The organism is Bacillus sp. JAS24-2 (assembly GCF_008274905.1).
Classification (GTDB): domain Bacteria; phylum Bacillota; class Bacilli; order Bacillales; family Bacillaceae_G; genus Bacillus_A; species Bacillus_A cereus.
This window is the reverse complement of record NZ_CP031069.1, coordinates 346,027-576,712: the sequence shown is the minus strand read 5'-3', so window position 1 is coordinate 576,712 and position 230,686 is coordinate 346,027. Positions and strand designations below refer to the sequence as shown.

Below are 230,686 nucleotides of genomic sequence, written 5' to 3'. Positions count from 1 at the left end.
ATATACTTATAAATTGTAATGGTATAATATTTTCTAGACTCATAAATTTGGAGGGTAATTGTATCATGGAACTAATCTATTTATGGATTAAGAAATATGGAAATTTTAAAGAAACAGACTTTTATTTTCAAAATAGCTATCAATTTAATTACGATACTGTATCCCACGACCTACATATCAACAATGAATTAGGAGAAAAAATGCCAAATAATTTTTTTGGGGAAAATATATCTAACCTGAGCGTAATTGTGGGTGATAATGGAGCTGGAAAAACAACTCTTCTGAGATTCATTATGGATGGACTGACTAACACAATGGATTTGACCGGTCCATTTATTGCAGGTTTCTATGACCAAAGTCAAAAAGAGTTAAAAATGTATAGCCATAAAATGCAAATCAGGAATATAAATTGTAAAGATACGAAGGTAACTCTTATGGAGGAAGACATTTTTGAAGAATGGATAAAAAAAACAAAATTTGTTTATGTAAGCAATATGTTAGACATTCATGACTATTCACAGGAGAAACCGGGAAAGGTGCATGATGCATCCGTAGGGGGGCTATTGAGAAGAGATTACAAAAATGCAGTAGAACGTAAACACATACCTCTTGACGAGAATCAGATCTACAACTTTTTTAATAATGAAGTATACAGGCAAATTAACTTCTTATATCAATATAAGCAGGAAGAAATTAAAACCGACTCCTTCTTTGATATGCTAAATGTTTTAACAGTTAAGGTTGCAGAAAATACATTTAAAAGAACTACGCTTGCAGATGTACTAAAAAAAAATTTTCGGAAGGGTATGCGTGGTAAGGATGAAAGTAGCGATGTAAAATCGTTATTTGAAGATATGATTGATCAATTACTTACTATGAATCGTCTAATACCAAATTCCGGAGAGTCAATATGTTTATCCCTAATAGCATATCATTTGGTTATAAACGCCATTAAAGATGTAGCAGAACCAGCTATAACATCGGAACTTAGGTACAAAGAATTAAAATGTCTCCTACATGTTTATAAACCATACAATGACCAAGAGAGTATAATTTCGTATAGTAAAAAACTTCTAGAAAGATTTAAGGAAGAATTAGAAACAGCAAGATCTCGCTACATTTCAAGGCTTATCCCATACCTCTCTTTTTTGAATTGGTTGGAAATTGAGTTTGAGATGTTTGATGTTGAGGTTAAGGCTGCTGATAAATGGAATGCTGTGGTTCAAATTAAGCTTAATGATATAAACAAAGAAAGATTTGGTGCTTTTTTCAAGCATTACAATAGTACTTGTTCTCCTTTTTATTTCTTGAATTTCTCGTGGGGATTGAGTACGGGAGAAAATAATTTATTAAATCTTTATTCAAGACTTCATTCAGTTTTGATACAGGATAGGCAAATTGGTAGCCGAGGCGATAATGTTGTAAATTATTCGTCTATGGGTAAAATTCCTTGCACAAATATCTTGTTATTAATCGACGAAGCGGATTTATCTTTTCATCCAAAATGGCAAATTCAATATATAAGCCGTTTATTGAATATATTAAACGTTATGTTCAAAAATTGTAAGGTACAGGTTATAATAACCACTCATTCGCCAATGATGCTTTCGGATGTTCCAAAGAGCAATGTAATCTACTTGAAAAAAAGTACAAATGATTCTATAAAAGAACACTCTGAAACTTTTGGACAAAATGTTTATACATTATTTAAGGATGCCTTCTTCATTGAACAAACGGTTGGAGAGTTCTCAAACAGGATAATTCAAGAGGTCGGAAGAGAACTTAATGAGTTGGTGCAGATCGAAGTATATGACAAAATAGGACCTAATCATTCTTCGAAACTCAAATATTATGAATATATTACAGGAATAATTGGCGAAAAGGTGATCAGAAAGGCATTTGAAGCTAAGCTCCAACAGCTTCGGGAGGTATATCAAACTGGAGAAGAATTAAAGAGTGCTATCAGTCTGTATAATAAATTGTCGCCGAAAGATCGTAACGAGTTAATTGATTACATCATCCAGACTAATGAAAAGGATCAGGAACTATGAGGAAAATTCAACTTTCTAAAAAGGCTGAGGATTTACATGAACAGTATTTTAGAGATCGGATATTACCACAGCTAGGGCATTCATATAGCCATACTCCTGAAGAAATAAGTGAATTAAAAGGGAAAATGAATTTGATATTGAGTGATTTAGAAATTCAACAAAAACTATTTAATGAACATCAATGGTTAATCCGATACATTAGGAAGGCATACAAGACCTTCGCGAAGGGAAATTTAGCGAATTTAAAAAGATTAGATCAGTCAATTAAACTAAACTGCCCCTATATTTATGAATTAATTCGTCTTGAAAAAGGAAAAAACTACTCTGCTCATTTGAATGAGATATTCGGTTATAAACAGTTTAAGGTAAAAGAGTTTTTTTACTATATCAAAAAAAAAGCTCTTCAAAATCTAGGGTTAAAGCGATATTCTTCTAGGGTACAAGAGGAAATCGTAAATATCCTAAGTGCCAATTTTCCTAAACAAAAAAAAGAAATAGAGGATTATCTTGATCCAAGGAATTTAGGAGAACTTCATGTCGATACGTGTGCGAAACAATTTAGAAAACTGAAGCAACTGAATATCACCATGGATAATTTTAAAGAAGTTGATATTTTTCAAGAGGAGTGGAATGATTATCATTTTGTAATGGAGAGCGGAATAAGGGTTTGTCCTTATTGCAATCGACAGTATATTACCCCAATCCTTTCGGACAACGGAAAGATGCGCTCAGATATCGATCACTTCCTACCAAAGTGTTATTATCCTTACTTTTCGATGTCTCTCTATAATCTTGTACCGGTATGTAAATCATGTAATCAATCTCTGAAAGGGGATCGAAACTTTACTTTTATCAACATCAGTCCTTATGAAGAGCATATTGGGGATTATTTCAAATTTAAAGCTGATGAGCTTACATATGAAATATCTATGGAAGTACCAAATCATTTAGAAGCGGTGATCCAGCATCTGGATATTTTTAAAATAGAAGCACTATATAATTATCATCAAAATCAAGTTGAGGAGCTTGTGAAGAAAAGAATAGCCTATCCAGATGATTACATCCATGACTTGTACAAAAAGAATAAAGATTACTTTAACAGCGAGCTTGAGATAAAACAAATTCTAGTTGGATATATCGGAGACGTGAACAGGATGAATGATGAAGCTTTTTTGAAATTTAGACGGGATCTTGCCGAACAGCTTGGTTTTATAGGAGGATGCGGTCAAAAAAGGATTGAAGGTCTAAAAAAGTTAATTAGGGGAACCTAATTGACACCTATATGTATGTGAGTTTCTTTGCTTTCATTATATATACTCCTTTTGTAAGAAGCGAATTTAACCTACTTCATTTTTGTTCCAGATTTTATTTTCATTACTATTACGTTTGTTTGTAACTTTTATATTTTGTTTTAAGGAAATAGGAATCATTTTACCGCTAGGACACTCTGTAGACTTTTTTATAGCTACCTTGTCGGATACTTCTTCCACAAATTGAGGCAATACGAAAAGGGAGAAAAAGATTCAGTACATCATGGGACAAACAGTTTATTGAATTAGGAGCAGTACGTGAGAAATCTCAACCTTATAATCAATCAGAGTGGGTCATCTATATAAATAGGTGGCTTTTTATAAATTAACTACCAGAATATTTTTGAGAGGGGGAATCAAATAATGAGACAAGTTGTACAGGAATATTTTTCTCCTAGCCAACGATACAAAGTGCAAATTATAAGACGAAAAGATGATTTGTACACAACAGAAGTTTATAGATGGATGGAGGATTGTGGATATGAATTTTGGAGCACTATCAATCAAGGGTTCTCTTTAATTGATAGTGAAGAGCATGCACAAAAGATAGCTATTGAACAACTGAAGGGGTGTTCTGGAGAAAACTTAATTCAAATGCCTAAAAGAATATAATTAATTAGAATTAAAGTAATTATCGAGTCAGAGGCTATATGGAATGGGGATTTATGGTGAATTTGAAGTTTGTTGCGTTCAATATATGGAGGTTGTTGGTAGATTAATGGGGTTATTAAATGAGAGATTTAAAAGATAACTGTTGCGCGGGTATAGAAAGAAAAAAGAATACTTAAGTGTATATGGTAAATAATGCATATCTATATTATCATATAATATGTTATCATTAAAATTTTTGTATAAAAGAGGAGAAGTAAATTTCATGAAAATGCAAGCATATACAAAAACCATTCAAGATATTCTAAGTGTAAATAAGAGATATATTATACCTAGATATCAGAGGGAGTATTCTTGGAAAACGAATCAATTAAATGAGCTTTGGGATGATATTGTAGATAATATTGTATTGAGAGACGGAGAGTTAAGTACGAGTGAGTATTTTATTGGTTCTTTAGTAATGGTAGGAGATGACAAAGATAGTAAATTAGAAATTGTTGATGGCCAACAAAGGTTAACAACAATAACAATTTTACTATCAGCATTAGTCGAAGCATTTAAGAGCGCAGGGGAACACAATTTAGCACAAGGAGTTTATAGTTACATAGAGGCAAGAAATCTAATGAATGAACCATATTTTAGATTGATTACAAAAACATCTGAACCATTTTTCCAAAGCGCAGTCCAGCATTTGAACAAAGAGAGTCGGACACCAAATAATCAAGAAGAAAGTAATTTATTAGAGGCTTATAAATTTTTCTTAAGAAAATTACAAATGAAAAATTTAATGGTTCACTTAAATGAAGAGAAAGAATTGAAGCTTTCAGTTGGTGATAAACATCAATATATTATGTGTTTAAGTGCTATAAGAGATCAGATACTTGCTCTAGAAACAGTATATATTACTGTAGCAAATAGATTTGAAGCATATACAATTTTTGAAACATTAAATGCTAAAGGAATGGATCTATCTACAATGGATCTAATAAAAAATAAGATCTTTCAGTGTTTACCAGCTAATCATCCCTCAGATATTGCAAAAGAAGGATGGGAAGAAATAAAAGGAAATTTAAGAGAAAGAAGCAGTAATACGAATTTATCGACATTTTTTAGACATTTTTGGATCTCTAAATATGAAAAAACAACTGAGGCTAGGATATATAGATCTTTTAACAAAATAATTGATCAGACTAATGAAAGAATGAGAGAATTCTTAGAGGAGTTAAAACTAGAGTCTAACAATTATAAGTTAATTACTAAGCCGTTAGAATCAGATTGGCCACTTCAAGAGCAAACTGAAGTTTATTTATCTCTAAAAGCATTAAATAACTTTAAAATTAGTGCTGCAAATAGTTTGTTGCTTGCATTAATTGCAGGATATAAAGCGCAGCAACCTACTGTGAAATTAAAGCAATTAAAAAAGTGTGTAAATGCAATTGAAAAATTTCATTTCATTTTTTCTGCTGTATGTTCTTCAAGAGCATCTGGTTTAGAAGTTACATATTCTAGATTAGCTAGAGAGTTAAGGGAATCAAATAGTACTGAACAGAGCACCTTTATTGTAGAAGAATTGCTTAGTTATTTAAGAGAGAGATTACCATCAAAACACGAATTTATAGATAAATGGTGTCAACTTGAGTATACAGATGAAAATGAAAAAGATAAAAAATTGATACAATATGTGTTCTCTAAATGGGAAAGTCATTTGCAGGATACGAATGAATTAAGTGTATTAAACGTAACGCTAGAACATATTGGTTCTCAATCTACTCATAATGAAGTAAGTTTAGGAATGATGGGGAATTTATTACCTCTATCCGGAGGGATTAATAATAGAATAGGCAATGTTGATTATAAGAGTAAAGTAAAAGCATATCAAAAATCTGCTCTTAAGACTGTTGAACAATTTGTACAACAATATGAGAAGGAAGAAAATTGGACGCATGAACTGATTTTAGAAAGAACTAATGCAATGGCTGAGTATGCATATGATCGAATTTGGAAGATCTGAATTAATTAAACTCTAGTAAAAAAACTTCTTCTAATACTAAGCGAAGAAGTTTTTTTGCTGTAAAGAGTTATAAATACCAGCAACTTAGATTCTAATACCAGTTCCGGTACTGATAGTATCATTTATGAAAGGAAAATGTATGAATTTTTATAATGGATGGTGCACAGGTACGGTGATACACTCACACTACTGAAGGACAATGACGATCTACTGTATATTTTTATATCTTGCAGATTATGAGATAAAGAGATTTAAGAAAGGAATGTGAAAAATCTAGTGGATACGAAAGAAATACAGAAAATTGTAGAACATGTATTAAAAGATATAAAAGAGGAAGTAAAAGAAGAAGTAAAGAAAAAGGTAAAAGAAAAGATACCTGAATTAAAAGAGGAAATTCAAATAGAGGTAAAAAAGGAGATTCAAGAAGAGAATCAGGGTGAGATAAAACAAAAAAATAATAATAATGTTTTTACAGATATAATGATACTAATATTATATCTTTCTATTAGTATTATTTGTTTGTTTATAATAAGTAAAGTCTTTATGTTTCTAGATAATAGTAACATCGTTTTATTAAAAATTCCGGGTTTTATGATGGTAGTGATAGGATTAGTCATTGGTTGTTATAAGATAGTTATTAATTTTTATAGGTTAAAGCAAAATAAAAGTACAATGTATATATATGGTCTGTTTGAATTAGGATTAGGTATGATTACAATCTTAATAGCAATGCTTGCTGCTATTCCAAAGAAAGAATTCGGTTATTTCTTAAATTCTATAAAAGTATATCTATATTTTTATGGTGGTATATATGTGGCAGTTAGAGGGTTAGAGACGGTGAAAAAACATTATGATAACATACAAGAAAAACCTATCATATATAGGGAAGATATATCTAAGGAACGAAAGTTAGAAAAATTTTTATATCGAAAATTTAATTCTAAATAGAAGCAGAAGGGTGTGGGGATAGGATTAGGAGTTTTATGTTTTGAATTTGTCTTTGATCGATAATGAATAACATGCAAAAAAGATAGCTATATGATAACTGAGAGTGTATTCTAGGTTGTTTTTAAATATTTTTGCAAAATATAAAATTTGTTAGTTTTGTTTTTATTTCATTAAGTAATTATTGATTCAAGAGTGAATCCTTCAGGAGATTTTTTCGACTAAAACATATATTAATTTATATATATTAGATTTATCATTAATGATTTTTAATGAACATTAATATTTAAGAAAAAGAAAGGGAGAGAACTATGAAGAGTATAATTTTGCAACCTACCGGTAAAGAGAATTTTAAAGATGATTCTACTATGGCTATTGGAATAGATCTTAGTCAGATTCAACGCTTTATTAATAAGAAGGATTTCGAAGAGATATCCAAGATATATAAGAATGGAAAAGCTTATTTGTGGGGAGATAGACCTGGAGTTAGCAATGAACGAGAGTGGAATAAGATAAAAAATGGAGATATAGCATTATTTTATGGGAAAAAGAAATTTTTCACTTCTGCTACAGTAACATATAAAATACGCAATTCAAATTTAGCAAGGAATCTTTGGGGAGAAAATAAAGAAGGAGAAACATGGGAGTATATATATTTCTTAGATGAAATAAGAAAGCAATCTATTGATATTGATACTTTTAATACATTATTAGGTTATAAAATAGACAATACTATAAGAGGATTTAGATTATTAGATGAAGAGAAAAGTGATATTGTTATGAATACTTTTGACTTTGACAGTACTACACATGTACCTGCCATTACGAAAGAACAAGCTGAAAAAGATCTTGAAGTTGTTATAAATGAGCTAGAACAAAACAGCTCCATGGAACGTGAGGTTACAAGAAGAGCAAGAAGAGAGCAAAATATAATACGTGGGTATTTATTTGGCACTAAAAAAACATGTAATTGTGGTATTTGTGGAGAAGAGTATCCAGTAGACCTATTGGTAGCTGCTCATATTAAAAAGAGAGCACACTGCTCCAGACAAGAAAAATTAGATATAAAGCATATCGCTATACCAATGTGTAAATTTGGATGTGATGATTTATTTGAGAAGGGGTATATCGGTGTCCAAAAGGGAGAAGTCATTAGTTTGGTGGATACGAAAAATTTACCGAAATCTGTAAGAGGTTATATTGAAAATATTCAAGGAAAAACTTGTGATCGTTGGAATATAGATAACAATAAATATTTTGAGTGGCATACAAACTTTCATATCAAAGGAATTTAAGTTTACATGTTTAATAGAATTTTGAAAGTTATATGTTGAAAGTATTAAGGGGAGAAACGAAATGATTACTTTTTTTATCAAGAAAAAAAGACGAAGAGAATGGTATTCATTCGTTGAATACAGAGAGTATGAAAAGAGCGGTATCTATACAACCGTAGCATTTTTAAGATTTTTTATGGATTTAACATTTGCATTAGGGCTGCCTTTTTTACTCATAGATTTCTCTGCAACAATAGGTCCAATGCTGAAAATTGGGGTAGTTACGGTTATTTTAGAATTGATACATAAATCTATTCATGCTGACTACGTATATTTTGAAAAAGATACAGGTCATAGGGATTATGAAGCGAATTCAGTGAAGAAAATAAACTTAGAAAAGAAAAGCGATAAATAATTTGTAAGTAAAAAGAGCATCTGTAAAAGGTGCTTTTTTATTTGGGAAAATACGAAATATATCCAAGATCCTGTTTCTAGTAGAAGAAATATTAATAAAATTAAAAAATCTTTCAAACTATTTTCTTTGATAAACAGATAGAGGCAAATGAATCTAGGAAGTGCAAAAGGGGGAGACATATTGGCAATGTTAGCACTGATACTAGGGGATGGTTCTTACATGGCAAACAATGATTGAAAACGCCCTAGTCATCCATGAAAAAATAAAAAAGCTCAAAACCAAACGAAAACACCCTGCCAGACGTAAACAAAAATGATCTTGAGTGGAAGAGAGAAGACCATCTTCTTTACTTGTATTTAACTATATATAATTCCTTAGATTTTTGATAAGTATCCATCATATTGACTTAAACCTCAAAAAGGGACTGCTATTAGACAAAAAAGATAAGGTTTCTTAAGCCTAATATGTTTCCACATTGCTATCAAGATAATAAACGAAATACCTAAAATGAGAAAATTGATATCCTCAAGTGAAGGTTTATAATTTTTTGCCTTGAGATCCTTTTACAACTTTTAAGTTGATGGATATGTGAATTCTTTCTTCCAAAGAATTCATTATCTACAGAAAGGTATTTAAGGTTATTGTAAGGTAAATGAAAGTTACCTGAAAGAATCTCAGTTTAATATAAAAGTATGAATTAACACAGGAGGGATGAAATAATGTTAAAGAAACTGGGAATAGGTTTAGTAACTTCCTTAATTTTGTTGAGTACAAATGGTATTGTTGATGCATCTACTAACAGTGTACATGTAAAAAATGAAATGATATCTAAGAGCCAAAAAAAGTGCAGTGACTGTTGGCGTGTTGGTCAATCTAGAGTTGAAGAAGGAGTTGCAGCAAAGCATACAATAAAAGGTGGAGAAAAAGTTGTAAAAGTTACATTACAAGACGATGGAATGGTTAGGATGGATGTCATTGGCAAAGGGTTTGCTGAAGTTAAAGTAACTAGGGAAAATGGGAAAAGTGTATATTATCAGTTTGAGGTAATTTAATTATAAATCAAATATAGGTTTTCATTTTAGAACGTTGTCTTCCTATAATTGGGAAGGATTTTTTATTACATAAATACGATAAAATAATAGTTCGCTAAATTGGCTAGGAACATAACTAAAAATGTCAGAGGAAATTTAGTAAATTGTTTCACATGAATCATTTTCTTTTGTTTGCTTAGCTTGATAGCAATGTGGTGTCCCACTTATCATTATGACATTTGCAATGGCTAAAAATGAATATAAGAAGATATTCTATGTAGATTGAACTACTCACCACTTAACGTCCTAACGGACTGTTTGAAGTGGGAGATTCCTGCGAACACCGATGTATCCACCAGTTATCTTAGCAGGCTCTACCCGCAGTCCCTACGGTGAGAACATAAGTATCTTGTACGCTGACTCACCACACTACCTACTTTAGCTTGGTTTTCGCAATTTTGAGAAGCGTGGGGCGATAGAACGTTGAAGATTTTACGGCTGCAACGTTTTTCTGCAACCAACCTCATATCTTCAGTTTTCGAAGAGCAATCTGTACAAGTAAATGATAGCAAATATGTTGGCTTATGCCAACCGACATTCATCTCCCACCTAAAATTGGTGTTTCACACCTTCACATTTTTGAGGAAGGAGTCTTCTGTCGGAAAACGATAAAAAATCTTAATTAGTTAAATTAGAATTATTTCTATAATTTAGATAGGTGAGATGAATAGGTAGTTTAATTAGTTAACTATTTGAGCTGCCTATTGTTATAAATTTGCGAGTGGCTCCCGAAAAGAAGGGATCGTTAACGTACCACATGATAAAGTGACAAGCTTTAAAATATTTACCGTCGTCTAAATACAAGTTATACACACATATATTGATCAAAGATATATATTACACATAATATTATGTTAAAGGTGGCGAATTGTATCATGAAAGATTTTGTTCTCGAAAAAGAAAATATTATTCGTAAATATGGTGAATGGACCGCTTATGATATTAAATTAACAGATACTCTATATACAAGAGATATTCGACAACCAAATCCTGCATTAAAAAAAATTGTGACAATGATTCAAGATATCACACAATGTGATTTTAAAAATCTTCGAATCTTAGATTTAGCTTGTTTAGAGGGGCATTACGCTATTGAGTTTGCTATGCAAGGAGCAACTGTTGTAGGGATAGAAGGAAGAGAATCAAACATACAAAAAGCTATATTCGCTAAAGATTTATTAAGATTGGAAAACTTAACCTTTTATCAAGATGATGTAAGAAATTTAAGTGCTGAAAAATATGGTCAATTTGATATTGTTTTATGTTCTGGTATTTTATATCATTTAGACTGTTCAGATGTATTCCCCTTTTTAGAAAAAGTACATGAAGTATGCAAAAGGTTTGTAATAATTGATACTCATATCACTTGTACTCCTAATGTATCAGTACTTTATAAAAATTATGAATATAAGGGACACACAATGCTAGAACACTCTGCTAATTCATCAATAGAAGAACGTTTAAAATCAAAATGGGCATCATTAGATAACGTTACTAGTTTTTGGATGACAAAATCCTCTCTATACAATTTTTTAACGCGAACAGGTTTCTCTTCTATAAATGAATCCAGAAGTTTAGTTCAAGAAGATAGGATTACTGTTGTAGCTTTTAAGAAAAATCCTATAGAAATTAAAAGCTCTCCTGAAACAGAAAAATACATTGAACCCGATTATTTAGAGTGCTAAAAATAACACGTTTAAGTTTAATATCTTGATCACTCTGTATGTGGTAGCATTATATGCTCTTCAAGCTAATATCTTAAAGTATCCCTAAACCAAATTATCAATTTTCCAAAAGCTATTTATATAAAGGCAACTCGTTGTTTCCGTTTTGGGGGTACTATAAAGTTTTAGCTTTACAGTGAGGGGATAGCACCACATTGCTATCAACTTAAAGAAATACTTCCGAAAACAAAAAATGAAAAGAATAATAAAAAAGCTTATTATTACGTGTTAAAGGATAAGCTTTTTTATTATTTTAGCCAAGAAGACTCCTTCCTCTAGGAGCGTGAAGGGTCACAGTCCAGTGAGTAGGTGGGAGATGAATTGGCTTCGAACAAGGGATGGCAGGAAGCCAGCTTAATTGTTCGACATACAGAAAGTGTTACTCCACTGCCTATCGAATGTACGTTTGGTGTATAATAGTCATATACCGAAATGGAGGTGAATCAAATAATGATCAATAAAGCCTATAAGTTTCGTATCTATCCAAATCAGGCACAAGCAATTCTAATCAACAAAACGATTGGGTGTTCTCGCTTTGTATTCAATCATTTCCTATCCTTATGGGATCAAGAGCATACAAAGAGACAGGAAAAGGCTTGACCTATGGTACATGCTCTGCCAAACTACCTGCCATGAAGAAAGAGCTTGTTTGACTAAAAGAAGTGGATAGTATTGCGATTCAGTCGTCTGTTCGCAACCTTGCGGATGCGTATACACGCTTGTTCAAAAAACAAAACAGCGCCCCGCGCTTTAAATCTAAGAAGAACAACGTACAATCTTATACCACAAAACAAACAAATGAAAACATTGCCGTTGTAGGGAACAAAATAAAGTTGCCAAAACTAGGCCTTGTTCGATTTGCCAAAAGTCGCGAAGTAGAGGGGCGTATTGTAAATGCTACAGTTAGACGGAACCCTTCTGGTAGATATTTTGTGTCACTATTAGTTGAAACAGAAGTACAAGAACTTCCGAAAACACATTCTTACATTGGAGTAGATGTAGGACTAAAAGATTTCGCTATTTTGTCAGATGGAACACACTATGAAAATCCGAAGTTTTTCCGATCATTAGAAGATAAGTTGGCGAAAGCACAGCGTGTTCTTTCTAGAAGAATGAAAGGATCTTCTCGCTGGAATAAACAACGAGTAAAGGTAGCTAGAATTCATGAATACATATCAAATGCTAGAAAAGATTACTTGGACAAAATTTCAACTGAAATCATCAAAAACCACGATGTTATCGGTATAGAGGATTTGCAAGTATCGAATATGTTAAAGAATCATAAGTTAGCAAAAGCAATTAGTGAGGTATCTTGGTCGCAATTTCGATCCATGTTAGAATACAAAGCAAAATGGTATGGCAAACAAGTCATTGTCGTATCGAAAACATTTGATTCCAGCCAATTATGTTCTTGTTGTGGATATCAAAATAAAGACGCTAAAAATCTAAACCTACGTGAATGGGACTGTCCTTCTTGTCGTACACACCATGATAGGGATATTAACGCAAGTATCAATCTAAAGCATGAAGCGATAAGGCTTCTAACCGCAAGGACTGTGGGGTTAGCCTAATCAATTAGAGTTCGATAGAACTCTTTACTTAGGAATCCCTCACTTCTAAACGAAGTGAAAGTGGGGGTAGTTCAATATACTTTTAAACATTGTCCTTACCTTAGGACCAGTATTATTTCCAGTAGTTCTAACTATTATAGGAAATGCCATGAACGCTAGTGCAGGGCACTAATTTTCACCTATATAGATTATAAAAATGATTAGTCCAAAATTGAGATTGGTTAAGTTAAAAAACTTAATAAACTAATAGGATAATAAAACTAAACGACATAAAGTGGAATGATTTGATAGAAAGAAGATTATAATATGAAAATTAAGCTTAAGAAAAAAAGAATTATAAGTGTATTGTTGGCTATTACATTAGTAGCAATAGGGTATTACATGTTTCAATCTATTACGAATCCTAAGCTGGTAAATGCGGAAGAGGTTAACAGTGTTCAACAAGTGAGCGGTCTACCTAAAAATGAATTAAAAAAATCGATACCTAATCGTTTTGATGGTAAAGAAAGAAAAGTTGCATATTTAACTTTTGATGATGGACCAGGAAAATATACAGCTAACCTATTAGATGTATTAAAGAAAAATGATGTGAAAGCAACATTCTTTTTAATTGGCGATAATGTGAAAAGGTTCCCAGATTTAGTAAAACGAGAGCATGTGGAAAACCATTATGTAGGCATGCATAGTATGACACATGATTTTAAAAAGCTATACACCAATCAGGAATATGTTAAGGAAATGAAAGAAGATCAATCATTAATTAGAAATGTTATTGGAAACACACCGAAATTAACACGTCCACCATATGGATCAATGCCTGGTTTAAATGAATCACTTCGAAATGAAGTGGTAGGAAATAATTTGAAAGTATGGGATTGGACAATTGATTCTTTAGATTGGAAATACAATAAATTACCCGTTGATGTAGCAGCTGCAAAAATTGTTCAAAATGTCTTAGCAGGTGCGACGTCTTCAAAAGAAATTGTTTTAATGCACGATATTCATCCACAATCTGTCGCAGCAGTTCCAGCAATAATAAAAGGATTAAAAGAAAAAGGGTATGAATTTGAAGCTTATGATGAGAATAATCATTTTTCAATAAACTTCTGGCATGATAAACGTATTTAAAAAGATATGCATTATGTAAAAGAAAAAGTAGAAGCATTGTCAGCACTAGTTTCAAGATTTATTTTGCAAACTGTACAGATGCAAATAGCGCAGGTTACTAGGATATAACTTCTGATAACCCAGCTGATGATTCACATTTAGATTATGGTCGCGATAGTGTAGCTTATGAACAAAACAGAGAACATGAAAAATCTAGTGAAAAACATTAGTTTTAAAGAAAAGCACTCATAAGGGTGTTTTTTTTAATCGCTTTAAAAAAATAGTTGTAATCACATTTGTTAGGATAGTTCAGGGAATTTCTCAGATCAAATTCCTAGGAATATGTAATGTGAACAATGACCTATTAAAGTAATTAGCTGTTCTACTATTATAATTGACAGAAAAATAAGTTTATTTTTTATAAAATTGAAAAATATTGAAAATAAGTAAAAATCTGTTATTATGAATTCGTAGATTAATAATCTACTTTACTTATATCTTAAAATGAAATTATTTTTATAAAACTGGAATTTAAGTCAATATTATGAACAAATGGAGGTTAATATGAATTTTCAACTGGAAGGGCATAGGAAATTTTTTAAATTCCTTAAAAGTGTGGATGTAGGTGATTATTTAAATAACCCATATTTAGATAAGGTAGAGAAACAAAAACTACATGATTTTATAAAGGGACACCTTTTAATTTTATTTTATAGTACATCATGTGAAGGCTGTTTACCTGCTATCAAAGCACTTGATGACTTTTTACAAAAAGGAACATCTCTAAACGTACTTATTTTAATTGATACAAACAGGGACAACTTTGAGTATATGAAAAGTATGTTTGAAGGAAGAGCATCAGTTTTCATATGTGAAATGGAAAAAATGAAAAATGAACTTAACGTTCGAGGTGTACCAAGTACATATTTGATAAATCAATTAGGACAAGTATTGTACGCAGTAACAGGCTATGAAGATGACATGTTGGAAAAGCTTACGATTAAGTTTAAAGGGTTTTTAGAAAATTAAGGGGGATTTTTTATGATTAAAGCATTTAAGGATATGTTTCAAAATCATACGACGCAATCTAAATCTAGTGGAGACTATTTAACAATAGGAAAAATGTTACCTACCCATTTAACAAAATTTAGTTATGATGATCCTTGGCTATTATGTGCAATCTCTCTAAGTTGTATGAAATGTATCGATTTACTCCCAAATATACAAAAAATAGAAAGCGCATACAATGGGGGTTTTTTATTGGTAACGGATGGTTCTATTGAGGATATTGAAGAAATTAAGCAATACTTTAAATTTAACTTTAATATAATTTCTTTTGGCAAAGAATTAACTGTTGAAGGGGGATTTCAAGAAACACCTAGTTTATGTTTAATTGATAAGAATAATAAGATAATAGCTATGGAAGTAATTGATGATATCGAAGATCCTACTAAGTATCTTTATAGCATAGTGGGTGGGGAAAATTAATATTCTCTCTACTTTTATTGACTTGATTATAGCATTTATATTTTTCGCATCGTTTTATATGAAAATCTATTCTATCCAAGATTTAAAATGCGATTTAATTTTATATGATATTTTTCCAGTAAAACATATATGGCTTGTGAGTTATATGACCTTAATTTTAGAGTTCTGCATATTTAACATGTTTGCATTCAATATGTTTTATCCTTTTAAAGAAATAGGAACTATTATTTTGATGGCATTCTTTATTGTGCTTATTCTTAGAAAAAAACAATTATATAAATTAGAAAAGACGAGTTGTAGCTGCTTTGGTAAGATGCGATTTATGAATAAAGCTCCAATTGTAAGAAATTCTCTAATAATAACATTATTAATAGTTAAGACACTATTACCTTCTCCTTCTCGTACAGTAGAAATGAGTATGATTTTAGTACTACTTAGTATATATATTGTTTTATTTTACAATATAAGATCGTTAAAAAATAATAGTAAAGAAAGGTTACTCTATCAAAATGAATCTATTCATAATAATTAGTATATTTATAGTTTGTATAATTATTATTTATGTACATGTCATTAAAAGAGGGTTACATGCGCAAGAGAAGAACAAAATGTATGCCTTTATTAACCAATTATCTATACCTAAGATGAGTGAATATAAAATAGTAATTTTAAGGTATGATAATTACTATTTTAAAAGTATTGATAAACTTTTTGAAACAATTGAAGAACGCCATATCGTAATTTTAACTGCCCCAATATGGATATACAAACGAAAAACTAAATGCTGGCCAAATCAAATTGTGATAAATAGTATAGATTTGGAAATGAATCCTAATTTTTTTGGTGAATATGAGTTCATTTGCTTAGAGCTAGATAATAATAAATTGCACAAAAATGATAACGCTTACTTTTCGTTGATTTGTAAAAATAAGGAGATGAAAATATGAAAAATGATATTTCATGTCAATTCTTAATTGCAGAAAGAGTTCTTTTTGATTCAAAAGAAAAAAAGCACTCAGCATACAATATTTTAAATAAAATAACTGTTCCGACCTTACCAGCTGCAGTTATTACAAATGTGTTATTTAAGTTTAGCTTTTCAAAGGAACAAGATCTTACAGAACTTGAAAATAAAATTTGTGTATTAGACCCTAGTAAAAATAATGTATACATTGGTCAGTTGCCGAAATTAAAAAATTTACGAGAAGCGGTTATGGAACCTGGAATTGATGGTGTAGTTGAAATACGGTTTCCAGTAGTAGAGAGTGGTGAATATGAATATGTTGTCTACACTCAAAATGAGAAAATTTTCTCATATCCACTCTATATAGAGGCCATTCAAAATTAAAATAACCAATAATGAAAGGAGGTGAAAAAATGGGAGCTTGTAAAGATGTAAGGACAGGAGTAACAAAGTGTGCCAATGCTTGTGGAAGTACAAAATTATTAAAATGGGAAAAAATTCAAGTCATATGTGATGGTAAAGAAGCCGGAACTAAAGATGATTATATTGGATGTTGCTAATCTAAATAAAACTATTAAAAGGAGTGAAAAAAATGGCAGCTTGTAAAGATGTAAGAACAGGAGTAACAAAGTGTGCCAATGCTTGTGGAAGTACAAAATTATTAAAATGGGAAAAAATTCAAGTCGTATGTGATGGTAAAGAAGCCGGAACTAAAGATGATTATATTGGATGTTGCTAATCTAAATAAAACTATTAAAAGGAGTGAAAAAAATGGGAGCTTGTAAAGATGTAAAAACAGGAGTAACAAAGTGTGCCAATGCTTGTGGAAGTACAAAATTATTAAAATGGGAAAAAATTCAAGTCATATGTGATGGTAAAGAAGCCGGAACTAAAGATGATTATATTGGATGTTGCTAAGTAAATACTTCCCTATCAATTTTTATTGATAGGGAAGTAATTTTTATTTAGAGTATATTTTTATAGTCTAAATTAACTAAATAAAGGGTGAATCGAAAATGTTTCAAGAAATATACAAAAAATTTTTTATTACAGTTATTATATCAATGAAAGTAATCAAAACAATACATAAAATTTCACCTCTATACTTATTTATAACTGTAGCACTCACAATTTTTTCAGGAATTTCCCCATTAGTTCTCATTTATATTTCACAAAATCTAATCAATTCAATAGTTAGTGATGTACAAAATGATTGGATAACAATACAACCTTTCATATATCTAGCTATCCAACTTCTATATTTGTTTTTTGAGAAAACCTTATTTCACTTTGAAAAGATTTTTAGTTATCGAATGTTACAGCAGGTTGAATATTATTTTAAATATAACATTTATGAAAAGTCTATTGATCTATCATTAATTTTTTTTGATGATCCTGAAAACTATAATACATTAATAAAGTCGACTTCAAGTATGGGAGAAAGAAGTTGTGAACTTATTAGAAATATATTTTCAACCATACAAGCCAGCATAACAATTACTAGCTTTTTAGTTGCATTGATGTATATCCATTGGGGCCTTGCTTTAAGTATGATATTAATTGTAATAATAGTAGCTATCGTCAATACAAATGTAGCAAAGAAAAATTATAATCAATTTCTTGATCAAATTCTAAGGATAAGAAAACTGGAGTATATAGAAGGGTTATTTAGAGGTAAAGAAGTTGCAAAGGAAATGAAAATTTTTAATCATGGAAGATATATTGTTACAAAGTGGAAAAATCTTTATTGGGAATGTGCAGATGAAAAATATGAACTTGAAAAAAATACAAATAAGAAGTTGTATGGTACAATTTTTTTTCAAATTTGTTGTAACTCAGTGTTTATAGGTATCTTAATCTTTTATACGGTCAATAAAAAAATTAATATTGGACAATTTGTAGCATTATTACAAATGATATCTTCCTCTATTGGTATTACTAATCAATTATCAACATCTATTGGTTCAATATATAGAGAATCCCTTTTTGTGTCGGAATTTTTTGAATTCAAAAAGAGATATTTAAATGATTCTAATAATGAAGTGAAAATAAACTACGATCCTACACTTTATAAAAATATTAAAATTGATGTACATAATATTTCATTTAAATATCCAAATCAAGATTACCTTGTCATTAATGATATTTCTTTTGAAATCAAACCTGGGAGTAAAGTAGCTATCGTTGGTAGAAATGGTGCTGGGAAAAGTACTTTAATTAAATGTTTGACAGGCTTATATAATGTTTCAACTGGCCAAGTATTATATAATAATATGCCAGTTACAAATGAGGTAAGGCAAAAAACAGTCAGTGCAATATTTCAAGATTTTTGTAAGTACGAAATGTCTTTCTTAGAAAACATTTGTTTTAGTAATAGTATAAAAGATGCGGACTATAGTAAATTGAATGAAGTTACTCATTTATCAGATGCCAATACAATATTAGAGAAATATAATATGGGATACGAAAACTTAATAGGGCCAACTTTAAATGGAAAAGATCTATCAGGTGGAGAGTGGCAAAAGATAGCTTTAAGTAGGGCTATGTATAAAGATAGTGAAATTATTATACTTGACGAGCCAACAGCAGCTTTAGACCCAATAAGTGAGGCGAAAATTATTGATAAATTTTATGAAATATCTGAAGGGAAAACTGCAATTTTTGTAACACATCGCTTGGGAAGTTGTGTAAACGCCGACCTTATCTTGGTACTAAAGGATGGCAAACTTGTTGAAAAGGGTACACACTCTCAATTATTAAACTTAAATGGTGAATATACAGAATTGTTTAATATGCAAGCCAAGTGGTATAAGAAAGAATCTAATCTTCAAAAAAACTGATCACGGTTTTTTGTTAAATTTCTAAATAGGGTGTTTTCACACCAGTTATCTAACGACATCCTCCGGCAACAGGAAAAGTAGTAGCGAATTGATTAAGTATAGCGGGAGACATATTTATTTTATCTTTTTGCAATGCTGAAAATAGAAAGATGCTTACAATGTTTTAAATAAAAATTCGATTGGTCAACGAAAAGAATGCCAATCATGTACTTTTCCCATCGGCATAAGTACATGATTGGTATTTGTCATATATACATTAATATTGCTAAGTCTTTACTACGAGCAGAATACTTTATTAGTTGATGAACAATCATCCGGATTGGGATTTGATCAGTCATTCCTACATAAGCTTTCGATATTTCGCATGTTTGTCTAGAATGAAAAGAGCTCATAAAAAAACGTTATTATTCATGTACTTCTTCATATATTTGAACCGCACTTATTTTTTGTATGTGGTTAAAACTAGTTTTTAAGAAGCATATGTTTTAGCAACTGCAGAAATTCTGTATCACTTTTATCATTTTTTATATAATCCTGTTCGTAGTTAAAAATCATTCGTACTAACATAAAAGCTGTAAGCGGTAATGGTACCTTATGCAAAGCTCCTTGCTGATAACCTTTTTCGAGCAAATTACTTATCATGTTAATTGCTTCTTCTTCAGATTGTTTAAAACAAGTTGTAATTTCAGGTGAATGGTACTCTTTATATTCTTGAAAGAGTGTAGAAACAAACGGATCTTGATGATATTCTAGGCTGATATAATGAAGAATTTTTTGTATTCGAAGTAAAACATCTTTTTCTTCTTTATATAAATTAAATAATTGTGAGCGTTTGAGCTGAATATGACGCATATAGCAGTCACATAATATTTCAGTTTTATCTGTATAGTAATAATAAATAGTACCTTTACCAACTTTAGCTGTCTTTGCAATTTCATCAACCGTTGTGTTACGGACACCACGCGTAGAGAACAGTATTGTGGCAGATTGAATGATTTTCATTTTTTTATTTTCTTTTTCTAATTTGATCATTGTCTACACCCTATCCTTGAAATATTTAGCGAAGTTTTCTATCTTTACATTCTGTATTAGTTCATTTGTAATTTTGTAACTCCTAATAGAAAGTCCTCTATTTGCTTCTTATAGAATAACATACACCATTCTTATTTCTAGTATATAACTATAATAGAATGCAACTGTATCACTTAAGATAAAAATGAAAGTTTAAGGTAATAATTTTTTAATCGGACGATGATTTCTTTCTTGATTGAATTATTTGATTTTTTATTCAATTCATTTTATTATATAAACATGACTAAAAGATGTTTTTAGTCGGATTTTTTTACGGAAAACCGACTGATATTCAATTTTAGTCGGTTTCTATACTATTTGAGAGAAGGTAGACACTATGTGTGGAATTGTAGGGTGGATAGACTGGTCTAAAGACCTGTCTAATGAACAAGAAACGTTAAAAAAAATGACAGATGCTATCATTCACCGAGGACCTGACGCAGAGGGGCATTGGTTTTCAAAACGAGCGGCATTAGGTCATCGACGTCTCATCGTCATTGATCCTGAAGGTGGCCTTCAACCTATGCTCTATAAAGATGGAAATGATATGATTGGCCTTACGTTCAATGGAGAAATTTATAACTATCAAGAATTACGTAAAGAACTTGAGGAGAAAGGTCATAAATTTCAGACCAAGTCGGATACAGAGGTATTACTACATGCTTACTTAGAATGGCAAGAAGATTGTGTTCAACATCTAAATGGGATTTTTGCTTTTGGTATTTGGGATGAAAGATTTGGGAAATTGATGCTTGGTCGTGATCATCTAGGTGTGAAGCCTTTATTTTTTGCTCAAAGGGGAAGCGCAATTCTTTTTGGTTCAGAGTTAAAAGTTTTACTTTCGCATCCATTTGTAGATGCAGAGGTAGATAAAGAAGGACTTTCTGAAATATTCTGCCTTGGACCAACACGTACTCCTGGTCATGCTATTTTCAAGGATATACATGAAGTGCGTGCTGGCCATTATATGACGTTTACCTCTAATGGCTCGACTACGACACAGTATTGGAAACTTGAAAGTAAAAAACATGTAGATGATATTGATACAACAGTCGAGACAATCCGCTCCATTTTACAAGATACGGTTAAACGGCAGTTAATTGCTGATAAACCAGTGGTATCTATGCTTTCCGGAGGTTTAGATTCCAGTGGTTTAACAGGTTTAGCAGGAAATGAATTTGGGAATAAAGGGGAACGCCTTCATACATATTCCCTGAATTTCATCAATGATGAAAAAGACTTTGAGCAAGACTTCCTTCGTTTTGATCGTGATGAACCTTGGGTGAAACGTGTGGCTGAATATGTAGGAACAAAGCATCATTCTATAGAGTTAGGATCAGATAGTTTAATAGAGTATTTATTAACTCCAATGCGAGCGCGTGATCTACCTGGAGTTGGAGAACTGGAAACGTCTCTTTATTTGCTATTTAAGGAAATGAAAAAAGACGCAACAGTTGCACTTTCAGGCGAATCCGCAGATGAAGTATTCTCAGGATATCCATGGTTCCATCAAGAGAAGTTTCTAGATGCAGAGATATTCCCTTGGAGTGTTAATTTATGGTATAGTACAGAAATTTTATCAGAGGATTTTAAAGCGAAGATTAGCCCTGAAAAATATCAAAAACAAAAATTTGAAGATGCAGTTGCTGAGGTTCCCTTTTTAGAAGGTGAAAGTGATCTGCAAATGAAGCAACGTCAAATGTCTTACATGTTTATTACACGTTTCTTGCCATTTATGCTAGAACGAAAAGATCGCACAAGTATGATGAATGGCTTTGAAGTACGAGTTCCATTTTGCGATTACCGGCTTGTAGAATACCTATGGAATGTCCCATTCGAAATGAAAAGCATAGACAATATTGAAAAAGGTATTTTACGTCGAGCTTTTGAAAATGTACTTCCAGAGGATGTACGTTATCGCAAAAAAAGTGCATATCCAAGCACCAAGGATGCCTCTTATCTACAAGGTATTAGTGATTGGATGTTACATGTGTTGAACAATCCTGAATCACCTATTTTGCCATTAATTAATGTAGAAAGAGTTCGTGCTATTGCAGAAGGAAAAGACGAAGTAATTTCAGGTAATGATGCAAGAGGTATAATAGATTATTTACTTCAAGTTAATAGTTGGCTTCAGGAATATAATATTAAATTAGTATGGTAGATGTAATTTTCAAATAAAGAGAATAGCTGAAATATTAATGACCTAAGTAAACCGCATTTCCAATGGATTAGATAGTTATCTAATAATTGGAGATGCGGTTTTATAAAAAATAATAATATGTTTATAAATGTAAAGCCTACGGGAACTTTTCCTGTGGGCTTTTTAAGTAGTTTTTACGAAATTATGAGGGTTTTTTATTTTGTATTTCAATAAGTTTATCCTGTACCATTTTTATATAATATTCTTTTTCTGTTAGTTCAAATATAAATAATGCTTTTTTCCAGTTATAAACAACATCTTCTACATTGTGTTGTTTAATCTTTAATAAACACTGACCTTTTAAATAGAATAGTTCACCTAATAGGTATAAAGTATTTAGATTAATTGCTAATTTGATGCCCCTATCAATGTATTTTATTGCCTCTTCATGTTGATATGTGAAGTCTAAACCTTTTGCTAAATTGAAAATGATTTTTAATTTAATTTCTTTATCTCTAGGAAAATCTAACTTATTAAAATTCGTTAAACATCTTTTTAATATCGTAATACTTTTTTCATATTCTTTATTTTCCCCATGAAAAATAGCCATTGTCTGCATAATATGTATTTCTCTTTCTGTTAAAAAATCAGAATTGGTTAAAGTTAGTTTTAATGCATGATTTACAAGAGTTAAAGCAGTTTTGGTTGATCTATTTACCTCAAATATAGCAATTGCTTCATGCCATATTAGAAATTGTTTCTCTTCATTTGTTTGAAAGTTATTTAAGTTTTTCTCCTTTTTTACTATTTCATAAAGTTCTTTATATTGTTTTTGTTTTAAGCAATCTTTTATTACATATTTTACATTTTTTACATATTTAATTTTTTTGTTTTGAGTTAGTGCAAATATATTATTTGGATCAATACCAAGTCTTTCAGATAATTGATATAACAATATGCTAGATGGATAAATCACACCTTTTTCGATCTTGCTAATTTGACTTTGTGAACATATTCCATGACATAATTCGGATTGTGATATATTTTTGTTAATTCTAAGTTCTTTAATGGTAATACCCAAATCGTTAAATTCCATTTTTTCACCTACTATTTAGCACTGTATTAGTATAAGAGTTTTCTCTAACTTTTAATGTAATGTAAAATTAATATATTTACAATTATTATTTGTTTTAAAGGAATTACCGTTTCCATAGGATGGTGAGGCTTTTATTATGTACAAAAAAAGACACCCTAAGGTGCCTTCTTCCGACTTGAACCACGTTCATTTAGTATAAACTTATCCGTATTATCCCTTTGTTATACGTGTAAACACATCCTATAAAACAGAATCATCTATATACACCAGATTGTTAGTTCATAAAGTACAAGATTTCAAATAGAGAGAATAGCTGAAACATCAATGACCTAAGTGAACCGCACCTCCAATGTATTAGATAGTTATCTAATAATTGGAGGTGCGGTTTTATTATCTTGATTTGCAATAACGCTAACCCGTTAGTAAATTAGAATTAAATAAGGAACATACAAAGAATTAGGCGAAATAATATGAATCGGGGGTACCACGTAAAGGAGAATACGATGAATTTTTTAACGGAGATTGATGATAGTTTTATATAAAGATAAGTTCAATTTATGTTCTATTAAATAAAAAATACATCCTTATAGGGATGTATTTTTTATTTAATAATAATGTTATTAATTATTCTACATGAACCGATATACTTGTAGATAATACTTGCATTGAGAAAGGAACTCTAGCTTCAAAAGCTATAGTGTTTGTTGAATTCGATGTGTTTGAGAAGATATACGAATCCTTGATACGTAATCTAAATGTTTTTTCAGATCCGAATGGACCATTATAAGAACTAACTTCGTCTAAAGAACTTCCTGCATATCTAATACCATTAACAGTTAAAGCTTCTGAATATGAATCCGGTCTACCTACTTCACTAACCTTCACATAAAGGTAATCGCCCTTAAGAACAGGAATAGATAAGTAAGAACTTGCACTATACATTTTGTTATTATCGCCTACAGCACTAATGCTAACACTTCGTAGTGGAGAAGAATCCGCCTTTGAAACAGATGGTAAAAATGCTAGTGTAAGTGCAAAACACATAGCTAACATGCTCATAAATTTTTTCATATTAACAACCCCTTAGGTATTTATTTAACATCCTGTATTTTACAGGTGGAAAATGTAAATTTCAATATCTTTATATAAGGAATTATTATGCAATTATACATATTTAATATAAAGCACACTAAAACTCGGATACATAAATCTCTTGGGGTTACATTTGGGATACGCAAATAACTAAAAGAAAAAGGAGATTTCTTTCCGAAAGTAGGGGGGTATCTTTGCTCTTATTACCGATAATGAGACGTTATACGAACATGACATGTATAGAGTATACAACCAAAATCAAACAACAAATCACTCCTTTTAAATGGTAAAATAGGGAAAAGGAGGTTCTGTATAATGCCTTTAGAAAACTCTATTTATTACATTGGAGTTGCTATTATATTAATGATCATCGGTGCATTGCTTGGGGGGATTATACGTATAATTCGATATTCTAGTAATCACAAAAAGCAAGATTCAGTTGAGCAAAAGTTAGATAAAGTTATTCAACTGTTAGAAAAACAAAACAAAGATTGACCTTACTCAAAATAGAATTAGTTTGCAATAGCTCCTAATAACGAAAATCATGTAAATGAGTTGTCCATATGGACGGCTCATTTTATTTTTTCTTAGCGAGAGTTTTCTTCGAAATGCTGAAGGTACCCAATCACTATCAAGCTAACAATAGCAAATATCTTCAAAACGAGAAAATAGGCCTGTCTTTGTCAAAAAGTAGATGCTGTAAAAATAGTAGCGGTACGGCCGCCTTGTTAAAACGTTGATTCAGTCCCTCCGGACGGATGAGTACTTCTGTTGATGCTTCTATACAGCTGGATAACTGAGTTAAAGAAGTCATAGCTAGATTTTGGTCAACTCATACACATAAATCTAATAAATCTTTTGCTTAGTACTTACTGCTTCGTTGCACAAAACCAACATCTCTAGCAAGATACTGTAAGGTATTTGGAGATAAAAAACTTTGACTCTCTTGAACAAATAGTTCTAATTTATTATATACAGAAACAGACATAAAAAAACCATCCTTTCCTATGATTCTACAGAAAGAATTGCCTGTTTTAATATTTGTAGGATAGTTTTAAATACAAAAACATAGAATTGTGCAACTTATACATGACTTAATGTAAAATATATATTTCATTTATGTTGTGAATAATTTAATATATAAAATATAAGATTTATGGTATGAAGTTATGTTTACAAGTGAGGTGTATTTAATGTCCGTAAGTAAAGTGAAGATTGCAAGGGTTGAAAAAGGTCTGACCCAACAAGGATTGGTCGATATTGTAAATGTTACACGACATAACATTAGTATTATTGAAAGTAATAATTATAACCCTTCTTTAAACCTTTGCATTCATATAGCTAAAACATTAGATAAAAGTTTAGATAAATTATTTTGGGAGGAATTTTAAAGTGGAAAAACTAAAAAAATGGTTTTCACTCAGTACACATCCAGATGAAAGAATTCAACAAATCGAAATGAAAATTTGGGCTCAATCTGGAATTATTGTCCTATTTATAGCTTTTGTTGATTTTATAATAAGAGGAGCATATCTACACCGTCCATTTTTAGAATGGGCTGCTTCATTAGCCATTATAATTTTTTATATGATATTCTTTTTTATTAAATCTATTTTGACTGGTATTTATGAAACAGATATTAATATTGAACTACTCACCACTTAACGTCCTAACGGACTGTTTGAAGTGGGAGATTCCTGCGAACACCGATGTATCCACCAGTTATCTTAGCAGGCTCTACCCGCAGTCCCTACGGTGAGAACATAAGTATCTTGTACGCTGACTCACCACACTACCTACTTTAGCTTGGTTTTCGCAATTTTGAGAAGCGTGGGGCGATAGAACGTTGAAGATTTTACGGCTGCAACGTTTTTCTGCAACCAACCTCATATCTTCAGTTTTCGAAGAGCAATCTGTACAAGTAAATGATAGCAAATATGTTGGCTTATGCCAACCGACATTCATCTCCCACCTAAAATTGGTGTTTCACACCTTCACATTTTTGAGGAAGGAGTCTTCTGTCGGAAAACGATAAAGTTGAACAAGAACAACAAAGGCTACATGAAGAGAACTATCAACGTTACCATAATGATGGTAATTCTAATCTTGATAAAAGCCTGGAACAAGATAATAAATAATATAGATAAGAACCTCGCCATTTCCATAAGATGGCGAGGTTCTTACGCATAAAGAAAAGACACCCTAAGGTGCCTTTTCTAATAGTTTTTTAGCAGAAGCAACTGCATCCGATAATGATTAATAGTATAAAGAGTACAACGAGTAAAGCAAAGCCTCCAGCAAAACCGCAGCCTTCGCCGCAACTACCACCATATCCCATAATAATAGTTCCTCCTTTAGATAAGAGAAAAAGACTAGGGGTCATTCCATGTGTTTTAATGGGTTCACTTTACCTTATGTTTTTATGTATGAATTGAGCAGGTCCTTTTGAAAATAAGGGAGAGATCATTTAATGTGCTTCCCCGGAATATTGATTACCCATTTTCTAAAAAACAAACCATTTAATTATATCAATAATAAGATTATTTAATATAATGTATTAATCCTAACAGAAGGGAGGATTAGCCATGCAATTAGTTTGTTTTAAATTAGTAAATGGTCAATACTTTTTAGTTGTAGAAGGTATCGAGATTCCCGCGCCAATTCCAGCGTTTGCTGCAGCTTTATTAATTGGTTTAGGAGTAATCCCACTTTGTTCTTAATTTAAAGAATTCCAAACAGCTCTACCTTTCAATTGATAAACCCTTAAGCATATGAATGCTTGGGGGTTTTTTATAATAAAAAGAAAAGACGCCATAAGGCGTCCCCACAAATAGGTAGATAAGACTTTAGTTTTCCAATCTAAAGAAATTTTGTATCAGCTCTTTGAAAGTATATCATAATATCTGATTGATTTATTATGCATTATTACATACTTCTCTCAAACCCTCTAGTTTCTATTTGATAAAATAGAATCCTAATATTACTAAAAATCAAATAAATATTTCTAAAAACCCTAAATATTTATAAGGGTAATAAAAGTGATACATTTAAGGTGCAAATTATAAAAAATATTAAAGGGGGAATAAAGCAGTATTAAAAAAACTATTATAAGCGGTGGGCATTTATACAGGTTATATGAACTTGAATTTTGTTAAAAAGATACTCATTTAAATGTACTTTTTCTGACTTGGACTAACGTAATTTTAATAATATGAATGTTGGAGGCAGACCCCAATAGGGCATAATGAAACGAAATACCAACAGCGCTTTAGGTATTCTATCATGCAGTAAAATCTTATTATTCAAATGAATTGTTTTACTGGATTCAAAGGATTGAAAAACGTATTTAAAATTGTAATACCTTTGCAGAGATAATAAAGTTATCTAATTAAGGTACCTGTTCGTTAAAGTGAGTTTTTCAACAGATTACTATTTTAGGGTGAATTCTGTAATGGAATGATACTAGCATTTGTCTATTGGGTTTTCAGAAGGATTTAAAATCGTATATCTAAAAAATATAAACATATATATTTTAAGAGAACTAAACTTGAAAGTATAACGATAAATGTGCTGGGTTTACTGACACATTGATAATCGAAAAAACAAAATATTTAAGACCGGTGCTATCAGATACTACAATTCTAATGATCACGTTAATTATTTCTCACTTGAAATAGGGGGAGAATGTAGTGTTTTGAAATGTATCTGTTTTTGTTTCCCTATATAAACTATTATATCAACGTGCTCCTTACTGAAGTAATGAAGAATCATCATTTGTTTATTCTGATTTCTGGAAAAGTTTTAATAGATTCATGCTGAACAAACATACTTTTTAGAAAGAGGAGAGATTATTGATGGATAGTCAATTACTATATCAACAGCAAAAAAGAGAAAAGGCACTTGTGATTGGAGCTGGTATTGCAGGCTTACTTACTGCACGCGTGCTTTCTAGTTATTTTGAGACAGTGATAGTTGTTGAAAAAGATGAGTTACCTCAAAAACCATCTGAACGTCCAGGTACCCCCCAAGACTTTCATCCTCATCGTGTATTACCACGCGGAGAAATAATTATGAACCGTTTCTTTCCTGGATATGTTGATGATTTATTAAATCTAGGGGCCCATAATGTCAAGAATGATAAAATGATTCGATTTTCTCCTTATGGGGCACTTGAGCTAGTTATAGAAAGAAAAGGTGCAGCGAGCAGTCGAGCATTGTTAGAATGGACAATCCGCCAACGTGTGCAAGAAATTCCTAATGTACATTTTTATTCAAAGCAAGCGGTGACAGGCCTTTTAGCTTCGTCTGATCACAAGCGTGTTATTGGAATTCATATTCAAGAAAGAGACGAATTAAAAACAAAGCGAACTGTGTTAACCGATTTGGTAGTTGACACATGTGGTCGTCAATCTAAACTCAATAAATGGCTTACATCTATGGGATATGATGTTCCAGAACCAGAACGTTTAAAGGTGAATTTTGGATATAGCACGAGATATTATAAAGTACCTTCACATATCAAAGAGAAATTGAGTGCAATTTCTGAAGGCGATCCTGCTAAAAACGTTGGTGCTGTAGGGTTATTATATATTGAAGATAACATAGCTCAAGCGCTACTATTTGTTGCTGGAGGTACGCACTATCCACCAACCAATTCAAAAGAATATGAAAAAGAACTGGACTCTTTAGTTACCCCTATGATGAGGGAGTTAATTAAAGAGTTAGAACCAATTAGTGTCCCAAGAGGATTTAGAGCGCAGGAGTCAACTCGTCAACATTTTGAACAAATGGAAAATTGGCCATCTGGATTATTAGTGTTAGGTGATGCTTTTTGTAACTTTGATCCCATTTACGGACAAGGGATGACCGTAGCCGCCATTGAAGCTGAAATGTTAGATACTTGTTTAAAAGAACATTCTACTCATAAACCTGGATTCGAACACAAGGTGCTGCAACGTATGCAACAGGCTATTGAGCCGGCATGGTGGCTGAGTTCAATTGCGGATTTACGTTGGAAAGGTGTTGAACATGTAGGTGCTGTTCCACTAAAAGGTGTGAAATTTGCACAGAAATATTTTGATTTATATCTTAAACAAGCTGTAAAGCAAGCGAATGAGGGGAATTCATCCATGCTCCAAAAATATATAATGATGAATGGGCTAGTTCATTCGCCTCATGAAATCATTAACTCAGATATGTTAAGGATGTTAATCAATGGATATGAGTCTTCAGAAGAGAATGAGCTTTTGAAAGAATTTGGAGAAGTAGATAAGAAACCAATGCAAGAAAGAATACATGAACTCATTCCTTCCTTTACATTAGCTTTTGAGAATAGCGTTCCAAATCTGTTCTCATCCATTTCAATTTCTAATGTGAAATGAGGAAAAGCTAGTACAAATCAATGACTATTTGTACTATATATACTCTAATTTTATATATCTTACAAACTATATTAAAGAAGAAACATAACCTCTCATTTTCTGCAGGTATATGTTTCTTTTTTCGAGTTATCTTTGTGCGTATTCTCACGTGATTTTACTTATACTGGCTCATGTAATCCGATAACTTAAATATAAAAATCACCAAATGTTTTTTGGCTCATATTAATTAATTACTATGGATAATTTATAATTGGCATGCTGGTTTAGTTGGGTTAGAAATTGATTTAGTACATCATTAGAAGAAAACTTACACTCAAGAAGATAACAACCTTCACCACTAATTTTAAAGTTATTTATAATATATTCATGTTGTGTTTTTATAAAAGATAAAAAGGGCTGATGTTGAACGTCTTTTGTATATATGTTTATAAATGTATGTACAGGGTAGCCTGATTTTTGTTTATTTAATTTAATTGTATAACCTTCTATGACACCGTTTTCTTCTAACTTTATTACTCTAGAAGACGTTGCTTGTCCTGTTAAATGAACTTTTCTTCCTAATTCTTTCATCGACATACGACCATTCTTCGATAACTCTCTTAATATTTTTTTATCTGTATCATCTAACATCGTTTCAAATCCTTTCATATTTCAAGTCAAACCATATAAACACTTGATTTTGACCATGTAAAATTATTTACTTCTTATTCTATACTATTAATAAATCTTGCAAAAGGAGGAGTACCTCATGGATATCAGACTCATACGAAATGCAACGCTAGTTTTACATTATGGTGATAAGAAGTTTCTAATTGATCCTTTTTTAGCTGAAAAAGGATCAATTCCACCGTTTCCTAATACACCAAATCAACATAGGCTAAATCCTCTGGTTAGCTTACCAACTTCTATAGAAGAAATCATTCAGGTTGATGCTGTTATCATCACACACTTACATCCTGATCATTTTGACCAGATTGCAAAAGAGGTTCTACCTAAAGATATAAAAATCTATGCACAAAATGAAAAAGACGTGGAAGCGATTAAAAAAGAAGGTTTTCAGAACGTTGAAGCATTAACTAATGCCATTAATATGGGGAGCATTACACTAACTAAAACCGATGGAAAACACGGTACAGGAGACATAGGGCATCTTATGGGGGAAGTTTCAGGTGTTGTCTTTAAGCACCCAAATGAAAAAACACTCTATATAGCAGGAGATACAATATGGTGTACTGATGTTCAAAAGGTGCTTAAAACGCATAATCCGGAAGTAATTGTTGTAAATGGAGGAGGGGCACAATTTCTTCAAGGAAATCCTGTAATTATGACTAAAGAAGATATTTATCAAACATACATGGAAGCTCAAAATTCAACTATTATCGTTGTTCATATGGAAGCTGTCAACCATTGCTTACTAACTAGAAAAGAATTAAAAAATTTCATCAATGAAAAAGGACTTTCCAACAATATTTTAATACCATCTGATGGTGAAGTATCCCACTTTCCAATATAAATACTTATGAGCTTTTTTTGATTATAAGCGTTGGTTTTCAAAATAGGGTGCCTACCACACATGCCCATCATGTTAAGAAATTATAATACTCCCAGAACGAAAATTTTTTGTGTGTTGTTCGTATTTATTGTTTTGGAATAACTCTCATTTTTGTTAGCTTGATAGTGATGGAGTACAGCCAGCAATGTAGGTTTAAAATAACATGATGCTGTTTATAAAAAAGCTGTAGAAATAGTGTGTCAAACCATACCACTAGTTAAAGAGAATATATATATGGCGGACCTTTTAAAATAGATATAATTACGTGAAAATTATAGTAAGAAGGGCAAGGAAATATTTAATGATTTTAAGTTTGTAGCAAATCATTCGATTTATATCCAATTTCACAATCATTTGAAAAAATGATTGTGAAATGCCAACTATTGGAGCATCTATTGAAAAGGGGAATAGTTTATGGAAATAGTAAATGATAGAGCCATGTTACGATTGATGCATGTAAATGATGTCGAAAATTTATTTACGATTGTGGAAGAAAATAAGGAAATATGGACGTATTTGATAGCTAAAATGGATAGTTATCAAGATATGGAGCAGTATGTTCAAGTAGCAATAAAAGGTTTTGAAGGGGAAACGGATTTACCATTTGTTGTTGTAGATCAAAAAACGAATGAAATTGTAGGTAGTACACGTTTGTACAGTATTTCAAATGAGAACAAAACGGTTGAACTTGGGCAAACGTGGTATCATCCAAGTGTACATCGTACAAGTATAAATACTGAGTGTAAGTATATGTTATTGCAATATGCTTTTGAAGAGTTACACATGCTACGTGTGCAAATAAAAACGGATTTACGGAATGAAAAAGCACAGCGCGCAATTGAAAGGCTAGGTGCTGTAAAAGAAGGTGTATTGCGAAACGAAAGACAATTGCCAAATGGTTATGTACGGGATGCAGTTGTATATAGTATTATTGCAAGCGAATGGCAGGTTATAAAAGAACAACTTTTACAAAAACTAGCTGTATATAAATAAATACCACGTTTATAAATAAGGGGGTATCATCTAATATATATTGGATGATACTTTTTTGTTTTATGAACAAAAAGGCTATTGAAAGAGTCCTGATATGAATATCAGGACTCTTTCAATGTATATAATTATTTCACTGCCTCTTTTAATTCTTTTCCTGCTTTAAAAGCAGGTGCCTTTGAAGCCGCGATTTGCATTTCTTCACCTGTTTGTGGGTTACGTCCTGTACGTGCAGATCTTTCACGTACTTCAAATGTACCAAAACCAAGAATCTGTACTTTCTCTCCATTTGCTAGCGCATTTGTTATTGTATCTAATAATGCTTGTGTTGCTGCTGCAGCATCTTTTTGTGTAAGTTCAGCTTTTTCTGCTACTACTTTTGTTAATTCTGTTTTATTCATTTTCTGCACCTCTTAATATGTAATTAGGTGACTATTATAACGTGTGTGTATTCATGACGCAATTATACTGTACTTAGAAAAAGCCATAGCAAGAGGACAATGTTTGTGTAAAAGGCATAAGAAGGATATTAATTATCGCTTTAAACTCTGTTCATATTTCTTTACATCTTCCATGGTTTTAAATATTAACACATCAAAAACTCCTTTTTCATTCCCACATACGACAACAAAACCATCTGTTGCTTCCAGAACTCTACCGACGCCACCATCTGTAAGTGAAATATTGGTGAGATGTTTTACGTTCAGTTTTTCTTCTTTTTGAATGTAAGTAGTTATGGGGGTTCCTACAGGAAATGCGTCTGTGATCTCTTTTGTTGTATATGTGCCATCATCTATTGATTGAGTTTTAGCTGTAATAGAATCAGTTTGGGTGGCACATCCTGTTGAACATATTAAAAGAATTCCAGTAATAATACTTGCACAAGCTGTTTTTACCATTCACAAAATCCTCCTATAACTGTTCGTATTTTCAACCCATTTAGGGTAACAAATTATATATACGAAGTTTGTTGGTTTATGTGAGTCGTAAATTAACAAAGATACAGGTATTTTGCCAGAATGTGTTTCAAACAAAAGAAAAGACACCCAAAGGCGCCTTCCTGCGACTGGAACCATCGTAATATGGTATGGGGTGCCAACCCGATCATTATTTTACTACATTAAGTAATTTTGATTGTTGAGAAATATAATTAAAATCTATATTTTGTAGTGGATTCTACAATCTGTTCAGGTTTAATTTTAATTTCAGGGGTTATTGCTATTTTGCTACTCTGGTGCACACAATAACAGTATTTCTTGCACCAGAACCAACAAAAATAATTAAATATAAAAAATGGTTAAAGGTCAAAATGTATATTATCATATTAAAAATTATAAATTTAAAGTGGCATCTGGAAGGGAATAGTTATGAATGAAAACAATAAAGGGGAAGTTATTTCTTAGCATTGATATTATAGGTTGTATCCTTTGCGTTATAATGCTTATTATAAGTCTTGTTAATTTTAGAACATGGGTACACCCTTTTTTTATTTTCATTCGACAATATATGACAATATATAAATTAATAATTTGTTATTATATATACGGATTTATTTACATTAGGAGGAATGAACAACTATGTTTAAAAGATTAGCAGTATTACTTATTGGTGCCCTATTATTATTCGGTTTAGCTGCTTGTGACAGCGTTAAATCAATGACAAGTAATGTCACGGTTGGTAAGGTAATTGAAGAATTTAAAGCCGCAGGATTAGAAGCTGAAAATCCTAGTGACCTACCAGAAAAAGAATTTGGAAATACTAGAAAAGAAGCAAAGCGCATTCTTGTTCCAGCATTAGGTGAAGATAGTGGCGGTCGAATATTTGAGTTTAAAAACAAAGAAGATCTTGAAAAAGCTAAGAAATACTATGATGATTTAGGCAATGGTAATCAAATGCTATTTTCTCATACTTACGCAAAAGGTAACTTTCTTATACAAATGAACGGTGATATGGAAGATGCCCAATTTAACAAATATAAAGAGGTTATGGACAAAGTAATTAAGTAAGTTAAAGAATCCGCTTTCATTTTTCTGAAAATATGTTAGAATTATCTTTGGATGAAAGTCCAATACATATTATTAAAATTAAAGTGGTTATCAAGTCGGAGGAAGGCACCTTAGGGTGTCTTTTCTTTGTGGAAAGATACTTATTATAGGGGGCCGCCACATCACTATCAACCTAAGATTTTAAGGCGCCCCATAATAAAAATTTTATTTTTTCATAGTTATTCATAAGATTTCGGTTCATTATTTCTTTTTTGAGACTTTATTTTTTTAAGTTGATTGTAATGTGGTGCTACCCAAGAATTGCTTAAAAATTATTATTTTGACTTCGTCTTACTTGATTGTACCCATTCCACCAATTTTAACATGTACATTAACTTTAACATCAGCCTTCGATAATGCTTTTCCCCATTGCTTTTGGACCCTTTTCCAATCCTTATATGTATACGCTCGTGCATACACTCCAAATCCTATAGGGTCAATTTCTGCTTTTTGTATTTTCTTAATGAAATGTTCTAAATCACTTTCCAACTCCTTTTCAATGCTTTTTTCTAATCTCTCCGCTTTATCCCTAACATTAAAAGGGAACGGTCGTTCTGAAATTAGAATTCTCATATGTACATTTATATTAAACAAAAAATTTTCTTTATATTGTACGCTTGTTTTTACTTTGGTACCTTGAGCATTAAAACTTAACCAATGTTTTTCTTTGCTTTCAGATTGTAGTGGTACGGCAATAGTAAATGGAAATTCTCCCTGTATCTTATTTTGTAAAATGCTTAATAATAAATTTTCTTTTGGTGTAATAGTTAGCTTATATCTATTCTGTTCATCAAGTAATGTAGAACCTGTCAACTTTAAATTATTATCCTTTTTAAGTGCACTTACACTCGCTGTCATTCCTTTTTCTTTTGTTTGGTTATGAAAATCTTGAAGAGTCGTTTTTACAGTAATATTTCTTCTATGTCCAGTCTCAATTAGTTTTGTCAAAAATATAGGAAGACGAGGTTTATTTTTAGGAGCATAATAAATTATGTCTGAAACAGATCCATCCACAGCAACAATTTTTGAAGTAACCGTGTTCTTGGGATCTCGATAAAAAGGATCTAAATAATCAGCCCACTTCTTTTGTTTTAAAAGTCGTTTACCAATCAAAATAAGTTGTGTCTTGCTCCCTGATGTCAAGGCCATAACCATGGTATCAAATTTTTCACGAGAGTTTCGCACAGTAACAGATTTTACACCATATTGTTCCTCTTTAATCTTAGCCTCTTTATTGAAAACAGGACTGGATAAGTATACTTTCAAATTATCATTTTCATCCAAATCTAAACCCAGTATAAGCGTGAGTGTAACATCTTCTACATTCATTTGGTCTAAATCTGAACACCCTGTGAGTAACAGTAGCTGAATTAAAACACAGCATAATATTTTTTGCTTCAATGTGCTTCCCTCCGAAAGTATTTTTTGTAGATTAAGTTATATATCCATAAAAATACAGGGAATAAGAAAGCTAATACAATTCCACCTTTCGATGTGAGATTTTGAAATAGTTCAGATTCATTCCATGAGGGATGAATCCAAAACGTTACTATAATTACTGCCAATAATAAAATAAATACTTGAAGAGTATGATCTTGTTTTCCAATTAGTCGACTAGAACAAAACGCAGCTCCGTATACACAAGGAATCCATGCAGTAGAGACGACAAGTAAGTAAATAGATAATAAAATCATATCAAACCGTTCTAAAAAACGAAATTCAATAACTTTAAGTAAGTTTAGTACGGGTTGATTAAACTCTAAAATTGCATCTGGACTGAAGTATAAAAAGCAAATAACTATAGTAAATAGATAAAATACAAATGTTAAGGTATTTGCTATAATAATGCCTTGCGTTGCATATTGCTTTTTTTGTAAAAAAGGATACAAAAAAAATGCCATTTCAAATCCTATAAAGGAAAAGATAGTAGATGGAACAGCCGAAAATATAGGTTTCCAACCCTCCTTTAATAATGGAAGAAAGTGTAACCAATTGCTATCTTTTAATGGTATAAAGAAAAAAAATGGAATCCACATTGTCATATAAAAACATAATTCACAGTATCGACCTATTACCCGAACACCATTGCGTGCAACCAGAAAGGTTGGAATAGAGAACAAAAACAAAATAATATAGTCGGCTGTTTTTGGAAGAAGCCAGGCCTTAATATAAAGCATGCCATTAATTAGAACTGTCCATGCGTAAAAAGCAAAATATATCATATAAAGAATAATTACCATGCTACCAATGATTTTCCCAAAAAATCGAATAAGAATTTCATATAAGGTATCATTTGGATAGTGTTTCGCTGTTTGAATTAGTAAAATGCTGGCGGTCATAGCGCAAAACCATCCAATAAATAGTGCTATCCAGCTATCTGTGCCAGCTTTTTCTGCAAGTACCCTTGGAAGGGATAGGACTCCAGTTCCCACTTGTGAGGCATTAATAATAAAAATATATTGCATGACAGTGATGTCATTATGTGCATATTTTTTCATATTTTCACCCTTTATCAGGATTAGTTTCTTTGTGATTCTTTGTAATATTTTTGGATCTTCTCTTCATTGACCACAAAGGAAAGCGAACAAACGTGTCCTTCATACCTGAAATGTGAAAAGGGGACAAAGGACTACCATAAGGAGTACCTAAGGATTCTAAACTTACAAGATGTGCAATTATAGTCATCCAGCCGATAATAATACCTACAATTCCAAATAAAGCAGCTAATAACATCATAGGAAAACGTAATAATCTTATTGCCAAACCCATTTCATAATTAGGAACAATAGAAGAAGCTATAGTTGTAACAGCAACAATAATAATCATAATATTACTCACAATCCCTGCTTGAACAGCAGCTTGTCCAATCACAATACCCCCAACAATCCCTACGGTCTGGCTAATGGGAGTGGGTAAACGAAGGGCAGCCTCTCTCATCATTTCTAAGGTAATCTCCATAAGTAAAGCTTCTATCACTGGAAGAAACGGAACACGTTCTCTTGATTCTGCAATTGATAAATAGAGCTGTACAGGGATAACTTCATAATTAAATGAAATAAACGCTACATATGTTGCAGGTAATAATAAAGCTATAAAAAAACCTATAAAACGTAGTAATCTAACAGAGGAAGATACTAACCAACGTGTGTTGTAGTCATCTATCCCTTGAAAGAAAGAGATGAAATTTACTGGAGCAATCAATACATTTGGGCTTCGATCCACAACAATGACGTATCTCCCATGAAGAATGTGAGATACAGTTGAATCAGGCCTTTCGGTCAAGAGGAACTGTGGAAATGGTGAATAGGGGTTATCCTCAATAAACTCGATTATTTCACCAGTATTAATAATTGAGTCTACCACAATATTTTGAATTCTAGTTTCCAATTCCTTAAGTACATCTTCAGAAGCTACATCTCTTAAATATAAAATAGATACTTTGGTCTTTCCTCTACTACCAATAAAAACCTCTTTTAATACTAATTCTCTGTTAGGAATATACCTTCGTATTAAAGCTATATTTTGACTAGACGTTTCTACAAATCCTTGATGAGTCCCTTTTAGAGAGATTTCATTTTTAGGTTCTGTTATATCTCTTTGTGGCCACCCTTTTGTATTTAGTTGATATCCTGCATCTAGACCGTGAACTAATAATATGCTGTCCCCTTGAAAAATAGCATTTTCGAATTGATTCCAAGTATTAATTATTTGAACTTCTCCTATTGTGACAGGGAGACCATTACTAATTTCAAACGTTGTATGCATCAAAGGGGACAGTATATTATTATGAATAGATTGTGTATCTGTTAATCCTGATAAATATATTAGAGCAGCTTCTGATCTATTTACTAGTTGAAATTGACGAATTACCAGATCTGGAGCTTGTTGAAAATTTTTTTGAAGATTATTTATGTTTTGGAATAGGTCACAGTTGATGTTATGATTCTCTACATTTTCTTTCTGTATATTTGAAGTTCTATTGTCTTGATTATCTACAGAATAACGTCCTTGTTTCAAAAATTTAAAAATAGGAAACACAACATAGACTCCCCTCGAAAAGACTTTTCAATATGTTTATTGTGTATATTTTATTGAGATTTATTCCACTATTTACTTATTTGGAAATTTTCCCTAATGCAGTGAGCCAAATCTAATCCCGACTACTGACTGGGATATCCAGGTTTAGATTTTTCACATATACATTCGTGTTTAATTTCAAACGAGAAAAATAGTATGTACCTCATTGATCCATTTGATCTAAGTCTACCAATGAAAAATAACCCAAATCATGAATACATAAATCTCCTAATTGTAAAGAAACTTAAAAAAATGGAGGGAATTACGAAAACTTCCATATATATGGTGAGACATGGGGATTCACCGAAATCTGGAAAAGAAAAAACAAGAGGATTAACTGAAAAAGGAAAATTAGATGTTCAACGAATAACAGATGTATTACAAGGTAATCGATGTTGTTACCTCAAGTCCATACAATCGTTCAATTCTAACTGTTCAGCAGTTAGCGAAGCAAATAGGACAAGAAGTTTTAGTATTTGAGGACTTGAAAGAGAGAATTTTTATTGCTGAAGAGGAACGAATGTCGCATAAAGAATTATTCTCTTTGATATAAAAGTTATTCTTAGACCCCAACTTTTCTTTAATGGGAGGAGAGTCTAATGTCGACTGTCAGAAACGTGCTATAAAAGTCTTTAAAGAATTATTAAGCACCTACGAGGACAGCAAGTAGTATAAGGCACTCAAAGTGACGTAAATAGCTTCCCTGAAATAGATAATAAGGGTGAACCTTGCGAATTCATTAAGTAAACCTCTTTATATTTGATTTTTAATATATAAACTCCAATAATATCCAGATGTTACTCTTGATATAAAATCTATGATTGTCTCCAGTATAATTAAGTACTTATTATAAGATAGTTTAATTGATTCAAGAAAATTATAACAATTAAAGTAAATTATGAGAAACCAAATTTAAAAGAGAACTGAGCTAGACTCACTTCACCTCAGCTCGTTTGTATAGATATTTATGAATAAAAACAGATGCTGTTTTCTAGCATCTGTTTTTATTATATGAGATTTCAAAAAAATAATACTTTACAAACACAACACCTTTAATTAGAATAATTCATATAATTCGACAAAACACGACAAATAAAGTGACTTGTTAATTTTCAGAAAAAGAAGAACATTCTAGACTTTTTGGTAGTCTCCATATGAATCAAATAGGTAGATAAGATAATAAGGTAAATACCCCATATGATTCAGTGTTTATGGAATTGATTCCTATGAAAATTAGGAGAAAAGGTGTTGGTAAATCTTCCACATAACTCAAAACTAGAATTGAATCGTTTTAAATTAACTAGATCTATACAAAATTATGCATAAAGCAATTATTAGAAAAATACACCTTATTTTTTGAAGGGGACACAGAGGATATGAGGAAGCTATTAAAAAAGAAATCTGTTACACAACTGTTAGAACATAATAAGAGTAAGAACTTAACCAAGACATTAGGATTATTTGATTTAATTATGTTAGGAATAGGTTCAATAATTGGAACGGGGGTTCTTGTGTTAACCGGATTAGTAGCAGCAAGAGATGCTGGCCCTGCAGTTATTTTTTCATTTGTACTTGCAGCAATTGTATGTGGATTTATCGCTTTATGTTATGCAGAAATTGCATCTGCACTTCCGACTTCAGGTAGTGTATATACGTACTCTTATGCAACGATTGGTGAGTTTGTGGCACATTTAGTGGGTTGGACGCTACTCTCAATTTATATCGTGGCTACAGCAGCGGTTGCTAGTGGTTGGACAGGATATTTCCACAATTTAACCAGTGGATTGGGGTTAGAGATACCCAAATCACTGTTATCGATTCCATCACAAGGCGGTATTATGAATCTACCAGCTGTGGTCATTACATTAATAATTACATGGATGTTATCACGTGGTACAAAAGAAAGTAAACGTATCAATAACATAATGGTGTTAATTAAAATTGGAATGGTTATATTATTTATTGTAGTTGGTGTATTCTATGTAAAACCAGAGAACTGGGCACCGTTTACACCATACGGTTTAAGTGGCGTTTTAGCTGGTGGAGCAGCAGTATTCTTTGCTTTTATGGGGTTTGATATACTGGCAACTTCGGCAGAAGAAGTAAAAAATCCACAACGAAATCTTCCCATTGGTATTATTGTATCGTTAATTATATGTACAATTATCTATGTTATAGTCTGCCTTGTTATGACAGGTATGGTTTCCTATAAAGAATTAAATGTACCTGAAGCAATGGCTTATGTAATGGAAGTCGTAGGACAAGATAGAGTTGCTGGTGTAATTGCTGCTGGGGCAGTAATTGGTCTTATGGCTGTTATTTTCTCGACTATGTATGCAGCAACACGTGTATTCTTTGCTATGAGTCGTGATGGACTGTTACCAAAATCACTTGCAAAGATTAATAAACAGACTGGAGCACCAACTTTTACAATTGGATTAGCGGGAATAGGAAGCTCTTTAATTGCTGGATTTATTGACTTAAAAGAGTTAGCAAATTTAGTTAATATTGGCGGTTTGGTAACATTCGCATTGGTTGGTGTATCAGTTATTATACTGCGTAAGACGCATCCAAATTTAAAACGAGGCTTTATGGTACCGTTTGTACCAATATTACCAATCATTTCAATTGTAAGTTGTGTATTTTTAATGCTAAATTTACCATTAAGAACATGGGTGTACTTCAGTATTTGGATAACAATTGGTGCTTTAATATATTTCATATATTCAATGAAACACAGTAATTTGAATGGGGAAACAAATTCGAAAGCACATGATAAAATAGCAAGATAATTTAGATATCGAGTAATATAAATGTCAATCAAATATAAAAGGGAACGACAAGCCTTTTGTAAACATTTATATGTAATTATAGGGGTGCCGCCACATCACTATCAAGCTAATAAAACAAAATCCCCCCTAAAATGAAAAAATACGCTATTCTTTCTGTAGAATCATAGGAAAGGGTGGCGTTTTTTATGTCTGTTTCTGTGTCTGATGAATTACAACTATTTGCTCAAGAGATTCAAAGTTTTTTATCTCCAAATACCTTACGGGATCTTGCTAGAGATGTTGGTTTTGTACAACGAACTAGTAAGTATCAAGCAAAAGATTTAGTCGCTTTATGTGTATGGATGAACCAAAATATCGCTACGACGTCTTTAACTCAGTTATCTAGCTGTTTAGAAGCCTCGACAGAAGTGCTCATCAGTCCCGAGGGACTGAACCCAATGATTTAATCAAGCAGCCGTCCAATTTTTACAACACATACTAGCTGAACTACTAAGCCAAAAATTGAACTCATCTATACAGATTTCTTCTCCATATACTTCTGTTTTTAAGCGTATTCGTATTTTAGATTCAACTGCATTTCAACTTCCAGATTCCTTTTCATTCGTTTATCCAGGTGCAGGAGGATGCAGCCATACAAAAAGACACCCAAGAACTATCAAAGATTCTCATTCGCCTGTTCAACCTCCTACAGCAAAATGGGCGGAAATCTCATCGATACGAGAAAAAACATCTTTGATATATTAAGTGTCGTTTATAATTATACCATTTCTGATAGTCAAGCGGCCTAATTCAAAAAATGAAACCCGATAGGGTTTCATTTTGCATGCAAACCTTTAAATTCTCTAAGTCTGGTTTTAAAAAAAGAAAAAATCTCTACTATACTAGACGCTGTATAATGTTAGCTTGATAGCGATGTGTTGCTACCACATTACTATGAAGTTAAGAAAAGCAAATATCCTCAAAATGAAAAACTAAGCCGTTCTTTATTGAAAATCCACGGGATTTTTATCCCGGAGGTGTTATAAAATATGGTTTATCGGAAATCTATGATTATGCTTGTCCTTCTTTATATACTTACATCAAGACTCTAGAATCTAAATTTTATGATTGTTTTCATGTTCTCGTATAACTGATAAATGAGTATTTCCTAAAACTTGAATTCCAATTGTCAATATGAGCATTAGTAACATGATACAGGCAAATAACCAGAAAGTAATTTGGACAGGGTACTTATCCATACTTTGTCCTATAATGATTGGGATCAACGAGCCACCTAGGCCGTTTGTAGCTAATAATATACTAGTTGTCTTTTCTGTTTGACCAGGAAAATATAGGTTTGTGATAATTAAGGCAATCGCAAACATTGCTGCCATAAATAAACCCAGAAAGAAGCATAGAAAGAAACCTAACCAAACATTACCGCTAATGGCTAGCAAAATAAGTACAACTAAGCCGCCGATATTAATTGAAAGTAAAAACTTGTTATAGGTAAGCTTTTCAGAGATAGCACCTGTTAACGCACGCCCTATTACCATTGCCGTCCAGTAAACAGTTACCGTCAGTGTTGCAAGAGAATTAGGGACTTCCCACTCTTCCATGAAAAGTGAAGGTAAAAAATGAACAATAGATACTTCGCTCCCACCATAACAGAAGAAATATATTGCAGAAAATGTAATGATTAAAAACGTCTTTTTAGTATAAGAACCAGTTGTTTTATTAACAGGTGTATTGATATTTGTATTTTTTATAAGAAATTCATCTACTTCACCAAAAGACAATACCTTCCATCCAACCATAACTAAAAATGAGCTCAACCCCAATATCAAAAATGCATATTCCCAAATACCCTTACTTATAAGTATGCTAGAGAAAAGTGGCATAAATAGTGCGCCTAATCCAAATGCAACTTCTAGTTTACCCATTGCTGAGGCTTGTTTTTCTTGAAATGTAACTAAGATGATTGTGCCAATACAAGATTCCGCTAATCCAGCCCCGAATCCTGCTAACCCGACTAATGGAAAAAGAAAATACCAATTTGGTAGAAAAAAAGAAAAAAGTTCAACACTAATCATAATTAAACCCAGGAGAACAACATTTTTACGTCCTAGTTTTCTAACTAGAAAAGGCATGCTAAGTACACCAAATAAAAAACCAACAAATTGACCAAAGATGAGTAAACCACCATTACTATAATTTTGGTTATAGTGAAGTAGAATCTCAGGTAGCATTGCACCAATGATGACTAAGGTAAAAGCGATTAACATGTACGAAAAGAAGCTTATCCAAAGTAAACGTTTTAACAACTATTTCTCCCCCTTATAAGTAATTTATTGTTTAAATCAATTGCATATACTAAATATTTAATATCTAGATATTACCAATATTGTTATATAGAAAAAATTAAAATTTTAAAATTAAATTTTTAGATGGTAATAATTTTTAATTATACTACCTTTTATTTTGTTTTTTCTAAAAATTCATTATTTTTTACTTTCTCAACATAATTTACTTTAAATTAACTTGTAGTATGGATATTTCACATTATATTATGAGACTGTTATTTAATAACAATTTTCGAAATTTGGTGCATAAGTAAATACAGTCATAATCCATTATTTGTTAGGTGGGGCCCCTAACAAACAAATTTTAACATTACTAAAATAATAGGAGTGTTGTAAAAATGAATGGTAAAGTTAAAAGTTTAACAAACCCTGACAGTCTGTATTACAAAGTAGACGATGTTGTTATGGAGAGAGGGGAAGGTATCTACCTTTACGATCAGAATGGAAATAAATATTTTGACTGCGCATCAGCTACATTCAATTTGAATTTAGGGTACAGTAATAAAGAAGTGATCGACGTAGTAAAAAGTCAAATGGATAATCTTATTCATGTTACTTCATCCTATCAAACAGACCCCGTAAATAAATTAGCAGAGAAACTTGTTGAAATTGCTCCTAGCAATCTCACAAGAGCACACCCAAAAGTTAGCAGTGGTTCAGCAGCAAATGAAGGTGCTATCAAAATGGCACAATACAATACTGGGAAACGTGATGTTATTTCTTTGTTCCGCAGCCATTTGGGACAAACATATATGATGTCAGCTCTTTCAGGAAATGCTTTTCGAAGAGAACCATTCCCACCTCAATTTTCCTTTGGATTGCAAGTTCCAGACCCTTATTGCATGCGTTGTTTTTATAATCAAAAATCTGATTCTTGTGGAATGCTATGTGTGGAGAGGATTAATGATTTTATTGAATATGCAAGTACAGGGAATGTTGCAGCTATTATGGTTGAGCCGATCTCAGGAAATGGAGGAAATATTGTTCCACCAAAAGGATATTTCAAAGCATTGAAAAAATTATGTGAAGAACACGATATTGCATTAATTTTTGATGAGATACAAACTGGATTTGGTAGAACAGGTAAGATGTTTGCTGCTGATTACTTTGATGTACAACCTAATATGATGACAGTAGCTAAAGGATTAGGTGGAACTGGATTCCAAGTTGCAGCTATTCTTACCGAAGAGAAGTATGTGGGAATGCCTGGTCATCATCATTCTTTTACTTATGGATCCAATGTAATGGCGTCTGCTGCAGCATGTACCACAATTGATATATTACAAAGACCTGGATTTTTGGACAACGTGACTGTCGTTGGAAATTATATAATGGAACGTTTAGAAAAAATGAAAGAAAGATTTAAGTTTATTGGAGATGTAAGGGGTGTAGGTTTAATGATTGGGGTTGAAATAGTAAAAGATAATAATGAACCCGATGTTGAGCTTACAAATCATATTGCAAAACGTGCTATGGATCATGGCATAATTATCAGAACGTCTAGATATGGCTACGGAAATGTTTTTAAAATTCGTCCACCTCTTACTATTACTCTAAGTGAAGCAGAAGAATTGTGTTATAAATTAACTCATCTATTGGAGGAGATCAAATGAGAACCTATATTATTGAGTTAGGAAAATACGTATATGATAAGGTGAAAAGTCAAAAGGGAACTTTGAAAAACCGTTTGGTAAATGGATATTCCCCAGGTGGAGATGCGCAGTTTAATATTGATGCTGCAGCAGAAAATGCGGTTCTAGATTATATAGCAGATAAGAAAGAACCGGTTGCATTCTATACTGAAGATGGTGGACTTAAGATTTTTGGAGAAAATCCACAATATATTTTAATTGTAGATCCAATTGATGGTACTCGCCCTGCAGCTGCAGGACTTGAAATGTCTTGTATTTCTATTGCTTTAGCAAAATACAAGGACAACTCTAAAATTAAAGATATTGAATATGCGTTTTTAATGGAACTGAAAACAGGTAACTACATGTATAGTGATATTTTTTCAAATTCCATTGAATTTGAAGGCTATAATAGCCAATTACCAAACTTAAGTCAGGGTAAAGATATTAAGAATATGTTTTGGAGTTTTGAGTTTAACGGTCATCCTACTAACTTAATGATTGATGCTTATGGACATCTAATTGATGAGTCAGCAAATAATGGTGGTGTATTTATATTTAATAGTGCATCTTATTCTATTTCACGAATTATTACAGGTCAAATGGATGCATATGTAGATATCGGGAATAGACTTCTTAAAGATTATCCAGATTTGTTAACAGATTTTCAAAGGGTAGGAAATGGTCAAGTCTTACACCTCTTTCCATATGATATAGCTGCTAGTGTATTTCTAGCGAAAAAAGCAGGAGTAATTATTACTGACGCATATGGTAACTCTTTAGATGAAACTCTTTTAACAGATCTTAGTTATATTAACCAGCAGTCATGTATAGCAGCTTCTACCAAAGAATTACACCAAAATTTATTGGAGAAAATTAATTGGAAACGGAGCGTGAAAAAGTATGAAGGCATTGGTATGGACTGAAAATAAAGCATTAGAATATAAAGAAGTGGAAGAACCTCAAATACAAAAAAATAATGATGTAAAAGTCAAAATTTATGGTACTGGGATTTGTGGGACTGATTTAAATGTATTAAAAGGGAAGATGTATGCCGCTCCAAATATGGTTATGGGACATGAATCGGTTGGGGTTGTAGTGGAGGTAGGAGAAGAAGTTAGAAATGTAACTGTGGGAGACCGTGTTGTAATTGATCCTACCCAGTTTTGTGGGAAATGTTATTACTGCAGAAAAGGTTTAACATGCTATTGCGAAGAGTTTGATGAATGGCAGCTAGGAATTGGTTCTCATGGGACTTTTGGAGAGTATTACGTTGGAGAAGATAGATTTATTTATAAATTACCTGACTCAATGGAATGGGAGAGAGCAACATTAATTGAACCTCTTTCATGTGTTCTTAGCGTTATAGAAAAAGCTAATATAAAACCAGATGAATCCGTTCTAGTTTTAGGGTCTGGGCCAATTGGACTATTAGTTCAGATGATTGCTAGAAAGCTTTCTAGAATTACAGTTGCCACGGAAATTGGTCCCTTTAGAACAGAAGCTGCACGAAAAATAACTAAATATGTATATCATCCGCAAAAACTTACTTTAGAAGAAATCTACCGAATTAATCAAGGAAGAAAATTCGATGTAATTTTTGATGCCATAGGTAATCAACTAGACTGGGCATATCCGTTAATTGAAAAAGGCGGAAGACTTATTCCAATGGGGTTTGATGATACCTATGAGTTTACGGTTAAACCGTTTGATTTACTATCAAAAGGTATTACAATTATTGGAACTGGAGAAGCGCATCATATGATGGAAAAGGCTCTATCCTGTGCTATAGACCTCCCAGAATTATCGAATTTAATTACGGAAAAGGTAGCACTTGAAAATTTTGATACAGCTATTGGTAACTTAATGGGATTTGATCCAACTACTAATGAAAGAAAAGAGATTAATTCCATTAAAACAATTTTAGTCTCCGAACCTACTAGTATCTAAGAAAGGTTCTGGTGCAAGTTTTTAAAGGAACAGATAATACCATTGAATAATTGTCTATGTATGAAATTGTAAAATGTTGTTGTAATTTTTCTGCAAAAAGTTGTAATTCATGTTGAATCGAAAAATTCATAAAAACGTTATTCTTTCTAGTATCTTTTTAGAAAGAATAACGTTTTTTACACTTCTTTTATAATGGACATTGCATAGGCATGGTGATACACTCACAATACTGAAGGGCAATTAAATGAACCATTGTTATTGACTAACTACCTACATTTCTTGGCACTTGCCTTTGGTAACTCGCGTATAAATATCAATTTTTAAATGTACAGAAAGATAAATTAAGGTTGTGAAATATAATACTCTGAAACTAGTATGTTAGTCATATCTTTGGAAGACAAAAAAATATAAGAGGATATCCTTTTGGGATATCCTCTTATTAAGAAAAAGAGAAGATAATTACTACATTCTATTAATTAGTATATCAGCAATATATTGAATTCTTTCTGTACCTACATCTGGTTGCTGATTTACTTCCAATAGCTCTGGTCGATCTAAATCGGAAGGATTTGGAAATGATGAATAGTTATCTACTAACCATTGACCATATGGATGAACAAAGTGACTTCCTCCAGCAAGGTAGTTTGCATAAATACCATTTGGTGATAATTTTGAAGAACAATGTGTTGCTTTAGCTTCTCTATTTTGACTTTGAGGTAATGGTGCAAAGTTTCTTAGTGTTTCCCCTTCATTACCTTGTGCGTTATTTAGTAGGCTTTGTGGTATTAAATGATCTACATGAAAATTAGCTGCAGCTCTACCAAAAGTTATTGCATAAAAGTCCGTGACTGACGCTCCATGCATAGGTAATAACATGGCGTTAAACACGCGCTTCGATTTATTTTTATCAACCTTATTAAGAGCGGACACTAACCATTGCAAATCTAGTTGTTGTTGGGTAGTTATATTAATAAAATCTCTAGAAATTTGGTCAGCTATCCCACCCAATGGATGAATAAGTGTTCCTTCAATAATTTGTTCAGCATAAATCCTAGTTCTACCTATTGTACCATTTAGTAATACTCTATAACTAGCGATTAATAGCGCTTTTAATTCAGTATCCTCAGAATTTCCTCCATTTAAAAATGAAGGTCTACTCGCACCATTATGAACTACGTTGATATAATAATATGACATAAGAATTGCATAAGGAATTGCACCACATTCTCTTATTTCTTGGAAATAACTATTTTGAGCTGGGTTTTTAAAGGTTTGAACAAAATCAAGAAAATCATCAACTTCTGTTAGTTGCAAATTACTACTCCACGATGGGAATATCCTATTGGGATTAGAATTTAATGTTTTAAGAAGAACATTAACAAACGGAAGTAAACTGGAATCAGGTTTATCATTAGTTGTAAATATTCCTGTGAAATCATTTTCAATATCGTCAATCTGTACTGCTGTCCAGCCAGATGAAGCACCTTGTTCAATAATTAAGGCTCTTAATAAATCAACAGGACCCAAGTCTACCCTTATAGTGTTTATTCCTAAAAATGTGTTCATAATTTCAATAGGACCACTAAAATTGAAATAAATATCAACCGCTACTTGCCTATTCAGAAAAGTTTGTTGAATATATTGTGCTAATCTTAGTCCGTTTCCTTGGTTTAGCATGTTTTCGATATAAGTCTCTACTTCAGCCCTAAGTCGTCTATATTGATGTGCAATTGCATTTCTAGGATGATTAGAAAACTCATTATCGTTATGTAAGTACACTGGTGAAAGAGGAAAGACCCTAGCACTTAAATTTGTAAAATGATTTGAATTAGAAGAGTGATACGGTGCATTAGCATGAAAGACTTTATTATGTAAAATAGCTAATATCATCGTACCAACCGAAAATCTTTGGAGACCATCTACTAGTATAAGATAATTATTGAATGGGAAGTTAGGAAATCGATCATTATGTGGAAATTGGGCCAAGATTACATTTCCTAACAAAATGGAAGGTGAGCTTAAAAACTCTTCAACATTATCCATTTGCCATGAAATTCCCCTCTGATATCTAGGAATTTCAATCCATTCGTGGATGCCTAAGTTTGTGATTGTAGTTGTTGTATTTCCATTATAATGTGGAATTAAAGCTTTGCTAGTTACGTACTCAAAAAAAGGTGGTACAGGACCGCTTCGTTGAATAGGCATAATATCACTCCATATGTAATTTTTAATAAAATAACTATTTATTAGTATAACACAATGAAATAAGGTTTTAGATTATTTATAATAATAAATTCTTGATTCGCATTTTCTGGAAGTTAAGTAATAAAGTTGAGATATCTTATAAGCATTCTTTTAGTGTAAAGGAAATCGCTACCTGCTTAATGAAAAGGGGAGTAAGTACGTTTTTCACATCTTGTAATTAGCTAAATAGATGCCAAGGTGTATGTGGATAGCTCTCCCGCGACCTTGACATGATAGAATTTCTCAAATGATTTGTTCATTATGTGTTTCGTAAATGTCATTAATTCTTATTCTGAGGGAGTCTAGAATATAGTCTCTTGTCATAAGTATTAAAGCATTAATTCAGGAATATTTAAATGATTTATAAATAAGCTCCAAATCTCATCTAGAATGGGTTTTGGAGGTATGTAAATAATTGTTCCATCCCGACCTCTTGTTAAAATAACTCGATATGCATTGAGTTAAATTTGTAATGGATCTTCGGCACCCCATTGATAGTGCTGCCCCTACCAAATAGATCATCATCCCAATGAACGAGCGTCATATCTAGTTCAAGTCCCTGTGTTTGGAATTCAGTTGAGCCATTATAGTTGAGCGATATACAATAGTATTGGGATTCGGGATAGTTAAAGTATTGAGCGATCTTACTAGGGCGTTCATATCGTTCATCTCTTGGTAGAACAGGGACTTCTTTTTGACGATCAGCGCCACCAGCATAGAGAAAACCAACTGTTTTTGTATCATCCTGATAAAGCTGATGAAAAGTAAGTTTGGCTTTGCCTAAATCACGTGTAATAAAAAGTTGATAATGTCCAATTGGTAGATTATGAATAAGCTGTTTTGTTTGTTCAAAATTAGCATCTAATAAAGAATTAATAATTTCATAGTATTTTAAAGCTGCATGAGCACGGAAAGATGAGTTTAAATGTAGCTGAGAATGTGTTCTATAATGTGCTGCATTTGTGAATAAGAAATTAGGATGTCTAGAAGAGTGAACAGTCACGTTTTTTCCAGCGATCGCATTATTCCAGAGGACGATACCACCTTCTTCTTCAGAATAGATCTCCTGTCCGTCACCAATTAAGCCAATTGTTACACTCCACTGTTTATTGTTTGTTGTAATATTCATTACTACTGCCTTTAATGTCAGGGAGCAGTTCATAGACACCATTGATTATTTCCTCTAGCGTCAAAGTTGGGACTTCTATTTTATTTAATCTTCGTTTAAGTATGCTTTCCAATCCATCAACGGTGGAGATGGTTACTTGGTAATCTTTTTGGAAAAACCAATGTTCACCTTCATAGTTTGTAAGGAGTAAAACATCTATGACTTGCATGGCAGCTTCTTGAAGTGTAGTAGGATATATGTATATCTTTATTATAAGGGGTAATATAACTAATTTAGAAAAAAGAGTTAATCATTTTATCTGGAGTGTTTTCCCCACATTTTCCTAATTGAAATAATGAAGTAAGGAAGGGGAGATAAATATTTTTTGTTAAGCGAAATTAACTACGGCTTACTAAATCATTATGTATACGCCTCTGTACCTACTGAATAAATACAGAGTCTTTATAAGTATGGAAAAGTTGCAGTTTCAATTGAAACTGCAACTTTTAATTCATCCTTGACATTATAGGAGAGGGGAGATGAAGTGAGCTAAGGTAATATTGTTTTAGTAAATTTGCTTTATTTTAAAATTAATTTGAACACAGGGGATAATTTACTAAATTCACTATGTTCTTCATTTCCTTCTTGGGTCATACCTGCTCGATAAGATGAAAATCCTTTATATGTTTTTCTTTTCCATTGCCATAAGCCATTACTTTGATCGAATTCACCATAGTAATGATTGTAATCAAGTTTGTTCCCAGTATTTTTATTAAAATTATTGCTAATAAAAATACGGCTATTACTCGCATAGATTTGGTTATTGGTAATCACATTATTGCGGATATCGTAATTTAATTCGATTTGGCCACTTTCTTGATCTTTTGTGTCATTTTTATAAATAATATTATTTGTAATCGTGTTATTCTCGGCATATCCTTGCTGACTGTCATACCCACCAATTGCAATGCCACTCATGATATTATTGGATATCGTATTCTCTCTAACGGTAATTTGGCTTGCACTTTTTCCTGCATGTTCGCTAGCTACTTCAATACCAAGGTCGTTTTCATAGCTTTGATTTTGCTCAATGATAATTTCTTTCCCGCCATCCACGTAAATACCATCAGCTGAATATTCATTATAACTCGTATTATTGATGGATGAATTGTGATGGACAATGTTATTACGAACAACTCCATTCCGTGCTTGATCTAAAGCAGCTACTGGAGATACGCCTTCATGTCCAATCAGAACAATTCCAATGTTGTTGTTATCATGTACCTTGTTATTGGTAACTTCAAAGGAATCTACATTCCCATTCACAGCAATTGCTTCACTCAATCCTAATTTCAAATTTGCTACTTCATTATTATCGATGACAATATGATTTAAATTATTTTGTGCACTAGATGAAGTACCGTATACAGCAATACCGTGTGCATTTCCATCCTTAACATTTGCTTCAATGTGGTGAATATAATTATTTTTAATATCGATGTAACTTCCTGTTCCAGTGATATAAATACCAATAGGGGTTTCGTTAACTTTCGTTGACTTTAAGTTACGAAATTCTAATCCTTTTACTTGAATATAGTTTTTGTCTTCTATTGTAAATAACCCATCATCTTCTAACTTGACTTTAGAACCATCAAGAATGACTTTTTCATCCTGGTAATTTTGAAAAGTAATGGGTGCTCCTGAGGCACCAGAATGATTGACACGGACTTTTTGGTTATAAACTCCGCCTCTTATGTAGATTGTACTTCCTTCTTTAGCGACGTTAGCAGCCTTTTGAATGGTAGCAAAAGGTTGATCTAATGTACCGGGATTGAGATCGTTTCCTGTTGGAGATACATAGTAATTTGTAACAGGATTTGCATTGTTATTGGATTGTGCAAAGATAGAGGTAGGGAGTGTGAAAATTAACATACTGAAAGAAAGGATAAAGATAAAAAGCGATTTTTTTAATGAGGGAAATATTGTTTGATATTTCATCATAATCCTCCTTCTTTATTAAGCATTCCTTCTCAACTATATAATTCAAACAGACGATTTATATCTTGTACTATTGAACTACCCCCACTTTCACTTCGTTTAGAAGTGAGGGATTCCTAAGTAAAGAGTTCTAACGAACTCTAATTGATTAGGCTAACCCCGCAGTCCTTGCGGTTAGAAGCCTTATCGCTTCATTCTTTAGATTGATACTTGCGTTAATATCCCTATCATGGTGTGTACAACAAGAAGGACAGTCCCATTCACGTAGGTTTAGATTTTTAACGTCTTTATTTTGATATCCACAACAAGAACATAATTGGCTGGAAGCAAATGTTTTCGATACGACAATGACTTGTTTGCCATACCATTTTGCTTTGTATTCTAACATGGATCGAAATTGTGACCAAGATACCTCACTAATTACTTTTGCTAACTTATGATTCTTTAACATATTCGATACTTGCAAATCCTCTATACCGATAACATCGTGGTTTTTGATGATTTCAGTTGAAATTTTGTCCAAGTAATCTTTTCTAGTATTTGATATGTATTCATGAATTCTAGCTACCTTTACTCGTTGTTTATTCCAGCGAGAAGATCCTTTCATTCTTCTAGAAAGCACACGCTGTGCTTTCGCCAACTTATTTTCTAATGATCGGAAAAACTTCGGATTTTCATAGTGTGTTCCATCTGACAAAATAGCGAAATCTTTTAGTCCTACATCTATTCCAATGTAAGAATCTGTTTTCGGAAGTTCTTGTACTTCTGTTTCAACTAATAGTGACACAAAATATCTACCAGAAGGGTTCCGTCTAACTGTAGCATTGACAATACGCCCCTCTACTTCGCGACTTTTGGCAACTTTATTTTGTTCCCTACAACGGCAATGTTTTCATTTGTTTGTTTTGTGGTATAAGATTGTACGTTGTTCTTCTTAGATTTAAAGTGCGGTGCGCTGTTTTGTTTTTTGAAAAAGCGTGTATACGCATCCGCAAGGTTGCGAACAGACGACTGAATCGCAATACTATCCACTTCTTTTAGCCAAACAAATTCTTTCTTCATGGCAGGAAGTTTGGCAGAGCATGTACCATATGTTAAACCTTTCCCAGTTTCTTTATATGCGTGATCCCATAGGGATAGGAAATGATTGAATACAAAGCGAGAACAACCTATCGTTTTTTTAATTAGAATTGCTTGTGCTTGATTTGGATAGATACGAAACTTATAGGCTTTATTAATTATCATTTGATTCACCTCCATTTCGGTATATGACTATTATATACCAAACGTACATTCGATTGATAGTGAAGTAACACTTTATGTATGTCGAACAATTAAGATGGCTTCTTGCCATCCCTTGTTCGAAGCCAATTCATCTCCCACCTACTCACTTCGCGTTCCTTGAGGAAGGAGTCTTCTTGGCTAAAATGATAAAAAAACCCAGTAATGTATTCTGGATTAAGAAACACCAACTCCTATGGTCTACGTATTCTATCTGAAACTAAATTTTTAATAATTCATGGTTTTTCGTATAAAATCAAATCATATATATGTGTACTTGAAGAAATACGGATATTAAAATCGGTAGACGAGGGAATGAGGGATACTGATACTAATTTTAAGGGAAGTTATTCAAAATATATTTTCTATTCAATTAAATCTTCCCTGTGTATCATGTTAACTGTTGTACTAATTGGATTGGTAAGACTAACAGATAATTATTTAAAGTGGGGGTAGTTAAATAAATCTAAAATTAACATTGTTTAATATAAGTATTCGAAAAAATTTATCAAGTTTTAATATTCAAAAAATCATTTATATAAACAAGTATGTTGTGGTAACATTTAACAAAAGGGGGTAGCGTATATGAATGTTGAAATTATTTCTAAAGAAGAAATCACAAAATTATTAAACGACTGGTATCAAGCTATAATTTCACAACGTGTATTACAGTCTAATAAAATAAAAGAAGAGATCGCAGATAAAATCAATAATATTAAGGAAGACCAAACAATATTAGTCTACTATGCTTTATTGAATGCGCGGTATAATCTGCTAATTCGTGATATGGATAGTTCAAAAGATATTTTGGATAAAATTGAGCCATTACAAGAGCCTACAGAAACATTTTTAGAGTACTATCATCATTTATTTAAAGCAATTTATGCTACTAATACAGCAAACCATAGTGAAGCAAGAATGCAATTTGAAGAAGCTGAAAAGTATTTAGAGTACATGCATGATGAAATCGAAAAAGCTGAATTTAATTATTGGCTTGCAGTTCATTACTATCACATATTGAAACCAATCCTAGCAATTCAATTTGCTACGAAGGCAAATGAAGTATTTTCAATTAGTCCAGGGTATGAATTAAAAACTGCTGCTTGTTTGAATACTTTAGGGATGGCACACACTCGCTTAAGTGATTTCGAAAGTGCAGAAGAATATTTACTTTCAGCATTGGGTACTTTCCAAAAATCTCATGACGAAAGTCTTACTAAACGTGTAAAGCACAATTTAGGACTTTTATATGCAAGTCAAAACATGTCAGAGTTAGCAATTAAGCATTTAGAGGAATCATTAGAAAACAACGCTAAAACGATGTTTCTTTTAGCAAGAGAACATTTTAAGTTAGGTCACAATCATAATGCTAATGAATATATTGAGAATGGCTATAAGATTAGTGACTTATGTTATCGTCATCATTTTCAAATTTTAAAAGCATTACATAACTATGCACCACAAGAAGAATTAGAAAAGGTGGTCATGGAAGGTATTTCGTATTTTGAAAGAGAAGAATTATATGATTGGGTAAAAGAATATGCTTATCTTTTAGGTAATATATTCTATGGTTCAGAAAATCACGAAAAAGCCAGCAAGTATTTACACATCGCTTTAGATGCAGACAAAAAGAGTATAGAAAGAAGGGCGCTAAAATGAAAAAAGCAATCTTATTAATGATGATGTTATCCGCTGTTTTTACTTTTGGTCTTACTAATGCAAAAGACGTATCACAAAATGAAACTATTGAAGTGTTTATGGATCATGGAGAGCATATTTAATTATCTAAAAAAAGAGGGAGCTGCGAGCACCCTCTTTTTTAATTATGAACATATTAATTTAGAAATAACATAAGTAGCAGTAGGAATGAAAAATATAAGGGATAATGTTCCATAGTATCAAATACAGTCTGATTTGCATTCTTAAATACCAAACCATATATTCTTTTTTACACTCAATGCTTTTAAGGGTGGAGTTGCGGCTAGAACGATTGAACCGCTTCTATTTACATCACCGACTACTGCTAACTTTGTATGCATAGGGTCTAATCCCATTTTGATGCAACTTACTGAATCGTAAAAACTTCATAGAACTACACATAAGATGATTCTATTCGTTAGGATTGAATAGTCATACACTGTGATTGCCCCCTTCATAAAAGAGCGTATGTTCTTTTATGAAGGGGGATTTTAAATATAATGTAAAAAGAATCTTTTAAATGGAAAAAATTTTTTCTTTTATATTATAATTACTAAATGTTGTTAATTATGATTTTGAAAGGAGTGAAAATAATGGTAATGTATCCAATCAGTATTACATTGTTAATATTTATAGAAGTATGTACCTGCTTTGGCATGCTGGCCTTGTTCGAAATCTTTTCTGCTAAAGCATTACAGCATTCATAGATATACTCATATAAATCTTCTCGTTCAAAGTATTCAACTCCTACAAGAACCGTAGCTTCTAATTTCTCAGCGGGTTGATGCCATTTCTAAAATAATCCCCTTGCGTTGAATTGAGAGTCGTTACAAACTATGTTTAGTAAGAACATTGAACTATATATAATTTTAATTATAATAAAAATATATATAAATATATAATTTTAACAAAATTCATTTCAAAAGGGTGGTAATTCAAATTGAATTTAGGACTAATTGTCGGTATTCTGCTAATACTTGTTTTTGTATGGGTTATAATATCAGGGATTCGTAACGGAGACGCTACTATCTCACAAATGTTTGGAAGTGTAATTTGTATTTTTGTATTAATTTGGCTAACTAAAGGTTGCGTACCTATATCAAAAGAATCGTATGAAGAACAAATTGTATCTAATGTTGAAGGCTTCCAACATGATGCTATACAATTTCAAAAAGCTATTGAAAACGCCTTTAACTACTATGAAAAGGGTAATGTAGTGTATTCGAAAGAAGAAGCAAATACTATATTAACAGATATACTTAATATTCAGGACACTGTAAAAAATCTAGAAGAATCACAAAGAGAAATCAAAAAGATGAAAATACCTGATGAATACAATTCCGCCCATACAGATTTGGAAATAGCTACGCGTTACCTTGTATTGGCAGCAAAAGCTATTAGTTTGTTTAAAGAAACAAACGACCCTGAAGCTCTAAATAAGGCACATGAGTACCTTAATCAGTACAGTGCCAATATAGAAACCGCAGTTATTGAGTTTAAAAAAGTAAATGATATAGATATTATTAAAAAATAACACATATTAAAACGATTATGTTCTCTAATTTGTGGGCGGAAAATACACACCGCTCTTTTTTTATGTTCAACATTTAAGGACATTCTATTCAATGCTCTAAGTATGTTGTTTTTGCTGATTTAATAATTTAAGAAATTTTTAAGACAATACATGTATGTGAAACTTAAAGATTAGTTGTTGTCAATCTATTAATTTGTTTCATATTCGTACAAACTGGAATATTTTTAAACGGGAGCTTTATAAAATTACTGATTGAATAGATGAGAGGGAGAGTGGTGGCACAAATTAAAGAATGGGGACTAGCAAACCCAAAACGATCTGCATATTAAATTATAATAAAGCTTACTAATATCGATACATTATAGGTTAAAGTTAATAATAAATATATCGTTTTATAATAATGTAATATTTATTGTATTTATGACATAGTTAATTAGTTTTCTAATTGTAAACAAAGAATTTCTTAACTCATAGCTTCATAGAAATTTTCTTTAGTTTATCAAATTATTATGAGAATATATAAGAATATAGGATACTCTCCCCTTAAAGTAGAATGTGTAAAAGACTGTGAGTAAACATGGATGTTACACTTCTAATTTGAGGGGATTTTATTAGGGATTATAATAAACCGGAATTTTTAATTTATTTAGATAGATTAGAATTTTTATTAACAGATGCTTTTTGAAAAATATTACAACGGATCTAATACAAGGTGAAATTCCTGGGTATTTAATCATTTTCCCCCTCCTTTTTATAAGCCTTCCTTCCCAACAATATAGTTTAAACTAACGACTTATATCTTGTATCAATAAAAAAGACCCAGGAATATATTCCGGGTCAAAGGACATCAACCACCGTGGTCTCCGTCTGCCATCATACTTTGAACGACTTTTACTACGTGACTATCTGTTTGAGATGTAATTCCCAATGTAAACATTAGAGCAGCAGCAATACTCATCACTTTAATTAGCTTTTTCATTTTAAAGCTCCTTTCGCATCGGCTTTTTTCTTAGCTTGAATTGCTTTATAGAAGTATGTACCTGCTTTGGCATGTTGGCCTTGTTCAAAAATCTTTTCTGCTAAAGCATTACAGCATTCATAGATATACTCATATAAATCTTCTCGTTCAAAGTATTCAATTCCTGCAAGAACCGTAGCTTCTAATTTCTCAGCGGGGACATTATTATTAATGTCTCTCAAAATTTTAAATCGATGTTGATATTCTTCATTGTCTAGTTCTGTACAGAGTTGTAATCCTCTTTCAAATAAAGTATTAGCAGTTTCTAGGTTTCCTAGTTTAGAGTGTTCTCTGCCCTCGATGAAAATTGCTTTATAGTGGTTAGGTTTCTTCTCAGATACTTGAGAGAGGTAGCGAATAGCTAATTCAGACATATTTTGCCCTGCATATAATAAACCTAAATTATGACGAACCATTATAGTGAATTTTTCTTCTCCAATTTTTTGGAACAGATCCATTGCTTTTACAAGATGTTCTTCCGCTAATGCCCATTCTCTTAAGTTAGTACATGCCATGCCTAAAAGGTTTTCACAGAATCCAATATTTCGTTCATAGCCTTCATGTTTAGAGAATATTTCTTTAGCTTTGTTAACATACTTAATTGATTGGAGTGATTCGTAAATATCGTAATGGAAGGCACCAATTTTATAGTAGAACTCAGCCTGCTCAATTTCATCAGATACCTCATTTAGAAGTTCTTCTGCTTTATCATAATGATCTCTTGCTATTGAATAGTTGCCTACGGTACTTGCATGAATTGCTTTAAAGAAGTGATAGTAGTAGGTTAATATATTATCATTTGGAATTTGAAAAGTTTCTACTTTGTCGAAGCAATCTTTTGAGATATTTAAATTATCTACTATGCATTTATAACGAAAATCTAATAGGGAGTAATATAAGTGCAAACTCTGATCCGAGACATCTTTCATTCTATTATCAATTTCTTCTTTTAGCTGGTGAGCGTTATCAATTCGTCTTGCACGGATTTCAATATACCAATCATTTAACATATTAGCGACTACTTCATATTCTGTGACTAAAGTATCCATTGTATCCTCCTCATTCTATTACAGTATATGTATTAATAATAACAGAATTTGGATATATTTTATCTAAAAATATAGAAAATTACAATAAATAGGATCGTTATAAGTAAATTTATGTCTAAAATTATATATTTTTAGAGATTATTGGAGTTTATATAAAAAGAAACATAAATAAGAAATATATAAGCTTCTAATTTTCTGATGGTCTTAGTATGTTAAAAACGAAGGAGGAAATTCTTGTTAAGTGGGTGGGAGATAGGGATAAGTAATGTTATTTAAGTTATGAATTTACCAAAATGAAATCGCCTTAATTCTTATTTGAAAAGTATGTAAAAAACTAGATTGAAACGTTCGGATGTAATTCAGCGCTTAGATACATTGCAAGGGAAACAGTATATGAAAATTGATAGTAACGATAGCTTATTTTTACCGATTAATTAAAGAAAAAGGGAGTTACAGTGGACTTCAGTGAGATTTTTGTAACGTTGTTTAGAGGAAATTAAAAACATTTATCATTATATATAAATTAAATGTTAAACATAAAAGTACGGTCCCTTACTTTAGTCGAAGTCATCACAAGCTGGAGAATCCATTTTAGCAGTTCGTAATAAAAAGAATTTTCAATAAAATAGATTTCTAAAGGGAAGTTTTAAAGGTGCGCTACGTGAAAGCGTAGAACACCTCTAAATGAAATATATAATTAGGAATTGATTCATCTTTATATCATTTTATACCAAGTTTATATTGTAAAATGAAAGGACTTTGTAAACTCATTTAATCTTTATACTTTGTATGTGTTCCTGGATAAATGTTAGTTAAATGCGTTTCCGTATTAGTGACAGTGACGTTAATAGTAGACAAACTCGAACCACCTTGTGAAGCATTTATTGTTAGTTTAATTGTTCCAGCATCCATAGGTGATACGGCTTGGACTAACCAAGAGTATACATGTTCACTTTTAGGTGGGAGTTCTTCTATTCTTAGTTCAAGTGAATGGTCACTGCGAATTGCATAGGGCAGTTTTAATTCAAGATCTAATTTATTTAAATTGTGATTGCTTATGTTGTTTACAACTGCGGTAATCTCAAATACTTCACCTATCTGAAGTATTCTAGGCGAGTGTATTTGACTTTTGAAGGCGCTTTGAAATTGAATCGGATGAAGTTCTACGGTTCGTTCGTCTACTCGAACCCTTAGATAAATATTTTGACCTGGTGCTATAGTTGATGGTAGTTGGAGTTTAAAAGGAACATGTAGCTTTTCCATGGGATTCAATGTTATTTTGTTTGAAATTTCGTCAAATATTTCTTCTGGAAATGCTTTATTTTCAGTACGATGACTAACTAATTCAATTCCCATACGACCGAACGTTCGATTATTTCCTTCATTGAAAAGGAAAATTGAACCAGAAATTACCCCTTCAAAATGACGTTCAATGTCTTCAAAATGGATTTGGGCTCTAAAGGGATGCCTAAGGGCATTTTGACAATCCCAATGATTTTTCCAATAAATTTCACATAATTCTCCAATCCATGGTTTTTTATTTAATGTTTGTTCGGGTTCGCTACAATTATTTCTATCGAATGTAACGTCAGGAGAATTATCTCCAGCTTCACTCCAATCCCAGTTTTCATTTGCCATTACAATGATGTCATTAAAACTTTTAGTAGCGACAGGTTTATTTGCCCCAAAATCCTTTCGGGACATTGGGGGATCATTAGGATACTGATGAGGATGAATAACCAACCACTCTGTACCATTTGGTACAGGTGTTAAAAACTCAACCCAAGTGTCAAAGGTCCAGTTTGCAGCTCCTGTCTCTATAGCAGCATCTGCTGTGACAGGATGAGATGGAATACCCACTGAACGGAGTAAGGCAGTGAGACAGCAGGCATCATCGGCACATTGGGCTTCTTTGAAGTGTTCTATTAAATCGACTACATCGTTCGTATGGTAGTCTAGGCTATATTGGAAAAGTTTATCCTCTGCATGGGTGATTAAAATTGCTGCTTTGAGAGGATCAATTTCACCTTTAGCGGCTTGGATTGCAATAGAAAAAACCCTAGAGTCATAAGGGTGTAAATTATAAAGTAGGGACCTTGTTTGATTTTTGTCAGTTCCAAACCAAACTGCAGTATCGTTGAAGGAAAAACGTGATGGGCCTCCAACGTCGTCTGGATTGAAAATAATATAAAATTTTGCTTGAGCTTCTCTATGATGACAGCCGTTTGGAGGGATAATGATGGAATATTCACCAATTGGAATCCCAGAAGGCACTGACCAACCTTGCAATGTTTGCCAATCCCAGTTTGCTGTAAAGTATCCTGGAAACAGTTCTAATGGCTTTAGTTTTGCAACTATTTCTCCAGTTGAGGATTGTATTAGGATCTTAACACTATGGTTGCAACAAGTTTGGATATTAATAACTGGCCCTTTTCCTCGACCTCTCGGGAAAACAGGTCCATCAATTTTTAACTGACCATTCTGAAAAAAGGGTTCCCCACCTAGGATTTCAATGGATGGAACTTCTAAATGCTCAACTACTGTGACACTATTGGATATAGGACTGATTGTTGATCCTATGTATTGTATGGCTGTAATTACATCACCTGCATTCAATGTAAAATTATCTCCAAGACTTAAAATCAAGTCTCCTGTTACAGCTCCACCATAACCGACAATAGAATTATTACGAAAAATGACAACATTAGAGTTAATCACTGTATTTCGAATTACGACAAACTGTGCTCCTTGGCAAATTGGACCTATGATTACTGGGGGGGTAAGCTCAGTATTAGGTTTAACAGCACCTGGTGTTTGACCCACGTGTCCACATAACTCCTGAGTTGCTGTTATAGCTGAAGTCGATTGAATCGGTGGATTCACGGGGAAGAAGTTACTTGTCCCATTTGCAGCCATCCCTGTCATAATCCGTTTGCCGTTATCAAAAATTTCAATTTGGGCACCTACTAGCAGATTGTTTAATGTGACGGTGTCGTTGCCAACGATTAATGATTGTTGGTCTACAGATGGGCTTGGTATTGGACTTGGTATTGGTAGGACCTTAACTGGATCAGACCAATCGCTTTTAATTTGTTTGGCCAGGTCATCTCCACAGGCAATTTGTTGTGCAGTAACCAACTTGTCTTTGTGTAACGGCGGTGTCACAACGCTATCCCAGGTTGTACTTGTCGGTTTAGAAGCTATTTCTGTTCCGTCCTCTGCGATGTGTATCTTGACACCTGGAACTAGATTTCCAGTAGGCACTACTACTCCACAATCATAAAGAGTTTTACCAAGCTCTGGCTTAGAGAACTGGCCATTAATTGGTTCGTAGGCGGATACAATTGCTGGGTCTTTGGAATGATTACTTGTTGTATTCCCTACAGTTTGCGTTGCGGTGATGGATTCACTTAATTTTAGTGGCCGTTTTAGATTAATTTGTCCGAATCCGAAGGAAGGTGCATCTTCACCAATAAGTTCATTTATATTCGCATATACTTTAATGATTGCATGTGGAATGAATCCATGAACATAAACAGCTTCTGCACATTCATGGATGGGATCCACAATAGGTGATGAAAGTTGATCTTCACTTCTGATTGGAAATCGATCATTGATTCTTGGTTCATTGCTCATGATGACTAACTCCTTTCGTATTCTTCAAGTTGAAGATTCATAATAATTACTATTCCTCTTAATGGGTAAATTATTTAGAAATAGCTTCTTTTTTCTTGTTGTAAGATATGGAAAGATATTCTTATCAAACTTTATTTTCAAGATAGCTACATTTAAAATGAAAAAAATTCTTTCTTCTGTAGTTTTGAAATAAAGTCACGATGAAATAAGTTATCACCCATTTTATATCAAGGTTTATTTCAGACCTATAGATTTGAATTAGTAAGTTGATACTTTTTGATATGAACTGATTCATAAGAATCCTATATTGGGTATCTTTTGTTTGTCGAGCTTTTCTTATCGGTGATATTAACTTATTAAAAATGTACTTTAGTACAGAGATTGAATCTTGCTATTTTAAAGTTCCATTTGCATCTACTTTGTTATTTTGTTGTGTTAGTGCTCTGTTAACATCCGTGGTTTTAATAGGTAGTTCTTTCTCTATTTCGATATGCTGCACTTTTTCTTCTTTTAATAATGTAAGTAATCTTATCCTAAAATGTTAGGCTTACATACTGACATATAATTTGATGGTGCACCGCAATTTTAGCGGCTAAATCTAGGAACAAATTATTTCATAAAGATAACATTTTACTCATTAAAAGAATGCTGTTTTACAGTATTATATACCCCTGAAGAGGGGCATATTCAAAACTCTCCAGAGGGATGACTTATAATTTAACACTTGTGCTTATTTCTAATTCGTAATATAGGTATGTCTACCTTGGCTAATATATAAGAGATGAAGATATTGTTTGATAAAAGGGGTAGCTGTTAAATGGCTCTCTTTTTTTTGCGTACTCCCTCAATAAAAGAGAGTTTAAAGATTAACGATATATGAGTAATTTATAAGTTGTTTTTATTTTGCGATGCTTCAGTACCTATCATATATTTCTTTTACTTATTTTGACAAAGTATATTAAGGGTTATAAAATATTAATATATGTATATTCGAAAAAATCTAACTTTTTAAAAGGCGCTTTTATACTAAGAGAGGTGAGCATAATGGCAAGTGTTGATGAAGTAATTTATCGTACTGAGTTGGAGGAAATCACCATTAACGTAAATTTAATTACAACTCAAGAATACGAGGATAAGTATCGAGGTTTTTTGTTTTGTACTACTGAAGGATGCGATGCAAAAATGAGTTATGTATATGATAGTTTGCTAAATCGTGGATACTTTAGAAATTGGAGATTCCAAAAACATTCTCCTGAATGTGACCACCATACTGATAATGTAAAAGGAAAGACAGGGACATACAAAGAAGGAGAAGTTTTCGGGATTTTAACTAGGAAACAAAAAAATGCTTCACTAGACAGAGCTTTCGATTTACTAATGATGACTGAAGAAGAAAAAAGAAGAAAAAGAGAAGAAAGAAGAAATAGTTCGAAAAAAGAAAGAGTCACAAATACTTCGCCTAAACCAGATACGTCTATTGTTTTAGACTTAAGTGATGAGGGAAATGCTTCAAAAGTTGATGATTCTGTAAAACCTAGGCTAGGAAGTAGTAAGATGGCTGATAGAATAAAAGATACCGATATAATGAAAACAAAAACAGTATATGGTTTTTTGGAATCAGTGAGTTATGAAAAGAAGCAAGCTACGATAACTATTGAAAATAACAATGTTTTAGTAGATTTCAAATTTGAAGAAGCTTTTACAGCAAACAGTCCTGATGCAATAGGATATTTTCATCATATACAAAGGTATCTGAAAGAATACAAAAATGTACCATTTGCAGCATTGGGACAAATAAGAAAAAATAGGAATACAGAAAGGTTTGAAGTAGTGGTATATGATAGTGAAAGTCTTAAAATAAATCGGATGACATTGCTTTCTTTAGCAGCTTTCTATGCCACAGATGGACTATCGTAAGTTAATTATAGGTTATAATCTTCAGGAGGGAATGCTTATATAAAGTATTCTCTTTTTTCTGGTGAAGGAATAGACAATTAGATAATTAATTTATAGTATTGTGAAACTATAAAATGATATAATGAATAAAAGGTGTGGAATGATATAAAAGCATATGTTTTATGGGGGGAAGATGATTGAAAGAAGGTCAGCGAGAAGTTAAAAGTGTATGGTCTATAGCAGGTATAGTAACTATTATACTTGCCGTATTAAATCCCTTTGTTATAATGTTAGTTTCAAACACAGGATTTACTGTAAAGCAAATTGATTCATTAGGTACCATAGGAGATTTCTTTGGGGGAACAACAGTAGGGTTGCTTTCTTTAGCAAGCATATTTTTTGTAATACATACGATCGCTATTCAAAGGGAAGAACTTAAATTAACACGTGAAGAATTTGAAACAGGAAATACTACAGCAAAAGTTCAACAAATAGACAATGCCTTTTTTAATATGCTTTCCTTACATCATCAAATTGTAAATAATATTAAAATAGATGACTATTATGATAAAAAAACTTTTACTGGTCGAGAAGCCATAGCTATGCTAACAAATATTTGCAAACAGAACATTGCAAAACATAACTATTTTTTACAGCAGAAGTCTTCACGTTTTAGTCATTGGAAACATGTTGATGAATTTGATGAAATATATTTAAATAAGCTCTTTGCTTGTGATGCCATTCTTAAACAAGAGGATCTAGACGAGGTTTATAAAGACTTTCATGACGAATATGGAAATGATATTGGACATTACATGAGAAACAACTATAGGATAGTAAAATTTATAGTAAATAATGTAGTTGATGATGAGCATGAACAGAAAAAAGTTAAAGAGAAGACGGGACGTGAACCAATAATAGGTGATAGAAGATATTACTTTGGTATGTTACGTGCCCAATGGTCGAATGCCGAATTTGAACTAATTCTTATTAATTCGCTGTATGAGAAAAATCATAAGTTTAAAAATCTGATATTGAAGTATGATGTTTTAGATATCGAGGATAAGGAAAATAACATAAATCCCGAAATATTTAAATTTAAAGAAAGCATGGACAAGTTTAAAGCATATAAAAGTTTAATTGAAGTCATTAAATCAACCTGTTAGTCACCGAGCAAAATTGTTCGGTGTTTTTTTATTTTTAAAAAAATAATATGTAGTCACGGTAGTGCTTGGAATTTTTATTAGAATACGATTTTACCAACTTTAATAAATTGTTCAATTCCATGATTTACGTCATACGCATGAGACTATATTATTGGCTAAAGGTGTGAAAGTGATTTCCGAACGGTTAGGGCATAGTAATATCAAAATCACATTAGACACTTATTCACATGTATTGCCAACCATGTAAGAAGATGCAGTTAATAAAATAGAAGAGATTTTGTAGGTAATGTGACCAATTCTATGACCAGTGGCTCTATAGAGCATGAAAGTAAACAAATAAAAAACACATCAAACGTTAATGTGACACGGTTTCTACAATTATGCCCCCGGAGAGGCTCGAACTCAAGACCGCCACCCTGTCAAAGTAGATAATCTTTTATGATTATAACAGATGATGGATGATAAACGTTGGTGTAGCAGTGCTTCATCGAATTAGTAAAGGCTTGAATAAGTTTGAGGTTGATATAAAATTGCAGCGTTCTGCCCCATTTCTGCCCCAAATCATAATGTGTCAAGAATAGTAGCACTAATACATTACAGTAGATATTTAATATGAAGAGAAAAAGGAAAATAAAAAGGTAGTAAAGTAAATAAGGCTTCTCAGTTATTTGCACCTGTTCTATAATTTGATTAATAATTTTAACTTATGAGTAATGTATTTCGTTTTAATATAGCTCTTAAGGGTGTTATGGCAGTAACAAAACTGATTTGTAATGTCATTTTTCGGTGGAGCATATAGAAAAAGAGAGTATACATCTGTATATGAATACTCTCTTTTTGTTTTCTATAATTTTGTAGAGCCTCGATTAATAGGGGCAAATCTAAGGTAGTGATTTTTTCAGTATAAAGTAGTTGCTTTAAATACTTTTTCTAATCCTTAATAATAGAATGATATTGTTTGCTATTTTATTTCTTCAAAATCAGGCTCGATGTCGAACATTTTTCTATGGTTTGTATTAGTCCACTGAAGGAATTCAATATTTAAATTGTTAGGTTCAACGTCTCCTATATATTCCTTTAAAGAAAATGTCTCTTCAATTAATTCTTTTTCAGTATTGATTGGGATAATAAAGATAATACTTTCTTCAACTTTAATGGTATCTGTAGCATAGTATTGGAACTTTTCATTCCTATCGTCATAACCTTGGTTAAATAAATAAACATCTACATCTGCATCAACTTCAATATCTAATGCAACAGTTAATTCTCCACCATAGAGTTCAATTTCAGCAACTTGTACGTTAAGGATATCTGAGGATACATTAGGATCAATATATCCTGCCATAAAGTAATCATCATGTATATCATCTGGTTGTTTATTTGAGATGAAATTTTGTGTTTCTGATAAAATTTGTTCTTTAAAATACTTATCAATCAGTTCTTCTGCGAATCCATTATTAAGTTCTTCTTCAATTTTTTCAGATAATTCTTCAGACAAAATAAGTTCATTTATATCTTTAAATAATTCCTTTACTTTTTCATCATTGTGGGTAAGGAAACCTTGTGTAGTTTTATATGGAATTATAGAAAGATCAGTATTAAGTTCTGGATGGAGATTATAAGGTTCGTTATTTGGAATGTCTTTTGCATTTTCATCGCCAAATTCATTTGTGTTATTGGAGAGAAAATAACAATTATCCAAGTTGTTATTTTTAATATAAACTTGGTATGAGTACCAAATAATTGCATCCCGAATTTCTTTCTTCTTATAAGGAATCATTTCACCGCTTTTGTTCTGTACTTCATTTTTTTTAATGAAAGGGCTTTTTTCATACATATCTATTTCAACGACAAATTCTAATACATCTTTATCAAAATCAATTATTTTAAGTTTTGCTTCCTCTTGAAGTTGTAGGTATTGATTCTCGAAGTCTTGTAATAAATCTTCAAGTTTGATGTCAATAGTAAAGTTCTGCTTATCTTCAATTAAGTATCGGCTTATTTTATTATGAATTTTATTAGCAGCTTTTAGTTGTTCTTCAAGGAAAACTTTATGGCCTCTTAGAACCTCCATATATACAGCTTTACTAATGAATAATGTAACATCTTCATGTTTTGCTAATCTGTTCAGAACGTTATTGAAACCTTTCGTTAGAAAAGGGTCTCTATAAATGATATTTGAATCAATGAATATGTTCATAATGCACCTCGATTTTTAATAGTTGTTTTATTTTGAAATTATATAGAACAAAAAATTACTATGTATCATTATCCATTATATCATCTCATAATACTGATTAACTTGTTATATTTGATTGCAGAAAAAGAACTATTAGAATTATAAAAGAAAAATTAATATGTAATACTTTTTTACATAATAAAAGAGTGCAATATACATTGCACTCTAATTTACTTTTGCTGGTTCTATGGAAGTAATTAAAGATTCTAATTTACTTGATGCTCCTTTGTCTGCCGATTGAAGTGAGTGGGTATAAATATCAATAGTTGTATTAATTCTTGAATGGCCCAAACGGCTGGAAATAAACTTCATGTTTTCTCCTGCTTCTAATAGAAGGGTAGCAGATGTATGGCGTAAACCATGAAAGTTAACATGTCTTAGTTCATGGCTTCTCGTAAATTTGTGCCACTTCTTTGTAATATGGCTTGGATATAAGGGTTTACCATGCCAAGAAGAAAATACAAAGAAATATTCACCAGCTTCCCATAGATCACCGCAAGATAACCGTTTTTCGTTACAATCATTTTTATATCTTTTCAGCTTTTCAACGAGAGAGGTAGGTATAGAGATCGTACGCTTTGACGTTCTCGTTTTCGGCTCTTTTATATAGTATTGACTATTTGCATATGATACTGATTGGCGTACAGTTACAGTGCCATCCTCAAGATTAATATCTTTCCATTCCAATCCTAATAATTCACCACGTCTAAATCCTGTCATAATGGCTAACTGGAATAGAATTTGATACATTGTTTCTTCTTGTTCCAAAAGGCTCATAATTTGTCTTGTTTCTTCTAAGTCATAAGGCTCTTTTGTTTGATAATTGTCTTTTAGCTTTGTAAGCTTTTCAGCAGGGTTTTTTCTTATTAACTGCCACTCATGAGCACGTTTAAAAATATTTTTAATGACACGTATTACATAATTAATAGTAGCGGGGGATAAAGGACCTTCTTTACCATCCTTACGAGTATCGTTTTTAAGGTGATCTGCAAGAGTGATTAAGTGCATAGGTTTTATATCTTCTAATTTCATATTCCCAAGAGAAGGTAAGATACGTAGCTTTAAATGACTGCAATACGTTTCATATGTTTGAGGAGAAAGGTTATTGATAGCATATTTCTTCTTCCATTCCTCAACAAAATCTTTGAATAACATCTTTTGCGGCTTTATATATTCACCTGCTTCTATTTCAGCAATAAACAAAGCAAGTTCTTTTTCTGCTTCCCGCTTATTCTTTGAAGATGCTATTCTCGAACGTCTGATAGGATTGCCCTTTTCGTTATATCCTACTGTTACACGTATACGCCAGTTAGTACCATGCTTTTCGAGAGAGCCTTTCATAAGTAAACCTCCTTTATTAATTATGGAATTATTTCTTTGCCTGTTCTTGCTCTTTCTTTCGTTGTCGTTTTAAACGTTGGTTATAGGTGTTTTCACATGTACTTCTTTTTCGTCCTGGTAATGGTGAGCAAAATTTTTGGCTACCATGTGCAGGCTCAAATAAATGACCACAGTTTTCGCAGTGTTTTAATTCTTTATTTTGTAATATGGCTTCAGATAATTGATAGTTTGCGACATCAAACAGGTCATTAAAAAGTAGTTCTTTTTTTATTTGGCCATTTACTATGGAAAAATTATCGTATCCTTTAGACCATCTATTTATTTTGTTTACATAAACCTCTTTTACCTTCTCTTCTGTAGAGATATTTGAGAATGTGTTATTGCTGTTTCTAAATTTATATGTGTCTGTATTTGTGATGCTTTCAATTTTGTCCTCTATATCATAGAGATCTTCGGAAAGTAATAATTCAATTAGTTTATTAATTGTATAGTTATTTTTTTCTATATTTGCTGATTCAAGTACTTTTTGGTGGTACCAATCTTGTTCATAAATAGCTTCAAAAAAACCATTCTCTTGTTTTAAAAATCCCCAGGTTTTGGTGCGACTTTGTATTAAATTTATCCCTAAATATAATTCTGTAAAGTTTAATGCAAGATTTAAAATATGGTTTTTATCAGTAATTAAATGTGAACCGTTGCTAGTTGTAGGTATACCAAATTCGTTTACAAACTTTAAAATAGATTTTTTGTCATCGACATCAATTTTTGCAATTTCTGCATAAATAACTTGTTCATCTGAAATAGGATTGAACGTTCTGTATGTTCCCTCTTTATAATCAGTTAGCGCTTTTTTTGTAGGAAGCACAACATCGTTTTTAATTTCATAATCAGAAAGAACTATAAAGTTAGTAGGAAATGAAATAATTTCATTCATATATATACACCTTTCTTGTACCGCGTAAATTTCGGGATATAAGTTGTAGACATATAAAGTATATCAAATTAAAATGAAAGTACAACAACTACAACATTAAATCTTGAAAATAAGAGGTACATGTGAAGGGGTGAAAAAGATTGTTTAAACGTAATGAAGATATAAGACAAATCAAGGGGAAAATACCAACATGGATTATAGCAGAACGATTAGGGATTCATGAAAATACTTTTTATCATTGGATGAGAAAGGAAATGAAACCTGAACGTAAGCAAGAAGTTATTGCAGTAATTGAAGAAATTAAAAAGGAGGTGAGTTAATGGAACGCTCTACACTTACAGCAAAAGAAGCAGCTATATATTTAGGTGTATCTTTAGACTTAGTTTACAAAGAAAGTATTTATGGTTCGCTACCATGTATTCGTATAGGTAGAAGAAAACTATTTCGAAAAGAAACACTGGACCGCTGGATGACAAAGAAAGAATTACAGTGTTTAGATGGACAAGCTACAAATCTATGAAAGGGAGAATAAATATGAATAACAAACAAAATACATTAACCGAACGGGAGCATAAGGTTTTATCACTTATTAGTTATGGAAAGGAAAATGCTCGAACCGTTAAGGATATTATTGCAGCGATTGGAGGAACTGATGAAGAGGTTAGGGCCACAGTAAGAAGATTAATTGAAAAGCATGGTTACCTAATAGGTTCAAGAAATTGTATTGGCAGAAGTGGATATTATCGTCCAGAGACAGCGGAAGAAAAGAAAGAAGCTATAAGCAAATTGGAGAAAAGGGCAGCTGAAATATTAAAGCGTGCTAATATCATGCGTAATTTACCGTTGGTTAAATAAATTAATATGAAAAGAGTGATAGAAATAAAAAATCCATACGAAAGCGCCAACTCTCATATGGACAACAAAAAATATTAAAATCAAATAGATTTTATCACAACTTATTGATAAATAATACATAGGGTGGCTTAAAACCACTTGAAAACACGGAATATTATGTGAATATAAGCGGTTAACTCATGAATTGAGCATAACCGCTATTTTTTAACCGTTATTTTGGCTTGAATCGTCTGGAACATATTCAAAAGGAAGGAATCCGCACAAGTTCTTTACAGAGATATTCAACAGGCTACAAAGAAGCGAATTAAATCAGATAAGTTAAGAGTTCTTTTAAGTGAATTAGAGGAAAGGAATTGTATTCGAAAAATTAAAGAAGGAAAAAAAGAAATAATAGTTGTGAATCCTCATTTAAGAAAAGAGAAATAAATTTTCTTGAAAATATTCCCCCAGTTCCCCAAAAAGGGTATGAGCCTTAGAGTACCAAGGGATTGCGGTGGGAAACGGCGGAACCCCGTGTTCCCCCAGTTCCCCACTTAGTAAGAAAAGGCGGACTAAACTGGGGGAACGGGAACAAGTGGGATTTAGAAGGGGAATACATTCAGTCTTAGAGCCACAAGGGATAAAGCTAAGTGGGGGAAGTGGGGGAACTTTTACATAAATAAATATAAAAAGGAGTGATTATGTGGGAGCCAGAAGTTTAGGTATCCAACAAACGGATATTGAACAAATGGATGGAAAGGCAAAAAGTATAGGTTTACTTGTAGGAATATCAGGTCAATTGTATTTTACAACGATTAGCCGCATATCCGATGTGTATATAGATTATATTAATGGCCACTGGATAGTATGGAGAGAAAAACATTATACGGGAGAAATAAAGCCAAGCGATGTGAAGGTGATTGCTAAGGCAGAGACTTTTGATTATGTGGTCATGAAAACCAAAAAATATTTAGAATTTATTAAGAAAATAAGATGGTAAAATATGCAGTCTATGAAGAGGGGGAAATTGATAGCAGAACAGAAAGAACAAGTTGAAGGTTCATGATATATCTATGTGATTGGTGGATACCTTATATCGTCATTTATGGATAAGGAAAGTGGAGAGTGACGGAGACATCCCAAAAGTATTGTGGCAAGTTAATACACGGAAATAGAAAGTAATAGGCGTGAGTGTATCTCATGTCTATTATTTTTTATAGTAGTTACTAAGGATATTGACATAGTAACTACATGGAAGGAGCATAATGATGTTTTGTGTGATACAAGAAATCAGTGTAAAGAAAGAATCAATCAGTCCCACATATAAGCAATTAGAAGTAACGAAAATGAATCTGGACAATGGACAAGTGTTATATGGCTATCGTACGGCGATACGGATTGAAAGGCCGATTAAGAAAGCCTACAAAATAAGTATTCATCATAGTTATAGAGAGCAGGGGAAAGTTAATAAGAAACAGTGGGTCATTGCTACTATGGGGTATTATGGCTTGTTAGAGTTGTGGCCAGGGGATTTTATTAACAAAACGAGATTAAATCAAAAGTTAGAAGAAATGGGAATCACAGAGAAAGAATTGTGGGATATGGTCTATGTTAAGTTAGAGCCTATCATTAATAGGGTAAAGGCTGAATTTGAACAAACAGAAGAATATAAGATAACGCGGGAACAAAGCGAGATTTTTGGTACGTATCGCAAGAAGAAGGTTGCCTTTGAAAGTAAATATGGACAAGGTTCTTATGATCGTTGCTATGACATCTTTGGACAAATGAGAAATAGGAAATATGGAGAGCATCTGCAAAATGAATATGAAGCAAGACAGGATTATCAGAAACGTAGTTACAAAGAACATTTTAATAGTAACTACAATAGATCGGATGACAGTAGTTATCAAAAGTCTTCAATTAGTAACTACACAGAATCGGAATGGAAGCTGCTTAAGAAATTTTATCGAGTATTAGCAAAAGAGTTTCATCCAGATATAAATAAAGATAGTGGGAAGGCTATGGTACTTGTGAATAAATTAAAAGAGCAGTGGGGGGTATAAAATGCTGTTAGGATGTGAAGGAACAGAATGCAGCAAGAGTAAGGTACCTTACTCTTGCTGCATTTTTGTGTAAGAAACTTGAAACAGGAGGAATCATTATGGCTGATAAACAAAAGGCTAAGGGTAAAAAATAATAAGGATAGTTTTATATAAAAGGTCAACATTATCACAAAAAATACTCGTTAACTTTTCACATTAAATGTAAATTCATAATCCCCGTCAATACTGTTCGGTTCACCAAATAGTTCTGTGTATAGACTAACCACTTTTGTAAACCCATTTTTTAATGCAAAGTTGTAACCTTCTTCAGTTACAACTTCCTGTAGTATTAATCGTTCAAAGCCTTTTTCTTTCGCGAATGTCTTAAACCATTCAATAACAATACTTCCCTTCCCTTGATTACTTGGGAAAATGCTTATTGCAGAAATCACCAAGATTGGATCAGGGGAAATCTCACTTCTAAGGTGAAGGGTGACCTTAGACTTTTTAGAAGAGACATCTAAAGAATATTTAGAAAAACCTTCAATGAATACTATTTCGTCCTGTACTAATTCTTCTAATAATAGTTTTAAAATTTGGAATTCTTGTATATGTAGAGGAATCTTGGGGAGTTTTTTTGAATCAGTGTTAATAGTATTTATCATCTTTTTTTCTCTCAAAGTAATCAAATCCTTTTATCATGTATTTTTTTCTTCATAATTCATATTGCTGAGCATGTTAATGTTTTAAAAGAATATATGATAGAGCTTGTCGTAGCTCCTTTCCAAAATTTTAGGGGAAATATGGTTTTTAAAGTAACGTTCTATGAGTCCTTATATACTGTACCTTTGCAATGCAGTACGGCATACTATTAATGCAATACTACATTGAATATACAAAACAAACAACTCAACTTAATACCTGAAAAATGTTCCATTAATTCTTCTATCCTGCTTTTGGGTGATTTCTATAATGGAAGTTGAAAATAATGATATAATTTATATATTCACATTTCACAGGAGATGAGTGAGGAGGAAAAAATGAACTTACAGCAAGCGAAAGAGCAGGTTGAAAAATTAAATGATTTTATTGAATTGGTTTTAAACTATAAAGTGATTTCTTTGGAAACAGCGGCGATATATGAGTATGCTTTAGATAATAATGTTTCGAAAGTAGCTGTTAAATTAAATGAACAAGGTTATATGATGGAAGGGGCTAGAGGTCCGAGAAAAATTAGCAGCAATGATGTATCAGATATATTACAAGGAGATGAATTAGACGATCTGCATGTGATTATAAAAAACATGTTTAAGAAAAATAAGCGAAAGGTGAAATAGTTCACGTAAAAATTGCTAAGAGACTAAATTAAAGACATAATCAATGGTTATACATAATGAGGAATCAAGTGATGGTCTCTATCTTATTTAAAGGTTAAAAAGACGAAAAAAGAGAGTAAGTAAAAGTACTTACTCTCTTTTTATTAATAAGTTTTTGACTTATCGATAACTACTCGTTTTACGTAGCCGTTACCTAAATTGACTACCGTTGAGTTATTTTCAAGGTTAACCGCTTGTTTAGCTTTTAATCGACTTTTAACTGTATCGTTAAGGAACGGATTGGCTAAATTTTCTCGCGATATAGTTTTTATTCCTACACTAATCTTTTTCATTTAACCAATCCTCCTTTTTATATTAATTATGTGTGGTTAGAAATCATTTTCGCTATTATATTATATGCATCAGCTTGTGAAGTGATACTTGTGTGTTTAAAAGCATGAATTTGCTGAGTATTTCCGGATGTCTTTAATAATTTCTCGCCTTTAGTAGACCATTCCTGCCCATTAAAGGATAAAATTATACTATCTTTAGTTTTTTCTTTCTCTAACGACCAAACTTCTGTTCGCGATTCGTTATCAATAGTGTATTCCCAATCTAAATTTTTGTCAATTTTTGATAAAGCATTTATTGTAATGAGAAGGTTTTGTGGTCGTTTGTCTGGATCCGGCTTCATCATATCATTAATGACTTTGATAAGTGACTTTGGTATATGTGGTAAGTAAAATTTTCGATTTGGAAAAGTTCCTTTTTTTACAGCGTCATCAAATGCATCCATAGAGTGATATTGAGTTAGTTGTTGCCTGAACACGTCATTACCATTGCACATTCTATATAAAGTAATACCTGATTGGTATATATCGGCGTGAAGAGTCAGATCCTGCTGAGTTATGGATTCAGGTGTTTGCTGTGGCATATATGTCATTTCAGGACTAGCAGTAGCATCAATATCAATATATTTGGCTAATCCGAAGTCGGTTATTAAAGCTCGATTGGAGTGATTAATTAATATGTTAGTAGGTTTGACATCAAAATGGATAAGCCCTTGTGTATGAATGAAATGTAGACCTAATAAAAAGTCTAAAGAATATTGAATAATCTCACGAACGGTTAAGGATTTTTGTTTCATAAGAGCATTGATAGATCCGTTCTTATAATGTGGCATAGCAATATATACATAATCTTCTTCTGATGAAGCGTAATTGATTTCAACAATGTTAGGGTGTGGATAGTTATATAAAATGTGAGCTTCTTTAAAGTATTCCTCTACTTTCATACTATCCTTCTTAATTCGTTTTACAACCAACTCAGCGTTTAATTGTGGGTCGTGTACGAGATGAACATCGGAATTTTTTCCTTCTTGTCCAATTTCTTTTATCGGTTTAAATTTAAGTTCTGTTGTTACTAATAATGACAATCAATTCACCTGCTTTTTAAAACAAAGTGGCAATGCCTGTTAAAATGGCTTCTCTTTGTTCTTTTTTATATTGAGACCAATCTGGTATTTCTAAAGGATTTTGTTCAGCATCAAGTACAGCCTTTATTTCTTGAGGCTTCGATTCTAATCTTTTGGCAATCGAGCTGATATACCCTTCAAAATAATTTTCAACTGAAGAGTTAGCTAAAAGTTCCAGTACTACACCTTCTATATTTAAGCGGAAAGGGTTTGTTCTTTGTGCGTTCCCCTCGTATACTTTCATACCAGCTTTTGTAATTCCATACTCTTGTATAATAGAGATGATTGTAGTACGAATAAAAGAAAGGGACCTTGGCACATCTAAAGCTTTGGGTACATGTATGCTATCAACTGTTAAGATATCTATTGCACCATTTGATTCAATAACGGAAAAGTATATGCATTTTGGGGCAACCCTTATACCTAATGTCCTCATTTAGAACCTCCAAAAACTAATCATTTTTTCATATAAATAGGTTGAAATTGTTAAAATTCAACATTACAAAATTTTAACATTGTTATTTAATAAATGTAAATACTTTCTTTTTATGTGGTGTTATATCGATTAAATTAGGGGGCAGAACATCTTGATTTTTAATCATTAAGGAACCTCTTTAAACGAATGGAGAACAGTAGAAAATTTGTAATAACAAAGGAGGTGAACCTGTTATAACAGGTTGAAAGTATCGGATAACTTGGATAAGAACATAGGGGGGCCAGATGAGCTAACTATTGATTTAAGAAAATAAATATAATGAAGAAAAACGAACAGTGTTTACTAATATAATGGTAATCAAAAAGAAAGGAAGATTCCTATAATGAAAATAAAAAACAACTTCTAATATATAGGCTTTATAAATAATAAATAGATTGTAATAGCTGCAAGGAACAGTAATATTATAGCTTTTTCAATAACTATATTTGGAGATATTCGAAAAGTAGTATTTTTGTATATAGGTAAAAGTGGATTTATTATTAACACAGTAGCTGTATATCGATATTGCCCTGCTCTATCTATTTTACTTTTACTTATATTGCGGAAATGTCGAAAAATAAGTGCAGCAGATCCCTCGTATACTATAAATTAAATTAGAGATAAGATTTAAAAAAATAGTTTCTGCCCCAAAAGAGCTGTTTCATCGCAGTTAATCAACTGTTATACATAAGAAAACCCCTTGAATATCAAGAGGTTTCAGTATGACCCCGGAGAGGCTCGAACTCACGACCTCCACCCTGTCAAGGTGGAGGTCTTTTAAATAATTTAGTCTTCTCTTTGTATTATAAACTCCCAAAACTTTTTTAATTCCTCACGCTTTTGAGGAGTCGCATTGCTTATATCTTTAAACCATTGATAAAGGTCAGGATCTTGTATGTCTGTAACTTGTCTTATTTCAGTTGTACCGAGGAGGTAATCAATTGATACTTCAAAGAAAGTGGCTAATTTTATCAATGTATTATAATCGGGTTCACGATTTCCTTGTTCATACATTGCATATGTAGTTCGGGCAATCCCTAGTTGTTTTGCCATGTCTTCTTGACGCAGTTTGCGTTCTTTTCGAAGAGTGTGTAGTCTAGTGCCAAACATATGCTACCTCCTTTTATGTGTTTTCTATATCAATTATAACGTCACAATTTGTAACATTTAACAAAGTACACGAAATGTGTAAAAAACATTGATTTCATACTTGTTATTATGTAATATAATCAATAGTTACACATTTTGTGACAAGAAAAGGAGGGGAATAATGAGGATATGGTTATTAGAAAAACGCAAATATAGAGAGAAAACACAGGATTATATTGCATATAAGGCAAGAATATCTAGAAGTATGTATGCAATGATTGAAAGTGGTGAAAGAAATCCAAGTGTTCCTGTCGCAAAGAATATAGCTAAGGCACTAAATTTTGATTGGACTCTTTTTTTTGAAGATTAATGTCACGTTTTGTGTAATTTAGAGCGTGATAAGTTATGTTTCTATATTGTTTTCCTAAAACGAAATAATTTATTAAATATTTTTAAGAAAATATTAGATAAGGGGAGTGTTTAAATATGAACATGAAAACATTTGAAATGCGTGAAAAACGATTAGCAGAACTACTAGGTGCAAAAGTACTGTGGGAATTTATAAGTGCTGTCACAGAGGAAATTGAAAAACAAGAATTAGAGTCTACACCAGGTTTATTAGAGGATCTATTCATACATGTGAAAGAAACTATTCAAATTCAAAATATGAATCAACGCATAACAAAAGCCCCTGCACAAACAGAGGCTGAAGGTATAAATAAAGATACATTATTTATGGAAGCATATGTAGAGTTAATCAATCATAAGTTTGTTATTTCTGAATTAGCTGTAGAGCTTTCATCTGTTCTAAAAGAATTAAATTGTTTTGTTCAATCATCTTTGCCACAGCTTCAAAATAAGCTTGACTCTCAAGAACCTCAACCTGCTTCTCTTTAGGGAGTGATTGAAGTATTCTTTACACTCATATATGTTATTGCCGGAGTCTTGGATTAATTTATTATATAGTATGGGTAGGAAATGGATTCGATAGTTTACAATGAATTATATTTTGCCATTTGCTGGCGTCTGATACAAATAAGACAGTAATTTTCGGAAGTAGTGTGATGTCGTTGTATATAGTGTGGGAAAATTTAAACAATCGATTTCGTCAATAATGATGAGATCAATCCTAAATTCATCTGCTTTTTTAAATGAATTTGTCCAACTATTTTCATAATTATCTCTTATTGCTAGATAACCATCTTTAGACATTTGAAGGCTGAAGCATGTATGAATAATCATGTCATATAACATTATTTGTTTAGCGATTTAATTTTAAAATTTAAAAGAAAGCTAAAATTTGTTGAAGGGAAGCCATTAACTAATTATAAGTTATAAATTTGAATAGTTGCTACAGTGATATAATCCCATATGGTATAATTTTCTATAAAAATATTGGAAAGGGTTTAAGCGATGGGACAATTTCAAAGTAATTTTCAAACGGCAGAACAAATCGCAACGCAAATGAGGAATGCTTCTGATATTATCCAAAGTGCGATAAATCGTTCTATAACGAAGGCGAATCGTACTACGCTAACTGTTAATTCCAAAGCACAAGAAGCAAATCAGCAAGCTTTAGATTTAACGAAACAATTTTGTGCCGCCTTTCAACAGGCAGTCGATAATATTCATTCGGTAGCTAACGAATTTGAGAGAATGGATAACGAACTTCAAAATACTTTTCGCTAATGTGACCACCTTCGTAAAGGTAAAACGATAGGAGGAAAAAGATGAGTCAAGATATTGAAAACCAAATCAAACAATTAAATCAAAAGTTACGAAGTGTATTTGAAGAACAGGACCGAAATCAATCCGCGATTCAAACTCAAGAGCAAGCAGAAGAGGACTTTTATGAATGGAAAAATCGGAATCGTCGTTTGTTTAACCGAATTTTAGAAAATTGGCATGGAGATAGAGAATTATCTCATTTTTTTACAAATATCTGTCAAGAAGCACAACACATTGAGCGGAAACTTACATTTGAATTCGAAAACAAAAAAGAAGTGTTACTTAAAGAAAGACGAGATCTTAGTGATTTAGAAAATGAGATTTCCTATCAGCAACAACAATTAGCAAGGGGGGGCAATGCATGAGTTTAAATATGTATTTGGGAGAAGTACAGAACCAGACTCAAAGCATGAATGCTGTATGTATGGCTACCATTCAAGGGATGGAACAAGCCATTCAGTCGATTGACGCTTTTGCAGGTGATACTGTTTTACAAGGTCAAACTTACGAAAGTGCAAGAACATTCTTTGTCCAAACCTTTCGCCCCTTGGCTCAAGGAATTATTTTTTTATGTGAAGAGTTAATTCGTCAGAATAATGCTTTTCCCAATGATTTCGAATCACAGGTAGCTTCAACTGATGTTATTGAACAAGAGTTGCTAGAACAAATTCGAGAAATTGACCGAATGAAAGCAAGTATGGAAGACATCAGTCAAGCTATGCCACTCCCTGGTATGGAAGCTATGGCGAATCTTTTTACTGTCATGAGGCAAAAACTGCAAAAAAAGCTAGATCATCTACATGAATTTAATCAAACATCTAGTAATAACTATAGTACAGCAATTCAATTAGCTGCTAGCATTGCTACAGGCCTTGCAGAAGTACAGAGTGGAAAAGGATTTAGTTCTGCAAGCGGCACATTTAGTACGAGAGAATTAAACATGGAATGGCTAACACCTATTCAAGAAATTATGTATGAACAAGCTATTCAAGATCAAATCAAAGAAATGGATTTAATAGAAAAACAAGTGGCTTTAAAGGCTCAGGAAGATAATAGATCATGGTATGAAAAAACAGCTATTGGTGCTTGGGAGTATTTGAATGGTGTTATCGAATTTTTTCAAGGTGCTGGCAGTGCAGCAGCGGAAAACTTTATTGGACTTAAAACGCCTGATAATGATAAATTAAAAAGCAAGATAACTTATCAAGCTGGAAGGCTTACTGGAAATGCTTTATCGATGGTAGGATCTGTTATAGAAATTTTTGAAGGTATTTCACTTATAGGTGGCTCTAATTTCTTAACCATCGTGGCGGAAATAGGAACCGGTGGATTGGCATCACCAATTGTTCTTCCATTAAATGGAGTTGCTACAGTAGCTGGTGTTGGTGTGGTTGGACATGGTGGATTTGTTTTACATAAATCAATTCAAAATGCTAAGGATACTCTTCAAAAATTCCAGTCTTCTTCAAATGGATCTGCTAGTACTATAAAAAAATCGTCACCTAAAAAAGTTAAAAGTTTAAGAGAACAATATTTAGGAAAGACACCTGGAAAGAAATCAAGAACGGGCCGTGAAGTAATAGAAAAAATGAAAAATGAAAATCCACCAAGAATTAGGACAACACGTGCCGGTAAAATGCAATTTAAGGCAAGTGATGGAGTGTGGTATGATCTTAGTAAATCAGATATGGCTCATCTAACCGATGCTGTCTCGTGGTGGAATAGTATTGGTAGGCATTATGGAGCAAAGTCTAAGGAAGTTAGAAAATGGATGCTAGATTCTGTTAATTATGAATTGGATCATTTTAGTTTAAATAGATCAGCAGGCGCTAAATTAGGTGAGAGATATTTGCCACCAACTAAAAAATAATTGGAGGTAAAGGGAATTGGAACTAGAACTAGATGACAAAATATACAATCAAATTGTACAACTATGTGAAGAGGGAGATATTCTATTTGAAGTAGAACAATTTGATCAAGCACTGGAGAAATATTTGGTGGCTTTAGATATGGTGCCAGCACCAAAGACGGATTGGGAAGCAAGTACTTGGTTATATACAGTAATAGGCGACACTTATCTTATTAAAGATGACTATGAAATGGCAAAAAGTAATTTTTATAATGCTTTAAACTGTCCAGACGGTATTTCGAATCCATTGATTTTATTGAGACTGGGAGAGAGCTTGTTCGAATGTGGAGAACTTGAAAAAGCTAAGGAATATTTATTAAAAGCATACATGCTAGAAGGTTACAAGATATTTTTTGAAGAAGATGATAAATATTTTGACTTGATTAAAGACATTATTTAAGGAGGAGCAATATGGCTATATTACAATCACCTTTAAAAGAGAAATTCGAAAGTCTCGTTAATCAGAGTAATGATGAATTTGATAAAGGTAATCATAATGAGTCTATTACATTATTAGAAGAGGCTTGGAGTGTATTGCCTAATCCGAAAGGTATTTATAATGAAAGTTATGATTTAGTGAATGATATTATTGATACTTGTTTTATTGTAAAGGATTTTAAGACAGCAAAAAAATGGTCAGATAAAATGTTTTTAACCGGATTTATGCGTATTGATACAGGGGAAAAAGAATTTATTTCAGGAAAAGTTGCGTATGAATTGGGTGATTTAGAAATCGCAAAAGAGTTTTTCAACTTTGCTAACAAAAAATCAGAAGGAAGATGTTTTGAAGATGAGGATGTTAAGTATCTTAAATTCTTCAAAAGTTAAGAGTGTAGGCTAGGTGGTAGATAGCTAAATATTTTCTGTATGACGAAGATGAAGAATAATTGAAATATAGGCGTGAACCTCGGTTCACGTCTTTTTTGCATTTTTTTTCAATTTCTCCGTTACCAAATCGACTTTGGGTCGGATTTAATAGTGTGAGAGACGAGTAGTAGCTGGCCATCTTTCTACCGGCGCTTCTTCCAAGATATACGAAAAGAAGTTTTGAAGCTTTTTTGTAATTAACGTTACGAAGCAATTCAGAGGTCGGATTTATACATAGGAAAAAGAATTCAATAACAATCGGAGGTAGTTACTATTGAAAACTCAATATCGTTAACTGTAAGTGACAGCGCTTCGCTGATACGCAAGAATGTGTCTATAAGAGATTCATAATAACGTAATCTTGAAAATCACTATAGCCTCGTTTATTTTGAGCATCAAGTAAACGTCGTAATTCATCTACTGTAAGTACAGCAATTTCCTCTTGTGGTTCGTCGGTTTGATTAAGCGCGTACACTTGGATGAAATCGGTGTCTGCATTACGGAATAAAGGGCCGGATGTGAACGTATGATAGCGTGGATGGCGGTTACATTCGCAGTTGCATTTTTGGTGGTGGTTACGTTTAGTCCGATAGCACTTTTTAGACCGTTCGTAATAGTAGTTTGACATATTAATTACGTACCTTCTTTTTAGTACTTGCTTTGCGGAGGGGGGGAGGATTGGGGCATGCGGCAGTGGATTTAAGAGGAAAGATGAATAGAGGTGAATAAGAAAACCGCCTATTACGGGCGGTCGCATTTTTAAATAGCTCGATTTCTTTTTATTTTTGCCTTTATGTATTTTATATCTTTAATAGTCTTATGAATCATCATAGGTATTAGAATGATCATTATAATACAATAGAATACATTCCAAGCGGTACCAATATATGTATCGTTTAGTCCTTTTATATTTAGCCAGTAATCCACTACCATCCCACCGAATAAAAGTGATAAACATAACGTGCTGGCATCTTTTTCTTTATTCCCAAGAAACATAATGAAAAACATGAAAAAGAGAGCAATAGGTGTATTGATATCATCAAAAATCATCATAGCACTCGCCACCTTTCAAATAAGAATATTGATACTAATTACATTCTATTATACGCAGGAGATTCCCAGTATTTTGTAACGACTTTAGGTATATTTTTATAATCAAAGTGATCGAATGTAATTTTATTAAAGTCATCACGAGTTATTTTTATTTTCATAAACGGATCACTAGATTTATTGTCATCTGTATCAGTCAGTTCATTCACTTTAATTAATATATTAGAATATAATTATAACAAATGAAAGGATATTATGGGAGTGTGAATTGTTTTTTTATGGACAAATTTGTAAGGGATAATGCGAGATAACAAAATTTTATACTTCGAATAGCTTGAATTTAGACCTCCTATCTGTCCACATGGTTCCCGACGTCAGAAAAATTCCATCAAAAAGCTGGCCTTATTCAGCATTCTCCTCATCTTATATTATAGTTACGAATAATTCTCTAATATCGTTTTAAAAAATAATCCGATACTTTAGCTAGTGTTTCAATATTGACTCTTTTAATATTTTCTTTGCACATTTCATTTACTGTAGAAGGATTTATTACCTTTCGTAATTCAACCAGATTGTTTTGAGTGGATCGTATTCTCTGTTAATACATTTTGTAATTTAAATTTTATTTTCCTCAATAACTTTGGTGACCAAATTACTGCATAAAAATAACGCTCTATTCGTTGATAGAACGCCATTTCATTGTATCCGTATGATCCCAGAGAGGATCAAATTCATGCCCTTCACCCATATGAAGGTGAAGGTTTAGTTTATTACTTTTCTTCCTGCATTATAAAATTCCAAAAACGTTTTAATTCTTCACGCTTTTGGGATGGAGCAAGCTTTATATCATTTAACCATTGATCTAGTTCTGAATCATTTCTTTTCTCTTCGGCATAAAAATCTCTCCCTAGAAGAAAATCAGTAGATACTTTAAAGTAATCTGCTATACGTATCAAGGTATTGTAATCAGGTTGACGTTCGTTACGTTCATACATACCAATTGTACTCTCACTTAGTTGAAGCGATTGAGCAAGTTCTTTTTGCGTAATTCCTTTTTGTTTTCTTAAATCACGAATTATATTTCCAAACGTTTTCATTCTATCACCTGATAATATATTAACACAATATGTGTTAATATATTAAAATTTTTAAAAATTGATAATTAATATCTATTGACAACACATTTCGTGCAGTTTATATTTTAAATAACAACACGAAATGTGGTTTTAGGAGTGAGAATGTATGAATTATGAAAGAGTAGCTGAAAATTTAATTAATCTAAGAAATGGGAGATCTAGAGAAGAGGTGGCAAAAGCAGTGGGAATCAGTATTAGTACATTGCAGATGTATGAAAATGGCCAGAGAATCCCACGAGATAATATAAAAATAAAATTAGCGAAATTCTATGGTGTTACAGTCCAAACAATTTTTTTTGATTCCGAACAACACGAAGTGTGTTGAATAATATTAGATTTTTAAGTTTATGTAGCGATTTTGTAGAAATGTAAGTTTAGAAAGTGTTTTGGGCAATTTTACATAAGAACATAACATTTTTATCATTATATATAAATTATAGGAGTGTATTTGCATGAACATGAAAACATTTGAAATACGTGAAAAAAGATTAGCAGAACTATTAGGTGCAAAAGTACTATGGGAATTTATAAGTGCTGTAACAGAAGAAATTGAAAAGCAAGAACTAGAATCTACACCAGGATTATTAGAAGATCTATTCATACATGTAAAAGAAACTATTCAAATTCAAAATATGAATCAACGCAGAACAAAAGCCCCTGTACAAACAGAGGCTGATGGTATAAATAAAGATACATTATTTATGGAAGCGTATGTAGAATTAATTAATCATAAGTTTGTTATTTCTGAATTAGCTGTAGAGCTTTCATCTGTTCTAAAAGAATTAAATTGTTTTGTTCAATCATCTTTGCCACAGCTTCAAAATGAGCTTGATTCTACAGAACCTCAATCTGCTTCTCTTTAGGGAGGGATTGAAGGATTTCTTTTATATCTTTACACTCGTATATATTATTCCTTGAGCCTTCATTATATAGTAAAAGAACAATTTGAAAATATGTTGAGATTAAAAAATGGTGCCAAGAAAGGATTGCTCATTTTATGCTTCTACAGTTCATACAATAAATTGATGAATTTCTAAAAGTGGAACCATATTTGGAAATTTAGGCTGATGGTGAGTGAAGTAAAGATGCTTGGTGTTGTGAAAAATTAGGTAGTTTAAAAGGGGATTTTTTATGAAGAATGAACGAGTAGTAACTTGTAATAAAAAAGGAAGTATTGCAGTCGTTACAATTCAAAATCCACCAGTCAACACTTTAAGTTTAGAAGTAGTTCAACAATTAGTAGATGTATTAGAGGAAATAGAAATTGATAATGATATTTCAGTCGTAATTATAACTGGAAGTGGAGAAAAGGCCTTTGTAGCAGGAGGGAATATAAAAGAATTTCCAGATTGGATGGGCAAAGGTGAAAAATATGCCGAGATGAAATCATTAGAATTGCACCAACCTCTTAAGCAACTAGAGAATCTGTCTAAACCGACTATAGCTGCTGTTAATGGGTTAGCACTAGGTGGTGGATGTGAATTAGCACTTGCTTGTGACTTAAGGGTAATAGAAGAACAATCTTTAATTGGATTACCGGAAATTACGTTAGGTTTATTTCCTGGGGCTGGAGGAACCCAACGCTTACCTAGATTAATTGGAGAAGGGAAAGCAAAAGAGATGATGTTCACAGGGAAATCGATTACAGCTAAAGAAGCAAAAGAAATAGGCTTGGTTAACTACATTACCCCTCGAGGAGAGGCGTTAAATAAAGCAAAAGAGATTGCAAGGGATATAAGTAAATTTTCTCTTCCAGCTCTCGCCTATATGAAGTTGGCAATTCGCGAAGGGGCAGCAGTACCTTTACAAGAAGGGCTTGAGATTGAAGCGCGTTACTTTGGAAAAGTATTTCAAACAGAGGATGTGAAGGAGGGGGTAAAGGCATTTATTGAAAAAAGAATGCCGCATTTTACAAATAAATAGAATGGGACGAAAAAAGTTATCCAGGTTTATTCTACACTATGTCAACATAGATGCTGTTTTTAAAGCTATTTATTTGTTTTTCGCAACACCTTTCAGATCTAGTTCGTCTAATAAATAGATTTGTAGTAGCATGTCTATTTCAAAAGTGAAAATAAATAAAAAGGCGGAGGAATAGAATGGAAAATGGTACAAATGAAAAGGAAATAAATCAAACGCCTTTAGTAAGTGTATTAATTCCTACGTATAATCGTCCACACTACTTTGAAAAAGCTTTATGTAGTGTATTAGAACAAACGTATCCTAATATAGAAATTATAATAGGGGATGATAGTACAAACGACGAAACAGAGAAAGTGTTACAAAAGTACTTGTATGATCATTCAAATATTATTTATATAAAAAATAAGTCAACTCTTGGACAATTTGAGAACTCACGTATGTTATTTCATAAAGCGAAAGGTGAGTATATAAATTTCTTAATGGATGATGATTTATTTCATGTAAATAAAATTGAAAAAATGATGAAATACTTTTTAAATGACCTAGATAATGAAATTAAGCTTGTAACATCCCATCGCCAAGTAATGGATGCAGAAGGAAACCTATTGCCAGATGTTTATGCAACGATGCGTTTATTTTTTACAGATACGATTATAGATGGGCTACAATTAGGAAAAATGGTGATTATGAATCAAAAGAATTATATAGGAGAACCGACAACGGTTTTATTTCGTAAAAGTGATTTAACAGAACCGTATGGTGTATTTGATAAAAGGCGGTATCTTTGCAACGTAGATGTAGCTTCATGGTTATCCTTACTGAGTAAAGGGAAAGCAGTATATATAGCGGAGACACTCAGTTACTTTCGATTACATTCAAATCAGCAGTTAAATGAATCTAATAAAATGATGGATGGGTTAGAGGATTTTTCTCATAGTATTATTATAGCTGGAGAAAAATATGGTTTCTTATCCTCCGAAGAGGAGTTAGACAGAGCTATTACAAATTTTCTAGACTATGCAAGAAGAATTGTTCCATCATCCATATTATATTCATTGGACTACTATCAACAAATCAAGCTAAAGAAAATAAATATTGAAAAGAAAAAACAGCGTATGAATATCAACTCGCACCTCCCAAAAGTCAGTATACTAATTCCTGCCTACAATAGACCTCATTACTTAGAATTAGCCCTCAAAAGTGCTTTGAATCAAACCTATGAAAATATTGAAATTATAATTTCTGACGATAGTACAAATGATGAAGTAAAAACAATGATCCAGCCATACTTAAAAGAACATAAATGTATAACATATGTTAAAAATGAAAATCCATTGGTGGCTGAAAATTTTAATCAATGTATAGAGCTTGCTACTGGTGAATATATAAATTTTTTATTAGACGATGATTTATTTCATCTTGAAAAGATTGAGAGAATGATGAAATACTTTTTTGAATTAGAAAACATTGCATTTGTGACGTCGTACCGTGAACTGATTGATGAGAATGGAGAAGTATTACCCCCCTCTACATTGAATATGAAAATTGCCACAGAAACTACAATTTTTGAAGGGGAAACACTAGGAAATTATATGTTGAAAAACTTGAAAAACGTAGTTGGAGAACCGACAACGGTTTTGTTTAATCGCAATTTTTTTGGAGGGAAATTTGGTTATTTTAAGGGGAAAGCGTATTCTTCTATTAATGACATTGCAACTTGGTTAGATATGATGAGGAAAGGAAAAGTAGTTTATATACAGGAACCTCTTAGCTACTTTAGACAACATAGTGGACAAAATCAAAAACAAATGTACTTTATATTGATGACAATTGAAGAATGGATTGAATTAATTACAGATGCACATAATAGTGGGTTTTTAAATACTGAACAAGATTATAAAGAGAGCTTATCTTATTGTTTGGAGAATGCGGGATTTATACTTAAGGATGCAGTAAGAAGTGGAGAACTAGATCAAATTTATAATGAAAAGATAAAAAGTGGGTTAATTAAACTAGTTACTCATATATTTGAGAAAAATATTTGTTATTGCCAATATTGCAATCAAGAATTTGAAAAATTTTCACCTTGGCCAGCACATTATGATTTTCTAAAATATGAATTTGAGATGTGGAATAAAGATACAGGTATCTGTCCAGTTTGCTATTCGATGGATCGTGACAGGTTGTATCGTGCGTACATTGAAACAGAAACGGATTTGTTAAGTAGGAATTATACTATGCTTCATATTGCACCTGAAGTGAAGGTAAGAGGATGGCTTAACCAGTTTAAAAACATTACTTATATATGTGGGGATTTAGAACCAAAGGATTCTTTAATGGAGGAAATTGATATTACGAGAATTGCATACGAAGATAATACCTTTGATGTTATTTTATGTAGTCATGTATTAGAACACGTGCCTGACGATGAAAAAGCAATGCGAGAATTATATAGGGTACTAAAGCCAAATGGATGGGGAATTATTCAAGTGCCAATCGCAATGAATGTAGATTTTATTATAGAGGATAAATCTATTGTAACGCCATTATTGAGAAAAATAGCCTTTGGTCAAGAAGATCATGTTAGGATTTATAATCGATCGGGATTTATTCAACGATTAACAGATGCGGGCTTTAAGGTGGAATTGTATAACATAGCTCAGAAACAAGGAATAGAAATTGCTAGGAAATTCGGATTATCTGAAACGGATATGCTCTATATTGTCCGGAAATGATAGAAAGGAATAGATGCATATGGAGAATATTCCTTTTTTACGTGCGTCAATTGTACCTGCAAACGAGTACTTAGATGAATTAGAGCGAATTGATATATCCCACATATATACAAATTATGGACCTATAAATCAACGTTTTGAAGAAACAATTATGTCTGAATTTTTTCAGAACAGGGGAGCAGTTACAACAGTAGCAAACGCAACGCTAGGGTTAATGGCGGCAATTCAATGTAAGAAAAGAAAAAAAGGAAAGTATGCTCTTATGCCTAGTTTTACATTCCCTGCTACTCCATTGGCAGCTATTTGGTGTGGATTGGAGCCTTATTTTATTGATATTTCATTAGATGATTGGTGTATGGATAAAACGGTACTTTTGGATAAGATAGATGAATTAAAAGAAGAGGTTGCAGTTGTTGTTCCATATGCAACATTCGGATCATGGATGGACTTGAAAGACTATGAAGAATTAGAGAAAAAGGGTATTCCGGTTGTTGTAGATGCGGCACCAGGGTTTGGATTAATGCATGAGGGTATACATTACGGGCAGAATTTTAGTGGTATGATTGTATATAGCTTTCATGCAACAAAACCTTTCGGAATTGGTGAAGGTGGCATTATATATAGCCATAATGAGGAAGAGATAAATCAAATTAAAAGAATGGGTAATTTTGGATTTGATCATAATCGTGAATGTACGATGATGGGGTTTAACTGTAAAATGACTGAATATGCAGCAGCTATTGGGATTACAACGATAAATAAATGGAATCAAAAAACGCAAGAACGAACTCGTATCTCTGAATGGTATAAACAGTTATTACAAAGTACGGGATTAATAAAAAAAGGCTGGCAAGTTCAAAAGACAAAAGCAGTTATTCATCAATTTATGCCTATCCTCTGTTCAGAAAAAGTTAACAATATGCAGATAATAGAAGAGTTGAAAAAGCAAAAGATAGAAGCTAGATCATATTTTTCACCATCTTGTCATCAACAAGATTTCTTTAAAAAATATAAGTCTACAGATTTAACAAATACAAATAAAATAGAAAAACGAATCATTAGTCTACCTTTATGGGAAGGAATGACAAAAGAAATCGTAGAGAAAATTATAATGTGTTTAATGCAGAAGGGGGTTTCCACAGATGAATAGTTTTTATAGTCAAGAAGAGTTGAGCGAAATTGGCTTTCTATCTGTCGGGGAAAATGTATTAATAAGTAAAAAAACCAGCATATATAATCCAGGTGCTATATCTGTTGGGAATAATGTAAGAATCGATGACTTTTGCATTTTAAGTGGCAAAATTACAATTGGAAGTTATTCGCATATAGCGGCATATACAGCGTTATTTGGAGGAGAAATGGGGATTGAAATGCATGATTTTGCAAATATTTCATCAAAAACAATTGTATATGCAGCAATTGATGATTTTAGCGGAAATACATTAATGGGACCGACTGTTCCACATCAATATAAAAATGTGAAAGCTGGAAAAGTTATTTTAAAAAAGCATGCCATTGTTGGTGCGCATTCTATTATCTTTCCCAATGTAGTAATAGGAGAAGGAGCAGCAGTTGGCGCGATGAGTATGGTAAAAGAAAGTTTAGATGATTGGTATACGTATGCTGGGGTGCCCGTAAGAAAAATAAAAGCTCGTAAACAAAAGATAGTAGAATTAGAAAATGAATTTTTAAAAAACATCAATTCATGAGTCTTTAAAAGATAACGCTGCAAATTATCTCAAAGAAATAAACAAAGACATGTGTGTATGAGGGGATATTATTTGATCACTAGTAGGTGGCAAAAAGTTATAGAACTTTACGGATAAAATTGTGATTTAAACCATAAATTTGCCGTTTCGGTAAGGTTATGGTTCTTTTTGTTTGTGGAAGAAAACTTATTATAGAGAGCACTACATGTCCATCACCACTAAGAAAGTCTTAAAGTAGACATGAATTCTTAAAAATGATACTACATAATAGTTACAAAATACCTTTGGATCGCTCCTGCTTTATATAAAAATAGTAACATACAATTGTTTATAATCTCTATTGCAAAGGAAATTGATGCATTTTGCTATGGGAAACTGGAATTTCTAAGTAACTTTCCTATATATTTAGGTTTTAATAGAGTGTATAGACAGCCCTTACAATTCCTTGAAAACAAGTAAGTAACCCTGTAATAATTGGTAAATCAACAATAGGCGGATGCGAGACACTAGGTGTCGTTATTGTTCATTCTCAATCATATTCTGAATAATTGAGTCTGTATCGGTCAGGACCATAATCTCAGCCATGTGTACTTAGAGGTAATGCTCCAGTTCCATGTCGTTAGGTAAGAATAATGTCTCCGGGATTTAAGATTAAAATAATAAATGTTAATATAAAAATGAAATGTTTACAATATACCATTAAATAACTATAAATATCATTAAGAGCTTAAATTCGGAAAAAAACTATCAATTTCAGATTCATAAACTTCAATTTCTTTAACTGCTCCAATATCTTCAGGAGAACCATCCCAAATATAGCCACGTACACTATTCATTCCAATATAAGCTGGACTAAACCAAAAATCCTTTTTTGATGTATTGTTTGTGACCCATATATATACCCAATTAAGAAAATAATTATAGAAATCTAAAGTGCTTCTAAATTTAAATTTCACTAATGGAGTATTTTTAGGTGGAGGATTATGCGGGAAATAGTTTCTCTGATTTCTTTGTTTATGCATTAATTCATTTATTTTCAAAAAATTAATCGAACTTTCATCCATATCTTTAACATCCCTTCTTAAATGAACTATTTACAATCCTATTTATGCAAAAAATATAAAAATGAAACTTGTATTTTTTATTAAAAGTTTCATTTTTTAATCATACATAGACAAAAATATAATTCTATTCATCAAGATTATCTACTTCTTGAAAATAAGTGTATTTTATATGAAACTTCAAGAGAATTAAAAGGTACCCTGGCGTATTGGTGTTGTTTAGTTGTTCTAAAAAATATAATAAGTGGCTGAGAGGAGTAAATAAACTTAAACTATAAATCAACGCATAACAAAAGCCCCTGTAAAAACAGAGGCTGATGGTATAGATAAAGATGCATTATTTATGGAAGCGTATGTAGAATTAATGAATCATAAATTTCTTATTTCTGAATTAGCTGCAGAGCTTTCATCTGTTCTAAAAGAATTAAATTGTTTTGTTCAATCATCTTTGCCACAGCTTCAAAGTGAGCTTGATTCTCCAAAACCTCAATCTGCTTCTCTTTAGGGAGTGATTGAAGTATTTCTTTTATTTCTTTACACTCGTATATGTTATTCTCCGAGTCTTCGATTAATTTATTGCGTCGATTGGTGTATTCAAGTGCACCTAAAGTCGCTAATGCGCGAGGATCTAATCCTAGAATTTCCATGTATTCCTCTCCTTTCCTCTACAATAATTCGATAGGGAAAAGGAGATTCCTTTAATAATCTGGTAGAATTTTTGAGAATCCATATAATATGATGTTGATTAGTGGAATGTTATGTAGCAGGGATGCAATAGAAATAGATCTGAAAGAACTTCTAAAAAAGACGAGGAGAAAAGGAAATCCATTAATTCTCACTCTTTTTCTTAAATGTCCTACATATAAAACGTTTGTTTCCTTTTATCATGAATTTTATATTGGATTCTTTGAGGAAGATCAGGTAAATATATGGGATGGAATATGAATAGATAAACGAAGCTGAAGGGAAGTGTAACCGTCAGAATTATGGGGGATATTAAGGGGGATAATGTAATGTGTTTTAAAATGTTTAAGAGTGAGAGGCTATGTATCACTCGTTACTTAAAAAGTAAAAGATTAGACATTTAAAATAGAGATAGGTGTCTAAGTTATTTGTATAGATGTTGAGCGTATGAAATTAAAACATGATGAAATATAAGGTGATCTTTAGATAGGTTAAGCAGAGAAATATGGCATGCTGAGAAAGTAGCTAGTAAATTTGAGAAAGTTAAATTGTGAAAGGTCACACTTATGTTAACTTAGATGTCTATCACTAACTTATTCTGTATAAAAACTAGCTGCACAAAAGTACAGCTAGTTTTCTTCACAAATTTATATAGCTTCAATGACGAATTGAGATTGAGGTATATATAGTAATTGAGCTGTTAAGGAAGTTGTTGTATTAGCAAATGGGTATGCTCCCTTATAAAGAAAATTACTATACACTATTTCATTCATTTCATAGGTCGTACACAGTTTTTTTAGGATTTTTTGAGAAATTTTATTTGTACAAGCAGCAATAAAATCAAAATCTCTTTTACTTATTTCTTGAATGGCATGTGAAAGCAGGGTAGTGACTATACCACTTCCCATCCAATCTGGATGACAAGCGCCCATATCTAGATAGACCAATTTTTCTTTATCTAAATGAGAAAACTCAATAGATTCTGTCTCTAATGTATCTAAAAGTTGAAAAATAGGTTCCATTTGTGGGCATAGTTCATTCGCTTTATCTGCATCTATTAGTGGCTGAGTTACTTTTTTTGTTAAAAGAACCCCAACAATTTGAAAATTTTCTATTGCTACAAATGACATAGCTTGAGATACAGCTTGTTTCATCATTTCTTCGCACATTTTGTGAAAAGGAGCAAAAGGAATTTGTAAATTGCTTACAAGAGGTTCATTATTCACAAAAGAATGTGCAAGTAAATGTGCTGCGTCTTTCACGTGGTGTGTATCAAGTAGCTCAATATTCATATGTTTTTCCTCTTTCCTGATATAGTGAATAGTAATTAAAAGGATTAAAAATTTTATTTCATTTGGTTAAGTTTAACTATTAAAGCGCTAACAAATATGGTTATGAAACATATGAATGAATCTGTTTAGTAGCAATCGAAATATGTTTATAAAGAAATTCTACGATCTCATCTATACATTCAACAGTTGTATATGGAGAGATAGAAAAGAATTTTAATGTAGAAATCGGATTTCTATCATAACTGTTTATTACATCTACTACACAAGAACGAGTTGTATCACCAAAAAATACTTGATCGCGATTTTTTCCTAGGTAATTAAATAGTTCTATATTTAATCGGTTTGTATCCTCAATCTCTTCTTTTGTTGCAAGGCCTATTCGTTCTATTTCCCAATTTTCTTGGCCATCTCCATTCATATAGAAGCGGAAAGTTGTAATTGGTCCATATGTAAAATCGTTTGTGATTGCGACTTGGGGTAGGGCCTTGCGCAACTTCTCTCTAAATAATAGATTTACACGAATATAATTTGCTAATAATTTTTGATATCCTTCAATTCCAAAGGCTAATAGATTGATATACATCGGAATAGCACTACCAGCTCGTGAACATTCTAAGGTATAGCCTGTATGATAACTCCCATATGATCTATTACCAAGATAAGGTGTATCATCTTGATCAATGTCCATCAGTTGTAAATCAGTATGATTTTTTACGATTAGAATACTTGAAGCATAAGGTGTTTGTCCTAATTTATGAAAATCAAAACATACACTGTCTGCAAGGGACATATATTGCATTTTATCTTGTACGTATTGTAAGGCATTTTTCACATTAGGTTCAAATGCGAGTGGATTTTCTTCAAAACTATAATTATTAAAGAAACTATAGAATCCGCCCATTGCAGAATCAGCATGGATATAAATAGGTTTTAATTTATATTTTTCCTGTATTGTTTCAGCACTCTCTTTAATTTTCTTTATATCATCAATGGTAAAAGTATCTGTTGACCCCATAGTAGCTAGAATATAAAGGGGGATACCACCATTTTTAATAACTTGTATCATTTTATTCTCTAAATCTTCTATATCCATAGAGTTTGTATAAGGATCAGTTTTCACTTTTATTAAGTGATTTGACCCAATGCCAGTTGCTTCAGCTGACTTTAATAAACTATAATGTGCATTTTCAGAAGCAAAGCAATATACATTTTGTGGAGCACCATGTTCTTTTGCTGATGGGAATTGTTTAGAAATTGCTAAGCGCAAGCTCGAAAACACGCATCCTTGTCCACCCCATGTTGTATAGCCGCCACTGCTATGTGGATTATAACCTATCAGTTTTGAAAGCATGGATACCACTTTTACTTCTGCTTCTGCTGCCCCTGGACCATATACATCCCAAACACCATTACCATTTAAAAGGGACATGGTTATTACACCTAATAGTGAAGGTATACTTGGTAGTGGTACAGCGTTAGACAAGTAATTTTTATTTGGATAAGGATGCCCATTCATAAATTGGTTTAGCTCTTCTATAACCTCGGACATAGTGATTCCAGCTAGTGGAATATGACTTTGGTGAATTAAGCTATTGTAGTATCCTTCTGATTTTTCCTCACATTTACCTAAAGTAGCTCGCTCTTCATTTTTTAATCGGTCAAGATTTTTAATTATTTTCTGCATAGATTCTAATAAAAGTTGTTGTTTTTCTTCATTTCCGTCAACGCTCGGAAATAGCTTTAAAATATCTTGCATGCAGTCACTTCTCCTTGTGAAAAACTGGATTTTTATTTTACTTGGTTAAACATAAGGGTATAATAATTTTTAATTGCCCTTTCGAATACTTAGAAATGAGGAGCTATTTAGAAAAAAATGTAATTCCATAAAAAATTATATGAACTATGGAATTTAAAGTAAAGAAAAATTTTTTGATTTATTTTAAAAAAAGTAATTGCGAGATAATAAAGTTTCTAAAAATATTTCTGAATTAATTGTTTATTTGGTTTGCATGTTGTCCTAGCATATATTCAACTAGTGTAGTAGATATTTTAATATAATGTAGAACGTATTATAAGGTAGTTGAATAAAAGGGCTCAACTACCTTATAAACTGTAGATATCGTAGGGAAAAGATAAAAAAATTAAGGTGAAAGTGCTAAAAGAATGTTCTAGTGGAGAAGAAGTAGTATGTTTAATTGCACAACAACAGATGACGTAATATTTGGTATATTGCTTTTAGGGACGATCGCAATTGCAACCAGATACACAATTAATCAAATACAATAACGTACCTATGAAAGTAGGTGCTTTATTCTTTGTTATATAGAAATTATACATTAATTCATATTTAAACCATTGAAAAGAAAAAGGGTAATGATTGTTGTTTTACTGATGAGACGGATGGATAACCTTATGTTTAATAGTTACGTATAGCTATATAGTTGTTTTTTAGTAAGAATCCTATATTATTCTTTATTTACCTACACTTATACTGTTACTACCTTATTAAGATATCACCATTGATTTAAAGTGGTATATATAAAATAAATAGTTGAGATTTTTCGGAAGGGGAGACGAACTTTCATTTTTATGTATGAAATAACAGAATTTTCAAATATCAATACTTCTTATGTTAATATTTGGTATATAATGAAATTAACCCGTGGTCAACATGTTTGCTCCGATTCAAGTTATGAGATAGTTTGTTTCACCTTTTGTACATTATTTGAAAAAGAACTTGTAGCGACTCTACAAGTTCTTTTTCCTTTTCCTACATTGTACTCTTCAAGTTATAGCAAGAGTAAAATAAAATTTATCACATAATTTAAAAATGACTATTTAATTATCCATTTTCTAAACGCATAATTATTTTGTTACTGCTCTGTAAACATTTAGACTTTTTGGCTTAAAGTTTGTATTGTTATCTTGCTTATCTACACCATTCTTGTAAAGGAATTGAACCGCTTCATATGGTTTATCTTTAAAACCATATTTATCAATTATTAAGGCTAATGTCGCCGAAACTTTAGGAGCTGCAAGCGAAGTTCCGAATTTAAAAGAGTACGAACCTCCTATAGTAGTACTCATAATATGTTCCTTTTCAAAAAGTTTGTCCTTAATCCAAGTTTCCGGACCATATTGACTTAATAATCTTAAATCACCACCTGGAGCCGTTATATTTGTAAATCCTTCTCCAAAGTTGGAGAAAACTGAAATTTCATTTGATGGTCCTGTTGAAGATACAGTGACTACGTCTGGTATACTTGCAGGAATATCCAATACATTCCCTTCAAAAATTATATCCTTAGAGTCTAAATTCATTTTAAAAAATTCATTCATTTGATTATTATCCTTTACATTTAAACCATCATTACCGCTGGCCGCAACAGTAACACTCCCGAGGCTTTTAGCATAATTAATAGCTCTTTTATAACCTTCAATTTCCGCAATATCTCCTACATATTTCTCTCCATTTAATAAATATGTTCCATCCAACAAATATGTTCCTAAACTTAAATTTATAACATCAACATCATCTTTTGCTGCTTCTACAATACCCTTCATTATCCAAATTGACTCGCCTCCTAATCCACCAAATACTCTATACGATTTAATACCTATTCCTGGAGCAACCCCTTTTAACAGTCCATTTGCAGCGATTTGTCCAGCAACACTGGTACCATGGCCCAAAATGTCATTAGTGTCATGCATATTTCCAGTTTCATTCGGTTCTCTTCCTCTTAGTCCATTTCTTGGAACTAAATTTTTAGAACCAAAAACGATATTATTTTTTAAATCTGGATGTTCCTGATCCAAACCTGAATCTATAATTCCAACAGTTACATTTTTGGTTCCAGAAAATATTTTATAACTTTCACCATCATTAGTAATTTTTTTCATATCCCATTGATAATCCCATTTACTATTACTTAACTCGCCAATATTTTTATCATAAATTGGTTGTTTATCACTAACCCTTACTGAGTTGCTAAAATTTTTAATAATAGAGCTATGACTGATTTTTTTCATATCCTTCTCTTTTACTTTTACCTGCAAAACCCCAATTTCCTTAACAGAATATAAAATTTCTCCATTATATTTACTAATTAATTCTTCTGCACTTTTATAGTTCCCATCCTCTTTTAATAAAATTGTATAATAGTTTTCTCCATCCTGTTCGGCATGGACTAAATCTACGAATTGGATCATTGACAATAAAATAAAGAAAATAAAAGTACATTTTAAAAATTTCATATAACAACCTCCTCAATCATTAATGGATTAATAAACTATTAAAATAATAGAAGGACAGCTAAACTACTAATAAACTTTTATGACTTTAAAGAACTAATAGAAATAACATCATCCTTTCCTTAACTATCTCCTAACTTAACTAAAACATAGATGATCAAAGGTTAGTCACAAAATTTTAACATATGTAAAATTGCATATTTAAATAATTATATTGGATTATATTGTATAATTCTAATCAGAACCTTCGGAAATGAATAAAGGTTCTGATTATTTAATAGGAGGGATTTTTATGTTGAAGAAATTAGTAATAGGAGCTGTATCTACTGGTATTATGTTATCTGGTGCTGGAGGTGTACTTGCAGCTGAAAAACCAGCAATGGTCAAAAATGAAGTATCAAACTTTGTTCAACCAAGAGACACTACTGTTTCATTAGGTCTTAATAGTACTTACTATATGACTGGTTCACGTTTTAGCATTCTATATGGAAGCAACGTAGTTTCTCTTTCCGGAAATAAGGTCACAACTATAGGGGAAGGGACAGCCCAAGTAGCAGCTTACAAATCTAATGGAGATTTAAATGGTGTATATACATTCGTTGTAAAACGTTAATTTTTTCATTTCTTTATCTATACTTACAATTTTCATAGTTTATTGTGATATAGATATTGTTTTAAATTGTTTGTACAAAATAAATAATTATTACTTTTAAGGAAGAGAAATAATATATTATCTTCACTTCTTAAATAGCGTAAATTTAAAATAATAAATATTAGAAGTTGTTATAAAATGAAATTAAATCTTATCAATATGTTTTCCACGCTATAAATAATGAGATATTCTATGTATCACATATATTTGCTTTAAACCAAAAAGAACTTGTAGTAATCACTACAAGTTCTTTTTGGCTTTCTTGTTGTATTAGAAAAGAGTCCCTCTAAATATAGCAGAAATAATAATGAAGTGTTTATTTCTTGTTTGCTAACTCAAGCTGTGTATATTTGAATTTCAGTAGGTTTCATTAATAAAAATAGTTTGGACTATAGAATAAAACATTAGATCGTTAAAAAATAAGCAAAAAGGGAGGAGCCACCAACATTCTTTCCTTTTTCCTGTAATTAGGGTTTCTATATTAATGAATATAGAAGATTATAAAATGTTGGATGCAACAGTTTACACTCAAAATTATGATTTATCATATATAGTGAAGAATACAAAAACTCTGTATAGGATGAATTTAATCCTAATAATTTATTTATAGTGAATTAAAAACTTTAAAAACAAAAAGGTTAATTTTATCAATACCAGTCTTTTCTTTTACATATTAAAATGGAAGCACCCTTTCAATGTATACTGACCCCTTCACAAATTGTGAAGGGATTTTTTACCAAACAGGTTTTATCATTTTAGCCAATTCATCTCCCACCTACTCACTTCGCATTCCTTGAAGAAGGAGTCTTCTTGGCTAATATGATAAATTAATGAGATGGAATTAAAGTTTCAATGAGGAGAGTAGCATCATTAATAGTAAAACATGTTTTAGCTACTACAAGAGGAACTTTGATCAGATGTTATTGAATTCAAAGAAGCTAAAGTATGAAAGATGTAATTTATTTTTGCTTCTATATTTATTATAATTTAATCCATATAGAAAAGTAGCTGCAAAGTGCAACTACTTTTTTTACAAAACCATTATTATGCACATAACCTCTTTAGCGTAAACTTGCGCTTAAGGGTACTTGAGAATAAACTGTGAAATTGTTACTATAAGTACCGTGTTTAGAAAATGAGGAAGAAATTGAACCGTTCCAACTTTTGTAGGTAGATCCAGATGTATCTGTTCTTAGAAGTACGTTTGAAAAGCTGGCCTGGCTAAAAGAATTACGTCCAGTATCTTCCACGCCCTGAACCATTTTTACTGGTTCGTATTGAGAAAATGAGCCATATACAGGCTGATTTGCATATCTAGGGCTTCCATTTACATACATAGTAACCGTACCATTTCCGTTATTAATTATTTTAAGGTTTACTCGATCACCATCTTTAATTGATGTATCATATTGTGTGTTCCAATACTTACTGTTTTGACCGGATTCATTATATCCTGAATTAAGAAATACTTTATATCCACTTGATGTTTTTGAAATACCGCCTTCAACTTTAGATGCTCCAATACCTAAATACCAATTCACATATCCATCTTTGACAACAACTGATTTTGGTAGATTTATATCAGCTGCAATACCGGTATAGTTGCCATTTGTAACACTTTTTACAGCACCTTCTGTAGCTGCAAAACTTGTAGTTGAAAACATTGATAGAGAAATTAGAAGTGAACCGACTAGATACATCATTTTTTTCTTACTTTTCCTTAATACTTGATTCATTTTAAATCCCCCTTATTTTTAATTATTAAAGTGTATTGAAAGTTGGCCAACTAACTACGACTTACAAATCAAAGATACATTAGGTTTAATTTAATGTATATATTTTCCTGTCATAAGTCATTGAAATGTCAAATATATTAGATGTTTTATATTTATCAATATAGGAGGAGTTGACAGAATAAAGTGTAATATCTGTTTAAAATTAAGTAGGTTTTGTTAAAAATACGATTAAAGCTTATAAATGTGTTGGGTATAATATGTATTACGATTCATTTAGGGGAGATAGATATGGGAGGAATACAGTAGATTTTTCAAAAGATATATCTGAAATTTTGAGAAAGAAAATAAAAACAAATGAAATAAATTAATTGTTTGTGTTAAAGAATTTATTGGAATAGTTCGTAGATGAAGGGAAATATATGATTTAAAGGTCGTGGAATTCCTACATAAAAAGAAGAAAGGGGGTCCAGCTATGGAAAAAACAAGCTCAAAGTTAGATAATGCAGCTATTGAAGGGATTATAGAGGCATTAAAAGATGAAAATGAATGTTTACGTATGGAAATCGATTATTTGAAAAAGTTAAAGGCCTTAGTTCAAAAAGAGAAGAGATTACAGTCCTTTCCGAACGAGAAAGCCCATCGCCTTTAGGTATCCAAAGGGTGGGTATCATTTTGCGATCTTGTAATCTAGCTAATACATTGTAAGCATAATAAATGATTATAGAATTATGATTTTTCTAAGAAGTAGATTTAAATCTTATTAACTAGAAGTATATATACGAGCATCCCATATTTGGTGATAGGATGCTCGTATTTTATCATTTTAGCCAAGAAGACTCCTTCCTCAAGGAACGCGAAGTGAGTGGGGGGAGTTCAAGTATAGAAAATCTCGTCTGCTTTTAGTATATCTTCCTACGTACAAGTATAGTAATGTGAATAGCCCGAAACAAAACTGTTTCGGACTAGGGATTCAATATTCATCTGTTAAAAGGTTGAATTTTCTGATTTTTTAAAGCGAGAAAAATGTATGACGTCAATCAATAGATACTTCTACAGAGACACTAGGTATTGTTGGTGCGGGTGTATCTCCACCATTAGTAGAAGATTGTTGAGGTGCATGTAAACTATTCATGCTATATGCTAATGCACCTATTACTACCATACTTAATACAATTTTTTTTATTTTTTTCATTACTTTAACGCTCCTTTTTTCAAATGTTTCTTACCAGCATTACTGCTAATGTAGAAATATTTGCTCGCCTTAACATGGTTATCTGTCTCATAAAATTGAATTGCTAAAATCTCTGCATATTCTTTTACACAATCCCACATTTCTTCTTTTTCAAAATAAGAAATTGCATCTGTAACTACTTTTTCTAGTTTAATTCTAGGTAATTCTGCAAGTAGTTCATTTAAAACTGCGAAACGGTGCTTATATTCCTCATTTCCTGCTTCATTCGTATAGTTTATTCCTTGCTTGATATATGCTTTAGCTGTTTCAATGCCTTCTAATTTATAATATGCTCTTGCTAAGACAAATAATGCTTTAAAATGATGCGGTATTTTATTTATAATTTCAGAACTCTGTCGGATCGCCAATGGATATAAATCTTGAATATTATATAACCAGCCCAAATTGTAACGTGCTCTTAATAATAAATGTTCCTCATCATGCTTATTAAAAACATCAATAACCGTATTGAGACATTCTTCCGCTTTTTCAAATTCTCTTAGATCTATACAGGCTAAACCATATACATTGTCGCATAAAGCAGTATTAATTTCATATCCTACATGGTTCAAATATATTTTTTTGGCTTTTACTACATGTTGAATCGCTTCAAATGGTTGATAAGATTGATAACAGTAAGTTGAAAATCTATACTCAAACTCGGCCTTTTCTACTTCATCAGGCATATCAATTAAAAGCTCTTCCGCCTTTTCATAGTGTGTTTTTGCTTCAGTATAATTTGCTATAATTGTAAAGTGGATTGCCTTAAAGAAATGATAATAATAAGCTAAAAATAAAAAATCCTCTTCGATATTAGGGAGTTTTTCTATATTCTTAAAGGAATCTTTTGTAATACTCACTCCATCTACCAAGACTTTATATCTGAAATCCAGTAGTGAGTAATAAAATGATAAATATGGATCAGTTTCTATTACTTTTAAACTTTCCTTTACTTGTAGATATGTTTGTTTTGCTTCTTTTACATGATATAAACGAATTTTTTCATACCATTCATTTAATAATTCCATCAGTTGCATATTACTTTTTTCTTGAACAGTCATAATATCCCCCTTTTCTCTGTAAAGGCTTAATCTGATAATAACAGGAAATAGATAGTTTATATTTAACTACGATTTTTTTCATGAATAATAAGAATATTCTGAATAATTAAGATATCTTTATTCTGTCGATATAGTCAATTTGTTTTAAAACAGACCGTCTGTAATAGGCGGTCTGTTGTTTGTTATGGTTGGCAACTGCTATTCTTTTACTCATCTCATATTATATTTAGTTTAAGAATTGAGAATAGAAGAATAGGATTAGAAAAATTAATGTTTTTCCAAATAATTTATTGAATAGACTTAAAGGGATAAACAGCTCTCCTATGGTAAGGCTTTTGAGTTTATTCCTGTTTGTTTTTTTTAACAATCCTTTAAATGTTTGGAAGTTTATTTTATTAACGAAAGACCAACTTGGCATAGCTTTTGTATCTGAATCTATTTTGAAAATGATATGGATACTATGTGTATGAAAGCCGCCTATACTTAAAATAAGCATAAATCCTAAAATAATGAACCAAGTCATTTTCTAGCACCTCCTTCAGTATTTAATATTAAGATATTAATGACGTTGAGGAAGTGTGCTATTGTCCATGAAAAATATTGAGAAATTGTTGAGGGAACGTTGAGAATGTTGCAATGCAATTGATCGCAGCATAGTTAACTATGCTTGTCCTTGTTATATTTGTAAAAAAAGGAAAAGAGAACAGTTGCGTAGACTGTTCTCTTAAGGAGCGGAAGCGCTGAACATTTTGCAATGACAATGATTCAAGCCTTCCAATTATAGTGTGTGCAAATCGTTACAATTCATACATTAAAATTACTTTATTATCGAGTGAGTGTATTAGAAAGTACAAAGAGCACTTTTCAAAAGTGCTCTTTGTAAGGCGTACATTAGGACTTGAAAGAGGCATCATTGCAATTTGAAAGGAGATATCTATATACAACATATGAAGATGATTTGAAAAGGTGACGATAAAAACAAAAGAGCAGTAAGGATGTACGAATTGCTTAGCTTCAGGGGAATTGGAGAAGGGGGGATTTATATTGTTAGGGAGATTCTCAAATGCTATTCTACTATAATATTGATAAACTATGCAGATGAATAATAAGAATGAAATTGTTAATTAACGGAAAATTCTGTTAAAACTTTATAAAATTAAATAAGTTTACAAATATATCCATAAAAGGTATGGTTAATTTATGTTAAAATTTTACATAAGGGGTGGTTATGTGAAGAAAAAAAGAGATTTTCTTTTTAAGTTTGTGTCGTCGTTAGTATGTGTAATTTTTATTTTGCAGACATCCTCAGTAAGTTTTGCAGAAAGCTCTTCAGAGCCTTTAGCACCTACTCATGTTAATAGTTGTGATAAGCTATTGGACAGTGTTTCTGTTGAAGAGTTTGAGAGGACTGTATCGTTGGAGAATAATACTGAAACTATTAAAATTACAAACCAAGACATTGTTAAAAAATATATAGAAGAGAATGATTTTGAAAAACCATCTAATCTTATACCAGCTGAACTTACTTTTGTAAGGTCTCTATCAAACGAAAATAATCAAAATAATTACTCGCAAAGTTTAGCACCAGCTTCATATTATCTTAAAAATAAAACAGCTACTTCAGCTTGTGGAAGTTCTGTATTAAAAAAAGTAAGTGGTAATTCAGGTTCTTTAACATTAAGTTTTTCTTCAAAAATTGCTGCTTCATGGAATGCAAGTGTAGGTGTAAGTGCAAGTGTGGTTTCGGCAGGAGTAGGATTTAATGTATCAGCTGAGTATTCTGTAACTCAAAGTAATACAATTGATACAAATGGAAGATATGCTGAGATTAGAGCTTATGCAGAATATACTGGTTATCGTTTTGATGTATGGGAGTCTGGATGGTTTGGTGATAAAAAAGTTGGAAACGGGACAGCGTTAAGACCTGTTGGAATATGTTTTGTGACATATCGTTAATTTAATGTTAAGAAAAAGAATCCTTGAAATTAAGGATTCTTTTTTCATAGTTTGATAATATGGTAGGAAAGGGGGTAATTGTTTGAAGAATATAAAAATACGTAATGTGGTTTTAACATTTATCGTATTAATCGGCATTATACTTCTTGTGAAGAGTTTGGACTTTGCAAATAACCTTACTCATTCTTGGGTGCAAAGTTTAGGCGGTGATGTAGAAACATCGACATATAATATTATATTAAATAATTATATGAATGTTTTCCAAATATTAGGGGGTATTTTATTTGGGATTGGATTTTTTCTATTATTATATTCAGTATTCTTTTGTAAGGAGTAGATCAATTATTAAATAAAGGTTGTGGGAGTTACTTACTGCAACCATTTTCTTATCTAACAATAGACAAAGTTATTAAAAGGGGAAACGTTGGTAAAATAAAGGGCATCATTCTAAGAATGATGCCCTGATCATGCTATACATTATCTACTGAGTTACTTTTTCAATTGTAGGCATTACAGCAATTGGCGGTAATGATGCAGTCCAACCAACTGCATATACGTTTAATTTATCACCTATTGTGTAGTCTTCACCACTTGAGATAGGAACTCTTAAAATCTTATTCTGAGAAACTAATTCCCACCAATCATCTTGATAAGCAAGTGCTTCGTCCTTTGTAGAAGTAGCGGCAACTACTAAGTAATGATTATCTACTGAAATAACATATCCAGTAAAAGGTTCTTGTTCTTGGTTCTGAATAGAATGAATTGGTGTAGTGCTTACCGACGACTTATTGGAATCTGCAAAAGCTGGTGTTAATCCGAAAGTAAATCCACATCCTAATGTTAAGGTTGTTACGGCTGTTACTAATTTTTGTTTTTTTGTAAACATCATATATCCCCCTTATATTTTATCCCTACAATATCCGTTTTCTATTTATATACATATAAAGCCTTTTAATATTAAGATGTTTAACAATTCTGTCACAACTATTCCATAAATGTTAATATTATCTATTAATGGGAGTGTTTTTGTGTTATAATTCACTAGGTGAACTATTATTGTTCCTTTCATCTTTTGATGGATGTATGCCCTTCCTTAATTGTAAATATGTTCGATTTTATTGGTGAAGAGGGAAGAAATCCCTCTTCTTTTTTTGTCTCTTGTAAAGTTCAAAGGTGTCTTTTATCCATTGAAAAAGATAAAGAACAAGCAATAATAGCAATTAAAAAATTTGATGAAGAAAATAAAGAGCTCATAGAAAAAGTAAAACAAGAAAAGTTGATAATGGAGCGTAATCAAAAATATAATAAAGCTTATTTATCTCTAAAAAAACGCTTGGATGAATATAATCAACAGTTACCAGCAAAATTAACTGCACAATTGAATAAAAAGGCATTGGACTTTTATAATGCCATCAACAGGTATGATCATCCATGTGATTTTCTAAAAAAACTAAAACTACCAGATAGTGCTGGTGAAAAAATTACAATTCAGTACAAGGATGGAAAAGATCTGGATGCATTACATGTTCTAAGTGAAGGGCATATAAGATGTTTAGGTCTTTCAATATTACTAGCTAAAAATGTTCAAGATGGTTTGCCTATTTTGATCTTTGATGATGTAGTAAATGCTATTGATGATGAACACAGAAAAGGGGTGATTGAAACTATTTTAGGTGATGATGATATTAAAGAAAAACAACTTATCATTACTACCCATGGTGAGGAATTTTTGAAGCAATTAGAAAACAACATACCTAAAGCTAAATACAATAAAACCGTTACACGGATAGATTTTCTTAAAACCGATGAATCAAAAAAGATTGTAATTAAATTAGATCAGCCTAGAAATTATCTAATCCTTGCACAAAAAAGATTGGATGAAGGTCAAGTCTGAGAATGTTTAGCAAATAGTAGAAGAGCTCTAGAAAATCTAACCAACACAATTTGGAAACGACTTGCCAAACATTATAATATTAACCTTTCTGTTTCAATGCGTTCTCCTGGGAAACCCCCAGAACTAATGAGTATTGTTCAAGCACTTAATAAACAACTTTCTAAGGATAAAATAGAAAAATTTAATGAAATATCTCCATTATTAAATACTATTTTAGCAAAAAATAATATGCATTCATTAGAATGGAATTATTTAAATAAAGGAACACATGATGAAGATAGAGAACAAGAATTTGATCGCCATGTGGTAAAAGAGATACTAATTCTGTTAAATGAAATAGATAACTCCATTAATAAATAATTACATTTGGGTGTATAGTTTGATAATATGTGATTTTTTATTAGGAAGGTTCATCTTTAAAAGTAAGCTAAGTTCATACCTTTTTATAATTTGTAAAATGGAATGATAGATATCCTACAAAACCATTGGTTTCATACATACGTACTGATATCAATGGTTTTTTGAGTTTTATATTTTGTATGTTTTGTAAAACTTATATTTCATTCACATTGGATGTGCTACAATAGGTGGAAATACAATATTAAATCGTATTACATCAAAAATCACATTAAGATACATAGGAATCAATAAGATAAATAGAGAATATACCCAATCCATTTTGCACCTAATTAGGTTATCAAATATACTCATCAAGGAGTCCTACTAAATGAAAAATTTATCTCTATATGGTTATTCAATGAGATAATTTTTTTTGTTATGCAAAGTAAGAGAAATGTATAATGGCGGTTTAAAGATAAAATATATAGGAGTTGAATAGTAAATGAAAGATATTTATGAATTATTGCTACAAGTTTATCCACTTGTCACAGAAGTAGAAGAAAAACCATGCACTGAATACGAAAAGTTAAAAATTAAAGAATCATTAAAAAAGTTACTTTTAGAAAGAGAAAAATGAATAAATCTTACTAATAAATTAAATAAAAAAGAAAATAAGGATCTGATTGACTTAAGTAATTTAACTTTCTAAAATAACAAAGATTTTACCCGCCAAATGTTTAGACTAAAATATATTTTTTCTAGCAATCTATTACTATCTATACTCCTCTCCATAAATACAAATCATAATAGTCTTACATGAGAAATTTTTAGAATATTGTTGTTTTTTAGAATCTTTATGGTATAATTATCCATGTAATATATTAACAAAAGAGAGGGAGATATGCATGAAGAAAAAAGCAATTACATTTGCTTTATTGGGATTACTAGCAGTAGGTTCTGTTGTACCAATAACAGCAAAAGCTGCAGAAACATGGGATTATGGATATAATCAATCAAAAATGCAGTGGTATAACCATTATTTACATTCTTCGTTAAAACACTATGGTACAATTACCAAAAACGGTGTAACTTACTATGGACCAGTTGCAAATCCTGGAGGTTGGTCGATGTTAAATTTAGATTTTAACGGACCATACGCTGTTAGTTATAATAAGCACGTTCTATAATACTAGTTGCCAAAAGGGATTTATATATATTAATAAATCCCTTTTTGCTTTGAAAAGGTGATAAATATATGATTGAAATAATAAATATGTGCAAGGCATTTAATAGAAAAACTATTTTTAAAGATTTTAGCTTAGAAGTAAAATCAGGCGAGTTCATTGGTATCGTCGGAAAAAGTGGTCAGGGGAAAACGACTCTTTTAAATATAATGGGTACTTTAGAAGAAGCTGATTCAGGTATTGTAAAAATAATGGGTAAAGAAATACATAAAAGAAAAATAAAACGACTTTTATTAAGAGATCACTTAGGTTTTATCTTTCAAAACTACGCTTTAATAGATAACGCAACAGTAAATGAAAATTTAGAAATTGCTCTCAAACATAAAAAATTGAAGAAAAAACAAAAACATGATGCTATATCTTTAGTATTAAAAGAAGTAGGTCTTGTTGATTATGAAAAGGAAATAGTACATACCCTGAGTGGTGGAGAACAGCAACGTGTTGCAATCGCTAGATTGCTACTTAAAGATCCTTCTTTAATTTTAGCAGATGAACCAACTGGATCATTGGATAGTGAGAACCGAGATATTATTGTATCCTTGTTTCAGAAATTACATAAACAGGGAAAAACAATTATTATGGTGACTCATGACAAAGATTTAACTAAATTCTTTTCAAGAACAATAGAATTATAAGGGAGGAATAGTTATGAAAAAATTAATTTTTCTTCTCTTTATAACCACTTTTATAGTTATAAGTTTTTTATCTATAAAACAATTTGAATATATTCAATTTCAATCTTTTAATAATGATAGTACAGGTGAAAAATGGAATCTAATGGTGGAAAATGGGGATTCTCAAAAAAGCAAATTTGAAAACTTTCGTTTATTAGAAAAGATGGCAAAACAGGCGAACGTAAACTTCCAAAGAATATCTTATGAAAAGGATAAAAATAACAAAGATAAGACAGTATATTATGTGGCCTTTTTTGAAAATGATAAATACTTTGAGGGATTAAAATTAAAGGCTGGTAAATTTTTAAATATAAATAGCGATCAAAATGATTTTATGTCAACAATAAAAACTCATAACAATCATCAAGTAGGTCAACTTGAAATTTTTCATAGTTTTGACCCAATAGAAATTCGTCCAATGATTGCCGCTGAAAAAACAAAGGACATCAAAGGTACATATACTTTAAATGGAAAAGAAAACGCAGAAAAATTAAAAGATATAGCATCTGAATATGGATTTATTGTAAAAATTTCAAAAGAGGAAGCTCAAAGTTCAATTACCCAATATCCTTATCAAGATATGATGTACAAAGCATCATTAATATTATGTTTATTAATAGCACTTGCAATGTTATATGATGTGATTAATAACTATAAAGAAATAGCAGTTAGATATTTATTAGGATATAATTTCTGGCAAATTGGGGCTTTTTTATTTAGGAAGTATATTATAGTTTTCCTAAGTTCATTATCTATAGGAATTTCAGGGCTATTAGTATACTTATATTTTTATAACGGGTTCCAACAATTGTTCCCTTTTCTATATTTTTGGTTAAACAATACAACTCCACTAATTTTAATTATCTTACTAATATTTATCGTTACATGGTTAGGGACCAAAACCATAAATATTTCTCAAATGATTAAAAATAAAAAACCTATAAAACTATTGTTTTATGTAAATATTATTATTCGGTTTGTATTAGCTATTTTTCTTACATTGGGATTACAACAAGGAATTAGTTCTTTTCTTGGACTTAAAAGTACTGTGGATAAAGAAAAAAAATGGTCTCTATTAAAAGACTATTCTTATTTAGGAGTAATCTCAGAATCTGAACCAGGACTATTAAAGTCTCAAAATGAGGAAGAAAAGCGACAGTTTCAATTATTATATACAGAACTAGAGTCACAGGGGGCTTTTTATATTTCTCCATCTGCTTACTATATGGCTAGTTCTGGAATTCCTATAGGCTCAAACCCTTGGGGAATGGATGGAAAGAAAGTTGAAATTAACAAAAATTATCTATCTGTAAATCCGATTATTGGAGTTGATAATAAACGGGTGGAAATTTCAGATGACCCTAATTCTAATGAAATAACTGTCATTGTACCAAAAAAATTTAAGAAATACGAAAATGATATTAAAAGTACTATAGCAAAAGATTATAAAGGTATATATAATGAAACAGATTCTATCCCTCCCAAAGTGAATATTTTATATGTTAAAAATAATCAATCTTACTTTACCTTCTCTACAAATATGGCAGAAAAGAATAACTATGAAATAACTGATCCAATTGCTATAATAGTAAATAGTAAATTTGATTCACGCATTTTGGCAACTAGCATTTCTATGGGATATGGTTATTATACTAAAAATAGCGATCGTGAAAATCCTTTCAAAGTAACACAAGATACTTTAAAGAAGCATAATTTTGATAAGGTTTGGCAACCTATTTCTGTAGCTTATTCTAATGTGGAATTAAAGATAGCAAATAACAAAGAATTGCTACAATTAGCCACAATTTATTGTAGTCTATTTGTAATCTTGGCAGCTGTTTTACTATTTTTCTCTTCTATGTATTATTTAGAAATGAACAAAAAATCCTTAGCATTACAATGGATTTTTGGTTATAACTTTTTCGAGAAACATTATCTCGCTTACTTGGTAATATTGGTATTTTGGAATTTTACGTTTGCGATTTGCTTTTTTAATACAAGTAACACTTTATTACTTGTAAAAACAATCATAGGACTTACAATTTTCGACATAATATTAATCAGTATTATTTTAAGCATAAAAGAATATAATATTACGAAACAGATACTTATAGAAAAATAATGTTGAAAAAGGAGATTAAATGGGTGAATAATAAAAAGATAACGGTTAGCTTTTTAATTATTATCCTCCTGCTATCTTTAGGAGCTTACTTTTACTTCTTCTTTTTAGAAAAAAAAGAAGAAGTAACTAATACAAATAATGAAAAAAGTTATCAACAAGAAAAAAGTTCAAATACAAGCTCGATTCCGGTTAAAGAAAATAAATACTATGTTGTTTATATTAAACAAAAAAATGGCAATGGTTCATCCTTTGTTCCTGTAAAACTCAATCCTGGTTTTAAAAATGACGCTGATTTTAATGTAAGTATTTCATTTGATGATTATGGAAATATCATAAACGATAACAAAATTATTGTGATTGATAATTTTGTTATTTCAAAGGAAAACAAAGAAATGATTAAAAAAATAGCAGGAATAAATGAATATAATGAAGCCCTACAAGAAATTGAAGATCGAGTAAATGAGACTAAAAACAATCTAAAAAAAGAAGGACATATTTAAATAAAGAGAGTCCATTAAACTCTTATATATGGCTATATGTACGAGTATACTTAGTATGATAAAACATAATCTATTAATTACTTATATTTGTAAAACAGGCCCTTATGCTAAAGTACATAAGGACCTGTTTTTTTATGGGAATGGTGAAATTATAAAAAGCAATTCATTAGTAACTATTAATGTTAAGCCAAGATAATATTTAAAATTTGATACTAGTGTTGGTTTGAAATAATGATTGATGATTTAAAACAAAGTCTGATCATTTATAAAAAAATTGATAATTAATAATAAAGTCCTGATATAAATTAATTAGGTAGATCAAAAAGCATTCGCTATTTTTATGAAAAATGAACAGTTAAAAGATTCTGTACTATTTAAGCAGAAAAACAAAAAGAACTTGTAGGAATCCCTACAAGTTCTTTTTAGATAATGTAAAAAAGTTAAAAAAACTATCTCATAATTTGAATCGGAGCAAACACTATAACCACGGGTTGATTTTATTATACAATGAATCTTAAAATATGTGTCTCTTATATTTGAAAATTTTGTTAATTTAGAAAAGGATGATAAATAACCATCTTGAACACCTAAAAAATCTCAATTGAATAATTTGAACAAAACACTTTAAATCAATATCTATATCATAATAAATTATAAAAAATATAATAATAGGTAAATAGAGAAGAATGGTGCATTATTGCTTATTAATTAACATTAAAATCGGAATATAGTTTACTATATTCCGATGGATTTATAGTAGTGATGAAATATAGTTTTTCAATCAGCCTTAAGCTAGAAAAGTATAGGTTTTTATTGTGTTATTTTTATATTTAGTGATATTGTGAACGTACTTTTAATATAGCTGCATAAGTATCGGCCAGGCCATAACCAGTAGCTAAATCTACTCCCTCAGTTGCCTCATTTCCCCCTGTTTTTGGACCAGAGTTTCTTTTTATTACATCACGAGCAGTTTCCTTGAGTACATGTTTAAGTTGAATAGGCGATATTTCAGATTAACAGATAAGAATATAAGTCGAATATGTAATATTTATTTGTTGTCTTTTGAATTTTTATTTTTTGGAATAATTTTGTTTAGGTATTTTAATCAGTCCAATAGCAATAAGGATCTTCTTCATATGGTGGACCTGTAGAAATTTTTACGCATTTATGTCTCGGATCATTTTCGGTTCTTGCACCTGAAGTAAGAGCCAGAATTAATACACCTAATGGAACTAAAACAGAAAGTGTTTTAAGAAAAGCATCAAGGGATTCAGTACTAGAGTGAAGTTTCGGATAAATTTTGGATTTTTTTATTTGTTCCCAATAATCAGCAATTTCTTTTTTGTAACCTACAGTAAGATAATCATTATCATCATGCGCAGCAACATTTCCGTCATGATAAAAATAATAGGCAACACCTGTTGGATCAATAAAATCGAGTAAAGCTCCAAATCGATAGCTTTGACCAATCCAATTCCCATTATGTATGTGCCCTTTTAAAGACCACATACCATTACTTTGCAGAGTTAATGTTCCTTGACCATATATGTCACCAAGTAATAGTTCACCGATTATTTCTGGGATATTAAAGGTTATAGATTCTGGTGGTAAGTTTTGTAAGTTGGTAATGCTAATCGGTCTTGGTCCACAAAGTGTACCTATACCTTTACTGATATTATATCCTGGTGGTAAATGTCGTGTAGCTAATGTTGATCTTAAACTGAACATTGTAGTTTTATCCTCCTAACCCCATCAAAGTTCTAAGGCTGATTAAGGAATCGGTAACAAGAGCGCGTAAACTAACCTCATTGTGAAGATTAACGCCACTAGTTTTTAAAAATTGTCTGAAGCTTCTTGTATTAATTGCAGCAACAACGGTTATCGGTCTTGACACTGGTGAGCAGAATTCAGTGCTTCCATCAAACGCTTTAGCACAGCCCTGACAGGTAAATGTGTAAGTTACACCTGACTTGGTAGGAGTAAATAGAAATTCTGTCTGAGTTGTACCAGACCCAATTTCAAGTTTCCGATCTGGCTCTCCTGTAGTCGACGCAGTAAATTTAATCACATCCCATGCAACAAACGTTAAGATCAGGATACGAAATCCACTTGGTCCGCTTAGTGTTGCAGGGAACGAATCAGCTCGAATTGCAGGAGGTTCATCGATACCATAACCCATAAAAGTACCTCCCAAAAAAGAAGTCTTAATTTGTTTATTGCAAAGCAATCAGAATTGGAATAAGTCCAGTTCCATTGGAGATACCACTTAAGGCCTTACCTATTACTGTACCGAACACTTTCTGTGTATCTACAGCTTTCATAGCATGACCAGGAGTTTCGGAAGTTGTTAACAAATCACCAACCTCAATTGCTCCATATTGTGCGTCCACTTTACAATAAACTTTGCCAAGGAGGCCTATAGGTAACCGTTTTTTTTGTGATTGTTGTTTATCCAAGATAATTCCAGGTTTATAATTACCTGCACCGGAGATAACCCCTGCTACTCTTTTATCGTAGGATATTCGACTTTCTTGTAGAGCACCCGTTTCATCGATTACCATGACAGTTCCGGGCTCAACATGTTCTGATTCTAATATGTCGAAATCCTCAGCGCAGTCTGCATTAACTAAGCGAACATCTCCGGTTACTTCGATATCCCCTACAAATCGTCCAGCAAGCTGACCACCTTGGGCAACAATACCAATATTATTACTTAGGGCTAAAACACCATTACCATTTGGACTCCATCCTGCTATTCCTGCCTTCGGTCCATTACCTTGAACTCCTGTACCATCGGACTCATGGTTGTTAGCACCAAATACTCCAGCAGCTCCTGGAACAGTCGTTACACTAAGGATTCCATGGCCCTGGTGTATTGTATCTCCTGGTTTTATATTTCCAGAATTCATGGCTAAAATTCCAACACCCGTTTCTCTATGTGCGAAGGCTTCAACAGCATTAGCAGTATTGCTATGTGCGCGAATACCGGCGCCATTTTCACTAAATCCACTAATTCCTGCCTCCGGCCCGTTACCTTGTACACCTACACCTTTATTACTGTTATTTGCTCCAAACACTCCAGCTGCACCAGGGCTTACAGTCAAACCGAATACACCAGAACCGGCTCCTCCTCCGATAGTGGGCGGTGTTTTTGCTTCATTACTACCGAAAACGCTAGCCACATTTGGATCATTAGAAGTTCCAACTAAGTTTGGCATTTGAATTCCTCCTACAAAGGGTTATGTAATCAGAGTATAAATAAGGTCAATCTATATATGTATTATTAGTTTATAAATGAAAATATTACCAATATCGATTCTGATATAAAAATAATTTATTAATAGTTTTAATATTTTTATAAAATCAAAGCAACTGTACCATTTTCCTTATAGCAAAAAAATAATGAATAGAATATTCATGGTTGGTTAACATAACGTCCTATTATTGGTAGCAAGGATTTGGATAGAATCCGTTTGTTTTCAAGGTTTCTTGTCTGTATGTCTATTTATCTTATATATAAGATTTTATACATGGTTGATATAGTAGGGATTCTAGGGATCCCTACTATTCTTTTTTTTCATAAAATCTTGTATATAGAAAAAAGATTTTGATGTTGTTATCTAGAAGTAATGAGTATCTAATTTTGAAATCGATATGTATTTCGGAATCAATTCGTTTTTTAGGAGGAACTAAAATCAGAAATGTACACACCGAAAATTGTTGCTGATAGTTTAGAAGTTACTCCCGATCTATTAAAAGTATGGTCAAACGAATTTAATATACAAACAGAGCGAATTCAGGGAGAACATCGTAGGTACTCTAAAGAAAATATTGAAGAATTAAAACTAATAAAAGAAAAAATACATATACAAAAATGGTCTTACGATCAAGTTAGGGCATGGCGGAATGGAGAACTTGATTTATTTGTTTCCAAAGAAGAAAAGTCAGAATTAGAAAAGAAATTGGATGAAGTATTAGAAAACCAGCAATTACAAAATCAGTTTAATCAAGCATTAGTTCAAAAATTACAAGAGATTACGAATGAATTAGTTACTACAAAAGAACATTTAGTTAATAGTGAGAGAAAATTAATTGAAGTAGAGAAGAAGAATGGTGAATTAGAAGTCTTTATAGAGAAAAGGTTAGAAAAAAGAGATCAGTTATTGCTTGAAAGTATTAGGGATATATAGAGACAAAATCAGAAACAAAAACGGAAAGGGTTTTTAGGTTTGTTTAAAGACTAATTAATTGTTTATATGAATTTAAGGTTTTTTCAAAAGATCTGAAGAGACTTTTTTAGATCTTTATTATATAATGGTAAAAAGTATATATTAATGTAGGATTAGGAAGGTTTTTGTCATGGATATTAAATTACGCTATATCTTTTTATGTAAGAATGTTGAGGTTGATAATTCTAATAGCATTTCTTGTTTTGATTTTTTTGATATTTTAAAGGTGAATGTTGTACCAAGTAAAATAGAAGAATCTTTTTACTTAGTTTTAGGAATTGATGGTGTTTCTGAAGGAAAAGAAGTGGAATTTGACATTTCTTTTACGACTCCTGATCATAAAGAAAGAGTTATAAAAAAAGGGGCAGTGAAGGTAAGTAAAAGTAATATTTCTCCTGTTGTATATCTATTTAAAATGAAAAATTTTCCGGCTAAAGATTTAGGTACTTATTATTTTAATATTTATTATAAGGAAAATTTGTTAAGTAGACATCCTCTAATGATTAAAAAGGAGGAAGTTTAGATGGAAGCTATAATAATAGATGATAGTTATGATTTTTCTCCCCAATCTAGTAATAATTATGAAACTAGTAAAAAACAAAAGATGAAGAAAAAAAGAATTGTAAAAGTTGGATATTATGGAGATTCCGATTTTCAAAAGATATCCTTAACATTTATTGATGAAGATGAGATGATTATTGAATCTAATAAGAATTTATGGAGAAGGGTTGGTGCTGTATTAATGGGATTATTTCCGTTTGAAGCAAGGACTTCTCTGGCAAAAACAAAAGATGAAATTACTCAGTCAGTGTTACCGGATTATAAGGAAATTGGTATTAGTTCTTTTATTGGTACAGCTGTATTTTCTATATTTAATGTTTCAATAATTATTATGTTATTAGCAATAGCATTTCTTGCATTTGTTGATGGGGTTCTTGGTATTTTTCCGAAACCAGAAGAATTTAAAAAATTTAATAATAAAAATAATGGGCCTTTAGATAGATTGCATATGTTTGGCTATCTTGTTTTTATTTTGGTAGTAATGTCTTTAGCACAAGTTGCTATTATGATGGTAATGAATATTGCAGATCCAGAAGCTTTAAAACAATTTTCTAATGCTTATCCAGCTATTTATAAATATATTTCTCATTTCACATTACAAACTTTTACACTTATGGGGATAACTTATTATTATTTAAAACGAATTAAAACTCATTTATATCCGATATTAGGTCGTAAAAAAGAAACGACTAACTAGTGATATAAAATTATATTTAGTTAGTTTTAAATAAAAAAGCTAGTTTTTCTAGCTTTTTTATTTTGTAATAATTAAATTAGATATAAAATGTATCTAAAATATTGTCTCTTTCTTCTTTATTGATTCCAATATATTTAAGGGTAATTTGTGGTGTGCCATGATTAAGTATTTCTTGTAACATCGCTACATCTTTTGTTTGTTTATAGAACCAATAGCCGAAGGTTTTGCGCATGGTGTGAGTTCCGATGGACTCTATACCGGCAAAATCTCCGGCTTTTTGCAATTTTCGATAAGCCTGGATCTTACTAATGGGTTTGTCTCCTTTTCGAGAAGGAAATAACCAGGTATTATCTAGATTTTGAGCATAAGAGTATACCTCATCAAAAATGGAAGTAAGATTAATCATGCGTTCTTTCTTTGTTTTTCCTTCTTTGATTTTGAATTCTTTTCTCTTTTTCCGTTTTAATTTTATTATGGTTTGTGTTTCGAGTTGGAGTAGATCACTCACGCGTAATCCAGTATGGATGCCGATAAGAAGTAGAATATAGTCTCGTTCGGAATAATGACGTTTGAGAGCCCATTTCATATCTTCGATTTGTTCTTTGCTACGGATGGGTTGGACATCAATGAGATGTGGTTTTTTGTTCATCGATTTTCGACCTCTTTATTTACAGTGTTTTGAATGTATACTTTTATTATATAAATTGAGGATATCAGGGGATTCGGTGAGAAGTAAATATTTAAGGGTAAATGAATGTAAACTAATAATAAAAAGTTTACATTGGAGAATAAGAAAAAGAACTTGGCTTTTAGGTTTTTTTTCTTATTTTGATAATATCTGTATCTTATTGTGGTTCATATATTTTATAATTGATTTATTGAAATTTAAAGTTTATAAGGATGATTGAACATGACAGTACAAAAAGAAAGGGTAACAAGACGGATTGTTTGTAGGAAATGTAAATCAGATCAAGTAGTTGGTAATAAGCGTGGTTATAATTTTAAGAGGATGTTTTTAATTTTATCATTTTAGCCAAGAAGACTCCTTCCTTCAGGAGCGTGAAGGATCACAAGCCCAGTGAGTAGGTGGGAGATGAATTGGCTTCGGACAAGAGGGAGCAATAAGCCATCTTAATTGTTCAACATACATAAAGTGTTACTTCAATATCGATCGAATATATGTTTGTTGGATGATAGATGTATGCTGAAATGGAGGTGAAAGGAATGATGATTAATAATGCATATAAATTTCGTATCTATCCAAATCAATCACAAGCAACTCTAATTAATAAAACGATTGGTTGTTCTCGTCTTGTATTCAATCATTTCCTATCTCTATGGGATCACACGTATTCAAAGAAACAGGGAAAAGTTTGACATATAGTACATACTTTGCCAAACTTCCTGCTATGAAGAAAGAGTTTGTTTGGCTAAAAGAAGTGGATAGTATTGCAATTTAGTCGTGGGAGTCGCAATAAAAATTTAATCATACATAAACTTTTTTAGGAGGGGATTAAGTGGATAGACCTGCAGTTGATAAAAGAATGTCAATTCAAGAATTCACTCAACATTATTGGTATAAGGAGGAACTAAAAAAATATATTTAGAATGTAATATATTTTTTTATGAAACGAAAGCGGAATTAGAAAGAAAGATTAAAGAATTCTTATAAGGAAAGTCAGTAGTTGATTCTCGTCAACAGAATGCTAATATGAGAAAAAGCATAGAATCCAATGAAATTACTTTAGAAACTAAATTAATTCCTGAGGGATTTAAATTTAATCAAAAGGCTAGAGAATTCTTTGTGAATTACTATAATGTTCCGAATTTTTCATTTTCTAAAGACGTGGCAGTGGCATTACGAGAAGCAGAGCGTAAAGGCGATTTTGATATGTCAGTAAAGGATTTAATAAAGTTCTATGAAGAAGGGAAGAAAAGAAAGAAGAATACAAGAATAGATTATCCTGAGGAAAGAACGTATCAATGGAACAATTTTGTAAGGGAATTTAATAAAGATAGTAGAATAAAAGGTATGAAAAAACAAAATGAATATAGCTTCTTTTTTATGGAAGATGGTAAAAACTAATCAGAGGTCTAAAGAATACAGAAGAGAATTGATTGATGAATTTCGTCAAGAAATTGAACATTTATCTAAATCAAAATTACAGCCATCTCCGAACGAGAAAACCCATTGAATTTAGGGATGGGGTGATAGTGAGATTATATACAGGATACGATTAAAAATTGAAGGGTTTGTGGTACTCTGTATATAATAGGAGAAAGTAAGAGATTGTATGCTATTCGCCGATATGATGATAAGGAACAAAGATAGATAAAAAATATAGACGACAAAGTAAGCTGTGAAATTATTAATTTTATTGAGTATAAAACGACATTAGTTGGTATTAAGCTTGAATATGTGAACCCTACTTATACAAGTTAAATCCTTAGAAATATCCATAAGTAAGACAGAAAATACAATTGTAAATGTGGGTTTGAGAAACATCATGATATCGTTGGAATGGTGATTATTCGCTACGCAACTGTGATTGATGGTAATAGTCAATTAACTTAAGGACTTATTTTGTCCGGCTTAGAATGGACAATGAAATGCTCTTATTTTCAAGGCTGTTTAAAACAGAAATGGACTGCGAGTGTTTAGTCATTCAAAAATCTCACTCGTTAATCCGTAAGGATTCAGGCTTGCGACTTCAGTTGTGGGATTCTCAAATAGGAGGAACAGGTTCATTAAAGAAATTGTTTTAAATATAATCATTATATGATATAGGAGGAAACACAGTATGGTATTTAAAATTATCAAAAACAGTCGAATCCAATCGCTTCAATGTTTACGTTGTTCTGCCACCTATGAAATAAATGATTTCTTTGAGGGGTGTCCAAAATGTTTAGCGGAAAAACTGCCTTCTAATTTAAATGTGATTTATACCAACTATGATAATACTTGTTTATTACCGTATAGCACCTATATTTCTTTAGGTGAAGGAAATACGCCTCTTATCCCTTTAGATAACAGTAAGTATGGTAACGTGTATATAAAATATGAAGGACAGAATCCAACAGGTTCACATAAAGATAGAATGAGTTCTTTAATTGTTACTAGAGCCGTTGAAAAAGGGTGTAAAGGTGTTGCAATCGCATCTAGTGGAAATGCTGGAGTATCATTAGCTGCTTATGCTGCTTATGCAAATATGCCATGTACTGTAATTGCTACAGACTCTTTAAATGAAAAAATTTTATCTCTATTAAAAAATTATGGTGCACAATCCATAATTACCGATACTTATGATGAGAGATGGAGCATATTACATAAACTTTCAAAAGATGGATTTTATCCTGCAAGTAATTATATACTACCTCCTGTAGGAAGTAACTTTTTTGGCGTACAAGGCTATAAAAACATTGCATATGAAATCTTACACCAATTAAATGGATTAGTACCAACAAAAGTCATTATACCTGTATCAAGAGGGGATCTGCTATGGGGGATTTGGCAAGGATTTAAAGAAATGTATAAAAGTAAACTTATAACTACATTACCGAATATGATAGCAGTTGAACCATTTCCTAGATTAACAAGGGTATTAAAAGGTTCCTTGTATACACAAGAATTTTTGGGAGAAACAATGTTAAAGTCATTGGATGGTACAACAGTAACTTTTCAAGCTTGGAATGCACTAACGGAATCTAATGGTTTAGCCATAGTTATTTCTAGTAATCAAGCGCTTCAAGCTCAACAAATTTTATTGAAAAAGGGTATATTTCTTGAAGTATCTGCTTCTTCTACAATAGCTGCGTTAGAGCAACTTCAAGATAAAAAATTATTAAATAACACAGACCTTGTTATAGCGATTGGAACTTCATCAGGATTTTTAGAAGTGTAGCCATATTTTATGGGGTATTTCTTGTATAATGAGAAGTAGAATTAGGATTAGAAAAGGATCCAAACGACACAAGGGTTATTTACACATAAAGAGAAATTCAAATTTCCCTATGGTTTTAGAGGAATTCGCATATAAAATTTTAGCCTACTATATTTCAGGACGGAAAACCATAACTCAATTAAATGATACGCCTTCATAAATAAAAAAAGAATAAGTTCATTTAACGAAAGGGCATAAATTTATCATTTTAGCCAAGAAGACTCCTTCCTCAAGGAACGCGAAGTGAGTAGGTGGGAGATGAATTGGCTTCGAACAAGGGATGGCAAGAAGCCATCTTAATTGTTCGACATACATAAAGTGTTACTTCACTATCCATCGAATGTACGTTCGGTATATAATAGTCATATACCGAAATGGAGGTGAATCAAATGATAATTAATAAAGCCTATAAGTTTCGTATCTATCCAAATCAAGCACAAGCAATTCTAATTAACAAAACGATAGGTTGTTCTCGCTTTGTATTCAATCATTTCCTATCCCTATGGGATCACGCATATAAAGAAACTGGGAAAGGTTTAACATATGGTACATGTTCTGCCAAACTTCCTGCCATGAAGAAAGAGTTTGTTTGGCTAAAAGAAGTGGATAGTATTGCGATTCAGTCGTCTGTTCGCAACCTTGCGGATGCGTATACACGCTTTTTCAAAAAACAAAACAGCGCACCGCGCTTTAAATCTAAGAAGAACAACGTACAATCTTATACCACAAAACAAACAAATGAAAACATTGCCGTTGTAGGGAACAAAATAAAGTTGCCAAAACTAGGCCTTGTTCGATTTGCCAAAAGTCGCGAAGTAGAGGGGCGTATTGTAAATGCTACAGTTAGACGGAACCCTTCTGGTAGATATTTTGTGTCACTATTAGTTGAAACAGAAGTACAAGAACTTCCGAAAACACATTCTTACATTGGAATAGATGTAGGACTAAAAGATTTCGCTATTTTGTCAGATGGAACACACTATGAAAATCCGAAGTTTTTCCGATCATTAGAAGAGAAATTGGCGAAAGCACAGCGTGTTCTTTCTAGAAGAATGAAAGGATCTTCTCGCTGGAATAATCAACGAGTAAAGGTAGCTAGAATTCATGAATACATATCAAATGCTAGAAAAGATTACTTGGACAAAATTTCAACTGAAATCATCAAAAACCACGATGTGATCGGTATAGAGGATTTGCAAGTATCGAATATGTTACAGAATTATAAGTTAGCAAAAGCAATTAGTGAGGTATCTTGGTCGCAATTTCGATCCATGTTAGAATACAAAGCAAAATGATATGGCAAACAAGTCATTGTCGTATCGAAAACATTTGCTTCCAGCCAATTATGTTCTTGTTGTGGATATCAAAATAAAGACGTTAAAAATCTAAACCTACGTGAATGGAATTGTCCTTCTTGTCGTACACACCATGATAAGGATATTAACGCAAGTATCAATCTAAAGAATGAAGCGATAAGGCTTCTAACCGCAAGGACTGCGGGGTTAGCCTAATCAATTAGAGTTCGATAGAACTCTTTACTTAGGAATCCCTCACTTCTAAACGAAGTGAAAGTAGGGGTAGTTCAATCAGTTCAGTGAGCATACTAAAGAAGCTCGAGCTACTGAAAAATCAGAAAACTTAATTTTAGAAAATTTATGTAAAAAAGAAAGCTGTTAGAAGGGCGCTTCAAAAGAATCTTTTTTGGAGAGCATCTGAAAGATGAAGCATATATAAATAATTTTGTGTTTTTTCAGTTGTCACAACATATTAATAAATATATGTCGTACTATAGCCAATATAGATATTGATGGAATAAAAAAGATGAGTTCTATATTAAACAGAACTCATCTTTTTATTTTGCTTAATTTTTTCAAAATGTGTTTTACAAAGAATCCAGTTTGTACAGAAGCTCTCTTTTTATGAGATTTAGAAAACTATAATATTAAAAAGAAAAATAGAATATGGCTTGCATTCATTCTATTTAAATGTTGTATTTTAAAGAATTTAACTTAAGAATGAACCAGTTCCTTTACAGGAAGTTCACTAGGCATTTTGAATTTTCGTTCCATAGTTCTTTTTTTGATCTCTACTCTATCAATTAAAGATACATTTTTTTCTATAAGCCACTCATCATCATAAATTTGGTCTAAGTAATTGACTCCAGTATCAGGTATAATGGCTAATGCGGATTTAGCATCACTATTTGCTAACCAAGATAAAGCTGTAAATACGGCTAAACCACCTGATCCACCAATCATAAGTCCATGTTCTTTAGCTAATAATCTACAAATAGATATTGCCTCTTGATCACTTGCAATTCCAATTTTGTCTATTACTTCTAAATTTGTATTTCCTCCTCGCCAACTTAACCCTACGCCGTTAATTAAATAGGGACTAAAACAATTATTAAAAACAGCGGATCCTTGTACATCACATGCTACAATATTAATATGGGGTTTTTCTTTCTTAACAAGTTTAGCCACTCCACATAAATGTCCACCTGTACTTACTGCCCCAACTACAGAATCGATAGGTAATGTTAAAACTTCTTTTCCGGTAGTCTCATAATGATAAGCAGGATTATTAGGATTATCATATTGATTAGGCCAATACGCATCTGGATATTTACTTAATAATTCCTGAACGCGTTGAATTCTAGATTTTTGGTATCCGCCTGAAGAGTCAGGATTATGAACCATTTCCACCTGTGCACCGTAAGCCTTGTACCACTTTAAAATGCTAGGGCTAATCTTAGGATCAACTACTATAATGACTTTAAATCCATATACAGCCCCGAGCATTGACAATGATTTCCCTAAATTCCCTGAAGTGGACTCGATTAAGACACCGCCAACTTTTAGTTTTCCGCTATCAAGGGCTGACTTGACTAATCCAAGGGCTGTTCGATCTTTAACACTGAGGTTAGGATTAAAATAATCTAATTTCAGAAAAAGTTTTTTCCCCTCTGGGATTAAAGCGTCATTTAAAGCAACTACAGGTGTATTTCCTATACATTCAGTAATACTATCAAAAAACATAAGATTCTCACTCCAAATTTTAAATTTAAATTAAATAAATTATTTACAGCATTAAATATTTATGTACTTAAATAATATATTTTTGTTTTAGGCCTCACAAAGATATATAGGGTCTGTATATAGTCTGATTGAAGATTCCCAATCTTTTAATAATTCATTCCAGTTATCTTGATCTAAATCTTCTCTTATTAAAAAACTTAATGGTATATTCAAGTTTAAAACTCGCCCGCAGTCTAACGAGAACTTTGTTACACCAGCTGGTAATAATAAGTTTGATTCAACAATACGAACAATTTCAGTAAAGTCTAATGCTGGATATTTAAAAGTGATACCTTCTGTAGGTAATACTTCGTTATTATGAATTCTTTTAAACTCATACTTATCAGTATAGGAATTAACTATTTCTTTCCACCTAGAAACCTTTTCTGAAATATTACTTAAAGAAGAATTTTTATTGTATAGATAAAATACATTGTCGTTAAAATGAATGCTAGCTAATAAACTGTTTACTTGTTTTTGAGCACTTAACTCTATGCCCGGATTATTTTTTAACTCATCAATTAGTAAAGCATCATTCGGAACATGATGTGCCCAGGCATTAATAGTAACCTGATTTATATCAACTACTTGAACTACTATTCTTTTACAATTTAGTTTTATAAGAGAAGATGTACGATGTGCACCGTCCAGAATTAAATATTTATCCTCATTAATTTGTAATGCTATTGGTGGATTTTTTAGTTTTTGTTCTTTTTTTATCTTTTGACTAATTCCTAGAAGGCGATCTAATTCATATTCTTCATGTAAGAATACGCTTTCAATTGGTAATACTCTTAATTCTGGTAACAAATTTATTCCCCCTTAGTATTAATGAAAAATAACCCTTTAATGGAAAAACAAAACATCCAATTAGCATTATATTGGAAAAAAAGGAAAGAGTCAAATAAATTTATTATTTCTGAAAAATAAAAAAGAGTTACTTGATTTTTTATCAAAATAACTCTTTTTTAGTGTAGTTTAATCTTACGTTACAGTAACATAACACCTTGTTGAATTAAAAACTAAGAAAATTCTTTTATTACAGTTTCTCTGAGTAATTGAAGTGCCTCATAGATCAACATTTGCTCTTTAAGTTCTAATTTACCCAATACCTGTCTTATTTTCTCCTCATCTAACTCTGTGTTTCTTTTTAATACTTGCTTTCCTAAATTAGTCAATGTTACATATGTTTGTCGTTCATCATTAGGATTTTTTCGTCTTTCAACGTATTCTTTTTTCTGTAAGCGTTGTACATGTTCAGAGGCTGTATTGTGAGATAGATTCATTATTTTTGAGAGAGAGGATATTGTAATATTTTTATTTTTATAAATGGCTTGCATAAAACGTATATTTTGATGAGTTAATATCTCCACATGCTTATAGTGAAGGTAGTAATATACATCTGTCCACGCTTCATTTATTTTATTTACGTCCATAGTTTTCACCTTTGCTATATATTTATTAAAAATAGTAATCAAAAAATAGCATAATGTCAAAAAATAATTTAAGAGCCTCCAATCAAAACGTATTTAATTAAGTGGCAACTCTTTAATAATATCAAAAAAGTCAAAATAATATTTTGACATTATTTCTCACATGTCGTATCATACGACATGAAAGGATGTTATAAGATTCTAGTCGATGGAATAGTATTTTTACTTCTTTCAAATATTACAACGGTTTCTACAACTACTTTATTTTTTAGATTAAGGAGTGAGAAAATGAATAGTTTTTCAGTATTAAAGAATAGAAATTTTTCTTCTTTTTTTATTGCATCATTAATTTCTATGTTTGGTGAAGGGATTTTCAGTCTTACTAGTATAGTAATTGTGGCTAAAGATACTAATTCAGTAATGGCTATAAGTTATATGCTGATTATTACGATGCTACCATCTGTATTTCTATCTCCTATAGCGGGTGTAATAATTGATCGTTTTAATAAAGCAAAGATAGCTATAATATGTAGTGTATTAAGGTTCATCTTTATCATGATCATTCCGTTATCTAGCTATTTCGGCTTCTTTTCAGTATCAATTCTATACGTATCGATATTTTTCAGTTATATAATTTGGTATATTTTAGGACCGACAACTGAAAGCATGATTAAACAAATTCTAAAAGAAGATGAATATATGCAAGGTACTTCATTTACTCAGGCAGCTTGGCAAGTAGGATTATTAAGTTCAGCTATTATTGCAGGTAGTTTGTTAAAACATGTAGGTACAAGTGTTACATTAATAGTTGCAGGTTCAGTTTATCTAATAGGGGCTTTTATATATATGAGAATGCTCCATTTATACTCAGTCAGACAGAAAGATACTTTTGAAACAACAAGTGTAAAAGAATATCTATTAGACATAAAGCAAGGATGGATTTATTTCGGTAAAAACAAAGGATTATTCTATATTGCTTTAACAGCTTGTATAGCAACTCCTTTTTTTAGCGCTATAAATATATTAATTGCTCCATTTAATTACGAGATTCTTAATGGAAACGAATTAACATTAGGAGTTATTGACAGTGCTGCTGGAATAGGAAGTTTTATTTCAGTTGGTTTATGTTTATGGTTAGCTAAGAAAAAAGAAACACCGTACTACTTAATGCTATCATTTGTTCTATTAGGATCATTCACTATATTGTTTAGTTTATCTAATACATACCCCGTTGCCTTCGTTATTTATATTCTAATTGGCTTTTTTGTAGGAAATGTTAAAGTTTTATCTAAATCTCTTGTATATAAGTATACTCACGATCATTTTATAGGGCGCATTATGACAACAATATCTATGCTAAGTCTAGCGTTGGGAATTATAGTATCGTTGGTTATTGGATATATTGGAGAGAAGAATATAATAAACGCATATTGTATGGTGGGGATATTCTTGATTATACCTGTTATATTAACAGGTCTTGGTGTATATGAGTTGAAAAAGGAAAAATCCATAGTCTAGTATACTTAAAAGTCAATTTTTAAAACTTAATTGAAAGGAGGTGATTCTTTTAAAAAAAGGAATTAGTACAACAAAAATAATTTAGATTACTTGAATATCAATATCTTAATAATAAAGAGCTGGGAGGAATATAAAATGAAAAATATTTTGTTTATTGAAACAAATACTACTGGAACTGGGTCTCAAGCCATGTATGCGGCAAAAGAAAAGGGGTATAAAGTACATTTTTGGACAAGTGATCCTGCTCAATATGATAGTATAAAAACTGATAACCCTTTAATGATAGCAGATGAGATTGTTACTATTGATACCTATAATGTAAAAGAAATGATTCGGAAACTAGATGATTCTTCAACAAAGTTTGACGGTATTTTAGCTTTTGATGATTATCATTTACTGCCTGTAGCAGAATTGGCAAAATATATTAATGTACCGGGACATAATATCGAAGCTCTACAATTAGTTAGATATAAAAATTTAACTAGAAAACATTTCAAAGAGAATGCTGAAAATTTAAAGTTTAAACAACCAAACTTCTACATTATTGAACGAGATACAAACTTGGATGATCTTGATATTTCTTTCCCATGTGTACTAAAACCTGTAGATGATAGTGCTAGTAATGGTGTATCAATTTGTAATAATACTGACGAACTAAAAACAGCATTTGGAAATGAAATACAGAGAGAAAAGAATGAACGTGGTTATATCCTTGAAAGAAAATGGTTAATTGAGGAATACATTATGGGCCAAGAATACTCAGCTGAAATGCTATTTACTGATCTTGGGTGGAAATTAATTTCTGTAACACAAAAAGAAACTTATGGAAAACATTCAGTAGAAGCCGGACACGTAACATCCCCAGAATTAGCGCCAATACTTCAATTGGAAGAATATTGCATTAATCTATTATCGACCTTTAATTTAGACTTTGGAGCTGCTCATATTGAGTTTATACATAAAGAAGGTAACATATATTTAGTAGAAATTAACCCTAGACTAGCTGGAGATTGCATTCCAGAGTTAGTGAAAATATCAACTGGTGTAAATATGGTTGAAAATATTGTACTGCAAGCTATTGGGAAATCAGAAAAAATTAATCCTGATAGAAAAGGTTCTGCAGCTGTTCAATTTTATATGCCTGAAAAAATGGGAACATATACACAAGTATTTAATGTTCAAGCTGCACAAAGTTCACCAGGAATTAAACAAGTCAGCACAGTAAATTTACCTTTTAAAGTTGAAAAGGTATCTAGTAGTTATTATAGATTAGGTTATGTCATAAGTTCAGGGGAAACACCAATAATAGCTAGTAACTCTGCCAAAACAGCAATTAGTTTATTGGAATGGGAAATTAAAGAAGAAGTTATTGCTAAATAATCTATTAAACAATATATTAAACCTAAAAAATACATGTATCAAATGAATTTATGAAACAATAACTTTTGACAATAATAGAGTTAAAATAGAAAAAGTATGATTTGAGTAAAATAAAACTACTTCAATCATACTTTTTATTTTATCATTTTAGCCAAGAAGACTCTTGCCTCAAGGAACGCGAAGTGAGTAGGTGGGAGATGAATTGGCTTTGAACAAGGGATGGCAAGGAGCCATCTTAATTGTTCCACATACAGAAAGTGTTACTTCACTACCAATCGAATTTAGGTTCGGTATATGATAGTCATATACCGAAATGGAGGTGAATCAAATGATAATTAATAAAGCCTATAAGTTTCGTATCTATCCAAATCAAGCACAAGCAATTCTAATTAACAAAACGATAGGTTGTTCTCGCTTTATATTCAATTATTTCCACGCATACAAAGAAACTGGGAAAGGTTTCACATATGGTACATGCTCTGCCAAACTTCCCGCCATGAAGAAAGAATTTGTTTGGCTAAAAGAAGTGGATAGTATTGAGATTCAATCGTCTGATCGCAACCTTGCGGATGCGTATACACGCTTTTTCAAAAAACAAAACAGCGCCCCGCGCTTTAAATCTAAGAAGAACAACGTACAATCGTATACCACAAAACAAACCAATGAAAACATTGCCGTTATAAAAAGCAAAATGAAATTGCCAAAACTAGGTCTTGTTCGATTTGCCAAAATTAGCGAAGTAAAGGGACGTATTGTAAATGCTACAGTTAGACGGACCCTTCTAGCAGATACTTTTTGTCATTGTTAGTTGAAACAGAAAAGTACAAGAACTTCCGAAAACAAATTTTTACATTGGAACGGATGTATGGTTAAAAGATTTCGTGATTTTTGCAGATGGACCCATCTATAAAAACCTGAAGTTTTTCGATCATTAGAAGAGAAAGTGGGGGAGTTTAAATCTGCAGCAAGTCTTACAAAAGAAGTGAAATGTAATATTATATATAGTGAGAAATACTCATGTTTAACGGTTCTTTGTGGATATAAAATTTTTTCTAACAAAATTATTTCTAAAATCTTTTTTAAAAATAATATTGACTATTTTGTATGAATATTTTATCCTTTAAAAGTAAGTAAGTGGTTGCTTGCATTTGTTGTTAAAAGTTTTAATAAGATTTATTGAAAGTTGGATGGAAAATGAATGAAATTACAAACACATCAGAACGTATTATTGAAGCATTTTTAGAATTATTTCGTACACATGGATATAAGGGCACTACAACTCGTGCTATTTCAGAACTAGCGGGCGTAAATGAAGTAACTATATTTCGAAAGTTTGGAAATAAAAAAAAGGTTATGGAAAAAGCCATTGAATACTTGTCACGTGATATTGTCTTAGATCAATTAATGCATGAGGAAAAAACTTGGGACCTTGAACATGACTTGTTGTTAATTGCAGAGGGGTATCAAACATACATAGAAAGAATGAAAGATTTGATTTTGATTAGTTTTCGAGAAGCTGGAATGTTTCCGGAACTCAATGAAACCATTGCGTTAATTCCTAAGCAATTAAAAGAAAGTTTAGTTTCGTATTTTAATGAGATGAGTAAAAGGGGGAAACTCATTGAAACCGATATGGAAGCTCAAGCCATGAACTTTATTTGGATGAATTTCGGTTATTTTACTTCTAACTCGCGCTTTGGTGATAATGTATTTTCAAACTCTAAAGAGGCTTTTTTAAAACATAGTGTCCAACTTTTTTCTAGGGGGTTAACTCCCTAGTTCTTTTTGATGACAAATGAAAGTAAGTGCTTGCTTTAAATGGACGGATGGGAGATATAAAATGAAAACCTTAAAAAGTTTCTTTAAACATCGTGAAACCTTTATTGGAATTGCAACAGCATTTTCTTTTTTATTAATTTTCTTTTGTGTATGGATGACTGCATATGATGGTGTTACTGATCGAGTTGACAATTTAAGAGTAGGAGTAGTGAACGAGGATAAGCAAATGGGGGTAAATATTGAAAAAAGTTTAAAGAAGAATTTAAAATTTAATGTTAAAGGTTACAGTTCTGTAGTTTCCGCAAAGGAAGATATGAACCAACGTAAATTAGATATGGTTATACAAATTCCTAGGAATTTCTCGGATTTATTAGTGAAAAATAAAAATACAGAAATTAAGTATTTTATTAATCAGGCAAATTCTTCTTTAACAAAGCAGATTATGGAAGGAGCAACAAAAGATATTACGAAAACAATTAATAAAAATGTATACACTTATAAACAAAAACTTACTATTTCAAATTTACCTAATGAATTAAGTGCAGGGATACCATCAGAAGAATTAGCTCAAAGGTTATCGGGAAGTATCACGAAAATATTGAATGCACTAAACATTGATTCTGTTCAACCAAATATTGAAAAAACAAATAATACAGAAGGATTTGCAGCAACCATGCTTCCGTTATTAATTGTTCTTGCATCTTGGGTTGGCGCTATGATCATGAGTTTAAACCTTAATAGTGTTGCAACATTATTAAGAGACGTTTATGGAAAATGGTCTATATTTGTAGCAAGGCAGATTATTAATGTTCTTGCATCAATTATTTTAGCTGTTATTACTCTATTATTTATGGCTATATTTGATATAAAACTGAATACAAATATATTTGCAACATGGATGTTCCAAACACTTGTCTTCTTCTCTTTCTTAAGTGTAACACAAATGTTTGTCATTCTATTTGGTCCTGCGGGCATGGTGTTTAATATTATTTCGCTTTCATTACAATTGGTTACTTTTGGAGTAATTGTTCCAAAAGCAATGCTATCAGAGTTCTATCAAACTGTAGGTTCTTATTTTCCTGCAACCTATGTAGCTGATGGATACTATACAATAATTTTTGGTGGAATTGATTTATCACACGATATGAAAACTTTACTTATTATTTCAATTAGTACTATATGTATTGCAATGGGAAGAATTGCTGTACAAAAGAGCACTAAATCACAATTAAACAAACTACCTGCTGATAAGAATGTTATGGTACATTAATTTATGCGATAGAGAAAGTATCTGAATAAGTATGTTGAACACTAGATAGTTTTATTAAATTACATTTTCCTTATAAAGCAATAAAAAGCACAATTGAATTACGTTTTTAGTTCTAAAAGGCAGCATGTAAACAAGATATGCTAAGAGTGCAAAGAAGTGAAAACTTTTGCACTCTTTTGTACTTTACCCCACGATATCCTCAAATAATGAATATAAGTAACTATAACGAAAAGTAATTTCACATTTTAAGTTTTTTATGCTGGAATTAAGTTAGTAAACCTACAATCTTTTTAGTTAATCTGCTATTTTTACTAATAAGTTTTGACTATGATTTGTGCCAAAATAGTAGTAAAAACTTTCTGGTGTTTAAAGAAATTACATTAAATATGGTTGGAGTTAATTCCTTTTTGATAATTAAGCAATTATTGTAATTATATATTTTTCATTTTTTACCTATATTCCTTCATTAAGTGCAAGGGGGGAGTATATTTTATTCGTAAACGTCTACTTCTGATACTTTATATTCGTTGCGTAACTCTTTTAGATCTTATTCCAAAGTTTTAACTAAGCTATGCTCTTAATACTATATCCATTCTAAGAATTCAAATCATACATATATATACTCTGTATTATCCCTTTTTTACATATCGCTGACTTATAGCCAGCACAAATTGCACTATTATGAATAGTATAATAGCTATTTTCAATTAATATTGAATTTGCAATTTGTTCATTTGTTTGTAGTATATTTACTTTTTGTAAAGGGAAATGTAGTCCATAACCTAAAGCTTTGACAACGGCTTCTTTAGAGGACCAAATTGTAAAAAATAAATGTTTTTGTTGTAAAGTATCTAGTTCATAAAATATTCCTTTTTCCCTATTGTTGAGGAAATGAGAAGCGATTTTTTGATAATTATCTAGTACTTTTATTTTTTCAATGTCAATTCCAATTTTTTTCTTTGCTAATGCAATCACAACTAAGTCGGCAGAATGAGAAATATTAAAATATAGGTTCTGATTTTTTAGATAGGGTTTTCTATATTGGGTATATGATATTTCAATATTTGATGGAGAGGTTTGTGTATACAAGGAAATAATATATTTTGTAATTCCTCTACAGATAATATAATTTTGTCGACGAATTTCATTTTTAAATTGAATTGCATAGGTGTATTCATCATTAGAAAGCCAAGTAGTGTATAATTTGATATGTTTTTTTAATTCATTAATTTTGCATTTCCAAACATGAACTTCATCTGGATGAAATAGGTTATACATTGTTTTCATAGTTTTTCCACATCTGTATATTAATAATTTCAATAATTTTTTTTATATTTCCATCTGTTTTTAAATAAAAATGATCACCTTTAAAAGAATAGACATCCAAATCTTTATTTGTATATTTACTCCAATTATTGTGATTAACAACATGAGGGTCCTCATTTCCGATAAATACACTAACAGGACAGTTGATAGAGTTATAGTTATTGCAGCTATAGGAATCTACAATTTTAAAATCCGACCGAATATATGACAAAAAGTACGAAAAAGCTTTTTTATCTTGTAATAAAAGGTCTGGAGTTTGTGTATAGGTTTTAAGTTCTTTGAGTAATAATGCGTCTGGTAGTTTATGTATCAATTTACTTTTTGGTGTATCAGGTGATGAAGCGGCAGAGATATACAAAATGAGTGGCTTAATTTTATCCCTTTCGAATAATAATTTAGTTAACTCGTATCCAATATATGCACCCATGCTATGACCCAAAATAGCAAAAGGTTTATTTATATATTCAGCCAACTCAAGAAGTATGCTGGATACTAATGGTTGCATGTTATCAATAGTGTCTTCTTTATAACGATCATCTCTCCCAGGTAACTGTACCGAGAGTACTTCAATATCTGCTCCTATTTTATTACTCAAGTTTCTATAAGCCGAAGCTGCTCCTCCGGCATGGGGAATACACAGTAATTGGAATTTTGCCTGTGGCTTAGGATGGAAAATACGAATCCATTTTTTCATAAATTGTCCTCCTCTTCTGAGATTATGCATTATAAATAATATTAAATTTTATCTGAAAAGTAAATAAGAGAATATTTGGATATTGCGGTTGACATTTTTTTGAAGATGTGTAATTGTTAAATAGTACCATATAAATCCCAGAAATTAGTTGAAGGTGGCAGGAAAAATGAACGAAAAATTGATTAGCGAATTATCAAATGTACAAAAAAAACTTTATACGTACCATAAGATCTATCCTAATGATCCAGCGTATAATCTTAGTTTTTGTTATAAAATTGTTGGGGAATTCAATGTTCAAAAATTTAAATCCGTTATGGAGTTAGTTATCAATGGAAATGAGATTTTTAAAACTCATATAGTAGAAAAAGAAGGCAAACCTGTACAAGTATACGAGTCATCAAGAGAGTACGATGTAGAAATTGTTAATTTACCAGAAGAATATACAGAAAATGATTGTGATGTTCACGTGGGAGAATATATTTCTAAACAAAACATTAATTGTATTGATATTTCTAAATGGCCTCTCTATGATATTAAAATATTTAGTTCTTCTCAAAATATTTATTATTTGACAATTAATGCAGATCATATCATTGCGGATGGTTACAGTTATTTTAATTTTTTGAATGATATTATGGCTTTATATAACGATAACAAAGAGTCGGATGTATATAGTGTGGAAAATCATAAAACGTTATATTTTGATTTTGCGAATTATAAATCAAGTCCGATTAGAACACAGAAAGCAATTGATTATTTCCAAGAAGAGTTTAAAGCGTTTGATGGTCTTGAATTAAAGGAAATTAATAAGTCACGTAATGAGAATGGAATAATATCGGGGAAAAGTACGAAGTTTTCATTAAATGAAGATGTTAGTTCAGAAATTCAGTCTTATTTAAAAAAGCATAATTTTACAGATTTTAGTTTTTTTGCAGCTATATATTGTGTTTTACTTTACAAATTGACAAGACAAAATCGTATTGTGGTAGGAATACCTATTGCAAATCGTCCTAAAAAAGAATTTAAGAATATTGTAGGATATTTTGTTAATACACTGCCATTAACTGTTGATTTTGAGAAAGTTACCACTTTTGAGGAACTATGTTCTGTGATTAAAAAGAAAGTGATTTCATTAATTAGATATCAAGATTTTGATTTGAATTTACATGCGCCGGCTATTTTTGCTAAACAATCTTTACCTTTAGATTCTTTTAACAATGCTTTTACTTTTTATAAACAGCCACTATCTTTTGAATTAAAAAATTGTATGGTTACACCAATGCCATTACAAATACAAAATCTAAAATTTGCTTTTACTTGTAATGTAGAAAACTATGATTCTTTTTATGTTGTAAATGCAGAATATAATTCCTTTTTTGATCAGATTCCAATTAAGGATGTGTATGATAATATTATTAATCAGATCATTAATAGTGAAAATAGTAATATTGGTGCTCTCTCATTACTGAATGATCAATTAACAAAAGCTATTTGTATTAATTGTAATGAAAGAAAATTTAATGCAGAAGATACCATTATAGATATTTTTGAATCGAAGGCTAAACAATTCCCAAATCAGATTGCTGTTTCTTGCGATCAGGAGGAATGGACATATGAATATCTAAATATAAAATCGAATCAAATTGCTCATTATTTAAATTTATCCCTTTCGGAAGATATAAAAATGGTTGCAGTATCTTTGGAACGCTCCAATTTACTTATAGCGACAATTTTAGGAGTGTTGAAATCAGGAAGAACGTACGTTCCTATAGATGTTTCTTGTCCACAGGAAAGAATGGAATATATTTTAAACGATTTAAATAATACAGCATTAATTACAACTAAATTATTTAAAGACAAGGTATGTAATCAATCTATTGATAAGTTAATAATAGAAGAAATCTTACTTACAATTGATGAATATCCTACGTATAATCTTATGCCAACATATGATAATTCTAGTGTTGCTTATATTATTTATACATCTGGTTCTACTGGAAATCCTAAAGGTGTTATGGTTACTCATAAGAATGTAGTTAGATTATTTTTAGCAACAGATTCTAAGTTTCAATTTAACGAAACAGATTGTTGGGCTTTATTTCATTCTTATGGATTTGATTTCTCAGTATGGGAAATCTTTGGTGCGTTATTATATGGAGGAAAGTTAATTATTGTTCCAGAATGGATAACTAAAGTTCCGGATGAATTTTATAAACTGATGTTAAAGGAAAAAGTAACAGTCTTAAATCAAACACCATCATATTTTAAACATCTTATTAAAGAGGATTCTGAATATAAAGGTTCTGAAAAATTATGTTTACGCTATATTATTTTTGGGGGCGAAACACTATATTTTGAAATGTTAAGACCTTGGTTTGATAAATATGGAGACAAATATCCGAAAGTTATAAATATGTATGGTATTACTGAAACTACTGTGCATGTAACTTATTATGAAGTTTTAATGAACGATTTAAATAATAAAGCCGGTAGTATTATAGGTAAGCCTATACCGGATTTAAATGTATATATTGTTAATAATGATATGCAAGTTCAACCAATAGGAGTCCCAGGTGAAATTGTCATTGGTGGAGAGGGTGTCACAAAGGGTTACTATAATAAAAAAAGCTTAACAGATGAGAGGTTTGTAGAAAAATCAATTTATCCTAATAGAAAAGAATTTTTATATAGAAGCGGAGATCTAGGAAAAATATTACCTAGTGGACAAATAGAGTATTTAGGGAGAATTGATAAGCAAGTTCAATTACGAGGATATAGAATTGAATTAGGAGAAATTGAAACTGTTATTAATCAACACCCTTCGTATCAAGATTGTGTAGTAGATGTGCATGAATTTTCTGATGATGATAAAAGATTGGTAGCCTATGTTATAGTTAAACCGAATTCGAGTCATGTATTATATGAGCTAAAGGAATATTTAAAGGGAAGGTTGCCTGAATATATGGTTCCCTCATTATTTATGGTAATTGATAAAAAACCGTTAACAGTTAATGGAAAAGTGAATTATAAGGCACTTCCTCAGCCGATCATTAACCAAGTTTCAGTACCAATTCCAAAAATGGAAGACAAAGTAGAACTTGATATTCTTCAAATATGGAAAGATGTTCTGAAAATTGAAAATATAGGACTGGAGGACAATTTCTTTGATGTTGGTGGTACATCTCTTCATGTTGCTGAAATTTATTATAAATTAGTTGAAAAATTTAATATATCTAACTTCTCTATGGTTGATTTATTCGAATACACAAATATAAAGGAATTATCTATATATATAAAACAAAATTCGCATTTAGAAGAGAATACTAAAAAAAATAATCGTGGACTAAAAAGAAAAGAAGCACTTTTAAATAGAAAGTTAAAATAAAAATAATGTTATGGAGGAGTTTCAGAAATGTACACGGATGAAAATTTAGTAGAGATCACTGATATAGCAATTGTAGGAGTTTCTGGTAGGTTTCCGGATGCTAATACAATAGAACAATTCTTTAATAATATTAAAGACGGAAAAGAATCTATTCGTTTATTAAATGATGACGAAATAGAGAGAGCAGGAGTTTCTAAGGATTTGCTAAAAAATCCATCATATAAAAAATTTGGAGCAGTTTTGGATAATATTAAAGGATTTGATAATGAATTTTTTGGTTTTAATCCCTATGAAGCAAAAATTACTGATCCGCAACATCGTCTTTTTTTAGAATGTGTATGGGAAGCTTTAGAAGATTCTGGATATATTCCAAATAAATTTGATGGACTAATTGGTTTATATGGAAGCACGAGTATGAGCTCTTATTTATTGTCGAACCTTTTAAATAATGAGGACATCTTTAAAGATGGGATTAACTATCCATTACTTATTGCTAATGATAAAGATTATCTATGTACTAGGGCATCTTACAAACTAAATCTTCGTGGCCCTAGTATGACCGTTCAAACAGCATGTTCAAGCTCATTAGTTGCGATACATTTAGCGTGTCAAAGTCTGATTAATCAAGAGTGTGATATTGCTCTTGCAGGAGGAGTAAGTATTACAGTTCCGCAGACAACAGGTTATTTGTATAAAGAGGGTGGTATTTTATCTAAAGATGGACACTGTCGGGCCTTTGATGATAGCGCTTCAGGTACTGTTAAAGGTAATGGATGTGGAGTAATTGCTTTAAAACGATTAGAAGAAGCGTTAGAAGATAAAGATTCCATTTATGCAGTCATTAAAAGTACAGCTGTAAATAATGATGGTTCTAATAAAATTGGATTTACTGCACCAAGTGTACAAGGCCAAGCAAAAGTAATTGATGAGGCAATTTCTCTTACAGGTATTTCACCAAGTGAAATACAGTATGTAGAAACACATGGGACAGGCACTCATTTAGGTGATCCTATTGAAATAAGGGCCCTAAGTCAAGCATTTCAAGATACAGACAAGAAGCAATATTGTGCAATAGGGTCTTTAAAAACTAACATAGGTCATCTAGATGCAGCAGCGGGTGTAGCTGGTGTTATAAAAACAGCACTATGCCTTAAAAATGACGTTCTTCCAAAAAGTTTAAACTTTTCTAAAGAAAATAAACAAATTAACTTTAAGGATTCACCTTTTTATGTAAATACATCTATGCAAGATTTAAAAAATAGTGGATTAAATTATGCGGGGGTAAGCGCTTTTGGCTTAGGTGGAACAAACGGTCATGCGATTTTATCGAAGGCACCAAAGCGCTCAAAAATAAGTGGGAAATTAGAAAATCAGATTTTAATTTTATCGGGTAGAAGTCCTAAAGTAGTAAAACAAATGAGAGAAAATTTATATGATTTTCTTGGTGAGAATGCTAATGTTTCCCTGTCGGATACCGCATATACATTAGCATTAGGAAGAGAGGAATTTGCATATAGAAGCTTTGTTGTCGGAAAAACAAAATCTGAGATTATGGAAAAACTTTTGGATTCTTCAGGGAATTGTGAAGGGGAGAAAGTAGATAAATTAAATTGCTTATGGAATCTATCTGATTTTCAAACAAAAGAGTTTTATAAAGAGATGTACAATAATATTCCGTATTTTAAAACTTTATTAGATACTATTTCGTCAGAGATTTCAGAGGTATTTGGGATTGTAATTAATTCCAATCAAATATTGAATATAAATGAATGGAATGATGATTCACTTAGTAGTGAACAAAAAAAGGTTTTAAGTGATTTTGCAAATATGTATGGATATACGCAATTTATGAAAAAAATAGGCATCAATCCCGATTCTATATATTGTCATAACAGAGTGCAAGATTATGTAGCTGCGTGTATTTCAGGAGCATTTGTCATAAAGGACGCTCTTAAAATGTTAAGAAAAATTTTATTAAATGAGAAAATAGATGTAAATGATATTAAGTATTCTAAACCTGCTATTTCAATAATATCTTCTAATGGATTAGAGTTAAATGAGATGTCACAAAATATTGACTTTTGGAGCGAGATCTTTAAAAACAACTTGGAATACACTGAGGTAATCAATGAAAATGCATTTATAATAAATTTTGATACTTTATCTACCATTTATAAAGGGAGAAAAGTAAAACATACTAATGAGGAGAATTATAATTCTTTATTGAGATTAATAGGTGAGTGTTGGTCTTATGGTTTTACAGTAAATTGGAAAATTTTATTTGAAAAGAAAGAAGCGGGCAGAATTTCTCTTCCAACTTATCCATTTGACAGAAAAATTTTCTGGGTAGAATCGACTAAACAGCGTGCAACTTTAGAAACAAATATTAAAGATAATAAATTGAATAATGAGGATATCGAGACAATTAGACAAAATATATCTAATATTTGGGTTAAGAATTTAGAAGAGGATTCTATAGCCTATGATGATGATTATTATGAAATAGGTGGAGATTCTTTAACAGCTGTTGAAATTGTGTCTGAAATTAGAGATGTTTTTAATATTGAAATTTCAATTGATGATTTTATCGAATACGCAACTATAGACCAACTTGCTAGTTTTATAAAAAAACAACTGGATAAAACTAAGTCATTACTTGAACCTTCATCAAAAATTATTACCAGAGTAAAGAAAGGAGTTACAGATAAAAATATTTTTCTTGTACATCCAGCAGGTGGAACGGTGTTCTGTTATCGTGATCTAGCTCAATATTTAGATGAGGAGATATCAATATATGGGATCCAATTCCCATACAAATCCTTAGAAGAAAAAGAGTTATCTTTAGAGGAACTTGCAGGATTATATATAAAAGAGATTAAAAAAGTTCAAGCATATGGACCATATACAATTGGCGGTTATTCTTTTGGTGGAAATGTTGCATTAGAGATGGCATTACAGTTGGAACAGGCTGGAGAAAAGGTAGAAAGCATTGTTATGTTTGATAGCCATCCACCTCATGCATATAATCAATCACCATTAAGTGATATACAATACATTGAAGCATTTCCTTATATAGTGGATATGTATTTTAATCAAACAAATGCTTTGCAATTAAAAGAAAATGAAAAATATGCTTCAAATAGCTTACAAGAAACTATTAGGAAAATGAAAAGTGATAATAAGCTTCCATCTACTATTAATGAAAATGAATTAATTCACTTTTATTCGATCTGGACATATAATCATTCAATGCTAAAACAATATCATCCGAAAGGAGTTTTTAAGGGAGATATTATAATGTTTAAAGCTCTACAAACTGAAAACCCTGTTGTATTAGATTTATTAAAAATTAAATATATCGAAAAAGAGCAATGGAATAAATATATTAAGGGTAGATGTACAATGCAAGAGGTTCCAGGGGATCATTATACTATGTTTGGAAATAAAGAGAATTGTAGAGAACTTGCGTTACATTTTCAACAATTTTTACAATTACAATATACCATTTAAAGGAGAGAGGATATATGGTATATAAAACGATCTACAAGTTTGTTTGGATACTTCCTATTATTTTCGCGTTACATAATATGGAAGAATATTTATTCTTACCTTTGATGAGAGAAGTTTTAGATAATAAGGTAGGAAAAGGATTCTATGAACCCAATGTTTTTTTAATTGCCATTGTATTATTAACTGTTTTTGTAACAATAATCGTGATTCTGTATTATTTTTATAAAACCAGATTATTAGAACGATTAATAATGTTAGCATTGGCAATTATCTTTGCAAATGGGATTATGCACACTATTTCAAGCATTATATTTTTGAAATATATGCCAGGTGTCGTGACATCAGTCTTATTAATACTACCATATTCCATTTGGATGATTAGTTTATTAAAAATTAGAGAAGGTCTTCAATTAAAAAAGGGGTTATTATTTTTTATAATTAGCTGGATTCTTATGTATCCGATTATTGTTTTATCTTTATTAACAGCTAAAGGAATTAGTGCATTATTTTAAAATAAAAATTAAAGGGAGAATGAAATATGTCAGCAACAATTATCCAAGGAAAAGAAGTACAGTTACCTATATTACAAAAATTACAAACAGAAGTGCTAGAACTTCAAAGAAATAATATTATTCCAGGTATAGCAATTATCAAAGTTAATGGTGGAGAATTATTAACAGATACTAATTTTAGTTTGCATGTAAATTTGGCAAAAAAATTAGGTTACATGGTAAAAGAAGATGTTTTACCATGTAGTATTACAGAAGAGGAGCTTATAAAAGTAATTGAAAAATATAATTATGATGACAGTATCCATGGTATTATTGTTTTAATTCCCTTACCGGATCATATTAATGTAGTAAATGTGATTAACTCAATCAGTCCTAACAAAGAAATTGAAGGATTGCATCCTTATAATGCTTCGGGATTATTTCCTACTAGTAATTCGGAGATAAATGTGCCTATGTGTGTGCCACATGCTGTGTTAGAAGTGTTAAGTTATTACGGAATTAGTTTAGAGAAAGCTAATGTTGTAATTTTGATGGATTGGACTTTTCTTTCATCAAACCCTATTGCAAATATGGTTGCAAGAATAGGGGCGGTTACTATTCTACCTTCTGAAGCACCTATAAAAATTATTAATACAAAAACAGAAAATATAAAAGAACATTGTAAAGAAGCAGATTTATTAATTGTATCAACAGAGCAAGTAGATTTTGTTAAAGAGGATTGGGTAAAACCAGGAGCATGTGTAATAGATTTTAACCCTGTTCAAGTAGGAATAAAAGAAAGTATCGTTCATCCAGGTAAAAAATTACCTATTTTAAAGGGTGGTGTGGATGTAGAGAGCGTACAAAAGGTAGCGAAATGGGTATCACCAGTAGCGGGTGGTGTAGGTCCAGTAATGTTAGCTATGTTGATGAGAAATGTATTACTTTCCTGTAAGAGAAAAAACTTCCAAATGGAAACTAGTATGCAATAAAGAAGTTAATGAATTAAACAATATATTGAAATTTGTTAAGCCCTATCATCTTAGTATTAAGTTGATAGGGTTATTTTAGCAGAGTGCAGCGTAAGCTGTTATTTAAAAAGGGAAAACATTGACGAGATAAAGGGCATCATTCTAATAAGAATGGTGCCCTAATCATGTTATACATTACAAGTGTCGTATATGTTAAAGAATCATAAGTTAGCAAAAGCAACTAGTGAAGTAACATGGTCGTAATTTCGATCTATGTTAGAATACAAAGCAAAATGGTATGGCAAACAAGTCATTGTCGGATCGAAAACATTTGCTTCCAGCCAATTATGTTCTTTTTGTGGATAGTTCAAAAATATAATCTTCTATTTTTCGTATTACACTCTCTATAGACCTATTTCTCTAAATGCAGAACGCACTGTTTGTGTAGTACCAAAAGGAACATCTCCATTTTTCGTAAGTATTTGAGCGATTCTGACCAATACTTTTACAGCATCTTTAAAGTTGGCAGTTGGCCATAGATTCTGTAATGCCTGGTACCATAGCTTTGCAGCCTTATCAGTGCCAATGTCCATAGAAACCAAATAGAAAACTCTATTAAAGATACCACTATTAATATGAACCCTATTATTATCAGAACATCCGTCATAATAGTTTTTCATATGATCCGGTTGTGGATCTGTTACCATTAATGGGTTATCAAATGCTGTTCCAGGTGCTTTCATAGATCGTAATGCCTCACCAAATAAACTAGGGCCCATAATATCATTACCTATTAACCAATCTGCGTCGTGAGCTGTTTGACCATTTGAATGTTGTTTAATAGCGGTGCCAAAAACATCAGAGAAATGTTCATTTCAAGCACCAGATTGACAAGAATATTCTAGATTTGCAGTGTATTGTGTTACTCCATGTGCTAATTCATGACCAATTACATCTTTAGAATTAGCAAAATTAATAAAGAGGTTACCATCCCCATCACCAAAAGTCATTTCATCCCATCCTAAAAGGCGTTTAGAAAGTTAGTACCATAGTGTACATTTAAAATTAAATCTAAGCCCCGATTATCAATGGAATCTTGATTTAAAACGTTTTTAAAATAATCGCGTACAATACCAGAGTACTCATATACTTTATTAACTATGTCATCTTGAGTATCAGATTCTCCTTCAGAGCGAACTAATTTTATTCGTTGTACCCATTTATTTTGGCAATCATATATTTCACGTCTAGATGCGCTGATTGTAATGCTACAGTTGTATTATCAGTAAAACCTGCTTCTAATTCTGTTACATGAATCGTTTTTTGTTTTCTTTTTGTACGACTGTCTTTACTCTCTTTAATGCTCATTTGTGATTCGTCTACGCCAGCTCTTGCCATATGGGCTAGGATAGATGGGGAATAAAACTACATTTAACTCCCTTGTGATTTTGACACATATAAAACACTCCTTTTTATTTAAGATTCAGCCCCCAGTATCTCCTGAAAATAAAGGAATATACCTGTTTGAATAATCAGTTATACATTTCTCGAAAAATAGATTAGGATAAAAATTAATACAGTGATGGAAAGTATAAGTGTTTACTATTAGAAAATCTAAATTAAAAATTGACTTTGTTAAGTCACATATGAATATAAAAATTAAAAAAGGGTGAGTATATATGTTGATATGCCCTATCAATATAAATTGGAGGAAAGAATAATGCATGAAAAAAAGATTTATATTATTCACCATGGTAAAGCGGAAGATAATGATTTCGATTGTTCATTAACATTGGAGGGAAGGGAAAAAGTAGAAAATATGGTAGTATATCTTCTGCAAACAGAAGATATAAAAACATGCAAAATAATGTCTAGTGAATATAAAAGGGCTGTGGAAACAGCAGAAATTTTTGATAAACATTTAAATTTGGGTTTTTGTAAAGATTCGAGATTAAATGAAATTAATATTGGAAGTAGTAAAGAAAATTTGAAGGAAGAACTAAAGAAACGATTTGAATGTGTAAATTCAAAATTTGAAGGTGGAGAATCGATTCAGCAAGTTATGGAACGAACGCATCAAGTGATAAAGGACATAATAAATGAAAATAATAAAAATAATTATATTTTAGTAACACACAGAATTACCACTTTACTCTTATTACATTATTTTGATAAGCAATTTGACTTTGATAAAACATGGGAAATAGCTTCACCAGATGCGTATTTAATAAAAATAAGTGAAGAGAGATTCAAAGTTGAACGTATAAAAATATGAATATACAAATTTGGTTTATAGGTGTCTATATAGCCGTAAAACATTTTAGTAATAGTTAACTTATTTTTGTAATAAAGCGATTATATTTATCGGCATTACGTAATTATTTGAAAATCTTTCAGGAGGTATATAAATGAATTATCCTTTTGAAAATTTAGTTTTTGAGGGGGGGGGAATCAAAGGTATTGGATATGTAGGAGCTTTAGAATATTTAGAAACTGTAAAAATATATTATCAAGCATTGAAAGATTTGGAGATATGTCTGCAGGAGCAATTACAGCTACTCAGTTCAGGATTTAAAAGAGAAATTAATAACAATCTGGCAAACAGGCAGGGAAAGAATTCTTCCAAACATATGATGAACCAAACAATCAAAGTATAAAATAAAGTTAGTATGGAAGCTTGAAAAATTTCATTTTGACGTGGTGTTATTTACTTTTATGACACAATCCCAGCTTTTGAAGTATCAACTAAACCGAATCCAGCTTTGCGATATCCGAAATCTTGTTGAGTGGGATTTTTTGTTCCGGTTACTCTTTCATTGCAGCTCTTGCAGGTATATAATATTAAATTATTTTCTGGCTATGTGGAAAAAGATAAATGAGTTTGGATCTAATCAACAGTTAATTCTTGCTTATCCTAAATGACTAAATTAAAAAAGAATGAAAATAGGGTATAGTTAATAGAAGGAAACAGTCTTGCATTTCAATCTATATGAAAATAACTAGCAGATATTGTTACTTGCTTTTCCAAGAAACAACATACCTCTTCACAATTGAATCTTAAACGTACAAAAGTCTGTTTTTATAAGGGTTTCTTTCATTAAAAGCATTAGATACAAGGATATAGTCTAAAACATTACCAAGTTTATTATAATAATATGTTGGAATCCTTTTTTGTCCAGTAGGGTTAGGTGCTATATCAAAAGCATCATAAATTGTGTAACTATATATACTTTGTTTTTCTTGTGATGTAAGCTTATTATAGGGTATTCCATTTATTTCATACACTCGTTCTCTATTTGTTAACGCTTCTAAAGGAATTGAATGTTCATCATCATTTAAGTCACCTAGTATTACAATTGGACTACGGTTATGCGTTTGTAATACGTTTGTTACGTCATAATATAAAATTGTTGTTTCTAAACCTCTCTGTAATAAGGAGGCTATATGTCCTTGGGATCTGCTTCTTAGTGTGTCCAATACAATTTTATCCCACGCTTCGTTAGGTATAAAATCGGGAGTTTTAATTACGGGACGCTTAGATTTTAAGTGAGCCACATAAAAAATAATGTCTCCAATATCTTGAATATTTATTTTTGCTTTGATTGGTGTTCGACTAAATTTAAAATCATGTGTTATAGGGAGATCGTCTCTAGTGAAAGGTGCGACTATTACTGGATCTACAGAAGTAATAGGGTATTTTGAACCAATTGCAACTACAGGAGAGGTATATACTGTATTATTTGCTGGATCTGTAGTTAGCATCTCAACTGTTGAGAAATAAGTAAATCCAGCCGCTTTAATTAATTCTCTTAGAGCATCGACACTAAATACTTCTTGAAAACCTATAACATCACAGTTCATATTTAAAAGTTGGTCTTTTATCCATTTCTTCTTACTTTCCCATGCTTCGCTTGAATAAACTGAACCAGGCTTATACCATGCCATGGGTGGTTTGGAAAATTGATATAAGTTAAATGTTCCACAACGAATTTGCATAATTTTCTCCTAAATTTATTTTTAAATCTTAACTACAATATGATTTTGTATTCTTAGCTATAGATTGTAATTAATAGCATGTTTTTATTTATCCTTTTTTAACATAGGATTTCTTCTTTAAAATGTGAAGGGGTAAAAAACCTATTTTAGCGGAGAGATGAATCTTGGTAGGCATAAGCCTACATGTAATTTAAGAAATTGAGTGTCTTCAATTAGAAATTTTCTGATATAGTGGTGTAGTATAAGAATTCTTAAGGTAGCTCTTAAGAGTAGAGTGCATTTATATTAAAAAAATCTTGATATGAAAATCTAAATTGTATAATATATAGGTATATTATTATTGCGTTTAATTTTGTTTATTCCCACACCTTATGTGTTGTGGTTGAGTTGTAGAAGCAAGTTTTGTTCTTGTTTCAATTGTGAAAGGGCTTCTTTGAGCCGATTAGTGCACATATAGCTTGTTTTGCTATGCACATTTTTAATCGACTTGAAGAAGCCTTTTTTTGTTGTTTTCAAGTTTGCAGGTGGGGTTATTTATGATTCATAACATAACAAGATGAAAAGAGATAATGTTTGAATAGTATTAGTTGATCCAAAGAGTAATCTAAAGAGCCGAATGATATATTTACTGATATAGATAAGTTAGCGGAGAGTACGATTGAAGAACTACGATTTTAATCATGTGAAGGTAGTTTATACAGGGGAAAAGGAAGAACTAAGTGATAGGAATACTTGGATCTTCCTTTTTTATTGCAACTAGAGATTTAGAATGAATGATTATACATATAAAAATGATTTAGCGGAAAAATTTCATTTAATTTCAATGAATAGAAGAAAAAGTAAAAAAATCATAAAGGGCTAGTTGAAGTACGATTCATTTGCATAATCGAGAGGGGAAATGTATTGGTGAAACGTCTTGTTGCTTGCTGACCAAGAGAATGCAGACTGATTAGTGGAGAGTAAGAGCGTATTACTACTCTTATAAAGGAAATTACATTGTCAGTGTTTACAATTTATTTGTTACATCGGTCTAAAAGAATTTGGATGGAGAAGTAAATGCTAAGTGAGAACATGAACGGTATTTTTAGAACTTGAACAATTGTGATTGCACCAATAATAGAAATTGTTCTTTTTGTTAAATAGTGAAAATTAGAAGCAGAAGAGATAAAAGCGTTAAAGTGGACTGAAAAAGAACAAGGACTAACATTAGTTATAAACATATCTAATAAGAAGTACTATCGGATTTATACAGAAGGAGGAATATTACTAGAAAATATATGAATGTATGTAAAATTTGAGGTGAATCTACCCAATTTCTATACATTAGTTGAATGAAATAATAGATAACTCAGGATTATCTAACATCCATTTCTCAGTTGAATTTTCTTAGATAAATAGCATGAAATATAGTATGTTCTCACTCATTTTTATAAGGATAAAATGTCATTTTATTTTTATAAAAATGAGTGAAACAGAACGATTCACCATATAAGAATATTCGACTATAATGAAACATTGTACGTCATTGTAATATTAAGATGTTTTAAGATTAAAGTGATTATTAGTCATAAAATATGAGTTTCGAGACCTCAGCAAAATATTGCAATGCTTTATATACATGAGATTGTAAAAATTATTTTATTAAAATTACTGGAGGCTGATGAAATATGATAATAGATCATATAAGCAACAATGTAGTAAAAAAATTGGAACAAACGGTGCGCTATGAAAAGAAACAGGTACAGGTATTACGTGTAAGTAAAAGTAGTTCTAATATGCACGCTTACATGATTTTCCCAGAATTCTCAGAGGTTAAAATTTCAAATACCGAACTGGATGAGTATATAGAAAATCTTTCAACAAGTCTGAAATATGTTATTGACCGCAAGTTAAATCAGCAAGAAATTGAAAAACAAAATCATTCTTTCATTATGACGTGCGCAGTTGAGGAAGATGGTGTTATAGATGATGAAACGATTCATTTTAATACGACGTATGTTAAGCCACCTACACTTGCGAGTAAGGTATTTAAGCTAGTGTGCGGTTTAGGAAATCGTTTGAATAGCTTAAAGGAGTTACATATAACAGTATTAAATAATAATATTAATCGAATTGAAATAGAGTTTTATAATGAAAATGAAACATATGTAGCAGTAGAAAAAGAAGAAATTGCAAATGCGATTATGGGGGCATATACAAAAGCCAATATCTATTATTCCGCAGATCTCCGTTATGTTGCAGAAGGAAATGAAATCAAATTAAAGAGCATAAAGCCAAAATTAGCGGGTGATGTGTTGTGAAGCGAGAAAAAGGGATGATTGGAGTTTTATGTATATTTGTTTTTATGATTCTAGTACTCATACCTTTACATACAGCTCATGCATCTGTAAAAGTGGATTTTAATGAATTGAAAGGAAATGATGTTTCTTCATCTTTTAAAGAAGGATTAAACAATCGAACAAAAACGACAGAGAAAGACGATTCATTTGGGTCATCAATTATACAAAAAGTTGAGGGTATGTATGCACCAGCTTTTAAAGTAGGGGTAAATATCTTTTCTATCTCTTTCATATTAGGTGTTATTGTCATGGTTATGGCGTTAATTACAAAGAATGGTCAATGGATGAAATGGGCAACGGGGAGTATGATTTTCTCGTTCGTTAGTATGATGGCAATGAGATTAAGTGTATATTTCTTATTTAGTTCGGATGTATTTTCGTTTATGAACATTTTTACAGATTTTTTAGACCTGTTTAAATCAACAGCACTTATTTTTACACCCTTTATGTTAATTGCAGGAATTCGTTTACGAAGAATTCATGAGAGTACAAAACAACCTGAGTATTATCGTTGGTCTAATCGCGTTATAACGGGATCTTGTTTACTATGTATGTTAGCCGTACTGGCTCCATGGTTATTTGCGAATATGTAAAGAAACATATATAGATGCAAAAGGTACTGAATGTTCATTCAGTACCTTTTATCTACCCATCTGATTTTTCCTTTCGTATTCTGCAAATATCTCCTCTGATATAGGGGATAATTCGTTCGATTTTTAATTGTTTTTTGTTGTAAAGGATTTCCTTTTGTAGAATGAACACTCCTTGTAGTAGAGCTGGTATGCCTACAAAACAGACGAGGAAGATAGAAACTAAAATAATATTTTACTTAGAAAAGTATTTCTCGTGTTTAAAAATGACTTAATTTATTTTGAAAGGATTGCTTGTTTTGAAAAGAAATCAAGAATATGCCGCTTTACGAAATTCTATCTTGATAGGTTGGCTGCTCATAATTATCACTATGGGCCTATCTATCTATTTTTCTTCTATTATATATTTACTAATTGGATGTTTCATTTTGTCATTAAAATACGGATTAATGGGCACTATAAAGAATGTAGAAAAGCGTTTGCCAACTTGGGCTAATTTTGGAGTAATTGAAAAGCCAGTGAATCGGAGGGTGACAAGACCGTTTCAATTTCGGGGCGGACTCATTGTTTCATTAGCATTAGGATTCATAGAGATGGTGATAAAAGGTTTATGTATCTCATATTATATTTTAGGATTAGAAACTCATGTATATCGTTTAATGCGTAGAAACACAAGAGTGTGAAAGGAAGGCTTATATTATGAAAGTACTAATATTTGAATTAATTCTAATTGTGCTTCTAATACCGATTAATATTATGGTAAAAAAACATGCACCAAAATGGAAAGGGAAAGCCGGAGAAAAGATGGTAAAACGTATATTAAGCAAATTAGATCACGAAAGGTATTGGGTGTTACATGATGTGACGGTTTATACAGAGTATGGTGATACAACTCAAATTGACCATATTGTAATCGCGGAAACAGGTATATTTGTTATAGAGACGAAGAACTATGAGGGCCGGATCTATGGAAGTGAGAAGGCAGCAAGATGGACACAAGGTATTTTTAGAAAGAAACACTCTTTTCAAAATCCATTTCGCCAAAACTTTAAACATATGAAAGCAATTGAATGGGTGATGGATCAACAGCTGCCATGTACTTCTATTGCTGCGTTTCATTCAAAATGCAGTCTAAAAAGAGTAAATGTTCATTCTAAACATAAACATGTCCTATATTATAACGATCTAAAGAAATGCATCGAATCCTATACAGACCTGCAACTTACAAATGACGAGATTCAGCATATCTATCAAACAATATTGCGAGCGAATATTACGGATAAGGATATTGAAAAGAAACATGTAAAATATGCGCAAAATAAGTTCGCAAAACAATAAGAAATGGAGAAAGGAACAATGTTATATGTAATAGGGTTTATTGTAATCTCTGTAGTAACTATTCGTCTTAATATGAAGTATTACAAACTAAAAGGAAAACCAAAAGATTTTGTGATGAAGAAAAATAAGTGAGTTTACTATATAACTTTTAATGTAGAATAAGACGAAAAAGAACAGGCACATAAATAAGTGCCTGTTCTTCGACTTAATAACCAATTTAGTTTTAACAGTATGTATATGGACAATCATCCAAACACAATCCTAACGTCAAGACTTAAAATTAAAAGACCTATAAATATTAGATAGGACTAATATCTGTAGGTCAGCATTGTTTCATCTATGTTCTTTTTATAGTAACTAGGTTTTCTTGTTTTTTTTATGATCCCAATCCAGTTGAATTTTGAATGGTTTTCCTTCAAAAAACAAGGGAACTCAAATTGATTTTTGCATAGGAAGATTGAATTTTTAAAAAATAATACTCAATTAATAATTATTCTTATTTTATTTTGAAAAAGCTCAGCTTACTTTTGAAAACTTCCCAACATGACAGAGGATTATAATAAAAACGGTAATATAGTATTATTTTTTGTAGGACCTACTTTATAATATATTTAAATAAAAAAGACTTTCTTTATGCCCCATGTCTATTAAATTAATTCTTTTTTTAAAAAAAGTTGAAGATTTTTTATATTGTCTTTTTTTGAAATAGAAATCCCCTAATTCATTAGCAATTTTACAAGCCTCTTCTATGAAATTATTTATAATAAAAAAATCTAAACATTTACTTTTTATTTTTGTGTATTCGCTTTCATTTTGGTTGCGTAAATTTAAATTAGCCTTTTGAGATTCCAACAAGAAATATTGTTTGTCATTTAATACATAAGAATTTAATTTATTTATTAAATACGAAGCTTTCTTGACTTCGTTAATTCTTAAATAGCATTTTATTAAAGATATTAGTGTAAGGAACTTATTAGTATTATTTATGTCAGGATCATCAACATCTATTTTTTTTAACGTATCGATAGCTAAATTTATTTTTCCTAGTTCTATATAGAGTATTCCTAGATTATGTAAGGCTGTATTCTTTAGTTTTGTATTTTGTAATATATTTGATATTCTTAATGCTTCATTAAAATTGAATAAACTTTCTTTAGTTTGAAAGATTCTTAAGTTTAGTACCCCTATAAAATTGCAAATTTGCCCTATAACTCCAAAGTCAGCGGTTTCTCCAGCCAGACTTCGGGATTGGTAGGCATAATCTAATGCTTCAATATATCTATTTTGTTGATACTCGTTTTTAGCAATACACATAAGTATAAAGGGTTTATCGGTTTTATATTGTGTCAAAGATAATAATTTTTTTAGGTAGTTGTTGCTTTTTTCTAAATTATTATTTTTTCTATCCATAAAAGCAAAAAAACATAAAGCTGAGAATTGTAGCGTATAGGGTAATTCATTATAGTTTTCCTTTATTATTTTTTCAAAATATATAATATGTGAATTATAAACCTCATCCAGATCTGTATTATTGTTAGTTATGAAATCCAGATATCCTTTTAATAGATAGTATGAAAGTTCAAGTTCTATTGAGTTAATAGGGGGATTTATTTTTGAAATAATGCTTATTGCCTTTTTAGGATTAATAAATAAATACTGGGACACTATATCTAATTTGTTTTGGATATCATCATCTATATAATTCGACTTAGTTAAATAACTAGTATCAACATTTAGAGCTTTTGCTAAAAGAATCAAGGTTTCTTCACTCATGACATACCTATTATTTTCAAAATTACTTAAGTGACTTATAGAAATTATTCCTTTTGCTAATTCTTTTTGAGAGATATTATTTTGATTTCTTAATGAAGCAACCCTGCAACCTAAAAACATGACATACCTCCTAGATTATATAAAAATCTAATACTAAAATGTTAAATTATTGCTGTATTTACAATAATACTACAAAAATATTTATTATGAAACATATATTTATATAGGTGGTTTTATTGTTGATAGAATTGTTAAAAAAATACAAATTATATGATAATATTGAAATTAGTTAGGGAGGTGAAAAATATGAAAAAAGTTAATGTAAGAACAACATCATTCCAAGTATTTAAAGATTCAAACATTATGGCACCTGTAAAAGAAACAGTTAACAAATAATATTTATTTAGATTTATAAACTGATATAAGAGAGGTGAAAACCATGAAAAAAGTTAATGTAAGAACAACATCATTCCAAGTGTTTAAAGACTCAAACATTATGGCACCTGTAAAAGAAACAGTTAACAAGTAATATCATGAATTAGCATGATCTTTTTCGGAAGATCATGCTAACTGAATGGAGAAATTAGCATGCAAAAATGGGATATTGTAAATCAAGATGTAGTAATATTTGATGATCATAATAAAGCAACTATTTCCAGGATTTTGGGTGAAGAAATAATAACAAAGAGATATTGGGATTATTTAGCTTATCCAATTTACTCATTAAATAGTAAAAAAGTATTAATGCTTGGATTGGGCGGAGGTACTGTCATTCAATTACTAAATAAATGGGGCTGGTTAGGTCAATTCGATGCTATAGACAATAACAAGGATCTAATAGAAGGGTTAATGGAACATGGACATCTCAACTACAGTAATCTTAATATAATCTATTCTGATGCAAGAGAATTCATTGGAAATTGTCAAGAGAAATATGATGCAATTGTTATTGATCTTTATGATGATAATGGTCCAGTAAATGATTTATATACAGATGCATATATAAATAAGTTAAAAGAAATGTTAACCCCTAATGGTATGTTGCTATATCATTGTATTGACCCTACTAGTAAGTATATTCTTTTTGATCTAGTATCTCATATAAAAAAGATGCCCTCCTTTTCATATACGGTATCTTCATTATTAGCAGAAAATTTTCAATATGTATACAATATACCTTTTACAACAAGTTCATTGGTATTTGCGTCCAATAGGGATTTAGAGTTTTCAATTAGAAATTCCCAGGAACCCTCTATACAATGGCTAAATATATTTTTTCAGAATAGAACTCTAACAAATGAATATTTATCTAATTTTGTTACTAAAACAACCTTTCCATTGACGTATGAAAGAATAAACAAACCAGAACAATCTTTTCTTAATATTTTAATTGAAAGTTTTACAGAACCATATTCAAATGAAATATTAAAAATATTTAATAACTTTATTTCACAAGATAATTTATATGGAAAGATTTATAGATTAGGTGATTATCAACTGGAAGATGTTCCCCTAGAATTACAACATAGTTTTTGCCTTTTTATAAAAATATTAATAAATCAAAACAATATACAAGTACTTCCATCAATGATAGAAGAGCTATATACAGAACTATCTTTATTAGATATACGGCAAAAAAATAGTATCTTAAGTTATAGTTTTGCATTAATTAATGATTGGGAAAGTGCAAAAAATATAATACTTACCACACAGGAGGTTGAATAAGTTGAATAAAGATTTTTATGCAGGTATTTTATTTCATAATACTCCTAAATATCACGAATTAAACCAGTATATTAATGATAGTGTAGATGCTTATGAGTTAATTTTAGGTCAGTATGCTAAAGAGCCAGATGCTATAGAAGATATAAAACAATTTGGAAAACCATTAATACTACATACGAATGTGCTATCACCATGTTCTTATAACGGGACTGCTGATTCTATAATTAGCAAGGTAGAAAATAGAGTGAAAATCTCAGATGCTTTGTGGGTGGGAGACCATATGTGTTTCTCTAAAATTCAAGGCATTGATACAGGTACATTAATGCCACCTTTCTTTATGGAAGAAGAGGTAGATTTTTATTCGAAAAATATTAATTTAATTCAAGAACAGTTGTCTTGTCCGTTAGCGATAGAAAATGTTGTTATGCACTATAATCCAATTGGAAATCTCTCACCAGGAGAATTCTTCCATAAAATCACAGAAAAAACAGGTGTAGGGTTAATATTGAGTTTAGAGAATATTGCTCAGAGTGCGTTTTATAGCAAATTAGATCCGTATGAATTTATTGATAGCTTACCTTTGGAAAAAGTAGTTCAAATTCATTGTAGTTTAGGAAATATTGAGGAGCAAAGGGAAAATTCTTATTATTATGAAAAACAATTACATCACTTCGAAATTTTAGAATACTTATCTAAAAAGGAAAAATTTCAACCAAGAGCATTAATGTGGGAATTAGAAACGGAGGTCCCTTCTTTACCAGAGGTGGAGTATTTAAAAGAAAAACTAAATTGGGCAAGAGAATTATTTTCTAAGCAATTAATAAAATAAGGAGTGAGATTAATGATTAGTAAATTACAAATTTTTGTTGCTACCTATTTGCGAAATCCTAATTTTAGAGATCTTTATACCATTAATAGTGAAGCCGCTTATCAACTATTAGAAATAGATGATAAAAGCAAAATTTTAATTGAAAAAATAGATATTAAGCATTTAGATGAATCTGTAAAAAATTTAACAATTGAAAGGTTGGAAAAAAGAAAGGCTGAATTTCAAGAATTTTTCCATTATATATCTAAGTTTGTAAATATAGATGTGTATTTTAATCTTTTTTTAAGAATGTATCCTACAGGTTCTGTGAGTCGTGAAGTTGAAGTAAAAAGATTTGTTCAATTTTCCACTTCGTATATTAAAGAAAACGCTCTTCCGTTAGTTTTAATTGACTTATTAATATACTGTGCTAAATTGACTACTTTGTCAGATAAGCCAAGAGAAAATAAAGATGAGTATTTAAAAAATAAAAGTATTAGATTTGAAGACATAAATACTGTTAAATTGCTTGAACCATATGAGGTAATAGAGTTAAATTACAATTTGTCTCAAGTGTTAAATGATGATCTTAGTATCGAGCAGATTATGAAGATTACTCCTAGTAAAACAAAATTTTTTATTCAAAAAAAATATGATTTGCCAACATCATGCAATGTGCTAGAAGTAGATGATGAAGAGTTTTTAAATTTAATAATGGAAAGAAGAGAAATAAAGGAAATATTAGCTAAGGATACTGATGAAAGAAAAGAAAATATTGAATATTTAATTTCAGAAAAGATTGCTATCCCTAGTTAATTGTGAAATCCCTACCTAAGTAGTAGGGGTTTTGTGTTCTTGATTTAATAATGAATACAAATAGAAATTTATGTATGGCAATAGATGTAGCAATAAACTATTTGTTTATAAGGAGATTTAATACATGTGTGGAATATTTGGCTTTTTTAATAATTCTTTAGTTAATAATGAAAATATATATATAAAATCTATGAGTGAATCACTAGAACATAGGGGACCAGATGACTTTCAATTTTATAAGGACTTAATGATTACGATGGGAGCCAATCGTTTTAGTATTACTGATATATCAAATGGCAGACAACCTTTTAAAAGTAGAAATGGTCAAGTAATCTGTTTTTTTAATGGAGAAATTTACAATCATTTTGATTTAAGAAGTAAACTGAGAGCCAAGGGATATATTTTTAATACCCAATGTGATGGAGAAGTAATACCATACCTATATGAAGAATATGGATATGATTTTCTAGAGTATCTAGATGGTATGTTTTCTATTTGTTTATGGGACCAAAATAAAAAAGAATTGGTATTAGCTGTCGATCCATTTGGTATTAAGCAACTATATTATTATCATAAAAATAACGAATTTTCTTTTTCGTCAGAGATTAAAGGTTTAGCGACTTTGCCTTTTGTAGATTTAGAAATAGATACGCAAGTAGTACATGAATATTTATTTTACAAGGCAATTTTCCCACCTAAAACATTCTTTAAACAAATTAATAAATTAGAACCAAGTAACCTTTTAATTATAAGACCTGATGGAGTGCAGAAAAAGCAATATAATAGCAAGATTGGAAAAGAAATGAATGAATATCCAGATAATACACAAAAACTTATAGAAATATTAGAAGAAAAAATTATACATAACACTGTAACAATGGTACCGGATGAGGTGAATTTTGGCTGTTTATTAAGTGGTGGATTAGATTCTAGTATAATAACTTCCATACTAAGTAAATACACAGATAGAAAATTTGATGTTTTCTCAATAGGCTATCCAGGGAATTTGGCGGCGGATGAAAGGGAATATGGTAGACGGTTAACAAAAGACTTAGGAATACATTTACATGAAGTTGTTTTGAAACCAAATGAAATTCCCGCTTTACTTCAAAACGTAAATGAAAGTATTGAAGAGCCAATTCAGGATCCAATAACACTCCCTACATATAAAGTAATTCAACAAGCAAGTTATAGCAATAAAGTACTTTTTACTGGTGACGGTTCAGATGAATTATTTGGAGGATATGCTCGTTATAAAAGTTTTATAAAAAGTGGAAAAGAAGAATATTTTAATCAGTTAGGTGTATGTAACCTTAATGAATTTAATCAAATTTTTAAATTGGAAAATATACCCCAAAATTCTTTTTATAATAAATTTGTTGAATTAGACTCCTTAGAGCAGTTAATGGACTTGGAACAACAAACAAGATTACCTGGTTATCATCTGTTAAGGCTTGATAAATTATCTATGGCTCATACAGTAGAGGCTAGAGTTCCATTTTTAAGAGGAGAGATAGTAGAAATTGCACGTAAACTTTTAAGAACTGAGAGCTGTATAAAAAATAATAATGAGAAATGGATGCTTAAGAGAGCTGTATCAAAGGTAGTTCCTGATTACATAATTAATAGGCAAAAAAAACCTTTCACGTTACCTATTAATGAATGGATTAAAAATGAATTATTTGAGTTTGTTGAATCTACTTTGTTAGCCAGCAATTCGTTTACTCAGACCATAATATCTAAGAAGCAAATAAAGGAAATAATAATGCAACATAAAGCGGGCTATATAGACTATTCTCACTTTATTTGGGCCATAGTAGTACTTAATAGTTTTGTTGAATCATTTAAAACTATTAAATCTAACAAAACTGCAAAATTGATTTATTAAAGGTGGTGCTATTTTGTTGACCTTAGTTAATTCACCATCAAAATTTGGAATAATACAAAGTGGTAATAGTAAGGTTATAGTTTGTCTTATAGAAAATTTTAATAGCGAAATTTTTAGTGAACTATATAGCTATTTTTTGATTCATATTAAAGATAGAATCAAGAAATATTTAGGTACTAACATAAGCAAGGTAGCCTTAGTTACAGAACATCCCAATAAAATTGTTAACTTGCAAAGTTTATTTCTACAATATATACCTGAAAAAGGAATCTTTGATATTAATGGCAATTGTGGTAATGCAATGATTGCAGCAACCATATTTTACAATTTGAAAATAAATGGGAATAGATTAGCGTATTATTCTGTAATTAATATGAATACTAACAAAAAACATATTATATCTATAAATAGAAAATCGGGGCATACTTTAGAAACGGAAATATCGTTTGAACAACCTCAAGGATCTATAACAAAAACATTATTACCAACTGGAAATCTAGTAGATATAGTAACTGTTAATGAACGAAATTATAAGGTTAGTATAGTGGATGCGGGAAATCCGTATGTTTTCATTGATAAAGAGCAATTGTTATTGTCCGAAAGTTTGTTTAGGAGTGTTGACCTTCCATTAAGTAGAGAATACGAACTGATTAGAAAGGAAGCACAAAATTTAATTAAAATTAATGCAGACTCTGTTTTTCCGAAATTCTCTATCATTAGCCAAAGTAAAGAGGCGAATTCTATTAATGCTAGAATGATTTCAGTTGCAGATTGGCATAAATCTTTTGCTCTTACTGGTTTAGTATGTCTTTCTACTGCAGCTATGATAAGGGGAACGGTAGTTAATCAAAATGTAAAACTAGTAGATGATAAAAATTTGTTTGTGAACACAATAAACAGAAAAAAAATTGAGATAAAAAGACTTAATAGAAATATTTTTACATCATCCCTGTCTATTACTCAAACTGTAATTATTAAGGAGGAATTATCATGTATGTAACATTAGGTAAAAAAGATAAGAAAAGTTTTTTATATAAGGAATTTATAGATGAACAAATAAATTTATTATCGGATTTGCTAAAAGAGAGCTCCAAAGATTGCGATCAACAATACAAATTTCCAGAACAATTAATTAATGAAATGCAAGAATGTGGTTTATTTAATATTTTAATACCGACAGAATATGGTGGAAAAGGAGGAACTATAACTGATACAGTTTATGCTATAGAGAAAGTTGCACAGTATTGCTCTTCTACAGCCATTATAATGATGTTTCATTATCAAGTTGTAAAAAGAATAATGGAATTTGGCGATGAATTCCAAAGAGAGAAATATCTTAAAAAGCTTGCTGGGAGTTCTTTAGGAGCTTCTGCTTGGACTGAACCAAATTCTGGTGCCAATAAACATGGTTTATCAGCTGTTTTAAGGAATAATGATACCACGGGATATGTATTGGAAGGAAGAAAAAGCTTTTGTACTGGAGCAGGAAAAGCAGCAATTTATACAGTATTAGTGAAAACAGATTTTGAGAATAATGAAAGTTTTAGGAGCGAATCGTTTGGTTTAAGTAACCAATCATTTGTAATTATAGAATCGGGTGATTTAGGGGTAGAATTTGGTGACAAATGGAGCGGCATGGGAATGAGAGGTACAGAAACAGGTGAATTGTCATTTTCAAATTGTAAAATTCCACGAAATCGTTTATTAGGAGGAATTGGGGAAGGAGTCAATATAATGAGGGCAAATAGGAGTTCAGCTCTTCATCCTGGAATAGTAGCTTTAGGAATCTCCAAAAAAGCTTTAGAAATTAGTTTAAACTATGCCAAAGAGAGAGAGTTAGTTAAATTTCAAGCTGTGCGATTCTATTTAGCTGAAATGAAAATAAAGCTATCAGCTATGGAATTGATGGTATATCAATCTGCAAAATTTTCAGATGAAAATCTAAATGATTTGTCAGCATATTATACAATGCAGTCTAAAGTCCTAACTGCTGAAAGTGCGATAAATATTACTAACTCAGCACTACAAGTTTTGGGAAGTAAAGGGTATATCAATGAATTTTTAATAGAAAAACTATATCGAGATGTTAGAGCAATATCACTTATGGGACCAACTACTGAGTTATGTAAGGAAATGGTTTTTACTGATTTGGATAAATGGGGTAATGAATTATGAAAGAATTTATGTTGAAAAATATAAATGTAGTTAACTGGGATGAGATATATGAAGCAAACGTTTTAATTCAAGAGGGGAAAATAACTGAGATTTATAGGAATACACATTCAAATACTGAATACCCTTATATGGATATGAAGGGTAAGTATCTGTTACCAGGATTAATAGATAGTCATGTTCATTTAAGAGAACCAGGCCTTGAACATAAAGAAGAAATTAAGACTGGAACCTTAGCGGCATTGGCTGGTGGAGTCACATATATTATTGATATGCCGAATACTAATCCACAAACAGATAGTATTGTAGAATTAAATAAGAAAAAGAAATTATTTGAAAAAAAATCGAAAACACTATTTAGTTTACACTTTCTTGGTACAGAAACAAATCTTCATGAGTTACAAAAATTAAACGAGGGGGATGTAGCTTCGATTAAGATTTTTATGGCTGGACATCATACTGCTAAAAATATAGTCAAAGATGAAAAAATTTTAACCAAGATTATGCAAATAGCAAGACAAAAAAATATAAAAATAACTGTTCATGCTGAAGATGCAGAGCTTATTGATGCACAAAGTGAAAAAAGTATTGAAGATTACACATTTAAAAGATCTGGAAACGTAGCTGGCAGTGCTATAAAAAAGTTAATTAGGCTTTGTAAAAAAACAAAATGTAGTTTACATATTCTGCATGTAAGTTCAATAGAAGAGGTAAAACTAATAGAAGATGCAAAAAATAGAGGTTTGCCAATTACATATGAGTTTATTCCGCCTCATCTCTATTATACTTATCAGGATATGTACAAAATTGGGAACTTTATAAAATTAAGTCCTCCTTTAAGAACAGCTGCAGATCAAGAGTTTTTAATAAAATATCTTCTAAATAAGAAGGTAGATTGTATAGGCTCTGATCATGCTCCACATAGTATCGAGGAAAAGAAAAGAAATTTCACTGATGCACCTCCTGGAATGCCTGGTGTACAAGAAATGCTTTCGGTGATATACACCTTATTAATAAAAAGAGGATTATCTGTTCAGGAATCCTTGAAATTATGTACATATTATTTAGCTTTTAAACCATCTGAAATATTTAATATAAAAGGAAAAGGATATATAGAAAAAAATATGGACGCAGATTTTTTTATTTTTGATCCTGATTTTGAATGTAAGGGATTGCAAGTTATGTATACTAAAAATAAATGGTCTGCATATAAGAATGAAATAATAATGGGATCCGTAGAGAAAACATATATAAATGGAGAGCTAGTCTATGAGAAAGTACCGTCGATGCAAACTAGCTGAAAAGAGAGCGGGGTTTAGGTAATGAATACATCAAATTCCATAACATATAGGGATTTATTAAAAAGTAATATTCCATTTAGAAACTTATTTTTAGCGTTATCAATAAGTACATTAGGCGATTGGTTTTATTCTGTAGCACTTATGGGGTTGATATACAAAAATACTAGTTCTCCATTAATGATTAGTATGATATTGCTATCAAGTGCCCTACCAAGGCTGTTACTTAGTCCTTTTGTAGGCGTAATTATTGATCGTTTTAACAAGAAGAAAATAATGATTTTGGCGGATGTATTTAGAGGTGTATTAATATTATTTGTAATCCCATTTTCAAATAATCTAGTAGCTTTATTTTCGATAACGATTTTAAATTCAATAGCAAGTATATTTTTTGTTCCAGCAAGACAAACAATTATACCTAAAATAGTAAGTGAAAACCAGCTTATAATAGCTAATTCTCTATCAAATGTAGTTTATGGTGCAATGGGAATTTTAGGCGCATCTCTTGGTGGGATCTTAACCGCAGTAACTTCATATAAAATTTCATTTTTAATTAATTCTATTTCTTTTTTTATCTGTGCATCAATAGTATTTTTTACTCCAATACCTATTATAAAAATTAAAAATAAATTAAAAGATATTACTTATATGCAAAGTATAGTAGAAGGCTATAAATTTATTTTACAAAATAACCTTGTAGGTGCACTAGTCTTAGTTGGAATGTCCTGGGGAATTGTAGCTGGTGCTTATCAAGTTTTAATTATAATATACGCTACACAAGTATTTAATGCAGGGGACGTCGGTATTGGAGTATTATATTCAACTCAAGGTCTAGGTATTTTAGTTGGAAGTTTATTAGTAGCTAAATATTTTAGTTCCAATATAGAAAGAATGAAAAAGGTTTTTGGCTGGGCTTATTTCACTCAAAGTATATTTTTTGTATTTTTTATTGTTACAAATCAACTATGGTTAGGTGTAATTTTATTATTTATTATGAGAACAGCAGGTGGGGTTATTACTCCCTTAGACAGTACGTTAATCCAAAGATATACTCCTAGTGAAATTTTAGGGAGGGTCTTTACTTTCCATACAGCTACATATTCATCTCTAATGCAATTATCTGTTTTTTTTACAGGGATTTTATTAAATTGGTTAAGCCCTCAAAGTGTGGGACTTATATTCGGTGTTTTATGTATTATTGTGAGCTTGTCTTGGTTAATTGCTTATTATAATAATAAACTAGTTGAACCAGATAAAAAGTATAAGAACATGGGGTGATGATATTGTATAAAGCTCAAAGTCTTACAAAAGAATTAGAGGGTTTTTGGGAACAGATTTCTCAAGAAATATATAATCAGCAATTTTCGAATATTTCTTCTAAAACATTAGTAGAAATATATAACCAGTACGAAGACTGGTGGGAAAAAGATTTTTTAAATTCTTTATTAAAGCGTTATGATATTGAACCTATATGTAATCTGAAAAATGAGATAGCATTTTTTATGCAGGAATATGTGAATGATATATTATATGAGACTGACGAGGAGTATATGCTGCATACGGCTAAATTTAGAAGGTCTTTTACTCGTATGCAGCATATACATAATAGGGTAGAACGAATGGATATTGTAAAAAAAGCGTTGGAAGACGATACTAATTACTCAATCATATTTAAAAATATGATTGAAAAGAGAAATGAATTAATAAAACAAGAATTAAATTATAAAACAATAAGTGATTTTTGGATAAAACATTATCAAATTGATATGAATTGGGTAAAAAAAGCTTGTCAAGATATTTTAAAAATAACATCTAAGAGTTTTAGTAAATTACAAAGAGAAGTGATTAGTTCTTCAACTGGAAGCATAGATGGACTAGAAATATATGATTTATTATATGCATCTAAATATTCACCGTTCGATCACCTTATTAATAATGAATCATACTCTAAAATTCTCTCTGTGTTAAAAGAATATCAACTTGATATAACAAAAGGAAGTATACAAATTATTAGAAGCACTACAGCTACAAGTCCTAGTTGTTTACCTATTTCCGTCCCTAAAAATATTAAAGTTATATTACATCAATCTAATAGCGCTGAATTTTTTCAAAGTTTTTTACATGAGTTAGGACACGCTATATTTTACTCAAATTTAAATGAAAAAGAAGATATTCAAATTAAACAATTAGGATTTAAGGGGATAACAGAAAGTTTTGCTTTTTATTTCCAATTTCTTTTAATGGATGAGAATTTCTTGAAAAAGGTACAATTGACGGAAGAAAAAAATATAGAATATGTTAAAGATTTTTATAAGTGGGAATTCTTAAGGCAGTTAAGGTTATTATGCGCTAAGTTTTTATTGTCAGTATATATATTTGAAAATGAAATTGAAGAAGAAAAATTAAAGGTTGTTTTTAAAGATCTTTTTGAAGATGCTTTAAAAATTAAAATTCAAGAAGATCTATCTTGGTTTTATTATCAAGATATAAAAACTTTATATGAATATTTAACAGGGTTTATTTGGGGATTAAACTTATCATGTAATATAGGTATTAAGGAGATAAAAAATGTTAAGGCTAGTCTCTTTCAACTAGCAAACGATAGTGATATCCCAATTTATTTTATTAATAATCATCTTATTGATTTAAGTGGTTTAGATTACCTAAATAACTTAAAAGAAAAATTTAACTAATCATGTAACATGGATAGCAATTGTATCAGTATTAGTGAATAAAAATGGTTAGATATTTGAGTAAGTAATAGAGACAGTTTAATTGAGTTCTTAGTAACAAAATGAGTTGATTAAATCCAAAGCTAAGAAACCCGCGCTACACACAGAAAGCTCAATTCTGATTTTCATGGAGACAGTAAGACGTAAAATTAGTGACGAGCATTTAAAAGAACGAATGAAAGGAAAGCGAATTGGAACCGTTACAACTGGAGTAATTTTTATTTCCGCATTCCGTTTCAGGTATGGTCCTTGAAAAAAGAATCACAACAAGCCAGATTAAGACGTTATTAGAAAAGAATATGGTAGATGTAATTCAGGGATTTAAATTGAAAAAAGGGAAATCATTTGATGCAAAATTAACATATGACTCCGCACAGAAGAGAATAACTTTTGTATAGGAGAGGAGATAATAACAGTATTAAATCTAAAATTTCATATATAAAATTAATAAGAAATATGATATGATGAAAGTAACAAAATACCTCTAAAAACTATCTTGCAAAAGGACACACCTACGCACACACATGCTATAGGTGTGTCCTTTTGCATTTGTTATGAAGATTTCAAGACTGAAAAAGGTGATTTATATTGTGTATTAGTAATATAACAGCTGTTAAAAAATTGAAAACTCAGGAAGAGATTAAAGAAAACATGGTTTCAAAGTGTCCCAATTGTGAAAAACGTACATTCAGAGCGCTTTATAGTGACTATCCAAAGTGGATACAGTTTTGTTTTTGTTGTAATTATTGAGAAGTAAATAAAATAAATAGACCGTTTATTTACTAAGTACAATCATTTTAAGTACTTTATATAGGAAAAAGATATTGCAATATAAAGATATAAGTTAATGCTTTTTGTATTACATTATTTTTATCTCAAATGACAGCATGTAGCAGTTCTATGAGGACAACAAATGACTCGAGACCTGCCCAGACCGTACGAAAGGGAAGATAGGCAACGTACTGTTGATATCCCAGCAGTGTATAAGGATAAATTAAAAGGCTTAGAAACGGTTAAGGGGAAGATAGTAAAGATAAAGGACGGAGATACTATAGATGTGAACATAAACGGGAAAAAACAGACAGTAAGACTCCTGTTATTGGATACCACTGAGTCTGTATCTCAAAAAATCCCGCCACAAAAGATGGGGAAGGAAGCATCTTCATTTCTAAAGAAACCACTTAAAAGATAAAGTGTAACAATGGTCTATGATGATCGTGGACCAAGAGAGGACAAGTACGTTAAGAAATTGGTATATGTATTTTGTAAAGGGATACATATAATCAAATCAGGTTATGGCATTGTAGAACAATACACTGTCGCCAGAAATGCTGGAAAGCGAAAACGAAGTAAAAGCATTAAAGAATGGCGTGTGGAGCAAAAAAGGATTTGTAGGTGAAGAGACACGCCATTATAACCGTCATTGATTAAGTAATCAACACGTACTTAATCAATGTGAATTTTGTAATAAAAATATTTGTACAAAAATGGAGGTTTCTTGAATGAGAAAAAAAGAAATATGATCTTATCCTTTATTATTTCAATAATATTTATTTTAGCGAGTCTATTGCCATTTAGTAGTAATGAATATGTGTATGTTATCTTTAAAATTGGTGCTGCAGCTGGTGTAATTAATATTGTAATGATCAGCGTTTTCTTGTATTTTCAAAACAAAAAAACAGGACATCTGTTGAATTAATACAGTAAGGTTTCATAGTTTTCTTACCCGTATTAAAAAGAAAAGAGGGATGATTGGGAAGATATCAACAATTGGATACAGTCTATTGAAATAGGGTACTCGAAACATAGAAATAAACTAGTCATATATTAGCAAACGTTTTACATTCTAATTAAATAGGTGAGGCGAATATAGAATGTCAATAATTCGAAAGTATCACATTACAATTGCTTGGATGATAGCTACTAGTGCAATGCTCATAAGTTTGGTTTTTAGTGAATGGATGAAGTTGCCTCCATGTGATTTGTGCTGGTATCAAAGAATGGCCATGTATCCCTTAGTATTAATATTGGGCATAGGAATGTATAGAAAAGATCCATACGTAAGTACATATGCATTCCCATTTGCATGCATTGGTTTATTGATAGCCATCTATCAAATAACAATTCAAGTTTTTCCAACAAATGAAATGAAAATATGTTCTGTAGGAGTTTCTTGTACAGAAGATTACTTGAATATGTTTGGTTTCATCTCGATACCTATGCTATCTTTTATTGGGTTTTTAGCCATCATAATTCTTTTATATATTAAACCTGACAGGGAGACAAAGACCAAACAATATAGTAATTAAGAACTATATACTTAAACGAAAAAAATACTTATGAATTGATAATAAAAATGAAATTAAAAAAGGAGAAATTAGAAATGACAACAATGCAAGTAAGTAATGAAATGTACAAAATTCCGGAGGCGGATGTAGAACTATTAAAAATTATGGCCCATCCAGTTAGATTACAAATTGTGAAGGAGCTAGAACGCCACAAAATTTGTAATGTAACACAGTTAACAGAGCTATTAGATGTGCCTCAATCTACCGTATCTCAACATTTATCTAAAATGCGTGGAAAAATTCTTCGCTCTGAAAGAAGGGGATTAGAGATGTATTATCATATTGTGAATTCCAAGGCATGTCAGATTGTTAGTTTACTAGGATAAATAATTTAAACTAAATAGAAGATTAGGAGAATAAAAATGAAATAAGAGCAGCTATGCATGGCTGCTCTTATTTCATTTGTAATTTTGCATATATTTGTACGCATTTTAGTATAGGGAACATTTTTCTTTTCTATCAAATAAAAAAATCCTGTATGCACAGTCGAAAATTAGGTAGCTATATATAGAAACAAACAATAGTATCGATTACATCGCATAAAAATAAAATTGTTATAACAAGAATAAATTATCCATAGTAAAGTAAAAGAATCCCCCACATGATAAGGGATTCTTCTACTAGGTATTCGTTGGCAAATGATTTTACCGCAGGAATTGAGTATAGCTTACTTAATTCCCTTATATATATTATTAAAGAAGAAAGCAGTTGTCAAAATTACGTATAAAAAAAGAGACGGGATACCCACCCTTTTTTCATATAAGGGTTAGCAATTAGTTTTTACACGATTCAGGCTCATTTTATGTTTTATAGAAAGGTGACCCAAACTAATCATTTATAATTTTAGTTAAGAGGCTTAGAGTTGAGGGAATTTAAAAGGCCCTGTTATTAAAGACAGGGCTTTTCAAAAAGGAGTGATAGTTAACAACTGAAGATGCCTTTATATTACCATTATTGGGATCGTTATTCCATATTTTTATGTTGATAAATAATATATGTTATAGAAAGCGAGATGGGGAGATTATCCTTATAAATTTTACAATACGAGAAAGCAAAGATTGAATTTATCATTTTAGCCAAGAAGACTTTTTCCTCAAGGAACGCGAAGTGAGTAGGTGGGAGATGAATTGGCTTCGAACAAAGTATGGCATCATTCCTAAAGCAGGGTAAGTATCATTTAAAGTTATGTAATAGATTATTTAATAATTATTTCAAAATAAACAAAGAATATTCCGGTTAAAAATTAGAGGACATCAATTCATTGGAACAGTAAAAAACAGTTTTCAAGATAGATATCCTATCTGTATTGAGGAAGAATATATTTTCTCAACAGGAGAAATAGTAATGATCTATAAGTATTACTTATAAGGATAATAGAAATTAATAATAAAGGAGAATGCGAAATGTTAACAGTAATATCTAATAATGATCTAGCTAAAATCCGCGAAGAAGATGTAGATGTATTAAAGGTAATGGCACATCCGGTTCGATTAAAAATCATAAGTGAATTAATACATCATAAAATGTGCAATGTTACACAGTTAACAGAAATATTAAAACTTCCACAATCCACTGTTTCACAACATTTAGCAAAGTTAAGAGGAATCGTACTCCGTGCAGAAAGAAAGGGATTAGAGATGCATTATTATATTGATAATATTAAAGCTCGTCAGATTGTAGAAATTTTAGGGGTGTAGGTTAGTAATACGTAAAAGTTTCCTATTATATAGGAAACTTTTTTCTATGTTGAACAAAGTGTAATCTGTGATAAAGAAAAATGAAATTTGGAAAGGGTGAATTTCAGAATATTATATTGGAGTGCAAGTTTTTAATTTAGGTTATGTAATTTATAATTTTTAAGTAAGAAAGGATGGTAGTGGAAGAAAGTCCAATAACTGTAATAATTTCTTTCTAAGTTTAATAAATTATTATGTAATAATTAAACTATAAGGTTATTTAAATGTAATAAAGATAAATAAATAGTTTAGTATGAAGTTATGCATATTTAGCTTTCATTTACATTCATGCTCTTAATATAGTAAGGAAATTAGTAAGGGGGACTATTAAAATGAACAAAAAATTCTTTAAGCAGTTAAAAACAATGGCTACAAATAAAAAAGGATTAAGTGCCGCTGCAGTAGCAGTAGGAATTATGGGGACAACCTTAATCCCCCAAAATGCCTATGCACATGGGTTCGTTGAAAAGCCAGGTAGCCGCGCGGCTTTATGTAGTCAAAATTATGGGGCGTTGAATTCAAATTGTGGGAATATAATGTATGAAACGCAAAGCTTAGAGGCACCTAAAGGATTCCCACAAAGTGGGCCAGTTGACGGGAAAATTGCTTCAGCGGGAGGTCTGTTTGGTGGAATTCTTGATTAACAAACAGCTGATCGATGGTTTAAGAATACAATTAAGGGTGGAGAGAATACATTCACTTGGAAATATACTGCTCCTCATTCAACAAGTCAGTGGCATTACTACATTACAAAAAAAGGATGGGATCCAAAAAAATCTCTAACAAGAGCGGATTTTGAACCAATAGGAACTGTAAAACACGATGTTTCTGCAGCATCTAATAATCTATCACATAAAATTAATGTACCAACTGATCGCAGTGGGTATCATGTCATATTAGCAGTTTGGGATGTAGCTGATACCGTAAACGCTTTCTATAATGTGATTGATGTGAATCTAATAAATAATGAAAAACCAGATACAGAAGCGCGAACTCAACCATCTGGAGTACAAGTAGTAAAAGCTACTTCAAATAGTGTAGAACTTAGTTGGAAGCCTGCAATCGATAATGTAGGGTTGAAAGAATGTCAAGTATTACATCCTTGAAGGTATTCCTAAAGCCCTTGAGCATACAGAGTTAAAATGGTTCGTGTTAAAGGTTTAAATAATTTAAATTGGGCGCCAGCTGATATTCCTACAGTAGAATCGCTATAGGAATTAATAAAATACACTTGAAAACAATACTATTATAACGTAATATATAGGTGTGAATTTAATTTATTTGATTCCGTTTATTCCCATACCTTGTGTAATGGTTGAGTTGTAAAAGTAAGTTCTATTCTTACTTTAATTTTGAAAGGGCTTCTTTGAGCCGATTAGTGTAAATAGCTTATTTTGCTATGTACATAATTAATCGGCTCAAAGAAGCTTTTTTTATTTGGTTTCAAATAAATCAGAACATCGAGTTGTTTTTACAATAACAAATAAAAAAAGAAATTTTGTATAGGGGGAAAGAATAAATAAATTAATTAATTATTTGAGTTGTATATCATGAGAGTTGAAGGGATAAAAGAGACTTTTTTGTGAGGTAAGCCAAACATGCTTTATATTAGATAAAGGTTTGCCTTATCAGAAGTTAAATAAAGTTGTGAAATTAAGGTAGATACCTTAATGAATTTGCGAATTATAGCAAAACAATCATATAGAAGTTTTGTAAATGGCATGAATGTAATCATTATAAGAGGCATAGGATTGAAGTCTACTTCAGGTAAAATGTATCAATTGATACGTTTTTTGTTGTGTTTCTAGTGAATGTAAGGTATGATTTGAAAGGGGAAAGAATTTTAATGCGTACAATCTTTCGAAATAGAGAAACGAAAAAACACATTAATTTTACACTTAAAGAGATTGAGCAATACATAGGAGAATTTAAAGAATTACTTAAAAGTGACCATTATATGATTTCTCAAAATGAAAAAAGGGTAGAAAATATTGGTTTTATAGAGGATTATAAAATTGACAAAAGTAAGGAGAAAGAAATTCTTTTTAATATTGAAGCGCGTGATTTTTGTTACGCGGTTGATAATAAAAATCCTAAATTTGCTCATGAAAAATTGTATATTTTTTGTCCACAATATGAGTTGGATTATTGGGGAGAAAAGGAATTAGTAGAAATATATATTAAAACGAATTTAATTAAATATAAAAATGAAAAAAAATATATAATTATTATTTCTTTTCATAAAAGAAATAAACCAGTCACTTATCTTTTTAGATAAAGATAAGTGACTTAAGGTTTTAAAATAAAGGAGTGTTTTAATGTTAACTTTCTGTGAGTTTTGTCGTGATATGGTAAATTATTCTGTTAAAGATGTCTCCAAAGTTACAGTTATTAGAGGGAAGGAATATCGTTACATTGGTAAAGAAACATTCTGTAAAGAGTGTGAATCGAACATATTTGTTTCTGAGATTCGGGATTATAATTTAGAACAGTTAGATCATGTATATAGAAAACAGGAACAGTTAGTGACTATTTCTCAAATAAATAAGATTTTAGAAAAATATAATATTGGAAAGCGGCCGCTATCTTTACTGTTAGGTTGGGGTGAAGTTACCTTAACAAGGTATATAAATGGAGATATTCCGACAAAGCAGTACTCGGATATATTGAAGCGGTTAGGTAGTGAACCATCTTTTATGCTAGATATCCTGGAAAAAAATAAAGATTTAATTACCCAAAAAGCATATAAGGTTTCTAAAGAGGCAATTGCAAAGCTGCAGGAAAATACTTCTACTAAGGAAACGAAAATTGAGGAAGTTGCTCGATATATACTATCTAAAAATGATGATTTAACGCCTTTAGCTCTGCAAAGGCTGTTATACTACGCACAAGGATTTTGTAAGGTTTTTACTGGGGCATACTTGTTTGAAGAGGATTGTGAAATAGGAAGCCGTGGTCCTGTATATAGGGTAGTTCTTGATAAATACAAAGTATATCAGTACGATAATCTTGAAGCGAATTGTGAGGATATAAAATATTTAACTGAAACGGAAAAAGAATTATTAGACTGTATAATCACTACTTTAGGGGCTTATAGTGGAAAGAGTTTAGAGAAAATGATTCAGTTTGACTTAATACGAAAAATAGATGATTCAGAATCAGAGGAATATTCATCTAGTAAATTTATCTTGGAAAAAGAAGAAATAGATAATTGCTTTAATAGAATAAAACAAACGTATAATTTAGTGCACGTTTCCGATATTAAACAATATAGTATAGAAGTATTTATTAAACTACTCACCACTTAACATCCTTACGGATTATTTGAAGTGGGAGATTCCTCAGTACAGAAACCTAACGTTTTCTAATTAAGTAGGCTATCTCCGTAGTTCCTACGGTTAAAAGACGAATCACTTCATTTCTAAGATTGAGTGCTGCGTTTTGATCTCTATCGTGATGTGTGCCACAAGAAAGACAATCCCACTCTCGAATGGTTAGATTTTTAACATTTTTGTTTTGTAGTCACAATTGGAACATAATTGACTAGAAGCAAATGTTTTAGCTACCACAACCACTTGTTTGCCATACCACTTTGCTTTATATTCTAATAGGGTTCGAATTTGTGACCAAGACACGTCACTAATCGCTTTTGCAAGCTTTCTATTTTTGGGCATGCTACCGACATTTATCCCCCACATACCCTTGGGCTAGCGCCCTTCACACGCTTGAGGAAGGAGTATTCTGTCAGAAGATGATAAAATCATTTTTAGTTAGGATGCTAGGGCCGTATTTTTAAAATTAGTTCTTAAAAAATTGTTATATATGTAGGGGGAATAGAACAAGCCTACATATATAACTTTTTATAATCGTTTATATTTAATATAAGGAAAATATGTTTAAATAGATGAGGGATTATCTGAATTTGAAGGAGGAATTAGGATGCTTACGAAAATAATACTATGTGTGTTTGTTTATGTAGCTTTCGTAGTAAGAAAAAGTAGAAAGAAAATGCTAGAAGAAGCAAAAAAATTAGAGGAAAGTAAGAGACCAATTGAGAGACCTATATATTGGTGCCCAAGACTCAATAAACCAATTGGTAGAGAACAGGAGTATAAAGAAATTACAAGTAAATCAAAGGCAAAAAATGTAGAATATATTCATGGGAATATACCTGTCTCATTAGATGTAGATATGCCATATTTTAATGAAAGTATAATGAGTAAAACAACAATAGTACAAGAGATTTAAATCAACTTTTAGTCCCTCTTTTCAATTATAGAAAGGAGGGACTTTCTTATGAGAATCAAGTTGAAATTATAAATCTGTGTAATATAAGCACATTAATTGTTCTTTTGTAGCTTGAAATAAAAGCTGCATTGGCTTACAAAAGATTTTTTCTGAAGGAGGTTCATATACTTGGAATTGAAAAGAACGTGCCATATTTCTTAATTCTACATTACTTGAAAGTACAAGAATATCTTTCTGCCTATAGTGGTAACTAAGGGTAGATAAAATTAATTCCTCTGTAATTTGTTTTTTTGTATCTTCTCCGAATTCGTTACTTATGTTTGTAGATTCTAGAGAAAATGGAAACGTAATAATTTCTTTTTCAACACAATATTTTAAAGTCATGTAAATTGGATCTTTTTGTAATGAATGATATGTAGACTCATCTATTAACAAATTTGACATGTCTGGAATTAATTTGAGTATAATTGGAAATCTCTTGTATATAGTTTCATCTATAAAAAAATACCCACCCTTTTCATGATGTTCTTGTATGGCTTGAATAAAGGTATGTTTAAATGTCATTATTGTAGGTATAAAGGATAATCCCCCTTGTTTATGTAAAAACTTTTTTGCTCTTTCTAACCAGTCAATTCCCTTTAAAAAACTATGATCATATTTATATTCTGTTTCAAATGGCAGCTTAGGGGTATAGATAGTATTAAAAGCATTATCATATGAACGTTGTTCGTTTTCTCCATAGTTTTTTATAAATTGATAGCCAAATGTTTCAGCATTTTTTTTCTTTTTATATGAAATGGTGAGAGAGTGGAATTTAAAAGATCTAAAGGATTTAGTTTACCATTTTCATCTGTGAATCTACGGTATTCTCTATGATATAAATAAAAATTTTTAAATTGTTGATAGTAGTAAGGATTGTTTTCAATAGAAGAATAATTTCCTCCCAATTTATCTTGCTCAAAAAATTCAAGAAAATGTTCGTATTCAATAAGTACTAACCCCTCCTCATCACAAGGTATAATAAGATCCTCTGAGAGTTCAAAGTTATCTAAATGGACACTTCGTGAAAGTATACGAGCTCCACGATCATTTGATAAAAATAAAACTTTTTTATCATTTTGATTTTTTTCTTTTATATAGCTCGCAATAATTAGGTCGTCAGGTGATTCAGGTTGAAGATTTAATGATTCAGTAAAAGTTTTATCTGTTTTTATAAAAGAAATAGGTCCGTTTGAAATTTGATATTCTTCTAATTTCTGTAGTGCGTAACGAGCTTGTTTACCTGCTTTATTGCTGGATTTTTTCAACCCATCTAACTCATCATATACTTTGCGGCTAATTAATAACTTATCTTTTGATTTTATTAAATCTAAAATAACGGGGAAATCCATAATTAAATTTGTATCTATACCAATGTAAAATCCACAATCACAGTAGAATTTTAATCTTGCTTTAAATAGATCTAGAAACTCTAAGTATTCACGGATCTCAAAATCATTCCAGTAATCTTTGTATTCGTATAAATTGTATGTAGTTACAGTCATATTAAACTCCTATATATTTAATGAATTTATGTTATGTTAAAATGAGAATCTATTTGAATGTAGATTGGCTAGATGAATCTAACTATAATTCTATATATAACAATTAAATGAATCAAGCTGTATTAATAGAAATATTTTTTAACATAATATAGATTATCGATTTGAGGTGAAGGGAATTGTCCAAGATATGCATAGCGATACGTAAGATAGTAGTATTAAGTAGAAAGAGGTTGTAATGAACAGAAAAAGAACCCTATAGGGTTCTTTTTCCTGGCATATTAACAGTAAGGAGAATCATGAAATGCTACTTTCAAATCTTTATTAGGGGAAAGATTTAGAAAAAGCTTAACATACATCTATTTTTACATAAATGTAAGATATAGTAAATTGATAATGTTTATACTTACTATTAATAATATTCAATTAATAATATTAACACTATGTATATAGTGTTAATGTTTGTTTAGAGCAGTATATATTTAGATATCCAATAATAATTCCAAGTTGGTCATATAAGACTAACTTGGAGTTTGTATATTACAACACAAGTAAAAAAATCCATAGGAAATATAATAGACATTTAAATAATTTAAAAAGAAAGTCGATATGATTAATTATTATAAGCAGAATATAAATAAATTGCATAAACAAAGGCCCTGCAAAAATACAGGGCCGGATACAGGGTTAAGGGAACGCATAGTTTCTTAAAATCATATTAGCATATATTCTTTGTATAGCTACATGAGGATTTTGACAGAATTAAGAACAAGACAGAAAATCTGTAGGAAAGCAAATATAGTGCTGGAAATGTGATTTTAAATTAAGCTATAGATATATTGAAATGGATGAAAACTCTTGAGTACCATGATTAAATTGCCTTTAATTATGAGGTTTTTGGATCTTACTGAAAAGAAAAAATGTTTTTTAGATTAAAAGAAGAAAAGACACCTTTTGGGTGTCTTTTCTTTAAGTAAACAGTTCACATATTGCTGAATTAGATACGAAACCATAATTCGACTACGAAGTAAATCCTAACATAATCTGAACAGAAAAAAATATGTAATATTACATTTTTAGTTTTTAATTATTTTATGAAATATAGAGCAGCAACGTAAACAAAAAGGGCATGCAGTCGTATCTGCAGCCCTTTTTAGGAGGAATTCAAGACACCATTAGGACACGTATTGGTAAACAGGTTCAAAAATAGTATGTGTGAAAAGAAAAAGTCCTATACCAAAAGTAGACAGGACCTTATCTTTTTTACATTTTAAAAAATGAAATTCTGTCCTTTTGAAATCAGTACAGCACACACTTGGTTTGAAATGAAATTAGAAAAAGTATACATGAAAATGGCAGACAACTATTTTGTTGCCTGCCGGTGCCAGTGGGTTGAATGAGTTAGTCAATTCAATAAATTGTGCTATCCCATTACCAGAAGAGTGAAGCCGCTAGTTCAAACGGCTTAGACATAGTTTGTCTAATAAAGAAAAAATTATGAGTAGAAATTTTGTTTGCTCTATATGAAAAGATAAATAGATATTCATCAGACAAGGATAATTTAGCATATCTTGAATAGGGTGTAGGAACGAATTAAGGAAAAGGAATTTTGTTTAGGAAGGGACTGACTCAGGAGTGGGACTTTCGGACAGGGTTTGGGGAGCAATGATTGCCTTTGGCATTGCGACTAATATCGTTGCTTGTATGATGGCAGTATACATTCAAAAATATGAGCTAATGATAAATCACCTTACAAATATTTTATTTTTGATAATTATCTCTATAACATTTATCAAGATCCAAATTAACAAATGGGTGGCTTTAGGGTTTACGTTGGTTGTAATAGAGAAAGGTATTAAGGCAGGATATGACTTCTATACACATAATTATTATGGTGTCAGTTGGAGTTTAGCAATCATTGTCTTTTGCATTTACGAGATGAAAAAGTATCATAGTGAAATAAATGAATAACCGCAACAAAAAGATGTTAGTAGACGGAATTCTTTGTAAAATACTATAAAAAAGACACTACATGAGTGTCTTTTTTTTGAAAATACTCTATAATTAACTTTGGGGAAGGTAATGTTAGAGTATTCGTTTAGCATTATCTTTATATTTGATAAACCATGAAATCGAAAGATTTTGTGGTTTATTTTATGAATAATAGATATTACAGTATTAGCAGTGAGCTATCGATCATTATAAGCATTAGAAGAGAAGGGATTAAAAGTCTAACATCGAATAACAGTTCCGGAATATAGTGTTGCGAAATGATCTCCCATATCCCAAACGATACTTGCTTGTATATAGCCCTTAAAGCCTTCTGAAGAATAATAAATCTCTTTTGGTATACTTTCTTTAGTTTGGAAATGTGCTTTAGAGTATTTTACAAAATGGTTTTTAATAACTTTTGATTCGGGAACAATAGTGTTTTTTTGTTCCAATGTTGGCCTAGCACTAGAAGGTGGTATGAATTTTACAATGTCTTGGTAATTAGGATCTAAGGTGTCAGCTTGTACACTGTGTGACGAAACAAGGGTGCTTAAACTACTTCCCGCGATTAAAGTTGCAAATACTAACTTTGAGAATTTTGTTAATCTACTCATTCTATAATCTCCTTTTTATTATTTTGTAAGGTATCTCCTTACACCTCACAGTCTATATCCACTACAAAAAGGTGTACATACATATTGATAGACAAAATTCTACAAAATACCGCATGTTTTTGGGGTTATGTATAATAATCCAATATTTAATAATTTATCAGAAGAAAAAAGTAGGTCTTATATAAAAGAAAATGAATAATTTATGCAGGGAATGTATATAAAATTATTGTTTAAATATTCTAAAATGAGTTGATAAAGATGTGGAATTGTAATTTTATTCATACTTAGATCCATTATTATTCCACTAAGACAATTAGTTATTTCGGCCCAAAGAATTAGTCAGGGAGATTTAACCGAGAAAATAGATATTCGTTCAAAGGATTAACTTGGTCAATTAGGCGGTAGTTTCAATACAATGGCAGAGTCGTTACGTACTATTATTTCTCAAATTAACACATCTGCAGGACATGTAGCTGCGTCTTCTGAGGAACTAACTGCTAGTGTAGGGCAAGCAAGTGTTGCGACAGAACAAATTACAAAAGAGATGGAAGAAATCTCGAACAGTGCAGAGGTTCAAAATAATGAAGTTGAGTCTGAAGCTGAATTAATTAGTGAGGTAACACGAAATATTCAATACGTAGCTGAGAATGCTTCTGAAGTATCGGCTTCATCCATGCTGTTCAGTCTAAGTTAAAACCCATTTAATCATTTTTTAGCCCGAAACCTGCTACTTTAAAATTTTTGATGAGAAAGCCCATAAAATATCTACAAAAAATAAAAAAATGTTAAAACTTATTATACAAGCTTATACATCAATAAAGAAAACGAATATATTGCCATTGAACAGTTTTTAAAATTTAAAGCGATTTAAAAAGGGGATTAGATAATATGAGCGAACAATGTCCAATCAATGTACCTTGTCAAACAGCAGGACAAACTCAAACACCACTAAGTGATGAGACTGCAACACCAATTCTTACTCCAGGTGCACCGATTGTAAAAATTCCAGTTGTTTTAGCAGAAAGAACAATTCAAATTGTTGTAGAAACTGATATTACATTAGCACCTGCAGCAACTGAAATTAAACGTGTCCTTAAAAATGTATTTTTAACGCAATGTAAGTTAGTTCCTGTAGCATTTACTCCAGTACCAGGCACAGTTTACCGCCGAGTTACAAGAGCAAAATTATTTGTACAAGGGTATATTCGTAAAAACATTGAATATGCAGGTGATGGATGTAACTCAGTGCTATTTGATCGCATTGCAAATGTTCCATTCTCTGGTTTTGCAGATTTAACAGAGGGTGATTTTCTAACACTACCTTTAATAGCATCTTCCTTAGACACAACATCCCATTTTATTAATCCAAAAAACGGTGATTTACCACGTTTGGACAAATACTTCTTCGAAAATGCAGTTGTTTATAACGAACAACCATATTGCGAATTAGTCAGCGCTAATTTCTTTGAATTAGACTTTTCCCCTTGTCCGACAGAATTAAACGAAACATTTGATACACTTCGTGAAAAAATTGTACTAGACCTTACTTTAAAAGTTTTACAAGTACAACAAGTACAAATAGCATTATAAAACAAAGAAGCACTCATTTTGAGTGCTTCTTTGTTTTATAAATTTGTAACTAAGAAAACTTCTTATTTTTCAAAATCTACCTACTTAAAAAGAACACCAATGTCCGTTGGTGTTCTTGAAAGGAAACTATAAAATTAAAATAAGTGAGTGAAACCAATTCCAATACTATAATATATGCTTGACTAACGTTTATAGTGTTAAAAATTAAATATTATCATTAATAATAGACGGAAAACTCACTTCTTATCTTTTTTCAAATAAAAAGCAAATTTTTCTTTACCATTAGAATTTAATTTATTTACCAAACAAGCGAATCCGAAATGACCCATTTTGTTCTAAAACTGTTATGCCCTTATGATAAAAACTTCTAGAATTATTACATCCATATTTAAAATGATACCTAGCCTTTTCGAAAAAAGGAGATTTTTATGTATAGTACTTAATCCACTTCCTAGGTTCTTAGATGCTTCAGATCTAAATAAGTTTAAGCTTTATTTTATCCTTCCTCTGTTCTAAGTAGTTCTTCATTTTTTTTATATAGTATTTTCCTTGCAACAGATAAGCTGCGTGATGCTAATTTAAAATGAATATCATATATATTTTAAATTTCAAACTTACCCAAGAACCTAATAATAAGAAGAATTTAGATTATAGATATACGGATATTTGAACGTGGAATATCGGTTGTTATAATACATTAATATTGCACTCTCTTTTAAAAATAGAATAATTAAAACCTATAATATGTATTTTTATTTTCAGAGTAGAGACAAATTAATCAAGTAGGAAAAGTTGTTTTATAATTGTATTACCAAAAAAAGAATAAAAAACTCCTTTTATATTATCAATAATATCGCGTTATGTTAACTCTATAAGAATAAATAAACATAGAAGTTTTTTGTGAATTTAATATAGGTTAGTAAACAAGCATGTTTGCTATTAAAACATAGAATAATATAACTCTTGTTTGATAGGAGGTATAAAAATGAATTGGAATAATGATTGCTGTAAGCATAAACATCATAACCGTTGTTGTGAGCATAAGCATCATAACCATTGTTGTGAGCATAAACATCGTAATCATTGCTGTGAGCATAAACATCGTAATCATTGCTGTGAGCATAAACATCGTAATCATCGCTGTGAACATAAACATCGTAATCATTGCTGTGAGCATAAGCATCATAATCATCGCTGTGAACATAAACACCATAACCATTTTTGTAAATGTTTTATTTGCTGTCATCGCCAACATTGGTAAAATGTTCATGATTTTTAGTTTTAAAAAAAGTGCAATAGATGTTGCACTTTTTTTAAAATAAATATACAGGTAATGTATTCCTTTTCTTACCTCCTTCAAGTTGAATATCAAGTAATGTTTGTGTAAAGATTTGTTGTGTAGGTCTACAAATATTATCCTTTAAATTGGTAACATATGTTTTTCGTTATATTCAGCTACAGAATTTTTAAGTAGTTTATATGGATTTTTTGAGTGGCTTTATCTACTTACTTGCTCTTTTGGAGAGCAGCACATAATATTTGGATTTACAAACCATGTATGAGTTGCACCAATACAACCATTTTCGGTATTTGTTCTAGTTTCTGCAACTGCTAATCATCCCTTTTTTATTAAACAGTTCATTAACTCTGAAACCTTTCCCTAGTTCTATTTGACTTTCTAGCAAGGTAACTAGTCGTGGCATTATCAGTTTCAAATTCATCTTCTTTACTTATTCTCCCAAGCAAAATAATTATTTTAAATTCTACATAAGGTACTGAATCCATTTGAAAATGTTTTTTCAGCAGATAATAAGTGATGTTAGAAAGAATAGTAATTGCAAAGTTAGACTTTGTAATGAGCTAAATTAATATTCAAAATAAGAGAATATTAATTTACTAAGTACCCATTTTTATAGAAACTTTTACAGCATCTTTCTCTATAAAATTGAAAGCAAATGGAGATTTGTATACATGGAATTTCTTTGGATTTTCAAAGTTAGCTTCACGTGTAAAAACATCGCCGAGTATTTTTTCTTCGATGATGCTAAATTGATGTTCCTCTTTAATGTCTTTTGATTCTATAAGACCTTGAAAGGGAATGTCACCTTGGATCCTATAGTTTGGAATTACCTTGTCATAAGCTAATGCTGTATAGGTAATAGTCTTACGGATAAATCCTGAAATAGTGACTACTTCTGAACACACCTTTTCAATCGTAGTAAATATCTGTCTATCAACTTTGATGCTTCCTTTTTTTGCAGGAGGAACTAATTGGATTTTATGCTCTATAAATTGCCTAAAGCACAATGTTTTTGATTTGGGGGATTTTAGAGGTTTTTTCGTTTTTGGAGTTTTAGGAAAGCATGAAGATATTCTTGTTACTTCAGGAAGGCCTGATAAATTAATATGTGGAAAATAAGGCATGCTTGTTATAATGAACTTTTTCTTGTAATGTAAATTCATATACGTGTCCGCACCTTTCCAATGGAATATAGTTTAAAATATGTCCATTTCATCATATATGCTTCTTTTTGGTAAGGAATTTTCTAAAATGAGCTAATGTCATATATCGATAGGTTTTTTTACTAATAGGGGAGGCGCCATATCGCTATCAGGTTAAGAAATTGATTGTTCCCCAAAACAAAAAGTAAGCTGAACTCTTATAGAATAGACAAATGTGACGATATAAAATTTACGTTTTTTGGAGACTTCTAAGTATTAGCTTGATGGAAGTCAGCAAGGTTGTTTTGCTAAGCAAGTTTCTTTGTATGTGAAAATGCAGCATGAAAACAAAGAGAGATTATGAATTGATTTCATCACAAAAGAAATATTTCCAAAATAAAGGGGTGAAAATCCAGATAATTTTACTAAATTAAAAAAAGAGAGCCAATCGGATCTAGCCAACCTTTTCAACAACCAATGATGCATCACCAATAGAAACAGGTCCAGAAGAGAGTCTAATTAATACCCGAAGAATATCTCCTTGGTTTAATGAAAGTAAAACTGTTTTTGATACCATAATTCTATTGCCCTGATCCAAATCGATTCGGATTTGAGAAAGAAAATTAACAGTATCGTTTATTATAAAATTTATAATAAGAATTCCTGAATCTTCTCCAAATACACTAACCCCTGTCGAAAAAGTTACAGCATATACACCAGTACTACCAACAGTTATTGAATTGTCAGCAGTACTTAATATAACCCCACTAAAAGGTCCAGTCACTCCAATTCCTGTTAATCCCGTAGGCCCTGTTGGACCAATATTTCTAATTCCAGTAGAACCAGTTGGTCCTATGGATCCTGTTGGACCCGTAGGTAAAGTGAATGACGAGATAGGTGGCAATGTAGGACCCAATAAGTTCGGATCAAATGCTACTCCACCCAAAAACCATGTTTTTCATTCATGTATACACTTCCTTACGATGCTTGTACTTATCATAATTATTAAATGCTCAATACTAGATAAATGATCTTCGCATAAGCGGAATCTTTGTTTTTTATTTTCTCTAGAAAAAATAGTTGGAATATTACTTCCGACAAAATTGGAACAACATTTTCAATAACAAAGAGTTAATAATCTAAGTCAATCAGCATGGTTTATGTTTATTAGGATTAATATAGGGCGTCGCCACATAATCCATCAAGCCATAATATTTTTATAGCTTTATAATCAAAAAGCACTATACTTTCTGAAGAATCATAGGAAGGGATAGCGTTTTGATATGTCTATTTCTGTGTCTGATGAATTACAACTATTCGTTCAAGAGGTTCAAAGTTTTTTCTTTCTAAATATCTTATGAGATTCAGCTAGAGATGTTGGCTTCATGCAACGAACCAGTAAATAATTTTAAAAAAATTGTGGTTGTACCACAGGTGGAGTTGCCGAATCCTAGCTTTTATACTGCAAAAGTTCTTTGAGATTGAGAGGAACTCTTATGAATAATAAATGTAGGGTAAAAGCGTAGAATCAATTATATGGAAGGGAATCAAAACCCGTAAATTAATATAAAACGATATAAAATAATGAAAAAAGAACTTAAATTCTTGAAAGGTAGAAAATAAGCTCTTTCTTTGTTAGTGGAGTTTTATTTAGCTGTGTGTTGGAGCACTATATAATATATGTATTTATTAGTAATGAGTGTTTAATTTCAAAAATATATATCATTGTAAATAAGAAAAAAGGACAGTTGAAAACTGACCTTTTTTCTATTTTTTAAAGATAGTTAACGAACAGGTAATTTGGGATTTGGAGTATAGTAAGATGTTGATCATCTCCTTGTTAATGTATGTAAGTCATACAAATTGGCTTGTACAATTTTAAAAATTATTTTTTTTTTTTTGATAAATTAGTTAATTGGATGTTTGATAGAGGAAGAAAGTCTAATCAATTAACTTATTTCTTTCATAATATATAATGCAAATAAAATTTTTAGGAAAAAGGGGGTATATTAAATGTCTTTTGAACGTAGATGTGAATGTGATGAATGTAATAGAAACCGAAGAAGAAGAAGAGAACGTGAGGAAGTAAGAGAAGTGGGGAATTTTGAAGGACGAAGAAGATTAAACGGTATAAGAGAAGGCGACAGAATTAACGTTTTTTCAGGTGGAGATCAAATCGATGGAACAGGAGTCTTTATTCGAATAGAGGATGGATTTCTTATTTGGGTAGACGCTGCTGCAAATATCAATGTGACAAGCCTAGATGTTATTAGTGTTCGACGCATAGGTTAATAGCATTTTAAATAATGTGAATGTGTTGAGCGTAATAGAAGTCGATGAAGAACGGACTGTGAGGAGGTGAGAGAAGTGGGAAACTTTGAAGGACGAAGAAGATTAGATGGTATAAGAGAAGGCGACAGAATTAACGTTTTTTCAGGTGGAGATCAAATCGATGGAACAGGAGTCTTTATTCGAATAGAGGATGGATTTCTTATTTGGGTAGATGCTGCTGCAAATATTAATGTGACAAGCCTAGATGTTATTAGTGTTCGACGCATAGGTTAATAGCATTTTAAATAATGTGAATGTGTTGAACGTAATAGAAATTGATAAAGAACTAAGGTGCACCTCGATTGTTAGAAACAGTCTAACAATCGGAGGTGCACTTTCTTATGGCTAAATTTTCTTCGAAAGAAAAAATACAAGCGATAAAATGCTATTTAGGGGGGGAAAGTGGATATTGATATTTACCTTAGAGTGGCAATATTAGTGGATTAAACTGTATGAATCGCGGGAATAGGGTGAATCATAAAAAATGTATCGTATCATGAAAGATTTGGGATTGAAATTTCCTGTTCATATGAAAGAATATTACTCTTATAAAGGAACGGATGGAAAAATTGCACCAAATATTTTAAACCGCAACTTCCACGCTAAAAAGCAAAATGAAAAGTGGGTTATATAATTTACGGAGTTTAAATTATTTGGAGAAAAGCTATATCTATCGCCAATATTGGACCTATGTAATGGGGAAATTATCATATATACAATTGGTTCAAGACTAACTTATTCACCTGCTTCAACAATAGATACACTCTTGATCAATTCTGATCAAAGTATGAAACTAGCAAACGAAACGATACCGTCATTCCTATACTAAACGTGGCATTACACAATGAAAGTCTCATAAAGGAAACTGTTGCGATAACACATTGATTGAAAACTTCTTTGGAATCACGAAATCAGAATTTCTGTATTGAAAGGGATTTAAAAGTATAGAACAATTTAAGAAATAAGTAGCGAAGTAAACAAAGTACTATAATCATAAAAGAAGTAAGGAAAAACTAAAATACATGAGTCCAGTAAAATACTGGGCCCATGCCCAAAAGGTCGCCTAATGAAATAATCTGTCTAACTTTATGGTATCACTTCAAGTGGGCTGTGAGGATTGGGGAATTTTGAAGGACGAAGAAGATTAGATGGCATAAGAGAAGATGACAGAATTAACGTTTTTTGAGGCGGAGATCAAATCAATGGAAAAGGAATCTTTATTCGTATAGAGTATGGATTCCATATTTGGGTGGATGCTGCTGCAAACATTAACGTGACAACCCAAGAGGTTATTAGTGTTCGACGAGTAGTTTAATAGCGCTCTAAATAAATATAAGTAAAAGATAACAGGAATGGCCCCGTATCCTATTTTTTTAGGGATTATTATATCATGTAGATTAAATTGAGTGTTTAAATACTTAAAAAAGGGATTAATTTTAAATTAAATCCCTTTTTTAAGATGATAAGAGAGGTAGAGTACATTATATGTGTAGATTTTTAATTAAGTTTGTACATTTTTAATAAATTTATTTATTTTATGTAAAAGGTGCCAAGAAATACTTTGTAGTTTTATTTCTTGACATGGGTATTTATTTGGGTCATTTGGATGCCGACCTTACAATAGTATATGTCCGCTATAGGGAATGGTTTGTTATTTATGTTCGGTTAAGTGAAATTTAGAAAAGAAAAACACCTATTTTTTTAATAGGTGTTTTTCTTGCAAATTGGCTTATAAATTAAGGGAAAGATTTTTCTTTCACTTATTTTTTAATATTCATCTCTATGATTGTGCTCGTGTTCATGTTTATGCTCATGACATTCTCTGCAATGCTTACGTTTGCAACAGAAACGATTACAATCAGGTGAATTTATAGAAATTACGTTAATTCTGTTAATTGCAATACGTGCTAATCCTGGGAAACAATCAAAGTCAGATAAAATAATGACGTTGTTTCCTTGAAAACCTTGGAATGTTGCACTTGTAGGTGGTTGACAATCATATTGAAGAACAATACAAGTACCAGGAGTTAACGTTCTTAAAAATTGTAATAATTCTGGATTGTTATTCATTTGTCTTCTATTGTCTTCTCTTTCTTCTTTTCTGTGATGCTCTCGTCTATGATCATCACATCTGTTAAAATCACAACCTCCACCAAAACCAAAACCCATAAAATTACCCCCTTTCGTTCGTCAGTACATCTTATGCTCGTCTAGAAAGGATGGTGTGAGTAAATGAGTCTAATTAAGTGTGGATTTTTTATGTAAAGATGAAAGTGGTTAAATAAAAAATGAAGTGACCCCTAAAAGTTAGACACGGTTATTTCATTAGGCAGCTTGATAAAAGTGAGTCCGGTATTGTACCGGGCTCATTTTTAATTTTGCCTTAATCCGTTTCATATTATAATAATCTATATATTTTTCTAATTCTATTTTAAAGTGCTCTACATTTTCAAATTCTTTTATGTAGAGGAACTCCGACTTCATAATCCCAAAGAAATTTTCTATTACTGCGTTGTCGTAACAGTTGCCTTTTCGAGACATACTCTGGACGATAGCTCTTGATTCAAGTGTCCGGACGTACTGTCTCATTTGATAATGCCATCCTTGATCCGAATGCATCAGTAGCTGGTGGGTTTCAGGTAAACGTTCCAATGCTTTCTCTAACATGTCTGAAACAAGCGAATACGTCGGTCTAGAACCAATTGTATAGGTAATAATTTCACCATTATACAAATCTAATACAGGTGATACATACAGTTTTTCTCCAAACAATTTAAACTCTGTGATGTCTGTTACCCACTTTTGATTCGGTGCATCTGTATGAAAATTACGCTCTAAAATATTAGGTGCGATTCTACCGACTTTTCCTTTATAGGATTTATATTTCTTCATACGCACGACACACTTTAACTCAAGCTCTTTCATAATGCGCTGAACCTTCTTGTGGTTCACTTTCTGGCCACGATTCGTTAATTCATCACGAATGCGACGGTAACCATAACGACCTTCATTTTCCTCATAAATCGCTTTAATCTCAGCTTTCAAATCGGCATCTACATCTGGACGATTCATTTTCTTTACTAAATCATAATATGTGCTTCGAGGAATAGTAGCTAGCTCCACAAGTGCCTTCACCGAATATTTATGCCTTAATTCATAGACTACTTGCGCTTTGTCTTGTTTTGTGATTTTTCCTTGTTTTGAACTAAGGCATTTAACTTTTTTAAGTACTCATTTTCCATCTCAAGCTGTTTAATGCGTGCTTCAAGTGCTTCGACTGACCCTTCAGCTAAAGGTTGTTTTAATTGTTTATTTGAATCTTTTTTCATGGATGGACGCCCCTTTTTCTTAGATTGAAGGGCATCAATTCCTTGTGTTTCGAGCTGTTTTTTCCAAACAGAAACCGTTGAAGGGGCAGGAATATTAAAAATAGCTGCCGTCTCAAATAAGGACATACCGTTTTCAATCATAAAGTTTAGTACGTCTAGTTTAAATTGTTGTGTGTAATTTGTACATCGTTTTAGAAAAGCTTCCAGACCATTCTGTTTATATTGGTTTACCCAATTCAAAATGATTGTGTCACTTATACCGAGCGATCTACCCATTTCTCGATAACTTTCATTCCCGTTCAAATAACGTAGAACGATTTGTATTTTTTCATCAGCTGTAAATTTAGCCATAGAAAAACTGCACCTCCAATTGTTAGACTGTGTCTAACAATTGGGGTGCAGTTCACTCTTTAAGATAGGAGGTAACACTTTGAGCTGGACGTTTAGGTTAAAAGTATATGTTGTAGAAAAGGAATAAGACCTAAAACTTATTTTTAACTCAATACAAAAGAGCAGCTAGCATAAGCTAACTGCTCTAAGAACATTACATCCACGAATTTAAGGAGTATAAATATTTCGTGAGTTTTGTATAGTATGGATAAAAATATTAAGTTTATGTAATGAAAATTAAAATAGAGCAGTTATTTGTATTAACTGCTCCATTCGATACAACCTAGGTAAGAAGCAGATTGTATTGTGATTATTATTAGCAGGATATGGAATTTTATTTAGTTTTTTAACAAAATCCTTATTTTAAAGCTAAAGAGTGCCTTGTAGAGCGCTCCTGATGTCTAATTACAAATACTTATGTTCGAGCTTAGATCGATTTCTTGCTTGGAGAAATAAAATGCTCTTAAACAAAGTTTAGATAGATAATCCAGCTAATCATTACAATGTAAAACAACGCACAAAAGAAGATTAAAATTTATTTTAATACCTTGTTCATAGTAGTATCCCCCTAAAAGAGGATTATTTGGATTTTAATATGGTATGTAAAAAAGGTGCATTTATACAAGGGAAGGGTGGCTAGCAAAAGTAAAATAAAATCTTTATTTTATTAATTTGTAGGTTGATACAGTTCCCAAAACGAAAAGAACCAAGTAAAAAGTCTTTGTAGTAGACCTGAAGGTAAGGGGAAAAGAAAAACAAGTAAGATAAGGGTTGTTATTACTATTAAGCTTAGTAAACAGAAATATGTCCATTTTCTAGCTTTTTTAAGATTCTTAGCAAAAATAAATAGTCCTGGAAATACAGTAAGCATACCTATCCAAACTAGAATAGAATGTCCAATTAGGTTTACATCTGCAGGAATTAATCCTGAAACTATAGTGGATACTCCTATTATAAGTATAAAAAATGTTTCTATTTTATTAATTCTTGTTTTTTCTAGATGTCGAGATATATAGTACTCCAACACAAAATGTTATTCCATTAAGAATAAAGAGTAGATTCATCCAAAAATGATTAGGGGAGTATATTTCATAAGGAGCTATTTCATAGGTGAATTCTCCACAGGTTGTTACACCTAGATTACTTATTGCATGATGCAAATAGTTATAAGGTGCTGTAGAAGTGAAAATAAAGAAAGGTTCAATTAAAAAGTATAGACAAGTTGCAATTCAGCTAAATAAGCCAATCCTGTTTGATATATACATTAGATGTCTCCTTTGAAAAAAGTATATTTCCATTATAGATGGTTACATCATCAAAAGTGAAAAATTGCAAGTTGAGAGTCGATAAACCTGTTCAATAATATAGGATTTTCTGGAAAAATGTGTTTAGCGGAAAGATGTATAAAAAATGGATGGAGCAAAACTTAACAAAATCGTTATTTCATATCAAATAAAAAAGAGCACACATGTAAGTATGCTCTTTAACAAGAAAGTTAAATTTTTATGAATGGATGCCTCCATACAATAACATATGCTTGTCCAGTAAAAAGGTGAAAAGTTTTTAAGGAAATTATGATTTAAATAAAAGAAACCCAATTGAACTACTCACCACTTAATGTCCTAACGGACTGTTTGAAGTGGGAGATTCCTGCGAACACCGATGTATCCACGAGTTATCTTAGCAGGCTCTACCCGCAATCCCTACGGTGAGAACATAAGTATCTTGTACGCTGACTCACCACACTACCTACTTTAGCTTGGTTTTCGCAATTTTGAGAAGCGTGGGGCGATAGAACGTTGAAGATTTTACGGTTGCAACGTTTTTCTGCAACCAACCTCATATCTTCAGTTTTCGAAGAGCAATCTGTACAAGTAAATGATAGCAAATATGTTGGCTTATGCCAACCGACATTCATCTCCCACCTAAAATTGGTGCTTCACACCTTCACATTTTTGAGGAAGGAGTCTTCTGTCGGAAAACGATAAAAATTTCATTTTGTAAAGATTATATATACATCAATAAATTTTATATAGTTATTTTATTATGTGTATTTCAAATCATACTCCCAAATGTGATTTAAATACATGTGCATACAGTAGTATATGGAAATTTGAATTGTGCAAATAAATTAACAACATAGGAGTGAAGTAAAAGTGTTTATGAACGGTGGAAAAGAGTATAAAGTTAACATGAATTCCGAACAATTAAGGAGTATTATTTTAATGTCTGGAAAATAATTAAAAGATAAGCTAGTTCGTATCAATAATGTAATGATCACCCCTTCTAATATTTCGTTCATATAAAAAAGAACTCATAACGGGTGCTTTTTCTTTGTTATATTGAAACTAAACAATCAATGTATTTAAAATCCTTTTGTAGGCCTAACAAGAATTAATGGTCATACAATGATATAGAAAGGCATATCTAACATGTAAATTACCCCCGCACTCTGAAAAGACATCTAGTTAAGGTGTCTTTTTACTTTTCACCTTTCAAGAAGAACAAGCATATATTAAAGTATAGGATAAGCTTAATCGCATCTATTCCATTTATTCAGTTAAAACTCTAATCGTATTAAGAGCATCTACCGTGCCGGATGCTCTCTTTTAATGCACAAAATAGCCATTTAATGTTCTGCAGGGTATACATAGGGAATTAATAACTATTGTCTGCATTCTTATAACTGAATTTTCCGTAATAATTATTAATAATACTTGGAATATGAAGAATTTAGTTGAGATTCATTTTGAGTTCTAATAAGACCACCAAACGTGATTAATTATTACAACTATTAGTGAATTAACAAATGTCTGTACTAGTTTAGTAATGATAAACACGATCGGGAAGAATGTATAAAATAAGGATTTGACATGGAAATAATCCCCATACATTCATGTCAAAAAAAGTTGTCTCATGACATATAAAGGTTGTTCTATTATGATGTTCGAAGGATGTGAGTGTATGGAAGACTTAAATGTGAAAATTGATGGTCTAAATTCAGAACAAAAAGAGATCATGCGCGATATTTGTAATTTAGAAACTCGAATAATAATTAATGAGAAGGACATTTCTATAATTAATAAGTAATTAGAAAAGATCAGCAAGAATACAATCTGGATTTTACGGATTATTATCAATGCGATATTATGGCCGTTCTAGGTTTGATACTAAGAGGGACAATTTAGAATTCCCAAAGTATTTTTTGAAAGAGAGACTAGTGTCTCTCTATTTATTTTGAGGAGGCATATGTGGATTTGTGGTATAGGTCTATTTATCTTTAATTATATAATAAAAATCATTTGGTAATTAACTTGTACATTTTAAAAAGTTTATTTATTTTATGTAAAAGGTGCCAAGAAATACTTTGTAGTTTTATTTCTTGGCGTGGGTATTTATTTGGGTCATTTGGATGCCGACCTTACAATAGTATATGTCCGCTATATGAAATGGTTTGTTATTTATGTTTAGTTCAGTAAATTTAGGAAAGAAAAAACACCTATTTTTTAATAGGTGTTTTTTCTGCAAATTGGCTTATAAAATTAAAGGAAAGGTATTTCTATTCATTCATTTTTAATAATCATCTCTACGATCATGCCCATGTTTATGCTCGTCACAATCTCTACAATGCTTACGCTTGCAACAGAAACGGTTGCAATCAGGTGAATTTATAGAAATTACGTTAATTTTGTTAATTGCAATACGTGCTAATCCTGGGAAACAATCAAAGTCAGATAATATAATGACGTTGTTTCCTTGAAAACCTTGGAATGTTGCACTTGTAGGTGGTTGGCAATCATATTGAATAACAATACAAGTACCAGGAGTTAATGTTCTTAAGAATTGTAATAACTCTGGATTATTATTCACCTGTCTATTGTCTTCTCTTTCTTCTTTTCTGTGATGTTCTCTGTGATGATCTCTCCGATCATCACATCTATTGAAATCACAACCTCCACCAAAACCAAAACCCATAAAATTACCCCCTTTCGTTCGTTAATACATCTTATGCTCGTCTAGAAAGAATGGTGTGAGTATATGAGTCTAGTTAAGTGTGGATTTGTTATTTAAATATGAAATTTGTTTAAGAGGGAGATTTTTTATGAATTGGGTTTTAAAGACTATATCCCAATAACCGTATTACTAAAAAAGGTTTTTGCCAACTTGTCTATTTCAATTAGTATGTTTAAACATATATTATTTTGACAACTAATAATAAGTTAATTTAATAGAATTACATTGTTAGATGTCAAAATTAAAAGTAAAGGATGGAGATAGAGTATGGCAGAATTTCAAGAGAATAATAATGAAATTAGAACTCTGTTGGAAGCATTTCAATTGGTAGGGGCAAGAGTTGTATTATTTTTACCATCATTTCACGTAGAAGGCTTGATTACACGAATTGGAGCAAATTTTGTTACTCTTCGTCGTGGTAATGGGGAAGGCGTAGAAGTAGAAAGTAATGCAAGTGGTGCGGCTCTTGAAAATCCAAACCAAATTAGTGTTGCAATTAGGGACATTTTAGCGGTTAGTGATGATCGAGGAGCATAATTAATTAAAAATGTACTGGGTATTATAAATATCCAGTACATTTTTATATAATCTGCTAACCGTATAACTAAAAAAAGTTTTTGCCAACTTGTCTATTTCAATTAGTATGTTTAAACATATATTATTTTGACAACTAATAATAAGTTAATTTAATAGAATTACATTGTTAGTTGTCAAAATTAAAAGTAAAGGATGGAGATAGAGAATGGCAGAATTTCAAGAGAATAATAATGAAATTAGAACTTTGTTGGAAGCATTTCAATTGGTAGGGGCAAGAGTTGTATTATTTTTACCATCAATTCACGTAGAAGGCTTGATTACACGAATTGGCGCAAATTTTGTTACTCTTCGTCGTGGTAATGGAGAAGGCGTAGAAGTAGAAAGTAATAATAATGGAAATGCACTTGAAAATCCAAACCAAATTAGTGTTGCAATTAGGGACATTTTAGCGGTTAGTGATGATCGAGGAGCATAATTAATTAAAAATGTACTGGGTATTATAAATACCCAGTACATTTTTAATTAATCTGCTTACTATATAATACATACTTATTATAGGGGGAGCATAGATGTGTCAGTTTTGTTTAAAATCTGATAATAGTAAACGTAAATTTAGATTATTTGATATAAATCCGATTCCGATTATCGCTCCATTTAAATCAAGAAGGCGTTTTGATACTTTATTAGAATCAGAAAAATTTTCTGATGGTTTATTAAAATCAAAAATGTCCCCTAACACGGCTTTAGAATTAAAGAAATCTTCTTATCATTCAGTAGTTAATAGTTCTAACAATAATTTTGCAGAAGTAACAAATGAGATTAGAGAACTTTTATATGCCTATGGGTTGCTTCATTTACGTACTGTATTGTTTTTAGAAGGAATTCATATTAAAGGCATTATAATGAATGTGAGTCAAAATTTAGTTACTGTTATTGGACCAAATGTAGAAGTAATAAGTAATTCAACTGGTAATATTATAGGTTTTCCGAATAAAATTACTGTTAGACTTGAATCAATTCAATCAATTGGTGATGTGGAAGAAGTTTCCCATTAAAATGCAAAAACTAATAGAATAACATGTGATTTTTAATGTTGATTCTAATATGTTTTAAATTAACACTCCTTGCTCCTTTAGGGCTGGGAGTGTTAAATCCATGCATATTAGGTTATTCTATACATTAGAGTTATTCCCTATATTATTGAGAAGGGGCTATTTACGAACTCCTTTTTAAAAGGACACGTATTCCCAAATTGAGCTGTGTCATGTGAAAGAGAAAAGCATAGCTATTTATTTCATTCTCATAATCTTTAAAGAGTACTTAAGGTTTTGGGAATATACCTTTCATAATCAGGAATAGCCAATCTACCAAAAATAAATTTGGCTTGTACATATTTTGTTTGGAGATGTATCATAATTTGGAATTGGACAGTCTGTGTAAGTTCTATGCCTCTATTAAATGAACTTCGTAACAGAACCTTGCCGAGCCACTCTTAATTTAACTCCCTAACGGGTCTAATCGATTAAGCTATCCCTGTAGTTAAGAGAGGGATAGCTTCGTTTTTAAGATTTAATCCTACGTTAACATACCTATTGTTATGTGTACTACAAGAAGGGCAATCACACTCACGAAGATTAAGATTTTTAACGTCTTTATTTTGGTAAATGCAATTCGAACATAGTTAACTAGAAATACACGTTTTTGATATAACTACATCCCGTAACGTTTTTTGGAAGTTGAGTTAGCTCTTCAGTGAAAAAATGATACGTTAATCTTTTCCCTGCTTTTTTATAAGTATGATTCCATATAGCAAGAAAACGATTAAATACAAAACAACTTCAAACAATGGTTCTCGCAATTAAGGATCCTTATTCTTGCTTCTAGTAAAAACGTAAACTTTTGCATACCGACATTTATTTTCCATCTAAAATTGGTATTTCACACCTTCACATTTTTAAGAAAGCGGCCTTCTGTCGGAAAAAGATAACAATAACCTTTTTACCAGAACTGTTTGTATTGCGTATTAAAATTCCTCTATTAATATGTTTAAAGCCTTTGACTTTATCCTTTCATATTCCATAGCTCCAGCAAGTTCTTCAGCAAGTAATGGTGATTTTCTGACGTATTTTTCACGAATCACATCATACAATTCGTAAGGAAATAACATATCAATAAACATAATTTTCTTCTGCTCAGCTGTTAAAGGGGAAACTGACTCATATGCGTTAATCATAATTTGAAATTGGTTTTCATTCCAAACACCAGTTGTATCTAGTAGAGGAATAATCATTTTACGCAAGTCTCGAATAGGAAGATCGTAAGAAACTGTATCTAAATCAATTACCCAAATTTGATTACTTGGATCTAATAAGGAATTTCCTGTTCCATAATCTTGATGACATAAATTGGGGAATTCTTGTAATTCATCAGTCCATTTTGTATATTCAGATTCCAATAATCTTTGGTGTGTGTGTTTTGCTTCTGAAATGAAAGCATCAATTTCAGCCAAGTACAATTGTGAAAATGGATCATCTGGCATAGTTGCGGATAAATTTTTCCAAATCTCCATCTGTTGAAATCTTTTAATATAATGATTGGGCCAACGTCCCAGTTTTGTAAAGATAGGTATGCCTGGTGGCGGTTTGTAGCCAATAGAAGCTACATGAAAATCTGCTAACCCTTTCATAATCATTTCAAGGTCTTCTTGCATTGTAAGCTCAAATGGTCTTCCCTCAATCCAATCATAAACAACAAATAAAAATGGTCCGTGTTTTGTATATAACTGCTTCACTTTACTTGGAATTATGCTCGGAACACGCATGCCTTTTTTTGCAAGATAATCTTGAGCGTGAATAGAAAATAAAGCCTTTTTTTCAGGGCGATGAATTCTCTTTAAGCAAAATGGTCCATCTGCAGTATGAACTTTCCATACTAAGGCTAGTTGTCCACCTTGTATTAATTCGATTGTAGTCGCTTGAATGTCCCAATGTTGAATCATTGTCTCTGCCAAGGCTACTAATTTTTGCTCCTCTTCGGGCGATAATGTATACATTGCTTCTTCATTTTGATTCTCCACATATACCACCATCCTTTTATACTTTCTTATTACTGTATGGTACATGACCATTTTTGTTCTAGCCATTTGCCTTTAAGAAGAAAAAGTACTATTTACCAAATTCAATTATAAAAGATGAAATAATTCTTGATAACTCACAAATATAAGGGTTCCTTCGTAACATATGAAGAAAGTTGTATTTTATGAAACAGGGAGGCGATTTAATGAAAATGGCGATAATATCCACTGAAAAGCTACCTGTACCAGCTGTACGGGGGGGAGCTATTCAAATTTATATAGATTCTGTTGCTTCCATTATTGCTTCAAATGGTAAAAATGTGACAGTTATTTCTATAACAGATCCTAATTTAAAATCAGAAGAAAAAAACAAAGGTGTAAGGTATATACGTTTTCCAGAAGAGGAGTATCTGCCTTATGTTATTAAACATTTGAAACAGGAAAAATATGATGTGGTTCATTTATGTAATCGTCCCAATTGGGTCACAATTTTACGTGAGGCGGCACCACAGACTAAATTCGTGTTAAGTGTGCATAATGAAATGTTTGCATACGAAAAGATAAGTGATAAAGAGGGCGAAGCATGTATTGCTGCTGTTTCTAAAATTGTAACAGTTAGTGATTATATAGGAAAAACAATTACCTCGCGCTTTCAAACTGCAAAAGCAAAGACAAGAACAGTATATTCTGGTGTAGATGTAAATGAATATTATCCTTCGTGGACCGCGAATGGTACAAAAGTTAAAAATTATGTGCAGAAACAGTTGAATTTACAAAATAAAAAAATTGTTTTGTTTGTTGGACGCTTGAGCAAAGTAAAAGGTCCTCATATTTTGCTACAAGCTCTTCCTAAAATAATTGAGAAGAATCCAGACATCGTAATGGTTTTTATTGGTTCAAAATGGTTTGGAGATAACAATGTAAATAATTATGTAAAACATTTATATACCTTAGGTGCAATGTTTCCAGAACATGTAGTCTTTATTAAATTTGTTAAACCGAAGGATATTTCAACACTTTATGCTATGTCAGATATTTTTGTTTGCTCTTCACAGTGGCAAGAGCCTCTTGCTAGGGTGCATTACGAAGCAATGGCAGCGGGTTTACCAATTATCACAAGTAATCGAGGTGGTAACCCTGAAGTTATTGAAGAAGGAAAAAATGGATATATTGTCAATGACTTTGAGAATCCTGATGCATATGCAGAAAAGATAATTAATCTATTAAATAACGAAAATAAAAGAAAACAGATAGGGAAATATGGACGTGCGAAGGTTGAAAAAGAATTTAATTGGAACCGAGTCGCTATGGATTTAATGAAAGTGTATGGGGAAGTTTTATAAAATTTAAGAGGAGGGTGAAGAAAGTTGGAAGAAACAACTGGATTAGAGAATGAACATTTAAAAAAGGTCCTTAACTTTTATCCATTTGAAGTAAGTAATATTACTTTACAATCAAGCAGAAGTGGGAGAACAATGTGGGAAGTTGAAACAGAAGAAGGATTAAAAATATTAAAACAAGCACATATGCACCCTAAAAGGATGCTATTTATTGCTGGAGCACATTTACATCTCCTTCAAAATGGATTACCAATTACAAACATTCATAAAACAACAAGAGGGGGCTTTTGTATCGGATCTGATGAGTATGCGTATGTACTATATGATAAGCATCAAGGGAAAGAAGTCATATATTATAATAAAGAACAATTAGAAAAGGTACTCATATATGCAGGTAAATTTCATCAAGCATCAGAAGGATATATTCCGATGCAAGAAAGTAAAATTCGGAGTCGATTAGGAAAATGGCATAAATTATACAGATGGAAATTACAAGAATTAGAAGGAAACAAAAGAATTGCACTCTCCTTTCCAGATGATGTATTTTCAACAATGTTTTTAGAATACGTCGATAAGATGTTAGCACGTGGTAAGAGAGCATTACAAGAAATAGATGATCCATATTATGACCAATGGACAAAAGAAGTTATTGCATCTAATAGTTTTTGTCAGCAAGATTTTACTTTAGCAAGGTTTGCAGAAATAGATGATGCTGTTTTTATGAAAGAGCTACATTCTATTACAAGTGATTTACCCGTGAGGGATCTGCGTATCATTTTAAATAAAGTGATGAAAAAAATGTCAGTTTGGGATACTAATTTAGCAATTCATATGTTGAGTGCGTATGATTCGGAAAATTCCTTATCAGAAAAACAATTTCGCGTTCTTTGGACTGATTTATCGTTCCCTCACTTATTCTGTGCAATTGCACATAAATACTATTTAGGACAAAAGCGTTCTTGGTCTGATGAAAAGTATATTTGGGCATTGCAAAATATCATTGCACTTGAAGACTCTAAAGAAGAATTTTTACAAAATTTTTCTGATATTTACCACGAAATCAAGAGCAATAGCGGGGGGAAATGAAATGAGTTCAGAACAAGAAGAGATAGTAATTCCTATTTTAGATTTAGAGAAATTTGTATTTTCTCCACCAGGGCCAATGGGATGGGAATTGTCAGAGTATGAGCAGCAAAAAAATATTGTACTAAATGAATCTTCGGTGCTAGAGAATTTAGCGATTATTAAGGAAATAGAATTAGAGGAGTTACCCAAAATCGGATTGCTAGATTTAGAAGAGGAATCTCCACAAAAAACTACAATAATTGATGAAGTAAAAGATGAAGTAAAAGATGAAGTAAAGGATGAAGAGGTTCAGAAGACGAGAAAAACGAAGAAGACGAAGAAGAAAAAGAAGAAGAGGAAGAAAACCACAATAATTGATGAAGTAAAAGATGAAGAGACCCAAAATGCAATAGAAATAGAAGAACAATACCCAGAACAAAATGGGGTCGTTCCAGCTCAAATAGAAAAGCCGAAAGTAAAAGTTAAAATTATTACTCCCGATCATCCATTAAGAAGCCCGTGGATAGCAAACTTAGTAAAGAGTGCTAAGGAAAATGAATAATGAAATTTCCGCAAATAGATTAATCTTTTCATATTCTTTCAACATAGTATATATAAAAATATATTGAAGGAGTTAGGTAAATGGCTGATGTGAAAAGAGCAAAAATAAAATTAGATGTTGAAAATGGCTTTAGTGTTAATTCAGATGGTGATTTACAGGAAGTTCTAAAAGCTCTAGCTGAAATAATTCAATCTGGTACACATAATGGTGTAGAGGTTGAAATTCAATATGCAGATGAAACAGAAGTTATCTTTACAGAAGACGAAGAAGACGAAGAAGAAGACGAAGAAGAAGACGAAGAAGAAGAAGAAGAAGAAGAAGAAGAAGAAGAAGAAGAAGAAGAAGAAGAAGAAGAAGAAGACGAAGAAGAAGAAGAAGAAGAAGAAGAAGAAGAAGAAGAAGAAGAAGACGAAGATGATGAAGAAGAAGAAGATGAAGATGAAGAAGAAGAAGAAGAAGAAGAAGAAGAAGAAGAAGAAGAAGACGAAGAAGAAGAAGAAGAAGAAGAAGAAGAAGATGAAGAAGATGAAGAAGAAGAAGAAGAAGACGAAGAAAAGAAGAAGAAGAAGAAGAAGAAGAAGAAGACGAAGAAGAAGAAGAAGAAGAAGAAGAAGACGAAGAAGATGAAGAAGAAGAAGACGAAGAAGATGAAGAAGAAGAAGAAGAAGAAGATGAAGATGAAGAAGAAGAAGAAGAAGAAGATGAAGAAGAAGAAGAAGAAGAAGAAGATGAAGAAGAAGAAGACGAAGAAGAAGAAGAAGAAGAAGAAGAAGAAGAAGAAGAAGACGAAGATGATGAAGACGAAGACGAAGATGATGAAGACGAAGACGATGATGGTGAAGAAGAAGACGCGTAAAATAATTAGAACAAAAAAACGCTTGGTTCTCCAAGCGTTTTTTTGTTCTTTAACATATACATAATAGGCCGCCGTTATATATTTTTTTATTTCTAGTTAGTTATGTTTGAATTGTTTTGATCAAAATAAAAACGTTAAACATCCAAATCTTCTTGAGTAGATTCTCTCTTCTTTTAGCACACATATTAAGATTGAGATGTTAATGTAGGACAGAATCTTAGCAATAAAGCGCCCCACCTCTTACCGTTAGGAACTACACGAATAGCTTAATTAGTTAGAAACCGTTAAGTTTCTGTATTTAGGAATCCCTTAATTCAAATAGTTCATAAAAACGTTAAATGCTGGGCAGTTCAAACAATTAGAATTTTGAGAGGGCGTATTAGATTTCTAGTAGGTTGATTAGTAGATTCTGCGACTTGTTTATATACCTGATCTAGTTTTTTTGCTGTATGCTTAAATGTAAAGTTTTCCTCCACAATTTTTCTTCCGTTTTCAGCAATCCATTGTGCAAATTCGCGTTGAGATAACAAAGCCTGAACAAGTCTGGCAAACTCCATTGGATTATTATATTGTTCTACTAGGCAGCCGTTATATTCATCTGTTATAACTTCTGCATTTCCCCCACGGTTTGTTGTAATAATTGGGATGCCAGCAGCCATTGCTTCATAATGAACACGTGCCAATGGTTCGTTCCATTGTGAGCTACATATAAATATGTCCCCCATTAGAAATATATTATGAATTTGATCTGCAGGAATAAATTTGGTGAAAATTACGTGTTCTTTAATTGGTCTTGCAAGTCTATATAGCCTTTTAACATATTTATTTACTCGGTTATCACTAAACCATTTACCACCAACAATTACAAGGACCGTATCTTTATGCGTTTGAATAATCTTCTTCATAGATTGAATGAGCAAGTCTGGACCTTTATTTTTGCATAATCGGCCAACAAATAGAATTACTTTTTTATCTTGGATACCGTATTTTGTACGAAATGCATTTCTTATCTTTTTTCCTGTTGATGTCCAGATGGAGGGGGATTGTTTTAAATTAACACCAGAGTAGACAATGGAAATCTTTTCTTCAGCTTGTGGAAATCTCTCAATCACAGTTTGTTTAATATAGTTACTAACAGTCGTAATGGCGGTAACCATTTCAATAATAAGATTGCCTTCACAAATAGATAGTTTATGTTCAGCAAACATATCGTTATGAAGACCTAATACAAATTTACTGTGTGGAGAAGCTTGTTTATATAGAGGTATATTTTTAGGACGATTAAAGACATGTATAATATCAAATGTATTGGTTTGGAGGGCTCTTATAACGTGCTGTTCATAGTCTTTTTGAGGCAAATACACGTAATTGACATTATCTTGTGTTTTTTGATTTGGAAGATTTGGATCTGAAATGGAGAAAATAGTAAGTTCATAATCTTGACTTATATAGGGGGACACCCCATCGATCATCATTTGAATTGCTCCACCTTTAATCGCTGGAGATGGTAATTTTTCTGTACATATATATGCAATTTTCATAAACTAATCTCCTTTGTATAGTTGTTTTATATAATCATATTCTGCTTCCAGTCCGTCGGATAGAGAAACTGTTGGAGAATATTGCAGTAATGTACTGGCCTTAGATATATCTGCCCATGTCTGCTTTGGTTCTCCAGGAACTGATTTTAGAAAGTTTTTGATTGCTGATTTCCCTGATATTTTTTCTAACATAGAAATGATGTCTAAAATGGATGCTTTTTCTTTCCCACCGATATTGATAATTTCACCTATTACATTTTTTTTTGTCTCTAAAGCGGCCACCGTTCCTCGTATACAATCATCAATATAGGTAAAATCACGTGTTTGTGTTCCATCACCAAATATTGTGAGAGGTTTATCTTCTAGCAGTTGTTTAATTAATCTATGAAATGCCATATCAGGACGCTGCCTTGGCCCATATACTGTGAAATATCTTAAAATAACAATTGGTATATGAAAATTTTTGTGATAAACATGACATAAGTGCTCACCACTTAATTTGGTAACACCGTATGGGGATAGAGGGGTAGGTAATAAATCCTCAGAAACTGCACCAGATTTTTCACCATAAACAGAAGAGGTGGATATGTGAATAAATTTATCTAATTTTATGTGTTTACAGGCTTCAAGCAACTGCTGTGTAACCATTATGTTATTTGTAACATAAGGCTGAAAATCTTTTCCCCAACTTGATCTCACACCAGGAATAGCAGCTAGATGATAAATAACATCTATATCTTGTAATAGTTTTGATAAATCTGTATTTAGAATGTCTTCTTGTATGAATTGAAAACGTGAATTCAATTCAAGGGATTGTATATTACCTGTCTTTAAAGTAGCTGGAGTAGGACCGATGAAATGATCAATTCCAACTACATGATATACACTATTTTTAAGTAATGCTTGACACAAATGTGAGCCAATGAAACCAGCGGCTCCTGTTACAAGTATTTTCATGATCGACCCACTCCAATATATTGTAATCCATATTTTTCTATTTCATCTTTTTCAATGCAATTGCGTCCATCCACGATTGTGCATCCCCTCATAACTTGTTTGACTTGTTTCCAATTAAGTGTTTTAAATTCATTCCAGTCCGTGGCGATAATAATACAATCAGAATTTGTAATTGAAGATTCTAGGTTATCATGCTGGGTAACTTGTCTTTTTAAATGTGAAGGAAGAAAAGCTTTGGGGTCATAAGCATGTAGATCATAGCCATGAGGGATTAACTTTTCAAGAAGCATTACGGCAAGAGAGCTACGAATATCATCAGTATTTGGCTTAAAGGCAATTCCTAAAACCGTTAATTTTTTTGAAGAGGGTTCTTTTATAGCTTTATTAATTTTTTCAATATAGAGATCTATCTGTGTGGAGTTAATGGATTGTACAGCCTGTAAAATAGGAACTGCTACGTGCCTATCATTTGCTGTATAAATGAGTGAATGTACGTCTTTTGGGAAGCATGATCCGCCATACCCCATCCCCGCCTGAAGAAAATGAGGGTTAATTCGAAAGTCATAGCCAATTCCTTTTGCCACTTCAACAATATCAATGTTATATGCATCACAAATTCGAGAAATTTCATTTATAAAAGATATTTTGGTAGCCAAAAATACATTAGATGTATATTTAATCATCTCTGCTTCATTTAAACCTGTACAAAGGAAAGGAGCACTAATCCCTTTATATATATCCTGCATAATTTTTAACGACGTTGTATCACCTTTTTGGATACCTATAATAGTTCTATCTGGATTGAGCATATCGTGAACAGCAGAGCCTTCGCGAAGAAATTCAGGATTGGAGACAATATTGAATAAGACCGATGAAACCCCACGTTTAATAAGTGTCTCATATAATAGTTGATTTGTACCTGGTGGAACTGTACTTTTCGTGATAATAGTTTTATACGATGTTATAGTCGGAACTAGCAGATCAATGACGGAGTATATATATTTTAAATCCGTCTTTCCACTTGAGGTAGAAGGGGTTCCTACAGCGATAAAAATAACGGGTGATTGTTGAATAGCATTATCGATATCATAACTGAATTGTAATCGGTTTCTATTTTTATGAATAAGTTCCTTTAAACCCGGTTCATAAATGGGGCATTCCCCCTTTTGGAGAGAATGAATTTTTTCTTGATCCTTATCTACACATATAACATCATGACCTAAATCTGCTAATACTGCTGCTGATGTGATTCCCACATAACCAGAGCCTATAATACATATATCCATATGATAATCACCTCTCTAAACTTAGTACTATAGTACTAGTTGTTACAGTATATTGAGGGACAAGTTGGATTGGTGACAAATGAAAGGCCTATTCATATAAGCGATGAAAGCAATCAGAAGGTAAAAGCCTCTTTTGGAATCGTCATGCGCAGGTAAGGAGGTTACTGAATATTAATATTGTAAACACATGAGGGAGCGAGAGATTAGTGATAAAAAAAGCAATCATTCCAGCTGCTGGTTACGGCACAAGGAGCTTTCCAATTACAAAGGTAATTCCAAAAGAAATGTTTCCAATAGGTAATAAACCAGCGATTCATTATATTGTGGAAGAGGCTGTAAATTCAGGTATTGAGCAAATATTAATTGTACTTTCTAGCAGAAAGGATTTAATAGTTGATTACTTTGATTATTCATTAGAATTGGAGGCTTTTTTAGAAAAAGAAAAAAAAACCCATTTGTTAAAAGGGCTTGCTATTCCTAATGTTCAAATCCATTATATAAGGCAGCCATATGCGAGAGGACTGGGTGAGGCAATAAAATTAGGTGAAACATTTATTGGCAATGAACCTTTTGCTGTCCTCTTGCCAGATGATATTGTAGTTTCAGATAAAGAAACTGCTTTAAATCAGTTAATTAGTATTTATAAAGAGACAAAAAATAGTGTAATAGGCATTCATACGGTACCAGATGAGTGCATAGAGAAGTATGGTATTATTGAAGGGGATATTGTAAAGGGTAATTACATGAATATTACAAATATCATAGAAAAGCCCAAAGTAAATCCTCCATCTAATCTTGCAGTAATTGGTAGATATGTTTTCACACCTGATATTTTTCCGTTATTAAAAAACATTCAACCTGGTGTTGGGGGGGAATATCAATTAACAGATGCAATTCATTCTTTAATTATGACTAAAAAAGTATATGGAAAAATGATTGAAGGGAAACGATTTGACATCGGACAAGAAGATGAATATATGCAGCTTCTTAATCTTATATATGGACAAAATAAAACAGGTAAAAAATAATTTTGAAAACGGATTCAACAAACGTACACTTGAGGTCAACAAGCGATTCCTGAAGAGTTGATGAAACATATATAAAAGTTAGGCGGTTAAATATATTTATATTGTACCTTTGAATCAGAAAAGAATACAATCGACTTTCATTTAAAAAAGAAAGGAAATTATATGGCTGCAAAGTGCTTTTTAAAAAAGCCTTGCGGTCTTTTCATATTTCAAAGCCCCGTGTTATCGCAGGAGAACAAAATTCAACCTAACCGATTGTAATTGCAAAAAGAAAAAAGATATCCGTAGGTATCTCAATCAGACAAGTAAATATCTAAATAACATTAAGGAACAGATCATTGTTTTATTAAGAAAAGGGGTCTTACCGAAATTATTGCTAACCAAATATACATTCATACCCATAATCGATAAAAAACACCATTATATGTATTTCCTTACGACAAAAAATGGATTGCGAACTCTTAGTCATCCAAGAGTCTGGTTCGTTAATCCTTTAGAATTAAAGCTCTCAACTTTAAGCAAGGGAGTGTCAATCTATATTTTTTCTTATTTTTAAAAAGATTCAGGTACTTTTCTAAAAAAGTTCGTGATACTGAGTTTTAATCTTCATCTTAATAAAACAGCATCTCCATACAAAGAATACCTTCAACTATCCCTCCATCCAATTAAGCTACTTCACTTCTCCGACAAATGAGATTATTATGTATTTATTCACATCCTATTGTAACAAGCATATAGTATATAGGAGACATTCCTTTCTTACGAAACTCATAAGGCCCTTTTTGGGGGCTTTTTTATTTTATGAAATTTCAACCAAATATATAACTCGATTCATAGTTAAATATTCCTATTTTAATTAATTGACGTTTATTTGTCTATTTCAACTAAATATAACAAATTTGGTTTTATGACGTGGAAATTTCATTTGAAAAATAATAATAAGTATATGCATTCAACACTTTTTGGTTTGCTTGTTTTATATATTAATTATTTTATATGTTTTATATGTTTATATGTTTTAAGAGTATGAAATGTCTTGATATATAAGGGGTTATGATTCTTAATTATAACAAAAGTGGTTCTAAAGATAACAAATTTGGTTTTAACTATAACAAAAATGGTTTTAAAGGTAACAAATTTGGTTATTTAACTCTAACAAGGATGGTTTTAAAGGTAACAAACTTGGTTTTAAGTATAACAAAAATGGTTTTAAAGGTAACAAATTTGGTTATTTAACTCTAACAAGGATGGTTTTAAAGGTAACAAATTTGGTTGCTTAACTCTAGCAAAAATAGTTCTAAAGGTAACAAATTTGGTTGCTTAACTCTAGCAAAAATAGTTCTAAAGGTAACAAATTTGGTTGCTTAGCTCTAACAAAAGTAGTTCTAAAGGTAACAGATTTGGTTGGTTAACTTTAACATAAATGGTTCTAAAGATAACAAATTTGGTTATTTAACTTTAACATAAATGGTTCTAAAGATAACAAATTTGGTTGCTTAACTCTAGCAAAAATAGTTCTAAAGGTAACAAATTTGATTGGTTAACTTTAACATAAATGGTTCTAAAGATAACAAATTTGGTTGGTTAACTCTAGCAAAAAAATGGTGCTAAAGGTAACAAATTTGGTTGCTTAACTCTAGCAAAAATAGTTCTAAAGGTAACAAATTTGGTTGGTTAACTTTAACATAAATGGTTCTAAAGATAACAAATTTGGTTATAAACTTTATAGCTCTAAATATTTTTAAAATAATCATTACTATTTAAATGATTTTTCGAATAATTTTATATAAAACAAACGGTTCTTCAATTTTAATAGTCAGAATTTAGATTTCTAAATTAATAAAAAATAACTATAACAAATGGAATGTATTTGTTATAGTTCATAGAAAAGTAGAGGTAAGAAAGAAGGGACGTATGTAGGGATGCCTGAAAATCAAGATTTGCAGATCAAAGAAAATAATATTGTTTCAAAATCAAATACTTTAATTGAGGCAAATTCACGTTTAAATTTAGTAGAACAAAAAATATTACTTTGTTTGGCTAGTAATATTGAACCAAATGATCGGGATTTTAAAACTTACACATTTTCCATCAAACATTTTCATAATCTACTTGGTCTAAATGGATCTACTAAATATTCGGAGTTAAGTAAAATTACAAAGGAATTATTATCAAAAGTAATTGAAATTCGGACGGGGGAAGAGTTGATACAGGTATCTTGGCTTTCTTCAGCAATTTACAACAGAAATAAAGGAACAATCGATATGCGTTTCGATCCATTATTAAAGCCATTTTTATTAGAATTAAGCAGCAAGTTTACAAGCTATAGATTAGCAAATGTTATTAAATTGAAAAGTACATACGCTATACGTATTTATGAACTGCTAAAACAATATGAAGATTTAAAAGAACGTACAATTAGTCTCGAAAATTTAAGGTATTACTTAGATGCAATGGATATATACCCTAACTATGCAAATTTTAAGCAACGTGTGTTAAAACCCTCTCAAAAAGAATTGAACCAAAATACAGATATTTCTTTTGAATTTGAAGAAATTAAATTAGGGAGGAAAGTACAAAAAATAAAATTTATTATCTGTGGACAAAAAAAGAAAGATAACAATTTAGTTCATTTTGAAAAGAATTTAGATAAATTTCAACAGCCCAATACATTTGAACAAAAAATTAAAAGGTTTGAAGAACGCTGTAAAGAAAAAGTGTTTCCTAAAGTGTTAAAAAAATGGGAAGCCCATAAAGAAATTGTATTAGAAATAATTGAGGATATACGATTTCGTACAGATATTAATTCTCCAATAGGTTATATTGAATTTATTCTAAATTCCCGATTAAAAAAACTGTCTGAAAAAGAAATAACAAATCAAAGTAGTCAAATCGAGAAGAATTCTCATAATAATAAAATATTAGAGATTGAAAATATTATAGATTTAGTTATCAGTAAATACTCGACATCTACAGGTACTGTAGCTACATTTTTAGTTAAAGACACAGCAATTGAAAAACTAGTAAGTGTAGTTACATTAGAAGAAGCTGAAGCCATTTGGATAAAACATGAAACGTTTATCATGGATAAAATTTATGAATACATTAAAAAAAATAGAAGAAAGAAAAGATACTAGGTTTAAAATGAAAAGCGTAGAATCGATTATATGGAAGGGAAGTAATTACCGTCCATTAATATAAATGGATGTCAAACAGTGAAGAAAGAACCTAAATTCTTGACAGATAGAAAATAAGTCTCTTCCATGATAGAGAAGTTTTATCTAACAGTGTATTGGAGTAGTAGATAATATATGTATTTATTGGTAACAGATGTTGATTTTTAAAATATGCATCTTTGTAAAAAATAAAAAAGGACAGTTAAAAACTGTCCTTTTTTCTATCTTTTAAAGATAGTTACTGAACGGGTAATTTAGGGTTTTGGGGTATAAGATGATTATCATCTCACTGTTATTGTATGTAAGTAATACAAAATGGCTTGTACAATTGTTGAAATTAGTAATTATAATTTTAAATAAATTAGCTAATTGGGCAATTGCTAGGAGAAGAACACCTAATCCATTAATTTATTTCTTTCATAATATATAGTGCAAATAAGTTTTTTAGGAAAAAGGGGTTATGTTAAATGTCTTTTGAACGTAGATGTGAATGTGATGAATGTAATAGAAATCGAAGGAAAAGAGGCCGTGAGGAAGTAAGAAAAATTGGGGATATTGAAGAACGAAAAAGATTGAATGGTTTACGGGAAGGCGATAAAATTAGAGTTTTTTCAGGTGGAGATCAAATCGATGGAACAGGAGTCTTTATTCGTATAGAGAATGGATTTCTTATTTGGGTGGATGCTGCTGCCAACTTTAATATGACCAGCCTAGATGCTATTAGTGTTCAACGAGTAGTTTAATAGAATTTTTAATAAATATTAGGGAAAGATAAGAGTGAAAAGCTCTTATCTTATTTTGTTTTTAGGAATAATTATTTTATGTATGTTAAATGGAATGGTTAAATACTTAAAAAAGAAGGGATTTATATAAGATAAATCCCTTAAATAAGATAATAGAAAGGTAGAATACATTATATGTGTAGATTTTCAATTAGGTTTGTACATTTAAAAAAAATTTATTTTATGTAAAAGGTGCCAAGAAATACTTTGTAGTTTTATTTCTTGGCGTGGGTATTTATTTGGGTCATTTGGATGCCGACCTTACAATAGTATATGTCTGCTATAGGGAATGGTTTGTTATTTATGTTTAGTTCAGTAAATTTAGGAAAGAAAAAACACCTATTTTTTAATAGGTGTTTTTCTTGCAAATTGGCTTATAAATTAAGGGAAAGATTTTTCTTTCACTTATTTTTTAATATTCATCTCTACGATGGTGTTCGTGCTCATGTTTATGCTCATGACATTCTTTACAATGCCTACGCTTGCAACAGAAACGGTTGCAATCAGGTGAATTTATAGAAATTACGTTAATTCTGTTAATTGCAATACGTGCTAATCCTGGAAAGCAATCAAAATCAGATAAAATAATGACGTTGTTTCCTTGAAAACCTTGGAATGTTGCACTTGTAGGTGGTTGACAATCATATTGAAGAACAATACAAGTACCAGGAGTTAACGTTCTTAAAAATTGTAATAATTCTGGATTGTTATTCATTTGTCTTCTATTGTCTTCTCTTTCATCTTTTCTGTGATGTTCTTGTCTATGATCATCACATCTATTAAAATCAAAACCTCCACCAAAACCAAAACCCATAAAATTACCCCCTTTCGTTCGTTAGTACATCTTATGCTCGTCTAGAAAGGATGGTGTGAGTAAATGAGTCTAGTTAAGTGTGGATTTTCTGTGTGAATATGAAATTGGTTTAATGAAATTATTTTTGGTTCTGGTGCAAAAAATCTATAAAAATTGGACATACTGATATTTTTACACTATAAAGGTCTGTGATTGGGATGGAACGAGTTGAAGCTAATGATTTTAATATCGTATCTTGGCTAATAGAAGAAGTGAAGCGTAAATTCGAGTAAAGACATCATTTAGCACAACAAAGTAGCCAGCTTGATTAGCTAACCACTTGTTGTACAAAAGAAAATTAGGCCCTAAAAGTTAGGTTGTGTAACTCTAAAGTTACAGTTATAGTATAAACCGGATTGAAAATGTTATACGGAAGGGAATGTAATAATAATTTCATTTTGTAGAGACTATTTACGCATGAAAAAAAGCGTTTATATAGTGCGCTTTAAAAGGTTGAATTCAGATCATGCCTGCCCATAGGTGATCTAGATGCATGTGTAGCACACAGTAGCATATGTAAATTAGAGTTGAATTGTGCAAATAAATTAATGATAGAGGGGGAGGGTAAAAGTGTTTATAAATAGGGGGAAAGGGTATAAATTTAACATGCGTTCCAAACAATTAATAGGAGTTGTCAGAATATATGTTAAATAATAAAAAAATATGTTTTTGGTATCAATGATGTAATGATTAAGCCTATTCAGATTTATATCAACGCATACATTACTAATTAAATTTAATATCTTGTTCGTATAAAAAGTGTCCATAACAGGTTCTTATTCTTTGTTAAATTGTAACTACACAATCAACGTATTTAAAACCTTTTTTAGGCATAATAAGAATTGATTGTCATACAATGATATAGAAGGTATATCCAACATATAAATTACCTCTGGCACTCTGAAAAGACATCTAATTAAGGTGTCTTTTTATTTTTCACCTTTCACATATATTAAAGTATAGGACGAGCTTAATCGCTTCTATTCCATTTATTTAGTTAAAACTCCAATTGTATTAAGAGCATCTACTGCCCCAGATGTTCTCTTTTCATTGAACAAAATCGTTATTTCAAGTGAATAAAAAAGAGCACACATATAAGTGTGCATCTAGACTAAAAGGGTTGAACGTATGGAGTGGAGTGCCCCATACAATAATATATGCTTGTCTGCTTTAAAGGTGAAAAGTTTTTTATAAAAACACTATTTGGTATGAAAATGTAAGAGCACTTCGGAAAGTGTCCTTTTGTAACGACTATCCACTCTAAAAAGAAAGGATGCCAATATAATATATGAAATTATTTTTTTAACCGTGTGTCTTTTGTATAAAAACACCATATTGTAGAGCTTATTTACATATCAAAAAAAGCGCTTATAAAGCGCTTTTTGAAAAGTAGGTTTCAGATCACACGCCCAAATGCGATCTAAATACATGTGCATAAGTAGTATATGTAAATTTGAAATGCATTGTGCAAAAAATTAACAATATAGGAGTGGAGTAAAAGTATCTATGACCGGTGGGAAAGAGTATAATCTTAATGTACGTTTTAAAAATTTAATAGAACTTATTTAAATATATGGGAAATAATTAAAAAACAAGTTTTTTCGTATCAATGATGTAATGATTAAGCCTACTAGGATTTATATCAACACATACATCACCAATTAAATTTAATTTGATATTCTTGTTCGTATAAAAAGTGTCCATAATAGGTTCTCATCCCTTGTTCTATATAAATTGAATAATTAATCTTAATTTGAACGGAATTATAATTCATCTTACTTGATTTTTTTGATGACTATTATCCTTATCTTTCGTTGTCCTGTTATTTTTATGACCTACTTTAGCTGCTATTAGAATACACAATAAACGTATTTAAAATCTATTTTATGTATAATGAGAATTGATAATCATATACTGGTACAGAAAGGTCTTTTACAAGGTAGGTAGCTACCTCTTATACACTAAAATGACATCTAATTAAGGTGTCTTTTTACTCTTCACCTTTTGAGAAGAACCGGCATATATTAAAGTATAGGACGAGCTTAACCGCTCCTCCTCGATGCCAATTTTCAGTTAGAACTTCCTCATACATTAAGAGCATCTCCACCCAGGATGCTCTCTTTTTTATTGAACAAAATAGCCATTTAATGTTCTGTAGGTGTAGACACAGGGACATTAATGACCATCGCAACTGGTAAAATCCTTTGAAAGAGCATTTTTTCTCAACACTCGTTCTTTAATTGATATTACTAAAAATATGAAGAATGTAGTTGATACTCATTTTGGATTCTAAAAAGACAGCTGAATATGATTAATTAGTACAACTATTAGTCAGTTAAAAAGTGTTTTTACTAGTTTAGTAATTATAAATACGAGTGGGAAAGATGTATAAAATAAGGATTCGACATAGAAATAATTCATATGCATTCACATCGGAAAAGGTTGTCTCATAATATATGAAGACTGTTTTATTAAGATATTATAAGGGCGTGAGTATATGGAAGACGTAAATGTGAAAATTGACAGTCTAAAATCAGAACAAAAAGAAATCATGCGTGATATTCGTAACTTAGAAACTCGGATAATAATGAACGAGAAAGACATTACTACAATTAATAAGGAATTAGAAAAAATCAGCATGAATACCTCTTGGATTTTACGAATAATTATTAGTACGATAATTATAGCCGTTCTAGGTTTGATACTAAGAGGGACAATTTAAAATTCCCAAAAGTACTTTTTGAAGAGAGACGTATGTCTCTCTATTTATTTTGAGAAGACGTATGTCGGAAAAAGATAAAATACTAACTTGAATCATATTTTTTAAAAGTAAATATAAAAAAGTAACCCCAACTATTGAAATTATATAATACTTATAAATACCTCTATTCATGAATTTATTTAGCAATTCTTCTTCACCTGTCATTCCATCTTTAAGATCCATTACAAAGACAATACAAATTCTTCCATGAAACAATCTATATTTATTTATCATTATTCTTTATATTCAAGAGAAATGATCTTTCATATTTCGTAGACATAATAATCTATATGATGTGAAAAGTCATTATCCAAACTTATAAGCAATACTATAAGAAGAAAATATAATGGAGGTGAAGTCATGGGGGTTGTTAATGCTACAGACACAGATATTGCACTTTTAGCAAGATTACTGAGAGCAGAAGCTGAAGGAGAAGGGACTCAGGGTATGTTGCTAGTCGGTAATGTAGGAATTAACCGAATAAGAGCCAATTGTTCCGACTTTAAAAATCTTCGTACCATTAGACAAATGATTTTCCAAGAACACGCATTTGAAGCTGTTACTCATGGTTATTTCTATCAAAGAGCAAGAGAAAGTGAAAAACGCTTAGCTCGTCGAGTAATAAATGGAGAGAGGTATTGGCCTGGAAAATTTAGTTTATGGTATTTTAGGCCACCAGGTGATTGTCCTCAACAATGGTATAATCAGCCTTTGGTCGGACGTTATAAGAAACACTGTTTTTTTCAACCAACAGCCGCAACTTGCGAACAGGTTTATAACACATTTTAAAAAAATGATAAAAACAATCTGTACAAAAGTATATGGTAGCAAATATGTTGGCTTACACTAATCATAATTCATCTTTCACTTACCGTTTGGGCTATCACCTGGCACAAGCTTGATTAAGGAAAGTTCTTTTGCGAAGTACAATTAGAAATAGTTTAAAGAGATCTAGATAAAACAAAAAAGCACAGATAAATTTATGTACATGATTATATATTATAACGGGCCTCAATTATGTCATGGTTATGTAGGAGATTCGATGTCTAGGGCAAAAAGATTATATGAAATGATTATGATGGTTAATCGAATGAAAAAATTTGCTGTGGGAGAATTAGCACATGAATGGGTTGTTTCAAAACGAACCACTTTCAATTACCTTTATGGATTGGTGGTATAGGATCTTTTAACCTATAATATGAATAATTTGATAATTAACTTGTACATTTTAAAAAGATTTATTTATTTTATGTAAAAGGTGCCAAGAAATACTTTGTAGTTTTATTTCTTGGCGTGGGTATTTATTTGGGTCATTTGGATGCTGACCTTACAATAGTATATGTCCGCTATAGGAAATGGTTTGTTATTTATGTTTAGTTCAGTAAATTTAGGAAAGAAAAAACACCTATTTTTTAATAGGTGTTTTTCTGCAAATTGGCTTATAAAATTAAAGGAAAGGTATTTCTATTCATTCATTTTTAATAATCATCTCTACGATCATGCTCATGTTTATGCTCATGCTCATCACGTTCTCTACAATGCTTACGCTTGCAACAGAAACGATTACAATCAGGTGAATTTATAGAGATTACGTTAATTTTGTTAATTGCAATACGTGCTAATCCTGGGAAACAATCAAAGTCAGATAAAATAATGACGTTGTTTCCCTGAAAACCTTGGAATGTTGCACTTGTAGGTGGTTGGCAATCATATTGAAGAACAATACAAGTACCAGGAGTTAATGTTTGTAAGAATGGCAATAATTCTGGATTATTATTCACCTGTCTATTGTTTTCTTCTTTTCTGTGATGTTCTCTGTGATGATCTCTCCGATCATCACATCTATTGAAATCACAACATCCACCAAAACCAAAACCCATAAAATTACCCCCTTTCGTTCGTTAGTATATTTTATGCTCGTCTAGAAAGAATGGTGTAAGTATATTGGTCTAGTTAAGTGTGGATTTTTTATGTAAATATGAAAATTGTTTAATAATACCATCTTTTTTCTCTTCGCTTATCCAATATGTTCCGGTTTGATTTGTAGTGTACTATGAGTAAGTATTTCTTGTATCATGGGTGTCTCTTTTGTTTATAGAATCAATGTTCGAAGGTTTTACGTATGGTATGCGTAGCAATGGAATCTATGCCGGAAAACCCCAGAATTTTTAAACTTGTTTGAAGGCCTGAATCCTCCTAATGGGCTTTTTTATTTTTCTAGAGGGAAATAACTAAATGCTTTTTAGTGCTGGGGGGTACGAACCGATTTTATCAAAAGTAGTAGTGTAAAACTAAAAAAGCATTCTCTTTGATAAACAGACAACGTCTTTTTTATTATTATAAAACATATATAATGATGAATGGTTGCGTATCAAAATATATTTTTATGAGTTTTATAAGTGGGGGATGGTGATGGATAATCCATTAGTTGGTAAGGGAATATGGAAAAAAGTTTACAAAGGAGAAATACTAAGTGCTCAAGATGATTTAGGCGAAATAAGAAAAAATAAGAAAAGTGAAAAAACAGAATTAGAGAAAAAAGCGAAAGCAATACAAGTAGAGAAAGAAAGTGAAAAGAATGTACTAGCAAAAGAAGCGAAAGCGAATGGATTAGAGAAAGAAAAAGTAGCAAATGAATTAGAGAAAAAAAGTGAAAAAACAGAATCAAAGAAAAAAAGTATAGATACGGAATCAAAAGTAGAGACTTCAGTACGTTCAATAGAAGTGAAAACTCCATTTTCTATTATTTCGGATGTTACTAGTTTTATAAAATTTCCTAATATTAATGTGAAAAGTCAAGAAGCATTTGTATTTCGTAATGAAAAAGATGCAAGAGGGCGTGAACTGGATTCTAGGTTATTAAATACAATGCAACATTACCATGGAGAAATTAATTGTAATTTAGTTTCTTCAAACCTTTATGAAAAGAGAGTGCTTTTAGAACTTTCTAATCAAAAAGTAAAAGGAAATATGGAAGAGGGGTTTGTAGGCGTATCTTCATGGATTCCAATCCACGGTATAATATTAGAGAAGGAAATTGAAGGCGATGTAAATAATTATATAACTGCGAGATTACCGATAGAAATAGGGAAGTATAAAGGTGAAGTTAGTTTAATAGAAAAGGTGGTTTTTAAAGAAAAAGTTATAGGAATAAAAGAGATATCACAGGAAATTATTTTGACAAATAAAGAATTCTTATTGCCAAAAGTAATAAAGAAAGGACATAATCCATCTATAATTGAAAAAGGAAGCTTACGTGTAGAAGGCTATATATTTCAATATATTGAATTTATATCAGAACAAAGTAAATCACATGAAAAGCCCTATCAGTTAATGCAAAATATTACAGTGGAATTGACTATCCAATTATTGCAAGAACAGGAAGTTCGTGTGCGGATTACATAATTGATCATATCTCAATCAATTGACATTTTTTTCAGGAGTATGTAATAGAGAAAATAAAAAAGTGCTAGCGAATTTGCAAACAAGCTAATTAATATGTATTAAAAGTAGGAGTGAAATAATAACGATGGGTCGCTTTAAAATAAGTTACTTGACTAGGTGAAACAGGATGAATCTTTGTGGAATTTTCCTTTCTTCATTATTATCCCTTTGTAATACGTGTAAACACATCCTACAAAAGAATTGAGATTAGTATCAGAGTGACGCCATATCTTATAAAATGGACAATATGTTACGTTTTTTTATCTGTTTTATAGAATGTACCCATATTCATTGTTTTATTATTAATTATATGTATTTTTTTGATATTATGCATCATTGCATTATTTAAGTAGTGTGTATAGAACAGGGACTCTAATAATAGTGCCCTTTCCTAGTATCCAAATCTGCCGCGCCAATAGCTACATTCGATAATGATTAACAAGATGCAGAAAATGATCAGAATGAAAAGCTGCTATCAAAGCCATTGCAAGAACCAATGTAACTCATAATTTTCCCCTTTAATTAGAAGACTTAATAATGGGATAGATTTTCGTTTTAATGGATTTACATTATTGGATTTTTTTATGGAATGAGTGAACAAGTCTGTTTAGAAATAAAGAAAATACACTCTTAGATGAGTGTATTTTCTGATAGTTTTTTAGCAGAAGCAAGCAGCTCCAACTATGATTAATAAAATAAATAATACAACTAATAAAGCAAAGCCACCAGCAAAGCCGCCGCCACAACTACCACCAAATCCCATAAAAGATCCTCCTTTTGGTAAGAGGGTAAAACAAGGGTTCACTCAAGTGTCTTAACGGGTTCATTTTATCTTATGTTTTTATAGGGTAATTGAGCAGGTCCTTTTAAAAAAAGAAAAGACACCCTAGGGTGTCTTCCACAATTTGAATTACTGTATTTGCTAGTTGGCAGGAGATGGAATTCTAGATGCTGCAAAACGTGTATCATTACCAGCTGAAAATTGACCAGCTAAATATCCTCCCGCTGCTATCAACAGTGTATGATAGCAGCGGGAGGATATTATGAACATTTTATTCGCGAACCAATGACACAATATTCCTGTTCTGTTTCCATACTGAAAATTCCGTTTGGAAACATTTCCGATTTACAATGGAGGATGGTGAGGAGTTTACAAAAGGCGGGTTATCAAGGAGTACAGAGAATAAAACTTTTCCTCCAATTTGGAATGTAATGGGGAATCCTAAATTACCTAGACACGCAATTAACTTTAATGATGGTAATTGTGAGTTTTGGATTTGGTACGAAGAAGGACCAGATGGTGAGAATTTTAGGGAATATGTATATATGACTTGTCCTTGATAGGTTTCTCATGCCGATTGGCAATTGAGTAGCGTTGTCTCGAAACTTCATGATGATCCTGGCTTAGGTGGAAGGTGGACTCATCAATATACATCTGAACCCCGTCCTTTACCAGGGTACGAATCCTAAAAGAGGTATCATTATGTTTTTATCTCTTTTTGAGGCATTACTTTAATTCCGAATTTTACCACCAAGTAAATTTACTTGGGGTTGGGGATAAAGTGTTTTGAATGTATACTTTTTTTAATGAAAATTGAGGATATTAGGGGAAATAGTGGGAAGTCAATGTTTAAGAGGAAATGAAAGTAAACTAATATTTAAAAGTTTATATTGGAACTTAAAATTGAAATTCAACATACAATGCCATGAGTATTTACAACATAGTTGTAGCCAGGGTAATAAGAAAAACCACAGCAATTGCAGTGGTTTTTCTTATTGCTGAAATGGAAAGTGAATTCCTATTCGAAAATTTACTTTCGAATTAGAAGAAGGAAGTTTTTATTTTATCTTATACTTAAAAATAAAGTGGGAAACATTTTATATAATAATTAATCAATACTTGGTTGTTTTTTGGTAAATCGAACTGGTTAGTATTTAATTTTTGAGTCGATATTGTATGTGCAAGTGTAACTTGCTCGTTATTTATTATCAAATTCTCCTTTTAGTAAGTCTTCCAATTTATACCCATTTAAATTTAGACAAGTACCTAACAGACCTTGTTTACCATATATTGCTTTCAAGTAAAGGATTATAGGAGGAATTATGATGTTAATTAATCCATACAGTTTATATATAATTCAATGTGGTCAATTTAGTAATTACTCTCCACAATATTTATCTAGATTAACTCCTTTGTATTCAATATATTATCCAGAGTATTATTATAATCGTTCTGGTAATTGGAATAATGAATTCAATGGAACGTCAATACATGATATTCTTTATTCTGAATCGGAACGAATGAGTTGGGTGAGCAGTGGGTTAGATCATTTAGGGCATGAGTTAGATCATGCAGTGCATCATCCTTCTTCTGTAATACCTCCTGTTTGTCAAGGTCATACTGGATACCTGACAAATAAGTTTGAATTAGAATACAAAATCGAAAATGGGGGTTGGGTTACAGCTTGGTCTGATGACATTGCAGAAACTGATGTAGTACAGGGAGTAGTGGCTGCAGGTGTATCTGTATTTAGCGCTAATCCAACTGCTTTTTTGTACTGGATAAATAAATTAGTAAATCGTACTATTTCATCTATACAAACTGATGCACAACACAAGTTTACAGCTGAGATGAGGAGAATAGCTAATGAAATAGCTGCCGATGTTATTAGACGAGCAATTCAAGGGAAAAATCCATTAGAGACCTTTAAACGATTTGATACATTTGATTTTAAAGCCGGGGCAATAAAATATTCTGGTAGAAATATGGCATGTGGAAATACAGTATCTACTACTTGGGGAATGAAGCCTTATATTGCACTTAGACTGCGCTAAATTTATAAGCCTGAAGATAAACAAAGGGGAGAATAGTTTCTAACAGTGAAAGCAATGAATGTATTTGTTCCTATAAAAAATATAGAGAAGTGATGTTTATATAACTTAAGGAAGAAGGGGCTCAAATTGAGTATCCCCTTTTTTTTATTTGAATTCCACATGAAATTTAGTGTCAATGATTCCAAAAGCAACTTTACATGGGAAAGGATTTTTTTCAGTTGAAGCATCACGCATACAAGAAAGTACCCAATATTCCAATTCTAAAGGCAAGCGGAATACTTGAATACTACCATCAGTGTTTTTTACTGTTGCGATCGGTGTATTTGCCCTGATTGTAGCAAAACCGTCCGTTTTTATCATTGCTACTGCATCATTAGTATGAAAACCGGTGCTTAAAACTTCGTATATCTTTTCATCTTCCTCATTGATAATTTTAGGCATAATTAAATAGGGATAGTTATTTACATCATTATGAATAACTGTTCTTGCTGTATTTTCTTATCTGATTCCCTTGCATTTTATACACTCCTTTAAAACAATCCAAACGTGATTACTTAAATCTATTCTATTTTACGTCTGTTATGTTAGAAAATTGTAGTGTCATCTTATTATAAAAAGCATCGAACATATAAAAGCACTATTTTGTAGATCAATATCAACGACAGTCATATAACTAGAAAATAAATAACCGTCTTCATAATATATAATTAATATTTCTTTTTCTTTCCATTCTTTTTTTGAAAGCGTAGTCAGTTCAGTCATATCTCGTCCTATGTACATACGTTCATCTTTATAATAGGTAGTTTGAATTAATAAATATAAAGAAGTTTAAAAATATAATTAAGAATAGCTTTTAAATAGGTTGGTTACATTATTGATTGTGGAGGTGAGAAAGATGGACAAAAAACAACAAAGTTACAATAAGGCAACTTCTGGTGCTAGCATTCAAAGTACAAATGCTAGCTATGGCACAGAATTTGCAACTGAAACAAATGTACAAGCAGTAAAACAAGCAAATGCACAAGCAGAGGCAAAGAAAGCGCAAGCTTCAGGTACACAAAGCACAAATGCTAGCTATGGTACAGAATTTGCAACTGAAACAAATGTACAAGCAGTAAAACAAGCAAATGCACAAGCAGGGGCAAAGAAAGTACAAACTTCAGGTGCACAAAGTACAAATGCTAGTTATGGTACAGAATTTGCAACTGAAACGGATGTGCATGCAGTGAAAAAACAAAATGCACAATCAGCTGCAAGAAAATCATAATCTTTTAGCTCTAATCAGTAATGAAGAAAAAACACTTCTCTTAAGATAGAGAAGTGTTTTTTCAGGCTGTGAAGAAAGTCTTCTCCATAGCCTGTTTTTGTGTTTGAACAAATACATAATGTATCACCAGCAACTTTAGATAATGAGATTGCACAGTTTTAACGATTTTACCGGAAGTCTCTGTGAATAATTCAACATCTTTCCCCTGGAACTTTTGCTTTGTCATATTAATAAATCCTCACTAATTGACACTCCCACGCAAGTCCTACACCTTACGGTATAACGGATGGGATTCTTGAATGACTAAGCATTCGCAGTCCATTTCTGTTTTGAACAGCCTTCAAGATGAGGGTGTGCTATCACCCCTCCTAAGACAGACCATATAGTAGATGTTCTAGTATCTTGTTCTTGACGACACATATCATATTACAGCATTTCTATGTAAAAGGTATTGTAGCGAATGATTTTTGTGGAGAATTTAACTATAGTGCGCAGAGGTTAAAAAATAGGTGGTAGATTTGAAATATCATGAAGAAAAGGAATAGTTAAAAAAAGGAGTCGATATCCGACTCCTTTTAGTTATAAATAATGTGGAGTTAGAGTATAATTTTATATGGGTATATTGTATTAGATGAACGCTTTATCCTTTAATGTTGATTAATGATGGATTGTAAGAGAAGGGACTTACGATCCTTTTTTTATGGTGTTTTATACACTTTTTATATAAGTAGATGCAGTTTGTATCAAATAGATTGTTAAATAGTAAACAATCTATTTCTGTTTTTAAACATAGGGTATGATGAATTTTATTATTATTTTAAATTAACTAAAAGGTGCTTAATAAAAGATATAGCCTTAGTGCCTATTGGTTTGCTATGAATAAGTAGTATTATGTAAGAATTTTAGTACAAGTTAATTGATGGCAATAGATAAGATGACTTTAACTGATAATTCAAGGGTTAATTTTATGCTTTTTTATTATTTTCTTCATCCTTTTTAGTTTTGAGGATATTTCAAAAAATTAGCTTGATAGCAATGTGGTGTTACCCCACAGCCATCAACTTAAGGATTCGGGCTATTTTTGAAATTAAAAGCGCGTTACTATTTTCTTATATTAATGAGAAAATAGTAACGCGCTTTTTATGAATATGCATCAAAAGCAAGAGTTGTCTTTATTTGCCGAAGAGTTATATCGATATATGTCTCCCGCTACACTTAATCAATTAGCTATAGAAGCAGGCGGGATGAAACGAAAACGGAAGTGCCACGGGCATCATTTTTTATCTTTGTGTGTATGGCTAAATCAACAAGTCGCTACTACCTCTCTTACCCAACTATGTAGTCAATTAGAAACTTCAACAGGAGTTTTATTAAGTCCGGAAGGACTTAATCGGCGATTTAACTCGGCTTCTGTAGCCTTTTTTCGTACTGTATTTACTACACTTCTACAGGCTAAGATTGGAGGCGTATCTAAGATTTCTCATTCTCTTTCTTCCTACTTTGAGCGCATTCGCATCCTTGATTCTACAACCTTTCAAGTTCCAGATCGATTCGCAGCTATGTATCCTGGTGCCGGAGGATGTAGTCATAAAGCTGGTGTGAAAATTCAACTAGAGTATGACTTGTTGAGTGGAGAGTTTTCTGATGTGAAAATTGAACCAGGAAAACGAAGTGATCAGGCGTATAGTGCGACTCGAACAGACATGATACAAAAGAATGAGCTGTATATCCGTGACTTAGGATATTTTCGTCTACAAGACTTTAAGTCTATTCAAGACAAGCAGGGGTATTATTTATCCCGTCTTAAGTTACCGACTAAAATATATAGAAAAGAGTTCGAAACAGTCGTATTTAAAACAAAACCTCCTCAATTGAAACCAGTATATATACAAATTCATTTGGAAAACATTATGAAACAATTAAAACCTGGCCAAGTTTATGAATTACACGATGTATATGTAGGGAGTAAAGACAAACTGCCTACTCGTATTGTAGTTTATAGATGTACCGAGGAGCAAAAGCAGAAACGCTTACGTGACCGAGCTATTCGTGAAAAGAAAAAAGGGATTATTTGAAGTGAATAATGATATGTTGCTATACATGCACCAACAATAGAGAAAATTAAACTGTAAATGCCAATTTTATAATCTTTTCGTATAATTGCTGTTCCTAATAATAGAACCAGTGGTACATGAGAATACGTTGATACCAGCATAATGTACAGGGTTCATATTTCATTATTTCAGAAAGATACAAGCTTCCGAGGGTTGCAACAAAAGAAACAGACCATGCACTGAGCAATATGTAATCAAGTTTTTTTTCTATACTATTCATGAATTTTACCTTTCTTATTTAGGACATGGAAATTATTTTAAAGATTAATAATCTTGGAGAATAGAATGTAAAAAGTAAGATTTAATAAAATAACTAGCTCAAGGATTATTATAAAATACGCTTCGTTTTTTTGTATTGAGAAAATTTGGAATTCAAAATCGAATGAACGAAGATAAATTGATTCTGGTGCAAAGTTTTCTCAATAAGATATTATTTTGGTAGCCATCGGCTACTATTGTCGCTTTTCTTTAAGCTATCGTGATGTCTCTGAAATTTTAAAAACATAAACAGTTTGGTAAATAAGGAATAATGTTTAGGAAGTAGCTAGTAATTGTTGAAGTTCATTGTACGTTGAAAAGGCGGAGTCTCTTTGAAGACTTCGCCTTTGTTTATATAGGGCATGAATGGTCTCAATACCTTTTATCGTACGTGAAGCATGATGAAGATTTTGAAATCCTGCCGATCTGGAAAAACGTCTCTTTACATGCCTATGATCCTGTTCAATAATCAATAAATCTTTCAAATGTAATTATTTATTAGCATAAAAGAACTTTTCTCTTAATTTAATATATAATTATATAAGATTAAAACAATAATGAGGTGAGATATTGAATTCTATGGATATTAAATTTACTATCTTACAAATGAGAACTGATAAGTTTGGATGGGCTGGTATTCAATATTCTAATAAAGAGAAACAAGCTATTTTGTACACTGAAGATTCGGGATTAACCTGGGATATTGTTAATCCTCTTAATACAATTATCTTATCTATATACCCAATAGATAGCAAAAGCTGTTGGCTATATGGATTAACAAAAGTAAATCATAAATTAATACCAACCATATTTTATACAAATGACAGAGGAAATAAATGGAATGAACTTATTTTACCAATTAAAGAAGAATGGGAAGCAACTGTAGATGTTCAAGTTCACATGCATGCTACAAATACAGATGGCATATGGATTCTTTTAACTAAAAATTCAAAACAAAATAAATTTGAGCACAATCTTTATTATACTAAAAATAGGGGAAATGATTGGAAAATAACTAGAGGAATAAAAATTGCTGGCGGTATTACAGGTCTAACATTTATCAATTCTTTAACTGGCTTTATAACTACTCAAAATTCTAATAATAATTCAATAATATATAAAACAATAGATGGAGGTGAAGTTTGGAAAACGATAGAAAATATCACCGATCATCCAAATATTGGTAGTGGAGTTATTGTCTCATATAAACCAATTTATAAAAATCATCTATTAGTAATACCTATTAAAATTTTAAACAACAACAATGCTTTCTACATGAATTGTTCATTTGATAAAGGAAAAACATGGAGTATTTCAAACCGAATCTTAAATACAGGACATGTAGCTATTTCTTTTTTTAATTCACAATTTGGCTGGGTTATAGATGGTGAAACAGGAAAAACATATAGAATAAAGAAGAAAGGATTAGAATGGGAAATGGTATCAATTAATCCTTTTCTCAAAAATGTATTTTGTCTCCATTTCTTTGATCAACAAAATGGTTGGTTGTGTAATAAAAAGGAAATTTTTAATACGGTAGATGGTGGAATTACGTGGAAAAGGGTACCTTATAAAATTAATAATTTTGATAAAATATAAACTAAATACGGAAGATATTATCATCGATATTCCTGTATCTAAAGGGACAAGCTGGCTGATGCTAATAAGATTCTTGCCACTAAAAGGGATAGGCTATTTCTATTATCATTAAGGTGCAAGGTTGGGGTATATCGTTACTAATCAACAGGTATATAGTCCCTGTGGAAACTATTCTGTTATCAAGTATCTCATTGGTTAAGGGTTTTATGTGTTTTAGCATCTTGTATTTGGTTATGATGAAATCATAACATGCTTTGCTATGCAAAAATTAATACTTTTGTCCGATGCTTAAAGATCGACTAAAATCCTACATGAGATTTCTTATACAGTGAAATCTATTAAAACAAAAAGAGCCCTAATTATTTAGGACTCTTTTTGTTTCTGGATTTTAAAATGAAAAAGACAGAATTATTTATTTGAAAGGATATTATTGTTTGGGGCATATAGCTTTTTTATTCAAATGGTGATGTAGTACTAAGCTCTAGATTTATTTATATTTATATATCTGCTTATTACTTATATTCTTAAAAATGGACGTTAATTTTTACACAATGTAATTCCTAAGTGTATATATTAATTAAATGGTAATAGGAAAAATATTCTTTGCTAATTTTAATTAATACATGTATATAACTCCGTACATCATATTATGTATGTTTATTGTGCAGCAAAAAAGTGTATTACGAGATTTTTATATAAAATCTAGATGTTTATATTAAAAATCGAATTATATGTAAAGAAGGTGAACTTTAATGAAATCTTTGACTGTTATTATTCCATATAGCACTCAGGAAAATATACTAGAGGAATTGATCATATCTGCTTGGCAGCTTGATCCGATAGAAATTATCATTTTATTGCGCAATTCTAAAAGTGGATTGTACACAATAGCAAAGAAACATAAATGTCGTATTTTTTTCGAAGATAGACATATTGAAAATCACTCTGGATATGTGGCGGCATTAAAAGCAGCAAGAGGGGATGTCCTATTATTTTTAGACGGGAATTTTTCTGTTCCTGCAACTCAAATAAGAGAATTTCTTGAACCGATTCTTATAAGTCAAACCGATGTTATTTTAAATAATTTAAATGGAATTATTGATATGGATAAATGTCATAATTTAGATATAGTATGGAGAAAAATGTTAAATGAAATTTTACATCGACCTGATTTAAAGGGAAACTCGCTGCTCTCAATGCCATACGCACTTACAAAAGAGGTTGTGGTTGGTATTGGTTATGAGGTCCTCAAAAAACCAATTCTTTTACATGCGATGCTAGTGGACCAAGGGTGGCGTATTAGTCATCGTTATTCAATAAATATGTTATCTAATGATGAATTGCTGCAAGAGGACAGGTATCTATTTAAAGAGAAATTAACTGATGCAGAGAAGCTTAAAATAAAAAATTATTTGGTTGTATTATCTAAATGGTTAAAAAAGTATGGTACAAGGGGCGGTTTTACGGATTGGGGTAAGAGAAGAGATATCATTGAGCAATTAAGTCAATATAAACATTTCCCCTCGTATCAAAAAGGATGGGGAATGAAATCTTCTATATACGATGGGAAACAGCTCTCCGTCATTATACCAGCACAAAATGAAGAAGCAACAATTGAACAAGTTATTCGTGAAGCCAGAAAAATTGAACCATATGAAATCTTAGTTGTAGTGAACGGTTCGGATGATCAAACAGCAGCTATTGCTTCTAGTCTTGGGGCAACTGTTATTGAATACGCTGAGCGTCTTGGTCATAATGTTGGTCGTGCGATCGGTGCCCTTGAAGCTACAGGGGATATTCTCTTATTTGTAGATGGTGATTTCAGCATTCCGGCTAGTGATTTACATCGATATACGCAGGCCGTTGCTGATGGAATGGATATAGCACTAAATAATTTAAGCCCAAGTCTAAATCCTCCTTTTTACATTGTTGATATCGTAAAGTACATGTTGAATTTGGCTTATAATCGTCCTGAATTAAGTAATGGATCTTTAGTAGCTATTCCACATGCTATCAGTAGGTCTTGCATAGAAGGAATAGGATGGGAAAGTTTATTATGCCCTAGTCTTGCACAAGTCAAAGCTATAATACAAGGATACAGAGTAGAGTGTATACATTATGTAGATGTTGTAAAACCAAATCGGATTCGTTCAAATGAGCATATCAATCATAAAGGCCATCCACCAGCAGTATTACGAATAATGGGTGATCATCTTGAGGCATTGTCTTACTTAATAAAACATTTGGACTTGCATGGTGACCTAGATATGAGGAAGTAAGGGGAAATAAAAATATGAAGAAATTACTTTCTGCCATTATATTAGTTGAACAGGAAATGAATTTGTTAGCGGATGTTATTCGATCCATTGCCAATCTATTTCCTTATGAGATTCTTGTTGTAATCAACGAGAATCTGGAGAAAAATCAAAATGTTGCAAATGAATTTGGGTGCAAATATATTTTATACAATCAAGAAGATTATTATGCAGCACGTGTCGTAGGAGCAAAAGAAGCAAAAGGAGACGTCTTATTGTTCTTAGATGCAAATACAGTTATTCCGCCTTTAGAACTAAAAAAATTCGTTCAACCTACTTTAGAAGGTACATCCGATGTGGTCCTGAATAATTTACAATCTTTTTTCCTTGAAAGGCAACAAAAGCAATGGCCAGACTCAAATACGGTTTGGAGACAAATGGTAAACGAGATATTAGGAAAAAAAGAGTTTCATATCAATTCAATTCTTTCTTTACCTCATGCGATTACCAAAGATGCTTTGAAAAAAATCAATTTAGAAAGTCTAGTAAATCCTGTTCTAGCTCATATGAGGCTCATTGAAAAAAATCAGCGTTTTAGCTTTCATTATTCTATAGATACAACATTATCTAAAGAATTTTGTCTAAAAGATCAGGATCTCAATAAAAAATCATTGTCAGTTTATGAAAGCCAAATTATGAACAAGCATTTGGATGCGTTGGCAGAATGGTTAAATAAAAACGGGACAAGAGGTATGTATACAGATGGTATAAGAAATCGAGAGTATATAAAAATACTCAAAGAAAATAAACACATTCCCTTTTCTCAAAAAGGGTGGGGGATGAAATCGCTAATATACAATGGAAAACAGTTGTCTGTCATTATACCAGCACAAAATGAAGAAGCAACAATTGAACAAGTTATTCGTGAAGTCAGAAAAATTGAGCCTTTAGAGATTATTGTAATTGTAAATGGTTCCACCGATAATACTGCAAATATTGCTAAGAAACTGGGTGCTACAGTTATTGTGTATAAAGACGCGTTGGGGCATGATGTGGGGAGGGCAATCGGTGCAATGAGTGCAAAGGGTGATATTCTTTTATTTTTGGATGGAGATATTATGCTTCCTGCAAAAGACTTACATCCATTCTCTCAAGCAATTGCAGATGGATTCGACGTTGCTTTGAATGATTTAACCCCTTATTTATCCCGCTATGTCCCCCTTCATATTGTTACTTTATTTAAATATGCTTTAAATCTAGCATGTGATAGAAAAGATTTAGGTATAGGTTCATTTACAGCGATTCCGCATGCAATAAGTAGAGAATTTCTCAATGATGTTGGCTGGGATGCGTTAATATGCCCAAGTGTTGTACAAGTGAAAGCTGCGTTAAATGGTCATAAAATAAGTTGTGTTCATTATGCAGATGTAATAAAAACGAATCGAATTCGTCCAAACCAAAATGTTGTAGCAAAAGGATATTCGCCAACTACATCACTTATTTTAGGTGATCACCTAGAAGGTTTTTCATATTTATTTCAATCCAGAGGAGAGTAAGGATGTAAGTTGAATGGCAAATGATTCGTGAAGATACATCTCCAATATATTTAATAAATGAAAACAAAAAATATTGTGTAGCAAAAGAAATTTGTATATTAAATATCATTTGGAAAGGTTGATTAACTTGCTCGATCAGTATAAGAAAATAAAAATCTCCTATAAACAATTGGATCAAATACAATTTAATATGTTAGATCCTTTTATACTTGATGTTGAGTGGGATGAAGTACAATATGAGTTTTTAATTCGAATCAAGACAAATGCTTCTAATGTTCTTATTTTTGGTTCTGGGGCAGGCGGATTTCAAGAACAGCCAATTGGTCCCCCTATCTTTCATAGACATTCTTGGATGGGAGAATTTGAAGATACCGTTATTTATTATAATGATCCTACCTTGTATCTTGGAGAAATATCTCTAGGTTGGGGACAAGGGACGCAGGACAGATTTTATTTAAAAGATATTTCAATGATTTTAATGAAAATCCTCGCGAAGTTACATGTTGACCATAAAAATGTATTATTTTATGGCAGTTCTGGGGGAGGGTTTATGTCTTTAATATTGGCAGGTTTTGTGAAAGGTTCCACAGCTCTGGTTAATAACCCACAAACAATTCTAACAAAGTGGATCCCTGTACCAGTAAACCAAGTATTTAATCTGTCCTATCCAGGCTTATTAAGAGAAGATATTGAAAAAAAGTTTGGTGATCGAATTAACGTTTTAGAGTTTTATAATAGCATAAAATATATACCGAACATTTACTTTTTACAAAATGTTGCATGTGAATTTGATGTGCAAAATCATTTATTACCATTCATTTCTGGATTAGAAAAGATAGATGCGGATTATGATGTGAATCAAATTAAAATAGATTTATATTATGACAAAAAAGCAGGACATGCAGCCGTTGGAAAAAATGAAACCATTTATTATATCAATCAAGTAAAACCTAATAAAAACACGAGAGGAGTGCAGGGAGAGGTGAAATTATCAGTTATTATTCCACTTGAAGAAGGGGGAGAAACATTAAATCGTGTATTAGAAAAAGTTAGTTATTTGCAGCCGCTTGAGATAATTATCGTGACAAATGATAAGGAAGAGATAGACAAAAGTTTTATAAAAGTGGTTGGACGCAATGTAATTGTGTTAGAAGAAAAAGACAACAATAAAGCACGTGTTACTGGAGCGAAAGCTGCCAAGGGGGATGTTTTGCTGTTTCTGCACGGAAATGCTGTTATTTTTTCAATACAGCTGGAACAATTTCTAAAACCTATACTGAATAATGAAACGGACGTACTTGTAAATAATATGGATTCTTCACTTTTTGAAAGTATGAAAATGAACTGGCCAGATGTATCTGGATTATATAGACAAGTGTTAAATGATGTAATAGAACGTACGGACTTAAAGATTGATTCTATGTTATCTATGCCAAATGCAATCACAAAGGAAGCGATAGAAGATATAGGGTATGAGATCTTTATGAATCCTATTCTTGCTCAAATAAGACTCGTAGAAAAAGGATGGCGTATTAGTAGTTCTTCCTCCATAATCATGAAATCTTTAAATCATGCCCCCTCAAACAAACAAACCTTCTATAAAAATAAACTAACAAAAAGAGAGATATATGACATTGAAAACCACTTACAAGTAATGTCAAAATGGCTGCAGAAAAAAGGGACAAGGGGAGGATATACAGATGGAGGAAGAAAAAGAGAAATTATAGAGCAGTTGAAAAAGGAAAAAAACTTTTCTCTTTTTCAAAAAGGATGGGGGATGCATTCTTCTATCTACAATGGAAAACAGTTAACAGTCATTATCCCAGCACAAAACGAAGAATCAACGATTGAACAAGTTATTCGTGAAGCTAGAAAAATTGAGCCTAAGGAAATCATTGTAGTTATTAACGGTTCAACTGATTGTACAGAAATGATTGCTAAACAATTAGGAGCTACGGTTATTGTCTATGAAGAAACGTTAGGACACGATGTTGGACGTGCAATTGGTGCTTTAGAGGCCACTGGTGATATTCTTCTGTTTATTGATGCTGATTTTTCAATTCCGGCGAAAGATCTTCATCCGCTAACGCAAGCTGTTGCTGATGGAACCGACATGGCCTTAAATGATTTGAATTTAAACCTCAGATTCCCTCTGTACATTGTAAATGTATATAAATATATGTTAAATATAGCTTGTAATCGTAGAGACCTAGGTGTTGGATCTCTCGTTGCCGTTCCTCATGCTATTAGTAGAAAGTGTTTAGATGGAATTGGTTGGGATACACTTTTCACATCATGCCTTGCACAAGTAAAGGCAATATTACAAGGTTATAAAGTAGAATGTGTTCATTATGTAGATGTGATGAAACCAAACCGTATTCGGCCAAGTGAACATTTCGCATCAATAGGACATCCGCCGGCCGTATTACGAATTACAGGTGATCACTTAGAAGGTCTTTCATATTTATTAAAACAGAGTGGATTTAAAGGTGTTTTTCCTAACATCAAAGTGAAAACAGATGAGGAATAAATGAGTAGGAAAGAATTATCCCCCACTTCGTCTTTTTATAAAAATAACGAAACGGTAAGGAGGTGATTAAGTCGATTAATCAGTTGAAAAAGGTAAATATTCTGTATGAGCAGCTTAAAAAAATTCATTTTATTATGACAGAACCTTTTCTACTAAATATTGAATGGAATGCAGTAAACTATGAATTTATTATTCGTATCAAGCCAGAATCACCAAATGTCATTATCTTAGGTTCAGGCGCAAGTGAAAATCAACAGCCTCCCATTTTCCAAAGATATACCTGGATGAAGGACTTTGAAGATACTTTAATTTTCTATAATGACCCCACTCTTTATTTAGGCGAAATCAATTTAGGTTGGGGGCAAGGAACGGTAGATAGATATTATTTAAATGAGATAGCTATAATTTTAGAAAAAATAATAAATAAGATACATGTAACAAAAGAAAATGTATTATTTTATGGGAGTTCAGGTGGGGGCTTTATGTCTCTAATATTAGCTGGATATATAAAAGGATCCTTAGCTTTAGTTAATAATCCTCAAACGATTTTAACAAATTGGTATACAGAGTCTATTAATCAAGCTTTTAATCTCTCATACCCCAATCTATCTATTGAAGAGATAGAAAAATTGTTTGCAGAGAGAATTAATGTTATTGCATTTTATAACAAAATAAAATATGTACCTCATATTTATTATTTGCAAAATATAGCCGCCGAGTTTGATATGCAAAATCATTTAGAGCCCTTTATCACAGGGCTGCAACAGATAAATGAAAATTGCATCATAAACCAAGTTAAAGTAGATCTATATTTTGATAAACATTTAGGACATATTCCATTAGAGAAAAATAAAATTATGTATTATATAAACCTACTAAAGCGTAAAAATGATGGTCTTATCATAGAGAAAGAAAAAAGATAATAATATAACAGCTTAGAAAGGAAGGATAGAATAAAATGAGAAATTGTATCGTAACAGTTATTGGTTTAGGTTATGTAGGTCTTCCTTTAGCAGTTCATTTTGCTAAACAGGGCTATAAAGTAATTGGACTAGATCAAGATGAGGAAAAGATAAAAATGATTTCTAAAGGTGAGAGTTATATTCCAGATGTTTCTTCAGAAGTTTTACGAAAACTATTACAAGATAACAAATTAATTGTGTATACACCTACGAATGGTGTTAAAGAGTTTAAGAAAAGCAATTATGTTATTGTCACCGTCCCAACCCCCATCAATCAAAAAAAAGAACCCGATTTAAGTGCACTTATTTCTGCATCAAACTATATTCAGCAGAATCTCCAAACAGGACAAACCTTCATTTTTGAAAGCTCCACTTATCCAGGAACATTAGAAGAAATAGTGATTCCTATTATATCGAGATTTGGAAAGAAAGCGGGGGTAGATTACTATATTGGGTATTCCCCAGAGCGCATTGATCCCTCAAATGATCAATATACGGTGCAGTCTATTCCAAAAGTAGTAAGCGGTCAAACAGAGAAATGTAAACAAAAAGCTTTAGCATTATATGCAACTGTATTTGATAAAGTTGTACCAGTTAGTTCACCAAAAGTAGCGGAAATGTGTAAGCTCTTTGAAAATATTCAGCGTTTAGTTAATATTTCTCTTGTGAATGAATTAAATGCTTTGTGTAAAAAATTAAACATAGATTTTCGTGAAGCGATAGAAGCTGCGGCCACTAAGCCTTTTGGTTTTATGCCATATTGGCCAGGACCAGGAATCGGTGGACATTGCATTCCAGTAGACCCTTTATATTTTCAATGGAAAGTAAATGAGTATGGTCTGACTAGTGAATTAATAGAAGTAGCGCATCAAATTAATGCAAGAATGCCACAAGAAGTAGTAAATCAAGTGAAGGAAGTCGTACAGTCTCCTGCAAGTATTTTGGTTATTGGTATTGCCTATAAGAAGGATGTAAATGACATGCGTGAATCACCAGCTATTCCTATCATACAGTTATTGGTAGATGCTGGATATGTAGTGCAATATTATGATCCGTTTATTTCTTCAGCAAAAATTGGAGATACATTCTATGAATCAATTGTTTTAGAAGAAACTATATTGAAACAGATCGGATGTACACTTATTTTAACAGATCATTCAAACATTGATTGGCAGCTTATTAAACAAGCAAATCATATTGTAGACACACGTGGTGTCATAAAGAAGGTGAGTGCATGAGCAAGCGTTGTTTAATTACAGGTGGGGCTGGATTTATTGGATCACATTTAGCAGAAGAACTGGTTAAAAGGGGGTATCAAGTAACAATTGTCGATAACTTTTATAAAGGAAAAAGTAGTTATCATACGAATTTAGTGGATTCTATCCCTATCATTCCAATAAGTGTATTAGAAAAAGGTACAATATATGAATTGGTTCAACAACATGATGTTGTGTTTCATTTAGCTGCGATCTTAGGTGTAAAGACCACGATGGAAAAGAGTATCGAACTGATTGAAACAAACTTTGATGGAACGAGAAATATTTTACAAGCGGCACTGGCTGGAAAGAAGAAAGTTATTTTTGCATCTACTTCTGAAGTATATGGAAAAGCGAAACCACCTTTCAAAGAAGAAGGGGATCGTCTCTATGGAGCAACTTCAAAAATTCGTTGGAGCTATGCATTATGTAAAACATTAGAAGAAACCCTTTGTTTGGGATATGCATTGAAGGGATTACCAGTAACAATTGTTCGTTATTTTAATATATATGGACCAAGAGCAAAAGATGGTCCGTATGCTGGGGTAATTCCACGTTTTATTCATGCAGCCTTACAAGGTGAAGACATTCTTGTATATGGAGATGGAACGCAAACCCGTTGCTTTACGTATGTAAGTGATGCGGTAGAGGCAACAATTAGCGCAATGGATACAAAAGCAAATGGAGAAATACTGAATATTGGTTCTGAAAATGAAAAAAGTGTACAAGAAGTAGCAGAAAACATTCATCAACTAACCCATTCATCCTCAAAAATTGTTCATGTTCCCTTTGA

Annotated in this window: 196 protein-coding genes and 35 pseudogenes (1 of these 231 cut by a window edge); 150 read left to right on the top strand and 81 right to left on the bottom strand. The window is 31.4% G+C overall.

All coding sequences use genetic code 11. The annotated features are described in order from the left end of the window. The first annotated feature begins 65 nt into the window (after positions 1-65). Together DN407_RS29865 and DN407_RS29860 are read left to right on the top strand one after the other, a co-directional pair. The gene (locus DN407_RS29865; RefSeq protein WP_179955834.1) at positions 66-2,051 is read left to right on the top strand and encodes an AAA family ATPase; all 1,986 of its coding nucleotides are present in this window, start codon (positions 66-68) and stop codon (positions 2,049-2,051) included. After that, entirely contained in the window at positions 2,048-3,322 is a 1,275-nt protein-coding gene (locus DN407_RS29860) for an HNH endonuclease family protein (RefSeq protein WP_149217071.1), read from the top strand. The genes DN407_RS29865 and DN407_RS29860 overlap by 4 nt, the downstream gene beginning before the upstream one ends. Before the next feature lie 96 nt (positions 3,323-3,418). On the opposite strand, the pseudogene DN407_RS32495 reads toward DN407_RS29860, so the two are convergent. After that, positions 3,419-3,544, bottom strand: a pseudogene (locus DN407_RS32495) (helix-turn-helix domain-containing protein); the annotation flags it as partial. Positions 3,545-3,724: 180 nt separating this feature from the next. Here DN407_RS32495 and DN407_RS29850 point away from each other — a divergent pair. The 19 genes and pseudogenes from DN407_RS29850 to DN407_RS29760 all read left to right on the top strand — a co-directional run bounded on the left by DN407_RS29850 (position 3,725) and on the right by DN407_RS29760 (position 19,400). Beyond that, positions 3,725-3,973: a hypothetical protein gene (locus DN407_RS29850; RefSeq protein ID WP_086388401.1), complete on the top strand. Its 249-nt coding sequence runs from the start codon at positions 3,725-3,727 to the stop codon at positions 3,971-3,973. Positions 3,974-4,235: 262 nt separating this feature from the next. Continuing rightward, entirely contained in the window at positions 4,236-5,981 is a 1,746-nt protein-coding gene (locus DN407_RS29845) for a DUF262 domain-containing protein (protein ID WP_179955833.1), read from the top strand. A gap of 276 nt (positions 5,982-6,257) precedes the next feature. Then, complete coding sequence (locus tag DN407_RS29840) at positions 6,258-6,929, top strand: hypothetical protein (RefSeq protein WP_149217070.1); 672 nt, start codon at positions 6,258-6,260, stop codon at positions 6,927-6,929. Between the two features lie 308 nt (positions 6,930-7,237). After that, positions 7,238-8,221 carry an HNH endonuclease gene (locus DN407_RS29835; RefSeq protein ID WP_149217069.1) on the top strand — a complete coding sequence of 328 codons (984 nt, stop codon included), beginning with the start codon at positions 7,238-7,240 and terminating at the stop codon, positions 8,219-8,221. A gap of 61 nt (positions 8,222-8,282) precedes the next feature. Continuing rightward, positions 8,283-8,615: a hypothetical protein gene (locus DN407_RS29830; RefSeq protein ID WP_254520385.1), complete on the top strand. Its 333-nt coding sequence runs from the start codon at positions 8,283-8,285 to the stop codon at positions 8,613-8,615. Between the two features lie 719 nt (positions 8,616-9,334). After that, complete coding sequence (locus tag DN407_RS29825) at positions 9,335-9,667, top strand: hypothetical protein (RefSeq protein WP_149217068.1); 333 nt, start codon at positions 9,335-9,337, stop codon at positions 9,665-9,667. Positions 9,668-10,581: 914 nt separating this feature from the next. Next, positions 10,582-11,391 (top strand): class I SAM-dependent methyltransferase, encoded by an 810-nt coding sequence (locus DN407_RS29810; RefSeq protein ID WP_149217066.1) that lies wholly within the window; start codon positions 10,582-10,584, stop codon positions 11,389-11,391. 489 nt (positions 11,392-11,880) lie between these two features. After that, positions 11,881-13,001: pseudogene (gene tnpB / locus DN407_RS29800) on the top strand (IS200/IS605 family element RNA-guided endonuclease TnpB). 70 nt (positions 13,002-13,071) lie between these two features. Further along, positions 13,072-13,173, top strand: a pseudogene (locus tag DN407_RS29795) (DUF3902 family protein); the annotation flags it as partial. 134 nt (positions 13,174-13,307) lie between these two features. Then, entirely contained in the window at positions 13,308-14,129 is an 822-nt protein-coding gene (locus DN407_RS29790) for a peptidoglycan-N-acetylglucosamine deacetylase (protein WP_149217065.1), read from the top strand. A 543-nt stretch (positions 14,130-14,672) separates the two neighbouring features. Continuing rightward, positions 14,673-15,137, top strand: coding sequence for a TlpA family protein disulfide reductase (locus DN407_RS29785; RefSeq protein ID WP_098348493.1), 465 nt, complete (start codon positions 14,673-14,675; stop codon positions 15,135-15,137). 12 nt (positions 15,138-15,149) lie between these two features. Next, positions 15,150-15,596 carry a hypothetical protein gene (locus tag DN407_RS29780; protein WP_000587997.1) on the top strand — a complete coding sequence of 149 codons (447 nt, stop codon included), beginning with the start codon at positions 15,150-15,152 and terminating at the stop codon, positions 15,594-15,596. A gap of 58 nt (positions 15,597-15,654) precedes the next feature. After that, the gene (locus DN407_RS32815; protein WP_065705669.1) at positions 15,655-16,128 is read left to right on the top strand and encodes a MauE/DoxX family redox-associated membrane protein; all 474 of its coding nucleotides are present in this window, start codon (positions 15,655-15,657) and stop codon (positions 16,126-16,128) included. A 76-nt stretch (positions 16,129-16,204) separates the two neighbouring features. After that, positions 16,205-16,543 (top strand): hypothetical protein, encoded by a 339-nt coding sequence (locus DN407_RS29770; RefSeq protein ID WP_231130364.1) that lies wholly within the window; start codon positions 16,205-16,207, stop codon positions 16,541-16,543. After that, complete coding sequence (locus DN407_RS29765; RefSeq protein WP_149217064.1) at positions 16,540-16,944, top strand: hypothetical protein; 405 nt, start codon at positions 16,540-16,542, stop codon at positions 16,942-16,944. Before DN407_RS29770 ends, DN407_RS29765 begins: the two co-directional genes overlap by 4 nt. Positions 16,945-16,973: 29 nt before the next feature. After that, the gene (locus DN407_RS31875) at positions 16,974-17,120 is read left to right on the top strand and encodes a hypothetical protein (RefSeq protein ID WP_179955832.1); all 147 of its coding nucleotides are present in this window, start codon (positions 16,974-16,976) and stop codon (positions 17,118-17,120) included. Between the two features lie 32 nt (positions 17,121-17,152). Further along, positions 17,153-17,299: a hypothetical protein gene (locus tag DN407_RS31870; protein WP_179955831.1), complete on the top strand. Its 147-nt coding sequence runs from the start codon at positions 17,153-17,155 to the stop codon at positions 17,297-17,299. Between the two features lie 32 nt (positions 17,300-17,331). Next, on the top strand, positions 17,332-17,478 hold the full coding sequence (locus DN407_RS31865) for a hypothetical protein (RefSeq protein WP_179955830.1): 147 nt from the start codon (positions 17,332-17,334) through the stop codon (positions 17,476-17,478). 98 nt (positions 17,479-17,576) lie between these two features. Next, positions 17,577-19,400: an ABC transporter ATP-binding protein gene (locus DN407_RS29760; RefSeq protein WP_098348490.1), complete on the top strand. Its 1,824-nt coding sequence runs from the start codon at positions 17,577-17,579 to the stop codon at positions 19,398-19,400. Between the two features lie 156 nt (positions 19,401-19,556). On the opposite strand, the pseudogene DN407_RS29755 reads toward DN407_RS29760, so the two are convergent. Next, positions 19,557-19,792, bottom strand: a pseudogene (locus tag DN407_RS29755) (IS4 family transposase); the annotation flags it as partial. A gap of 70 nt (positions 19,793-19,862) precedes the next feature. Further along, a complete protein-coding gene (locus DN407_RS29750; RefSeq protein WP_000593070.1) occupies positions 19,863-20,432 on the bottom strand; it encodes a TetR/AcrR family transcriptional regulator in 570 nt (189 codons plus the stop codon). A gap of 376 nt (positions 20,433-20,808) precedes the next feature. Here DN407_RS29750 and asnB (DN407_RS29745) point away from each other — a divergent pair, with 376 nt between their 5' ends. After that, complete coding sequence (asnB, locus tag DN407_RS29745) at positions 20,809-22,635, top strand: asparagine synthase (glutamine-hydrolyzing) (protein ID WP_098395736.1); 1,827 nt, start codon at positions 20,809-20,811, stop codon at positions 22,633-22,635. A 181-nt stretch (positions 22,636-22,816) separates the two neighbouring features. Here the strand turns inward: asnB (DN407_RS29745) and DN407_RS29740 are convergent, their stop codons facing one another. Together DN407_RS29740 and DN407_RS29735 are read right to left on the bottom strand one after the other, a co-directional pair. Then, positions 22,817-23,710: a helix-turn-helix domain-containing protein gene (locus DN407_RS29740; RefSeq protein WP_149217063.1), complete on the bottom strand. Its 894-nt coding sequence runs from the start codon at positions 23,708-23,710 to the stop codon at positions 22,817-22,819. A gap of 624 nt (positions 23,711-24,334) precedes the next feature. Then, positions 24,335-24,781 (bottom strand): hypothetical protein, encoded by a 447-nt coding sequence (locus DN407_RS29735; protein WP_065705316.1) that lies wholly within the window; start codon positions 24,779-24,781, stop codon positions 24,335-24,337. 336 nt (positions 24,782-25,117) lie between these two features. Between DN407_RS29735 and DN407_RS29730 the strand changes: the two genes are divergently transcribed. Then, positions 25,118-25,297, top strand: coding sequence for a DUF4083 family protein (locus DN407_RS29730; protein WP_065705318.1), 180 nt, complete (start codon positions 25,118-25,120; stop codon positions 25,295-25,297). Positions 25,298-25,490: 193 nt separating this feature from the next. Here DN407_RS29730 and DN407_RS29725 read toward each other — a convergent pair. Further along, positions 25,491-25,790 (bottom strand): annotated as a pseudogene (locus DN407_RS29725) (IS4 family transposase); the annotation flags it as partial. A gap of 205 nt (positions 25,791-25,995) precedes the next feature. On the opposite strand from DN407_RS29725, the gene DN407_RS29720 reads away from it, so the two are divergent. Beyond that, a complete protein-coding gene (locus DN407_RS29720) occupies positions 25,996-26,193 on the top strand; it encodes a helix-turn-helix transcriptional regulator (protein ID WP_065705320.1) in 198 nt (65 codons plus the stop codon). Between the two features lies 1 nt (position 26,194). Continuing rightward, positions 26,195-26,446 (top strand): annotated as a pseudogene (locus DN407_RS29715) (DUF6773 family protein); the annotation flags it as partial. Between the two features lie 583 nt (positions 26,447-27,029). Here the strand turns inward: DN407_RS29715 and DN407_RS29695 are convergent. After that, the gene (locus DN407_RS29695) at positions 27,030-27,140 is read right to left on the bottom strand and encodes a YjcZ family sporulation protein (RefSeq protein ID WP_000540371.1); all 111 of its coding nucleotides are present in this window, start codon (positions 27,138-27,140) and stop codon (positions 27,030-27,032) included. Between the two features lie 247 nt (positions 27,141-27,387). Here DN407_RS29695 and DN407_RS32485 point away from each other — a divergent pair, with 247 nt between their 5' ends. After that, positions 27,388-27,522: a hypothetical protein gene (locus tag DN407_RS32485; protein WP_001177694.1), complete on the top strand. Its 135-nt coding sequence runs from the start codon at positions 27,388-27,390 to the stop codon at positions 27,520-27,522. Between the two features lie 1,134 nt (positions 27,523-28,656). Beyond that, positions 28,657-30,183, top strand: a complete 1,527-nt coding sequence (locus tag DN407_RS29690) for an NAD(P)/FAD-dependent oxidoreductase (protein ID WP_149217062.1) — start codon at positions 28,657-28,659, stop codon at positions 30,181-30,183. 222 nt (positions 30,184-30,405) lie between these two features. Here DN407_RS29690 and DN407_RS29685 read toward each other — a convergent pair whose 3' ends face one another. Further along, positions 30,406-30,813 (bottom strand): Lrp/AsnC family transcriptional regulator, encoded by a 408-nt coding sequence (locus tag DN407_RS29685; RefSeq protein WP_149217061.1) that lies wholly within the window; start codon positions 30,811-30,813, stop codon positions 30,406-30,408. Between the two features lie 118 nt (positions 30,814-30,931). Here DN407_RS29685 and DN407_RS29680 point away from each other — a divergent pair, with 118 nt between their 5' ends. Then, positions 30,932-31,696, top strand: a complete 765-nt coding sequence (locus DN407_RS29680) for an MBL fold metallo-hydrolase (RefSeq protein WP_149217060.1) — start codon at positions 30,932-30,934, stop codon at positions 31,694-31,696. Positions 31,697-32,149: 453 nt separating this feature from the next. Beyond that, positions 32,150-32,728, top strand: a complete 579-nt coding sequence (locus DN407_RS29675) for a GNAT family N-acetyltransferase (protein ID WP_149217059.1) — start codon at positions 32,150-32,152, stop codon at positions 32,726-32,728. Positions 32,729-32,853: 125 nt separating this feature from the next. On the opposite strand, the gene DN407_RS29670 is transcribed toward DN407_RS29675, so the two are convergent. Next, positions 32,854-33,126 carry an HU family DNA-binding protein gene (locus tag DN407_RS29670; RefSeq protein ID WP_001043941.1) on the bottom strand — a complete coding sequence of 91 codons (273 nt, stop codon included), beginning with the start codon at positions 33,124-33,126 and terminating at the stop codon, positions 32,854-32,856. 132 nt (positions 33,127-33,258) lie between these two features. Then, positions 33,259-33,624 carry a hypothetical protein gene (locus DN407_RS29665; protein WP_149217058.1) on the bottom strand — a complete coding sequence of 122 codons (366 nt, stop codon included), beginning with the start codon at positions 33,622-33,624 and terminating at the stop codon, positions 33,259-33,261. A 678-nt stretch (positions 33,625-34,302) separates the two neighbouring features. Here DN407_RS29665 and DN407_RS29660 point away from each other — a divergent pair. Further along, positions 34,303-34,731 carry a hypothetical protein gene (locus DN407_RS29660; RefSeq protein ID WP_000476451.1) on the top strand — a complete coding sequence of 143 codons (429 nt, stop codon included), beginning with the start codon at positions 34,303-34,305 and terminating at the stop codon, positions 34,729-34,731. Between the two features lie 330 nt (positions 34,732-35,061). Here DN407_RS29660 and DN407_RS29655 read toward each other — a convergent pair whose 3' ends face one another. Genes DN407_RS29655 through DN407_RS29645 form a run of 3 tightly spaced genes read right to left on the bottom strand, consistent with a single transcriptional unit; the run spans position 35,062 to position 38,808 of the window. Beyond that, positions 35,062-36,171 carry a Ger(x)C family spore germination protein gene (locus tag DN407_RS29655; protein WP_149217057.1) on the bottom strand — a complete coding sequence of 370 codons (1,110 nt, stop codon included), beginning with the start codon at positions 36,169-36,171 and terminating at the stop codon, positions 35,062-35,064. After that, positions 36,168-37,268, bottom strand: coding sequence for a GerAB/ArcD/ProY family transporter (locus DN407_RS29650; protein WP_000759571.1), 1,101 nt, complete (start codon positions 37,266-37,268; stop codon positions 36,168-36,170). Before DN407_RS29650 ends, DN407_RS29655 begins: the two co-directional genes overlap by 4 nt. A gap of 4 nt (positions 37,269-37,272) precedes the next feature. Then, positions 37,273-38,808: a spore germination protein gene (locus tag DN407_RS29645; RefSeq protein ID WP_149217056.1), complete on the bottom strand. Its 1,536-nt coding sequence runs from the start codon at positions 38,806-38,808 to the stop codon at positions 37,273-37,275. Positions 38,809-39,099: 291 nt separating this feature from the next. Between DN407_RS29645 and DN407_RS29640 the strand changes: the two are divergent. From DN407_RS29640 to DN407_RS33030, 4 genes and pseudogenes are all read left to right on the top strand, one after another. After that, positions 39,100-39,514, top strand: a pseudogene (locus DN407_RS29640) (histidine phosphatase family protein); the annotation flags it as partial. Between the two features lie 709 nt (positions 39,515-40,223). Continuing rightward, a complete protein-coding gene (locus DN407_RS29635) occupies positions 40,224-41,639 on the top strand; it encodes an amino acid permease (protein ID WP_088321817.1) in 1,416 nt (471 codons plus the stop codon). 185 nt (positions 41,640-41,824) lie between these two features. Further along, positions 41,825-42,275 (top strand): annotated as a pseudogene (locus tag DN407_RS29630) (transposase); the annotation flags it as partial. Next, a pseudogene (locus tag DN407_RS33030) lies at positions 42,268-42,427 on the top strand (IS4 family transposase); the annotation flags it as partial. The pseudogenes DN407_RS29630 and DN407_RS33030, both read left to right, overlap by 8 nt. A 306-nt stretch (positions 42,428-42,733) precedes the next feature. On the opposite strand, the gene DN407_RS29625 reads toward DN407_RS33030, so the two are convergent. Continuing rightward, entirely contained in the window at positions 42,734-43,942 is a 1,209-nt protein-coding gene (locus DN407_RS29625) for an MFS transporter (protein WP_086389391.1), read from the bottom strand. A gap of 377 nt (positions 43,943-44,319) precedes the next feature. Between DN407_RS29625 and DN407_RS29620 the strand changes: the two genes are divergently transcribed. Genes DN407_RS29620 through DN407_RS29610 form a run of 3 tightly spaced genes read left to right on the top strand, consistent with a single transcriptional unit; the run spans position 44,320 to position 47,562 of the window. Beyond that, positions 44,320-45,594: an aspartate aminotransferase family protein gene (locus DN407_RS29620; RefSeq protein ID WP_016083062.1), complete on the top strand. Its 1,275-nt coding sequence runs from the start codon at positions 44,320-44,322 to the stop codon at positions 45,592-45,594. Beyond that, positions 45,591-46,538 (top strand): inositol monophosphatase family protein, encoded by a 948-nt coding sequence (locus DN407_RS29615; protein ID WP_149217055.1) that lies wholly within the window; start codon positions 45,591-45,593, stop codon positions 46,536-46,538. The genes DN407_RS29620 and DN407_RS29615 overlap by 4 nt, the downstream gene beginning before the upstream one ends. Further along, the gene (locus DN407_RS29610; RefSeq protein ID WP_149217054.1) at positions 46,516-47,562 is read left to right on the top strand and encodes a zinc-dependent alcohol dehydrogenase; all 1,047 of its coding nucleotides are present in this window, start codon (positions 46,516-46,518) and stop codon (positions 47,560-47,562) included. Before DN407_RS29615 ends, DN407_RS29610 begins: the two co-directional genes overlap by 23 nt. A gap of 462 nt (positions 47,563-48,024) precedes the next feature. Here the strand turns inward: DN407_RS29610 and DN407_RS29605 are convergent, their stop codons facing one another. From DN407_RS29605 to tnpB (DN407_RS29590), 4 genes and pseudogenes are all read right to left on the bottom strand, one after another. Beyond that, positions 48,025-49,767, bottom strand: coding sequence for a DUF262 domain-containing protein (locus DN407_RS29605; RefSeq protein ID WP_149217053.1), 1,743 nt, complete (start codon positions 49,765-49,767; stop codon positions 48,025-48,027). 368 nt (positions 49,768-50,135) lie between these two features. Continuing rightward, positions 50,136-51,170, bottom strand: a pseudogene (locus tag DN407_RS29600) (DNA/RNA helicase domain-containing protein); the annotation flags it as partial. Between the two features lie 323 nt (positions 51,171-51,493). Then, complete coding sequence (locus DN407_RS29595) at positions 51,494-52,912, bottom strand: right-handed parallel beta-helix repeat-containing protein (RefSeq protein ID WP_149217052.1); 1,419 nt, start codon at positions 52,910-52,912, stop codon at positions 51,494-51,496. Between the two features lie 148 nt (positions 52,913-53,060). After that, positions 53,061-54,157 (bottom strand): annotated as a pseudogene (tnpB, locus tag DN407_RS29590) (IS200/IS605 family element RNA-guided endonuclease TnpB). Between the two features lie 621 nt (positions 54,158-54,778). Here tnpB (DN407_RS29590) and DN407_RS29580 point away from each other — a divergent pair. Both DN407_RS29580 and DN407_RS29575 read left to right on the top strand, forming a co-directional pair. Beyond that, a complete protein-coding gene (locus DN407_RS29580; RefSeq protein WP_086389387.1) occupies positions 54,779-55,852 on the top strand; it encodes a Rap family tetratricopeptide repeat protein in 1,074 nt (357 codons plus the stop codon). Beyond that, a complete protein-coding gene (locus DN407_RS29575; RefSeq protein ID WP_149217051.1) occupies positions 55,849-55,974 on the top strand; it encodes an aspartate phosphatase in 126 nt (41 codons plus the stop codon). The genes DN407_RS29580 and DN407_RS29575 overlap by 4 nt, the downstream gene beginning before the upstream one ends. Before the next feature lie 162 nt (positions 55,975-56,136). On the opposite strand, the pseudogene DN407_RS29570 reads toward DN407_RS29575, so the two are convergent. Further along, positions 56,137-56,331 (bottom strand): annotated as a pseudogene (locus tag DN407_RS29570) (Y-family DNA polymerase); the annotation flags it as partial. 500 nt (positions 56,332-56,831) lie between these two features. Here DN407_RS29570 and DN407_RS29560 point away from each other — a divergent pair. Beyond that, positions 56,832-57,425 (top strand): hypothetical protein, encoded by a 594-nt coding sequence (locus tag DN407_RS29560; RefSeq protein WP_149217050.1) that lies wholly within the window; start codon positions 56,832-56,834, stop codon positions 57,423-57,425. 847 nt (positions 57,426-58,272) lie between these two features. Here DN407_RS29560 and DN407_RS32480 read toward each other — a convergent pair. The 3 genes from DN407_RS32480 to DN407_RS29550 form a co-directional block, all read right to left on the bottom strand. Then, on the bottom strand, positions 58,273-58,404 hold the full coding sequence (locus tag DN407_RS32480; protein ID WP_255446534.1) for a hypothetical protein: 132 nt from the start codon (positions 58,402-58,404) through the stop codon (positions 58,273-58,275). After that, complete coding sequence (locus DN407_RS29555; protein ID WP_149217049.1) at positions 58,401-59,492, bottom strand: response regulator aspartate phosphatase; 1,092 nt, start codon at positions 59,490-59,492, stop codon at positions 58,401-58,403. The genes DN407_RS32480 and DN407_RS29555 overlap by 4 nt, the downstream gene beginning before the upstream one ends. A gap of 771 nt (positions 59,493-60,263) precedes the next feature. Then, positions 60,264-63,128, bottom strand: coding sequence for a transglutaminase-like domain-containing protein (locus DN407_RS29550; protein ID WP_149217048.1), 2,865 nt, complete (start codon positions 63,126-63,128; stop codon positions 60,264-60,266). A gap of 1,044 nt (positions 63,129-64,172) precedes the next feature. On the opposite strand from DN407_RS29550, the gene DN407_RS29545 reads away from it, so the two are divergent. From DN407_RS29545 to DN407_RS29535, 3 genes and pseudogenes are all read left to right on the top strand, one after another. Beyond that, positions 64,173-65,045 (top strand): hypothetical protein, encoded by an 873-nt coding sequence (locus tag DN407_RS29545; RefSeq protein ID WP_149217047.1) that lies wholly within the window; start codon positions 64,173-64,175, stop codon positions 65,043-65,045. A 176-nt stretch (positions 65,046-65,221) separates the two neighbouring features. Further along, the gene (locus DN407_RS29540) at positions 65,222-66,190 is read left to right on the top strand and encodes a putative phage abortive infection protein (RefSeq protein WP_149217046.1); all 969 of its coding nucleotides are present in this window, start codon (positions 65,222-65,224) and stop codon (positions 66,188-66,190) included. 109 nt (positions 66,191-66,299) lie between these two features. Next, positions 66,300-66,437 (top strand): annotated as a pseudogene (locus DN407_RS29535) (tyrosine-type recombinase/integrase); the annotation flags it as partial. Positions 66,438-67,151: 714 nt separating this feature from the next. Here the strand turns inward: DN407_RS29535 and DN407_RS29530 are convergent. The 3 genes from DN407_RS29530 to DN407_RS29520 all read right to left on the bottom strand — a co-directional run bounded on the left by DN407_RS29530 (position 67,152) and on the right by DN407_RS29520 (position 70,704). Next, positions 67,152-68,390, bottom strand: coding sequence for a PIN domain-containing protein (locus DN407_RS29530; RefSeq protein ID WP_149217045.1), 1,239 nt, complete (start codon positions 68,388-68,390; stop codon positions 67,152-67,154). 204 nt (positions 68,391-68,594) lie between these two features. Continuing rightward, positions 68,595-69,770: a tyrosine-type recombinase/integrase gene (locus DN407_RS29525; protein ID WP_149217044.1), complete on the bottom strand. Its 1,176-nt coding sequence runs from the start codon at positions 69,768-69,770 to the stop codon at positions 68,595-68,597. 28 nt (positions 69,771-69,798) lie between these two features. Continuing rightward, positions 69,799-70,704, bottom strand: coding sequence for a DUF6076 domain-containing protein (locus tag DN407_RS29520; RefSeq protein WP_149217043.1), 906 nt, complete (start codon positions 70,702-70,704; stop codon positions 69,799-69,801). A 140-nt stretch (positions 70,705-70,844) separates the two neighbouring features. Here DN407_RS29520 and DN407_RS29515 point away from each other — a divergent pair, with 140 nt between their 5' ends. The 5 genes from DN407_RS29515 (at position 70,845) to DN407_RS29495 (ending at position 73,601) form a co-directional block, all read left to right on the top strand. Next, positions 70,845-71,024, top strand: a complete 180-nt coding sequence (locus DN407_RS29515) for a hypothetical protein (protein ID WP_149217042.1) — start codon at positions 70,845-70,847, stop codon at positions 71,022-71,024. Then, positions 71,024-71,224, top strand: coding sequence for an excisionase family DNA-binding protein (locus DN407_RS29510; RefSeq protein WP_149217041.1), 201 nt, complete (start codon positions 71,024-71,026; stop codon positions 71,222-71,224). The genes DN407_RS29515 and DN407_RS29510 overlap by 1 nt, the downstream gene beginning before the upstream one ends. A gap of 14 nt (positions 71,225-71,238) precedes the next feature. After that, the gene (locus DN407_RS29505) at positions 71,239-71,559 is read left to right on the top strand and encodes a hypothetical protein (RefSeq protein ID WP_255446533.1); all 321 of its coding nucleotides are present in this window, start codon (positions 71,239-71,241) and stop codon (positions 71,557-71,559) included. 682 nt (positions 71,560-72,241) lie between these two features. Continuing rightward, complete coding sequence (locus DN407_RS29500) at positions 72,242-72,538, top strand: hypothetical protein (protein ID WP_149217040.1); 297 nt, start codon at positions 72,242-72,244, stop codon at positions 72,536-72,538. Between the two features lie 268 nt (positions 72,539-72,806). Next, entirely contained in the window at positions 72,807-73,601 is a 795-nt protein-coding gene (locus DN407_RS29495) for a hypothetical protein (protein WP_149217039.1), read from the top strand. A gap of 182 nt (positions 73,602-73,783) precedes the next feature. Here DN407_RS29495 and DN407_RS29490 read toward each other — a convergent pair whose 3' ends face one another. After that, positions 73,784-74,245, bottom strand: a complete 462-nt coding sequence (locus tag DN407_RS29490; protein ID WP_149217038.1) for an N-acetyltransferase — start codon at positions 74,243-74,245, stop codon at positions 73,784-73,786. 375 nt (positions 74,246-74,620) lie between these two features. On the opposite strand from DN407_RS29490, the gene DN407_RS29485 reads away from it, so the two are divergent. Further along, the gene (locus tag DN407_RS29485) at positions 74,621-74,917 is read left to right on the top strand and encodes a hypothetical protein (protein WP_149217037.1); all 297 of its coding nucleotides are present in this window, start codon (positions 74,621-74,623) and stop codon (positions 74,915-74,917) included. Between the two features lie 143 nt (positions 74,918-75,060). Here DN407_RS29485 and DN407_RS29480 read toward each other — a convergent pair whose 3' ends face one another. The 4 genes from DN407_RS29480 to DN407_RS29465 all read right to left on the bottom strand — a co-directional run bounded on the left by DN407_RS29480 (position 75,061) and on the right by DN407_RS29465 (position 77,955). Then, positions 75,061-75,249, bottom strand: coding sequence for a hypothetical protein (locus DN407_RS29480; RefSeq protein WP_149217036.1), 189 nt, complete (start codon positions 75,247-75,249; stop codon positions 75,061-75,063). Between the two features lie 26 nt (positions 75,250-75,275). Further along, positions 75,276-76,331, bottom strand: a complete 1,056-nt coding sequence (locus tag DN407_RS29475; RefSeq protein WP_149217035.1) for a serine/threonine-protein kinase — start codon at positions 76,329-76,331, stop codon at positions 75,276-75,278. 16 nt (positions 76,332-76,347) lie between these two features. After that, positions 76,348-76,806 carry a hypothetical protein gene (locus tag DN407_RS29470; protein ID WP_149217034.1) on the bottom strand — a complete coding sequence of 153 codons (459 nt, stop codon included), beginning with the start codon at positions 76,804-76,806 and terminating at the stop codon, positions 76,348-76,350. An 825-nt stretch (positions 76,807-77,631) separates the two neighbouring features. Continuing rightward, positions 77,632-77,955 (bottom strand): helix-turn-helix domain-containing protein, encoded by a 324-nt coding sequence (locus tag DN407_RS29465; RefSeq protein WP_149217033.1) that lies wholly within the window; start codon positions 77,953-77,955, stop codon positions 77,632-77,634. A 160-nt stretch (positions 77,956-78,115) separates the two neighbouring features. Between DN407_RS29465 and DN407_RS29460 the strand changes: the two genes are divergently transcribed. The 7 genes from DN407_RS29460 to DN407_RS29425 all read left to right on the top strand — a co-directional run bounded on the left by DN407_RS29460 (position 78,116) and on the right by DN407_RS29425 (position 82,399). Further along, on the top strand, positions 78,116-78,304 hold the full coding sequence (locus DN407_RS29460; protein ID WP_149217032.1) for a helix-turn-helix transcriptional regulator: 189 nt from the start codon (positions 78,116-78,118) through the stop codon (positions 78,302-78,304). Between the two features lie 116 nt (positions 78,305-78,420). Then, positions 78,421-78,831 carry a hypothetical protein gene (locus DN407_RS29455; RefSeq protein ID WP_098615863.1) on the top strand — a complete coding sequence of 137 codons (411 nt, stop codon included), beginning with the start codon at positions 78,421-78,423 and terminating at the stop codon, positions 78,829-78,831. A 516-nt stretch (positions 78,832-79,347) separates the two neighbouring features. Next, complete coding sequence (locus tag DN407_RS29445) at positions 79,348-79,623, top strand: TIGR04197 family type VII secretion effector (RefSeq protein WP_061667272.1); 276 nt, start codon at positions 79,348-79,350, stop codon at positions 79,621-79,623. A 41-nt stretch (positions 79,624-79,664) separates the two neighbouring features. Beyond that, positions 79,665-80,027: a DUF3958 family protein gene (locus DN407_RS29440; RefSeq protein ID WP_149217031.1), complete on the top strand. Its 363-nt coding sequence runs from the start codon at positions 79,665-79,667 to the stop codon at positions 80,025-80,027. Beyond that, the gene (locus DN407_RS29435) at positions 80,024-81,532 is read left to right on the top strand and encodes a T7SS effector LXG polymorphic toxin (RefSeq protein ID WP_149217030.1); all 1,509 of its coding nucleotides are present in this window, start codon (positions 80,024-80,026) and stop codon (positions 81,530-81,532) included. The genes DN407_RS29440 and DN407_RS29435 overlap by 4 nt, the downstream gene beginning before the upstream one ends. Positions 81,533-81,548: 16 nt before the next feature. Beyond that, a complete protein-coding gene (locus tag DN407_RS29430) occupies positions 81,549-81,971 on the top strand; it encodes a tetratricopeptide repeat protein (protein WP_017672819.1) in 423 nt (140 codons plus the stop codon). Positions 81,972-81,982: 11 nt separating this feature from the next. After that, a complete protein-coding gene (locus DN407_RS29425; protein ID WP_000996351.1) occupies positions 81,983-82,399 on the top strand; it encodes a hypothetical protein in 417 nt (138 codons plus the stop codon). Between the two features lie 798 nt (positions 82,400-83,197). Here the strand turns inward: DN407_RS29425 and DN407_RS29415 are convergent. Both DN407_RS29415 and DN407_RS29410 read right to left on the bottom strand, forming a co-directional pair. After that, positions 83,198-83,491, bottom strand: coding sequence for a hypothetical protein (locus tag DN407_RS29415; protein WP_098601196.1), 294 nt, complete (start codon positions 83,489-83,491; stop codon positions 83,198-83,200). 767 nt (positions 83,492-84,258) lie between these two features. After that, on the bottom strand, positions 84,259-84,585 hold the full coding sequence (locus DN407_RS29410; RefSeq protein ID WP_098291910.1) for a helix-turn-helix domain-containing protein: 327 nt from the start codon (positions 84,583-84,585) through the stop codon (positions 84,259-84,261). A gap of 145 nt (positions 84,586-84,730) precedes the next feature. Between DN407_RS29410 and DN407_RS29405 the strand changes: the two genes are divergently transcribed. The 6 genes from DN407_RS29405 (at position 84,731) to DN407_RS29380 (ending at position 90,991) form a co-directional block, all read left to right on the top strand. Beyond that, complete coding sequence (locus DN407_RS29405; RefSeq protein WP_061667279.1) at positions 84,731-84,949, top strand: helix-turn-helix transcriptional regulator; 219 nt, start codon at positions 84,731-84,733, stop codon at positions 84,947-84,949. A 127-nt stretch (positions 84,950-85,076) separates the two neighbouring features. Continuing rightward, on the top strand, positions 85,077-85,487 hold the full coding sequence (locus DN407_RS29400; RefSeq protein WP_149217028.1) for a hypothetical protein: 411 nt from the start codon (positions 85,077-85,079) through the stop codon (positions 85,485-85,487). 268 nt (positions 85,488-85,755) lie between these two features. Beyond that, positions 85,756-86,547 carry an enoyl-CoA hydratase gene (locus tag DN407_RS29395; protein WP_098539331.1) on the top strand — a complete coding sequence of 264 codons (792 nt, stop codon included), beginning with the start codon at positions 85,756-85,758 and terminating at the stop codon, positions 86,545-86,547. A 176-nt stretch (positions 86,548-86,723) separates the two neighbouring features. Next, entirely contained in the window at positions 86,724-89,282 is a 2,559-nt protein-coding gene (locus tag DN407_RS29390) for a glycosyltransferase (protein WP_149217027.1), read from the top strand. Positions 89,283-89,301: 19 nt separating this feature from the next. Continuing rightward, positions 89,302-90,432 (top strand): aminotransferase class I/II-fold pyridoxal phosphate-dependent enzyme, encoded by a 1,131-nt coding sequence (locus DN407_RS29385; protein ID WP_149217026.1) that lies wholly within the window; start codon positions 89,302-89,304, stop codon positions 90,430-90,432. Continuing rightward, positions 90,425-90,991: an acyltransferase gene (locus DN407_RS29380; RefSeq protein ID WP_149217025.1), complete on the top strand. Its 567-nt coding sequence runs from the start codon at positions 90,425-90,427 to the stop codon at positions 90,989-90,991. The genes DN407_RS29385 and DN407_RS29380 overlap by 8 nt, the downstream gene beginning before the upstream one ends. 719 nt (positions 90,992-91,710) lie before the next feature. Here the strand turns inward: DN407_RS29380 and DN407_RS29375 are convergent. The 5 genes from DN407_RS29375 to DN407_RS29355 form a co-directional block, all read right to left on the bottom strand. After that, entirely contained in the window at positions 91,711-92,055 is a 345-nt protein-coding gene (locus DN407_RS29375) for a hypothetical protein (protein ID WP_065705402.1), read from the bottom strand. A gap of 377 nt (positions 92,056-92,432) precedes the next feature. Beyond that, positions 92,433-92,699 (bottom strand): hypothetical protein, encoded by a 267-nt coding sequence (locus DN407_RS29370; protein ID WP_000404243.1) that lies wholly within the window; start codon positions 92,697-92,699, stop codon positions 92,433-92,435. Between the two features lie 684 nt (positions 92,700-93,383). Continuing rightward, the gene (locus DN407_RS29365; RefSeq protein WP_149217024.1) at positions 93,384-94,028 is read right to left on the bottom strand and encodes a GNAT family N-acetyltransferase; all 645 of its coding nucleotides are present in this window, start codon (positions 94,026-94,028) and stop codon (positions 93,384-93,386) included. 100 nt (positions 94,029-94,128) lie between these two features. Continuing rightward, the gene (locus DN407_RS29360; RefSeq protein ID WP_149217023.1) at positions 94,129-95,784 is read right to left on the bottom strand and encodes a pyridoxal phosphate-dependent decarboxylase family protein; all 1,656 of its coding nucleotides are present in this window, start codon (positions 95,782-95,784) and stop codon (positions 94,129-94,131) included. Positions 95,785-96,893: 1,109 nt separating this feature from the next. Continuing rightward, positions 96,894-98,282 carry a S8 family peptidase gene (locus DN407_RS29355; RefSeq protein ID WP_149217022.1) on the bottom strand — a complete coding sequence of 463 codons (1,389 nt, stop codon included), beginning with the start codon at positions 98,280-98,282 and terminating at the stop codon, positions 96,894-96,896. Positions 98,283-98,571: 289 nt separating this feature from the next. Between DN407_RS29355 and DN407_RS29350 the strand changes: the two genes are divergently transcribed. Next, positions 98,572-98,892: a BLB8/JUQZ-1 family protein gene (locus tag DN407_RS29350; RefSeq protein WP_149217021.1), complete on the top strand. Its 321-nt coding sequence runs from the start codon at positions 98,572-98,574 to the stop codon at positions 98,890-98,892. A 1,100-nt stretch (positions 98,893-99,992) separates the two neighbouring features. Here the strand turns inward: DN407_RS29350 and DN407_RS29345 are convergent. Further along, positions 99,993-100,667 (bottom strand): hypothetical protein, encoded by a 675-nt coding sequence (locus DN407_RS29345; protein ID WP_149217020.1) that lies wholly within the window; start codon positions 100,665-100,667, stop codon positions 99,993-99,995. A gap of 472 nt (positions 100,668-101,139) precedes the next feature. On the opposite strand from DN407_RS29345, the gene DN407_RS31855 reads away from it, so the two are divergent. Continuing rightward, complete coding sequence (locus tag DN407_RS31855) at positions 101,140-101,316, top strand: hypothetical protein (protein ID WP_179955829.1); 177 nt, start codon at positions 101,140-101,142, stop codon at positions 101,314-101,316. Between the two features lie 384 nt (positions 101,317-101,700). Here DN407_RS31855 and DN407_RS29340 read toward each other — a convergent pair whose 3' ends face one another. The 3 genes from DN407_RS29340 to DN407_RS29330 form a co-directional block, all read right to left on the bottom strand. Continuing rightward, entirely contained in the window at positions 101,701-101,859 is a 159-nt protein-coding gene (locus DN407_RS29340; protein WP_149217019.1) for a Phr family secreted Rap phosphatase inhibitor, read from the bottom strand. Further along, positions 101,859-102,959, bottom strand: coding sequence for a response regulator aspartate phosphatase (locus DN407_RS29335; RefSeq protein WP_149217018.1), 1,101 nt, complete (start codon positions 102,957-102,959; stop codon positions 101,859-101,861). The genes DN407_RS29340 and DN407_RS29335 overlap by 1 nt, the downstream gene beginning before the upstream one ends. A 226-nt stretch (positions 102,960-103,185) precedes the next feature. Further along, positions 103,186-103,482 carry a hypothetical protein gene (locus tag DN407_RS29330; protein WP_149217017.1) on the bottom strand — a complete coding sequence of 99 codons (297 nt, stop codon included), beginning with the start codon at positions 103,480-103,482 and terminating at the stop codon, positions 103,186-103,188. A gap of 707 nt (positions 103,483-104,189) precedes the next feature. On the opposite strand from DN407_RS29330, the gene DN407_RS32475 reads away from it, so the two are divergent. Continuing rightward, a complete protein-coding gene (locus DN407_RS32475; protein ID WP_242292874.1) occupies positions 104,190-104,915 on the top strand; it encodes a hypothetical protein in 726 nt (241 codons plus the stop codon). Between the two features lie 82 nt (positions 104,916-104,997). Beyond that, complete coding sequence (locus DN407_RS29315; RefSeq protein WP_149217016.1) at positions 104,998-105,252, top strand: hypothetical protein; 255 nt, start codon at positions 104,998-105,000, stop codon at positions 105,250-105,252. 144 nt (positions 105,253-105,396) lie between these two features. On the opposite strand, the gene DN407_RS29310 is transcribed toward DN407_RS29315, so the two are convergent. Continuing rightward, complete coding sequence (locus tag DN407_RS29310) at positions 105,397-105,801, bottom strand: DUF3221 domain-containing protein (RefSeq protein WP_149217015.1); 405 nt, start codon at positions 105,799-105,801, stop codon at positions 105,397-105,399. A gap of 219 nt (positions 105,802-106,020) precedes the next feature. On the opposite strand from DN407_RS29310, the gene DN407_RS29305 reads away from it, so the two are divergent. The 7 genes from DN407_RS29305 to DN407_RS29280 all read left to right on the top strand — a co-directional run bounded on the left by DN407_RS29305 (position 106,021) and on the right by DN407_RS29280 (position 111,688). Next, a complete protein-coding gene (locus DN407_RS29305) occupies positions 106,021-106,809 on the top strand; it encodes an AAA family ATPase (RefSeq protein ID WP_179955828.1) in 789 nt (262 codons plus the stop codon). 126 nt (positions 106,810-106,935) lie between these two features. Beyond that, positions 106,936-107,169, top strand: a complete 234-nt coding sequence (locus DN407_RS29300) for a hypothetical protein (RefSeq protein ID WP_149217013.1) — start codon at positions 106,936-106,938, stop codon at positions 107,167-107,169. 481 nt (positions 107,170-107,650) lie between these two features. Then, positions 107,651-107,785: a hypothetical protein gene (locus DN407_RS32470; protein WP_255446532.1), complete on the top strand. Its 135-nt coding sequence runs from the start codon at positions 107,651-107,653 to the stop codon at positions 107,783-107,785. A 268-nt stretch (positions 107,786-108,053) separates the two neighbouring features. Continuing rightward, positions 108,054-108,335, top strand: a complete 282-nt coding sequence (locus tag DN407_RS29295; RefSeq protein WP_061884968.1) for a lactococcin 972 family bacteriocin — start codon at positions 108,054-108,056, stop codon at positions 108,333-108,335. A 68-nt stretch (positions 108,336-108,403) separates the two neighbouring features. Then, positions 108,404-109,027: an ABC transporter ATP-binding protein gene (locus DN407_RS29290; RefSeq protein WP_149217012.1), complete on the top strand. Its 624-nt coding sequence runs from the start codon at positions 108,404-108,406 to the stop codon at positions 109,025-109,027. Positions 109,028-109,040: 13 nt separating this feature from the next. Further along, positions 109,041-111,188: an FtsX-like permease family protein gene (locus tag DN407_RS29285; RefSeq protein ID WP_149217011.1), complete on the top strand. Its 2,148-nt coding sequence runs from the start codon at positions 109,041-109,043 to the stop codon at positions 111,186-111,188. A gap of 23 nt (positions 111,189-111,211) precedes the next feature. Beyond that, the gene (locus DN407_RS29280; RefSeq protein ID WP_061884971.1) at positions 111,212-111,688 is read left to right on the top strand and encodes a hypothetical protein; all 477 of its coding nucleotides are present in this window, start codon (positions 111,212-111,214) and stop codon (positions 111,686-111,688) included. A gap of 1,101 nt (positions 111,689-112,789) precedes the next feature. Here the strand turns inward: DN407_RS29280 and DN407_RS29275 are convergent. The 3 genes from DN407_RS29275 to DN407_RS29265 are packed head-to-tail and all read right to left on the bottom strand — an operon-like array spanning position 112,790 to position 114,906. Further along, complete coding sequence (locus tag DN407_RS29275) at positions 112,790-113,416, bottom strand: hypothetical protein (RefSeq protein WP_149217010.1); 627 nt, start codon at positions 113,414-113,416, stop codon at positions 112,790-112,792. Between the two features lie 7 nt (positions 113,417-113,423). Then, on the bottom strand, positions 113,424-113,867 hold the full coding sequence (locus DN407_RS29270) for a hypothetical protein (RefSeq protein ID WP_149217009.1): 444 nt from the start codon (positions 113,865-113,867) through the stop codon (positions 113,424-113,426). Between the two features lie 34 nt (positions 113,868-113,901). After that, positions 113,902-114,906, bottom strand: coding sequence for a hypothetical protein (locus DN407_RS29265; RefSeq protein ID WP_149217008.1), 1,005 nt, complete (start codon positions 114,904-114,906; stop codon positions 113,902-113,904). Between the two features lie 483 nt (positions 114,907-115,389). Between DN407_RS29265 and DN407_RS29260 the strand changes: the two genes are divergently transcribed. From DN407_RS29260 to DN407_RS29250, 3 genes are all read left to right on the top strand, one after another. Next, complete coding sequence (locus DN407_RS29260) at positions 115,390-115,878, top strand: MerR family transcriptional regulator (RefSeq protein ID WP_149217007.1); 489 nt, start codon at positions 115,390-115,392, stop codon at positions 115,876-115,878. Between the two features lie 169 nt (positions 115,879-116,047). Then, the gene (locus tag DN407_RS29255) at positions 116,048-116,440 is read left to right on the top strand and encodes a DUF6941 family protein (RefSeq protein WP_149217006.1); all 393 of its coding nucleotides are present in this window, start codon (positions 116,048-116,050) and stop codon (positions 116,438-116,440) included. Beyond that, entirely contained in the window at positions 116,441-117,175 is a 735-nt protein-coding gene (locus tag DN407_RS29250; RefSeq protein ID WP_149217005.1) for a hypothetical protein, read from the top strand. A 76-nt stretch (positions 117,176-117,251) separates the two neighbouring features. Here the strand turns inward: DN407_RS29250 and DN407_RS29245 are convergent, their stop codons facing one another. Further along, positions 117,252-117,824, bottom strand: a complete 573-nt coding sequence (locus DN407_RS29245; protein WP_149217004.1) for a tyrosine-type recombinase/integrase — start codon at positions 117,822-117,824, stop codon at positions 117,252-117,254. A gap of 575 nt (positions 117,825-118,399) precedes the next feature. Between DN407_RS29245 and DN407_RS29235 the strand changes: the two are divergent. The 5 genes and pseudogenes from DN407_RS29235 to tnpB (DN407_RS29210) all read left to right on the top strand — a co-directional run. Further along, positions 118,400-118,632: pseudogene (locus tag DN407_RS29235) on the top strand (helix-turn-helix domain-containing protein); the annotation flags it as partial. A 254-nt stretch (positions 118,633-118,886) separates the two neighbouring features. Further along, a complete protein-coding gene (locus DN407_RS29230) occupies positions 118,887-119,261 on the top strand; it encodes a hypothetical protein (RefSeq protein ID WP_149217003.1) in 375 nt (124 codons plus the stop codon). A gap of 186 nt (positions 119,262-119,447) precedes the next feature. After that, a pseudogene (locus DN407_RS32465) lies at positions 119,448-119,750 on the top strand (zinc ribbon domain-containing protein); the annotation flags it as partial. Positions 119,751-119,976: 226 nt separating this feature from the next. Then, the gene (locus DN407_RS29220; protein ID WP_149217002.1) at positions 119,977-121,077 is read left to right on the top strand and encodes a threonine synthase; all 1,101 of its coding nucleotides are present in this window, start codon (positions 119,977-119,979) and stop codon (positions 121,075-121,077) included. A 428-nt stretch (positions 121,078-121,505) separates the two neighbouring features. Next, positions 121,506-122,627: pseudogene (gene tnpB / locus DN407_RS29210) on the top strand (IS200/IS605 family element RNA-guided endonuclease TnpB). Between the two features lie 498 nt (positions 122,628-123,125). Here the strand turns inward: tnpB (DN407_RS29210) and DN407_RS29205 are convergent. From DN407_RS29205 to DN407_RS29195, 3 genes are all read right to left on the bottom strand, one after another. Beyond that, positions 123,126-124,154: a pyridoxal-phosphate dependent enzyme gene (locus DN407_RS29205; RefSeq protein WP_149217001.1), complete on the bottom strand. Its 1,029-nt coding sequence runs from the start codon at positions 124,152-124,154 to the stop codon at positions 123,126-123,128. An 87-nt stretch (positions 124,155-124,241) separates the two neighbouring features. Continuing rightward, positions 124,242-125,003, bottom strand: coding sequence for a ParB N-terminal domain-containing protein (locus tag DN407_RS29200; protein WP_149217000.1), 762 nt, complete (start codon positions 125,001-125,003; stop codon positions 124,242-124,244). Between the two features lie 212 nt (positions 125,004-125,215). Next, positions 125,216-125,629, bottom strand: a complete 414-nt coding sequence (locus DN407_RS29195; protein WP_078994960.1) for a MarR family winged helix-turn-helix transcriptional regulator — start codon at positions 125,627-125,629, stop codon at positions 125,216-125,218. A gap of 285 nt (positions 125,630-125,914) precedes the next feature. Here DN407_RS29195 and DN407_RS29190 point away from each other — a divergent pair, with 285 nt between their 5' ends. From DN407_RS29190 to DN407_RS29170, 5 genes and pseudogenes are all read left to right on the top strand, one after another. Further along, positions 125,915-127,144 (top strand): MFS transporter, encoded by a 1,230-nt coding sequence (locus DN407_RS29190; RefSeq protein ID WP_149216999.1) that lies wholly within the window; start codon positions 125,915-125,917, stop codon positions 127,142-127,144. A gap of 135 nt (positions 127,145-127,279) precedes the next feature. After that, positions 127,280-128,524 carry an ATP-grasp domain-containing protein gene (locus DN407_RS29185; protein ID WP_149216998.1) on the top strand — a complete coding sequence of 415 codons (1,245 nt, stop codon included), beginning with the start codon at positions 127,280-127,282 and terminating at the stop codon, positions 128,522-128,524. A gap of 328 nt (positions 128,525-128,852) precedes the next feature. Beyond that, a pseudogene (locus DN407_RS29180) lies at positions 128,853-129,450 on the top strand (RNA-guided endonuclease TnpB family protein); the annotation flags it as partial. Between the two features lie 268 nt (positions 129,451-129,718). After that, on the top strand, positions 129,719-130,303 hold the full coding sequence (locus DN407_RS29175) for a TetR/AcrR family transcriptional regulator (protein ID WP_149216997.1): 585 nt from the start codon (positions 129,719-129,721) through the stop codon (positions 130,301-130,303). Between the two features lie 61 nt (positions 130,304-130,364). Beyond that, a complete protein-coding gene (locus tag DN407_RS29170) occupies positions 130,365-131,573 on the top strand; it encodes a YhgE/Pip domain-containing protein (RefSeq protein WP_149216996.1) in 1,209 nt (402 codons plus the stop codon). Between the two features lie 594 nt (positions 131,574-132,167). Here the strand turns inward: DN407_RS29170 and DN407_RS29165 are convergent. Further along, positions 132,168-132,860 (bottom strand): 4'-phosphopantetheinyl transferase family protein, encoded by a 693-nt coding sequence (locus DN407_RS29165; RefSeq protein ID WP_149216995.1) that lies wholly within the window; start codon positions 132,858-132,860, stop codon positions 132,168-132,170. Then, positions 132,844-133,593, bottom strand: coding sequence for a thioesterase II family protein (locus DN407_RS29160; RefSeq protein WP_179955827.1), 750 nt, complete (start codon positions 133,591-133,593; stop codon positions 132,844-132,846). Before DN407_RS29160 ends, DN407_RS29165 begins: the two co-directional genes overlap by 17 nt. 166 nt (positions 133,594-133,759) lie before the next feature. Here DN407_RS29160 and DN407_RS29155 point away from each other — a divergent pair, with 166 nt between their 5' ends. From DN407_RS29155 to DN407_RS29135, 5 genes and pseudogenes are all read left to right on the top strand, one after another. After that, positions 133,760-136,978 carry a non-ribosomal peptide synthetase gene (locus DN407_RS29155; protein ID WP_149216993.1) on the top strand — a complete coding sequence of 1,073 codons (3,219 nt, stop codon included), beginning with the start codon at positions 133,760-133,762 and terminating at the stop codon, positions 136,976-136,978. A gap of 27 nt (positions 136,979-137,005) precedes the next feature. Next, positions 137,006-140,488: a type I polyketide synthase gene (locus tag DN407_RS29150; RefSeq protein ID WP_149216992.1), complete on the top strand. Its 3,483-nt coding sequence runs from the start codon at positions 137,006-137,008 to the stop codon at positions 140,486-140,488. A 14-nt stretch (positions 140,489-140,502) separates the two neighbouring features. Next, positions 140,503-141,000 (top strand): HXXEE domain-containing protein, encoded by a 498-nt coding sequence (locus tag DN407_RS29145; protein ID WP_149216991.1) that lies wholly within the window; start codon positions 140,503-140,505, stop codon positions 140,998-141,000. A gap of 26 nt (positions 141,001-141,026) precedes the next feature. Continuing rightward, entirely contained in the window at positions 141,027-141,971 is a 945-nt protein-coding gene (locus DN407_RS29140; protein WP_149216990.1) for a tetrahydrofolate dehydrogenase/cyclohydrolase catalytic domain-containing protein, read from the top strand. 174 nt (positions 141,972-142,145) lie between these two features. Further along, positions 142,146-142,313 (top strand): annotated as a pseudogene (locus DN407_RS29135) (zinc ribbon domain-containing protein); the annotation flags it as partial. 41 nt (positions 142,314-142,354) lie between these two features. Here the strand turns inward: DN407_RS29135 and DN407_RS33025 are convergent. Genes DN407_RS33025 through DN407_RS33010 form a run of 4 tightly spaced genes read right to left on the bottom strand, consistent with a single transcriptional unit; the run spans position 142,355 to position 143,318 of the window. Further along, on the bottom strand, positions 142,355-142,792 hold the full coding sequence (locus tag DN407_RS33025; protein ID WP_255446550.1) for a M4 family metallopeptidase: 438 nt from the start codon (positions 142,790-142,792) through the stop codon (positions 142,355-142,357). A 33-nt stretch (positions 142,793-142,825) separates the two neighbouring features. Next, a complete protein-coding gene (locus DN407_RS33020) occupies positions 142,826-142,960 on the bottom strand; it encodes a hypothetical protein (RefSeq protein WP_255446531.1) in 135 nt (44 codons plus the stop codon). A gap of 11 nt (positions 142,961-142,971) precedes the next feature. Then, positions 142,972-143,157: a gluzincin family metallopeptidase gene (locus tag DN407_RS33015; protein WP_255446549.1), complete on the bottom strand. Its 186-nt coding sequence runs from the start codon at positions 143,155-143,157 to the stop codon at positions 142,972-142,974. Further along, the gene (locus DN407_RS33010) at positions 143,154-143,318 is read right to left on the bottom strand and encodes a hypothetical protein (protein ID WP_255446530.1); all 165 of its coding nucleotides are present in this window, start codon (positions 143,316-143,318) and stop codon (positions 143,154-143,156) included. Before DN407_RS33010 ends, DN407_RS33015 begins: the two co-directional genes overlap by 4 nt. Before the next feature lie 352 nt (positions 143,319-143,670). On the opposite strand from DN407_RS33010, the gene DN407_RS29125 reads away from it, so the two are divergent. Both DN407_RS29125 and DN407_RS31850 read left to right on the top strand, forming a co-directional pair. Further along, complete coding sequence (locus DN407_RS29125; protein WP_149216989.1) at positions 143,671-144,225, top strand: histidine phosphatase family protein; 555 nt, start codon at positions 143,671-143,673, stop codon at positions 144,223-144,225. A 133-nt stretch (positions 144,226-144,358) separates the two neighbouring features. After that, positions 144,359-144,607, top strand: coding sequence for a hypothetical protein (locus tag DN407_RS31850; RefSeq protein ID WP_179955826.1), 249 nt, complete (start codon positions 144,359-144,361; stop codon positions 144,605-144,607). 400 nt (positions 144,608-145,007) lie between these two features. On the opposite strand, the gene DN407_RS29115 is transcribed toward DN407_RS31850, so the two are convergent. Next, the gene (locus DN407_RS29115) at positions 145,008-145,946 is read right to left on the bottom strand and encodes an endonuclease/exonuclease/phosphatase family protein (RefSeq protein ID WP_255446529.1); all 939 of its coding nucleotides are present in this window, start codon (positions 145,944-145,946) and stop codon (positions 145,008-145,010) included. A gap of 1,667 nt (positions 145,947-147,613) precedes the next feature. On the opposite strand from DN407_RS29115, the gene DN407_RS29110 reads away from it, so the two are divergent. Together DN407_RS29110 and DN407_RS29105 are read left to right on the top strand one after the other, a co-directional pair. Then, on the top strand, positions 147,614-148,246 hold the full coding sequence (locus DN407_RS29110) for a hypothetical protein (RefSeq protein WP_000582596.1): 633 nt from the start codon (positions 147,614-147,616) through the stop codon (positions 148,244-148,246). Then, the gene (locus DN407_RS29105; protein ID WP_149216988.1) at positions 148,243-148,878 is read left to right on the top strand and encodes a hypothetical protein; all 636 of its coding nucleotides are present in this window, start codon (positions 148,243-148,245) and stop codon (positions 148,876-148,878) included. The genes DN407_RS29110 and DN407_RS29105 overlap by 4 nt, the downstream gene beginning before the upstream one ends. 48 nt (positions 148,879-148,926) lie before the next feature. Here DN407_RS29105 and DN407_RS32440 read toward each other — a convergent pair. Further along, positions 148,927-149,131 (bottom strand): annotated as a pseudogene (locus tag DN407_RS32440) (hypothetical protein); the annotation flags it as partial. 43 nt (positions 149,132-149,174) lie between these two features. Here DN407_RS32440 and DN407_RS29095 point away from each other — a divergent pair. Together DN407_RS29095 and DN407_RS29090 are read left to right on the top strand one after the other, a co-directional pair. Next, positions 149,175-149,558 carry a hypothetical protein gene (locus DN407_RS29095; RefSeq protein WP_098664749.1) on the top strand — a complete coding sequence of 128 codons (384 nt, stop codon included), beginning with the start codon at positions 149,175-149,177 and terminating at the stop codon, positions 149,556-149,558. Between the two features lie 16 nt (positions 149,559-149,574). Then, a complete protein-coding gene (locus DN407_RS29090; RefSeq protein WP_131250480.1) occupies positions 149,575-150,213 on the top strand; it encodes a nuclease-related domain-containing protein in 639 nt (212 codons plus the stop codon). A 600-nt stretch (positions 150,214-150,813) separates the two neighbouring features. On the opposite strand, the gene DN407_RS29080 is transcribed toward DN407_RS29090, so the two are convergent. After that, positions 150,814-152,106, bottom strand: coding sequence for a helix-turn-helix domain-containing protein (locus DN407_RS29080; RefSeq protein ID WP_149216987.1), 1,293 nt, complete (start codon positions 152,104-152,106; stop codon positions 150,814-150,816). Between the two features lie 468 nt (positions 152,107-152,574). Here DN407_RS29080 and DN407_RS29075 point away from each other — a divergent pair, with 468 nt between their 5' ends. From DN407_RS29075 to DN407_RS28985, 19 genes and pseudogenes are all read left to right on the top strand, one after another. Continuing rightward, the gene (locus tag DN407_RS29075; RefSeq protein ID WP_149216986.1) at positions 152,575-153,711 is read left to right on the top strand and encodes a spermidine synthase; all 1,137 of its coding nucleotides are present in this window, start codon (positions 152,575-152,577) and stop codon (positions 153,709-153,711) included. A gap of 1 nt (position 153,712) precedes the next feature. After that, a complete protein-coding gene (locus tag DN407_RS29070) occupies positions 153,713-154,540 on the top strand; it encodes a multinuclear nonheme iron-dependent oxidase (RefSeq protein ID WP_165498030.1) in 828 nt (275 codons plus the stop codon). Positions 154,541-154,552: 12 nt separating this feature from the next. Further along, entirely contained in the window at positions 154,553-155,335 is a 783-nt protein-coding gene (locus DN407_RS29065) for a hypothetical protein (protein WP_131250687.1), read from the top strand. Positions 155,336-155,459: 124 nt separating this feature from the next. Continuing rightward, positions 155,460-157,223 carry an asparagine synthase (glutamine-hydrolyzing) gene (gene asnB / locus DN407_RS29060; RefSeq protein WP_149216985.1) on the top strand — a complete coding sequence of 588 codons (1,764 nt, stop codon included), beginning with the start codon at positions 155,460-155,462 and terminating at the stop codon, positions 157,221-157,223. Between the two features lie 13 nt (positions 157,224-157,236). Beyond that, on the top strand, positions 157,237-158,223 hold the full coding sequence (locus tag DN407_RS29055) for a PrpF domain-containing protein (RefSeq protein ID WP_131250691.1): 987 nt from the start codon (positions 157,237-157,239) through the stop codon (positions 158,221-158,223). Beyond that, positions 158,214-159,398 carry an acyl-CoA dehydrogenase family protein gene (locus tag DN407_RS29050; protein WP_131250693.1) on the top strand — a complete coding sequence of 395 codons (1,185 nt, stop codon included), beginning with the start codon at positions 158,214-158,216 and terminating at the stop codon, positions 159,396-159,398. Before DN407_RS29055 ends, DN407_RS29050 begins: the two co-directional genes overlap by 10 nt. After that, positions 159,395-160,696: a dihydroorotase gene (locus DN407_RS29045; protein WP_149216984.1), complete on the top strand. Its 1,302-nt coding sequence runs from the start codon at positions 159,395-159,397 to the stop codon at positions 160,694-160,696. The genes DN407_RS29050 and DN407_RS29045 overlap by 4 nt, the downstream gene beginning before the upstream one ends. A gap of 21 nt (positions 160,697-160,717) precedes the next feature. Then, entirely contained in the window at positions 160,718-161,971 is a 1,254-nt protein-coding gene (locus tag DN407_RS29040) for an MFS transporter (RefSeq protein ID WP_149216983.1), read from the top strand. 5 nt (positions 161,972-161,976) lie between these two features. Then, positions 161,977-163,386: a hypothetical protein gene (locus DN407_RS29035; RefSeq protein ID WP_149216982.1), complete on the top strand. Its 1,410-nt coding sequence runs from the start codon at positions 161,977-161,979 to the stop codon at positions 163,384-163,386. A gap of 281 nt (positions 163,387-163,667) precedes the next feature. Next, entirely contained in the window at positions 163,668-163,823 is a 156-nt protein-coding gene (locus DN407_RS33005) for a topoisomerase C-terminal repeat-containing protein (protein WP_131250701.1), read from the top strand. Positions 163,824-164,304: 481 nt separating this feature from the next. Further along, positions 164,305-164,852: pseudogene (locus tag DN407_RS29025) on the top strand (thermonuclease family protein). A gap of 71 nt (positions 164,853-164,923) precedes the next feature. Continuing rightward, on the top strand, positions 164,924-165,124 hold the full coding sequence (locus tag DN407_RS29020; RefSeq protein ID WP_149216981.1) for a hypothetical protein: 201 nt from the start codon (positions 164,924-164,926) through the stop codon (positions 165,122-165,124). Positions 165,125-165,299: 175 nt separating this feature from the next. Continuing rightward, complete coding sequence (locus DN407_RS29015) at positions 165,300-165,734, top strand: disulfide bond formation protein B (RefSeq protein ID WP_149216980.1); 435 nt, start codon at positions 165,300-165,302, stop codon at positions 165,732-165,734. Positions 165,735-165,808: 74 nt separating this feature from the next. Then, positions 165,809-166,099, top strand: coding sequence for an ArsR/SmtB family transcription factor (locus DN407_RS29010; protein ID WP_000210396.1), 291 nt, complete (start codon positions 165,809-165,811; stop codon positions 166,097-166,099). A 1,077-nt stretch (positions 166,100-167,176) separates the two neighbouring features. Beyond that, positions 167,177-167,470 carry an ArsR/SmtB family transcription factor gene (locus tag DN407_RS29005; RefSeq protein WP_098395959.1) on the top strand — a complete coding sequence of 98 codons (294 nt, stop codon included), beginning with the start codon at positions 167,177-167,179 and terminating at the stop codon, positions 167,468-167,470. A gap of 371 nt (positions 167,471-167,841) precedes the next feature. Beyond that, a pseudogene (locus DN407_RS29000) lies at positions 167,842-168,603 on the top strand (lytic polysaccharide monooxygenase auxiliary activity family 9 protein); the annotation flags it as partial. After that, positions 168,599-168,723, top strand: a pseudogene (locus DN407_RS32430) (8-oxo-dGTP diphosphatase MutT); the annotation flags it as partial. The pseudogenes DN407_RS29000 and DN407_RS32430, both read left to right, overlap by 5 nt. Before the next feature lie 632 nt (positions 168,724-169,355). After that, entirely contained in the window at positions 169,356-169,787 is a 432-nt protein-coding gene (locus DN407_RS28990; protein WP_074585619.1) for a hypothetical protein, read from the top strand. A gap of 40 nt (positions 169,788-169,827) precedes the next feature. Beyond that, positions 169,828-170,817, top strand: a complete 990-nt coding sequence (locus DN407_RS28985) for a type II toxin-antitoxin system antitoxin SocA domain-containing protein (protein ID WP_149216979.1) — start codon at positions 169,828-169,830, stop codon at positions 170,815-170,817. A gap of 46 nt (positions 170,818-170,863) precedes the next feature. Here DN407_RS28985 and DN407_RS28980 read toward each other — a convergent pair. Beyond that, positions 170,864-171,186, bottom strand: a pseudogene (locus DN407_RS28980) (RNA-guided endonuclease TnpB family protein); the annotation flags it as partial. A 262-nt stretch (positions 171,187-171,448) separates the two neighbouring features. Between DN407_RS28980 and DN407_RS28975 the strand changes: the two are divergent. Then, on the top strand, positions 171,449-171,757 hold the full coding sequence (locus DN407_RS28975) for a hypothetical protein (RefSeq protein WP_149216978.1): 309 nt from the start codon (positions 171,449-171,451) through the stop codon (positions 171,755-171,757). Between the two features lie 66 nt (positions 171,758-171,823). On the opposite strand, the gene DN407_RS32425 is transcribed toward DN407_RS28975, so the two are convergent. Then, complete coding sequence (locus tag DN407_RS32425) at positions 171,824-172,141, bottom strand: hypothetical protein (RefSeq protein WP_255446528.1); 318 nt, start codon at positions 172,139-172,141, stop codon at positions 171,824-171,826. 362 nt (positions 172,142-172,503) lie between these two features. Further along, on the bottom strand, positions 172,504-173,301 hold the full coding sequence (locus tag DN407_RS31980; RefSeq protein ID WP_218954581.1) for a PIN domain-containing protein: 798 nt from the start codon (positions 173,299-173,301) through the stop codon (positions 172,504-172,506). Between the two features lie 1,632 nt (positions 173,302-174,933). Here DN407_RS31980 and DN407_RS28965 point away from each other — a divergent pair. Next, complete coding sequence (locus DN407_RS28965) at positions 174,934-175,269, top strand: hypothetical protein (protein WP_149216977.1); 336 nt, start codon at positions 174,934-174,936, stop codon at positions 175,267-175,269. Between the two features lie 260 nt (positions 175,270-175,529). Here DN407_RS28965 and DN407_RS28960 read toward each other — a convergent pair whose 3' ends face one another. Next, a complete protein-coding gene (locus tag DN407_RS28960) occupies positions 175,530-175,904 on the bottom strand; it encodes a hypothetical protein (protein ID WP_149216976.1) in 375 nt (124 codons plus the stop codon). Between the two features lie 262 nt (positions 175,905-176,166). On the opposite strand from DN407_RS28960, the pseudogene DN407_RS28955 reads away from it, so the two are divergent. After that, positions 176,167-176,580, top strand: a pseudogene (locus tag DN407_RS28955) (HAMP domain-containing protein); the annotation flags it as partial. Positions 176,581-176,792: 212 nt separating this feature from the next. Beyond that, positions 176,793-177,494: a CsxC family protein gene (locus tag DN407_RS28950; protein ID WP_098607975.1), complete on the top strand. Its 702-nt coding sequence runs from the start codon at positions 176,793-176,795 to the stop codon at positions 177,492-177,494. A gap of 916 nt (positions 177,495-178,410) precedes the next feature. Here DN407_RS28950 and DN407_RS28945 read toward each other — a convergent pair. From DN407_RS28945 to DN407_RS32705, 3 genes are all read right to left on the bottom strand, one after another. Beyond that, positions 178,411-178,749 (bottom strand): hypothetical protein, encoded by a 339-nt coding sequence (locus DN407_RS28945; RefSeq protein ID WP_149217108.1) that lies wholly within the window; start codon positions 178,747-178,749, stop codon positions 178,411-178,413. A gap of 641 nt (positions 178,750-179,390) precedes the next feature. Continuing rightward, positions 179,391-179,957 carry a hypothetical protein gene (locus DN407_RS28940; RefSeq protein ID WP_149216975.1) on the bottom strand — a complete coding sequence of 189 codons (567 nt, stop codon included), beginning with the start codon at positions 179,955-179,957 and terminating at the stop codon, positions 179,391-179,393. A gap of 433 nt (positions 179,958-180,390) precedes the next feature. Beyond that, positions 180,391-180,882 carry an exosporium leader peptide-containing protein gene (locus DN407_RS32705; protein WP_149216974.1) on the bottom strand — a complete coding sequence of 164 codons (492 nt, stop codon included), beginning with the start codon at positions 180,880-180,882 and terminating at the stop codon, positions 180,391-180,393. Between the two features lie 1,067 nt (positions 180,883-181,949). Here DN407_RS32705 and DN407_RS28925 point away from each other — a divergent pair. From DN407_RS28925 to DN407_RS32415, 3 genes and pseudogenes are all read left to right on the top strand, one after another. Continuing rightward, on the top strand, positions 181,950-182,228 hold the full coding sequence (locus DN407_RS28925; protein ID WP_149216973.1) for a hypothetical protein: 279 nt from the start codon (positions 181,950-181,952) through the stop codon (positions 182,226-182,228). 75 nt (positions 182,229-182,303) lie between these two features. Continuing rightward, a complete protein-coding gene (locus DN407_RS28920) occupies positions 182,304-182,501 on the top strand; it encodes a hypothetical protein (RefSeq protein WP_084065789.1) in 198 nt (65 codons plus the stop codon). 221 nt (positions 182,502-182,722) lie between these two features. Beyond that, positions 182,723-183,334 (top strand): annotated as a pseudogene (locus DN407_RS32415) (IS3 family transposase); the annotation flags it as partial. 700 nt (positions 183,335-184,034) lie between these two features. Here DN407_RS32415 and DN407_RS28910 read toward each other — a convergent pair. The 3 genes and pseudogenes from DN407_RS28910 to DN407_RS32410 form a co-directional block, all read right to left on the bottom strand. Continuing rightward, positions 184,035-184,436, bottom strand: coding sequence for a hypothetical protein (locus DN407_RS28910; RefSeq protein ID WP_084065788.1), 402 nt, complete (start codon positions 184,434-184,436; stop codon positions 184,035-184,037). 156 nt (positions 184,437-184,592) lie between these two features. Further along, a protein-coding gene (locus DN407_RS28905; RefSeq protein WP_149215967.1) for an IS3 family transposase occupies positions 184,593-185,947 on the bottom strand; the annotation gives its coding sequence in 2 pieces (ribosomal slippage) (positions 184,593-185,494 and positions 185,494-185,947; 1,356 coding nt in all). A 698-nt stretch (positions 185,948-186,645) separates the two neighbouring features. Further along, positions 186,646-187,215 (bottom strand): annotated as a pseudogene (locus tag DN407_RS32410) (DUF998 domain-containing protein). A 1,735-nt stretch (positions 187,216-188,950) separates the two neighbouring features. On the opposite strand from DN407_RS32410, the pseudogene DN407_RS28880 reads away from it, so the two are divergent. Next, a pseudogene (locus tag DN407_RS28880) lies at positions 188,951-189,174 on the top strand (hypothetical protein). 385 nt (positions 189,175-189,559) lie between these two features. On the opposite strand, the gene DN407_RS28875 reads toward DN407_RS28880, so the two are convergent. Further along, complete coding sequence (locus DN407_RS28875; RefSeq protein WP_149216972.1) at positions 189,560-189,961, bottom strand: hypothetical protein; 402 nt, start codon at positions 189,959-189,961, stop codon at positions 189,560-189,562. Between the two features lie 306 nt (positions 189,962-190,267). Between DN407_RS28875 and DN407_RS28870 the strand changes: the two genes are divergently transcribed. The 3 genes from DN407_RS28870 to DN407_RS28860 all read left to right on the top strand — a co-directional run bounded on the left by DN407_RS28870 (position 190,268) and on the right by DN407_RS28860 (position 191,592). After that, positions 190,268-190,537, top strand: coding sequence for a hypothetical protein (locus DN407_RS28870; protein ID WP_097919741.1), 270 nt, complete (start codon positions 190,268-190,270; stop codon positions 190,535-190,537). 205 nt (positions 190,538-190,742) lie between these two features. Then, complete coding sequence (locus DN407_RS28865; RefSeq protein ID WP_097919666.1) at positions 190,743-191,012, top strand: hypothetical protein; 270 nt, start codon at positions 190,743-190,745, stop codon at positions 191,010-191,012. A gap of 94 nt (positions 191,013-191,106) precedes the next feature. After that, the gene (locus DN407_RS28860; RefSeq protein WP_149216971.1) at positions 191,107-191,592 is read left to right on the top strand and encodes a hypothetical protein; all 486 of its coding nucleotides are present in this window, start codon (positions 191,107-191,109) and stop codon (positions 191,590-191,592) included. 467 nt (positions 191,593-192,059) lie between these two features. Here the strand turns inward: DN407_RS28860 and DN407_RS32405 are convergent. Both DN407_RS32405 and DN407_RS28850 read right to left on the bottom strand, forming a co-directional pair. Then, positions 192,060-192,251, bottom strand: a pseudogene (locus DN407_RS32405) (IS200/IS605 family element RNA-guided endonuclease TnpB); the annotation flags it as partial. 309 nt (positions 192,252-192,560) lie between these two features. Further along, complete coding sequence (locus DN407_RS28850; RefSeq protein ID WP_149217107.1) at positions 192,561-193,664, bottom strand: spore coat kinase CotI; 1,104 nt, start codon at positions 193,662-193,664, stop codon at positions 192,561-192,563. A gap of 152 nt (positions 193,665-193,816) precedes the next feature. On the opposite strand from DN407_RS28850, the gene DN407_RS28845 reads away from it, so the two are divergent. The 4 genes from DN407_RS28845 to DN407_RS31840 all read left to right on the top strand — a co-directional run bounded on the left by DN407_RS28845 (position 193,817) and on the right by DN407_RS31840 (position 197,497). After that, the gene (locus tag DN407_RS28845; RefSeq protein ID WP_097919729.1) at positions 193,817-194,953 is read left to right on the top strand and encodes a glycosyltransferase family 4 protein; all 1,137 of its coding nucleotides are present in this window, start codon (positions 193,817-193,819) and stop codon (positions 194,951-194,953) included. A 24-nt stretch (positions 194,954-194,977) separates the two neighbouring features. Continuing rightward, on the top strand, positions 194,978-196,036 hold the full coding sequence (cotS, locus tag DN407_RS28840) for a spore coat putative kinase CotS (protein ID WP_097919730.1): 1,059 nt from the start codon (positions 194,978-194,980) through the stop codon (positions 196,034-196,036). Between the two features lies 1 nt (position 196,037). Beyond that, positions 196,038-196,577, top strand: a complete 540-nt coding sequence (locus DN407_RS28835; RefSeq protein ID WP_149216970.1) for a hypothetical protein — start codon at positions 196,038-196,040, stop codon at positions 196,575-196,577. An 80-nt stretch (positions 196,578-196,657) separates the two neighbouring features. After that, positions 196,658-197,497: an AAA family ATPase gene (locus tag DN407_RS31840; RefSeq protein ID WP_347402780.1), complete on the top strand. Its 840-nt coding sequence runs from the start codon at positions 196,658-196,660 to the stop codon at positions 197,495-197,497. A 286-nt stretch (positions 197,498-197,783) separates the two neighbouring features. Here the strand turns inward: DN407_RS31840 and DN407_RS28820 are convergent, their stop codons facing one another. The 3 genes from DN407_RS28820 to DN407_RS28810 are packed head-to-tail and all read right to left on the bottom strand — an operon-like array spanning position 197,784 to position 201,217. Further along, complete coding sequence (locus DN407_RS28820; RefSeq protein WP_149216969.1) at positions 197,784-198,974, bottom strand: glycosyltransferase family 4 protein; 1,191 nt, start codon at positions 198,972-198,974, stop codon at positions 197,784-197,786. Positions 198,975-198,977: 3 nt separating this feature from the next. Continuing rightward, positions 198,978-199,931 (bottom strand): NAD-dependent epimerase/dehydratase family protein, encoded by a 954-nt coding sequence (locus DN407_RS28815; protein WP_149216968.1) that lies wholly within the window; start codon positions 199,929-199,931, stop codon positions 198,978-198,980. Continuing rightward, positions 199,928-201,217 (bottom strand): UDP-glucose dehydrogenase family protein, encoded by a 1,290-nt coding sequence (locus DN407_RS28810; protein ID WP_149216967.1) that lies wholly within the window; start codon positions 201,215-201,217, stop codon positions 199,928-199,930. The genes DN407_RS28815 and DN407_RS28810 overlap by 4 nt, the downstream gene beginning before the upstream one ends. A gap of 206 nt (positions 201,218-201,423) precedes the next feature. On the opposite strand from DN407_RS28810, the gene DN407_RS28805 reads away from it, so the two are divergent. The 4 genes and pseudogenes from DN407_RS28805 to DN407_RS28790 all read left to right on the top strand — a co-directional run bounded on the left by DN407_RS28805 (position 201,424) and on the right by DN407_RS28790 (position 206,164). Further along, positions 201,424-202,245, top strand: a complete 822-nt coding sequence (locus DN407_RS28805) for a UTP--glucose-1-phosphate uridylyltransferase (protein WP_098570667.1) — start codon at positions 201,424-201,426, stop codon at positions 202,243-202,245. A 26-nt stretch (positions 202,246-202,271) separates the two neighbouring features. After that, positions 202,272-202,602, top strand: a pseudogene (locus DN407_RS32400) (DDE-type integrase/transposase/recombinase); the annotation flags it as partial. Positions 202,603-204,167: 1,565 nt separating this feature from the next. Next, complete coding sequence (locus DN407_RS28795; protein WP_149216965.1) at positions 204,168-205,382, top strand: replication initiation protein; 1,215 nt, start codon at positions 204,168-204,170, stop codon at positions 205,380-205,382. A 506-nt stretch (positions 205,383-205,888) separates the two neighbouring features. Further along, positions 205,889-206,164 (top strand): hypothetical protein, encoded by a 276-nt coding sequence (locus DN407_RS28790; protein WP_149216964.1) that lies wholly within the window; start codon positions 205,889-205,891, stop codon positions 206,162-206,164. Between the two features lie 451 nt (positions 206,165-206,615). On the opposite strand, the gene DN407_RS28785 is transcribed toward DN407_RS28790, so the two are convergent. Next, a complete protein-coding gene (locus DN407_RS28785; RefSeq protein ID WP_149216963.1) occupies positions 206,616-207,017 on the bottom strand; it encodes a hypothetical protein in 402 nt (133 codons plus the stop codon). A gap of 2,536 nt (positions 207,018-209,553) precedes the next feature. Here DN407_RS28785 and DN407_RS28780 point away from each other — a divergent pair. From DN407_RS28780 to DN407_RS31835, 3 genes are all read left to right on the top strand, one after another. After that, the gene (locus tag DN407_RS28780) at positions 209,554-209,778 is read left to right on the top strand and encodes a hypothetical protein (RefSeq protein ID WP_097919476.1); all 225 of its coding nucleotides are present in this window, start codon (positions 209,554-209,556) and stop codon (positions 209,776-209,778) included. 399 nt (positions 209,779-210,177) lie between these two features. Next, entirely contained in the window at positions 210,178-210,606 is a 429-nt protein-coding gene (locus tag DN407_RS28770) for a cell wall hydrolase (protein ID WP_149216962.1), read from the top strand. Positions 210,607-210,859: 253 nt separating this feature from the next. Then, on the top strand, positions 210,860-210,997 hold the full coding sequence (locus DN407_RS31835) for a hypothetical protein (RefSeq protein ID WP_179955824.1): 138 nt from the start codon (positions 210,860-210,862) through the stop codon (positions 210,995-210,997). Positions 210,998-211,295: 298 nt separating this feature from the next. Here DN407_RS31835 and DN407_RS28765 read toward each other — a convergent pair whose 3' ends face one another. Next, positions 211,296-211,697 (bottom strand): hypothetical protein, encoded by a 402-nt coding sequence (locus DN407_RS28765; protein ID WP_084065767.1) that lies wholly within the window; start codon positions 211,695-211,697, stop codon positions 211,296-211,298. A 532-nt stretch (positions 211,698-212,229) separates the two neighbouring features. Between DN407_RS28765 and DN407_RS28755 the strand changes: the two genes are divergently transcribed. Then, the gene (locus DN407_RS28755; protein ID WP_149216961.1) at positions 212,230-213,222 is read left to right on the top strand and encodes a BC_2427 family protein; all 993 of its coding nucleotides are present in this window, start codon (positions 212,230-212,232) and stop codon (positions 213,220-213,222) included. Positions 213,223-213,919: 697 nt separating this feature from the next. Here the strand turns inward: DN407_RS28755 and DN407_RS28750 are convergent. Further along, on the bottom strand, positions 213,920-214,024 hold the full coding sequence (locus DN407_RS28750) for a YjcZ family sporulation protein (protein WP_000505684.1): 105 nt from the start codon (positions 214,022-214,024) through the stop codon (positions 213,920-213,922). Between the two features lie 1,343 nt (positions 214,025-215,367). Between DN407_RS28750 and DN407_RS28745 the strand changes: the two genes are divergently transcribed. Then, a complete protein-coding gene (locus DN407_RS28745; protein WP_149216960.1) occupies positions 215,368-216,096 on the top strand; it encodes a hypothetical protein in 729 nt (242 codons plus the stop codon). Between the two features lie 144 nt (positions 216,097-216,240). Here the strand turns inward: DN407_RS28745 and DN407_RS28740 are convergent. Beyond that, a pseudogene (locus tag DN407_RS28740) lies at positions 216,241-216,613 on the bottom strand (hypothetical protein). A gap of 48 nt (positions 216,614-216,661) precedes the next feature. Then, positions 216,662-216,819: pseudogene (locus tag DN407_RS28735) on the bottom strand (YolD-like family protein); the annotation flags it as partial. A 157-nt stretch (positions 216,820-216,976) separates the two neighbouring features. Between DN407_RS28735 and DN407_RS28730 the strand changes: the two are divergent. Both DN407_RS28730 and DN407_RS28725 read left to right on the top strand, forming a co-directional pair. Continuing rightward, positions 216,977-217,363 (top strand): gamma-type small acid-soluble spore protein, encoded by a 387-nt coding sequence (locus DN407_RS28730; protein WP_149217106.1) that lies wholly within the window; start codon positions 216,977-216,979, stop codon positions 217,361-217,363. A 1,142-nt stretch (positions 217,364-218,505) separates the two neighbouring features. Then, a pseudogene (locus DN407_RS28725) lies at positions 218,506-219,432 on the top strand (IS4 family transposase); the annotation flags it as partial. On the opposite strand, the pseudogene DN407_RS28720 reads toward DN407_RS28725, so the two are convergent. After that, positions 219,420-219,697: pseudogene (locus tag DN407_RS28720) on the bottom strand (disulfide oxidoreductase); the annotation flags it as partial. The pseudogenes DN407_RS28725 and DN407_RS28720 overlap by 13 nt on opposite strands. 209 nt (positions 219,698-219,906) lie before the next feature. Between DN407_RS28720 and DN407_RS32395 the strand changes: the two are divergent. Further along, positions 219,907-219,978: pseudogene (locus DN407_RS32395) on the top strand (IS6 family transposase); the annotation flags it as partial. A 32-nt stretch (positions 219,979-220,010) separates the two neighbouring features. Here the strand turns inward: DN407_RS32395 and DN407_RS28710 are convergent. After that, positions 220,011-220,205 (bottom strand): annotated as a pseudogene (locus tag DN407_RS28710) (DDE-type integrase/transposase/recombinase); the annotation flags it as partial. Between the two features lie 100 nt (positions 220,206-220,305). Here DN407_RS28710 and DN407_RS28705 point away from each other — a divergent pair. The 7 genes from DN407_RS28705 to DN407_RS28675 form a co-directional block, all read left to right on the top strand. Then, positions 220,306-221,334 (top strand): VPS10 domain-containing protein, encoded by a 1,029-nt coding sequence (locus tag DN407_RS28705; protein WP_149216959.1) that lies wholly within the window; start codon positions 220,306-220,308, stop codon positions 221,332-221,334. A 752-nt stretch (positions 221,335-222,086) separates the two neighbouring features. Next, a complete protein-coding gene (locus tag DN407_RS28700; protein WP_149216958.1) occupies positions 222,087-223,613 on the top strand; it encodes a glycosyltransferase family 2 protein in 1,527 nt (508 codons plus the stop codon). 14 nt (positions 223,614-223,627) lie between these two features. After that, the gene (locus tag DN407_RS28695; protein ID WP_144502561.1) at positions 223,628-225,145 is read left to right on the top strand and encodes a glycosyltransferase family 2 protein; all 1,518 of its coding nucleotides are present in this window, start codon (positions 223,628-223,630) and stop codon (positions 225,143-225,145) included. Between the two features lie 178 nt (positions 225,146-225,323). Further along, positions 225,324-227,675, top strand: a complete 2,352-nt coding sequence (locus DN407_RS28690) for a glycosyltransferase family 2 protein (RefSeq protein ID WP_179955850.1) — start codon at positions 225,324-225,326, stop codon at positions 227,673-227,675. 62 nt (positions 227,676-227,737) lie between these two features. After that, positions 227,738-228,598 carry a glycosyl transferase family 2 gene (locus DN407_RS28685; RefSeq protein WP_149216957.1) on the top strand — a complete coding sequence of 287 codons (861 nt, stop codon included), beginning with the start codon at positions 227,738-227,740 and terminating at the stop codon, positions 228,596-228,598. Between the two features lie 35 nt (positions 228,599-228,633). Then, the gene (locus DN407_RS28680; protein ID WP_098569874.1) at positions 228,634-229,875 is read left to right on the top strand and encodes a nucleotide sugar dehydrogenase; all 1,242 of its coding nucleotides are present in this window, start codon (positions 228,634-228,636) and stop codon (positions 229,873-229,875) included. Beyond that, on the top strand, positions 229,872-230,686 hold the 5' portion of the coding sequence (locus DN407_RS28675; RefSeq protein WP_097919488.1) for a UDP-N-acetyl-alpha-D-glucosaminuronate decarboxylase. Its footprint extends 151 nt past the window's final position; only the first 815 of its 966 coding nucleotides appear in the window; its start codon is at positions 229,872-229,874; its stop codon lies off the right edge, out of view. The genes DN407_RS28680 and DN407_RS28675 overlap by 4 nt, the downstream gene beginning before the upstream one ends.

What these genes read in the sequence shown, in the direction of transcription:
- DN407_RS29865 (WP_179955834.1), top strand. Translation starts at nt 66, where the DNA reads ATGGAACTAATCTATTTATGGATTAAGAAATATGGAAATTTTAAAGAA.
- DN407_RS29860 (WP_149217071.1), top strand. Translation starts at nt 2,048, where the DNA reads ATGAGGAAAATTCAACTTTCTAAAAAGGCTGAGGATTTACATGAACAG.
- DN407_RS29850 (WP_086388401.1), top strand. Translation starts at nt 3,725, where the DNA reads ATGAGACAAGTTGTACAGGAATATTTTTCTCCTAGCCAACGATACAAA.
- DN407_RS29845 (WP_179955833.1), top strand. Translation starts at nt 4,236, where the DNA reads ATGAAAATGCAAGCATATACAAAAACCATTCAAGATATTCTAAGTGTA.
- DN407_RS29835 (WP_149217069.1), top strand. Translation starts at nt 7,238, where the DNA reads ATGAAGAGTATAATTTTGCAACCTACCGGTAAAGAGAATTTTAAAGAT.
- DN407_RS29830 (WP_254520385.1), top strand. Translation starts at nt 8,283, where the DNA reads ATGATTACTTTTTTTATCAAGAAAAAAAGACGAAGAGAATGGTATTCA.
- DN407_RS29825 (WP_149217068.1), top strand. Translation starts at nt 9,335, where the DNA reads ATGTTAAAGAAACTGGGAATAGGTTTAGTAACTTCCTTAATTTTGTTG.
- DN407_RS29810 (WP_149217066.1), top strand. Translation starts at nt 10,582, where the DNA reads ATGAAAGATTTTGTTCTCGAAAAAGAAAATATTATTCGTAAATATGGT.
- DN407_RS29790 (WP_149217065.1), top strand. Translation starts at nt 13,308, where the DNA reads ATGAAAATTAAGCTTAAGAAAAAAAGAATTATAAGTGTATTGTTGGCT.
- DN407_RS29785 (WP_098348493.1), top strand. Translation starts at nt 14,673, where the DNA reads ATGAATTTTCAACTGGAAGGGCATAGGAAATTTTTTAAATTCCTTAAA.
- DN407_RS29780 (WP_000587997.1), top strand. Translation starts at nt 15,150, where the DNA reads ATGATTAAAGCATTTAAGGATATGTTTCAAAATCATACGACGCAATCT.
- DN407_RS32815 (WP_065705669.1), top strand. Translation starts at nt 15,655, where the DNA reads ATGAAAATCTATTCTATCCAAGATTTAAAATGCGATTTAATTTTATAT.
- DN407_RS29770 (WP_231130364.1), top strand. Translation starts at nt 16,205, where the DNA reads ATGTATGCCTTTATTAACCAATTATCTATACCTAAGATGAGTGAATAT.
- DN407_RS29765 (WP_149217064.1), top strand. Translation starts at nt 16,540, where the DNA reads ATGAAAAATGATATTTCATGTCAATTCTTAATTGCAGAAAGAGTTCTT.
- DN407_RS31875 (WP_179955832.1), top strand. Translation starts at nt 16,974, where the DNA reads ATGGGAGCTTGTAAAGATGTAAGGACAGGAGTAACAAAGTGTGCCAAT.
- DN407_RS31870 (WP_179955831.1), top strand. Translation starts at nt 17,153, where the DNA reads ATGGCAGCTTGTAAAGATGTAAGAACAGGAGTAACAAAGTGTGCCAAT.
- DN407_RS31865 (WP_179955830.1), top strand. Translation starts at nt 17,332, where the DNA reads ATGGGAGCTTGTAAAGATGTAAAAACAGGAGTAACAAAGTGTGCCAAT.
- DN407_RS29760 (WP_098348490.1), top strand. Translation starts at nt 17,577, where the DNA reads ATGTTTCAAGAAATATACAAAAAATTTTTTATTACAGTTATTATATCA.
- DN407_RS29750 (WP_000593070.1), bottom strand. Translation starts at nt 20,432, where the DNA reads ATGATCAAATTAGAAAAAGAAAATAAAAAAATGAAAATCATTCAATCT.
- asnB (WP_098395736.1), top strand. Translation starts at nt 20,809, where the DNA reads ATGTGTGGAATTGTAGGGTGGATAGACTGGTCTAAAGACCTGTCTAAT.
- DN407_RS29740 (WP_149217063.1), bottom strand. Translation starts at nt 23,710, where the DNA reads ATGGAATTTAACGATTTGGGTATTACCATTAAAGAACTTAGAATTAAC.
- DN407_RS29735 (WP_065705316.1), bottom strand. Translation starts at nt 24,781, where the DNA reads ATGAAAAAATTTATGAGCATGTTAGCTATGTGTTTTGCACTTACACTA.
- DN407_RS29730 (WP_065705318.1), top strand. Translation starts at nt 25,118, where the DNA reads ATGCCTTTAGAAAACTCTATTTATTACATTGGAGTTGCTATTATATTA.
- DN407_RS29720 (WP_065705320.1), top strand. Translation starts at nt 25,996, where the DNA reads ATGTCCGTAAGTAAAGTGAAGATTGCAAGGGTTGAAAAAGGTCTGACC.
- DN407_RS29695 (WP_000540371.1), bottom strand. Translation starts at nt 27,140, where the DNA reads ATGGGATATGGTGGTAGTTGCGGCGAAGGCTGCGGTTTTGCTGGAGGC.
- DN407_RS32485 (WP_001177694.1), top strand. Translation starts at nt 27,388, where the DNA reads ATGCAATTAGTTTGTTTTAAATTAGTAAATGGTCAATACTTTTTAGTT.
- DN407_RS29690 (WP_149217062.1), top strand. Translation starts at nt 28,657, where the DNA reads ATGGATAGTCAATTACTATATCAACAGCAAAAAAGAGAAAAGGCACTT.
- DN407_RS29685 (WP_149217061.1), bottom strand. Translation starts at nt 30,813, where the DNA reads ATGTTAGATGATACAGATAAAAAAATATTAAGAGAGTTATCGAAGAAT.
- DN407_RS29680 (WP_149217060.1), top strand. Translation starts at nt 30,932, where the DNA reads ATGGATATCAGACTCATACGAAATGCAACGCTAGTTTTACATTATGGT.
- DN407_RS29675 (WP_149217059.1), top strand. Translation starts at nt 32,150, where the DNA reads ATGGAAATAGTAAATGATAGAGCCATGTTACGATTGATGCATGTAAAT.
- DN407_RS29670 (WP_001043941.1), bottom strand. Translation starts at nt 33,126, where the DNA reads ATGAATAAAACAGAATTAACAAAAGTAGTAGCAGAAAAAGCTGAACTT.
- DN407_RS29665 (WP_149217058.1), bottom strand. Translation starts at nt 33,624, where the DNA reads ATGGTAAAAACAGCTTGTGCAAGTATTATTACTGGAATTCTTTTAATA.
- DN407_RS29660 (WP_000476451.1), top strand. Translation starts at nt 34,303, where the DNA reads ATGTTTAAAAGATTAGCAGTATTACTTATTGGTGCCCTATTATTATTC.
- DN407_RS29650 (WP_000759571.1), bottom strand. Translation starts at nt 37,268, where the DNA reads ATGAAAAAATATGCACATAATGACATCACTGTCATGCAATATATTTTT.
- DN407_RS29635 (WP_088321817.1), top strand. Translation starts at nt 40,224, where the DNA reads ATGAGGAAGCTATTAAAAAAGAAATCTGTTACACAACTGTTAGAACAT.
- DN407_RS29620 (WP_016083062.1), top strand. Translation starts at nt 44,320, where the DNA reads ATGAATGGTAAAGTTAAAAGTTTAACAAACCCTGACAGTCTGTATTAC.
- DN407_RS29615 (WP_149217055.1), top strand. Translation starts at nt 45,591, where the DNA reads ATGAGAACCTATATTATTGAGTTAGGAAAATACGTATATGATAAGGTG.
- DN407_RS29610 (WP_149217054.1), top strand. Translation starts at nt 46,516, where the DNA reads ATGAAGGCATTGGTATGGACTGAAAATAAAGCATTAGAATATAAAGAA.
- DN407_RS29605 (WP_149217053.1), bottom strand. Translation starts at nt 49,767, where the DNA reads ATGCCTATTCAACGAAGCGGTCCTGTACCACCTTTTTTTGAGTACGTA.
- DN407_RS29595 (WP_149217052.1), bottom strand. Translation starts at nt 52,912, where the DNA reads ATGAAATATCAAACAATATTTCCCTCATTAAAAAAATCGCTTTTTATC.
- DN407_RS29580 (WP_086389387.1), top strand. Translation starts at nt 54,779, where the DNA reads ATGAATGTTGAAATTATTTCTAAAGAAGAAATCACAAAATTATTAAAC.
- DN407_RS29575 (WP_149217051.1), top strand. Translation starts at nt 55,849, where the DNA reads ATGAAAAAAGCAATCTTATTAATGATGATGTTATCCGCTGTTTTTACT.
- DN407_RS32480 (WP_255446534.1), bottom strand. Translation starts at nt 58,404, where the DNA reads ATGAAAAAGCTAATTAAAGTGATGAGTATTGCTGCTGCTCTAATGTTT.
- DN407_RS29555 (WP_149217049.1), bottom strand. Translation starts at nt 59,492, where the DNA reads ATGGATACTTTAGTCACAGAATATGAAGTAGTCGCTAATATGTTAAAT.
- DN407_RS29550 (WP_149217048.1), bottom strand. Translation starts at nt 63,128, where the DNA reads ATGAGCAATGAACCAAGAATCAATGATCGATTTCCAATCAGAAGTGAA.
- DN407_RS29545 (WP_149217047.1), top strand. Translation starts at nt 64,173, where the DNA reads ATGGCAAGTGTTGATGAAGTAATTTATCGTACTGAGTTGGAGGAAATC.
- DN407_RS29530 (WP_149217045.1), bottom strand. Translation starts at nt 68,390, where the DNA reads ATGAACATATTCATTGATTCAAATATCATTTATAGAGACCCTTTTCTA.
- DN407_RS29525 (WP_149217044.1), bottom strand. Translation starts at nt 69,770, where the DNA reads ATGAAAGGCTCTCTCGAAAAGCATGGTACTAACTGGCGTATACGTGTA.
- DN407_RS29520 (WP_149217043.1), bottom strand. Translation starts at nt 70,704, where the DNA reads ATGAATGAAATTATTTCATTTCCTACTAACTTTATAGTTCTTTCTGAT.
- DN407_RS29510 (WP_149217041.1), top strand. Translation starts at nt 71,024, where the DNA reads ATGGAACGCTCTACACTTACAGCAAAAGAAGCAGCTATATATTTAGGT.
- DN407_RS29505 (WP_255446533.1), top strand. Translation starts at nt 71,239, where the DNA reads ATGAATAACAAACAAAATACATTAACCGAACGGGAGCATAAGGTTTTA.
- DN407_RS29495 (WP_149217039.1), top strand. Translation starts at nt 72,807, where the DNA reads ATGTTTTGTGTGATACAAGAAATCAGTGTAAAGAAAGAATCAATCAGT.
- DN407_RS29490 (WP_149217038.1), bottom strand. Translation starts at nt 74,245, where the DNA reads ATGATAAATACTATTAACACTGATTCAAAAAAACTCCCCAAGATTCCT.
- DN407_RS29485 (WP_149217037.1), top strand. Translation starts at nt 74,621, where the DNA reads ATGAACTTACAGCAAGCGAAAGAGCAGGTTGAAAAATTAAATGATTTT.
- DN407_RS29480 (WP_149217036.1), bottom strand. Translation starts at nt 75,249, where the DNA reads ATGAAAAAGATTAGTGTAGGAATAAAAACTATATCGCGAGAAAATTTA.
- DN407_RS29470 (WP_149217034.1), bottom strand. Translation starts at nt 76,806, where the DNA reads ATGAGGACATTAGGTATAAGGGTTGCCCCAAAATGCATATACTTTTCC.
- DN407_RS29465 (WP_149217033.1), bottom strand. Translation starts at nt 77,955, where the DNA reads ATGTTTGGCACTAGACTACACACTCTTCGAAAAGAACGCAAACTGCGT.
- DN407_RS29460 (WP_149217032.1), top strand. Translation starts at nt 78,116, where the DNA reads ATGAGGATATGGTTATTAGAAAAACGCAAATATAGAGAGAAAACACAG.
- DN407_RS29455 (WP_098615863.1), top strand. Translation starts at nt 78,421, where the DNA reads ATGAACATGAAAACATTTGAAATGCGTGAAAAACGATTAGCAGAACTA.
- DN407_RS29445 (WP_061667272.1), top strand. Translation starts at nt 79,348, where the DNA reads ATGGGACAATTTCAAAGTAATTTTCAAACGGCAGAACAAATCGCAACG.
- DN407_RS29440 (WP_149217031.1), top strand. Translation starts at nt 79,665, where the DNA reads ATGAGTCAAGATATTGAAAACCAAATCAAACAATTAAATCAAAAGTTA.
- DN407_RS29435 (WP_149217030.1), top strand. Translation starts at nt 80,024, where the DNA reads ATGAGTTTAAATATGTATTTGGGAGAAGTACAGAACCAGACTCAAAGC.
- DN407_RS29425 (WP_000996351.1), top strand. Translation starts at nt 81,983, where the DNA reads ATGGCTATATTACAATCACCTTTAAAAGAGAAATTCGAAAGTCTCGTT.
- DN407_RS29415 (WP_098601196.1), bottom strand. Translation starts at nt 83,491, where the DNA reads ATGATGATTTTTGATGATATCAATACACCTATTGCTCTCTTTTTCATG.
- DN407_RS29410 (WP_098291910.1), bottom strand. Translation starts at nt 84,585, where the DNA reads ATGAAAACGTTTGGAAATATAATTCGTGATTTAAGAAAACAAAAAGGA.
- DN407_RS29405 (WP_061667279.1), top strand. Translation starts at nt 84,731, where the DNA reads ATGAATTATGAAAGAGTAGCTGAAAATTTAATTAATCTAAGAAATGGG.
- DN407_RS29400 (WP_149217028.1), top strand. Translation starts at nt 85,077, where the DNA reads ATGAACATGAAAACATTTGAAATACGTGAAAAAAGATTAGCAGAACTA.
- DN407_RS29395 (WP_098539331.1), top strand. Translation starts at nt 85,756, where the DNA reads ATGAAGAATGAACGAGTAGTAACTTGTAATAAAAAAGGAAGTATTGCA.
- DN407_RS29390 (WP_149217027.1), top strand. Translation starts at nt 86,724, where the DNA reads ATGGAAAATGGTACAAATGAAAAGGAAATAAATCAAACGCCTTTAGTA.
- DN407_RS29385 (WP_149217026.1), top strand. Translation starts at nt 89,302, where the DNA reads ATGGAGAATATTCCTTTTTTACGTGCGTCAATTGTACCTGCAAACGAG.
- DN407_RS29380 (WP_149217025.1), top strand. Translation starts at nt 90,425, where the DNA reads ATGAATAGTTTTTATAGTCAAGAAGAGTTGAGCGAAATTGGCTTTCTA.
- DN407_RS29375 (WP_065705402.1), bottom strand. Translation starts at nt 92,055, where the DNA reads ATGGATGAAAGTTCGATTAATTTTTTGAAAATAAATGAATTAATGCAT.
- DN407_RS29370 (WP_000404243.1), bottom strand. Translation starts at nt 92,699, where the DNA reads ATGGAAATTCTAGGATTAGATCCTCGCGCATTAGCGACTTTAGGTGCA.
- DN407_RS29365 (WP_149217024.1), bottom strand. Translation starts at nt 94,028, where the DNA reads ATGAATATTGAGCTACTTGATACACACCACGTGAAAGACGCAGCACAT.
- DN407_RS29360 (WP_149217023.1), bottom strand. Translation starts at nt 95,784, where the DNA reads ATGCAAGATATTTTAAAGCTATTTCCGAGCGTTGACGGAAATGAAGAA.
- DN407_RS29355 (WP_149217022.1), bottom strand. Translation starts at nt 98,282, where the DNA reads ATGAAATTTTTAAAATGTACTTTTATTTTCTTTATTTTATTGTCAATG.
- DN407_RS29350 (WP_149217021.1), top strand. Translation starts at nt 98,572, where the DNA reads ATGTTGAAGAAATTAGTAATAGGAGCTGTATCTACTGGTATTATGTTA.
- DN407_RS29345 (WP_149217020.1), bottom strand. Translation starts at nt 100,667, where the DNA reads ATGAATCAAGTATTAAGGAAAAGTAAGAAAAAAATGATGTATCTAGTC.
- DN407_RS31855 (WP_179955829.1), top strand. Translation starts at nt 101,140, where the DNA reads ATGGAAAAAACAAGCTCAAAGTTAGATAATGCAGCTATTGAAGGGATT.
- DN407_RS29340 (WP_149217019.1), bottom strand. Translation starts at nt 101,859, where the DNA reads ATGAAAAAAATAAAAAAAATTGTATTAAGTATGGTAGTAATAGGTGCA.
- DN407_RS29335 (WP_149217018.1), bottom strand. Translation starts at nt 102,959, where the DNA reads ATGACTGTTCAAGAAAAAAGTAATATGCAACTGATGGAATTATTAAAT.
- DN407_RS29330 (WP_149217017.1), bottom strand. Translation starts at nt 103,482, where the DNA reads ATGACTTGGTTCATTATTTTAGGATTTATGCTTATTTTAAGTATAGGC.
- DN407_RS29310 (WP_149217015.1), bottom strand. Translation starts at nt 105,801, where the DNA reads ATGTTTACAAAAAAACAAAAATTAGTAACAGCCGTAACAACCTTAACA.
- DN407_RS29305 (WP_179955828.1), top strand. Translation starts at nt 106,021, where the DNA reads ATGTTCGATTTTATTGGTGAAGAGGGAAGAAATCCCTCTTCTTTTTTT.
- DN407_RS29300 (WP_149217013.1), top strand. Translation starts at nt 106,936, where the DNA reads ATGAGTATTGTTCAAGCACTTAATAAACAACTTTCTAAGGATAAAATA.
- DN407_RS32470 (WP_255446532.1), top strand. Translation starts at nt 107,651, where the DNA reads ATGAAAGATATTTATGAATTATTGCTACAAGTTTATCCACTTGTCACA.
- DN407_RS29295 (WP_061884968.1), top strand. Translation starts at nt 108,054, where the DNA reads ATGAAGAAAAAAGCAATTACATTTGCTTTATTGGGATTACTAGCAGTA.
- DN407_RS29290 (WP_149217012.1), top strand. Translation starts at nt 108,404, where the DNA reads ATGATTGAAATAATAAATATGTGCAAGGCATTTAATAGAAAAACTATT.
- DN407_RS29285 (WP_149217011.1), top strand. Translation starts at nt 109,041, where the DNA reads ATGAAAAAATTAATTTTTCTTCTCTTTATAACCACTTTTATAGTTATA.
- DN407_RS29275 (WP_149217010.1), bottom strand. Translation starts at nt 113,416, where the DNA reads ATGTTCAGTTTAAGATCAACATTAGCTACACGACATTTACCACCAGGA.
- DN407_RS29270 (WP_149217009.1), bottom strand. Translation starts at nt 113,867, where the DNA reads ATGGGTTATGGTATCGATGAACCTCCTGCAATTCGAGCTGATTCGTTC.
- DN407_RS29265 (WP_149217008.1), bottom strand. Translation starts at nt 114,906, where the DNA reads ATGCCAAACTTAGTTGGAACTTCTAATGATCCAAATGTGGCTAGCGTT.
- DN407_RS29260 (WP_149217007.1), top strand. Translation starts at nt 115,390, where the DNA reads ATGTACACACCGAAAATTGTTGCTGATAGTTTAGAAGTTACTCCCGAT.
- DN407_RS29255 (WP_149217006.1), top strand. Translation starts at nt 116,048, where the DNA reads ATGGATATTAAATTACGCTATATCTTTTTATGTAAGAATGTTGAGGTT.
- DN407_RS29250 (WP_149217005.1), top strand. Translation starts at nt 116,441, where the DNA reads ATGGAAGCTATAATAATAGATGATAGTTATGATTTTTCTCCCCAATCT.
- DN407_RS29245 (WP_149217004.1), bottom strand. Translation starts at nt 117,824, where the DNA reads ATGAACAAAAAACCACATCTCATTGATGTCCAACCCATCCGTAGCAAA.
- DN407_RS29230 (WP_149217003.1), top strand. Translation starts at nt 118,887, where the DNA reads ATGAGAAAAAGCATAGAATCCAATGAAATTACTTTAGAAACTAAATTA.
- DN407_RS29220 (WP_149217002.1), top strand. Translation starts at nt 119,977, where the DNA reads ATGGTATTTAAAATTATCAAAAACAGTCGAATCCAATCGCTTCAATGT.
- DN407_RS29205 (WP_149217001.1), bottom strand. Translation starts at nt 124,154, where the DNA reads ATGTTTTTTGATAGTATTACTGAATGTATAGGAAATACACCTGTAGTT.
- DN407_RS29195 (WP_078994960.1), bottom strand. Translation starts at nt 125,629, where the DNA reads ATGGACGTAAATAAAATAAATGAAGCGTGGACAGATGTATATTACTAC.
- DN407_RS29190 (WP_149216999.1), top strand. Translation starts at nt 125,915, where the DNA reads ATGAATAGTTTTTCAGTATTAAAGAATAGAAATTTTTCTTCTTTTTTT.
- DN407_RS29185 (WP_149216998.1), top strand. Translation starts at nt 127,280, where the DNA reads ATGAAAAATATTTTGTTTATTGAAACAAATACTACTGGAACTGGGTCT.
- DN407_RS29175 (WP_149216997.1), top strand. Translation starts at nt 129,719, where the DNA reads ATGAATGAAATTACAAACACATCAGAACGTATTATTGAAGCATTTTTA.
- DN407_RS29170 (WP_149216996.1), top strand. Translation starts at nt 130,365, where the DNA reads ATGAAAACCTTAAAAAGTTTCTTTAAACATCGTGAAACCTTTATTGGA.
- DN407_RS29165 (WP_149216995.1), bottom strand. Translation starts at nt 132,860, where the DNA reads ATGAAAACAATGTATAACCTATTTCATCCAGATGAAGTTCATGTTTGG.
- DN407_RS29160 (WP_179955827.1), bottom strand. Translation starts at nt 133,593, where the DNA reads ATGAAAAAATGGATTCGTATTTTCCATCCTAAGCCACAGGCAAAATTC.
- DN407_RS29155 (WP_149216993.1), top strand. Translation starts at nt 133,760, where the DNA reads ATGAACGAAAAATTGATTAGCGAATTATCAAATGTACAAAAAAAACTT.
- DN407_RS29150 (WP_149216992.1), top strand. Translation starts at nt 137,006, where the DNA reads ATGTACACGGATGAAAATTTAGTAGAGATCACTGATATAGCAATTGTA.
- DN407_RS29145 (WP_149216991.1), top strand. Translation starts at nt 140,503, where the DNA reads ATGGTATATAAAACGATCTACAAGTTTGTTTGGATACTTCCTATTATT.
- DN407_RS29140 (WP_149216990.1), top strand. Translation starts at nt 141,027, where the DNA reads ATGTCAGCAACAATTATCCAAGGAAAAGAAGTACAGTTACCTATATTA.
- DN407_RS33020 (WP_255446531.1), bottom strand. Translation starts at nt 142,960, where the DNA reads ATGACTTTTGGTGATGGGGATGGTAACCTCTTTATTAATTTTGCTAAT.
- DN407_RS33010 (WP_255446530.1), bottom strand. Translation starts at nt 143,318, where the DNA reads ATGAGCATTAAAGAGAGTAAAGACAGTCGTACAAAAAGAAAACAAAAA.
- DN407_RS29125 (WP_149216989.1), top strand. Translation starts at nt 143,671, where the DNA reads ATGCATGAAAAAAAGATTTATATTATTCACCATGGTAAAGCGGAAGAT.
- DN407_RS31850 (WP_179955826.1), top strand. Translation starts at nt 144,359, where the DNA reads ATGAATTATCCTTTTGAAAATTTAGTTTTTGAGGGGGGGGGAATCAAA.
- DN407_RS29115 (WP_255446529.1), bottom strand. Translation starts at nt 145,946, where the DNA reads ATGCAAATTCGTTGTGGAACATTTAACTTATATCAATTTTCCAAACCA.
- DN407_RS29110 (WP_000582596.1), top strand. Translation starts at nt 147,614, where the DNA reads ATGATAATAGATCATATAAGCAACAATGTAGTAAAAAAATTGGAACAA.
- DN407_RS29090 (WP_131250480.1), top strand. Translation starts at nt 149,575, where the DNA reads ATGAAAGTACTAATATTTGAATTAATTCTAATTGTGCTTCTAATACCG.
- DN407_RS29080 (WP_149216987.1), bottom strand. Translation starts at nt 152,106, where the DNA reads ATGTTTTTAGGTTGCAGGGTTGCTTCATTAAGAAATCAAAATAATATC.
- DN407_RS29075 (WP_149216986.1), top strand. Translation starts at nt 152,575, where the DNA reads ATGCAAAAATGGGATATTGTAAATCAAGATGTAGTAATATTTGATGAT.
- DN407_RS29065 (WP_131250687.1), top strand. Translation starts at nt 154,553, where the DNA reads ATGATTAGTAAATTACAAATTTTTGTTGCTACCTATTTGCGAAATCCT.
- asnB (WP_149216985.1), top strand. Translation starts at nt 155,460, where the DNA reads ATGTGTGGAATATTTGGCTTTTTTAATAATTCTTTAGTTAATAATGAA.
- DN407_RS29050 (WP_131250693.1), top strand. Translation starts at nt 158,214, where the DNA reads ATGTATGTAACATTAGGTAAAAAAGATAAGAAAAGTTTTTTATATAAG.
- DN407_RS29045 (WP_149216984.1), top strand. Translation starts at nt 159,395, where the DNA reads ATGAAAGAATTTATGTTGAAAAATATAAATGTAGTTAACTGGGATGAG.
- DN407_RS29040 (WP_149216983.1), top strand. Translation starts at nt 160,718, where the DNA reads ATGAATACATCAAATTCCATAACATATAGGGATTTATTAAAAAGTAAT.
- DN407_RS33005 (WP_131250701.1), top strand. Translation starts at nt 163,668, where the DNA reads ATGGTCCTTGAAAAAAGAATCACAACAAGCCAGATTAAGACGTTATTA.
- DN407_RS29015 (WP_149216980.1), top strand. Translation starts at nt 165,300, where the DNA reads ATGTCAATAATTCGAAAGTATCACATTACAATTGCTTGGATGATAGCT.
- DN407_RS29010 (WP_000210396.1), top strand. Translation starts at nt 165,809, where the DNA reads ATGACAACAATGCAAGTAAGTAATGAAATGTACAAAATTCCGGAGGCG.
- DN407_RS29005 (WP_098395959.1), top strand. Translation starts at nt 167,177, where the DNA reads ATGTTAACAGTAATATCTAATAATGATCTAGCTAAAATCCGCGAAGAA.
- DN407_RS28990 (WP_074585619.1), top strand. Translation starts at nt 169,356, where the DNA reads ATGCGTACAATCTTTCGAAATAGAGAAACGAAAAAACACATTAATTTT.
- DN407_RS28985 (WP_149216979.1), top strand. Translation starts at nt 169,828, where the DNA reads ATGTTAACTTTCTGTGAGTTTTGTCGTGATATGGTAAATTATTCTGTT.
- DN407_RS28975 (WP_149216978.1), top strand. Translation starts at nt 171,449, where the DNA reads ATGCTTACGAAAATAATACTATGTGTGTTTGTTTATGTAGCTTTCGTA.
- DN407_RS32425 (WP_255446528.1), bottom strand. Translation starts at nt 172,141, where the DNA reads ATGACTTTAAAATATTGTGTTGAAAAAGAAATTATTACGTTTCCATTT.
- DN407_RS31980 (WP_218954581.1), bottom strand. Translation starts at nt 173,301, where the DNA reads ATGACTGTAACTACATACAATTTATACGAATACAAAGATTACTGGAAT.
- DN407_RS28960 (WP_149216976.1), bottom strand. Translation starts at nt 175,904, where the DNA reads ATGAGTAGATTAACAAAATTCTCAAAGTTAGTATTTGCAACTTTAATC.
- DN407_RS28950 (WP_098607975.1), top strand. Translation starts at nt 176,793, where the DNA reads ATGAGCGAACAATGTCCAATCAATGTACCTTGTCAAACAGCAGGACAA.
- DN407_RS28945 (WP_149217108.1), bottom strand. Translation starts at nt 178,749, where the DNA reads ATGTTGGCGATGACAGCAAATAAAACATTTACAAAAATGGTTATGGTG.
- DN407_RS28940 (WP_149216975.1), bottom strand. Translation starts at nt 179,957, where the DNA reads ATGAATTTACATTACAAGAAAAAGTTCATTATAACAAGCATGCCTTAT.
- DN407_RS28925 (WP_149216973.1), top strand. Translation starts at nt 181,950, where the DNA reads ATGTCTTTTGAACGTAGATGTGAATGTGATGAATGTAATAGAAACCGA.
- DN407_RS28910 (WP_084065788.1), bottom strand. Translation starts at nt 184,436, where the DNA reads ATGGGTTTTGGTTTTGGTGGAGGTTGTGATTTTAACAGATGTGATGAT.
- DN407_RS28875 (WP_149216972.1), bottom strand. Translation starts at nt 189,961, where the DNA reads ATGGGTTTTGGTTTTGGTGGAGGTTGTGATTTCAATAGATGTGATGAT.
- DN407_RS28870 (WP_097919741.1), top strand. Translation starts at nt 190,268, where the DNA reads ATGGCAGAATTTCAAGAGAATAATAATGAAATTAGAACTCTGTTGGAA.
- DN407_RS28865 (WP_097919666.1), top strand. Translation starts at nt 190,743, where the DNA reads ATGGCAGAATTTCAAGAGAATAATAATGAAATTAGAACTTTGTTGGAA.
- DN407_RS28860 (WP_149216971.1), top strand. Translation starts at nt 191,107, where the DNA reads ATGTGTCAGTTTTGTTTAAAATCTGATAATAGTAAACGTAAATTTAGA.
- DN407_RS28850 (WP_149217107.1), bottom strand. Translation starts at nt 193,664, where the DNA reads ATGGTCATGTACCATACAGTAATAAGAAAGTATAAAAGGATGGTGGTA.
- DN407_RS28845 (WP_097919729.1), top strand. Translation starts at nt 193,817, where the DNA reads ATGAAAATGGCGATAATATCCACTGAAAAGCTACCTGTACCAGCTGTA.
- DN407_RS28835 (WP_149216970.1), top strand. Translation starts at nt 196,038, where the DNA reads ATGAGTTCAGAACAAGAAGAGATAGTAATTCCTATTTTAGATTTAGAG.
- DN407_RS31840 (WP_347402780.1), top strand. Translation starts at nt 196,658, where the DNA reads ATGGCTGATGTGAAAAGAGCAAAAATAAAATTAGATGTTGAAAATGGC.
- DN407_RS28820 (WP_149216969.1), bottom strand. Translation starts at nt 198,974, where the DNA reads ATGAAAATTGCATATATATGTACAGAAAAATTACCATCTCCAGCGATT.
- DN407_RS28815 (WP_149216968.1), bottom strand. Translation starts at nt 199,931, where the DNA reads ATGAAAATACTTGTAACAGGAGCCGCTGGTTTCATTGGCTCACATTTG.
- DN407_RS28810 (WP_149216967.1), bottom strand. Translation starts at nt 201,217, where the DNA reads ATGGATATATGTATTATAGGCTCTGGTTATGTGGGAATCACATCAGCA.
- DN407_RS28795 (WP_149216965.1), top strand. Translation starts at nt 204,168, where the DNA reads ATGCCTGAAAATCAAGATTTGCAGATCAAAGAAAATAATATTGTTTCA.
- DN407_RS28790 (WP_149216964.1), top strand. Translation starts at nt 205,889, where the DNA reads ATGTCTTTTGAACGTAGATGTGAATGTGATGAATGTAATAGAAATCGA.
- DN407_RS28785 (WP_149216963.1), bottom strand. Translation starts at nt 207,017, where the DNA reads ATGGGTTTTGGTTTTGGTGGAGGTTTTGATTTTAATAGATGTGATGAT.
- DN407_RS28780 (WP_097919476.1), top strand. Translation starts at nt 209,554, where the DNA reads ATGGAAGACGTAAATGTGAAAATTGACAGTCTAAAATCAGAACAAAAA.
- DN407_RS28770 (WP_149216962.1), top strand. Translation starts at nt 210,178, where the DNA reads ATGGGGGTTGTTAATGCTACAGACACAGATATTGCACTTTTAGCAAGA.
- DN407_RS31835 (WP_179955824.1), top strand. Translation starts at nt 210,860, where the DNA reads ATGTCTAGGGCAAAAAGATTATATGAAATGATTATGATGGTTAATCGA.
- DN407_RS28765 (WP_084065767.1), bottom strand. Translation starts at nt 211,697, where the DNA reads ATGGGTTTTGGTTTTGGTGGATGTTGTGATTTCAATAGATGTGATGAT.
- DN407_RS28755 (WP_149216961.1), top strand. Translation starts at nt 212,230, where the DNA reads ATGGATAATCCATTAGTTGGTAAGGGAATATGGAAAAAAGTTTACAAA.
- DN407_RS28750 (WP_000505684.1), bottom strand. Translation starts at nt 214,024, where the DNA reads ATGGGATTTGGTGGTAGTTGTGGCGGCGGCTTTGCTGGTGGCTTTGCT.
- DN407_RS28745 (WP_149216960.1), top strand. Translation starts at nt 215,368, where the DNA reads ATGTTAATTAATCCATACAGTTTATATATAATTCAATGTGGTCAATTT.
- DN407_RS28700 (WP_149216958.1), top strand. Translation starts at nt 222,087, where the DNA reads ATGAAATCTTTGACTGTTATTATTCCATATAGCACTCAGGAAAATATA.
- DN407_RS28695 (WP_144502561.1), top strand. Translation starts at nt 223,628, where the DNA reads ATGAAGAAATTACTTTCTGCCATTATATTAGTTGAACAGGAAATGAAT.
- DN407_RS28680 (WP_098569874.1), top strand. Translation starts at nt 228,634, where the DNA reads ATGAGAAATTGTATCGTAACAGTTATTGGTTTAGGTTATGTAGGTCTT.